This window comes from Nocardiopsis sp. LDBS0036 (assembly GCF_041228755.1).
Classification (GTDB): Bacteria; Actinomycetota; Actinomycetes; order Streptosporangiales; family Streptosporangiaceae; genus Nocardiopsis; species Nocardiopsis dassonvillei.
Genome location: NZ_CP141103.1, coordinates 4478773 through 4706212 on the forward strand (window position 1 = coordinate 4478773; position 227440 = coordinate 4706212).

Annotated in this window: 202 protein-coding genes (2 of these 202 running past the window's edge); 94 read left to right on the top strand and 108 right to left on the bottom strand. The window is 72.8% G+C overall.

Annotated features, from left to right (window positions below; genetic code table 11):
* Together UIS43_RS18980 and UIS43_RS18985 are read right to left on the bottom strand one after the other, a co-directional pair.
* Positions 1-2102: the 5' portion of a trehalase-like domain-containing protein gene (locus UIS43_RS18980; protein WP_013156360.1), read on the bottom strand. 259 nt of this gene lie to the left of the window's left edge; 2102 of the gene's 2361 nt are visible here — the first part of the coding sequence; it begins with the start codon at positions 2100-2102; its stop codon lies off the left edge, out of view.
* 488 nt (positions 2103-2590) lie between these two features.
* Entirely contained in the window at positions 2591-3247 is a 657-nt protein-coding gene (locus tag UIS43_RS18985) for a response regulator transcription factor (protein WP_013156361.1), read from the bottom strand.
* Between the two features lie 102 nt (positions 3248-3349).
* Between UIS43_RS18985 and alr the strand changes: the two genes are divergently transcribed.
* Both alr and UIS43_RS18995 read left to right on the top strand, forming a co-directional pair.
* Positions 3350-4558, top strand: coding sequence for an alanine racemase (alr, locus tag UIS43_RS18990; protein WP_198048822.1), 1209 nt, complete (start codon positions 3350-3352; stop codon positions 4556-4558).
* Positions 4551-5603: a D-alanine--D-alanine ligase family protein gene (locus UIS43_RS18995; protein ID WP_013156363.1), complete on the top strand. Its 1053-nt coding sequence runs from the start codon at positions 4551-4553 to the stop codon at positions 5601-5603. Before alr ends, UIS43_RS18995 begins: the two co-directional genes overlap by 8 nt.
* 80 nt (positions 5604-5683) lie before the next feature.
* Here UIS43_RS18995 and UIS43_RS19000 read toward each other — a convergent pair whose 3' ends face one another.
* Complete coding sequence (locus tag UIS43_RS19000) at positions 5684-6388, bottom strand: class I SAM-dependent methyltransferase (RefSeq protein WP_013156364.1); 705 nt, start codon at positions 6386-6388, stop codon at positions 5684-5686.
* A gap of 208 nt (positions 6389-6596) precedes the next feature.
* On the opposite strand from UIS43_RS19000, the gene UIS43_RS19005 reads away from it, so the two are divergent.
* The 3 genes from UIS43_RS19005 to hisG all read left to right on the top strand — a co-directional run bounded on the left by UIS43_RS19005 (position 6597) and on the right by hisG (position 8806).
* Entirely contained in the window at positions 6597-7430 is an 834-nt protein-coding gene (locus tag UIS43_RS19005) for an SDR family oxidoreductase (RefSeq protein ID WP_071621007.1), read from the top strand.
* Between the two features lie 182 nt (positions 7431-7612).
* Positions 7613-7876, top strand: coding sequence for a phosphoribosyl-ATP diphosphatase (locus UIS43_RS19010; protein WP_013156366.1), 264 nt, complete (start codon positions 7613-7615; stop codon positions 7874-7876).
* A gap of 75 nt (positions 7877-7951) precedes the next feature.
* A complete protein-coding gene (gene hisG / locus UIS43_RS19015) occupies positions 7952-8806 on the top strand; it encodes an ATP phosphoribosyltransferase (protein WP_013156367.1) in 855 nt (284 codons plus the stop codon).
* Between the two features lie 135 nt (positions 8807-8941).
* Here the strand turns inward: hisG and UIS43_RS19020 are convergent, their stop codons facing one another.
* A complete protein-coding gene (locus UIS43_RS19020) occupies positions 8942-9418 on the bottom strand; it encodes a DUF6194 family protein (protein WP_117199561.1) in 477 nt (158 codons plus the stop codon).
* Positions 9419-9480: 62 nt separating this feature from the next.
* On the opposite strand from UIS43_RS19020, the gene UIS43_RS19025 reads away from it, so the two are divergent.
* A complete protein-coding gene (locus tag UIS43_RS19025) occupies positions 9481-10386 on the top strand; it encodes a MerR family transcriptional regulator (RefSeq protein ID WP_232833180.1) in 906 nt (301 codons plus the stop codon).
* Here the strand turns inward: UIS43_RS19025 and UIS43_RS19030 are convergent.
* Together UIS43_RS19030 and UIS43_RS19035 are read right to left on the bottom strand one after the other, a co-directional pair.
* Positions 10317-11117, bottom strand: coding sequence for a MerR family transcriptional regulator (locus UIS43_RS19030; RefSeq protein ID WP_370011108.1), 801 nt, complete (start codon positions 11115-11117; stop codon positions 10317-10319). The genes UIS43_RS19025 and UIS43_RS19030 overlap by 70 nt on opposite strands.
* Before the next feature lie 83 nt (positions 11118-11200).
* On the bottom strand, positions 11201-11614 hold the full coding sequence (locus tag UIS43_RS19035; RefSeq protein ID WP_013156371.1) for a hypothetical protein: 414 nt from the start codon (positions 11612-11614) through the stop codon (positions 11201-11203).
* A 136-nt stretch (positions 11615-11750) separates the two neighbouring features.
* Between UIS43_RS19035 and UIS43_RS19040 the strand changes: the two genes are divergently transcribed.
* Positions 11751-12476: a spermidine synthase gene (locus UIS43_RS19040; protein ID WP_041553447.1), complete on the top strand. Its 726-nt coding sequence runs from the start codon at positions 11751-11753 to the stop codon at positions 12474-12476.
* Between the two features lie 55 nt (positions 12477-12531).
* Here the strand turns inward: UIS43_RS19040 and UIS43_RS19045 are convergent, their stop codons facing one another.
* From UIS43_RS19045 to trxA, 7 genes are all read right to left on the bottom strand, one after another.
* On the bottom strand, positions 12532-12750 hold the full coding sequence (locus UIS43_RS19045; protein ID WP_041553448.1) for an EF-hand domain-containing protein: 219 nt from the start codon (positions 12748-12750) through the stop codon (positions 12532-12534).
* Positions 12751-12905: 155 nt separating this feature from the next.
* Entirely contained in the window at positions 12906-13817 is a 912-nt protein-coding gene (gene pstA / locus UIS43_RS19050) for a phosphate ABC transporter permease PstA (protein ID WP_013156373.1), read from the bottom strand.
* A complete protein-coding gene (gene pstC, locus UIS43_RS19055) occupies positions 13814-14821 on the bottom strand; it encodes a phosphate ABC transporter permease subunit PstC (RefSeq protein ID WP_013156374.1) in 1008 nt (335 codons plus the stop codon). Before pstC ends, pstA begins: the two co-directional genes overlap by 4 nt.
* 118 nt (positions 14822-14939) lie before the next feature.
* Complete coding sequence (pstS, locus tag UIS43_RS19060) at positions 14940-16115, bottom strand: phosphate ABC transporter substrate-binding protein PstS (RefSeq protein WP_013156375.1); 1176 nt, start codon at positions 16113-16115, stop codon at positions 14940-14942.
* A 406-nt stretch (positions 16116-16521) separates the two neighbouring features.
* Positions 16522-17313 carry a response regulator transcription factor gene (locus tag UIS43_RS19065; RefSeq protein WP_041553451.1) on the bottom strand — a complete coding sequence of 264 codons (792 nt, stop codon included), beginning with the start codon at positions 17311-17313 and terminating at the stop codon, positions 16522-16524.
* Between the two features lie 443 nt (positions 17314-17756).
* On the bottom strand, positions 17757-18629 hold the full coding sequence (gene pstB / locus UIS43_RS19070; protein ID WP_013156377.1) for a phosphate ABC transporter ATP-binding protein PstB: 873 nt from the start codon (positions 18627-18629) through the stop codon (positions 17757-17759).
* A 504-nt stretch (positions 18630-19133) separates the two neighbouring features.
* Positions 19134-19505: a thioredoxin gene (gene trxA, locus UIS43_RS19075; RefSeq protein ID WP_013156378.1), complete on the bottom strand. Its 372-nt coding sequence runs from the start codon at positions 19503-19505 to the stop codon at positions 19134-19136.
* Between the two features lie 282 nt (positions 19506-19787).
* Here trxA and UIS43_RS19080 point away from each other — a divergent pair, with 282 nt between their 5' ends.
* Both UIS43_RS19080 and UIS43_RS19085 read left to right on the top strand, forming a co-directional pair.
* A complete protein-coding gene (locus UIS43_RS19080) occupies positions 19788-20144 on the top strand; it encodes a YidH family protein (protein WP_026338634.1) in 357 nt (118 codons plus the stop codon).
* A complete protein-coding gene (locus UIS43_RS19085; protein ID WP_013156380.1) occupies positions 20141-20512 on the top strand; it encodes a DUF202 domain-containing protein in 372 nt (123 codons plus the stop codon). The genes UIS43_RS19080 and UIS43_RS19085 overlap by 4 nt, the downstream gene beginning before the upstream one ends.
* Before the next feature lie 239 nt (positions 20513-20751).
* On the opposite strand, the gene UIS43_RS19090 is transcribed toward UIS43_RS19085, so the two are convergent.
* From UIS43_RS19090 to UIS43_RS19100, 3 genes are all read right to left on the bottom strand, one after another.
* On the bottom strand, positions 20752-21735 hold the full coding sequence (locus UIS43_RS19090; protein ID WP_071621008.1) for an NAD(P)-dependent oxidoreductase: 984 nt from the start codon (positions 21733-21735) through the stop codon (positions 20752-20754).
* Between the two features lie 125 nt (positions 21736-21860).
* Positions 21861-22574 (bottom strand): PIG-L deacetylase family protein, encoded by a 714-nt coding sequence (locus UIS43_RS19095; RefSeq protein ID WP_013156382.1) that lies wholly within the window; start codon positions 22572-22574, stop codon positions 21861-21863.
* Positions 22575-22670: 96 nt separating this feature from the next.
* Positions 22671-23402, bottom strand: a complete 732-nt coding sequence (locus tag UIS43_RS19100) for a WbqC family protein (protein ID WP_013156383.1) — start codon at positions 23400-23402, stop codon at positions 22671-22673.
* Between the two features lie 348 nt (positions 23403-23750).
* Here UIS43_RS19100 and UIS43_RS19105 point away from each other — a divergent pair, with 348 nt between their 5' ends.
* Both UIS43_RS19105 and UIS43_RS19110 read left to right on the top strand, forming a co-directional pair.
* Entirely contained in the window at positions 23751-25274 is a 1524-nt protein-coding gene (locus tag UIS43_RS19105; RefSeq protein ID WP_013156384.1) for a glycosyltransferase, read from the top strand.
* Between the two features lie 141 nt (positions 25275-25415).
* Positions 25416-25823, top strand: a complete 408-nt coding sequence (locus UIS43_RS19110) for a DUF3817 domain-containing protein (RefSeq protein WP_013156385.1) — start codon at positions 25416-25418, stop codon at positions 25821-25823.
* On the opposite strand, the gene UIS43_RS19115 is transcribed toward UIS43_RS19110, so the two are convergent.
* The 4 genes from UIS43_RS19115 to UIS43_RS19130 form a co-directional block, all read right to left on the bottom strand.
* On the bottom strand, positions 25799-26557 hold the full coding sequence (locus UIS43_RS19115; RefSeq protein ID WP_370011118.1) for an SURF1 family protein: 759 nt from the start codon (positions 26555-26557) through the stop codon (positions 25799-25801). The two genes, UIS43_RS19110 and UIS43_RS19115, sit on opposite strands and share 25 nt — an antisense overlap.
* A gap of 370 nt (positions 26558-26927) precedes the next feature.
* On the bottom strand, positions 26928-27341 hold the full coding sequence (locus UIS43_RS19120; RefSeq protein WP_071621010.1) for a PIN domain-containing protein: 414 nt from the start codon (positions 27339-27341) through the stop codon (positions 26928-26930).
* Positions 27338-27559, bottom strand: a complete 222-nt coding sequence (locus tag UIS43_RS19125) for a type II toxin-antitoxin system VapB family antitoxin (RefSeq protein WP_117198147.1) — start codon at positions 27557-27559, stop codon at positions 27338-27340. The genes UIS43_RS19120 and UIS43_RS19125 overlap by 4 nt, the downstream gene beginning before the upstream one ends.
* An 85-nt stretch (positions 27560-27644) precedes the next feature.
* Positions 27645-28178: a DinB family protein gene (locus UIS43_RS19130; protein ID WP_071623116.1), complete on the bottom strand. Its 534-nt coding sequence runs from the start codon at positions 28176-28178 to the stop codon at positions 27645-27647.
* Positions 28179-28336: 158 nt separating this feature from the next.
* Between UIS43_RS19130 and UIS43_RS19135 the strand changes: the two genes are divergently transcribed.
* Positions 28337-29104: an alpha/beta fold hydrolase gene (locus UIS43_RS19135; protein ID WP_013156388.1), complete on the top strand. Its 768-nt coding sequence runs from the start codon at positions 28337-28339 to the stop codon at positions 29102-29104.
* A 25-nt stretch (positions 29105-29129) separates the two neighbouring features.
* Here UIS43_RS19135 and UIS43_RS19140 read toward each other — a convergent pair whose 3' ends face one another.
* Both UIS43_RS19140 and UIS43_RS19145 read right to left on the bottom strand, forming a co-directional pair.
* Positions 29130-29537, bottom strand: a complete 408-nt coding sequence (locus UIS43_RS19140) for a VOC family protein (RefSeq protein ID WP_013156389.1) — start codon at positions 29535-29537, stop codon at positions 29130-29132.
* A gap of 280 nt (positions 29538-29817) precedes the next feature.
* Positions 29818-30480, bottom strand: a complete 663-nt coding sequence (locus tag UIS43_RS19145; protein WP_013156390.1) for a class II aldolase/adducin family protein — start codon at positions 30478-30480, stop codon at positions 29818-29820.
* Between the two features lie 329 nt (positions 30481-30809).
* Here UIS43_RS19145 and UIS43_RS19150 point away from each other — a divergent pair, with 329 nt between their 5' ends.
* The 4 genes from UIS43_RS19150 to UIS43_RS19165 all read left to right on the top strand — a co-directional run bounded on the left by UIS43_RS19150 (position 30810) and on the right by UIS43_RS19165 (position 36241).
* Complete coding sequence (locus UIS43_RS19150; protein WP_041553454.1) at positions 30810-32336, top strand: aldehyde dehydrogenase family protein; 1527 nt, start codon at positions 30810-30812, stop codon at positions 32334-32336.
* Positions 32337-32365: 29 nt separating this feature from the next.
* Entirely contained in the window at positions 32366-33943 is a 1578-nt protein-coding gene (locus tag UIS43_RS19155; RefSeq protein WP_013156392.1) for a GMC family oxidoreductase, read from the top strand.
* A gap of 72 nt (positions 33944-34015) precedes the next feature.
* Positions 34016-34189: a hypothetical protein gene (locus UIS43_RS19160; RefSeq protein WP_167539521.1), complete on the top strand. Its 174-nt coding sequence runs from the start codon at positions 34016-34018 to the stop codon at positions 34187-34189.
* A 147-nt stretch (positions 34190-34336) separates the two neighbouring features.
* Complete coding sequence (locus UIS43_RS19165; RefSeq protein ID WP_013156394.1) at positions 34337-36241, top strand: endonuclease/exonuclease/phosphatase family protein; 1905 nt, start codon at positions 34337-34339, stop codon at positions 36239-36241.
* 3 nt (positions 36242-36244) lie between these two features.
* On the opposite strand, the gene UIS43_RS19170 is transcribed toward UIS43_RS19165, so the two are convergent.
* The 6 genes from UIS43_RS19170 to purS all read right to left on the bottom strand — a co-directional run bounded on the left by UIS43_RS19170 (position 36245) and on the right by purS (position 41744).
* Positions 36245-36484 carry a membrane protein gene (locus tag UIS43_RS19170; protein WP_013156395.1) on the bottom strand — a complete coding sequence of 80 codons (240 nt, stop codon included), beginning with the start codon at positions 36482-36484 and terminating at the stop codon, positions 36245-36247.
* Between the two features lie 298 nt (positions 36485-36782).
* Complete coding sequence (purL, locus tag UIS43_RS19175; RefSeq protein ID WP_013156396.1) at positions 36783-39077, bottom strand: phosphoribosylformylglycinamidine synthase subunit PurL; 2295 nt, start codon at positions 39075-39077, stop codon at positions 36783-36785.
* Positions 39078-39148: 71 nt separating this feature from the next.
* Complete coding sequence (locus tag UIS43_RS19180) at positions 39149-39667, bottom strand: hypothetical protein (RefSeq protein WP_013156397.1); 519 nt, start codon at positions 39665-39667, stop codon at positions 39149-39151.
* Positions 39668-39695: 28 nt separating this feature from the next.
* Entirely contained in the window at positions 39696-40391 is a 696-nt protein-coding gene (gene purQ / locus UIS43_RS19185; RefSeq protein WP_013156398.1) for a phosphoribosylformylglycinamidine synthase subunit PurQ, read from the bottom strand.
* Positions 40392-40777: 386 nt separating this feature from the next.
* A complete protein-coding gene (locus UIS43_RS19190; protein WP_013156399.1) occupies positions 40778-41257 on the bottom strand; it encodes an ATP-binding protein in 480 nt (159 codons plus the stop codon).
* A gap of 241 nt (positions 41258-41498) precedes the next feature.
* On the bottom strand, positions 41499-41744 hold the full coding sequence (gene purS, locus UIS43_RS19195) for a phosphoribosylformylglycinamidine synthase subunit PurS (protein WP_013156400.1): 246 nt from the start codon (positions 41742-41744) through the stop codon (positions 41499-41501).
* A gap of 281 nt (positions 41745-42025) precedes the next feature.
* Between purS and UIS43_RS19200 the strand changes: the two genes are divergently transcribed.
* On the top strand, positions 42026-42661 hold the full coding sequence (locus UIS43_RS19200) for a sigma-70 family RNA polymerase sigma factor (protein WP_013156401.1): 636 nt from the start codon (positions 42026-42028) through the stop codon (positions 42659-42661).
* A 258-nt stretch (positions 42662-42919) separates the two neighbouring features.
* Here the strand turns inward: UIS43_RS19200 and UIS43_RS19205 are convergent, their stop codons facing one another.
* Positions 42920-43957, bottom strand: a complete 1038-nt coding sequence (locus tag UIS43_RS19205) for a CPBP family intramembrane glutamic endopeptidase (protein ID WP_013156402.1) — start codon at positions 43955-43957, stop codon at positions 42920-42922.
* Between the two features lie 542 nt (positions 43958-44499).
* On the opposite strand from UIS43_RS19205, the gene pdhA reads away from it, so the two are divergent.
* The 3 genes from pdhA to UIS43_RS19220 are packed head-to-tail and all read left to right on the top strand — an operon-like array spanning position 44500 to position 48033.
* Entirely contained in the window at positions 44500-45615 is a 1116-nt protein-coding gene (gene pdhA / locus UIS43_RS19210) for a pyruvate dehydrogenase (acetyl-transferring) E1 component subunit alpha (protein ID WP_013156403.1), read from the top strand.
* A gap of 3 nt (positions 45616-45618) precedes the next feature.
* Entirely contained in the window at positions 45619-46599 is a 981-nt protein-coding gene (locus tag UIS43_RS19215) for an alpha-ketoacid dehydrogenase subunit beta (RefSeq protein ID WP_013156404.1), read from the top strand.
* Positions 46600-46620: 21 nt separating this feature from the next.
* Positions 46621-48033 carry a dihydrolipoamide acetyltransferase family protein gene (locus tag UIS43_RS19220; RefSeq protein WP_117199584.1) on the top strand — a complete coding sequence of 471 codons (1413 nt, stop codon included), beginning with the start codon at positions 46621-46623 and terminating at the stop codon, positions 48031-48033.
* Between the two features lie 94 nt (positions 48034-48127).
* On the opposite strand, the gene UIS43_RS19225 is transcribed toward UIS43_RS19220, so the two are convergent.
* The 11 genes from UIS43_RS19225 to eccCa all read right to left on the bottom strand — a co-directional run bounded on the left by UIS43_RS19225 (position 48128) and on the right by eccCa (position 64517).
* A complete protein-coding gene (locus UIS43_RS19225) occupies positions 48128-48643 on the bottom strand; it encodes a hypothetical protein (RefSeq protein ID WP_117199575.1) in 516 nt (171 codons plus the stop codon).
* A 46-nt stretch (positions 48644-48689) separates the two neighbouring features.
* Complete coding sequence (locus tag UIS43_RS19230; protein ID WP_370011132.1) at positions 48690-51344, bottom strand: hypothetical protein; 2655 nt, start codon at positions 51342-51344, stop codon at positions 48690-48692.
* A gap of 51 nt (positions 51345-51395) precedes the next feature.
* Entirely contained in the window at positions 51396-51728 is a 333-nt protein-coding gene (locus UIS43_RS19235) for a hypothetical protein (RefSeq protein WP_117199452.1), read from the bottom strand.
* Positions 51729-52016: 288 nt separating this feature from the next.
* Positions 52017-53927: a serine hydrolase domain-containing protein gene (locus UIS43_RS19240; RefSeq protein WP_370011134.1), complete on the bottom strand. Its 1911-nt coding sequence runs from the start codon at positions 53925-53927 to the stop codon at positions 52017-52019.
* A gap of 234 nt (positions 53928-54161) precedes the next feature.
* Positions 54162-55091, bottom strand: a complete 930-nt coding sequence (locus UIS43_RS19245) for an AEC family transporter (protein WP_013156410.1) — start codon at positions 55089-55091, stop codon at positions 54162-54164.
* A gap of 182 nt (positions 55092-55273) precedes the next feature.
* Positions 55274-57547: a serine/threonine protein kinase gene (locus tag UIS43_RS19250; RefSeq protein ID WP_370011136.1), complete on the bottom strand. Its 2274-nt coding sequence runs from the start codon at positions 57545-57547 to the stop codon at positions 55274-55276.
* 74 nt (positions 57548-57621) lie between these two features.
* Positions 57622-57966, bottom strand: coding sequence for a hypothetical protein (locus UIS43_RS19255; protein ID WP_013156412.1), 345 nt, complete (start codon positions 57964-57966; stop codon positions 57622-57624).
* Between the two features lie 14 nt (positions 57967-57980).
* Positions 57981-58271, bottom strand: coding sequence for a WXG100 family type VII secretion target (locus UIS43_RS19260; RefSeq protein ID WP_013156413.1), 291 nt, complete (start codon positions 58269-58271; stop codon positions 57981-57983).
* A 35-nt stretch (positions 58272-58306) separates the two neighbouring features.
* Positions 58307-58642, bottom strand: a complete 336-nt coding sequence (locus UIS43_RS19265) for a hypothetical protein (RefSeq protein ID WP_013156414.1) — start codon at positions 58640-58642, stop codon at positions 58307-58309.
* Positions 58643-58906: 264 nt separating this feature from the next.
* Positions 58907-60031, bottom strand: coding sequence for a hypothetical protein (locus UIS43_RS19270; RefSeq protein WP_013156415.1), 1125 nt, complete (start codon positions 60029-60031; stop codon positions 58907-58909).
* A 520-nt stretch (positions 60032-60551) separates the two neighbouring features.
* Positions 60552-64517, bottom strand: coding sequence for a type VII secretion protein EccCa (eccCa, locus tag UIS43_RS19275; protein WP_370013265.1), 3966 nt, complete (start codon positions 64515-64517; stop codon positions 60552-60554).
* 217 nt (positions 64518-64734) lie between these two features.
* Between eccCa and eccD the strand changes: the two genes are divergently transcribed.
* Positions 64735-66069 carry a type VII secretion integral membrane protein EccD gene (eccD, locus tag UIS43_RS19280; protein WP_117198451.1) on the top strand — a complete coding sequence of 445 codons (1335 nt, stop codon included), beginning with the start codon at positions 64735-64737 and terminating at the stop codon, positions 66067-66069.
* Between the two features lie 136 nt (positions 66070-66205).
* On the opposite strand, the gene UIS43_RS19285 is transcribed toward eccD, so the two are convergent.
* Entirely contained in the window at positions 66206-66679 is a 474-nt protein-coding gene (locus tag UIS43_RS19285) for a GerW family sporulation protein (protein WP_370011140.1), read from the bottom strand.
* Positions 66680-66878: 199 nt separating this feature from the next.
* On the opposite strand from UIS43_RS19285, the gene UIS43_RS19290 reads away from it, so the two are divergent.
* Positions 66879-67508, top strand: a complete 630-nt coding sequence (locus UIS43_RS19290) for a hypothetical protein (protein WP_370011142.1) — start codon at positions 66879-66881, stop codon at positions 67506-67508.
* Between the two features lie 209 nt (positions 67509-67717).
* On the opposite strand, the gene UIS43_RS19295 is transcribed toward UIS43_RS19290, so the two are convergent.
* Together UIS43_RS19295 and UIS43_RS19300 are read right to left on the bottom strand one after the other, a co-directional pair.
* Positions 67718-68857 carry a WD40 repeat domain-containing protein gene (locus tag UIS43_RS19295; protein ID WP_013156420.1) on the bottom strand — a complete coding sequence of 380 codons (1140 nt, stop codon included), beginning with the start codon at positions 68855-68857 and terminating at the stop codon, positions 67718-67720.
* A gap of 614 nt (positions 68858-69471) precedes the next feature.
* Positions 69472-69849, bottom strand: a complete 378-nt coding sequence (locus UIS43_RS19300) for a hypothetical protein (RefSeq protein ID WP_013156421.1) — start codon at positions 69847-69849, stop codon at positions 69472-69474.
* Positions 69850-70418: 569 nt separating this feature from the next.
* Here UIS43_RS19300 and UIS43_RS19305 point away from each other — a divergent pair.
* Positions 70419-71705, top strand: a complete 1287-nt coding sequence (locus tag UIS43_RS19305) for an MFS transporter (protein ID WP_370011145.1) — start codon at positions 70419-70421, stop codon at positions 71703-71705.
* 331 nt (positions 71706-72036) lie between these two features.
* Positions 72037-72513, top strand: coding sequence for a TIGR03668 family PPOX class F420-dependent oxidoreductase (locus UIS43_RS19310; protein ID WP_370011147.1), 477 nt, complete (start codon positions 72037-72039; stop codon positions 72511-72513).
* Positions 72514-72789: 276 nt separating this feature from the next.
* On the opposite strand, the gene UIS43_RS19315 is transcribed toward UIS43_RS19310, so the two are convergent.
* On the bottom strand, positions 72790-73623 hold the full coding sequence (locus UIS43_RS19315; RefSeq protein WP_013156425.1) for an SDR family oxidoreductase: 834 nt from the start codon (positions 73621-73623) through the stop codon (positions 72790-72792).
* 275 nt (positions 73624-73898) lie between these two features.
* On the opposite strand from UIS43_RS19315, the gene UIS43_RS19320 reads away from it, so the two are divergent.
* On the top strand, positions 73899-74120 hold the full coding sequence (locus UIS43_RS19320; protein WP_094800422.1) for a ribbon-helix-helix protein, CopG family: 222 nt from the start codon (positions 73899-73901) through the stop codon (positions 74118-74120).
* A gap of 115 nt (positions 74121-74235) precedes the next feature.
* On the opposite strand, the gene UIS43_RS19325 is transcribed toward UIS43_RS19320, so the two are convergent.
* From UIS43_RS19325 to UIS43_RS19335, 3 genes are all read right to left on the bottom strand, one after another.
* Positions 74236-76053 (bottom strand): acyl-CoA dehydrogenase, encoded by a 1818-nt coding sequence (locus tag UIS43_RS19325; RefSeq protein ID WP_013156427.1) that lies wholly within the window; start codon positions 76051-76053, stop codon positions 74236-74238.
* A 236-nt stretch (positions 76054-76289) separates the two neighbouring features.
* Positions 76290-76793, bottom strand: coding sequence for an ATP-binding protein (locus UIS43_RS19330; RefSeq protein WP_370011150.1), 504 nt, complete (start codon positions 76791-76793; stop codon positions 76290-76292).
* Positions 76790-77527, bottom strand: coding sequence for a hypothetical protein (locus tag UIS43_RS19335; protein WP_370011152.1), 738 nt, complete (start codon positions 77525-77527; stop codon positions 76790-76792). The genes UIS43_RS19330 and UIS43_RS19335 overlap by 4 nt, the downstream gene beginning before the upstream one ends.
* 425 nt (positions 77528-77952) lie before the next feature.
* Here UIS43_RS19335 and UIS43_RS19340 point away from each other — a divergent pair, with 425 nt between their 5' ends.
* Entirely contained in the window at positions 77953-78855 is a 903-nt protein-coding gene (locus tag UIS43_RS19340) for a 1-aminocyclopropane-1-carboxylate deaminase/D-cysteine desulfhydrase (protein WP_370011153.1), read from the top strand.
* Between the two features lie 45 nt (positions 78856-78900).
* On the opposite strand, the gene UIS43_RS19345 is transcribed toward UIS43_RS19340, so the two are convergent.
* A complete protein-coding gene (locus UIS43_RS19345; protein ID WP_370011155.1) occupies positions 78901-79080 on the bottom strand; it encodes a DUF397 domain-containing protein in 180 nt (59 codons plus the stop codon).
* Positions 79077-79889 (bottom strand): Scr1 family TA system antitoxin-like transcriptional regulator, encoded by an 813-nt coding sequence (locus UIS43_RS19350; RefSeq protein WP_370011157.1) that lies wholly within the window; start codon positions 79887-79889, stop codon positions 79077-79079. Before UIS43_RS19350 ends, UIS43_RS19345 begins: the two co-directional genes overlap by 4 nt.
* Positions 79890-80083: 194 nt before the next feature.
* Here UIS43_RS19350 and UIS43_RS19355 point away from each other — a divergent pair, with 194 nt between their 5' ends.
* The 8 genes from UIS43_RS19355 to UIS43_RS19390 all read left to right on the top strand — a co-directional run bounded on the left by UIS43_RS19355 (position 80084) and on the right by UIS43_RS19390 (position 86306).
* The gene (locus UIS43_RS19355; protein ID WP_370011159.1) at positions 80084-80620 is read left to right on the top strand and encodes an ATP-binding protein; all 537 of its coding nucleotides are present in this window, start codon (positions 80084-80086) and stop codon (positions 80618-80620) included.
* Positions 80621-80672: 52 nt separating this feature from the next.
* Positions 80673-80888 carry a hypothetical protein gene (locus UIS43_RS19360; protein ID WP_013156434.1) on the top strand — a complete coding sequence of 72 codons (216 nt, stop codon included), beginning with the start codon at positions 80673-80675 and terminating at the stop codon, positions 80886-80888.
* A gap of 175 nt (positions 80889-81063) precedes the next feature.
* Positions 81064-81417: a putative ATP-grasp-modified RiPP gene (tgmA, locus tag UIS43_RS19365; RefSeq protein WP_013156435.1), complete on the top strand. Its 354-nt coding sequence runs from the start codon at positions 81064-81066 to the stop codon at positions 81415-81417.
* Positions 81417-82394 (top strand): ATP-grasp ribosomal peptide maturase, encoded by a 978-nt coding sequence (gene tgmB / locus UIS43_RS19370; protein WP_013156436.1) that lies wholly within the window; start codon positions 81417-81419, stop codon positions 82392-82394. Before tgmA ends, tgmB begins: the two co-directional genes overlap by 1 nt.
* Positions 82391-83569, top strand: a complete 1179-nt coding sequence (gene tgmC / locus UIS43_RS19375) for an ATP-grasp peptide maturase system methyltransferase (RefSeq protein WP_013156437.1) — start codon at positions 82391-82393, stop codon at positions 83567-83569. The genes tgmB and tgmC overlap by 4 nt, the downstream gene beginning before the upstream one ends.
* Positions 83570-83852: 283 nt before the next feature.
* Positions 83853-84032, top strand: coding sequence for a DUF397 domain-containing protein (locus UIS43_RS19380; protein WP_013156438.1), 180 nt, complete (start codon positions 83853-83855; stop codon positions 84030-84032).
* 48 nt (positions 84033-84080) lie between these two features.
* On the top strand, positions 84081-85250 hold the full coding sequence (locus UIS43_RS19385; RefSeq protein WP_370011163.1) for a methyltransferase domain-containing protein: 1170 nt from the start codon (positions 84081-84083) through the stop codon (positions 85248-85250).
* Between the two features lie 192 nt (positions 85251-85442).
* Positions 85443-86306 carry a GNAT family N-acetyltransferase gene (locus tag UIS43_RS19390; RefSeq protein ID WP_013156441.1) on the top strand — a complete coding sequence of 288 codons (864 nt, stop codon included), beginning with the start codon at positions 85443-85445 and terminating at the stop codon, positions 86304-86306.
* Between the two features lie 163 nt (positions 86307-86469).
* Here UIS43_RS19390 and UIS43_RS19395 read toward each other — a convergent pair whose 3' ends face one another.
* Complete coding sequence (locus UIS43_RS19395; protein ID WP_013156442.1) at positions 86470-86877, bottom strand: hypothetical protein; 408 nt, start codon at positions 86875-86877, stop codon at positions 86470-86472.
* A 648-nt stretch (positions 86878-87525) separates the two neighbouring features.
* Here UIS43_RS19395 and UIS43_RS19400 point away from each other — a divergent pair.
* Positions 87526-88131: a suppressor of fused domain protein gene (locus UIS43_RS19400; protein ID WP_013156443.1), complete on the top strand. Its 606-nt coding sequence runs from the start codon at positions 87526-87528 to the stop codon at positions 88129-88131.
* 86 nt (positions 88132-88217) lie between these two features.
* Positions 88218-88442, top strand: coding sequence for a type II toxin-antitoxin system Phd/YefM family antitoxin (locus UIS43_RS19405; RefSeq protein ID WP_013156444.1), 225 nt, complete (start codon positions 88218-88220; stop codon positions 88440-88442).
* 71 nt (positions 88443-88513) lie between these two features.
* On the opposite strand, the gene UIS43_RS19410 is transcribed toward UIS43_RS19405, so the two are convergent.
* The 3 genes from UIS43_RS19410 to UIS43_RS19420 all read right to left on the bottom strand — a co-directional run bounded on the left by UIS43_RS19410 (position 88514) and on the right by UIS43_RS19420 (position 96503).
* Positions 88514-93544 (bottom strand): DNA repair ATPase, encoded by a 5031-nt coding sequence (locus UIS43_RS19410; RefSeq protein ID WP_370011166.1) that lies wholly within the window; start codon positions 93542-93544, stop codon positions 88514-88516.
* Positions 93545-93554: 10 nt separating this feature from the next.
* A complete protein-coding gene (locus tag UIS43_RS19415) occupies positions 93555-95594 on the bottom strand; it encodes a flotillin family protein (protein ID WP_013156446.1) in 2040 nt (679 codons plus the stop codon).
* 267 nt (positions 95595-95861) lie between these two features.
* Positions 95862-96503 carry an OB-fold-containig protein gene (locus UIS43_RS19420; protein ID WP_013156447.1) on the bottom strand — a complete coding sequence of 214 codons (642 nt, stop codon included), beginning with the start codon at positions 96501-96503 and terminating at the stop codon, positions 95862-95864.
* 378 nt (positions 96504-96881) lie between these two features.
* Here UIS43_RS19420 and UIS43_RS19425 point away from each other — a divergent pair, with 378 nt between their 5' ends.
* The 5 genes from UIS43_RS19425 (at position 96882) to UIS43_RS19445 (ending at position 101937) form a co-directional block, all read left to right on the top strand.
* The gene (locus UIS43_RS19425; protein ID WP_013156448.1) at positions 96882-97322 is read left to right on the top strand and encodes a YciI family protein; all 441 of its coding nucleotides are present in this window, start codon (positions 96882-96884) and stop codon (positions 97320-97322) included.
* 145 nt (positions 97323-97467) lie between these two features.
* Complete coding sequence (locus UIS43_RS19430) at positions 97468-98730, top strand: RNA polymerase sigma factor (RefSeq protein WP_013156449.1); 1263 nt, start codon at positions 97468-97470, stop codon at positions 98728-98730.
* A 683-nt stretch (positions 98731-99413) separates the two neighbouring features.
* Entirely contained in the window at positions 99414-100127 is a 714-nt protein-coding gene (locus tag UIS43_RS19435; protein ID WP_041553463.1) for an ABC transporter ATP-binding protein, read from the top strand.
* Entirely contained in the window at positions 100124-100885 is a 762-nt protein-coding gene (locus UIS43_RS19440) for an ABC transporter permease subunit (protein ID WP_013156451.1), read from the top strand. Before UIS43_RS19435 ends, UIS43_RS19440 begins: the two co-directional genes overlap by 4 nt.
* Positions 100886-100950: 65 nt before the next feature.
* Entirely contained in the window at positions 100951-101937 is a 987-nt protein-coding gene (locus UIS43_RS19445; protein ID WP_370011170.1) for an NAD-dependent epimerase/dehydratase family protein, read from the top strand.
* Between the two features lie 83 nt (positions 101938-102020).
* Here the strand turns inward: UIS43_RS19445 and clpB are convergent, their stop codons facing one another.
* The 5 genes from clpB to dnaK form a co-directional block, all read right to left on the bottom strand.
* On the bottom strand, positions 102021-104636 hold the full coding sequence (clpB, locus tag UIS43_RS19450) for an ATP-dependent chaperone ClpB (RefSeq protein WP_013156453.1): 2616 nt from the start codon (positions 104634-104636) through the stop codon (positions 102021-102023).
* An 86-nt stretch (positions 104637-104722) separates the two neighbouring features.
* Positions 104723-105208, bottom strand: a complete 486-nt coding sequence (locus UIS43_RS19455) for a heat shock protein transcriptional repressor HspR (RefSeq protein ID WP_013156454.1) — start codon at positions 105206-105208, stop codon at positions 104723-104725.
* Positions 105205-106368, bottom strand: coding sequence for a molecular chaperone DnaJ (gene dnaJ / locus UIS43_RS19460; RefSeq protein ID WP_013156455.1), 1164 nt, complete (start codon positions 106366-106368; stop codon positions 105205-105207). The genes UIS43_RS19455 and dnaJ overlap by 4 nt, the downstream gene beginning before the upstream one ends.
* Before the next feature lie 139 nt (positions 106369-106507).
* Complete coding sequence (gene grpE, locus UIS43_RS19465) at positions 106508-107260, bottom strand: nucleotide exchange factor GrpE (RefSeq protein ID WP_013156456.1); 753 nt, start codon at positions 107258-107260, stop codon at positions 106508-106510.
* Positions 107261-107295: 35 nt separating this feature from the next.
* The gene (gene dnaK, locus UIS43_RS19470; RefSeq protein ID WP_013156457.1) at positions 107296-109146 is read right to left on the bottom strand and encodes a molecular chaperone DnaK; all 1851 of its coding nucleotides are present in this window, start codon (positions 109144-109146) and stop codon (positions 107296-107298) included.
* 463 nt (positions 109147-109609) lie between these two features.
* On the opposite strand from dnaK, the gene UIS43_RS19475 reads away from it, so the two are divergent.
* Entirely contained in the window at positions 109610-110653 is a 1044-nt protein-coding gene (locus tag UIS43_RS19475; protein ID WP_013156458.1) for a polysaccharide lyase, read from the top strand.
* A gap of 718 nt (positions 110654-111371) precedes the next feature.
* Entirely contained in the window at positions 111372-113585 is a 2214-nt protein-coding gene (locus tag UIS43_RS19480; protein ID WP_013156459.1) for a (Fe-S)-binding protein, read from the top strand.
* A 283-nt stretch (positions 113586-113868) separates the two neighbouring features.
* Here UIS43_RS19480 and UIS43_RS19485 read toward each other — a convergent pair whose 3' ends face one another.
* On the bottom strand, positions 113869-115158 hold the full coding sequence (locus tag UIS43_RS19485; protein ID WP_013156460.1) for an alpha/beta hydrolase: 1290 nt from the start codon (positions 115156-115158) through the stop codon (positions 113869-113871).
* Between the two features lie 74 nt (positions 115159-115232).
* Here UIS43_RS19485 and UIS43_RS19490 point away from each other — a divergent pair, with 74 nt between their 5' ends.
* The 6 genes from UIS43_RS19490 to UIS43_RS19515 all read left to right on the top strand — a co-directional run bounded on the left by UIS43_RS19490 (position 115233) and on the right by UIS43_RS19515 (position 121785).
* Positions 115233-115841 (top strand): TetR/AcrR family transcriptional regulator, encoded by a 609-nt coding sequence (locus UIS43_RS19490; protein WP_370011178.1) that lies wholly within the window; start codon positions 115233-115235, stop codon positions 115839-115841.
* Between the two features lie 363 nt (positions 115842-116204).
* Positions 116205-116969, top strand: a complete 765-nt coding sequence (locus UIS43_RS19495; protein ID WP_013156462.1) for a DUF2470 domain-containing protein — start codon at positions 116205-116207, stop codon at positions 116967-116969.
* 177 nt (positions 116970-117146) lie between these two features.
* On the top strand, positions 117147-118139 hold the full coding sequence (locus tag UIS43_RS19500) for an ABC transporter ATP-binding protein (protein WP_013156463.1): 993 nt from the start codon (positions 117147-117149) through the stop codon (positions 118137-118139).
* Positions 118140-118198: 59 nt separating this feature from the next.
* Complete coding sequence (locus UIS43_RS19505; protein ID WP_013156464.1) at positions 118199-119062, top strand: ABC transporter permease; 864 nt, start codon at positions 118199-118201, stop codon at positions 119060-119062.
* 207 nt (positions 119063-119269) lie between these two features.
* Positions 119270-120574, top strand: coding sequence for a sensor histidine kinase (locus tag UIS43_RS19510; protein WP_370011180.1), 1305 nt, complete (start codon positions 119270-119272; stop codon positions 120572-120574).
* On the top strand, positions 120571-121785 hold the full coding sequence (locus tag UIS43_RS19515; RefSeq protein WP_013156466.1) for a sensor histidine kinase: 1215 nt from the start codon (positions 120571-120573) through the stop codon (positions 121783-121785). Before UIS43_RS19510 ends, UIS43_RS19515 begins: the two co-directional genes overlap by 4 nt.
* A 9-nt stretch (positions 121786-121794) precedes the next feature.
* On the opposite strand, the gene UIS43_RS19520 is transcribed toward UIS43_RS19515, so the two are convergent.
* The 3 genes from UIS43_RS19520 to UIS43_RS19530 all read right to left on the bottom strand — a co-directional run bounded on the left by UIS43_RS19520 (position 121795) and on the right by UIS43_RS19530 (position 124119).
* Positions 121795-122541 (bottom strand): hypothetical protein, encoded by a 747-nt coding sequence (locus UIS43_RS19520; protein WP_071621043.1) that lies wholly within the window; start codon positions 122539-122541, stop codon positions 121795-121797.
* Between the two features lie 296 nt (positions 122542-122837).
* Positions 122838-123293 (bottom strand): hypothetical protein, encoded by a 456-nt coding sequence (locus UIS43_RS19525; protein WP_013156468.1) that lies wholly within the window; start codon positions 123291-123293, stop codon positions 122838-122840.
* Between the two features lie 271 nt (positions 123294-123564).
* Positions 123565-124119 carry a gamma carbonic anhydrase family protein gene (locus UIS43_RS19530; RefSeq protein WP_013156469.1) on the bottom strand — a complete coding sequence of 185 codons (555 nt, stop codon included), beginning with the start codon at positions 124117-124119 and terminating at the stop codon, positions 123565-123567.
* A 397-nt stretch (positions 124120-124516) separates the two neighbouring features.
* Here UIS43_RS19530 and UIS43_RS19535 point away from each other — a divergent pair, with 397 nt between their 5' ends.
* The gene (locus UIS43_RS19535; RefSeq protein WP_071621044.1) at positions 124517-125713 is read left to right on the top strand and encodes an ATP synthase F0 subunit B; all 1197 of its coding nucleotides are present in this window, start codon (positions 124517-124519) and stop codon (positions 125711-125713) included.
* Between the two features lie 200 nt (positions 125714-125913).
* Complete coding sequence (locus tag UIS43_RS19540) at positions 125914-126363, top strand: GNAT family N-acetyltransferase (protein WP_019609259.1); 450 nt, start codon at positions 125914-125916, stop codon at positions 126361-126363.
* A gap of 10 nt (positions 126364-126373) precedes the next feature.
* On the opposite strand, the gene UIS43_RS19545 is transcribed toward UIS43_RS19540, so the two are convergent.
* Positions 126374-128113 carry an MDR family MFS transporter gene (locus UIS43_RS19545; RefSeq protein WP_370011183.1) on the bottom strand — a complete coding sequence of 580 codons (1740 nt, stop codon included), beginning with the start codon at positions 128111-128113 and terminating at the stop codon, positions 126374-126376.
* A 206-nt stretch (positions 128114-128319) separates the two neighbouring features.
* Here UIS43_RS19545 and UIS43_RS19550 point away from each other — a divergent pair, with 206 nt between their 5' ends.
* A complete protein-coding gene (locus tag UIS43_RS19550; RefSeq protein ID WP_013156473.1) occupies positions 128320-128937 on the top strand; it encodes a TetR family transcriptional regulator in 618 nt (205 codons plus the stop codon).
* A gap of 104 nt (positions 128938-129041) precedes the next feature.
* Positions 129042-129698, top strand: coding sequence for a cyclopropane-fatty-acyl-phospholipid synthase family protein (locus UIS43_RS19555; RefSeq protein WP_013156474.1), 657 nt, complete (start codon positions 129042-129044; stop codon positions 129696-129698).
* A gap of 68 nt (positions 129699-129766) precedes the next feature.
* Here UIS43_RS19555 and UIS43_RS19560 read toward each other — a convergent pair whose 3' ends face one another.
* Positions 129767-130147 carry a RidA family protein gene (locus UIS43_RS19560; protein ID WP_013156475.1) on the bottom strand — a complete coding sequence of 127 codons (381 nt, stop codon included), beginning with the start codon at positions 130145-130147 and terminating at the stop codon, positions 129767-129769.
* Between the two features lie 183 nt (positions 130148-130330).
* On the opposite strand from UIS43_RS19560, the gene UIS43_RS19565 reads away from it, so the two are divergent.
* Entirely contained in the window at positions 130331-131929 is a 1599-nt protein-coding gene (locus UIS43_RS19565; protein WP_370011187.1) for an amidohydrolase family protein, read from the top strand.
* A complete protein-coding gene (locus UIS43_RS19570; RefSeq protein WP_013156477.1) occupies positions 131926-132888 on the top strand; it encodes a sugar kinase in 963 nt (320 codons plus the stop codon). Before UIS43_RS19565 ends, UIS43_RS19570 begins: the two co-directional genes overlap by 4 nt.
* Positions 132889-132904: 16 nt before the next feature.
* On the opposite strand, the gene UIS43_RS19575 is transcribed toward UIS43_RS19570, so the two are convergent.
* On the bottom strand, positions 132905-133222 hold the full coding sequence (locus tag UIS43_RS19575; protein WP_013156478.1) for a hypothetical protein: 318 nt from the start codon (positions 133220-133222) through the stop codon (positions 132905-132907).
* 236 nt (positions 133223-133458) lie between these two features.
* Between UIS43_RS19575 and UIS43_RS19580 the strand changes: the two genes are divergently transcribed.
* Together UIS43_RS19580 and yidC are read left to right on the top strand one after the other, a co-directional pair.
* Positions 133459-133749, top strand: a complete 291-nt coding sequence (locus UIS43_RS19580) for a DUF6412 domain-containing protein (RefSeq protein ID WP_013156479.1) — start codon at positions 133459-133461, stop codon at positions 133747-133749.
* A gap of 129 nt (positions 133750-133878) precedes the next feature.
* Positions 133879-134589 carry a membrane protein insertase YidC gene (yidC, locus tag UIS43_RS19585; protein WP_013156480.1) on the top strand — a complete coding sequence of 237 codons (711 nt, stop codon included), beginning with the start codon at positions 133879-133881 and terminating at the stop codon, positions 134587-134589.
* A gap of 43 nt (positions 134590-134632) precedes the next feature.
* Here the strand turns inward: yidC and UIS43_RS19590 are convergent, their stop codons facing one another.
* From UIS43_RS19590 to UIS43_RS19615, 6 genes are all read right to left on the bottom strand, one after another.
* Positions 134633-135250 carry a superoxide dismutase family protein gene (locus tag UIS43_RS19590; RefSeq protein WP_013156481.1) on the bottom strand — a complete coding sequence of 206 codons (618 nt, stop codon included), beginning with the start codon at positions 135248-135250 and terminating at the stop codon, positions 134633-134635.
* Positions 135251-135313: 63 nt separating this feature from the next.
* Entirely contained in the window at positions 135314-135808 is a 495-nt protein-coding gene (locus UIS43_RS19595) for a DUF3291 domain-containing protein (RefSeq protein WP_013156482.1), read from the bottom strand.
* 20 nt (positions 135809-135828) lie between these two features.
* The gene (locus UIS43_RS19600) at positions 135829-136527 is read right to left on the bottom strand and encodes a helix-turn-helix domain-containing protein (protein WP_358169419.1); all 699 of its coding nucleotides are present in this window, start codon (positions 136525-136527) and stop codon (positions 135829-135831) included.
* 169 nt (positions 136528-136696) lie between these two features.
* Positions 136697-138019, bottom strand: a complete 1323-nt coding sequence (locus tag UIS43_RS19605; protein WP_013156484.1) for a hypothetical protein — start codon at positions 138017-138019, stop codon at positions 136697-136699.
* A gap of 196 nt (positions 138020-138215) precedes the next feature.
* Positions 138216-138503 (bottom strand): hypothetical protein, encoded by a 288-nt coding sequence (locus UIS43_RS19610; protein ID WP_013156485.1) that lies wholly within the window; start codon positions 138501-138503, stop codon positions 138216-138218.
* Between the two features lie 28 nt (positions 138504-138531).
* Entirely contained in the window at positions 138532-138807 is a 276-nt protein-coding gene (locus UIS43_RS19615) for a hypothetical protein (RefSeq protein WP_013156486.1), read from the bottom strand.
* A gap of 402 nt (positions 138808-139209) precedes the next feature.
* Here UIS43_RS19615 and UIS43_RS19620 point away from each other — a divergent pair, with 402 nt between their 5' ends.
* The 9 genes from UIS43_RS19620 to UIS43_RS19660 all read left to right on the top strand — a co-directional run bounded on the left by UIS43_RS19620 (position 139210) and on the right by UIS43_RS19660 (position 147922).
* The gene (locus tag UIS43_RS19620) at positions 139210-139749 is read left to right on the top strand and encodes a hypothetical protein (RefSeq protein ID WP_117198816.1); all 540 of its coding nucleotides are present in this window, start codon (positions 139210-139212) and stop codon (positions 139747-139749) included.
* A gap of 5 nt (positions 139750-139754) precedes the next feature.
* The gene (locus UIS43_RS19625) at positions 139755-140384 is read left to right on the top strand and encodes a YigZ family protein (protein WP_013156488.1); all 630 of its coding nucleotides are present in this window, start codon (positions 139755-139757) and stop codon (positions 140382-140384) included.
* A gap of 109 nt (positions 140385-140493) precedes the next feature.
* Entirely contained in the window at positions 140494-142017 is a 1524-nt protein-coding gene (locus tag UIS43_RS19630) for a hypothetical protein (protein ID WP_013156489.1), read from the top strand.
* A 148-nt stretch (positions 142018-142165) separates the two neighbouring features.
* Positions 142166-142456, top strand: coding sequence for a hypothetical protein (locus UIS43_RS19635; RefSeq protein ID WP_126625027.1), 291 nt, complete (start codon positions 142166-142168; stop codon positions 142454-142456).
* Positions 142457-142923: 467 nt separating this feature from the next.
* Positions 142924-145059 (top strand): protein kinase, encoded by a 2136-nt coding sequence (locus UIS43_RS19640; RefSeq protein WP_370011197.1) that lies wholly within the window; start codon positions 142924-142926, stop codon positions 145057-145059.
* A gap of 327 nt (positions 145060-145386) precedes the next feature.
* Positions 145387-145890, top strand: a complete 504-nt coding sequence (locus tag UIS43_RS19645; protein ID WP_013156493.1) for a hypothetical protein — start codon at positions 145387-145389, stop codon at positions 145888-145890.
* Positions 145890-146399 (top strand): hypothetical protein, encoded by a 510-nt coding sequence (locus UIS43_RS19650; RefSeq protein WP_013156494.1) that lies wholly within the window; start codon positions 145890-145892, stop codon positions 146397-146399. The genes UIS43_RS19645 and UIS43_RS19650 overlap by 1 nt, the downstream gene beginning before the upstream one ends.
* Positions 146400-146444: 45 nt before the next feature.
* A complete protein-coding gene (locus UIS43_RS19655; RefSeq protein ID WP_358169416.1) occupies positions 146445-147362 on the top strand; it encodes a hypothetical protein in 918 nt (305 codons plus the stop codon).
* Positions 147363-147439: 77 nt separating this feature from the next.
* Positions 147440-147922 carry a hypothetical protein gene (locus tag UIS43_RS19660; protein ID WP_013156497.1) on the top strand — a complete coding sequence of 161 codons (483 nt, stop codon included), beginning with the start codon at positions 147440-147442 and terminating at the stop codon, positions 147920-147922.
* Between the two features lie 61 nt (positions 147923-147983).
* On the opposite strand, the gene UIS43_RS19665 is transcribed toward UIS43_RS19660, so the two are convergent.
* A complete protein-coding gene (locus UIS43_RS19665) occupies positions 147984-149735 on the bottom strand; it encodes an NAD+ synthase (protein ID WP_370011200.1) in 1752 nt (583 codons plus the stop codon).
* A gap of 590 nt (positions 149736-150325) precedes the next feature.
* On the opposite strand from UIS43_RS19665, the gene UIS43_RS19670 reads away from it, so the two are divergent.
* On the top strand, positions 150326-151792 hold the full coding sequence (locus UIS43_RS19670) for a sodium:alanine symporter family protein (RefSeq protein WP_117199461.1): 1467 nt from the start codon (positions 150326-150328) through the stop codon (positions 151790-151792).
* 95 nt (positions 151793-151887) lie between these two features.
* On the opposite strand, the gene UIS43_RS19675 is transcribed toward UIS43_RS19670, so the two are convergent.
* The 15 genes from UIS43_RS19675 to UIS43_RS19745 form a co-directional block, all read right to left on the bottom strand.
* Entirely contained in the window at positions 151888-152382 is a 495-nt protein-coding gene (locus UIS43_RS19675; protein ID WP_117199463.1) for a hypothetical protein, read from the bottom strand.
* Positions 152383-152403: 21 nt separating this feature from the next.
* A complete protein-coding gene (locus UIS43_RS19680; RefSeq protein WP_013156501.1) occupies positions 152404-153150 on the bottom strand; it encodes a hypothetical protein in 747 nt (248 codons plus the stop codon).
* Positions 153147-153548: a hypothetical protein gene (locus UIS43_RS19685; protein ID WP_370011203.1), complete on the bottom strand. Its 402-nt coding sequence runs from the start codon at positions 153546-153548 to the stop codon at positions 153147-153149. The genes UIS43_RS19680 and UIS43_RS19685 overlap by 4 nt, the downstream gene beginning before the upstream one ends.
* Positions 153545-154030, bottom strand: coding sequence for a hypothetical protein (locus tag UIS43_RS19690; protein ID WP_232051618.1), 486 nt, complete (start codon positions 154028-154030; stop codon positions 153545-153547). The genes UIS43_RS19685 and UIS43_RS19690 overlap by 4 nt, the downstream gene beginning before the upstream one ends.
* A 241-nt stretch (positions 154031-154271) precedes the next feature.
* Positions 154272-154766: a DUF4913 domain-containing protein gene (locus tag UIS43_RS19695; protein WP_117199186.1), complete on the bottom strand. Its 495-nt coding sequence runs from the start codon at positions 154764-154766 to the stop codon at positions 154272-154274.
* 89 nt (positions 154767-154855) lie between these two features.
* Entirely contained in the window at positions 154856-156397 is a 1542-nt protein-coding gene (locus tag UIS43_RS19700; RefSeq protein WP_071621059.1) for a hypothetical protein, read from the bottom strand.
* A 25-nt stretch (positions 156398-156422) separates the two neighbouring features.
* Positions 156423-157769: a hypothetical protein gene (locus UIS43_RS19705; RefSeq protein ID WP_370011206.1), complete on the bottom strand. Its 1347-nt coding sequence runs from the start codon at positions 157767-157769 to the stop codon at positions 156423-156425.
* Positions 157770-157822: 53 nt separating this feature from the next.
* Positions 157823-159637 (bottom strand): type IV secretory system conjugative DNA transfer family protein, encoded by a 1815-nt coding sequence (locus tag UIS43_RS19710; protein ID WP_013156507.1) that lies wholly within the window; start codon positions 159635-159637, stop codon positions 157823-157825.
* A 7-nt stretch (positions 159638-159644) separates the two neighbouring features.
* Positions 159645-161195: a hypothetical protein gene (locus tag UIS43_RS19715; RefSeq protein WP_358454925.1), complete on the bottom strand. Its 1551-nt coding sequence runs from the start codon at positions 161193-161195 to the stop codon at positions 159645-159647.
* Positions 161196-161210: 15 nt separating this feature from the next.
* Positions 161211-162680 carry an SCO6880 family protein gene (locus tag UIS43_RS19720; RefSeq protein WP_013156509.1) on the bottom strand — a complete coding sequence of 490 codons (1470 nt, stop codon included), beginning with the start codon at positions 162678-162680 and terminating at the stop codon, positions 161211-161213.
* Positions 162681-164207 carry a hypothetical protein gene (locus tag UIS43_RS19725; protein ID WP_071621063.1) on the bottom strand — a complete coding sequence of 509 codons (1527 nt, stop codon included), beginning with the start codon at positions 164205-164207 and terminating at the stop codon, positions 162681-162683.
* Between the two features lie 59 nt (positions 164208-164266).
* Positions 164267-165100: a TrbC/VirB2 family protein gene (locus UIS43_RS19730; protein ID WP_013156511.1), complete on the bottom strand. Its 834-nt coding sequence runs from the start codon at positions 165098-165100 to the stop codon at positions 164267-164269.
* Between the two features lie 28 nt (positions 165101-165128).
* A complete protein-coding gene (locus UIS43_RS19735; protein WP_013156512.1) occupies positions 165129-165473 on the bottom strand; it encodes a hypothetical protein in 345 nt (114 codons plus the stop codon).
* Positions 165470-165805 (bottom strand): hypothetical protein, encoded by a 336-nt coding sequence (locus UIS43_RS19740; RefSeq protein ID WP_013156513.1) that lies wholly within the window; start codon positions 165803-165805, stop codon positions 165470-165472. Before UIS43_RS19740 ends, UIS43_RS19735 begins: the two co-directional genes overlap by 4 nt.
* Before the next feature lie 15 nt (positions 165806-165820).
* On the bottom strand, positions 165821-166384 hold the full coding sequence (locus UIS43_RS19745) for a hypothetical protein (RefSeq protein WP_168443279.1): 564 nt from the start codon (positions 166382-166384) through the stop codon (positions 165821-165823).
* Positions 166385-166998: 614 nt separating this feature from the next.
* Here UIS43_RS19745 and UIS43_RS19750 point away from each other — a divergent pair.
* The 7 genes from UIS43_RS19750 (at position 166999) to UIS43_RS19780 (ending at position 176332) form a co-directional block, all read left to right on the top strand.
* A complete protein-coding gene (locus UIS43_RS19750) occupies positions 166999-167613 on the top strand; it encodes a hypothetical protein (protein WP_013156515.1) in 615 nt (204 codons plus the stop codon).
* Positions 167610-169079, top strand: a complete 1470-nt coding sequence (locus tag UIS43_RS19755; RefSeq protein WP_071621065.1) for an NlpC/P60 family protein — start codon at positions 167610-167612, stop codon at positions 169077-169079. Before UIS43_RS19750 ends, UIS43_RS19755 begins: the two co-directional genes overlap by 4 nt.
* 46 nt (positions 169080-169125) lie before the next feature.
* Positions 169126-169506: a hypothetical protein gene (locus UIS43_RS19760; RefSeq protein WP_071621066.1), complete on the top strand. Its 381-nt coding sequence runs from the start codon at positions 169126-169128 to the stop codon at positions 169504-169506.
* Between the two features lie 246 nt (positions 169507-169752).
* Positions 169753-170712 (top strand): AAA family ATPase, encoded by a 960-nt coding sequence (locus UIS43_RS19765; protein ID WP_370013266.1) that lies wholly within the window; start codon positions 169753-169755, stop codon positions 170710-170712.
* A complete protein-coding gene (locus tag UIS43_RS19770) occupies positions 170712-171839 on the top strand; it encodes a DUF58 domain-containing protein (protein ID WP_370011214.1) in 1128 nt (375 codons plus the stop codon). Before UIS43_RS19765 ends, UIS43_RS19770 begins: the two co-directional genes overlap by 1 nt.
* Positions 171827-174088, top strand: coding sequence for a DUF3488 and transglutaminase-like domain-containing protein (locus UIS43_RS19775; protein ID WP_370011216.1), 2262 nt, complete (start codon positions 171827-171829; stop codon positions 174086-174088). Before UIS43_RS19770 ends, UIS43_RS19775 begins: the two co-directional genes overlap by 13 nt.
* Before the next feature lie 45 nt (positions 174089-174133).
* Positions 174134-176332: a protein kinase gene (locus tag UIS43_RS19780; protein WP_370013267.1), complete on the top strand. Its 2199-nt coding sequence runs from the start codon at positions 174134-174136 to the stop codon at positions 176330-176332.
* A gap of 46 nt (positions 176333-176378) precedes the next feature.
* On the opposite strand, the gene UIS43_RS19785 is transcribed toward UIS43_RS19780, so the two are convergent.
* Both UIS43_RS19785 and UIS43_RS19790 read right to left on the bottom strand, forming a co-directional pair.
* Positions 176379-176765 carry a spore-associated protein gene (locus UIS43_RS19785; protein ID WP_232238597.1) on the bottom strand — a complete coding sequence of 129 codons (387 nt, stop codon included), beginning with the start codon at positions 176763-176765 and terminating at the stop codon, positions 176379-176381.
* A gap of 104 nt (positions 176766-176869) precedes the next feature.
* Positions 176870-179104, bottom strand: a complete 2235-nt coding sequence (locus UIS43_RS19790) for a fibronectin type III domain-containing protein (protein WP_370011220.1) — start codon at positions 179102-179104, stop codon at positions 176870-176872.
* A gap of 468 nt (positions 179105-179572) precedes the next feature.
* Between UIS43_RS19790 and UIS43_RS19795 the strand changes: the two genes are divergently transcribed.
* From UIS43_RS19795 to UIS43_RS19805, 3 genes are read left to right on the top strand one after another with little or no spacing between them, the layout of a single operon-like run.
* Positions 179573-181201, top strand: coding sequence for a serine/threonine-protein kinase (locus tag UIS43_RS19795; RefSeq protein WP_013156524.1), 1629 nt, complete (start codon positions 179573-179575; stop codon positions 181199-181201).
* Between the two features lie 29 nt (positions 181202-181230).
* A complete protein-coding gene (locus UIS43_RS19800) occupies positions 181231-181632 on the top strand; it encodes a spore-associated protein A (protein ID WP_370011222.1) in 402 nt (133 codons plus the stop codon).
* Positions 181633-181652: 20 nt separating this feature from the next.
* Entirely contained in the window at positions 181653-182891 is a 1239-nt protein-coding gene (locus UIS43_RS19805; protein WP_013156526.1) for a sulfotransferase, read from the top strand.
* Between the two features lie 157 nt (positions 182892-183048).
* Here UIS43_RS19805 and UIS43_RS19810 read toward each other — a convergent pair whose 3' ends face one another.
* Both UIS43_RS19810 and UIS43_RS19815 read right to left on the bottom strand, forming a co-directional pair.
* The gene (locus UIS43_RS19810) at positions 183049-183828 is read right to left on the bottom strand and encodes a DUF4184 family protein (RefSeq protein WP_126625030.1); all 780 of its coding nucleotides are present in this window, start codon (positions 183826-183828) and stop codon (positions 183049-183051) included.
* A 45-nt stretch (positions 183829-183873) separates the two neighbouring features.
* On the bottom strand, positions 183874-184608 hold the full coding sequence (locus UIS43_RS19815; protein WP_013156529.1) for a hypothetical protein: 735 nt from the start codon (positions 184606-184608) through the stop codon (positions 183874-183876).
* Positions 184609-185019: 411 nt separating this feature from the next.
* On the opposite strand from UIS43_RS19815, the gene UIS43_RS19820 reads away from it, so the two are divergent.
* From UIS43_RS19820 to UIS43_RS19840, 5 genes are all read left to right on the top strand, one after another.
* Positions 185020-186954, top strand: coding sequence for a methylmalonyl-CoA mutase family protein (locus UIS43_RS19820; RefSeq protein ID WP_013156530.1), 1935 nt, complete (start codon positions 185020-185022; stop codon positions 186952-186954).
* Positions 186951-189167, top strand: coding sequence for a methylmalonyl-CoA mutase (gene scpA / locus UIS43_RS19825; RefSeq protein ID WP_013156531.1), 2217 nt, complete (start codon positions 186951-186953; stop codon positions 189165-189167). Before UIS43_RS19820 ends, scpA begins: the two co-directional genes overlap by 4 nt.
* A gap of 261 nt (positions 189168-189428) precedes the next feature.
* Positions 189429-190547 carry a methylmalonyl Co-A mutase-associated GTPase MeaB gene (gene meaB / locus UIS43_RS19830; RefSeq protein WP_013156532.1) on the top strand — a complete coding sequence of 373 codons (1119 nt, stop codon included), beginning with the start codon at positions 189429-189431 and terminating at the stop codon, positions 190545-190547.
* A gap of 419 nt (positions 190548-190966) precedes the next feature.
* Complete coding sequence (locus tag UIS43_RS19835) at positions 190967-191338, top strand: STAS domain-containing protein (RefSeq protein WP_013156533.1); 372 nt, start codon at positions 190967-190969, stop codon at positions 191336-191338.
* 38 nt (positions 191339-191376) lie between these two features.
* The gene (locus UIS43_RS19840; RefSeq protein WP_013156534.1) at positions 191377-192012 is read left to right on the top strand and encodes a bifunctional 2-polyprenyl-6-hydroxyphenol methylase/3-demethylubiquinol 3-O-methyltransferase UbiG; all 636 of its coding nucleotides are present in this window, start codon (positions 191377-191379) and stop codon (positions 192010-192012) included.
* Between the two features lie 90 nt (positions 192013-192102).
* On the opposite strand, the gene UIS43_RS19845 is transcribed toward UIS43_RS19840, so the two are convergent.
* Complete coding sequence (locus UIS43_RS19845; protein ID WP_370011227.1) at positions 192103-192777, bottom strand: hypothetical protein; 675 nt, start codon at positions 192775-192777, stop codon at positions 192103-192105.
* 16 nt (positions 192778-192793) lie between these two features.
* Positions 192794-193189 (bottom strand): hypothetical protein, encoded by a 396-nt coding sequence (locus UIS43_RS19850; RefSeq protein WP_013156536.1) that lies wholly within the window; start codon positions 193187-193189, stop codon positions 192794-192796.
* Between the two features lie 268 nt (positions 193190-193457).
* Here UIS43_RS19850 and UIS43_RS19855 point away from each other — a divergent pair, with 268 nt between their 5' ends.
* The gene (locus UIS43_RS19855; protein WP_370011230.1) at positions 193458-195938 is read left to right on the top strand and encodes a PEP/pyruvate-binding domain-containing protein; all 2481 of its coding nucleotides are present in this window, start codon (positions 193458-193460) and stop codon (positions 195936-195938) included.
* Here UIS43_RS19855 and UIS43_RS19860 read toward each other — a convergent pair.
* Both UIS43_RS19860 and UIS43_RS19865 read right to left on the bottom strand, forming a co-directional pair.
* Positions 195935-196501, bottom strand: coding sequence for a hypothetical protein (locus tag UIS43_RS19860; protein ID WP_358454944.1), 567 nt, complete (start codon positions 196499-196501; stop codon positions 195935-195937). The genes UIS43_RS19855 and UIS43_RS19860 overlap by 4 nt on opposite strands.
* The gene (locus UIS43_RS19865; RefSeq protein ID WP_013156539.1) at positions 196498-196866 is read right to left on the bottom strand and encodes a hypothetical protein; all 369 of its coding nucleotides are present in this window, start codon (positions 196864-196866) and stop codon (positions 196498-196500) included. The genes UIS43_RS19860 and UIS43_RS19865 overlap by 4 nt, the downstream gene beginning before the upstream one ends.
* A gap of 108 nt (positions 196867-196974) precedes the next feature.
* Here UIS43_RS19865 and UIS43_RS19870 point away from each other — a divergent pair, with 108 nt between their 5' ends.
* From UIS43_RS19870 to UIS43_RS19885, 4 genes are all read left to right on the top strand, one after another.
* On the top strand, positions 196975-197124 hold the full coding sequence (locus UIS43_RS19870) for a hypothetical protein (protein WP_013156540.1): 150 nt from the start codon (positions 196975-196977) through the stop codon (positions 197122-197124).
* Positions 197125-197208: 84 nt separating this feature from the next.
* Positions 197209-197826 (top strand): DUF1707 domain-containing protein, encoded by a 618-nt coding sequence (locus tag UIS43_RS19875; RefSeq protein WP_013156541.1) that lies wholly within the window; start codon positions 197209-197211, stop codon positions 197824-197826.
* Between the two features lie 235 nt (positions 197827-198061).
* On the top strand, positions 198062-198733 hold the full coding sequence (locus tag UIS43_RS19880; RefSeq protein ID WP_013156542.1) for a hypothetical protein: 672 nt from the start codon (positions 198062-198064) through the stop codon (positions 198731-198733).
* 135 nt (positions 198734-198868) lie between these two features.
* Positions 198869-199852, top strand: coding sequence for a LacI family DNA-binding transcriptional regulator (locus UIS43_RS19885; protein WP_013156543.1), 984 nt, complete (start codon positions 198869-198871; stop codon positions 199850-199852).
* Between the two features lie 326 nt (positions 199853-200178).
* Here UIS43_RS19885 and UIS43_RS19890 read toward each other — a convergent pair whose 3' ends face one another.
* From UIS43_RS19890 to UIS43_RS19900, 3 genes are all read right to left on the bottom strand, one after another.
* Positions 200179-200781, bottom strand: a complete 603-nt coding sequence (locus UIS43_RS19890; RefSeq protein ID WP_232051620.1) for a hemerythrin domain-containing protein — start codon at positions 200779-200781, stop codon at positions 200179-200181.
* Between the two features lie 141 nt (positions 200782-200922).
* Entirely contained in the window at positions 200923-202080 is a 1158-nt protein-coding gene (gene xylA, locus UIS43_RS19895; RefSeq protein WP_071621080.1) for a xylose isomerase, read from the bottom strand.
* Positions 202081-202135: 55 nt separating this feature from the next.
* Complete coding sequence (locus tag UIS43_RS19900; protein WP_013156546.1) at positions 202136-204139, bottom strand: beta-galactosidase; 2004 nt, start codon at positions 204137-204139, stop codon at positions 202136-202138.
* An 85-nt stretch (positions 204140-204224) separates the two neighbouring features.
* Here UIS43_RS19900 and UIS43_RS19905 point away from each other — a divergent pair, with 85 nt between their 5' ends.
* Both UIS43_RS19905 and UIS43_RS19910 read left to right on the top strand, forming a co-directional pair.
* A complete protein-coding gene (locus UIS43_RS19905; RefSeq protein WP_071621081.1) occupies positions 204225-206498 on the top strand; it encodes a glycoside hydrolase N-terminal domain-containing protein in 2274 nt (757 codons plus the stop codon).
* Between the two features lie 93 nt (positions 206499-206591).
* Positions 206592-209312, top strand: coding sequence for a cellulose binding domain-containing protein (locus UIS43_RS19910; RefSeq protein WP_370011240.1), 2721 nt, complete (start codon positions 206592-206594; stop codon positions 209310-209312).
* Positions 209313-209489: 177 nt separating this feature from the next.
* On the opposite strand, the gene UIS43_RS19915 is transcribed toward UIS43_RS19910, so the two are convergent.
* Genes UIS43_RS19915 through UIS43_RS19925 form a run of 3 tightly spaced genes read right to left on the bottom strand, consistent with a single transcriptional unit; the run spans position 209490 to position 213092 of the window.
* Complete coding sequence (locus UIS43_RS19915) at positions 209490-210404, bottom strand: carbohydrate ABC transporter permease (RefSeq protein WP_013156549.1); 915 nt, start codon at positions 210402-210404, stop codon at positions 209490-209492.
* Positions 210401-211441, bottom strand: coding sequence for a sugar ABC transporter permease (locus UIS43_RS19920; protein WP_013156550.1), 1041 nt, complete (start codon positions 211439-211441; stop codon positions 210401-210403). The genes UIS43_RS19915 and UIS43_RS19920 overlap by 4 nt, the downstream gene beginning before the upstream one ends.
* Positions 211434-213092 (bottom strand): extracellular solute-binding protein, encoded by a 1659-nt coding sequence (locus UIS43_RS19925; RefSeq protein WP_370011244.1) that lies wholly within the window; start codon positions 213090-213092, stop codon positions 211434-211436. Before UIS43_RS19925 ends, UIS43_RS19920 begins: the two co-directional genes overlap by 8 nt.
* Positions 213093-213291: 199 nt before the next feature.
* Between UIS43_RS19925 and UIS43_RS19930 the strand changes: the two genes are divergently transcribed.
* Positions 213292-216291 carry a glycoside hydrolase family 3 C-terminal domain-containing protein gene (locus UIS43_RS19930; protein ID WP_370011246.1) on the top strand — a complete coding sequence of 1000 codons (3000 nt, stop codon included), beginning with the start codon at positions 213292-213294 and terminating at the stop codon, positions 216289-216291.
* A gap of 207 nt (positions 216292-216498) precedes the next feature.
* On the opposite strand, the gene UIS43_RS19935 is transcribed toward UIS43_RS19930, so the two are convergent.
* From UIS43_RS19935 to UIS43_RS19945, 3 genes are all read right to left on the bottom strand, one after another.
* A complete protein-coding gene (locus UIS43_RS19935; protein WP_013156553.1) occupies positions 216499-217554 on the bottom strand; it encodes a serine hydrolase in 1056 nt (351 codons plus the stop codon).
* Complete coding sequence (locus tag UIS43_RS19940; protein WP_013156554.1) at positions 217551-218081, bottom strand: PadR family transcriptional regulator; 531 nt, start codon at positions 218079-218081, stop codon at positions 217551-217553. The genes UIS43_RS19935 and UIS43_RS19940 overlap by 4 nt, the downstream gene beginning before the upstream one ends.
* Positions 218082-218367: 286 nt before the next feature.
* The gene (locus tag UIS43_RS19945) at positions 218368-219738 is read right to left on the bottom strand and encodes an ROK family protein (protein ID WP_370013268.1); all 1371 of its coding nucleotides are present in this window, start codon (positions 219736-219738) and stop codon (positions 218368-218370) included.
* A gap of 312 nt (positions 219739-220050) precedes the next feature.
* On the opposite strand from UIS43_RS19945, the gene UIS43_RS19950 reads away from it, so the two are divergent.
* Positions 220051-220638: a GNAT family N-acetyltransferase gene (locus UIS43_RS19950; RefSeq protein ID WP_041553482.1), complete on the top strand. Its 588-nt coding sequence runs from the start codon at positions 220051-220053 to the stop codon at positions 220636-220638.
* Positions 220639-220715: 77 nt separating this feature from the next.
* Positions 220716-221186 (top strand): NUDIX domain-containing protein, encoded by a 471-nt coding sequence (locus UIS43_RS19955; protein ID WP_013156557.1) that lies wholly within the window; start codon positions 220716-220718, stop codon positions 221184-221186.
* Positions 221187-221354: 168 nt separating this feature from the next.
* Here the strand turns inward: UIS43_RS19955 and UIS43_RS19960 are convergent, their stop codons facing one another.
* On the bottom strand, positions 221355-222065 hold the full coding sequence (locus UIS43_RS19960; protein WP_013155859.1) for an HAD family hydrolase: 711 nt from the start codon (positions 222063-222065) through the stop codon (positions 221355-221357).
* Positions 222066-222289: 224 nt separating this feature from the next.
* On the bottom strand, positions 222290-222847 hold the full coding sequence (gene idi, locus UIS43_RS19965) for an isopentenyl-diphosphate Delta-isomerase (protein WP_013155860.1): 558 nt from the start codon (positions 222845-222847) through the stop codon (positions 222290-222292).
* A 282-nt stretch (positions 222848-223129) separates the two neighbouring features.
* On the opposite strand from idi, the gene UIS43_RS19970 reads away from it, so the two are divergent.
* Positions 223130-224617 carry an SDR family NAD(P)-dependent oxidoreductase gene (locus UIS43_RS19970; RefSeq protein ID WP_071621090.1) on the top strand — a complete coding sequence of 496 codons (1488 nt, stop codon included), beginning with the start codon at positions 223130-223132 and terminating at the stop codon, positions 224615-224617.
* A 242-nt stretch (positions 224618-224859) separates the two neighbouring features.
* Here UIS43_RS19970 and UIS43_RS19975 read toward each other — a convergent pair whose 3' ends face one another.
* Both UIS43_RS19975 and UIS43_RS19980 read right to left on the bottom strand, forming a co-directional pair.
* Positions 224860-225558 carry a response regulator transcription factor gene (locus tag UIS43_RS19975; protein WP_013155862.1) on the bottom strand — a complete coding sequence of 233 codons (699 nt, stop codon included), beginning with the start codon at positions 225556-225558 and terminating at the stop codon, positions 224860-224862.
* Between the two features lie 5 nt (positions 225559-225563).
* Positions 225564-226820 carry a sensor histidine kinase gene (locus UIS43_RS19980; RefSeq protein WP_370011254.1) on the bottom strand — a complete coding sequence of 419 codons (1257 nt, stop codon included), beginning with the start codon at positions 226818-226820 and terminating at the stop codon, positions 225564-225566.
* Positions 226821-226971: 151 nt separating this feature from the next.
* Between UIS43_RS19980 and UIS43_RS19985 the strand changes: the two genes are divergently transcribed.
* Positions 226972-227440, top strand: partial view of a DUF418 domain-containing protein gene (locus UIS43_RS19985; protein ID WP_370011257.1) — the 5' end (the start) only. 902 nt of this gene lie beyond the right edge of the window; 469 of the gene's 1371 nt are visible here — the first part of the coding sequence; its start codon is at positions 226972-226974; its stop codon lies off the right edge, out of view.

Sequence of the window (227440 nt, forward strand, 5' to 3'; positions counted from 1 at the left end):
CGGTACACGGTCGGGCCGCTGCGCAGCTCCGCCTCCACGGCGGTCACGGTGGCCTGGAAGCGCTCGTCGGCCGGGTCGATCAGCCCGGACAGGCCGATGTGCAGGGACGCGGCGTCCAGGTCGGTGCCGTCGTAGGCGGTGGTGAAGGCCTGCGCCTCCTCGTTCCAGCCCTTGTCCAGCACCTCGGCGGCGATGCCGTCGCGCAGGTCCGGCCAGGACGGGTCCACCTCGCGGCCGTAGGCACGGGCCAGGGAGACGGCGCGGTCCAGGGTCACCCAGCACATCACCTTGGAGTAGACGCGCTGGCGGGGCTCGTCGCGCTCCTCCCAGATGCCGTGGTCGGGCTCGTGCCAGCGGCGGGCGACCGCCTCGGCCATCGACCGCACCAGGTCCCAGTCGCGGTCGGCCAGGGTGCCGCGCACCGAGGACAGCTTCTCGATCAGCTCCACGACGGGGCCGAACACGTCCAGCTGCACCTGGTGGTCGGCCAGGTTGCCGATCCGCACCGGCCGCGAGCCCGCGTACCCGGACAGCGACTCGATGACCTCCTCCGGGCCCAGGTTCGTGCCCCGCAGCGAGTACAGCGGGCGCAGCATCTCCGGGCCGGGCAGCGAGTCCACGACCCGGTGCACCCAGTCCAGGAACTCCTCGGCCTCGGCGGTCGAGCCCAGGGAGACCAGCGACTGCACGGTCAGGGCGCCGTCGCGCAGCCAGCAGTACCGGTAGTCCCAGTTGCGTACGCCGCCGATCTCCTCGGGCAGCGACGTGGTCGCGGCGGCCATCACGCCCCCGGAGGGGGTGCACAGCCCGCGCAGGGTGAGCGCGGAGCGCGCCGCCAGCTGCTGGGCGGTGTCGGGCAGGGTGAGCCCGTCGAGCCAGCGCGACCAGTGTTCGCCGGAGGTCCGCTGACGCTCGGACTCGGGCAGCGTGCCGTGCACGAGGGAGTCGGTGCCGCAGCGCAGCTCCAGCACCACGGGCTGCTCCGAGCGCGGGTGGACGACCGCGCGGGCGAGGTCGGAGACGCCGTCGTGGTCGATCTCCCACTCCACGCCGGGCGAGTACAGGGCCATCGGGAAGTCGGCGCCCTCGACCAGCAGGCCGTTCTCCTGCGGCGTGATGCGCACCGGCGCGCGGCCGAAGTCGGGACGGGGGGCGAACTCCACCGTGGCCGGGGTGACGCCGCTGATCACCCGGATCAGGTCGGTGCGCCCCTGGGGGGTGCCGTGGGCGAGGTAGTCGGTGACGTCCATGCGCGACCAGCGGGTGCGCACGGTCATGGTGCCGGGCAGGTAGCGCTGGCCCAGCGGACGGCCTCCGTGGGCGGGGGCGACGGCGAACACGCCCGCCTGGCGGCCGCCCAGGACCTCGGCGAACACGGCGTTCGAGTCGGGCTCGGGGTGGCAGAACCACAGCAGGCGCGCGTCCGGGCCGACCAGGGCCACGGAGCCCTGGTTGGAGAGCATCGACATGCGCTCGATGGGCGTGGGGCGCTCGCCGAAGACCCAGAAGCGGCGCTCGGCTGCCAGCGCGGACAGCAGGGCCGCGGCGGTCGGGGTGTCGGCCACGCGGTGGGAGGCCACGGTGGGCCCCTCGCCGACCCGCACGCCCGCGTCGGCGCCGGTCAGCCGCATGAAGACGGGCTCCTCGCCCTCGCCGCCGCCGATGTAGAGGATGGCGGTGGCCTCGACCTGGTCGCGCAGCAGCTCCAGGGCGGCCGCCTTGTCCGAGGGCGAGTCGGCGTTGCGGTGGTCGGGGTCGACGGTCACGTCGGTGTCGAACTCGGTGCCGTGGGCGCCCACGAGGCGCACCTCGGCGGGCAGGCGCGAGAGCGCGGCCAGGTCGCGCAGGGGGCGGCCGGAGATGACCGCGCACACGGTGCCCGGCAGGTCGGCCAGGTCGCGCAGCGCGCGCAGGGCCTCGGGCAGCGGACGCCGGTCGGCAGGGTCGACCGTGGAGAGGGCGCCGTCGTAGTCGCAGGCCACCAGGAGCCGTGAGGTTCTGGCGAGGGCGGAGACGCGTTGCCGGACGTCCACGGGCATGAGCGCGGGAGCGGTGTCCCCCGGCATGCCCGGAACCGCTTCGACCGCTTGGGTGACCGTCACGCTGCCTCCTCCGTTGGTCCGCGTTGACCTGGGGAATCGGATGATCTGTAGGACTCCGCGCGCATGCTGCTGGTTCACTCTGATATGGGTGTGCACAAGAGTGGGCCCAGGGCTTGTGGCGCGGGATGGGACTTCCGGGGACGTCAGAGGGATCCTCAGGAGCTCTTCACGTGTGCGTGGGCGAGAGGTGGTGCCGAACGCAAAGATCCGGTCCGCAAGAAGTCAACGCGAGACTACCTGCGTCCCACAGGTCCCTGCGACCTCAGATTCCAGTGATGCAGGTCACGAATCAGTCGCAAAACGGGGCGAAGGTCGCGGATCCCGTCCCGGGCGAGCCCGTGACCACCCACCGTTGCCGAGGATCCGGGTGGTGGAGGGGGCGGGTGCGCTCCCCCGGCGCGGGACGTGCGATGGGACACGTCGGCGCTCGGCGGCGGGCCCCGGTCACCGCCCCGGTCCGGCGGTCCCCGTTCCGCCCGGCACCCGGGTCACGGCAGCCGGTAACCCACGCGGGGCACGGTCTGGATGGGGTTCGGGGTGCCCAGCTTGCGCCGCAGGGAGCGGATGGTCACGCGCACGATCGTGGTGAACGGGTCGATGTTCTCGTCCCACACCCTCTCCAGCAGCGCCTCCGCCGACACCGGGGCGCCGTCGGCGCGCAGCAGCTCCTCCAGCACCCCGAACTGCTTGGGCGACAGGTGCAGCGGCCTGCCGTCGCGGAAGGCCTCGTAGCGGGTGGAGTTGAGCCGCAGGCCCGAGCGCTCCAGAACCGGCGGTTCGGCCAGGCCGGGCCTCCTGGCCAGGGCGCGGACCCGGGCGATCATCTCCTCGCGGTCGAGGGGCCTGATGAGGTAGTCGTCCGCGCCCAGCTCGAAACCGGCGAGCCGCTCCTTCGGGCTGGTGGGAGAACTCACCATGAGCACCCGCACCTGACCGTGCAGGGCGGTGGCCACGCGGCACACCTCGTTCCCGCTCAGCCCCGGCAGAGCCCGTTCGAGCAGCATGACCCCGTACTCGTTGACGGCGAGCTTGTACAGCGCCGTCTCCCCGTCGGGAGCGGTGTCCACGGCGAAACCGGCCTCCCGCAGCCATGAGGCGGTCGGCTGTGCGGGGTCCTCTCCGTGGTCCACGACCAAGACCCTCATACGCTCTTCCTTCTCCCTCCGCGCGCGGCGGGCGTTTCCGTAGGACGTGGCGAGGGGGGCGCTCACACTCTGTTCACAGCGCGTCGTGTCTACTTCTTGGTCATGCCGTCGACCGACCCCGGGGAGCACTCGCTCCACCTCCCCGGCCACCCGGCCTCGCCCCTGGGTGAGGCCCTCGTTGATATAAGCGCGATCGCCCACAATGTACGGTTCATGGCAAAGCGGACCAATTCCGAAATTCTTGCCGTCGTCAAGGCGAACGGCTTCGGCCACGGGGCCGTGGAGGTCGCCCGCGCCTCCCTGGAGGCCGGAGCGACCTGGCTGGGCGTGACCTCCCTGGAGGAGGCGCTCGCCCTGCGCCGCTCCGGGCTGCGCGCCCCCGTGCTGTGCTGGCTGCACCGTGCGGACCAGGACTTCGACTCCGCCGTCGCCGCCGACGTGGACCTGTCCGTCCCCTCGGTCGGCCACCTGCGCGCCGTGGCCGACGCCGCCGTGCGCACGGGCCGTGTCGCGCACGTCCACCTCAAGGCCGACACCGGGCTGAGCCGCAACGGCGCGCCGCCGGACGCCTGGCCCGGACTGGTCGGTCTGGCCCGCGTACTGGAACTGGACGGCCTGGTCCGGGTGCGCGGTGTCTGGTCACACCTGGCCTCCGCCGACCTGCCCGGCGCGGCGACCACCGCGCAGCAGGTCACCGCCTTCGAGGGGGCGCTCTCCCAGGCGCGCGCGGCCGGGCTCGACCCGTCGCTGCGGCACCTGGCCAACACGGCCGCGATCCTCAACGAGCCCGCCACGCACTTCGACCTGGTCCGGGCGGGCGTCGGCCTCTACGGAGTGGAGCCCGTCGAGGGCAGGCGCTTCGGCCTGCGCCTGGCCATGACCCTGCGCGCCCGGGTGGCCATGGTCCGCCGGGTCCCCGCGGGGACGGGCGTCAGCTACCACCACGCCTACACCACCCCACGCGAGAGCCTGCTCGCCCTCGTCCCGCTCGGCTACGCCGACGGTGTGCCCCGTGCGGCGGGGGACCGGGCCTACGTGTGGATCGCCGGACGGCGGTGCCCCGTGGCCGGACGCATCGCCATGGACCAGTTCGTGGTCGACGTCGGCGGCATGGACGTGCGCGAGGGCGACGAGGTGGTCGTGTTCGGCCCCGGCGACCGCGGCGAGCCCACCGTCGAGGAGTGGGCCGACTGGGCCGGAACCATCCCCCACGAGATTCTCACCGGCGTGGGTGCGCGCGTGCCCCGCCTCCACCAGGACCTGGCGCGGCCCGTGCCGCGCGAACCGAGCAAGGAGAGATCGAGTGCCTGAGGCAAGGACACGCGTCGCCGTCGTCTTCGGTGGACGCAACGGGGAGTACGACGTCTCGTGCGCGTCGGCGATGTCGGTCCTCACCCACCTGGACCGCGACCGGTACGAGGTCGTCCCGGTGCGGATCACGCGCGCCGGGGCGTGGGTGGTGGGCACCGACACCGACGACCCCGCCGCGCTGGACGCGGAGCGCCTGACGGCCCTGACCCCCGAGCCCGGCGGCGAGAGGGAGCGGCGCCCGGGTGACGGCCTGGGCGAGGCGATCCTCGCGTTGGGCGAGGCGGACGTGGTCTTCCCCGTCATCCACGGCCCCTACGGCGAGGACGGCACGATCCAGGGGATGCTCGAACTCCTGGGAGTGCCCTACGTGGGCAACGGCGTGCTCGCCAGCGCCACCGGTATGGACAAGGCGACCACCAAGACGCTGCTGCGCGCGGCGGGGCTGCCGGTCGCGCGGGACGTGGTGCTGCGCGGACCGGACGACGAGGTCTCGCCGCAGGAGCGCGCCGAGCTGGGGCTGCCCGTGTTCGTCAAGCCCGCGCGCAGCGGTTCCAGCCTGGGGGTGACGCGGGTCGGCGACTGGTCGGAGCTGGAGGCCGCCGTCAAGACCGCGCGCGAGTTCGACACCAAGGTCCTGGTGGAGGAGGCGGTCGTCGGACGCGAGGTCGACCTGGCCGTCCTGGAGCTGCCCGACGGCGCGCTCAAGGTCGGGCCGCCGCTGGAGATCCGGGTCGCGGACACGGAACGCTTCTTCGACTACGACACCAAGTACGGGGGCGACGCGGTCTTCGACATCCCCGCCGACCTGCCGGTCGGGATCCAGACGCAGCTGAGCGACCTCGCCCTGGGCGTGTTCGAGGCGGTCGGCTGCTCCGGCCTGCTGCGCGTGGACTTCTTCCTGCGCGGGGGCACCGAACCCGTCGTCAACGAGGTCAACACCCTGCCCGGGTTCACCGCGCACTCGCAGTACCCCCAGATCTGGCGGGCTACGGGCCTGGAGTACCCCGAGCTGCTGGACAGCCTCATCCGGACCGCGCTGGCCTGAGGGCCGCGTCCGTCCCGGGAAACGCGAGGGCCCGCCACGTGTGTGGCGGGCCCTTCCATGTGGCTGTGAGGGGAGGGGGCTCAGCCCTTCCCCGGCTTGCGCAGGTGGTGCACCCACGCGGGCGGGACGTTGGCGAACACCTTCTCGGAGCCGATGCCGTAGCGGTCGATCCACTCCTGGACGAGCCAGCTCGTGCGGGCCTGGCGCAGGTAGTCCTCGCGGCGGGCGATGACCGCCTTGACCTCCTTGGTGTACAGGTACCCGTAGAAGGACATGGTGCCGCCCGGTTCGAGCACCTCGAAGTAGTAGTCCAGGATCTCCCGGACGGCGTCGGCGGTGAAGTTCGCGAACGGCAGGCCCGACACGATCACGTCGTAGGACCGGTCGGTGCCCATGTCGTTGACGAGTTTGGCGTGCACGCGGGAGCCGTCGGCCACCCGCGACATGACCGGGTCGGTCTTGAGCAGTCCCTCCACGTGGGCGGCGAACTCGGGGTTGGCCTCCACCAGGTCCAGGGTGTCCCCCGGCTGCATCGAGGCGGCGATCCCGCGGCTGATCGCGCCGGTTCCGGCTCCGGCCTCCAGGATGCGCAGCGGGCGGTCGGGTTCTGGTCGGCGCCGGACGTACTCGGCCATCGCACGCGCCAGCGCACCGCTGCTGGGGAGGATGGAACCGGTGGCGTGGAAGGTGCGCAGCGCCTGGCTGAAGAACAGTCGGGTGTCACGCAGGCGCTCGTCCAACCTCAGGGAGGAAAGGGGTCCGGCAGGACTGTGGGTCTCGGACATACACGCACGCTAACGCCTCACCCCTCCCCGAAGGGAGTCGGCGCGGCCGCGTTCTGGGAAAACCCAGGTGAAACCGTGTGTGTCCATACCCACCGCGCAAAGGGGAACTCCGACGCCGCGCGGGCCGGGGCGCCGCCGTACGCGCACGCCGGTCCGGTGTCCGCCGAGGCCGCTGTCCCCGCGACCGGTGACGGCCTACCCTGGGGGGATGAGCGAACCGGCCAGCACCTCCGAGACCCCCGCCCACCCACGGACCGCGCTGGTCACCGGAGCCTCCACCGGGATCGGCGAGGAGTACGCCCGCAGGCTCGCCGAACGCGGCTACTCCCTCGTCCTCGTCGCCCGCCGGGGCGAGCTCCTGGAGGCCCTCGCCGAGGAGATCGGCGGACGCTACGGGGTCGGCGTCCAGCCCCTGCCCGCCGACCTGGGCACCGACGAGGGCCTCTCGCTGGTCGTCAAACGCCTGTCCGCCGACGGCAGCGGCGACGAGGCCCCCGTGGACCTGCTCGTCAACAACGCCGGGCGGGGCGACGGCGGCCCCTTCGTCAGGCAGGAGCCCTCGGAGATCGACGCCATGCTCGACCTCAACGTGCGCGCGGTCCTGCACCTGACCCGCGCCGTCCTGCCGGTGCAGATCGCCCGCCGCGGGGGCCTGCCGCGCCGGACCAGGCTCGGCGTCATCAACCTCTCCTCCGTCGCGGGCGAGATCACCGCCAACCCCGGCGGCTCGGTGTACGGGGCCGGTAAGAAGTTCGTGTCCCTGTGGAGCGAGAGCGTGGCCGCCGAGGTCGCCGAGCACGGCGTGCACGTCACCGCGGTCCTGCCGGGGTTCGTGCGCACCGACATGACCAGGGGCGTCCAGGAGAGCGGGATGCCCGCGTTCGCGTTCGTCCCCAAGGAGCAGGTCGTGCGCGAGTCCCTCACCGCCTGGGCGGCCGGGCGCTCCAGCGTCGTCGCCGGCGCCCAGTACAAGGCGGCCACGGGGCTCCTGCGCTTCATCCCCAAGCCGATCGTGCGCGCCGCCGCACGCAGGGTGTGGTGAACCGGGCGAAGGCGCTGCGGACCGGGCGCGACGGCCGCCCCGCGCGGGGACGCGACCTGCGGGGCGCGGCGCGGTGTGGCGCACGCCGCCGCCCACATGATGAGACATCCCCCCGAGGGTGCGGCATCGGGGCGCCGGACCGCCTACGCTGGTAGCGCATCTGTCGGTCGAGGAAAGACACCATGAAGACCTTCGAAGAGCTGTTCGCCGAGCTGTCCGAGAAGGCGCGTTCCCGCCCCGAGGGCTCCGGGACCGTCGCCCAGCTCGACGCCGGCGTCCATGCCATCGGCAAGAAGGTCGTCGAGGAGGCGGCGGAGGTCTGGATGGCCGCCGAGTACGAGTCGGACGACCAGGCAGCCGAAGAGATCTCGCAGCTCCTCTACCACCTCCAGGTCCTGATGCTGGCCCGTGGCCTGCGTCTGGAGGACGTCTACAAGCATCTGTAGGCCGACGCGCCGCCCGTGCGCATCCGGCCACCGACGCCACGTCCCCGTACACGCAGCCACGAGAAAGCCGTGAACATGCCCGACATGCTGAGGATCGCCGTGCCCAACAAGGGCCAGCTCTCCGAACCCGCCGTGGAGATGCTCCGCGAGGCCGGGTACCGGCAGCGCAAGAGCAGCCGCGACCTGGTCATGATCGACCCCGACAACGACACCGAGTTCTTCTTCCTGCGGCCCAAGGACATCGCCGTCTACGTCGGCGAGGGCATCCTCCAGGCCGGGATCACCGGCCGCGACATGCTGCTGGACTCCGGCGCCGCCGTGGACGAGGTCCTGCCGCTGGGCTTCGGCGGCTCCACCTTCCGCTTCGCCGCGCCCGGAGGCGCCGGCATGAAGGTGTCCGACCTCAACGGCAAGCGCATCGCCACGTCCTTCGACGGCCTCCTGCGCTCCTACCTGGACGAGCAGGGCGTCGACGCCCGCGTCATCCACCTGGACGGCGCGGTCGAGAGCTCCGTCCAGCTCGGCGTCGCCGACGCCGTCGCCGACGTGGTCTCCACCGGCACCACCCTGCGCCAGGCGGGCATGGAGACCTTCGGCGAGCCGATCCTGGTCTCCGAGGCGGTGGTCATCCGTCCGTCCGGGGCCCCCGAGAACCCCAGGTTCGACACGCTGCTGCGCCGTCTGCGCGGCGTCCTGGTCGCCCGCGACTACGTGATGATGGACTACGACGTGCACGCCGAGCGCCTGGAGGCGGCGGTCGCGCTCACCCCGGGCATGGAGGGGCCGACGGTCTCCCCGCTGCACCGGGAGGGCTGGGTCGCGGTCCGCTCGATGGTGCCGAGCAAGGACGCCCAGCGGATCATGGACGACCTGTGGCAGCTCGGCGCCCGCGCCATCCTGGTCACCGACATCTACGCCTGCCGCCTGTAGGCGGTGTCCTGAGCAACGGACCGGCGGGGACCGGCGTCATGCCGGTCCCCGCCGGTCCTCGGCGTTCCACGGGGACTTGGCGCTCCTCGGAGCCGCCCGTCGGCCCGGTGCCGCCGGTCGGCCCGGCGCCGTCCGTCAGTCCGGTGCCGCCCCGGTGCGCCGCCCACGGCGCGAACGGGCGAGGCCGTGGGCCGTGCGGAGCAGCTCCCGGGCCGCCTCCCCGGTCCGCGGCCCCGGGTTCACCACGGCGAGCCAGCCCAGGCCGCCGTAGACGGGGTGCGCCACCACCGTGTCCGCCGCGCTCGGGTCCGCGTCCGGGTCGGCCGGCTCGCGCGGCTCGCGGCCCGTCCAGCTGACGAAGGCCTCCCTTCCGGCGGCGACGTTCAGGCGGAAGACGCCGGGCCGGTCCAGGCGCGACGCCCGGTCGTCGGGGTAGTCCTTCGTCACGATGGTCGCGAAGGGCTGGGTCGCGGTGGGGACGACGCCGTCGGGCGCGTAGTAGAAGAACGTGTCGCCCCAGCTGAGTTCGGGCGAGCCGTCGCCGGGCTGCGGCCTGAGGGTCAGTACGCCCTCAAGGCCCTCCAGGAACGCGGTGATCTCTTCGATGCTCATGTGTTCCAGCGTTACATTCATGTGGTTGTGGAGACTTTCCCCGAAGAGTGCGAGGTGGGGGAGTGGGAAGTCGCAACTCGACCGCCATGCGCACGGTCGACGTGGCCCGGCGCTCCGGGTACTCCGTCCAGCAGGTGCGCAACCTCGAACGCGGCGGTGTGCTGCCCCCGGCGGCGCGCACGGCCTCGGGTTACCGCGTCTACACCGAGGCGCACGTGTGCTCGGCCCTGGCCTACCGGTCCCTGGCCGCCGGGACCGGCCCGGTCGAGGCCGGGCGGATCGTGCGCGCCGCGCACGGGTACCCGGCCTCGGACCTGCTCGCCCTCCTGGACGCCGCGCACGCCCGGCTCCACGCCGAGCGCCGGGAACTCGGGCTGGCCAGGCAGGCCGCGGAGGCGATCGCCGCGGAGCCGGTCGGGGACGTCCGCCCGGCGGACTCCATGGGCGTCTCCGAACTCGCCGCCGCGCTCGGAGTGAGGCCCTCGACGCTGCGGCACTGGGACGCGGAAGGGCTCGTCGTGCCCGGCAGGACCTCCCCCGGGGGAACGCGGAGGTACTCGCCCGCCGACGCCAGGGACGCGCGGATCGTCCACCAGCTGCGCATGGCCGGGTACCGCATCGCCCCGCTCCGTGCCCTGATGCCGCAGCTGCGCCGCGCGCACCGGTGGGACGAGGTGATGGCCGCGCTGGCCGCCCGGGACGCGAGCATCGACGCCCGGTCGGCGGCCCTGCTCGAAGGCGCCGCCGCGCTCGGCGCCCTGCTGCGGTCGGCGCGGACCCCGGGCACGGGGCCCACCGGTGCGGGACCTGCGGATACGGAGCCCGCGGTAGCGGACATCCCGGGTACGGGGGCTCGGGACCCGGGGCCCTCAGGCGCGGGACCCGAGTCCCCGGGCCCTCACTCCGGAGCCTCCGACAGGGGCCGCAGCCCGACGGCGAACTCCACGCCCCCGTCGTACTCCGACTGACGGAGGGCGCCCACGTCGGCGAACATGCCCTCGACCTCGTGCCCGAACAGGTGGGTCAGCGCCAGGGTGAGGCCGCCCAGGCTCTCCCGGCCGGGCATCAGCAGCCCGACCTCGGTGCCCTCCCCGTACTCCACCAGCTCCACGCCCTCCGGCAGCGGGGACGGGGAGGACCCGGCCTCCGCGACCGGCACGCACACCCGGTAGCCCGCGCCGTCCGACCCCGGCTCCAGGCTCTTCCACCACCGGCCGTCGGCGCGCCACCCGAGCTCCTCGACCAGCGCGCCGAGCCGCCCGGCCAGGGCGTGCACCTCGGCGCGCTCCCGGTCCAGGTCGAAGTCCCCGTCAGGGGAGAGCGCGGTCACCCCCGTCAGGGCCGTGCGCGCCCGCCGGGGCCGGACCTCCACCCTCGGCTCCCACGCCAGGACCGCGAGGGCCTCCGCCAGCGCCCGGTCCTGGGCCTCCCGCTCGCGCCGGAGGTCCTCGGCGTGCCGGCGCAGCGCGTCCGGGGCCAGGCCGGGGTCGTCCACCACGCGCCGGACGGCGTCCAGGCCCATGCCCGCACGGCGCAGGGTGACGATCCGCCCGGCGCGCTCGATCTGGTCGACGGTGTACCAGCGGAACTGCGTGTCCTCGTCCACGCGGGCCGGGACCAGCAGCCCGAGGGAGTGGTAGTGGCGCAGTGCCTTGTGCGAGAGGCCGGTGAGTTCGCTGAAGGAACCGATGGGAAGCATGGTTCCACTGTGGCTCCTCCCCCCAGGGGAGGGGCAAACGGGCGCTCCGGGCTCGCCGACGCCCCGGCGCGGGGCGCCGTCGGTCAGTCCTTCCGGTCCCCGCGGCGGGCCTGGAGGGCGGCCCAGACGAGCGGGACCTGGAGCGGTACGCGGCCCCAGGCCACGAGGCGGTTGTCGGCCGGGCCCCGGAGCCTGCCCGTACCCGAGTCGAGGGCCATCCGGACGTTGGCGGGCCACACGGCGAGCAGCAGGGCCGCGCTCGCCGGTCCGGCCCACGCCCTGCGCGTCAGCAGCCCCGCGCCGCAGACCAGTTCGGCCGCGCCGCTGCCGTGGACCCACGCGCGCGGCGCGGGCAGGGAGCGGGGCATGATCGCCTGGAAGGGTCCGGGCGCCGCGAGGTGCAGCACGCCCGAAGCCACGAACAGGACGCCGAGGGCGTGGGGAGCGGCTCCGCGCACCCGGTCGAGCAGTCCGCCGCGCCCGCGCTTCACCTGCATGGAGTCCTCCTCCGGTGGGTGGACACCGACCCTACTCTTCGGTAATCCCACGGCCCGAGACGACCCCGCGGACAGCGCCCCGTTCCTCCCCTCGGCGGGAACGCGGGCGCGCCCGCCGGGCGGCACAATGTGGGGTATGGACCAGCCGACGACGTACACCGCCCCGGTTTCCCGTGAGCCCGAGGAGGAGACAGCCACCCTGGCGAGGGTGACCGGGGAGACCGGCGGAGACCTCGTGCTGCGCCGCGTGGGCGCGCACTACGAGATCTACTCGAACGGCGTCTTCCTCATGGACACCCGCGACGGCACCTCCGAGCGGGAGATGGTGCGCGCCAGCCTCGCCGCCCTCCCGGCGGGCCGCTCGCGCTCCCGGGTGCTCATCGGCGGCCTGGGCGTGGGTTTCTCCGCCCGCGAGGCCCTGGAGCACCCCCGGGTGGCGGTGGTGGACGTGGTGGAACTCGAATCCCACGTGATCGCCTGGCACGACGGGGAACTGGGCGAGGCCGCCGAGTACGTGCACCGGGACCCGCGCTGCCGGGTGGTCAACGCCGACATCGTGGCCTGGCTGGAGGAGGCGTCCTCGGCCGCGGCCCCCGTCCGCTACGACGCGATCTGCCTGGACACCGACAACGGGCCCGACTGGACGGTGGTGGAGAACAACAACCGCCTCTACGAGGCGGCCGGGCTGGACCGGCTCACCCGCCTGCTCGCCCCCGGCGGGGTCCTGGCCTTCTGGAGCGCCAACGCGGTGCCCGCCTTCGAGGAGTCGCTGCGGGGCAGGTTCGCCTCGGTGGAGGTCATCGAGGTGCCGGTCGCCCGCGGCGTGCCCGACACCGTCTATCTGGCGCGCGAGCCGCGCTGAGGCGGGCGGCCGCGTTCGCGGCGGTGCCGCCCGGGGGGCGGCACCCGCCGGGGGCTCAGCTCCTGCTGTCGGACATGTAGGCCGTGAACTCGTCCAGGGTGATCAGCCCGTCGCCGTCCTGGTCCATGGCCCCGATCGCCCGCAGGGCCTGCTCCTCGGTGCAGCTGTCCCCGAGGCGGTGCATCAGGTCGGCGTACTCCTGTGCGGAGATGCGGCCGTCGCTGTCGGCGTCGACGAACGCGAAGGTCGTCGCGTACTCGTTGGTGTCGGGCATCTGCGTTCGTCTCCAGGGAGTCGCGGTGGCGGGTCCGGCGCAAGATTACCGGTGAGGGGGCGGTTCGGGAAGCCGGCGGGACGTCGGCGCCGACAGAGCCGAAGGGGCCGCGCACCGGAGGTCTCTCCGGCGCACGGCCCCACGGGGTCGGGCTGTCAGCGGCTGCCCACGGAGGCCCGCGAGCCGATCCACCGCGCGATCACGGTGAACAGCAGCACCAGCAGGAACAGGCACAGGGCGGCGCCCCAGGCGCGGTCGATACCGGCCTCGAAGGGCTGCATGGCGCCCCGGTACAGCTGCATCGGCACGGCGCCCTGCGGCTCGCCCTGGAAGGCGGTCACGACCAGGCCGGTGCCGAACGCGGTCAGCAGCAGCGGGGCGGTCTCGCCGATGCCGCGGGCGACGGCCAGCATCGAACCGGTGGTCAGGCCGGGGGCGGCGGCGGGCAGCACCGTGTGCACGATGGTCTGCCACTTGCGCGCGCCCAGGCCGTAGCTGGCGTTGCGCATCTCGTTGGGCACGAGCCGCAGCATCTCCTCCGCGGACCGCGTCACGATCGGCAGCATCATCATGGCGATCGCCAGAGCACCGGCGAAGGTGCCGAAGCCCATCTGGCCCCAGCCGATGACGACCAGGCCGTACACGAACAGACCGACGAAGATCGAGGGGATGCCCGTCATCACGTCGGTGAAGAAGCGGATCGCGCCGGTCAGGCGGTTGGGACCGTACTCCACGACGTAGACGGCCGTGGCGATGCCGAACGGGATCGACATCACGACCGCGAGCGCCATGATGTAGAGCGTGCCGAAGAACCCGGCCGCGTACCCGCCGCCCTCGCGCCGCGGCGGGGGCTCGGTCTCGGTGAAGAACTCCAGGTTGACGACGCCGATGCCGCGCCGGGTGACCTCGAAGATGATGAGGACCAGCGGGATCATCGCCAGGACCATCGCGGCGGTCAGTGCCACCGACGCAGAGCGGTCCTTGAACCTGCGGAAGCCGGAGCCGGGCGGGCGCTGGCTCAGGGGGGTGTGCCGGGCGTCCGGAGGAGTGGTGGTTGCTGTGCTCATACGGCGGAGTCTCCCGTGAACTGCCCCAGGCGCCAGACGATGACGCGGGCCAGGATGTTGACGATCATCGTGACCAGGAAGAGGGCGACGCCGATCGCCATCAGCGCCGTCCGGACCTCGGGCGAGGCCTCACCGAAGGACGCGGCGATGTGCGAGGCCATGCTGCTTCCGGTGCCGAACAGGCTGCCGCTCCACCCCTGGGTTCCGCCGATCAGCATCAGCACGGCGATGGTCTCGCCGAGGGCGCGGCCCAGTCCCAGCATGGCGGCGGCCACGATCCCGGAGAAGCTGGCCGGCAGGATCACCTTGGTGATGACCTCCCACCGGGTGGAGCCCAGGGCGTAGGCGGCCATCTGCTGCTCGATCGGCTGGACGACGACGACCTCGCGGATGAGCGCCGTCATGATCGGCAGGATCATGATGGCCAGCACGATGCCCGCGGGCAGGTAGCCGACGCCGCGCACCGGTCCCTCGAAGAGGAAGAACCAGCCGAAGGTGCTCTCCAGCCAGACGAAGAAGGGGCGCATCACGTTCGGCAGGAACCAGTGCAGGCCCCAGAGGCCGAAGATGACGCTGGGCACGGCGGCGAGCAGCTCGACCGTGTACGACAGCGGCTTGGCGAGGCGGCGCGGGGCCAGGTGGGTCAGGTAGACGGCGACCATGATCGCCAGCGGCAGCGCGATGGCGATCGCGATGGTCGCCGTGACCAGGGTTCCGTAGATGAAGGGCCAGGCGCCGTAGGTGCCGGTGATCTCCGTGCGGGATCCGCCGCTCTGCCAGTCCTCCCCGAGGAGGAAGCCGAAGAAGCCCTCCTTGGCGAAGACCGGCCAGGCCTCGCTGGTGGTCCGGATGACCATCAGCGCCAGGATGATCAGGACGAGGGTGCCGCAGGCCGCGACGGCCCACTTGAAGATCGGATCGCCCAGGCGCCCCTTGCCGGACTTCAGCGTCCCCCGCCGGGAGTCCTCGGGGGCCTGGGGGGCCTCACGGGCCTCGGTGGACATGTGCTTCTCCTCTGTGGCTTTCGTGGGGAGTGGAGAGCGTCCCGCCCCGGGGCGGGGGCGGGGGTTGGGAAGAAGGCGTGCGGGGCCGGGACGACTCTCCCGGCCCCGCGGGGCGTTCCTACTCGGTGGTGGCTTCGGCCTCGGGAGCGCTCTCCTCGGCGCTCTCCTCGGCTCCGGCCTCCTCCTCGGCGCCGGCGTCGGCGCCGCCGTTCTCGGCGTTGGTCTTCTCCAGCTCGGCGACGACGCGGTCGGTCAGCTCCTGGCCCAGCGGCGCGTAGCCCAGCTCACCGGCCAGCTCGCGGGCGCCCTCGTCGGTCAGGGCCCAGGTCCAGAAGTCGATGATGGCGTCGGCGCTGGCCTGCTCGTAGCCGCAGGTGTAGGTGAAGATCCAGTTGGAACCGGCGATCGGGTAACCCTCGCCGCCGATGTTGTCGATCGCGAACTGGAAGTTGTCCGGGATCTCGGCCTCCTCGGAGGCCGCGATGGTGGACTCCAGGGTCGGCTCGATCGGGTTGCCGTCCTCGTTCACGATGTGGGCGACGGACAGGCCCGCCTCCTGCGCGAAGGACTGGTTCACGTAGCCGATGCCGCCGGGGTTCTGGGTGATGCCCTGGGCGACGCCGTCGTTCTGCTGGCCGCCGACCAGGCCGTCGGCCCACTCGATCTCCTTGCCCTCGCCGTACTTCTCGGCCCAGGAGTCGACCTCGGTGCTCAGGTAGTGCGAGAACACGTAGGTGGTGCCGGAGCTGTCGGAGCGGTGGACGGGGATGATCTCGTCGCCGGGCAGCTCCATGTCCGGGTTGAGCTCGGCGATGGCCGGGTCGTCGAACGTGGTGATCTGGCCGTCGTAGATGGCCGCGATGGTCGCCGCGTCCAGGACCAGGCCGTCCAGCTCGGGGTTGTTGAAGGCGATGACGACCGCGCCGAAGACGACCGGGAACTGCACGGCCTCACAGCCGCGGGCCTCGGAGGCGGCCGCGAGGTCCTCCTCGCCCAGCGGCTCCTCGGAGGAGCCGAAGTCGACGGTCTGCTCCAGGAACTGCTCCACGCCGGCACCGGAGCCCACGCTCTGGTAGTTGACGCTGACGCCGGGCTGGACGTCGTTGGAGTAGGTGTAGATCCAGTCCTGGAACAGGGGGTCGGGGAAGCTGGCCCCGGCACCGGTCAGGGAGGCGCTGAGGTCGCCCCCGCCACCGCCGGAGCCGTCGCCGCCGGTGTCGCCTCCGCTGCTGCACGCCGCCGCGAGCAGGGGGATGGCCGCCAGGACGGCGAGCTTGGAACGCCCGTTGCGCATGTCGTAGTTCTCCTCGTTGAATCACCGCTGTCGGGGCTGACGTGAAATGACAGTAAGTGCGCAGGAAGACGCTGTGTCATCGAGATGAAGGCGGGATGGTAGAAGAAGGGTGAATGCGAAGTGAATGGCGGTAACCATCTGATAACGGGTGTGTGTTTTCGGCTCCGCGCGGATCCTGTTATGTTCCGGGGACAGGCGGTGATGACCTGCGGGTATGGTCGTGGGGGCCGGGAGCGGCGCGGTGGTTTCCCGGTGGCGAAGGTGACACGTCGGATTGTTCGATGATTCATCTTCGCGTTCGTCTCGGATCGAGGTGACGTGAAGATGAACAAGGGGTCTCGTCGGCATCACCGAAAGGACCCGGAGGAGGGGAATTCACCGATCCCGTCCCGCGCTTTTCCTCCGCTCAGGAACCGTTCGCCGTGTCCAGTCGGTAGCCGATCCCCCGGACCGTGTGGATGAACCTGGGCTGTGCCTCGGAGTCACCCAGCTTGTGCCGCAGGCGCCGGATGTGCACGGCGATGGTGTTGTTCACCGGAGGCAGCGGCTTGTGCCAGACCTCGGTCCACAGCTCCTCGCGGCTGACCACCCTGCCGCTGTGCCTCAGCAGGAAGTCCATGATCCCGAACTCCCGCAGCGCCAGGTTGACCGGGTTGCCGTCCACGAAGAGCCGGTGCCCCAGCGCGTCCAGCTCCAGGGCGCCCGAACGCAGCGCGGCCGAGGAGGCGGTGCCGTCCGGGCCGCCGCCGTCCGGTCCCGGGAGGGAGCCGCGCAGCAGCGCCGCCAGCTCCGGGATCCGGTAGGGGCGGTTGACGCACGCGGTGGCTCCGGCCGCCAGCGCGCGCATCGCCCGCTGGGAGTCGCCGGGGCCCACCCCGATGAGGATCGGGATGTCCGTCGCCCGCCGGGTCACCCGCACCAGCGTCTCCAGGTCCACCTCGGGCGGAGTGGCGCTGGTCACCAGGGTGTCCGGTCGCATCATCCCCACCCGCAGCAGCGCCTCGGCGCCGTCCACGCACACCGTGATGTCCACGTCGTGCCCGCTCAGCGACAGCACCAGCTGGTGCGACTGCTCCGACTCGGGCTCCACTAGCAGGACCCGGAGCGGTCCCTCCGACCGTTCCGAGCGCTCGACCATTTCGTCCTCGACCGGGGCACCCGGGAACGGGACGGATGCGGACGTTGTGAGCGCGGGCATGGGAGGTCCACTTCGTCGAAGGAACAGTGGGGCGGATCCCCGGGAAGGGTGCTCCGGCCTGACCGAAACGGCCCTCCGGTCGACGGTCGCGACCGGAGGGCCCGCGGCCGTGGGGGAGCCGGAGGTCAGCGGTTTGGCTGGAGCGACCCCACCGATCAGCGGTCCCGGTCTGCGGGGGAGCCGGAGGTCGGCGGTTTGGCTGGAGCGACCCCACCGATCAGCGGTCCCGGTCTGCGGGGGAGCCGGAGGTCGGCGGTTTGGCTGGAGCGACCCCACCGATCAGCGGTCCCGGTCTGCGGGAGAGCCGGAGGTCGGCGGTTTGGCTGGAGCGACCCCACCGATCAGCGGTCCCGGTCTGCGGGAGAGCCGGAGGTCGGCGGTTTGGCTGGAGCGACCCCACCGATCAGCGGTCCCGGTCTGCGGGAGAGCCGGAGGTCGGCGGTTTAGCCGAAGCGACCGCTGATATAGTCCTCGGTCCTCTGGTCGGACGGCTTGCTGAAGATCGTCGCGGTCTCGTCGAACTCCACCAGGCTGCCGTAGCGGTCGCCCGCGTCGTCCACACCGGCGGTGAAGAAGGCCGTGCGGTCGGACACGCGCGCCGCCTGCTGCATGTTGTGCGTGACGATGACGATGGTGTACTCGCTGGCCAGCTCGTACATCAGGTCCTCGATCTTGAGGGTCGCGATGGGGTCGAGCGCCGAGCAGGGCTCGTCCATCAGGATCACCTCGGGGTTGACCGCGATGGTGCGCGCGATGCACAGGCGCTGCTGCTGGCCGCCGGAGAGGGCGAAGGCGCTCTCCTTGAGCTTGTCCTTGACCTCGTCCCACAGGGCGGCCTTGGTCAGCGTCTCCTCGACCAGGTCGTCCATGTTGCCGCGGACGCCGTTGATCTTGGGGCCGTAGGCCACGTTGTCGTAGATCGACTTGGGGAACGGGTTGGGCTTCTGGAAGACCATGCCGATCCGGCGGCGCACCTCGATGGGGTCCACCTCCGAGGCGTACAGGTCCTCGCCGTGGTAGGTGACCTTGCCCTCGATGCGGGCTCCGGGGATGAGGTCGTTCATGCGGTTCAGGGTCCGCAGGACGGTGCTCTTGCCGCAGCCGGACGGCCCGATCATCGCCGTGATCTGACGGGGGCCCACCTTCAGGTCCACGTCGCGCACGGCCTTGTTGGAGCCGTAGTAGATGGAGAGCCCGGAGACGTCGAAGACGGGGTCGCCCAGGTCGGGAACCTCGCGGTTGTACCGGACGGTGTCGGGGGCGACGCCGCGACCGGTCTCGGTGCCGCGAGGGGAGGCGGTGTTGCTGACAGACATGAGGCCACTTCCGGGTCGGACTGTGCGTGCGCGGGAGGTGCGCGGCCGGAGCCGCGGAGCGCGGTCGAACCCATGCAAATATGTCCGTATGAAGCAACGGTGAACGAACCCCGTGGCGAAGGTGAACGTGGGCGGTGAACTCGGAGGCGTGGCGATCGCGAGGCGTTGTCCTCCCGTCACCGAAGGAGGTGCGGACCGCCTCTGGAGTGCGGTTCGTCCCGTCTGGGAGGATCGGGCCCCGGGTGGGCCGAAACTCGCCGGACGGGTGGACAGGTGACCGGCCGCAAACCTCTTGATGACTTTTCGGTCTTCCTGTTTCGCCCTTTTCGGTCCTATCCGCGCGAGGCCCGGTCTCCTGCCGGGGCGGGGCGGCGTCCCGTCCGGAGGCCGTCGCCGCGTCCGCCCGGCCGGGCCCCGTCCGGACGCGCGAACGCCCCGGACGCCGCCCTCCGTGGGAGGGGGCGTCCGGGGCGCGCGGAAACGGTCCGTGCCGCTCCGGGAGTGTTACTCCGGTGAGCCGCCCTGCTCGGCGATCTTCTCCCGCACCTCGTCCATGTCCAGCTCCTTGGCCTGCGTGATGAGGCTCTCCAGAGCCTCGGAGGGCAGGGCCCCGGGCTCGTTGTAGATGACGGTGCGCTCGCGCACGATCATCAGGGTCGGGATGGACTGGATCTTGAACTCGAAGGCGAGTTCGCGCTGCGCCTCGGTGTCCACCTTGGCGTGGACGATGTCGGTGTGCTTCTCCGAGGAGGTCTCGAACACCGGGGCGAACTGCCGGCAGGGACCGCACCAGTCCGCCCAGAAGTCGATGAGGACGAAGTCGTTGTCCTTCAGCGTCTCCGCGAAGTTGTCCTTGGTGAGCTCGACCGTGGGCACGTGGTCTCCTGTATCTGTTCGTTGGTTGGTGTCGACCGTCGGCCAACCGCCATCTCTCAGTGCTACAGCGGTCGTGCCCGTTCGTTTGTTCCGCATGCCTGCCGCGGCCGGTGAACCATCCCGCAGTCTGGTTGTTTTACGCCATAACACGCCTTACATACCTGTTTGGGAGGAAAGAGGCGCGACGGCTAGTGTCGTCTGGAGGGACGCGGGCCCCACGTGGCGGGCCCGGCCCGGTTCGGGGGCGAACCCGGGTCGTCCCTGTCGAAAGGGGGGAGTGGGATGGGTTCCGAAGCCTCTCCGCGGGACGCGGAGGGTCCTTCCGTGGACTACCGGTTCACCCTCGCCAACGAGCGGACCTTCCTCGCCTGGGTGCGCACCGCGCTGGCCCTGCTCGCCGGTGCCGTCGCCGTCCTGCACCTGCTCCCGCTGGGCTGGGCGGAGGGGCCGCGCACCGCGGTCGGCCTGCTGCTGGCGGTGCTGGCCGGGGTCATCACCGTCTACGCCCCGCTGCGCTGGTACCGCGTGCAACAGCTCATGAGTCGCGGCGCGGCCCTGAAACTGAGTGCGCTCCCGCTCGTCACCGCCCTGGCGGTGGGGCTGGTGTGCGCTCTGGTTCTGCTGGGCAACCTGCTGTGACCACCCCCGTCGAACGCGATCCCGGCATGCAGCCGGAGCGCACCCTGATGTCCTGGCACCGCACGATCGCCCTGCTGGTCGTGGTGGGGCTGCTGTTCCTGCGCGGCTCCCTGGCCCCCGGCGACGACGCCTTCCCGCAGGCTCCGCCCGAGGTGCGCGTGGCCACCACGGTCGGACTGCTGCTCCTGGCGGGGGTGCTGGCCGCGCACGTGTGGCTGCGGTGGCGGGCCGGCGGGCACGGCGCGCCCGTTCCGGGAACCGGGCGGCCCTCGCCGTCCGTGGCGGGCCCGTGGGCGATGGCGCTCCTGTGCGCGGGCGTGCTCGCCCTGAGCTGCGTCCTGGTGGTGACGGTGCTGCTGCCTCTCTGAGGACCCGGCCCCCTCGTCCGCGCCGCCCGGAGGCGGACGCACCCGTCCATGCCCTCGGCGGGCCCGCGGTCCACCGGCGCCGATCGCCCTCGTGCGGGCATGGGGGAGCGCCGGACCCGTCCGGGACGCGCGACCGTCCCGTCGGAGGGAAGGGCCGGAGCCGTGGTCCTTCGTCTCCTTGTCCCGTGTCGGTCGGCCGAGGCGGAGAGGGCGCCCCGGACCGGACCCTTCAGGTTCGGTTACGCCGGCTGCGGTACGGAGCCGACCGCACGGCGGTGTTCCATGATCGAACGGATGATGTCGTTGAGGTCGCGCTCGGGGCGGTACCCGATCAGCCGCGCGGCCAGCGAGGTGTCCGGGTAGCGGCGCTGCATGTCCTCGTAGCCCTCGCCGTAGGCCTCCTCGTAGTCGACGTAGGTGATCGCGCTCCTCGAACCCGCCAGCTCCACGACCCGGTCGGCCAGGCCCTTGATGGAGACCTCCTCGTGTCCGCCGAGGTTGACGGCCTGGTTGTAGGCCTCGGGGGTGTCCATCAGCCGCAGGAGCGCGGGCACCACGTCGAACACCGAGCCGAAGCAGCGGCGCTGCGTCCCCGTCCCGTACACGGTGATGGGCTCGTCCGCCAACGCCTGGTCCACGAAGCGCGGGACCACCATCCCGTACCGGCCCGTCTGGCGGGGGCCGACCACGTTGAAGAAGCGGGTGATGACGCACGGCACGCCCGACTCGACGCCGTGCACGTAGGCGACGAGCTCGTCCAGCCCCTTCGCCGCGGCGTAGGACCAGCGGCTCTTGGTCGCCGGTCCGTAGACGCGGTCGTCGCCCTCCTTGAGACCGTCGGCGTCGTTCTTGCCGTAGACCTCGCTGGTCGAGGCGACCATGTAGGGCACGCGGTGCGCCACGGCCGCCTCCACCACGTTCTCCGTCCCGTGCAGGTTGATCCGCAGGGAGCGCAGCGGGTTGTCGACGATGTTGTACACGCCCACGGCCGCCGCGAGGTGGAACACGGCGTCCGCCGGGGCGACCAGGGAGTCGACCAGTTCCCGGTCCAGGACGTCCCCCTCCACGAACCGGAACCCGGGCGAGCCCTGCGCCTGGACCAGGTTCGCCAGGGTCCCGGTCGACAGGTCGTCCAGGACGGTGACCTGGTGGCCCCGGGCGATCAGGTGGTCGCACAGGTGTGAGCCGATGAAGCCGGCTCCTCCGGTGACTACAGCCTTCATGGTTTCCCCTCCACTCGGTGTTCTCTCTCGCCGTTCCCCGACTGGGAACGGCGTGTGTGCGCGGTCGTCGCGGCCGCGCATGGTGGGGCGGCGCGCGGCGCCGCCGGCCGCGGGTCCGGGAACGCTCAGGCCAGGCAGCGCAGCACGTGGAACCCCTCCCCGAGCGCCACGCCCGCCTGCATGCCCCGCAGGACGGCGAGGCTGCGCAGGGTGGGCTCGGAGCGGGTGTGCGGGTGCTGGTGGGACTGGGATCCGTACAGCTGCATGCCGTGGAGCTTGTCCACCACCTGCACCTCGTCCAGTTCGACGATGAGGTTGGGCGGGCACAGCGGCTCCGAGCGCCAGTGGTCGGCGGCCTCCTCGTAGGCCAGCGCCAGGCTCGGGTGGTGGCGCAGCGCGGTGTTGGACGGGCGCAGGGCGGTGTGCACCGCCTCGGCCACGGCCCGGTGGTCCTGGTTGTAACTGGAGTGGTGCGGTCCGAGCACCACGGTCGGGCGGAGCCGCTCGATGGACAGCGGGCTCTCGCGCTCGATCAGCTGGGCGAGGTCCACCCGGGCGACGGAGTCGAGCCTGAGGTGGTACTGGTCGCCGGGCAGGGCCATGTGCCAGTCGTCCCAGCGGAAGTGGTCGGCGACCTTCTTGATCTCCGCGTAGCGCTCCTCCGCTGTGGAGAAGCCCTTGGGAGACATGTCGGCCGTGTCCCCGACGGTGAGGAACTGGACGAACACCTCGGCGCCGGCCGCCTTGGCCTTGCTCATGAGGCCGCCGCAGCCGAGCGTCTCGTCGTCGGGGTGGGGCGCGAACACCAGGATGCGTTCCTGGGACCAGTCCGTCGTCATACCGTTTTCCGTCCTTTGCCTAGAGAGCGATCGGGTTTTTCCCGGGGAGCGGCGCCGCGCCCGGTGGCGCGGCGCTGTGGTGGACCCGTGTTCGGGTCAGCTCTGGGTTCTCGCCTGCCTGAGCACGTTCAGTGCCTCCGGGCCGGTGTTGAGGAGAAGGTCGATCGCCGACAGACGAGGGACGAAGTCGGCTGGGGCGCGCCCGTGCTGCGGGTACACCGGGTGCCGGAAGTCCTGCCACCGGACGTCGATCCCGTAGCGGTGCAGAGTCTCGGGCTCCAGGTAGTCCCGGGCGCCGTCGCCCGAGAGCATGGTGTGCGCCCCCGTTTTGGCGCAGATCTGGGCGAGGAGCTCGCTCTTGCGGCCGGGGAAGTCCCCGATCTCACTGGCCAGCGTCAGCGGTGTGTCGATCCCGAAGCACCGCATCAGCATGCGCGTGGTCGCCACGCACAGGTCCGCGAGACCGTCCCACTCCTGTTCGTACAGGTGGGCGATTTCGTCGCGGTAATCCTTCCAGTAGGGCGCTTTGCGGTAGCAGTGTTCCGCGAGTGACTTGTAGTGTCTTGACTTCCAATTCTGACTGTTGTCAACAACTTTGTCCCGTATGCGGTCGTCCCGGCTGCCCTGGACGACCGGAACGGTCAGCAGGACGGGTTTTCCGCTGCCGCCGACGTAGTTGCGGTTCTGCCATCCGCGACGTTCGAACTGGACGTTGTCGAGGATGATGAAACGGTCGGAACGGTCAATTTTATCCAAAAGCCCCAGCCACGGAAGGTAGTGCGGCTGGTGCAGTGCCACGGTGCGTGACGCACCGTCCTGGCTGCTCATGGCGGAGCGACCCCCCGGGCTGGTGACCTGTGGGATTCGAGTGGAACCGGATGAGGATGAGGACGGAACGCCGATCACTCCGAGCATTCTCCTTCTCTCCGCTGGTCACTTTCCGCAGAATTTTCCAGAACCTGGACAATGATGGACAAACCACAGACGAGCCGTAGCTACAGCTCACAAATATCCTCTTATGGTTACCATCTTCCGCAAGCCCGTGTATACGATTTGTGTGGCCTACATAGGACGCGAACCCGGGTGAACCTCTCGGTGTCGTAGGGCGTCAAGCTAACACCGACTTTGCGGGTTGATGTCGGTCCGAAACCGAGAACTTCGGAGGGTCCTAGCGCTGTGCGTACCGCACGTTTCATAGGCGGCCTGCTGATCGGGCTCATCGCCCTCGCCCTGGCCGCGGCACTCTTTGTCTACTGGTTCGGCTACGCGACGGACGTGGCCGAGGCCTCCGGCCTCGGCGCCCTGGGTTACGTGTTCCTGTGGTTGGCCTTCGGCGCCAACCTGCTGCTGTGGACCACCGTCGGACTCGTGCGCCTGGGCGAGGACTCGGTGCGCGCCGTGCTCCGGTCACCGCGCGCCGGACACCGCGGCGCCGTCGGGGGCGGGGCCCGCGAACGCGTCCTGGTGGGCGCGGGCGGTTCCGGCGGCGCCGCACTCGCCGAGAGGGGCGGCGACGCCTCCGAGGGGGGCGCCTCGGCGGCCGTGGCGGCCCGGGCGGAGGGTTCCGGGCGGGAGGTGTCCCTGGCCGTCATCATCCCGGCGCACAACGAGGAACCCGTCATCGGCGGCGCCATCGCCTCCGCCATGGGGCTGTTCGAACGCTGGGACATCTACGTGGTCTCGGACTCGTCGAGGGACTCCACCGCCCAGATCGCGGCCAAGACCGGCGTGAACGTCCTCGAACTCCTCGCCAACCGCGGCAAGGCCGGGGCCATCGAGGCGGTCATCGAGGAGTTCTCGCTGACCGACAACTACGACGGCGTCCTCATCCTGGACGCCGACACCGAGCTCGACCCCGGATACGTGGAGGGCGCCCGGAGGCAGCTGGCCGACCCGTCGGTGGCGGCGGTCGCGGGCTTCGTCGTCTCGGAGTGGAAGCCCGGGGAGCGCGGTTTCGTCGGCCGGATGATCTCGGCCTACCGGGACCGCCTGTACTTCATGCTCCAGTACCTCATGCGCTTCGGGCAGACCTGGCGGCACGCCAACACGGCCTTCATCGTGCCCGGCTTCGCCAGCGTCTACCGCAGCGAGGCGCTCAGGGAGATCGACGTCAACCCCAAGGGGCTGGTGATCGAGGACTTCAACATGACCTTCGAGGTGCACCACAAGCGCCTCGGCAGGGTCTCGATGAACCCCGACACCAAGGCCTACAGCCAGGACCCGTTCACCTTCCGGGACTACTACAAGCAGGTCACCAGGTGGACGCTGGGCTTCTGGCAGACCATCCGGCGCCACCGGGTGTGGCCGAGCCTGTTCTGGGCCTGCCTGGCGCTGTACATCCTGGAGGTGGTCCTGGTCTCCGCCGTGCTGCTGGTCACCACCGTGGTCGGCCTGTTCGTCCTGGCGGGGACGCTGGGCGGCGAGTTCTTCCTGAGCCTGCCGTTCGTCGGGGAGGCATTCACCGCGGTGACGGCCTTCCTGCCGCTGCTGGCGATCGCCATCGGCCTGTTCATCCCGGACTACATGCTCACCTGCCTGATGGCGGCGATCCGGCGGCGGCCGTCCTACCTGGTCTACGGCCTGCTCTTCTTCCCGATCCGGCTCGTGGACGCCTACCTCGCGCTGCGGATGATCCCCAAGGCGTGGACCACCGAGTCCGACGGCCGGTGGAGCAGCCCGGACCGCGTCTCGGGCAGGTGACCCGACCTGCGGTGACGTGAGATCGTCCGGCCCCGGGTACCCCGGGCGCCCGGGGTACCGGACAGCGTTTAGGCTGATTTTCGCCCGCCCGCGGACCTGTCTCGCCGGAGCGGGGACGCAGTCGTCTGAGGGGGATCAGCCGTGGACAAGAGGCGCGTGTCGTTCGCGTTGTACCGGGTGCTCGCGTACGTGACCGGAGTCTTCCTGCTGGGCCTGACCTTCGTGGCCATGCCCGCCAAGTACCTGGTCGGGGAGACCGCCCGCTTCTCCCTGGTGGGCGCGCCGCAGGGCCTGGAGCACTGGTTCGGCCCCGAGTCGCCGCTCATGCTCTACATCGCGATGCCGCACGGCTACATCTACATGGCCTACGTCTTCGTGGTCCTGTGGGTCGCCCTGGACCGCCGCTGGAGCGCCTCCCGCACGCTGGGCGTGGCGCTCGCGGGCACCATCCCCGTGCTCGGCTTCGTGGTCGAGCACCGGATCGTGCGCTCGGAGCAGGCCAAGGACCGCGAGGCCGGACGGGCTCAGGAGCCCGCGACCGCGGGCTGATCCTCCCGGGAGCCGCCCTCGCGCAGCTCCCGGCGCATCAACAGGATCCAGAAGACCACGGCGGAGACGCCGAACATCGCCCACTGCACGGTGTAGCTGAGGCTGCGCCAGTTGACGGTGAACCCCGTGGGCGGCTCGGGCGGCGGCGCGGGGACGAGCGAGGCGGTGGCAGGGTCCGTCTCGGGCAGGGTGACGTATCCCTCGTAGAGCGGGTGGTCCCACTCGTTGACGAGCACGGACGTGGCGATGCGCTCGACCTGGCCCTCGGAGACGTCCACCGGCACGACCCCCTCCGAGCCCGCCGGAGGCAGCAGCCAGCCGGTGACCGTGACCTCGCCCCCCGGCACGGGCGGGATGTCCTGGCCCTCCTCGGCCCAGCCCCGGTTGACGGTGACGGCGGCGCCGTCGTCGGTGACCAGGGGGACGATGACGTCGTAGCCGCGCACGCCGTCCACGACGCGCGGCACCAGCAGCTGGGCGTCGGCGTCGTAGCTGCCGCTGGCCTCCACCGCGCTGTTGGCGAAGGAGCCCGGGCGCATGTACTGGCCCGGTTCGAGCAGGTCCGAGACGGGCACGGCGCCGGCCAGGTCCGCGACCGGGTTGGTGATGACCTCGCGGTCGGGTTCGAAGGCGCGGACGAACTGCCAGGCGGTACCGGCGACGCAGACGACGCCGACCAGCAGGGCGAGCAGGTGGATGCCGAGCCACCGTGGGCTGAGGAGCGGTGATCTCACCAGACCAGGCTAAGCGTGGTCCCCGAGCGCCCCGTCATGACCCCGGTTTGACGCTACGCACACGGGCTTGGCCCGCCGCCTGCCGAGGAATGACGATCACTTTAAGTAGTTCATCGTGACTCAGGGTTGTTCTTCGAGGTTGTGGTGGGTAGTGTCTCCATCAACGCGGGACGACCGGGTCGTTTCCGCGGCAGGCCTTCAAGGCCGCGACTCCAGGGGGGAGGAGTCGCCGGCCGCTTCCCAGCGCGAGGGTCGCTTCCGTACTTTGAGGGGGGATGCGGAAGCGACCCTCGCCACCTCGTAACCGGGGGCGTTCCCACAGATCAGTGGGGGCGCCCCCGTCGTTTTCCCACCGTTCCCGGAAGTTCTCTCAGGGGATGTCCTGGATCCGGCGCTCCCTCAGGTCGGTGAGGTGGCGCGCGGCCGTCGCGAAGTCGTCGTCGTCATGGAGGACGACGAGTCCGTGGTGGGCGGCCGTGGCGGCGATGAGCAGGTCCACCGACGACAGCGCGCGGTGTGCGCCCGCGCGCAGGAGTCGGTACTGGGCGGACTCCACCCACTGCCAGGCGCTCTTCGGCACGGGGACGTTCGGGTGGAGCACCTCGAACATGTCGTTGAACTGTTCGTACTCGTCGAGGTTGCGTGCGGAGCGACGGAACTCGACACGCTGTACGGTGCACGAGCCCACGGCGCCTTCCGTGATGACCTCACGCCAGGCCAGCCTGTACTTCTCGTCCCGGAGCACACGCCACAGCGCGGACGAGTCGATCAGGAACCGGATCACGTGTACGGCTCCTTCGCGGCCGCCCGCTGCTCTTTCCAGCCTTCGTAGTCCCAGTCCTTGGCCAGGTCGGCGAACTGCTCCAGGGCCGCGATGCGCCGGTGTCTGCGCGCGTACTCCCGAAGGGCCAGGTTCACCGTTTCCTTCTTGGTGCGCGTGCCGGACAGGCGCATGGCCTCTTGGAGCGCCTCGTCGTCGACGTCGATCTGGGTCAGGCTCATGTTCCACCTCGCATCATGGCGATGTACACCGGATATGGAGTCCATGTACATCGCCATGATAGTCCGCCAACGGGGGAACGCCGTGTCAGCCCATGCTCTTCTGGCCGTCCAGGGCCTCGCGCAGGATGTCGGCGTGCCCGCAGTGCTGCGCGGTCTCGCGGATGACGTGCAGCAGCGCGTCGCGGGCGGACCAGGAGGCGCCCTCGGGGAACCACGGCGCGTCCGGGAGCCGGTGGCTGACCTCCAGGTCCGGCAGGCCGTTGACGAACTCCTCGGTCTCCCGTGCGGCCAGCGCGTAGTCCGCCAGGACGCTGTCGAGGGTCTCGCCCTCCAGCAACCGGAAGCTGTCGGCCTGCTCCTCCCAGGTGGCCGGGTCCTCGTAGTCCACCTTCGGGTGGACCGCTCCCTCACGGACGAACCGGATCCAGTTGCGCTCGGCCCGGGTCACGTGCTTGACCAGCCCGCCGAGGGTCAGTTCGCTCACCGTGGTGCGCCGCGCGGCCTGTTCGTCGTCCAGGCCCCGGACCGTGAGGCGCAGGAAGTCGCGCTGGTCCTCCAGGAACCGCAGGAGGCTCGCGCGCTCCACGTCCACCGTGCTCGTCGCCGTCGTGACCACCATGACCACCGCTTTCTCGCCCTGCCCGACTCGGTACACGAGGACTCTAGGGAGAGTGGAGGTCAGTTACGGTCCTCCACCGGACGGAAAACGGGAGGAAAGGGTGCGGCCCCGAACGGGGCTCTGCCGATAGCCTGGCGTTCTGGCGACTCGGAGGTTCCATGACCTTGATTCCGCTCCAGTACCGGCTCGACGGACCCCGGCACGCGCCCGTCGTACTGCTCGTGCCGCCCTTCGGCACCACGATGTCGGTCTGGGAACCGCAGCTGCCCGAACTCACCCGCGACCACAGGGTCCTGCGGGTCAACCACCGGGGGCACGGCTCCTCTCCGGCCCCGGAGGGCCCCTACACCGTCGAGGAACTCGCCCTGGACCTGCTCGGAGTCCTGGAGGCCCAGGGCCTGACCCGGGTCCACGCGGTGGGTGCCGGGCTCGGCGGGGCGCTGCTGGTGTGGATCGCGGCCAACTCGCCGCGCACCCTGGAACGCCTCGTGCTGCTGGCCGCGGCGCCCCGCACCCCGCGGACGCACCGGTGGGACCTCCTCGCCTCCCGGGTGCGCTCGTCGGGCCTGGACTCGGTGACCGCGGACGTGGTGCGGCCCTGGTTCACCCCGGACATGGGCGAGGAGCGGCCGCGGGTCGTGGCCCGGCTGACCGAGGAGTTCGGCGGGCTCGACCCGGAGGGCTTCGCCGCGGTCTGCGACGCCGTGGCCGGGATGGACCAGCGCCACCTGGTGGCCTCCGTGCGGGTGCCGACCCTGGTGGTGTCGGCCGCCCACGACCCGATGCTGCCGCCCGGCCACGGCCGGAGGCTGGCGGACGGGATCCCCGAAGCCCGGTTCGAGGTGGTCTCCGGCGCCGCGCACCTGCTCGGGGTCGAGCGCGCGGACCGGGTGAACGAGCTGCTGTTGGAGCACCTGTCCGGCTGAGGGGAGCCCGTCCGGGGAGGCGGGATCAGACCTGCGCCAGGGGGATCAGCGGGCTGTTGATCTCCAGCAGGTAGCCGTCGGGGTCGCGGAAGTGCGCCGCGCGGATACCCCATGCGGTCCAGTCGCGCGGCTCCATCACCTGCCGGGCGCCGTCCGAGACCAGTCTGGCGGCCGTGGCGTCGACGTCGTCCACCTCGAAGATCACCGCGAACCGGTCCTGGTTGGGCAGCGCCGGGTCGGCGGTGTCGGTCTCCAGGGCCTCCGCCATCACCTCGCGCTGGTTGATCGCCAGCCGGGTCCCCGACTCGACGTCGAACTCCGCGTAGCGGCTACCCTCGTCCCCGCGCAGCACGGGGAGCTTGAGCACCTCGGAGTAGAAGCGGAAGCAGGCCTCGTAGTCGTTGACGAGGAGCCGGATGTAGCTGCAGCGCATGGGGTCTCCTGCCGTTCGGCATCGGTCTTGGCACCATTGTCCCGTTCCGGGCGTCGCGTGGGGGGTTGTCCACACCCGTTTTTCCTCTTCCCCGGCACCGGGTTCGAAACGCGTTCTCCGCGTCGCCGTCCGGGCTCCCCGACCTGGGGCCTGGGGTAGAGGTGCGCGCTCGACCTCGTCACCGCCGCCCACGCGGCGCGGACGGGGAGAACCGGCCGGGACGCCAAGGCGCGTTCCGACGGCCTTCCGAGGGCCCGGCCGCAGAGGCTCGGCCGGGGCCTCAGAGGATGTCCGGGCCCGCCCAGCCGTAGGTGTCGCGCTCGCGGACCCGGGCCAGCTCGTCCTCGGACAGCACGCGGGGCTCGCCGAGCTGGCGGGCCCTCAGGTACGCGCCGCTGAGCCAGTCGAGCAGCCGCAGGTTCTCCAGCGCGTGCCCCAGGTCGCGGCCCAGGGCGAGGCCGCCGTGGTCGGCGAGCAGCGCGGCGTCGCGGCCCTTGAGCGCCTTGACGGCGTGGTCGGCGATCTCGCCGGTGCCGTAGGTGGTGTACGGGGTGACGGCGATCGCCCCGCCCAGACCGGCGGCGCGGTGGTGGATGGCGGGCAGCTCGGCCAGGACCGAGGACACGGCGACGGTGTCGGTCGTGAACGCGTTCACCACCGCGGTGACGTCGCGGTCGTGCTCGGCGGCCAGGCGGTGCACGGCCATGTGCAGCGTGGCCTCGGCGGCGGGGTCGCGCCTTCCCTCCAGCACGCGGTCGTCGAGCGACATCACCGGGCAGTCGGCGGGCTGGATCTGGTCGAGGCGGACACCGTGGGGCGTGACGACCACCAGGTCGCCGCTGCGGACGCTGACGGTCCCCGACTCGCCGGGCGCGGTGCCCGGGTCCGCGGCCAGGGCGCGGGCGGTCAGACACACGTCACGGCGTTCCTGTTCGAGCAGCATGCCTTCCTCAAGGGGTGCGCGGTGGGCGCGGTCCGTGCCGCGGGGGCTCGGGAGTCCGGACGAACCCGCTTAGGTATGCCTCAACTAAGGGCACACCTCAATGTACGTCAAACTCTCGTCCCCGTCTTCCCCAGGCGAGGGTGTTCCGCCGCTCCCCCGATCGTGACTCCGAGTAGTTGTTGGCCCGGATGTGACGCGGGCCGGACCACGGGCGACTCCACTGGGTCGGGTTGTTCGCGCAGACCAGGCCGGTCAACAGGGCGTACATGGCGGAAGAGTCTGATGAGACGAGGCTGTTTGTGACTAACGATCCGGGGCAAACCGGACCCGTGAACGAACTCTACGTAACCCTTCCGTCCGTGCCGTACCTGGCGGAACCGGGGTCGGCGACGGCCACCAGCCTCTACATCGACGGTCGGTGGCGGGCGGCCGGCAACGGCCGGGTGCGGGAGATCCTGAACCCCGCCGACGCCTCCGTCCTGACCATCGTCAGCGAGGGCGGAAGGGCCGACTCCGAGGAGGCCATCGCCGCGGCCCGCCGCGCCTTCGACGGCGGCGAGTGGCCCCGCACCCCCGCCGGGGAGCGCGGACGCGTCCTCGACCGCATCGCCGACCTGCTCCAGCGCGACCGCGAGGAGATCGCGGTCATGGAGTCCCTCGACACCGGCAAGACCATCGAGGAGGGCGGGATCGACGTCGACGACGTCACCGGCGTCTTCCGCTACTACGCCGGTCTCGCCGACAAGGACACGGGCCGCCTGGTCTCCGCGCCCGAGGGCGTGCACAGCAAGGTGGTCTACGAGCCCGTCGGCGTCTGCGGCATGATCACGCCCTGGAACTACCCTCTGCTCCAGCTCGCCTGGAAGATGGCCCCGGCCCTGGCCGCGGGCAACACCATGGTGGTCAAGCCCAGTGAGATCACACCGGTCACCACCGCCAAGCTGGTCGAGCTCACCACCGAGGCGGGCGTCCCGGCGGGCGTGGTCAACCTGGTCACGGGCAGCGGCCCCGACGCGGGCGCCCCGCTGTCCGAGCACCCCGACGTGGACCTGATCTCCTTCACCGGCGGTCTGGCCACCGGCAGGCGGATCATGGCGGCGGCCTCCGAGACGGTCAAGAAGATCGCCCTGGAACTCGGCGGCAAGAACCCCAACATCATCTTCCCGGACGTGGACCTGGACACCGCCGTGGACTACGCGCTCAGCGCCGCGTTCTTCCACTCCGGGCAGGTCTGCTCGGCCGGGGCGCGCCTCATCGTGCACAACGACGTCCACGACGCCTTCACCACCGAACTCGCCCGCCGCGCCGAGGCCATCCGCATCGGCCGAGGCCAGGACGAGGGCGTGCGCTGCGGCCCGCTGGTGTCGGCCGAGCACCGCGCCAAGGTGGAGGCCGCGGTCGCTCGCGGCGTCGAGGAGGGCGCCCGGATCATCGCCGGGGGCAGGCGGCCCGACGACCCGGACCTCGCGCAGGGCTACTTCTACCGGCCCACCGTGTTCGTGGACTGCGACCGGGCCATGGACATCGTCCAGACCGAGGTGTTCGGCCCGGTCGTGACCGTGGAGCGGTTCGAGACCGAGCAGCAGGCCGTCGAGCTGGGCAACGACACCGACTACGGCCTCTCCGGCGGAGTGTGGACCGACGACACCGCCCGCGGGGAGCGCGTCGCGGCGGCCCTGCGCCACGGCACCGTCTGGATCAACGACTACGGCCCCTACTTCCCCGGCGCCGAGTGGGGCGGCTACGGCCGCAGCGGGATCGGCCGCGAACTCGGACTCGCGGGCCTGGACGAGTACCGCGAGGCCAAGCACGTCTACCGCAACCTGTCCCCCGAACCGCAGCGCTGGTTCGGCTGACGGGGCCGAGCGACGAGAGGACCCGGACCGTGGACCCGACCGAGAGCACCTATGACTACGTGATCGTGGGAGGCGGCACCGCGGGATCGGTGATCGCCAACCGGCTCACCGAGGACCCCGGCACCACCGTGTGCCTCATCGAGGGCGGTCCCGACGACCGGAACCTGGAGCACGTCCTGCGCCTGCGCGACTGGCTGAGCGTCCTGGACGGGGAACTCGACTACGGCTACACCACCGTCGAGCAGCCGCGCGGCAACTCCCACATCCTGCACTCCCGGGCCCGCGTGCTCGGCGGGTGCTCCTCGCACAACACGCTCATCAGCTTCCGGCCGTTCGCCGAGGACCTGGACGACTGGGTCGCGGCGGGCGCCGAGGGCTGGGACAACGCCACCGTGCAGTCCTACGCGGACCGGATCAGGTGCAACATCGTCCCGGTCGCCGAGAAGGACCGCAACGCCATGGTCAGGGACTGGGTGGCCTCGGCGGCCGAGGCGGCCGGTGTCCCGGTGGTGGAGGACTTCAACGCCCTGACCTCGCACGGAGGCGGCTTCGCGTGCGGGGCGGGCTTCCTGTCCATCGCCTACGACCCCTACACCGGCCACCGCTCCTCGGCCTCGGTGGCCTACCTCCACCCCATCATGGACGTGCGCGACAACCTCACCGTCATGCTGGAGACCTGGGCCGACCGGCTGCTGTTCGACGGCGACCGCGCCACGGGGGTCAGCGCCACGGCGAAGGACGGCACGCGCACCACCGTCAGCGCCCGCCGGGAGGTGATCCTGTGCGCGGGAGCGGTCGACTCGCCCCGGCTGCTCATGCTCTCGGGGGTCGGCAACGCCGGGGAACTGCGCGAGGCGGGCATCGAACCCCGCCACGACCTGCCCGGCGTCGGCGAGAACCTGCTCGACCACCCCGAGTCGATCATCATGTGGGAGACCAGCAGGCCGGTCCCGACGAACACGGTGATGCACTCCGACGCGGGCCTGTTCGTGCGGCGCGACGACTCCGACCCGCGCCCGGACCTGATGTTCCACATCTACCAGGTCCCCTTCGACGACAACACGAGGCGGCTGGGCTACGAGTCCCCGCCCGACGGATACGCGGTCTGCATGACGCCGAACATCCCCCGCGCGCGCTCGCGCGGCAAGCTCCGCCTCGCCAGTGGCGACCCCCGCGAGAAGCCCGAACTGGACTTCCGGTACTTCACCGACCCCGAGGGCTACGACGAGAGGACGATCGTGGACGGCCTCAGGATCGCCCGCGAGGTCGCCGCCACCGAGCCGTTCCGGTCCTGGATCACCAGGGAGGTCGCCCCCGGCCCCGGCGTCCAGAGCGACGAGGAGCTGTCCGAGTACGGCCGCCGAGCCGCCCACACCGTCTACCACCCGGCGGGCACCTGCCGGATGGGCGCCGCCGACGACGACGGCGCCGTGGTCGACCCGCGCCTGCGCGTGCGCGGGCTGCGCGGCCTGCGGGTGGCCGACGCGTCGGTGTTCCCCACGCTGCCGACGCCCAACCCCATGGTCATGGTCCTGGCCCTGGGCGAGCGCGCCGCCGACCTCATCCGCCAGGACGCGCTGGCCGGGGAGGGCACCGCGGACCGCTGAGCAGGCCGAGTGGAGCGGCCGGGTAGGGGGAGGACCCCTGCCCCGGCCGCTCCGCCGTGGTTCCACGATCCGATGGCCCGCGGGATCGGCAAGCTCCCGGGCATCTCCGGCACGAGCGACATCGTGGTCGCCATGGTGGTCCGGGTCGCCGTGGAGACGGGGGCGACGGTCCTCACCTCCGACCCGGTGGACGTCGGCATGATCGCCGAGGCCGTGAAGGCACGGATCCCCCTGGCCACCGTCTGACCGGTCGGCGAGCCGGTGCGCGCCGGGGGGAGGGGGCCGTGCCCCAGCCCCCGGCGGCGCTTCCGGGAACCGGTACCGCTTGACCCCCTTGCCACGGCGGGCGCGGAACATGAGAATTCCTCGTGTCCACCGAGGAAGCGGAGGGCCATGCGCCGGGACCTGCTCGCCGCCGCCGTCGGCACCGTGCTGCTCCTGGACGCCCTCCGGGTGTTCCTGCCGTCCCTGATCACCGTGTTCGGCCAGGCCGGGACGACCGATCCCGCGCTGATGGGCGCGTTCGCGCTCGCCTGGTTCCTGGCCCCGTTCCCCTTCGTCCCCCTCGCCCGCCGGATCCCGCCCACGGCCATGGCGGGCGCCGCCGTCGTGGTGATGGCGGCGGGGCGCCTGGCGCTCCAGGCCACCGAGGGCGGCGACCCGCAGCTGTACGTCTCCGCGGCCACGGTGGGCGCGGGGACCGTGTGGCTGGTGTGCACCGCGATGGCGTCCGCCGTCGACGGACGCCTGTGCGGACGCGAGGTGGTGACCGGGGTCGTCGCCGCGATCGCGGCCACCGCGGTCGTACGCTCCCTCTTCGGCGTGATCGACCTCGTGTGGTGGCCGACGCCCCTGGCGTGGGCGCCGGTCATCGCGGAGGTCGGGCTCCTCCTGCTCCTGCTGCTCAACGTCCGGGACACCGCCCCGGGGCCCGCCCGCCCCGTGCCGCCCCGGGCCTGGCTGGTCCTGGGCCCCCTGTTCTTCCTCAGCGGCCTGTACACCGCCAATCCGGCGGTGGGGCAGACCCTCGCGGGGTCACCTCTGGGCGCGGCGGCCGTCGCCACGGGCGCCGTGCTGTCGGTGGGCCTCGTCCGGCGTCCGCTCCTTCCGGGCCGGAGCCGGTGGGCGGCCCCCGTCGTGCTCCTGGCCGCGCTGGCGTGGCTGGCCTGGGCGTCCTCCGACGGCGTGACCCCGGAGGCGGCGGCCCTGCCGTCCGCGGCGGCGCTGGTCGCCGGTCAGCTCGCCCTGGCCGCCTGCGCGGGCCGGGCCGTGTTCGCCCGGCCCGGGCGGGCGTCGGCGGCGCGCAGCGGGCTGGCCGCCGCGTCGGGCCTGCTGGTGTTCGTGGTGCTGGTATTCGCGTTCTACTCCGCCTACGACCTGTACGTGCCCAACGCGTACGTGCCCTTCCTCGCCGCGGCCCTGCTGCTGCCCGCCGTGTCCTCCCCGGTTCTGGAGACCGGTGGGCCTCCGCGCCCTCGCGCACTCGCGCTGACCGCGGGGACGGCCGCGCTCACCCTGGCGGCCACCGCCCTCTGGCCCGTGTTCGCGGCCCGCACGTTCGCACCCGCACCCGCGAGCGGGACCGAGGGGCTGCGCGTGGCCGCCTACAACGTGCGGATGGGCTTCGGCATGGACGGCCGGTTCTCCGTCACCGAGCAGGCCGGGGCGCTGCGCCGCCTGGACGCCGACGTCGTCGTCCTCAGCGAGGTGGACCGGGGCTGGCTGCTCAACGGAGGCAACGACGTGCTGTCCCGGCTCGCGCTCGAACTCGGCATGGCCGCGCACTGGGGACCGGCCGACGGGCCGCTGTGGGGCGACGCCGTGCTCACCTCCCTGCCGGTCACCCGTGAGCGGCGGCACCCGCTCACGCCGAGCGGTCCCACCGGGGCCCAGGCGCTGGAGGTGACCGTGGACCACGGCGGCACCGGGGTCACGGTGGTCTCCACCCACGTGCAGCCCGCCGACCGCGGCTTCCGCGCGGAGTCCTCCCGGCGCCAGCTGCGCGAGATCGCGGAGATCGCCCGCCGGGCGCGGGAGCGCGGAACGCCCGTCGTGGTGGCGGGGGACCTCAACATCGAACCGGACGACCCCGCGTGGGGCCTGCTCACCGAGCACGGACTGCTCGACGCGTTCCGGAACACGCGTCCCTTCCCCACCCTGCCGGGGGAGACCGGCTCCGACCAGCAGATCGACCACGTCCTGCACACCGGGGACCTGGCGCCGAGCGATCCGGCCAACCCGGACGTGCCGCACTCCGACCACCGGCCGGTGGCCGTCACGCTGACCCCGGTCGCCTGACCGTCAGGGGGAGGGGTGTTCGTACCTGCGGCGCCTGGACACCCAGTACACGTTCACGCACGCGGCGACGAAGCCCGCGCCGAGCAGGACGACCAGCCAGAGCTGGTCGGTCCACACGTACGCGGCGATCGCGCCGAGCAGTAGTACCAGGGCGCCGAACACGGCCAGCACCGCGCGGAAACCCAGGGCGCTCGCCGGACGCTCGTGGCTGCCCAGGGGGCCCTTCAACCTGCCGCGTCGCATGACGTCCGCTCCCTTCCGTCGCCGTACGCTCCCGGTTCCCGCGTGGGACCCGGTCCACCGATTCTCCCCGGTCCCCTACCCAGCCAGCGGCAACCACGCGGAAAACCTCCTCCGGGCGCCGCACGCGAAGGCGCGGGAGCGGCCACCGGGTCCGGGAGGGGCGTCCCGGACCGCTGCGTCCGCGCGGCTGAGCGCGTCCCGGGTGACCGTCGCCGACTCGGGCGGCGATCACCCGGGGTCGGCCGAGACGACGCGGCGGGGGCGCCCCGAAGGACGCCCCCGCCGCGAACGGCCAGTGTCACACGCCGTCCATCAGGGCGGGCAGGGCCGCCTCGTAGGAGGCGCGCAGGTCGGTCAGCGCGATCTCCACGGCGCCGCCGGGGTGCGTGACCGACAGGGTCTCGCCGCCCACGACGCCGATCTGCTCCACCGGCACGCCGTGCTCGTTGGCCAGCGCCACGAACGCCTCCTCCTCGCCCGGCCGCACCGCGACGACCGCGCGGGCGCCGGACTCGCTGAACAGGGCGGTGAACACGTCCCCGTCCACGGTCACCCGCACGCCCCGGCCGCCGCGCATCGCCGACTCGGCCAGCGCGACCGCCAGGCCGCCGTCGGACAGGTCGTGCGCGGCCTCGGCCAGGCCCCGCTCGGCGGAGGCGGCCAGCACCTCGCCCAGGGCGGCCTCGGCGGCCAGGTCCACCCGCGGCGGCAGGCCGCCCAGGTGGCCGTGGACCGTGTCGGCCCACGCCGAGCCGCCGAACTCCGGCCGGGTCTCGCCCAGCAGGAACACCCGGGCGCCGTCGGTGTCGAACGACGTCCGCAGCCGCGTGCGCACGTCGTCGATCACGCCGAGCACACCGATCACCGGGGTCGGGTTGATCGCCACGTCACCGGTCTGGTTGTAGAAGCTCACGTTTCCGCCGGTCACCGGGGTGCCCAGCTGCTGGCAGGCGTCGGCCAGCCCGCGGGTGGACTCGGCGAACTGCCACATCACCCCGGGGTCCTCGGGCGAGCCGAAGTTGAGGCAGTTGGTCACCGCCAGCGGGCGCGCGCCCGTGGCGGCGACGTTGCGGTAGGCCTCGGCGTAGGCCAGCTGCGTGCCCGTGTACGGGTCCAGCCGGGTGAAGCGGCCGTTGCCGTCCGTGGACAGGGCCACGCCGCGGTGGGAGTCGTCGGAGACGCGGATCATCCCGGCGTCGTGCGGGGTGGAGACCACCGTGTCGCCGCGCACGTAGCTGTCGTACTGCTGGGTGACCCACGTCGGGTCGCCCACGCCCGGGGCGCCCAGCACGCGCAGCACCTGCTCGCGCAGCTCGGCGTCGCCGGAGGGCCGGGGCAGCTTCCCGGCGTCGTCGGCCTGGAGCGCGTCCTGCGAGGCCGGGCGCGCGTACGGGCGCTGGTAGACGGGGCCCTCGTCGGAGGCGGTCCGCGGCGGCATGTCCACCACGGTCTCGCCGTGCCAGGTCATCACCAGGCGACCGCCGCGCTCGGCCTCCTCGGGGGTCACGTCGGTGACCTCGCCGATCTCGGTGGCCAGGATCTGCCACTTGTCACAGATGGCCAGGAACTCGTCCAGCTTCGCGGGCTCGACGATCGCCATCATGCGCTCCTGCGACTCGCTCATGAGGATCTCCTCGGGAGTGAGCCGGTGGTCGCGCAGCGGGACCCGGTCCAGCTGGACGCGCATGCCGCCGGTGCCGCCCGCGGCGAGTTCGGTGGTGGCGCAGGACACGCCCGCCGCCCCCAGGTCCTGGATGCCGACGACCAGGTCCTTCTCGAACAGCTCCAGGCTGCACTCGATGAGCAGCTTCTCCATGAACGGGTCGCCGACCTGCACGCTGGGCCGCTTGGCGTGCGACTCGTCGTCGAAGGTGGCGCTGGCCAGCACCGAGGCGCCGCCGATCCCGTCGGGGCCGGTGGTGGAGCCGAACAGCACCACCTTGTTGCCCGGGCCGGGCGCCTGCGCCAGCTTGATGTCCTCGTGCCGCATCACGCCGACGCACAGCGCGTTGACCAGCGGGTTGCCGATGTACCCGGCGTCGAAGCCGATCTCGCCGCCGATGTTGGGCAGGCCCAGGCAGTTGCCGTAGAAGGAGATGCCCGACACCACGCCGGGCAGCACCCGCTTGGTGTCGTCGGCGTCGGCCGGGCCGAACCGCAGCGCGTCCATCACCGCGACGGGGCGGGCGCCCATGGTGAGGATGTCGCGCACGATGCCGCCCACGCCGGTGGCCGCGCCCTGGTGCGGCTCCACGTAGGAGGGGTGGTTGTGCGACTCGATCTTGAACGTGACCGCGCGGCCGTCGCCGACGTCCACCACGCCCGCGTTCTCACCCATGCCGACGAGCAGGGCGTCGTTCTCGGGCGCCTTCTCCCCGAACTGGCGCAGGTGCACCTTGGACGACTTGTAGGAGCAGTGCTCGCTCCACATGACCGAGTAGATGGCCAGCTCGGCGGAGGTGGGGCGGCGGCCCAGGATCTCGCGTACCCGCTCGTACTCGTCCTTGGCCATACCCAGTTCGGCGTACGGCTGCGGTGTGTCGGGGTTGTCGTGCGCCACGGCGACGGTGTCGAGACCAGGTGCTTCAGACATGCGTGGTTCCGTTCGGGGTGTTCGGGTGGAAGCCGGGCCGTGGCGTCCGACCAACGGCGCGGAAGGTCGGGTCAGGGCGTTTGGGGCCCGCTCGCGTCGCCGAGCATCAGCGTCGCCGGGGACTCGGGTTCGTCGTGGGCGGAGGTGTCGGCCAGCATGTGTTCGCCGTCGCTGAGGAAGACCTGCTCCTCGGGTGCTCCCTGGGGCTCCTGCTCCTCCCAGCCCCGGCCGAGGAGGTGGGAGACCACCGTGTCGACGGTCTCGCGCGAGTCCTCGGTCAGCTCACCGTCCTCGGTCATGACCATCACCAGCCGGACGCACTCGGTGCCCTCGCAGTAGACGTCGGCCTCCGGATCGGAGACGTAGGACAGACCGGAGGGCGCCTGGCCGAGTACGTCCACGTCCGGCGGCGGGTTCTGGGACGGAGCGCCGCCCTGGCCCCCGTCCTGCTGGCCCTGGGGAGGGGGCGAGGCGACGGGTGCCGAGCCGATGGCGTTGAACAGGCCGATGCCCGCGGACACCACCAGTCCGACCACGACCAGCCCCACGAGGACGAACATCGTCCTTCTGGAGCGCAGCAGCCCCATCATCGGCCAACCCTCCAGTTCGGGATGCGGCTCAGGCGTTCACCGGCGAACCGGCGGCCAGGTGGGCGAGGATCGAGGAGAAGAAGCCCAGGCCCTCGTCGGAGGGGCCGGTGAGTGTTTCGACGGCGTGCTCGGGGTGCGGCATGAGGCCGACGACGTTCCCGTGCTCGTTGGTGATCCCGGCGATGTCGCGGCGGGAGCCGTTGGGGTTGCCGCCGACGTAGCGGACCACGACGCGGCCGGTGGCCTCCAGCTCGTCCAGGGTGTGCTCGTCGGCGACGTAGCTGCCCTCACCGCTCTTGAGCACCACCAGGATCTCCTGGCCCTCGGTGTAGGCGCCGGTCCAGGCGGTGCCGGTGTTCTCCACGCGCAGCACCTGGTCGCGGTTGACGAACCGCAGCGAGGAGTTGCGGGTCAGGGCTCCGGGGAGCAGGTGGCTCTCGCACAGGATCTGGAAGCCGTTGCAGATGCCCAGGACCGGCAGCGCGCCCGAGCGGGCGGCCGGGACCAGCTCCGACATCAGGGGGGCGAACCGGGCGATGGCCCCGCAGCGCAGGTAGTCGCCGTAGGAGAAGCCGCCGGGCAGGACCACGGCGTCGACGCCCCTGAGGTCGGCGTCCGCGTGCCAGAGCGAGACGGGTTCGGCGCCCGCCAGCGCGACGGCGCGCGCGGCGTCCTTGTCGTCGAGGGAGCCGGGGAAGGTGACGACGCCCACACGGGCTGTCATGAGCACACTCCGAGAGATCGGGTCGAGTCCGTCCCCGCGTGAGGCGGGGAGAGTGCGGCGAGGGAGACGCCGCTGCCTGGCCCCGTCCCTGGGGACGGTGCGTCCGCACTCCGCAGCGTACCCGCTCACCTGTGGTCGGGTACGACGGCGGAGTCCCTCGGGGGCCTTTCCTTTGGAGGATGCTCCGAACTCCGGTGGTCACGCACCGCGTTCCGGTGTGGCATTCCACAGGCGGAAACGGTGGTGTCGGAAGGGCCCTGTGTGATGCGTCACGGGGATGGTCCGCGGTCGCGGCGGGGCGGTGGACGCGCGCGTGGACGGCGCGGTCCGGGCCCTGGCCGGGGGCCGCCGCGTCCCGGGGTCGGGGGACACGCGGCTCGGCCCGCTCACATCAGGGCGTAGCGCTGGGCCGGCACCTGATCGGCGGCGCTCTCCTCCGGCGGTCCGTCGCAAGCCGTGAGCCGCTTGCGCAGCAGGACCGTGGTCCTTGGTTCCCCCTCGAAGGCGACCTCGTCCATGAGGTAGCGCATCAACAGAATGCCCCTGCCCGATTCCGCTTCCAGACCGGGGAGGGGCGTGTGGTCGGTGGTGAACCGCTCCGCGAGCGCCACGGGATCGGGCGCTCTCCCGGTATGGGATATCCGCAGTTCACACCATCGCCCGCCCATCTCCGCCTCGACCCTGTAGTCACGGGCCGGCCCGCCGTGGTCGATCGCGTTGGCACAGGCCTCGGAGACGGCCAGGAGGATGTCGTCGACGCAGTCCCCGCACACTCCCGCGCGAACGAGGAGGGTGCCCAGGACATCGCGGGCGACGGCGACCGTATACGCCTGCCTTGGGAGGGAGATCGAGAAATCGGCGTCCATTCGTACACCTCTCGTGCTCCGTTGTCGTGTTCATCCCGGCATGTTAGGAACCTTCCCCGAGGGCGGACGGAGTAAAACGAACAGCCGTGTCCCCGGCGGGGACACGGCTGTTCTCTCCGGCACTTCGGGCACGTCGGACACCGTGCGGACGAATTCCCGCGGATTTCCCCGCGGGTTTTCCGCGACGGCGGAATCCGGGAGGGACGCGGCGTAGGAGTGCCTCGGGTCACACGCGCGGAGGTCAGTCCTCCACGCGCACGCTGTACTCCTCGATGACGGTGTTGGCGAGGAGGGTCTCGGCCAGGCGGCGGACGTCGGCGAGCTTGGCCTCGTCCACCGCGCCCTCCACCTCGACCTCGAAGCGCTTGCCCTGGCGGACCTGCTCGATCCCCTCGAAGCCCAGACGGGAGCAGGCCCCGGCGATGGCCTGGCCCTGGGGGTCCAGGATCTCGGGCTTGAGCATGACGTCAACAACGACGCGGGCCACAGGGTCCTCCACAAGGAAAAGGGGTGTGCCGCACGTGCCTGCGGCGGGCGGGCCGCCTCCCCGGACCGGCGGGGAGGGGGACGTCGCAAGCGTACGGCACGCGCAAACGGGTAGGCATCCTGACCAGGAGGCGCGCCGGGCCTTTACCTCACATTGGGCAGTACCGGTGACTGTTTCGGGGGTCCCGTGACTCGTATCACGCGGATTGATGTCATCATTGGAGGCCTGCGGCGGCGTCTTACACAGTGGAAGTGACCGTCCGGTCGTCCTGAGGGGGAATCTTGACGACTATCGAAATGGACCAGGCCTCCACGACCGGTGAGACCCGCGAGGGGGAGCAGACGCTGGACTTCGCCACCGCGGTGACACCGTTCGCCGACCAGCTCTACCCCACGGCCCTGCGGATGACCCGCAACCCCGCCGACGCGGAGGACCTCGTGCAGGAGACCTTCGCCAAGGCCTTCGCGAATTTCCACCAGTTCCGCGCGGGTACGAACCTGCGAGCCTGGCTTTACCGGATCCTGACCAACACCTTCATCAACAGCTACCGCAAGAAGCAGCGCGAACCGCGCCAGGAGACCACCGACGAGATCAAGGACTGGCAGCTCGCCGCCGCCGAGGCGCACACGTCCTCCGGCATGAGGTCGGCCGAGAACGAGGTCCTGGACCACCTGCCCGACTCCGACATCAAGCAGGCGCTCGCCCGCCTGCCCGAGGAGTTCCAGGAGGTCATCTACCTCGTCGACATCGAGGGCTACGCCTACAAGGAGGTGGCCGAGCGGATGGGGACGCCCCTGGGGACGGTCATGTCCCGGCTGCACCGCGCCCGCCGCCAGCTCCGCGAGATGCTCGCCGACTACGCCCGCGACCGCGGCATGAGGGTCCCCGCCTCCAGGGCGCACGCTGCCGCCGAGTAACCGGCCGCGCAGGGCCCCGCCCCCCGGGCCGGTGAGGGCCCGCGAGCACCGCCGGGCCGAACGGCCCCGCATCCCCCGCCGGTGTTCGGGGCGGCCGTGCCCCCCGCGACACGTCCCCCCGCGAACCGTGCCGGTGACGGCCCGGAGCCGACGCCGGTGTCCTCCCCGAAGCCGGCAAACGGTCGTCCCCCGGGTCCGATGCCCCCGACCGGTACCCGAACCGGGCTCACGGGCGGGGCCCGCGATCCCCCGGACCGGTCACGCGTTCCGTTCCGCCACCGGGTTCGGGGCCGGCCCCACGGGGGTCGTCTCCGGTCCCGTACGTCGGGTGCGCAGCCACACCACGGCCGTGATCGCGATGAGCAGGACGCAGGGCACGAGCATGACGGGCGACCCGGCGCCCACCGACCGGTCCATCCCCTCCATGAGGTCGGCGTGCGTGACGATGGTGATGAGGAAGGCGAGCGTGTTGTTGACCGCGTGAATGACCACGGCGATCTCCAGACCACCCGTGCGCCACGTGATGAGGGCGAGGGTGACGCCCATCGTGAAGTAGTACAGGTTGAGCCACGGGTCGAACGCCAGGTGCGCCGCCATGAACAGCAGGCTCGACACGAACACGCCGAGGACGAGGCTGGTGCGCGCGCCACGGCCCCAGCTCGCGGCGACACGGAAGGCGAGCCCGCGGAAACCGTACTCCTCACCGGCCGACTGCAACGGTGCCAGCAGCACGGTGACGGCGAACATGGCGATGAGGTCGGCGAACAGCCAGGAGGTTTCGGGATAGGGCGTGAAGACGGAGAAGACGGCCAGGTAGACCGTCCAGACGGGCAGGACCACCAGGAGGGACCGCCCGAACACGTCGGCTCGGAAGAGCGACCGGACCGAATGCAGCGAGGCGCCCCTCACGCCGTAGAGCCACCGTTGGATGAGCATGCTCCACGGCAGCAGCAGGGCGAGCCCGAGCAGGGTGGAGGCCTGGGTGACGGGCGTGAACTCGTCCCCGCCCAGCATCACGCTGGAGCGGCCGAGCGCCAGGTCGGCGAACGCGCCGAGGAACCCGGCGGCGAAGGAGAAGACCAGCATTCCGCCCATGAAGAGGACGAGAGCGGCGATGCCGCGCCAGACGCGGCGCTTCTCGTGGGCGAGGACACGGTGATAGGGCACGCCCGGCGGGACCGGACGGGGGCCGCGCCGCCGCCTGGTCTCGGCTGAGGGGTGCTCGGGGCCCGCACCCGGGGCCGGGGGAGCCGTCCGGAGCGGTTGCGCGGGGGGATGTTCGTCGTCGCGGTTCATGTTCTGAACCTAGTTTCGGCGGATGGCGCACAGTAGTACCGCTGATCATCTGGTTTTTCCGCGTTTCACACCGATCGTCGCATGACGGTTGTCATGCGGGCGTGTCCGGAGGGGCCGCGGGTCGGCGCCCCGCGCCGGTGCCGGAGGACCGGGTGCGCGGTGCCTCCGGGCCCGTGACGGAAGAAGGCGTCCCCCGCACGCCGACCGGTGCGCGCGGGCGGGCGTTCCCCGTGCCGGAGCGGTTCTCGTGTCCCCGGACCCCGCGCGGGCCGCGCGGGTAGCGGCCGCGTCCTCGAAAAGTCGTTGGAAACCCTTGTAAGTGCTAGGAAGCCCTGGTAATCGCACTGGTCGGGGATCGGGGATCATGGGGCCCGCAGCTGAAAAGGTGACGCTGAGGGCTTGCGCTCTCCATGGTGAGTTCTGTCACGATATGGAGAGGGCTGTCCAACTCCCGCCCACCACCCCGGGTGGGACGAGGACCGTGATTCGGCCGATCAGCGTTCACCCACGCGAATTCGGCCCCGAGAACCCGAGGGAGCAACGTGTCGGACACGACCGTGCACGAGGAACCGGAGCTGATCCAGCTCCTGACACCGGAAGGGGAGTTGACGGGGCACCCCGACTACCCCCTGGACATCAGCGCCGAGGAGATCCGCGCCCTGTACCGCGACCTGGTCCTGGTGCGCAGGTTCGACAGCGAGGCGGTCTCCCTCCAGCGCCAGGGCGAGCTGGGCCTGTGGGCCTCGCTGCTGGGCCAGGAGGCCGCGCAGATCGGCTCCGCACGCGCGCTGGGCGCGAAGGACATGGCCTTCCCCTCCTACCGCGAGCACGGCGTCGCGTGGTGCCGGGGCATCGAGCCCCGTGAACTGCTCGGCATGTTCCGCGGCGTCACCAACGGGGGCTGGGACCCCCACGAGCACGGCTTCCACCTGTACACGATCGTCATCGGCAGCCAGACCCTGCACGCCACCGGCTACGCCATGGGCGTCCAGCGCGACGGCGCCGTCGGCGAGGACGGCACCGCCGTCATCTCCTACTTCGGCGACGGGGCCACCAGCCAGGGCGACACCAACGAGGCGTTCAACTTCGCCTCGGTCAACAACGCCCCGGTGGTCTTCTTCTGCCAGAACAACCAGTGGGCGATCTCCGAACCGCTGGAGCGCCAGGCCCGCGTGCCCATCTACCGGCGCGCCGCCGGGTTCGGCTTCCCCGGCCTGCGCGTGGACGGCAACGACGTCCTGGCCTGCCTGGCCGTGACCCGGGTCGCGCTGTCCAACGCCCGCGAGGGCAACGGCCCCACGCTCGTGGAGGCGTTCACCTACCGGATGGGCGCCCACACCACCAACGACGACCCCACCCGCTACCGCGCGTCGGCCGAGCTCGACGAGTGGAAGGCCAAGGACCCGATCCTGCGGGTCCGCCGCTACCTGGAGCGGGGCGGCCACGCCGACGAGGAGTTCTTCGCGTCCGTGGACGCCGAGGCGGACCGGCTGGGCGAGCAGGTGCGCACCGAGTGCCGTTCCCTGCCCGACCCCGAGCCCCTCGACATCTTCCACGAGGTCTACGCCGAGCCCAACGTCCACATCGACCAGCAGCGGTCCGAGTTCGCCGACTACCTGGCCTCCTTCGAGGGCGCGGGCGCGGAAGGGGGCCGCTAGGCCATGGGAACCAACCTCACCATCGGCAAGGCCATCAACGCCGGCCTGCGCGCCGCCATGGAGCACGACCCCAAGGTCCTGGTCATGGGCGAGGACGTCGGCAGGCTCGGCGGCGTCTTCCGGGTCACCGACGGCCTGTACAAGGACTTCGGCGCCGACCGGGTCATCGACACCCCCCTCGCCGAGTCCGGCATCGTCGGCACCGCGATCGGCATGGCCATGCGCGGCTACCGCCCCGTGGTGGAGATCCAGTTCGACGGCTTCTTCTTCCCGGCCGCGAACCAGACCTTCACCCAGCTGGCCAAGATGCGGCGCCGCTCGGCGGGCACGCTCAGCATGCCCGTGGTCATGCGCATCCCCTACGGCGGCGGCATCGGCGCGGTCGAGCACCACAGCGAGTCCCCGGAGGCCTACTTCACCCACACCGCCGGGCTGCGTGTGGTGTCGGTGGCCAACCCCGAGGACGCCTACTGGATGATCCAGCAGGCCGTGCGCTCCGACGACCCGGTGATCTTCCTGGAGCCCAAGCGGCGCTACTACGAGAAGGCCGAGGTCGACACCGAGGCGTCCATCGCCGAGGCCGCCCCGATGGGCGCCGCGCGCGTGGTCCGTCCCGGCACGGACGTGACCCTCCTGGCGTACGGGCCCATGGTCAAGACGGCGCTCCAGGCCGCCGAGGCCGACACCGACCACTCCGTCGAGGTCGTCGACCTGCGTTCGCTGTCCCCCGTGGACTACCCGACCCTGTTCGCCTCGGTGAAGAGGACGGGGCGCCTGGTCGTCGCCCACGAGGCCCCCCTCTCCGGCGGCCCCGGCGCGGAGATCGCCGCCCGGGTCACCGAGGAGTGCTTCTACCACCTGGAGTCGCCGGTCATCCGCGTGGCCGCGTTCGACACCCCCTACCCGCAGTCCCGGCTGGAGGAGCACTACCTGCCGGACCTGGACCGGGTTCTGGACGGTGTCGACCGGGCGTTCGCGTACTAGGGATCGGGGAAACCGAAGGACATGGCGATTTCCAAGAACGAACCCGCCGTCGGCGGAGTGCAGTCGTTCAAGCTGCCCGACGTCGGGGAGGGCCTGGTCGAGGCCGAACTCCTCTCCTGGTACGTCAAGCCGGGTGACGAGGTCAAGGTCAACCAGATGATCTGCGAGATCGAGACCGCCAAGGCGGTCGTCGAACTCCCCAGCCCGTTCGCGGGGACGGTACGCGAGCTGCTGGCCGAGGAGGGCCAGACCGTGGAGGTCGGCGCGGTGATCATCACCGTGGACGACGGCTCCGGCGGTTCCGCCCCGGAGGCCGCCCCGTCGGCGGACTCCGAGGAGCGGGAGAAGCCGCTGGTCGGCTACGGCGAGAAGGCGGCCTCCACCCAGCGCCGCCCGCGCCGCCGCCCTGGCCCCTCGGCCCCGGTGTCGCCGCCCGTGCCGCGAGTCAGCGAGCCCGCGCCCGCCGGCACGCCCGCGGTGCGGGAGACGCGGGCGGCCCCCGCTCCCGCCCCGGTGCGGGCGCCGGGCCGCCCGCTCGCCAAGCCGCCGGTGCGCAAGCTGGCCAAGGACCTCGGCGTGGACCTGGCGTCGGTCACCCCCACGGGGGAGAACGGCGTCGTCACCCGCGAGGACGTGCGGGCCGCGGTCGGTCGGGCTCCGGGGGGTCCGGAGGCCGCGGCGGTCGCGGGGATCGCGGAGGCCGCCCCCGCGGCGGCCGTGGACCGCACCGCGCGCGAGCGGCGCGTGCCCGTCAAGGGCGTGCGCAAGCACACGGCCGCGGCGATGGTCGACAGCGCGTTCACCGCTCCGCACGTCACCGAGTTCCTCCAGGTGGACGTCACCAGGACGATGAAGGCGGTCGCGCGCCTGCGCGAGCGGCCCGACTTCGCCGACGTGCGGGTGTCCCCGCTGCTGCTGGTCGCCAAGGCCCTGCTCATGGCGGTCCGGCGGCACCCGGAGGTCAACGCCTCCTGGGACGGGGAGAACCAGGAGATCGTGGTCAAGGACTACGTGAACCTGGGGATCGCGGCGGCCACCGAGCGCGGCCTGGTGGTGCCCAACATCAAGGACGCCGACGCCATGACCCTGCCGGAGCTGGCGGCGGGGCTGAAGCGGCTGACCGAGACCGCCCGGGCGGGCAAGACCAGCCCGGCGGACATGTCCGGCGGCACCATCACCATCACCAACGTCGGCGTGTTCGGCGTGGACGCGGGCACCCCGATCCTCAACCCGGGCGAGGCGGCCATCCTCGCCTTCGGGCAGATCCGGGACATGCCCTGGGTGCACAAGGGCAAGCTCAAGGTCCGCAAGGTGACGACCCTGTCGCTGTCCTTCGACCACCGCCTGGTCGACGGGGAGCTGGGCTCCAAGGTGCTGCGCGACATCGGCACGGCGCTGGAGGACCCGGAGCTGACCGCCCTGGCCTGGGGCTAGGGGCTTTCGGAGAGCGGGCCAGGGGGCCGGTGCGCGTACGACGCACCGGCCCCCTTCCGTGAGGGGAGCCCGTCCCCGGAGGGCCCAAGGAGGGTTACGGGGTTCCGTCCCCGCAGTCGACGTAGTCGGTGACGCTGGCCGTGTACTCCTCCTGGGTGTCGAGGGTCTCCCAGTGTTCGTCCATGTAGGCGTCGACGAACTCGTCGCCGTTCACGGGCTCCCCGCACCAGGTGACCTCGTTGGCCTCCATGGCGTCGATGAGGGCGTCATCGATCCTCGCGGTGCCGTCGACCCCCTCGGCGCGCCACGCGTCCTTGTCGGGTTCGACGGCGTATCCGTCCCCGGTCTGCTGGAGGACGCCGCTTTCGAGGAGCCTGTCCCGGCTGCCGCCGATGTCCGCGACGACCTCTTCTGGGCCGTTCTCGGCGAGCATGCGGTCGAGGGTGAGCACCATGGCCTCCCGTTCTACCCAGAAGCGGGAGACGCGGTCCGCCGGAGGGCCTCCCACCGGTCCGGGCTCGGATTCGGGCGCGGAGCACGCGGCCAGGGCCAGGCACGCGGACAGGGGGACCGCCAGGAAGACGGGCGCACGGCCTTCACGGTGTGTCACAGGGCCTCCAGAACGGGTGGGGTGGTGGCGGTGGCGGTCACGCGGGTCACGAGCCTCCGGGCGGGTTCCCGAACGTCTCGAGTCCGCCTCCGAAGTAGGTCTCCGCCTCCTGGTAGCCGCCCATGTACTGGTCGGTGAACTGCTCCACTCCCTCGTGGGCGGGCGTGCTGTGATCGACCGGGTACCCGTACTCGTCCTCGTAGGTGATGTCGACGGTGGTGCTGTCCATGACGGCGCTGAGCGCGTCGTCCATCCCGGAGAGCGCGTCGTCCTCGTTGTTCCGCCACCGGTTGGGGTCCGTCTCGAAACTCATCGTGACGGAGTCGTCGATGACGAAGTCGTTGGGGAGGTCGGCCGCACTGAGCACCACGCCGTTCCGCTCGATGGTGAGCGCACCACCGTCGACCAGCGCCCTGAGGTGGCCCCGCTCCACGCCGTCGAACGCCCCGGGGGCGCTGTGGGCGAGGAAGTCGAACGTCGCCGCCTGGAAGGCGCGCGTGGTGCTCTCCTCGCCGGTGTGGACGGGGTGGCGGGGGGAGACCTCGTACTCGCCGTCCACGATCGCGTTCACGATGCTCTCCTTGGCCAGTCCCATCCCCGTCGACAGGGCCCTGCCGATGACCGGGACTTTGTCGGAGAGCTTTCCCGCCTCGCCCACCACGAACTCGGCGATCTGCGTGTTGCGTTCGATGGTCTTGTCGAGGTCGGCGCTCCGGTCCTCCGAGTCCAGGTACAGGGCGCGTTCCAACAGCCCCTGGAGCTGTCCGGCGCCGCGCGCGGCGGTCGCCTCGTTGCCGGACTCCAGGAACGCGATGGATTCCAACTGCTTGTACACGTCCACCGTGTTGACCATGCGTCCGGCGGTTTCGTCGTTGCCCACGAGGAGCTGCATGTACAGGGCGCGCTCCTCGGCGCCCAGGCGCACGGTGCCCGTCTCCGGATCGAAGTCCCCGATGCCCGTCACGGGGTTCTCGTTCAGATCCAGGATGTCGGTGTTGGCGAAGCTGTAGATGTGCGCGTCGAAGACGTCGGCGAGGCTGTCGGCCAGCTCCCCGTTGAACTGGGTGAACGAGGCGTCGGAGTACTCGTTGTCTCCCTCGGTCACGTCCACGCCGGTGTTGACGAGGGCCTCGTGCATCTCCGCTTCGGTGATGGTCTCCATGAACCCGGCGAAACCGTCCCCGGCCCGCTGGCGCACGTCGGGGTCCTCGCTGTGGATGTCCTCGGCCAGCCAGTCGGTGAGCTGGCGCGCGGTGCGGCCGTCGTCGTGCCACTCGTGGGTGAGCGTGCCCTCCAGCGCCCGTGTGCGCAGGTCCTCGTCGCCGTGGTCGACGCCCTCCTCCGTGTCGATGTGCTCGCCGGTGAGCATGTAGTAGTTGGCGTCGGTGTTGCGGCTGGCCACGTCGATGATGTGGGAGACCTGCTCGGAGTCGGGCAGCACCCCGTCGGGGTCGGGGTCGTCGCCCCAGGCGTCGAGGAACGCGCCGGTGGTCAGGTGCAGGTTGGTCGACAGCCCGTAGCCGCCCTGGAGTCCCTCGTCCGTGTGCTCCATGAAGGCGGAGAGCGCCTTCATGTCCATCCCCATGCTCACGGGCGTGCCGGGGAGCTTGTTCTCGGCGTCGGGGTTGATCCAGGAGCCCTCGACGGCGTACCGGAAGCTCTCGGGCAGGTTGTCGTACCCTCCGCCGAGCGCGGGGTCCGAGAGCGCGAGCAGCCCGTTGCCGAGGACGCCGAGGGCGTCCTCCCGCTCCTCGTCGCTCATGCCGGACTCGTTCATGAGGTCGGGGTAGACCATGATGCCCGCCCCGACCCCGTCCCTGCGGTAGGGCTCCTCCAGCTGGGCGTAGAACTCCTCCAGGAACGCGATCTCCTCGGGGCTGAGCTCCGTGCCGTCCTGCTGGTTCTGCCGGGCGCCGGTCCCCACCATCGTGAGCACGAGCATCATCTCGTGGTAGCGGTCGTCCAGCGGCTTGTCACCGGACCAGTAGGCGGCGAGCTCGTCGGCGTACTGCTCGGCGTTCTCGGGCGTGAGCTCGCTGTCGTCGATGAGCGAGGAGTAGCGGGAGGGGTCCAGGTTGAGGAACGCCCAGTTGGCGTTGCCCGTGTCCATGAGCTTGCGGACGTTCTCCGGGGTCGGACCCTGTTCGAGCATCGTCCGGACGTCCTCGGCGCCGTCCTGGAGCTTCTGCCAGTTGGTCTGCTCCTGGCTGATGAGCCCCTCCTGCACGGTGGCGAGCTCGTCGTAGAGGGCCCGGCACCGCGCCTCGTCCCCCGCGCCCCAGTCCGTCCAGAGGAAGCCGTCGGCCTGGGGGTGGGACGAGGTGATGTGGTCGTCCTTGTACTTGGCGGGGACGGCGTTCTCCTTCTCCGTCCTGCTGCTCTCCCAGGTGGTGACCTGGGAGTCGCGCTCCTCGTGGAAGGCCTTCACGATGTCCCCCCACCTCTCGGCCACCGAGGCCGCGTAGGTGATCGAGACGGCGGCGTCCCGCCAGTTCTGCAGGTCCTCCTCGGACAGGCTCCGGATGTCCCAGGCGATGACGTCGGTGAACTCGCCCGCGGCCGAGTCGAAACTCCCGCTGAGGTCGTCGGCGCGGCCGAGGAGTCGTGCGTTGAGGACCTCCAGGTCCGCCGCGCAGTCGTAGACGGGTTTGGAGTCGTAGTGGAAGTCGCGGGGGACGAAGACGAGAGAGAAGGTTGCCACGGTCTTCCTCGGAGGGGCGGGGGAGGCGGGTACGGAGTGGGGAGGGAGCCGTCAGCCCTCGAAGTTGATGTCCCGGTGGGACTCCCAGGGGTGGTCGAAGTCCTCCGAGCTGTCCAGGTCGTTCTGCGCGATCTCCGCGGCGCCCGCCTGGACGTTGTCGGCCAGGGACAGGCCGAGCGACTGGACGTCGATGAGCGCCTGCGCGGTGTTCTCCTTGAACGCGCTGAACCCGGCCCTGACGTCGTCGTGGCCCGAGACGCTCTCGGCGTCCTCCATGAGGAGGTCGAACGCGTCGGCGAGTCCGGCCATGGCGGCCGCGAGTGTTTCGGCGTACTCGCCGCCCCGCATCCCCTCGATCGGGTTGCCGCCCGCTTCGGTGGTCATGTGGGGGTCTCCTCTCTCCTCGAACGCGGGACCCGCGGGGAGGGGGGCACGGCGCCCTCCCCGCACGGAAGGCCCGTCCGCGGCCGTCGGGGCCGCCGGAACGGGTCCGGATGACGGGTGGGACGCGCGGACGGGGGCAGGAGTTCCGCCGATCCCCTGAACTGTGGGGATGCTACCTGGATAGATGCCGCATGTGTACCTTTCGCCCCGGGATGTTAGCTCCTTGTTCAGCCGACGCCGGGGTTCGGGGGGTCCGGAACCAGCACGGGGCTCCGGACCCGGGTCCGCTCAGGACACCAGCCACACGAAGCCGTACTGGGCCCCCGTCAGGATGACGGCCGTCGCGGCCAGGACGACCAGGGAGAGGTGGATCCGCCCGGCCGGGCGCAGCCACCCCCTGACCCAGGCGGTCACGGCCACGGCCGCGGTGGCCAGGGTGAGCGGGACGGCGACGGCGAGCGGCAGGGTGAGCGCGAGGGACTCGCTGAAGATCCACTGCTGGAGCGTGTGGCTGTCGAACAGTCCGTACGCGACGAGTCCGACGGCGACGAAGCAGCTCAGCGCGGTCAGCGAGGCCAGCGCCCGGGCCAGGACGGTGAACCGGTCCGGTGCGCGGCGGAACTGCACGAACGCGGTGAACAGGACGAGCAGTCCGGCGGCGGCGACCACGCCGTGCGTGATCGGGCTGGTCAGCGGGGTGGTCCGCTCGTAGACCTGGGTGGCGTTGGTGTCCGTGGCCAGGGCGACGACCTCGCCGTCCTCCTCCAGGAAGGTCAGCCGGTCCGCGCCGTTCTGCGCGGCCATCCGCCCCCCGCCGAGGGGCAGCCAGCGGTCGTCCGCGGCCATCGGGCCGCTGACGGAGAGGGTGCCGTCCCCGGCGTCGCGCACGGTCATGTTGTCGAAGAGGGAGACGATCTGGCCGGGCCCGCTGGCGGAGCGGCGGCTGCTGACGTAGGTGCCCGTGTAGGCGCCGAGGTCGGCGCCGGTGTCGGCCTCCCCGGACGGCGCGGCCTGCGGGTCGAACGTGTCCCAGAACTCCTGGGCCACCGTCATCCGCAGGTCCTCCAGGGGGTTTCCCGGAACGGAGTCGTCGCCGTTGACCGCGACGAACATCCCGGCGTCGATCCCGGGGATCAGGGTGTAGGCGGTGTGCATGCCGTCCAGGTCGCCGGCGTGGCCGATGACCGGGGAGTCCCCGCCCCGCCACTGGTAGGTGCCGTAGCCCACCGCGGGGGCCTCCGGGTGGGACTCGTGCTGGCTCGCCAGCATCTGCTCGGCCACCCCGGCGGGCAGCACGCGCTCGCCGTCGATCTCGCCGTCGCCCAGCAGGGCCAGCATGAACCGGGCCATGTCGTCGGTCGAGGCGAGGGAGGCGCCCGCGGGGGCCTGGGAGACGTGCAGGTCCCCGGCCTTGCTGCCGTCGGGCAGGTGGAACGCCGGGACCTCGTAGACCTCGCGGGCGTCGTAGATCTGGAGGAACGCGCTCCTGTCCATGCCCAGCGGCTCGAACAGGTTCCGGGCGACGTACTCCTCGAAGGGCTGGCCGCTCACCTCCTGGACGACGTACCCGGCCAGGCCGTTGCCGTGGTTGGAGTAGGCGGTGAACCGACCGGGCTCGTAGAGCTCCTCGGGCTTGAGGGTGCTGTACACCTCCTCGAGGTCCAGGTGCCGTTCGGTGTCCCCGGCCGAGGGGAAGTCCAACACCTCCGCGAACCCCGCGGTGTGGGTGAGCAGGTGGTGCATCGTGACGCCGTCCATGGGCAGCCGGGCGGCCTCGGGCAGGTAGGTGTTGACGTCCTCGTGCAGGTCGATCTCCCCCTCCTCGGCCAGGAGGAGGGCGGCGGCCGCGGTGAAGGACTTGGACACCGAGCCGGTGGGAAGCGTGTGGACCGTGTGGTCCATGGGGGTCTGGGTGGCGAGGTCGGCGTACCCGTGGGAGGCGGAGGCGACCTGCTCGCCCCCGGCCACGACGGTCACGGCGACGCCGGGCGCCCCGTGCTCCTCCAGCAGTTCGGCGACGCGGGTGTCCACGAACTCCCGCGCGGTCTCGGGGTTGAGCGGCACGGCCTCGGCCGGGGCGGTCGGCGGGGCAGTGGGGGCACCGGGCGCGGCGGCGGCCGAGGCCGCCCCGGGCGCCAGGACGGCGGCGATCATCAGGGGTGCGGCCAGCATCGGCAGGACGCGTGGAACTCGTGGCATCAGGGGCTCCCGGGGTGTTTTCGCTACCCCTCGAACCTAGGATTCGGCGCTGTTCGGAGCACTGGTGCGGACGGGCGTTCCGGTACTACAGCCAGCTGCACCACCGGACGCGCGGACGTGGCGCCTCCTCGACCGGCCTCCGGGGCGGGCCCGCTTCATGCCCGGGCACGGGGAGGTGTTCCGGACGCGCCGCTCAGCCGCTCCGGGACGGCCCGGGGCGGACTCCGCCCCGGCTCACCCCAGCAGGAAGGTGACGGTGAGCAGCGCGGGAATGGTGAGGAAGGTGGTCACGAGCACCACCTCGCGGACCATCACCTCACCGGTGCGGTACTGGGTGGCGTAGTTGAAGACGTTCTGGGCCGTGGGCAGGGCCGCCAGCACGACGACGGAGAACAGGCTGGAGGCGTCCAGGTCGAAGACCAGGGCGCCCAGGGCCCACGCCGCCAGCGGCTGGACCACGGACTTGAGCGCCACGGCGAACAGCATCGGCACCCGTTCGGGGCCCCGGCCGGGGAACGGGCTGCCGTGCAGGGAGATCCCGAAGGCCAGCAGCATGGCGGGGACGGCCATGCCGCCGATCAGGTGGAAGGGCTCCATCAGGGGTTCGGGCGGCACCCAGCCCGAGGCGGAGACGGCCACGCCCGCCAGCGACGCGATCACCACGGGGTTGCGGACCGGCGTGCCCAGCGCCCGCCGGAAGACGGGGCCCACCCCGCGCACGTCGCCGTCGGCCAGGTCCAGGAGGGTGAGGCCGACCGGGGCCAGGACCAGGAGCTGCGTGAGCAGGATGGGCGCGACCAGGGACGCGTCGCCGAGCACGTAGACGGAGATGGGGATGCCCAGGTTGCCCGCGTTGACGTACGAGGAGGCGAGCGCGCCGACCGTGGTCGGTCCGACGCCCTGGCGCCGGACGAGCCCGAACACGACGAAGGCGAACGCCACGACGGCCACGCTGATGACGCTGACCAGGACCGGACCGGACACCAGGACGGAGAGGTCGACGTCGGCCAGGATCGTGAACAGCAGCGCGGGGCTGGCCACGTAGAAGGCGAGCTTGCTGAGCACCTCCCTGGCCCCCGGGCCGAGGAGCGGGATGCGCCCGAGCATGTAGCCGATGACGACGATGCTGGTGATGACACCGAAACCGATCAAGACCCCGGACAAGAGGCGCCCCCACTGCGCACGCGCGACACAACCCGAAGACGCTATCCGAGGTCGGGTTCCGGCGATACGTCCCAGATCACACCGGTGTGTGCCTTCTTTGGTCTAAGGCGAGGTTCGCCGTGCGCGGCGGGGGTTTCGGAACGCGGCCCCTCCCGGGACGGTACGGGTTTCGGCGCGGCGCCTCACTCCGCGGGCTCCTCCGGATCGGGGGACGGTGAGGGCTCCTCCTCGGCGGCCTCCTCCTCCGCCTCCCGGGCGGCCTCCTCCTCCGCGGCCTCCTCCTCGGCCAGGCGCTCGGCCTCGGCCTCGGCGCGGTCCGCGGCGCGGGTCGTGCAGACCTCCTCGGCGGCGGACGCGGAGCCGTCCACGGCGATCACCGTGAAGCAGTACTCCATGCCGGTGTAGCCGGTGGCGACCTGCGCGGTCACCACGCCGGGGCCGGTCCGGGCCAGGGTGGCGGCCTCGTGGCCGAAGGGGCCGCCCAGCACGAAGAAGGAGGCGGTGCCGCCGCTGTTGTCGGTCCAGCTGAGTTCGACGGCGTTGAGGCTGTCCGCCAGGACGACGCCGGTCGGCGCGGAGACCTCGGGCGGCGCCGAGGGGTCGACGACCGGTTCGGCGGCCTCCTCGTCCGCCGCGGGCTCCGGTTCGGCCTCCTGCTCGGCGGCCGCGACGACCGGGGCCGGTGACTCCAGCGCGGCGAACACCCCGGAGACGCTGGTGACCACGAGGATGCCGCACACGGTCACGGCGATGTGGAGGTGGCGGCGCCACCGCGGCTGGTGCTGTTCGGTCTCGGGCACGGGACCCCAGGAGGGGGTGTCGTCCTCGGTCCGCGTGGACTCGTCCACGGGCAGGGCGGAGGATTCGGCGGTGCCCGTCCAGCCCTCCAGACGCGACCAGGCGCGCAGCGCGGAGATCTCCTCGCCGCGCAGCTTGGCCATCATGATCTCGGCGGTGCCGCCCGCGTCGACGGCCGGGAGCCTGCTCCCCTCCAGCCCGGTGGGCCGGGGCCTGAGTTCCCGTGACGGCTGCGGCCGGGGCTGTTGCGGTCCGGTCGCCGGGTGCCGGGCCGCCTCCCCGGGGAACGGCGGCGGTGCGTGCGGCGCGGCGGGCGCGTGCGAGGTCTGGGGGCCCGAGGGTCGGAACCAGGCCGTGGCGGGCGGGTTCTGCGGACCCGAGGACGGGAGGGCGGGGGAGGGCGGGGTGTCCGTGCCGGGCGGGGTCTGCGGTCCGGGAGGCGCCGGGGGAGGGGTCCGGGGGCCCGTCCAGGGGGTGTAGGCGTCCTGCTGGGGGCCAGCGGCGTACGGCGGAGGCGGGAGCTGGGGTCCGGTGTGCGGGGTCCGCGTGTCCGTGGTCGGGGGCTGGAAGTCCTCCATGGGCGTCTGGGCGCCGGACATGGGGATCTGCGGCCCCGACATGGGCGTCTGGGGTCCGCTCATCGGCGCTTGGGGGCCGGACACGGGCACCTGGGGCGGTGCCGTCGGGTGCTGGGGTCCGGTGTGCGGGGTCCGCGTGTCCGTGGTCGGGGGCTGGAAGTCCTCCATGGGCGTCTGGGCGCCGGACATGGGGACCTGCGGCCCCGACATCGGCGCCTGCGCACCGCTCAGGGGCTCCTGGCCGCCGGTCGCGCCCAGCGTCGTGGCGGGCCGGGACGTGCGCGCCTGCTCGAAGGCCGAGGCGAACGCCGCCGGGGTCGCGAAGCGCTCCTCGGGCAGCTTGGCCAGCGCGCGGGTGAGCACACCCCGCAGCTTGCGGGAGATGTCGGCGCGGGGAACCGGCTTGGGGTCCTGCGTCAGGACGCGCTCGGCGTAACCGCGGGGGTCGAACGGCGTTCCGTCCGTCGACGAGAACGGCGTGTACCCCACCAGCATCGTCCAGACGGTGGACGCCAGCTGGTAGACGTCGGAGGCGGGCGTACGCGGCTCGCCCCGCAGCGCCTCGGGCGCCGCGTGCAGGAACGACTCCGTCGCCGGGTCGGGCGGGGGCAGGGCCTCCCCGGACCGGTGGACGGAACCGAAACCGGTCAGCACCGGTGTCCGGCCCGCACGCAGGATGTTGCCGGGGCACACGTCCCCGTGCAGCAGCCCGCGCCCGTGCATCGACCCCAGCGCGGCCGCCACACTCCGAGAGACGGCCGCCGCCTCCTGGACCGGAGCGGGTCCCCTCCGGGCGAGCATGTCGCCGAAGGAGCCGTCCGCGTAGAACGGCAGCACCACGAACAGGTCGCCCTCGGCGGTGGTCCCCGCGTCCAGCAGGGGGACCACACCGGGAACCCCGCTGAGCTCGCGCAGCTGGTTCAGCTCGGCGCGCCCCAGGTGCTCGGGCAGGACCTTGAGCACGACGTCGGCACCGCTCGTGGAGCGCGTGGCCCTCACGATCCGGGCGCGGCGCCCCTGGCGGAGCAGGGCCGGGTTGCCGTAACCGGGCGCCCAGGCGGCGTGCTCGGAGCCGGACATGGGAGAGCGACCCCCTGGTGGTGTTCGTGGTGTGGAGGATCCCCGTCAGGCGGCGGGGAGGGCGGCACCGGGCGCTACGGAGACGAGGGCGCCCCGGTGGCCGGGCTCTGGAACGTCTGCTGGCGGGCGCCCCAACCGCGCTCCTCGTTGACCTCCTGCTGCCTGCCGAAGGCCCCGATGAGGGCGATGACCCCGCAGATCAGCGCGACCAGGATGAGCCCGCCGATCACCGCGGGCCACACCTGCTGCCGCCGCCGCCAGTACCGGCTCGAACCGTACATGAGGGCCGACCGCAGCTGCCGGTGCCGCAGGGCGTCCGCCTGGAGGACGTACTTCTCCTCGTTGGGCGTGTAGTGGAACGCCTCGGGGAGCTGCGGATCCGGGTCCGCCGGGGCGGACGCGGGGGATGGGGACGACATCGCCGCTCAGCCTACTAGAACAGTCCGTCGAGGTAGCGGGTCAGCCTGCCGTAGTTGTCCGCGGTGTTGCTGGTCGCCGCGATCACCTTGGCGAAGGCGGCGTTGACCTCGGAGAACTGGGTGTCGAACTCCGTGGCCTTGGCCTGGAACTGGGCGCTGCCCGAGCCCTCCCACTGGCTGACGGTGCTCTCGGACTGCTCGTTGATCTGGCTCATGATGGCGGAGAAGCGGCCGAGGTGGGCCTGCTGGTCCTCGGCCAGGCCCTGGAGGCCCGCGACGTCGCCGTACACGTCGAACTGACTCATGGGAAACCTTTCTGGGGAGAGCGTGGGGGGACGACTCAGGCGTTGACCGGGCGGGAGAGGCCGCCGAGGTCGCTTCCGGCCTGGGAGTAGTCGGAGCTGGAGTCGGAGTCGGTGATGTTGAACTGCCCCTGGCCCTCGTTCAGCTTGATGCCGTTCTGGCTGCACCAGGACATCAGCTCGTCGAAGCGCTCGGTGAGCTGCTCGCGGGCCTCGCGGAAACGGGCGAGGGCCTCGCCCTGGAGGGCGTCGGCGTCGTTGCTCATGTCCTGGATGAGCTGGTTCATCTGGGTGCGGATGCCCTCGGACTCCTGTCCGAGCTGCTCACCGCCGACCGCGAGGCTGTTGACGTTTTCAAGACCGGCGTGGGACATCTGTGCCTTTCCCGGGAGTTGGGGGCGGAAGGGGCCGCCTCTTCATTTCCGTCTCGGGCCGCGTTCGCATGGGGATTCGTGTGGCCACGGTAAAGAGGGGAGATTACGGACGATAGTAAGGATCGCACCTTTCGGTCAACGGAGGTGCGCTTCTTGTGACATCGGTCGTCGGGCGGCGAACGGCCTGATCGCAGGCAGTGCCCCACGCGCGGCGGCTGACCGCTTCCGGCCACGGTTCCGGCCCTGGCCGGAGCCGGGCCGCCCTCACCGGCCGCCGTCCGCGCCGGGGCTCGCGCCCGGGTCCGCGGCCACCGGTTCCGTCACCCAGCGCACCACCAGCGGCCAGCCGTCCATGGACGAGTCGTGGAAGCGGGGGAAGAGTTCGGCGGCCTCTCCCGCCTCGCCCTCGGCCAGGTCCACCCGGTGCCAGGACCCGCTGGTCTGGAGCAGGACCGCGTCGCGTTCGGGCGAGGGCGCGTACTGCACCACCGGCCCGTCGCCCTCCTCCAGCAGCCGTGTGGCCGTGTGGCCCTGCCCCTCCACCGCCACCAGGTAGGCGCCCGCCGGGGGCTCCCCGCCGCCGGCGGGGGCGTCCGGGCGCAGCAGCGCGGTGCCCCCGCCCCAGACCAGGGAGTTGTCGAAGGTCTGCCACTGGCCTCCGTCGACGTTGAGGGTCGCGTTGACGACGCTGTCCGCCGTCTCCCGCACCACCAGGGTGCCGCCGTCGGCGGCGTTGCTCTGCCGGGTCTGCACGCTGTTGCGGATGTGCAGCGACCCGTCCGGGGTCAGCGCCCAGTCGCTGGGCCGCTGGTTCTCGCCGATCAGGAGGCTGCCCTCCTGGTTCGGTGTGCCCGTCGGGGCCTCCAGGGGCACCGACAGCACCTGCGGGGGCACGCCGTCCTGCGGGGTGTCGGAGACGAACCACAGCCGGTCGCCGTTGATGACCGGATGGGACAGGACCTCCCCCTCCGAGGCGGGCACCGACTCGACCGGCTGGTAGGAGACCTCCTCGGCGCCGGACTCACGCGGATCGGTGAGCGTCGCCACCTGCACGGCGTTGGGCTCCTCGGTGACGTAGGCGAAGTACGTCCAGTCGGCGGAGAACTGCGCGTGCACGGGCAGGTCCCGGGCCATCGGATCGACCGCGCCGTCGGGCAGCGAGATCCGCTGGAGCGGCTGCCCGGTCGCGGGGTCGTGGAAGACCAGGACCTGGTCGGTCTCCGGGTCGCCGCCCTCGTAGCCCCGGTGCAGCAGGGCCAGGCCGGACAGCCCCTCCTCGGCCAGTTCCTCCCCGGTCCCGGATCCGCCGCCGGAGCCGCCGGACGTGTCGGTGCACGCGGTCAGGGCGAGCAGGCACACTGCCGAGGTCAGGGCGAGGGGGCGCCGCATGGAGCCGCCTTTCGGGGGACGACGGGGTCGGTCGGGAGGCCGCGGGGGCACGGGGTGGGATCACCGGGGGGACGCCGCGGTTCGGTCCGGGACGCGGTACCCATTATCCGGTTCGCGACGACACGACGCCCCGGCCGGGGGGCCGAGCCGCCGTGCCGCGCCTCGCCGGGGTCGCGGCCGGGCAGGCCCGTCACGCGGGCCCCGCCCGGGCCGGGACGGCGGCGAACGCCGTCCCGGGGCGCGTGGACCACACGGGTCCGCCTGGCCACATCCGGCCACGGCGGCGGACTCCCGCCATGTGAGGGCCCCTCGCGCCGTGCCGGGATCCGCGCCGCCCGAAAGGCCGGTGCCGCGCGGGACCCTCAGCGGGGGAAGGCCGCCACCGCGTGGAGCCGGGCACCGTCCGAAGGCCCGTGCTCGTACCGGGTGGAACCCGCACCGCGCGAAGGCCCGCACCGCGCGAAGGCCCGCACCGCGCGAAGGCCCGCACCGCGCGAAGGCGCGCGGCGCGGAACTCCCGTCACGCGGGCGGTTCGCTCCATCCCACCTGGACCAGGTCCGGACGCTGGCCGCGGCGGGCCAGCTGGGCGCGGCCGACCGGCAGCTGCTTGGACGCCGTGCCGTTGGCCAGGCGCCCCTCCATCCGGTCTCCGGAGAAGAGCACGCCCGGCGTGGCCATGTCGCTGAGCGCCTGGAGCACCGGCTCGAACATCGCCCGCGCCGAACCGCCCGTGCGGCGGGCCGCGATGATGTGCAGCCCCAGGTCGGAGCCCTGCGCGATGAAGGGCACCAGCGGCGCGAGCGGGTTCGCCCTCGCCCCCAGCATGTCCATGTCGTCCACGACGATGAACAGGTCCAGGCCCTTCCACCAGCTGCGTTCACGCAGCTGCTTGGGGGTCACGTCCGGCCCCGGCAGGCGCTGCTTCAGCGAACCCGCGAGGTTCGCGGCGACCGCCTGGGTCTGCTCCGCGCTCGTGCAGTAGGCCAGCAGGTGGTCCTCCGGGACCAGCTCCAGGTGGCTGCGGCGGAAGTCCACCATGACCACGCCGATCTCCGTGGGCGGGCGCTGCACGATCTGCTTGACCAGTCCGCGCAGGAGGGTGGTCTTGCCGGTCTGCGGGTCGCCGTACACCACCAGGTGCGGGTCCCGGGACAGGTTCGTGGTGACCGGTGCCAGCGTGCTCTCGGCCAGGCCCACCACCAGTTCGGCGGCACGGCCCTTGGGAGCCCGGCGGCCCTTGAGCAGGTCGGACAGCTCCACCTTGGAGGGCAGCGTCTTGACGCCCTGGACGGCCTTCTGCGGCCAGCGCTCCCCGATCCGCTTGACCAGGTCCCGGATCCCGTCGGTGACGTCCTCGTCGCTGGCCACCGCGTCCACCCGCGGCAGGGCCACGTGCGTGTGGTGCTCCTCCGCGGTCAGGCCGCGCCCCGGGGTGTCCTTGGGCAGCGCCTCGGCGACCTTGCGCCCGATCCCCGAGTCCATCGGGTCGCTCAGCCGCAGCTCGAACCGGCCGCCGAACAGCGCCTGCAACCGGGACCGGATCTGCGAGGAGGCGGCGCCGGTCAGGATCGTGTGCACGCCCAGGGACGGGCCCCGGGTCGCGATGTCCATCAGGACCTCGTCGGCCTCGTCGAAGGTGTCGCGCACCGAGGACCAGCCGTCGACCAGCAGGAACAGGTCGCCCACCACGTTCGCGGGCACGGTCCCGTCCGCGCGCGCCTGGCGCAGCGCGGCGGGGGAGTCGAGCCGGTACTTGCGGAACACGCGCTGGCGCCGGTCCAGCTGGGCGCGCACGTCCACCAGCACCCGCTGCACCTTCTCCGGATCGGCCCGCCCGGCCACGCCCGCCACGTGCGGCAGATCCTCCATCGCCTGGAGCGCGCCGCCGCCGAAGTCGATCGCGTACACGCCCACGCGGCCCGGCGGGTACCGCCACGCCAGGCTCGCGACCACCGTGCGCAGCAGCGTCGACTTGCCGGACTGGGGCCCGCCCAGCACGATGACGTTGCCCTCGGCGCCGGTGAAGTCCATCTCGGCCGGAACGACGCGCTGCTCGCGGGGGATGTCGGTCAGGCCGATGACGGCCCGCATGTCCGACGGGCGCGGCTCGGTTCCGGCGCCCTCCAGGTCCTCGCCCTCGCCCAGCTCCTCCAAGACCCTGTCGAGGGTGAGCAGTCGCGGCAGCGGCTCCAGCCAGATCGGCCGTACCTTCTCCGCGCCCGAGGCCACCAGCCGGTCCACCGTGACCTGGAGCGTGGTGCGCTTGTCCTCCCCGCGCCCGGACCCCTCGCCCCTGCCGCGGACCGACTCCACCAGCGACTCCACCAGCGAGCCCGCCCCGGTCACCTTGTTCAGCCCGTTGAAGGAGAGCAGGGGCAGCACCGGTTCGTGCTCCTCCTTCTCCTCCTGGACCGGCGGCTCGTAGGGCTGCGACACCATCGCCGCCTTGAACCGCTCGAAGACCGACGTGTCCACCTTCAGGTAGCCCGAGCCCGGTTCGGGCGGCAGGTGGTAGGCGTCGCCCACGCCGATGGCCTCGCGGCTCTCCGCCTCGGAGAACGTGCGCAGGCCCACCCGGTAGGACAGGTGCGACTCCAGGCCCTTGAGCTTGCCCGACTCCAGGCGCTGGGTGGCCAGCAGCAGGTGCACGCCGATCGACCGGCCGATGCGCCCGATGGCCACGAACAGCTCGGCGAAGTCGGGGTGCGCCGTGAGCAGCTCGGAGAACTCGTCGATGATGATCAGCAGGTGCGGCAGCGGTTCCAGGCCGGGGTCGTTCTCCCGGGCCGCCTCGTAGGCGTGCAGGTTGGGCAGGTTGCCCGCGTCCTTGAGGATCTGCTGGCGGCGCACCAGCTCGCCGTAGGTGGCCTCGCGGAACCGCAGGACCAGTGAGTCGTCGTCGGCCAGGTTGGTGATCAGGCCGGTGCTGTGCGGCAGGCGGTCGGTGTCGGCGAAGGTCGCGCCGCCCTTGAAGTCCACCAGCAGCAGCGCGAGCGACTCCGGCGAGTGGTTGATGACCAGCGAGGCCACCATGGTCCGCAGCATCTCCGACTTGCCCGAACCGGTCGCGCCGACCACCAGGCCGTGCGGGCCCATGCCGCCGAACGCCGACTCCTTCAGGTCCAGCAGCACCGTGTTGCCGCTCGGCCCGACGCCGATCGGCACCCGCAGGTAGTCGCCGGTGCTGCGCCTGCGCCAGGTCTGCCGGGTGTCCAGCTGGGCGACGTCGGCCACGCCCAGGATCTCCGGGAGCCCCACGGTGGCGTGCATGGCGTCGTCGCCGTCGGTGACGGCGATGCCGTACGGGGCCAGGATGCGGGCCAGGGAGGTCAGGTGCGCGACGTCGGACCGGTCCGCGCGGCCCTCCAGCGGGACGCGCGGGGCGTCCTCGGAGGTGTCGGCGTGCTCGGTGGCCTCGGTCAGCGTGCCGTCGGCGTCGATGCGCAGCCGCAGGTCCACGCCCTCCGGCTCCTCGCGCCGGTCCGCCACCAGGGCGATCACGTGGATGCCCAGGTCGGCCAGGGAGGTCACCGGCGGTTCGGCGTGCAGTCCGGACAGGGTCGACTGGTACTCGCCGTCCAGGACCACGACCAGGCGCTGGGTGCCCGGGCCGGGCGGTGCGCCGCGGCGCCGCTGGAGGTCGACGGTGCGCCGCTCGATCTCGTCGGAGAGCAGTTCGGCGATCTGCACGGTGTTGACCGCGACGAAACGGGCGGGCATCGGCCCGTCCTTGGCGTCGTCGAAGGTGTTGTGCGGCAGCCACTTCAGCCACTCCCAGTGGGACCGCAGCTTGTTGTCGCGCACCACGCCGATCCGCAGGTCGTGCGGGGAGTGGAAGGTGGCCATCTGCGCGACGAGCGAGCGGGCCAGCCCCCGCGCCGCCTCGCGGTCGCCCACGACCGACACCACGCCGTGCTCGCGCAGCGGCAGGACCAGCGGCATCTCGGGGACGTTCGCGTACAGCTCGATGAGCTGGTCGGCCGCGCCCTGGCACACGGGGTCGTAGACGATCAGCGGCGAGGAGGTGTCGACCTTGAGCCTGAGCCGCCGCGCCAGCGGGCGCGTCCCGGTGCCCGCCCGCAGGTCCAGGAAGTCCGGGTCGGCGGCCCGCCGCTCCCACCGGCGCGTCCGCGACCGCGCCGGATCGACGAGCAGCTGCGGGTCGGGGTGGCGGAACGCGCTGTCGGCGCGCTGGACGGAGGCCACGTCCCGGACGATCTCGCGGAGCTGGTCGAGGTAGTCGACGTAGCGTTCGCGCTGCTCGCGGATGCGCTTGCGCGGGCCGTTGTGCTGGGCCACGAACATGATGATGCCGACGACCACGCTGGCGATCATGATCATCACACCGGCGACGGCCATCAGGGGACGGTGGCCCATGGTGATGGACATCAGCAAGGAACCCGAACCCGTGATGATCGGCATGATGATCATCGCGCCGGAACTCGACGAGGGCGGATTCTCCGGCATCTGCGGAGGGGTCGCGATGACGAGCGGAGTGTTCCCGGGGGCGGTCGGGACGCTGCGAGCTGGGCGGGGTACGGGTCTCGTCGCCACGGGGATCTCTTTCGGTCCGCCTACGGGGGCTGGTGTCTGGGTGGCTACGCTAGGAATGATCTCGCGATCCCCGCGAATCGCCTAATTCACGTCCGTCTCCCCCCGAGGGTGACAACCGCCCACGACGAACGACAAAGGAATTCTTGGTGTGAGTGGATACTGCCGGGTCACGGTGACCGGACCGGAACGCTGGGCCGATCTGGCACTCCCCGGAACGGTTCCCGTGGCCACACTGATGCCCCGCATCCTGGAGGTCTGCGCACCCGAGGAGGAGGGCACCGAACCCGCCGCGTGGACGCTCACCACCGTGGAGGGCGAGCCCGTCCACCCCGACCAGCCGCTGGAGGACGCGGGCGTCTACGACGGCGACGTGCTGGTGCTGGACCGCCGCACCGCGCCCGGCAGGCCCGCGCACGTGGACGACGTCCGCGGAGCGGTCGAGGACCGCGTCGACGCCACCGCGCACATCTGGAACCCCACGACCACGCTGTCCTTCGGCCTCCTCGTCGCGGCCATCGGCCCCCTGCTGCTGTTGGGGCTGATGATGCGGCTGAGCCCGTCCGCCTGGCACCTGGGGATCGCCTCGGCGGGAACCCTGTTCACGGTCGCGGTGATGCTCCTCGCCGCGCGCAGGCCGCTGCCCGCCGTCGCGCACGTGCTGTTCACGACGGCCTGCGCGTGGGGCGCGGTCACCGCCGTGCTCGCCGCGAACCTGCTGACCGACGCGAACTTCCTGGTGCAGGCGGCCTTCGCACTGTCCGGCGCCCTGCTGGTGGCGGTGATCGGCTGGACGATGCACGAGACGGGGCTGGCCTACATCTGCGCGCTCGGCGTGCTCGCGGTGACGGCCGGAGTGCTCGTGGCGGTGGGCGTCTTCGTGGAGCCGGTGCAGGGGGCGCGGTCCATGGGGCTGGTCCTGGCGCTGTGCGTGGGCGCGCTGCCGCGCGTGGCGATGGTGATGGGCGGGCTGTCCGGGCTCGACTACGAGGTGGGGCGCTCGGGGCAGGTCACCACGGACCGGTTCGAGGACACCTTCGGCAACACCGACCGCATCCTGCTGGGCATCGTGCTGGGCGCGGCGGTGAGCGGCGGCGCGACGACCGTGCTGCTGGCCTACCTGGCCACGGGCCTGCCCGACCTGCTGCTGTGCGCGCTGCTCTCGCTGCTGCTGGTGCTGCGCTCGCGGCTGTTCGACCGGATCCGGCACGTGCTGCCGCTGCGCCTGGCGGGGGTGCTGGGCCTGGGCGCGGCGGGCGTCGCGACGGTCGGCGAGTACGCGTTCCTGGCGCCGTGGCTGCCGCTGGTCGCGCTCGTGGCGGGGATCGCGCTGGGCGTGCTGAGCTGGGTGCGGCTGACCGACGTGCCGCGGGCCTCGCTGCGCCGCCTCCTCAACTGGACGGAGATCCTGGTGATCATCGCGATGTGCGCGGTGTTCGCCTGGGGGATGGGCCTGTTCGCGTTCGTGGAGCGGATGACCTCGTAGCCCGCTGACGGCGGGCCCCCCCGGGAACGGGCGGGGCGTACGGAGGGTCCGCGTCCGGCGCGCCGCGGTTCCCGAGGAGAGGCTGGAACCCCGCGACGGCCCGGCGCCGTCCGGAGGCGGCTTCCGGCGCGGCGGGTCAGTCGGTGCGCCCGGTCCCGCAGGGGGTCCGCGCGGCCTCGGTGGACTCCCGCATCGCGGTCAGGGCGCGGCGGCGGCGCGCCTCGCGCAGCGAGACGCCCACGATGCGGGTGGCCGCGGCGGCCGTCACCACGGCCAGCGGGATGACGAGCAGTGAGGCGGGCTGCCGGATGGGGCGGTACCGCGCCCCCTCCCGGTCGATCAGCAGGAAGCCCGCGGGCCGCACCCGGACGAAGCCGCTGCCCCCGGCGCCGTCCCCTCCCGCGGCGAACAGGCGGCTGGAACCACCGCCCATGATGGTCAGCGCGGTCACCCGGGCCACCGGGACGACCGTGGACCCCTCCGCGACCACGGCCGCGCCGAACGCCGACGAGGACCGCGCGGAGGCGCCGGTGTTCTCGATCAGCCTGGCCAGCGCGGACAGGGCGGGACTGGTGCGGCGGGCGCGGCGGCCCAGGGCGGTGTCCGGCATGGCGGCGGGTCCCTTCGTGGCGGTTGCGTACCCGCCCCATTGTGTAACGCGGCCGAGGTGCCCGGAACGTTCCTGGCCTGTTCCGGACACCGGGTCGCGGCCTGCGGAAGGCGGCGTTGGCCGGAACGCTGTGTGACGGAATGTGAGGGGAGGGCGATATGGTGTCCGCCGTCCGCGTTCCCCAGGAAGGAAACCCCCGGTGTCCCCTGCGCCCCACACGACGAAGACCGCGACCGCGCTGGTCCTGGCCCTCCTGCTGACCGCCTGCGGCGGCGCGGAGCCGGAGCAGGCCGCGGACGCCCCCGACGCCGCCGCGGCCGACGCCCAGGACTCCCCGACCGAGGGGACCCCCGAGGAGGCGGTCGAGCTGGTGGACCCGATGGAGCTCGCCCCCGACGACCTGTGCGCCGTCCCCTCGGACGAGACGCTGGACGAACTCCTCGGCGGCGAGGACATGCGCAGCGACGCCCAGCAGACCACGGGCCGCCCCGACCCCGCCGACCTGGAGGACCTCGACCGGCTGCGCATGTCCTGCCTGCTCGTCACGGCGGGCGGGCTCACGCTCCAGTACGACATGGAGGTCCACGAGGGCCCCTACGCCGACAGCACCCTCGCCAGCGTCACCGAGGAGGAGGCCGACCCCGGGATCGACCTCGGCGACTTCGCGGTCACCGGTTCCGGCTCCGGTGACGACGGGGCGGACGTCACCGTGGTCGAGGGCCAGGTCATGGTGCACGTCAGCTACAAGCAGGTGGGGGGCGGCGCGCAGGAGGAACTGCTCGACGGCGCCCTGACGGTGGCCGAGGAACTGCTCGCCTCGGTCGGGTAGCGGCTCCCGAACCGGGACCCGGGTCCGGCCCCGGGCCCCGGTTCGGGAGCGGCGGCCGGACACGTGCCGGTAGGGGGACGGAGCCCGGGCCTCCCGCGGCGGGGCCCCGCCGGTCCGGACGCCCTCCACCTCCCCTGCGCGGTGACTCCCCCGCCCACTTCTTCCCCGGGGCCTCGGAGAGCGGGCCCGCCGCACGCCCGCGGCCCGGCTCAGGGCGTGAGCACGTTGATCAGGCTCAGTTCGGTGTCGTAGACGGCGACGTCGCCGGTCCCCGTGCGCAGGCCCGCCACCCGGGACCCGTCCTGGGACAGGGCCATGGGGAACACCCGGGGCAGGTCCGGGCCCAGCGCGACCTCGGTCGCCGAGGCGTACCGCCACGCGACCATGTCGCCGCGGCCGGTGGAGGGGTCCAGGCGGGCGGCGAACACACGGCCGCTCGCGGCGCTGTACGCGACGTCCACCAGGATGCCCTCGTCCGAGCCGGGAACGAACTCGCGGACGATCGCTCCGGTTCCGGGCACGACGAGGAACACGGAGCCGGAGCGGATGAGCAGCACGGCCGAGCCGTCCGGGACGAGGTCGAACGAGGCCGCGCCGACACCGGCGCGCTCACGGATCAGGCCCCGCAGCGAGAGGCTCCCGGTGTCCCACACGGCGATCCCGCCGCCCTCCTCGCCGCCCGCCACCACGCTGCCGTCGAGCGAGTACCTGATCGAGCCCAGTACGCCCGAGCCGGACAGCCGCGCCTCCAGCTCCCAGGTGCGGGTGTCGTGCAGGTGCAGGTGCCGTCCGTCGGGGTCGCCGCGCACGCCCAGCGCGAGTGAGGAGCCGTCGGGGCTGAAGGCGATCGACCGCACGGCCCTCTCCTCGCCGACGTCCCGCCTCCTGCCGGTCTCCAGATCGACGACGGTGGCGCCGTCGAGGGTTCCGTAGGCGAGCAGGCACCCGTCGGGGCTGAACGCCGCCGGGGTCGGCGGCACGGCGGAGGAGTCGTGGTCGATGCGGGCGATGGCGCGCGACTCCCGCCAGTCCCACAGGGTCACCGTGTCGATCTGGGAGACGGCCAGGACGGAGCCGTCGGGCGAGAAGGACAGCGCGAGCGGCACGTCCTCGGGGAAGGAGGCCATCGGGGTCCCGGTCGGCGCGAGGCTGTCGGAGACGGCCGATCCGGTCGCGGAGCAGTCGGCGGCGCCCTCGGCCGCCTGGGGGTCCCAGGAGGGGGCGGTGAAGGAGTACAGCCCCACGCTCACCAGGAGCACCACCACACCGGCCAGCGCTGCCGCGCGCAGCAGGGAGCGGCGGCGGCGTTCCCCGAGCCGTGAGGGTTCTTCGGGGTGGAGGGGGCGCATGGGTCCTCTGGGGGGTGTTACGGGGGTGAGCGAGGACGGCCCGACGGTTCCGGGCCGGTGCGTGTGTGGTTGTCAGCAGCCACCGTAACCCCAGAAGACCGCTGGTGGGGAATGGTTCTGGAGGGTTCGGACAGGTTATGTGCCTGTCTGTCAGTTTTTGGTGCCTTAGGTCCGAAGATCTCTCGGCCGGAGGAAGGCCGCAGGGACGCGCGGCGGGCGAAAGGTCCGCCGGGGCCTTTGGAAACGGGACGCGGGAACGCCCGTGTGCCAGGGGATTTCGGCTTTACGCCGAACCGGGGCGTGTCGAACCCTCCTGCGCGGGTAGGCGAAGGGGCAAGGGATCGTCCGCACGCGCGCCGGACAGGTGGCCGAGGGGCGTGTGCGGGAAGAGGGTCGTCTCCACGGGAGAACGGCGCCGCGCGGGGCGACGGGGTCCGCGCGCGGGGCATGGGGACGCCGACAGGCGTGCCGGGCGCGTTCAGCGCCCGTACGAGGCCGTGCGCCGGACAGGGGAGTGCGCGGGCGGGTACGTGTGCGGAGCGGGCTCCGCGGGCGGCAGCCGGGGCCCCAGCGGGGCTGCGCTGGCCGGGGGCCTCGGATCCGGCCGTGCGGCCTCAGGCCGCGACCGTGTGTTTGATGACGCTGCCGTGGCCGTAGACCGGCTCGGGCCCCTGCGCGAAGGGGTTGAGGAGCTCGGCGGCGCCGACGGGGTCGCTCGCGGGGTGCGAGACCGGGCCGCCGTGGAACAGGTCGTTCCAGAAGAAGCGGCCGTCGCGACACCAGACGTTGACGTCCCGCTGGACCGAGACGACGGCCAGCTCGGAGCTGCCCGACCAGTAGAACTGGCGGGGGGTCACGGAGGCGAGCTCGCCCAGGAGTGCCGTGATCGCGCGCTGGGCGCAGAAGGCGTGGCGGGGCTTGTGCTTGATTCGCCTGGCGAGGGCCGATTTCGCCCGGGAGGCCCGGGGGTTGTTCAGGCGCCAGTGACTCAAGGTCGTCTCCAGTGGTCTAGGTTGCCGCGGTGCCGTGTTCGCTTGTGCGGCCACGTCGCCGCGGATCGAGGTGCTCCGCCTCAGGTGGCCTTGGCGGGTTCCCTCCACAAAGTTGGTGAGGCGTGAACGGTGTCGTTACCTCGTAGTTATTCTTTGCGCTCCGGATGCTAGCAGCAACTGACCCCTTGTAGTCGAGGCTTCTACAAGTGACCAATATCACATTTAACGAATGTGTCTCGACTTCACCAAATCAAGAACTACCAGCTCAGGGCATGTATTCCGAACACCAGACCGTTTTTTGAGCCTCCCGAAAAGCCTGTCCGTTTGTGTGGGGGATGTCGCCAGTGTCACTCGTTGTGGCGACTCTTGGCGTGTTTGTCGTGACTCTCCGCGACTTAGTGCAGGTTACGGGCCCTTGACCCGGTCAAACCCCGGCTTTGCCGTCCACGCCTCCTCCCGACATGCCGGTGTTCCCGTCGGTTTTGCCCACGCTTTCACCCCGGTGTAAGGGCTGGTCCCGTATGTGGAGGACACTGGAACGGTCGTACGAAACGGAGAGAAGTCGCCCAGTGACACAGACCGAGACATCCGGTGACCGGACTACTGCACGGGAGGGCGTCGTGGCCTCCGAACCCGCTGGCGGCGCCAGGGCCTGGCTCGTGTGGGGCGTCGCCGTGGGCGGGTACTTCCTGGCGATGCTGCACCGCAACGGTCTGGGTGTGGCCGCCCTGGAGGCCCAGGCCCGCTTCGACGTCGGACCGGCTCTGCTGTCCCTTCTGCCGATGCTGCAACTCCTGGTGTACGTGGTCCTCCAGGTGCCCACCGGGTTGCTGGCCGACCGGCTCGGGCCCCGCTACACGCTCGTCATGGGCATGGCGGCGATGACGGTCGGCGCGTGCCTGTTCGCGCTCGCCCCCGGCATCGAGGTGGCGGTGGCCGGGCGGTTCCTCATCGGTCTCGGCGACGCCCTGGTCTTCCTCAACGTCATCCGCCTGGCGGCCCTGTGGTTCCCGCGTTCGCGCTACGCCCTCGTCAGCGGGCTCACCGGCGTGGTCGGCGGAACGGGGCAGGTGGCCAGCGCCGCGCCGATGGCCTGGGCCCTGGAGGGCTTCGGCTGGGTGGCCGCCTTCCTGGCCACCACGGTCCTGACCGCGCTGATGGCCCTGCTGATGCTGGTGGTCGTGCGCGACCGCCCGGCCGGTGCGGCGGGCCGTTCCACGGTCGCCGACCCGATCTCGGTGTGGGCCGCGCTCAAGGAGGCGCTGCGTTCGCGAGGCCCGCAGATCGGCATGGCCCACCACGCGGCCGTCATGGCCCCGTTCACGATGATGATGGTGTTGTGGGGTTACCCGTTCCTCGTGGGCGGCCTGGGGCTGTCCGAGGACACCGCCGCCCTCACCCTCACCGCCCTGGCCGCGGGCGGGCTGTGGATGGCTCCGCTCGCGGGCGTCGTGATCGGGCGCAGCCCCGGCGTGCGCCGGTGGCTGGGGCTCATCCTGAGCACGACGCTGAGCCTGGGCTGGCTGCTGATGGTGGCGTGGCCCGGGGGAGTCCCGGTGGCCCTGGGGCTGACGGTGCTCGCGGCGAGCGCGATCGGGCAGACCCTGGCGCCGACGGTCTCCTTCGACTTCGCGCGCGACGGGATCCCCGCGAGCCGGACCGGCGTCGCCTCCGGCCTGGTGAACATGAGCGGGTTCACGACCGCCGTGGTGTGCACGGTGGCGGCGGGCGCGCTGCTCCAGACGCTGCCGGAGGGCCCCGAGGCCTACCAGCTGGCGTTCGTGCCGATGGCCGTCGCCACGGTGTGCGCGACCGCGGCGCTGTACTACTTCGTCCTCCGCCGTCCCCGGGTCTAGGACTCCGCCTCGCGCGCGTGCGCGTGCGCGGGAAGGAAGAGGTGCGCCCCGGTTCCCGGGGCCACCGACGACCGCATGCGTGAAGGCCGGTCCGACGACCGGCCTTCGCCGTGCGTACGGCCCCGCGCGCGTGCGCGCGGGACAAGAAGCGTCGCCCGAGACCGGAGAGCCCGTTCGGGGCCTCGCGAGCGTGCGCGGGGGCAAGCATGTCCCACCCCCTGCGGGAGAGCCGTCCGACGCCTCGCGCGCGTGCGCACGTGAGGACAAGGGACAGAAAAAGGGGCGTGCGTGCCCCTTGTGCCGCCCCGGGCCGCGTGGGATTTTCTCTGTCATGAGGTGGAGTCCGGAACGGTCCAGGGAGATGTTCGCGCGGAGCCGCGTCGCCAGGCTGGCCACGGTGGGCGAGCACGGGCAGCCCCATCTGGTGCCCGTGGTGTTCGCGGCCTACGGCGACACGATCGCGATCCCCATTGACCACAAGCCCAAGACCACGTACCGGCTCAGGCGGATGCGCGACATCGAGGGCAACCCCCGGGTGTCGCTGCTCGCGGACGAGTACTCCGACGACTGGGACCGGCTGTGGTGGGTCCGCGCGGACGGTGAGGCGCTGGTCCTGCACGACGGCCCGGCCTGGACCGAGGCCCGCGACAGGCTGGTTGAGCGCTATCCGCAGTACCGGGGCACGCCGCCCGAGGAGGCGATCATCCTGGTGGAGGTCCGCCACTGGTCCGGGTGGTCGGTCGCGGAGGAGCCCGACGCGGAGCCCGACGCGGAGTTCGGCGCCGAGCCCGGCACATCGGAACGCTGACGGCACGCCGGAGCACTGGCGGCACGTCGCAACGCTGACGGCACGCCGGGAAACTGACGACGCGCCGAAGCAGTGACGGCGCGGGGCGCTGAGGCGCGGGGCGTGTGCGTTCGACGGTGGTCCCTCTTGCGGCATCACCGTCGGCGGCCGACGGTGACGCCGGGAGAAAGACCGCCACCTGAATGGGGGGACCGCCGCGCACGGTCCTCTGGGTGGCGCCGGGGCGGGCCGGAGCCTCCCAGCGGACCGCGGCGGCGGATCCGGGTGCGGGCGGGGTCAGCCCGCGCGCCAGGTGGCGTCCTGGAGCGCGCCACCGGCCTGCGGGCCCATCAGGGAGAGTCCGCCGTCCACGAACAGCGAGGCGCCGGTGACGTAGGACGCCTCCGGCTTGGCGAGGAAGGCCACGGCCTCCGCCACCTCGTAGGCGTGGCCCGGCCGGGGCAGCGGGTACCCGGCGCGCGAGTCCAGCGCGGGCTCCTCCTCGTGCTGCCCGGTCATGGGCGTGGCGATCTCGCCCGGCGCCACCGCGTTCACGGTGATGCCGTACAGGCCCAGTTCCAGGGCCAGGACGCGGGTGAGCAGCTTCAGGCCGCCCTTGGCGGTGCAGTAGGCGCCCGCGGTCACCCGCGGGAACTCCTCGTGCACGCTGGTGATGTTGACGATGCGGCCGCCGCGACCGGCGTCGCGCATGTGCGCGGCCGCGATCTTCGAGCACAGGAAGGGCGCGTCCAGGTCCACGGACAGGACCTCGCGCCAGCGCTCGTAGCTGGTCTCCAGCAGGTGCTCCCCGGAGCCGGTGCCCGCGTTGTTGACCAGGACGCCGATGCCGCCGAGGTCCTCGATCAGCTCGGCGACGGCCTCCGAGCCCCGCACGGGGTCGGAGAGGTCGTGCTGGCGGACGGACACCCGGCGTCCGGTCTCGCGGATCTCGGCCTCCGTGCGGTGCACGCCCTCCGCGTCGCTGTGGAAGGTGACGCCGACGTCGAAGCCCTGCTGCGCGAGGCGGATCGCCGTCGCCCGGCCGATTCCGCTGTCCGCGCCCGTCACCACCGCCACGCGGTCGTAGTCGTCGAACTCCCCTGCTCCCTCGACGCGGTCGTCGCGTGCCATGCTCTGCCCCCTTCCGTGCGCCTCCCGGCGGCGCACGCGCTCGGGTGAGCGGCTACCCAGCGCCACCCCCCGTACACGTGGGACGAGTGGCGCGGACGTGCGGCGGAGCTGCCCGAGCGGGCGTGTTCCGGGCGTGTGGGACCGGAGCCGGTGAGCCGCGACCGGCGCGTCCCGCGCACGGGACCGTGGCGCGGGGCGTCCCGCTTGTCCACCGTCACGCTCCTTCGGCGACGGAACTTCGGGATGATCCTCGGATACCGCTTGGAGGTGGTCCCATGGCCGACGTGCTGATCCGGAACGTGCCGGAAGGCGTCCTGGAAGTCATCGACGCGGACGCCAGGAGGCAGGGACTGTCGCGTAGCGAGTACCTGAGACGCCTGTTGGAGCGGACAGCGCACCCCTCCGGCGGTGCGGTGACCGTGGACGGTCTGGCGCGCTTCTCCGAAGCCTTCTCCGACCTCGCCGATCCGGCGGTCATGAAACGGGCGTGGGAATGAGTCGCGGAGATCACGGGGCAACCGGTGGAGCGGCTGAGAACGGTCTGACCTAGGCATCCGCCGGAGGGCGGGGCGGCCCGGTGGCCGCCCCGCCCTCCCGCTGGGTCCGACGTGGTTAGAAGGCGGACTCGGGGACGTCCATCAGGTCCACCGTCACGCCCTCGGCGATGCGGCGCTCGGCGGCGATGCGCGGCAGGAACTGCTCGGCGAAGAAGCGCGCGGCGGCGATCTTGCCGGTGTAGAAGTCCTTGTCCTCGTCGCTGGCGCCGTCGATGCTGTTGAGGGCCACCTCGGCCTGGCGCAGCAGCAGCCAGGACAGGACGACGTCACCGAAGGCCATGAGCAGGCGGGTGGAGTTCAGGCCCACCTTGTACAGCTCGCGCGCGTCCTCGGCGGAGCCCATCGCGTGGCCGACCATGAGCTCGACGATCTTCTCGACGTTCTCGGCCGCCTCCAGGAGCAGCGCGCGCTCCTGCTTGAGCTGGCCGTTGCCCGCGTCGCTCTGCGCGAAGGCCTTGATCTCCCCGGCCAGCTTGCCCAGGGCCTGGCCGCCGTTCTTCACGATCTTGCGGAAGAAGAAGTCCTGGGCCTGGATCGCGGTGGTGCCCTCGTAGAGGGTGTCGATCTTGGCGTCCCGGATGTACTGCTCGATCGGGTACTCCTGGAGGAACCCGGAGCCGCCCAGGGTCTGGAGGGACTCGGCGAGCAGCGCGTAGGAGCGCTCGGAGCCCACGCCCTTGACGATCGGCAGCAGGAGGTCGTTCATGGCCTCCAGCTCCGTGGCGTCCTGGCCCGTGCGGTGCGCGATCTGGATCGCGTCCTGCTGGGTGGCGGTGTAGAGCACCAGGGCGCGCATGGCCTCCACGTAGGACTTCTGCGTCATGAGGCTGCGGCGCACGTCCGGGTGGTGGGTGATGGTCACCTTGGGGGAGTCCTTGCCCGCGGCCAGGTCGTTGCCCTGCACGCGCTCCTTGGCGTACTCCAGGGCGTTGAGGTAGCCGGTGGACAGGGTGGCGATCGCCTTCGTGCCGACCATCATGCGCGCGTACTCGATGACGAGGAACATCTGGCGGATGCCGTCGTGCTTGTCGCCCACGAGGTAGCCGATGGCGGGGTGCTTGTCGCCGAAGGTCAGCTCACAGGTGGTGGAGGCCTTGAGCCCCATCTTGTGCTCGACGTTGGTGACGTAGGCGCCGTTGCGCTCGCCGGGCGAGCCGTCCTCGTTGATGAGGTACTTGGGGACCAGGAAGAGCGAGAGGCCCTTGGTGCCGGGGCCGGCACCCTCGGGACGCGCGAGCACCAGGTGGAAGATGTTCTCGGTCATGTCCTGCTCGGCCGAGGTGATGAAGCGCTTCACGCCCTCGATGTGCCAGGTGCCGTCGCCCTGGTCCACGGCCTTGGTGCGGCCCGCGCCGACGTCCGAACCGGCGTCCGGCTCGGTGAGGACCATGGTGGCGCCCCAGCCGCGCTCGATGGCCAGCTCGGCGAACCGCTTCTGCTCCTCGTTGCCCTCGGAGTGGAGGATGCTCGCGAAGCCGGGACCGGCCGAGTACATGTGCACGGCGGGGTTGGAGCCGAGGATCAGTTCGGCGGCGGACCAGACCAGGGAGCGGGGGGCGCCCAGGCCGCCCAGCTCCTGGGGGAGGTCGAGGTTGTACCAGCCGGCGTCCATGTAGGCCTTGTAGGACTTCTTCAGGCTCTCGGGGAGCGCGACGGTGTTCGTCTTCGGGTCGAAGACCGGGGGGTTGCGGTCCGCGTCCTCGAAGGACTCCGCGATGACGCCCGTGGCGAGGCGGTTGACCTCGTCCAGGATCGTGCGGGCGGTCTCCTCGTCCAGCTCCTCGAAGGGGGCCTGCCCCAGGACGTCCTGGCGCTTGAAGACCTCGAAGAGGTTGAACTCGATGTCGCGCAGGTTGCTCTTGTAATGCGTCATGGACAGCTCCGCTGTGTCCCTGGCCGCGGTGTCTGTACACGCGGATCTACCGACTAGTAACAAGTCAATGTTACTACCGAGTAGCGACCTGCGCCAGTGGGAGGGAGGGAGTTGTGTCCCAGGGGATACCAAAAGGAGGGGCGGGTTTTCGTGAGGCGCGCTGAACGGGCTGTTCGGGGGCTCGCGCGGGGCGGGGAGGCGCTGGCCGGGCCTCCCCGCCCGTTCGGAATCCGGCCTCAGTCGATGAGGACGTAGGGGCGCGTGGCGGGCGGAGCGCCGCCCGGGGGGACGGCGAAGGCGGCCCACACGTGGGTGCCCAGGTCGGCCCAGGGGGCGAGGCGGAAGTGTCCCCAGGCTGTGGACAGGTTCTGCACGAGCAGCAGCCCGCGCTGGCCCTCGGCCCAGCTCCACTCGTCCTCCGTCCGCTCCTGCGGTACGGCTGGGATTGCGCCGCCTCCGCCGCAGTCGCTCACCGAGAAGCGGAGCGTTCGCGCGTTGGGCATCGACAGCGCGCGGACGACCTCGCCGTCCCTCTCTCCCGAATCCGTGTACTTGACGGAGTTCGCGAACAGCTCGCTGGCGCACAGCCGCACGGTCTCTACGACGTCGCCGTCGAAACCGGCCAGGTCGGCCGCGAGGTCGGCGCGGACCCGCGCGAGCTGGTCCAGCGCTCCCGGGTAGACGCGGTGCTCCCAGCGGACGAGGGGGCGCGGAACCTTGGGCGTGGTCAGGAAGATCATGCCGGGACCGCCTGTCGGTGGTGCTCCGTGCGGGGCTGATGTGACTGCTGTGCTCGCTGCGTCCGCTCGGCTCGTTGCTGCTGGTCGAGCCAGACGCGGGCGAGCCGGGCGAACGCGCGCCAGTCCTCGGGGTCCTCGCACGCGGGGGACGGAGGGCGGGGGGCGGGTACCGGGGCCGGTCCGGGCTCGGAGGCCTGCGCGAGGACCGGGACGGGAGCCTTGGTCGAGGCCGCAGCGGGGACCCGGGCCGGGACCGGGCCAGAGTCGGTCGCCAGGAGGTCGCCGGAGAACGGGGTGTTCGTGCCGGGCCGCTGGTCGAGGCGGATGGTGATCTCGCGCCGGACCCGCGCGGCTCCGGGCTCGCGGGTTCCCGCGCGAGCCTCTGCGCGGGCCTGTTCTCGGGCCGCGTAGTAGGGGCGGACCAGGGCGATGTCCTCGGCGGGGAAGCGCGCGCTCGGCGGGGCCAGACGGGGCGCGGGAGCGGGGCCGGGAGCGGCGGGGCGCTTGGGGTGCTTGGGTCGCTCGGGGCGTTCGGGAGCCCAGTCGGTTCGTGCGGGAGGTGCGGTGGCCTCGACCGGAGCGCGGACCTGGGCGGGAACCGGGACGTAGCGACGGACCCGGGTGGAGCGGCGGCGTCGGCCGCCGGTGGCGGAGTGGCGTCCGCAGGGAGGCGCGAAGAGGGCCTTGACCGTGCCGAAGGCGCGGATCAGGGCCGCAGCGCTAAACTGGCGCATGCTGGCAATCCTTGCTCTAAAAGGTTCGAAGTTGCTGGCCACGGCCCCGGACGGTGACTAACCGTCGCGGGGTCATTGTGTGGATGGAGTTGTGTGTCCGGTGCCAGATTAAGGGCAGGGGCGGAGTGGAAGCGAACTTTTCTGCGAACTACTCCAGGGTAATTTCGGGTTGACGGCATCGCCGCAGTTCAGTGGGCATGATCAATGCTTTCCTGGCTGTCCTGGAGTTCTGTGAAAGTGGCCCTGAATGTCGTTATTGGTGGCATTTGTTGAGAATGCCCGCCACTGCATGGGTGTGCGGGAAAGGCGTCGTCTCGTGGGATGCCGTTTCCCGGTCGTCGTGGCTTGACGCCCAACCCAGTCGGCCTTCCGACCGCCGCATTAGCCTGACCCGTATGGGGCTCAGGGGCTGTGGTCACACGGACGTGCGGTTGCCTTCACCGTTGGAGGAGGTCAACGACGAGTTCCTGCGCGAGCACGGGGTCCGCCTGCTGCTCAAACGCGATGACCTCATCAGCGCGGAGGTGCCGGGAAACAAGTGGCGCAAGCTCCACCTCAACCTTCAGGCGGCGCACGAACAGGGCCGTTCCACGCTGCTGACCTTCGGCGGCGCCTACTCCAACCACATCCGCGCGGTGGCCGCGGCCGGAAGGGCGTGCGGGTTCTCGACCATCGGCGTCATCCGGGGAGAGGAGCACCTGCCGCTCAACTGGTCGCTCGCGTATGCCACGGGACAGGGAATGCGACTGGAGTACCTGGACCGGACCACCTATCGGGCCAAGCACATGTCGGAGGTCATCGACGGGTTGCGCGAGCGGTTCGGTGACTTCTACCTGCTGCCCGAGGGCGGGAGCAATGCCCTGGCCGTGCGCGGCTGCGCCGCGATCGCTGACGAGATCGACGCGGACTTCGACGCCGTCTGCTGCGCGTGCGGCACGGGCGGAACGCTCGCTGGCCTGGCGGCGGGGTTGCTCGCTGGGCGGGAGGCCATCGGTTTCTCGGTGCTGAAGGGCGGTGGCTTCCTCAACGAGGAGGTGCGCCGGTTCCAGGAGGACGCGGGCGTGGTGACCGGCAACTGGTCGATCGAGACCGGCTATCACTTCGGGGGGTTCGCCAAGTACCCGCCCGAGCTGGCCGCCTTCATCCAGGAGTTCCACGCGCGCCACGGGGTGCTGCTGGAACGGATCTACGTGGCCAAGATGCTCGCCGGGGTCTACGACCTGGTGGCGCGAGGAAGGTTCCGCCGGGGAGGCACCGTGGTCGCGCTCATCACCGGCCCGCCCGAGGGCGCGGATGACCAGAACGTGGGAGACGGTGCGGCGGCCTGAAAGGGCGGTACCCCTGGCGGAGTACCGCCCCGTAGCTCCCGGTGGCTAGCCGAGGGTCTTGAGCGAGTCCACGAGCGCGGTCCACTCGGTGGCCGAGAACGACAGGTGTCCCAGATCGCGGTTCTGCGTGTCCCGCATGGCTGTGGTGACGCCCTCGGCAACCTCGACGCAGGTGGTGTCGCCTCTGCTGTAGGTGGACTTGTGCCACGTTCCTTCGGTGATCACTCGACTTCTCCTTGTGCTTTCTTGATCAGCGACCGCGACTGATCGGGAGGGAGCGCGACCCCCCGCAGGTCACCCATCAAAGAGATGTGCTCATCGACCGTGCCAGAGTCAACGATCACTCCTCCACTTGATTTGGTCTCCAAGTAGAGGAACATCCCAGTGCCCGGAACCCTCAGTAGTTTGAACCCACTGTCCAACCCCGGATGGTTCCAGGTACCGGCGGGGACGATCAGGATCTCCACCCTGCTCCATGTGGAAGTCTCCAACAGGTGTCCAAGCTGTTCCTTCATGATGTCAGGGCTGCCGAGGCGCCGGTACAGCGCGGTCTCGTCCAGAACGACCGAGAAGAAGGGCGGGTCATCGCGACGCAGGATCGACTGGCGCTCGGTGCGTTCTGCCACCTTGGTCTCTACGGCCGTCTGTGAGTCTGCTCGGTTGCTTGCTCTGATCGAAGCGCCTGCGTAGCCCCGCGTTTGCAGAAGCCCAGGGACGAGAAGGGGTTGATACTCATGAACCTGGGTGGCCTGTTGCTCGACGATTGGCAGCTTCCTGTACCAGTCCGGTGGTGTGTAGGCCTCGTGCTGCTCCTCCCACACAGCGACCAGGCGTCCTTCGCTGTTAAGGGCCTGGTCAATTCGTTGTGCTGTGTCCTTTTTGGCAGGGGTCTTTCCCAGTTCGATATCACTGACCGTCGCCTGGGACGCTGGTAGCAGGCTTGCGAGCCTGCTCTGCGAAAGCCCCGCCTGCTCACGGAACCGGCGCACCTCGGCGCCGAACTTCCGAGCCTTCGGATCGACCTCGTTCGCCATGCACAGCTTCTTACCAGTCCGCTATCAGGCGCCAACAGGGTTTACCTGAGAATTTCGCATTTCCCAGCGATCGGTAGATCAGACGAGCCTTCCGATGAGACTGTGACGGCGGCCGAAGAAAAGTCCCGGCGGCTGTACTGACAACCCCGGGACCTGGCCCGGAACCCGTGCTTCTCACGACAACAGGTACGAACATGAACCAGGCTATCCCTCGTCAGTCCACCCCGGAAGGCGTTACCGGCCGCCGAACGACGACGCTCCAACCGCCCTGGCGGATGCGGTTCGAGGACTCCGACCGCTGCGGCATCGTCCTGGGCAGCGACCCCCGCCACGTCGGGATCGCCCGGAACTGGGCCTACCGCAACGCCCGCTCCCCGCGCCGTGCGGCCTTTCCGCTGGTGCTGGCCGTGAGCCTGCTGGTCACCAACGCGCAGCAGCACAGCCGGTCCGGCGACCCCGGCGGCACCGTCCGGGTCACGCTGCACCGCAAGCCCCACACCTACACCCTGACGGTCACCGATGACGGACCCCGGCCGGACCAGCCCATCCGCTTTCCGCGTCCGCGAAAGCCCACGGAACCGCTGGAGGCCACCGGCAACGGGCTGCTGATGCTGGACGAGCTGTCGGTGTCCTGGGACTGGGCCGGAAACGCGGGCGAATCCCTGACGGTGCGCGCCCTCATCGACCGCTCTGGGGAGCAGTGGGCCGGGGCTCCCAGCACCAAGGTCTGAGGAACGGCACCGCCTCGCGCCACGCCCGCCCGCCGAACACGGAAAGCGCCTCATGCCCGACTACAGCTACCTTCTCGACGGCCGCCCCGACGTCTTCACCCCCGGCGAAGTCGCCCAACTGTTCAACATCCGCCCCCGCAGCCTCCACCGAGGCGACTGGGATCGCGTCCTCCGACCCTTCCGTACTCCGGGCGGAGCACGCCGCTACCCCAAGGAACACATCGCCGCCCTCCTGAACCAGCCGGATGAATCCGCCCCTATCCCGTAGCGCCGCCACGAGCCGGTCCGCGCGTCCGCGACGGTCTGCCGCCCCGGCCGAGATCCCGGGCACGGACTCAGCGGCACGGCGAAAGCTCCCCGGTTCCGCGGGCACCGTCCGAGTGGAACTGGTGGGACCCCGCGCTGACCTGGTGCGGGGTATCCGAAGAAGGAAGGAACTCCCTATGTCCTCCGCGAACCTCTCGACACTGCTGGAGTCGCCCGACGGCGAGTCCCGCGCGCAGATCGCCCGCCTCGGTGATGCCTTCCCCCTGGACCCCTCGACGGCCGTCTTCGAAGCCAGCGACGAGCCTCCGACCGGGGTCCGGCCCTGGGGGCTACGGCGCGCGGTCACTCCGAAGCCGCGCCCTGAGGTGGCCGCAGCGGTGGACCGCTACGTCTACGACCCCGTGACCCAGCGGGGCATCGACCGCCTCACCGGAGCACCGGCCGTGGGCAAGCGCTCCAGCGGCACCAAGGAGACCACGGGCGAGCCCGACAGCGCGCGGCCGAGCACCGAGGAAACCACCACCGACTGATGGCCTCCTCCGCAGCACGGAAGGCGGTGCTCGTCCTCACCCACATCGAGGACGCCACCGCCGACCCCGTGATCCATCACCTGTCCGAACGCGGCGTGCCCGTCGTGCGCATGGACCCCGGCGACTTCCCCGCCTCCATGACGGTGGAGGCCGCCTTCGACGGGAACTGGGAAGGAGCGGTGCACGACGCCTTCCGCGGCGTGGACCTGGGATCGGTACGGGGGGTCTACTATCGGCGCCCCTCCCAGTTCACGTTGGCCGAGGGCATGTCCGGCCCCGACCAGCGCTGGGCCTACCGCGAGGCCCGCATGGGTTTCGGTGGTGTCCTCCTGGCGCTGGACTGCCTCTGGATCAACCAGCCGTCACGCATGAGCGCGGCTGAGTACAAGCCCGTCCAGCTGGCGGCGGCGGCCAGGGCCGGGCTGAAGGTACCGCGCACGATCATCACGAACGTGCCCGACCACGCCGCGGATTGGGCCGCCGGTATCCCCGGCCCCGTCGTGTACAAGCCGGTCGGCGGCGCGCTGCACGTCGAACAGGGCCGTACCCGGATCGTCTACGCCAGCGCCGTCGCCGCCGTGGAGGAACTCCGCGACCCTGCCGTGGGCCTGACCGCCCACTGCTTCCAGGAATGGGTGGACAAGGCGTTCGAGGTCCGTCTGACCGTCGTGGGCCGGACGATGTTCGCCGTGGCCATCCACGCCCGGTCCCAGGCCGCGCACATCGACTGGCGCAGTGACTACGACGCCCACCGGTACGAGGTCGTCGGCATCCCCGACGACGTCCGCTCCGGCCTGGAGCGCTACATGCGCGCCTTCGGACTCGTCTGCGGCGCCGCCGACTTCGTGGTCTCACCCGACGGCGGGTGGACCCTGCTGGAGGTCAACCCCAACGGCGAGTGGGGATGGCTCGCGGACCGCTGTGGTCTGCCCATCGGGCAGAGCATCGCCGAACTACTGGAGAAGGGACAGATGTGACCGGAGTTGTTCACGAACCCTCGTCCGCACTGGTGGCCCGCCTGGTCGAGGAGGGCGCGCTGGTGCCTGACGACCGCCTCACCGAGGCGTTCCGACGCGTGGACCGGGGCGTGTTCGTCCCGGCCTTCGCCCTGCACGAGGAAACCCCGCAGGGTGCGCGTTACAGGCTCCTGTCCGCTGAGGACCCCGACCAGCGTGAGGAATGGGCCTGCCACGTCTACGCCGACGAGACGCTGACCATCGAGATCGCCGGAGAACCGGTGACCGACGCCCTGCCCGGGGGACGCGGTACCGGCCGGTGGACCAGCTCCTCCACGATGCCCAGCCTCATGGCGCGGATGCTCCACCAACTCGACCTGGGCGGCGACCCCCGCGTTCTGGAGGTAGGAGTCGGTTCCGGGTACAACGCGGCGATCCTGTGCGAGGTGCTGGGTTCGGACCGGGTCACGAGCATCGACATCTCACCGCGCTTGGTCTCCGACGCCGCCCGACGCCTCTCCGCCCTGGGATACACACCCGTCGTGGCCGAGTACGACGGGCACAAGGGCTTCCCCGACCGCGCTCCGTACGACCGGATCGTCAGCACCACGGCCTTCACCCACGTTCCGCCGGAGTGGATCACCCAGGCGGCACCGGGCGGGAGCATCCTCGTCAACATCGCGGGAGGCACCGGAGGCGCCATGCTCGGGCTCCGGGTGCGCGACGACCACACGGCGCAGGGGCGCTTCCTTCCGCAGTGGGCCGGGTTCATGCCCGCGCGGAGCAGCGTTCCCCGCCAACGCGTCAGCGTGGATGACGCGGGGGAACGGAGCACGACCACTCTGAACCCGGCGCTCGTTCGCGGGGAACCGGCCATGGCGTTCCTCGCGCAACTGGCCACGACGGACGCCGACACCGTGGTCAGGACGGCCGATACCGGGGCGGACTTCCTCTTCATGGAGGGCGCCGACGGGGCCTGGGCCGAGATCGACATGGACGCGGACGAGGGTCGCTACCCCGTGGTCCAGGGCGGACCGCGCCGTCTGTGGACGCGGGTGGAGGAAGCGCACCGGTGGTGGGTCGCCAACGGCCAGCCGGGCTGGAGCGCCTACGGCGTCACCGTCACGCCGGGGGACCAGCACGTGTGGTTCGGTTCGGCGGAGAGCGACCAGCGCTGGCCGCTGCCGCTCCCGTAGGCAACGACCTCCCTGTTCTGGAAGGGGCCCGACTCAAGGACATCAGTGACCTCCTCCTCTCCCGAGACAACGCCTGACCTCCACCAGGCGTGGCACCACGCGGTCGCGGCCCTGGGCCTGGCCGTGTTGCCTCATGCCGCACTGCACCACGGAGTGGGTGGCCGGGACCCTCAGCGGACCGGTCGCCCACAACGGCGGAGCCCCGATACGGCTACGCTGAGTACTGGCGCGCTCGCAGCGCCCTGCCGGTCGCGCTCTCACAGGAAACACTGGAGACCCCCACATGAGCATCCCCTCCGAGTGGCACAAGTCCACTTACAGCGCCAACGGGCATAACTGCGTGGAGGCGAGGGAGCATGCCAGCGGCGCGGACGTGCGCGATTCACAGAATCCGCACCTTGGGCACCTCACGTTCTCTCCCGCTGAGTGGGCGAACCTCCTCCAGGACATCAAGGGCGGCTGAACCCTCGATCGCCCACAACGGCGGAGGAAAGCACGAGCGCGACGACAAATGACCAACCCCGAAGACCTCCGGTCCCGCCTCGTCGAGGAGATCGCCCTCTCTCCGGCCTGGCGGGACACCTTCGAGCGGGTTCCCCGCCACCGCTTCATCCCCGACCGGATCTGGATCGAGGACGGGGATGACCTGACCGTCCTCGATAGGGCCGATGACTCGGACGCGTGGTTGCGTGCCTGCTACGCCGACCGGCCCGTCATCACCCAGATCGACGACGGAGACCCGACCGGGCGCGGATACAGCTCCTCGTCGGCGTCCATGCCGAGCATCGTGGCGCTGATGCTGGGGGCCACCGACCTCGACGCCGGTCAGCGGGTGTTGGAGATCGGCACCGGAACCGGGTGGAACGCCGCGCTGCTCGCTGACAGGGTCGGCGCCGGGAACGTGACATCGGTGGAGATCGACCCGGCCGTGGCCGCGCGGGCCGAGGAGAACCTGGAGGGCCACGGTGTCCATGTGATCGTCGGGGACGGTGAGAAGGGGTATCCGCCCGACGCCCCCTACGACCGGGTGCTGGCGACCGCCGCCGTCCAGCGGGTTCCCTACCCGTGGGTGGAGCAGACGGTGCCCGGCGGGCGGATCGTGACCCCGTGGGGGACGAGCTTCCACAACGGCACGCTGCTCCGCCTCCAGGTCGGCGCGGACGGAACGGCGTCCGGGAGATTCGGCGGAAACGCGGGCTTCATGTGGGTGCGTGGCCAGCGCACACCGCACGGCACGCTCGATGAGCGCGTCCGTCCCGACCACGAGTACACCGAGACCACCACGGACCTGCACCCGTACGAGCCGGTCGGCGACTTCGACGCGAGCTTCGCGATCGGTTTGCGGGTTCCCGGCATGAAGGACCTGCTGGTCTTCGACGACGACGTGCCGGGCAACCCGGACTACACGGTGTACCTGATGGACCCGGGTTCGGGATCGTGGGCCTCGTGGCGGGTCCGGTCCGGCGCTCGTGAGTTCGGGGTCCGCCAGCACGGCCCGCGCCACCTCTTCGACGAGCTGGCCGCGGCCTACGCCTGGTGGCGGGAGGCGGGCCGCCCGGAACACTCCCGGTTCGGCGTGACCGTGACCCGCGAGGGCCAACGCGTGTGGTTGGACGACCCCGGCAACGTTCTCCCCGTGGGGCAGATCGCCGCCGGACAAGCGGAGAACGGCCAGGCATGACCCGAGCCGTTCACGGACCCTCGTTCGCACTTGTGGACCTTCTGGTCGAGGAGGGCGCGCTGGTGCCCGGCGACCGCCTCACCGAGGCGTTCCGACGCGGGTGACGACAACCCCTTCTGACCTGAGACTTCTCGGAGGCGGGCCCCGGAGGTTCGACCGCCGGAGCCCGTTGCGTGTGGGTACGATGCGCCCATGCCCGGCCCTGGTGACAACAGCTGTCTCGTGCTGCCCTTCCCGTACGTGCCCACCCTCGGCCCCGTACACCCCGATGCCCTCACCGCCCGCCTGTGGGACGAGGTCATGGAAGTCAACGGCACTGGCAGTTTCCTGGCGCACGACAAGGACGCCCGCTGGGGTGGGACCAAGAACGAAACGGTCCTTGCCGATGCCATCCGCAACGAGGGCGAGACCGTCACCGTTCCCACCCTGACCACGCGAGGTCGGGGCGTGGTGAAGGTTCACCACTACGGGCCAACGCCCGACGTGGCCCAGGCGTTGGAGGAGGCCGGGAAGCTGGCCGCCGCGTACGACGCGGGGGCGGCGCGTGTGCTGTGGTTCTCCACCGAAGCCGACACCCGCTGGCACAGCTGCCGTGTCCAACTCAAGACCTTCACCGGGAACGAGCCCTACACCCATGGCGAGGTGGAAAGTCTGCACACTGAGACTCCGGCTGTTCAGGACACCTTTGCCGTTTTCGCCCAAGCACTCAAAGGAGACGGGTTCTCCTTCCTAGCCGAACAGATGCGAACCACTGGTCTGGACGGCCCGCTCTTGGTTGCCGTGTCCGAGGGACGTGTCGTCGGTGCTATCGGACCCATGGCCATTCGCCAGGACTCCATCGGCGTCCCGCGGCTTCTGCCGCAGTACTTCGGTGTGCTGCCCGAAGTGCGCGGTCACGGTCACGGGCGTGCGCTGTGGCGGGCAGCGATGGGCTGGGGACAGGAGAACGGAGCCGTCTACCAGTTGCTCCAGACCGAAACCGGCGGCGCGTCGGACCACCTGTGCCGATCCGAGGGGCTGACCAGCCTCGGCTTCGTCTTCACCGCCAGTCTGTAGAAACTGCTGCCGCAGTGGCCCTGCTGTCCGGGGGAGAATCCCGGGGCCGCTTGGTATCCACGGCCACCATGCGAAACGGCTGTGGCAAGCCCAAGGGGCGGCACTCCCCGTAGGGAGCACCGCCCCTTTGAACCCGGTCACCCGCTGTCCTATGTCCTGAGGATCAGGCCTGGAACTCGGTGATCGTCTGGGCGATGCCGTTCTCGACATCGACCCCGGCCAGCACCACGGTCCCGTCCTTCAGCTCAGCATCGAACTCCTCCATGCTGCACTCCACGGTCCCGGTCATGTCGTCGTTGGGGACCTCGGGCGCGCAGGTGTACAGGCCGCCGAGGATCTCGGTGTCCTCGGTGACGTAGAACGCCTGGTCGCCGACGATGTACTCGTACGGAGCCAGGTACACGACCTCGCCGGAGAGGGTTCCGGTGAACCCGTCGGCACCGGCCTCCACGCCCTGGGTCTCGGCTCCTCGCTGCTCGGAGGCCGCCGCCGGGCTGAAGCCGGTCGCGCCGAGAGTGAGCAGACCGGCGGAGAGAACGGCCAGCGCGCTGGTACGGATATCGCGATTCATCGCGTTCCTTTCCTGTGGGGAGCGGTGTGTCAATGGACTCGCCAGGGATTGGGGGATGAGTGCGTTATGCGTGGTCGTGCCCCCGGGCTGGCTTCTCAAACGCGGATCGTGGATATCGGGGAAAATCCCGAGGGTGCCGGAGTCGTATCGGCCCGAGGATTAACCGTCGAATTTCAGGGATTGATCATGGCGGAGCGGTTTGTGCTGTCCGGGTGAGGGAAGGATGGCCCTTCGCCTGGTCGGCGTCGCTGTCCGTGCGGGCTGGTGCGACCCCAGGTGCTCCGTGTCCGGGGGCCCTCGCCGCCTGTGCCAATGATCAATGACGGAAGCTAAATATCCCGTTAGGCTGCGCTGGTTTCCCTGGTTTGTCTGCGGTGGGACGATCGGCTCTTATCGGCGAACGCGGAAGTGCTTGAAACCGGCCTGATTCGCCTTGGATGCGCGTTCGGGCTCCGCGGTTCTGTCGATCGGGAAAATGCGCGGATTTCCCGGAGCGGACCCCGGGAAATCCGCGCCGTCCGAACGGTCCCCGGAAGGCTCTGGACCGTCCCGCCGCCCGAACGGTTCGGGGCACCCGGCCCGTGCGCTCCCGGCGCGCTCGTATCCTCGGACCCGGACCCGTCACCCGAGGTGGAGAGCGACGACGCGATGCTGGAGATGCTGCCCGGACTCGTCCGGATCTACGAGGAGTGGGCGGAGCGGTACCCCGACGTGCAGCCGCTGACCATCCAGTTCGCGCCGGACGGCAAGTCGGACAAAGGCCTCGACGGGGTGCTCGCCTACCCCCTGGACGGCCACTGGCTGCTGGTGTCCTTCGGACTGACCGAGCTGGGGGAGAAGACCAGCGAGGAGCCCCGCGTCTCCGGGTCGGGCTTCGAGTTCACCTGCCGCGTTCCGCGCGAGGACGGCGACGAGGCCGTGCCCGCCTGGATCCTGCGCGTCATGCACGCCCTGGCCGACCGCTTCGTCGCGGGCAGCGACCTGGACGTGGGCCACTGGATCGTCACCCCGTCCCCGCTCGGCGGCGAGCCCGCCAACGGCGACATGACCTCCCTGGTCATCGTCCCCGATACCGAGATCCGCGCCATGGACACCCCGAACGGGATCGTCCTCTTCTTCCAGCTCGTCGGTCTGCTGGCCGAGGAGGGCGAGGCCATGCAGCAGGCGGGGACCGCCGCGCCGCTCGTCGCCCTCCTGCGCGACCGCGACCCGAGGATGGTCACCGACCCCTCGCGCGAACCCGTCCGCCTCTGAGTCCGTCGGAGACGACGGTCCAGCGGCCTGCGCACGGAATCCTGTACAACCGTGGAGGTGTGACGGCGGAACCAGGAGGCGCAGCGATGAAGACCATGAGCTACTCGGAGTCCCGCGAGAACTACGCGGCCACGCTCGACTCCGTCGTGAACGACCGCGAGGAGGTCGTGATCACCAGAGTGGGACACGAGTCGGTGGTCATGATGGCGTTGTCGGAGTACGAGAGTCTCAGGGAGACCGCCTACCTCCTCCGCAGCCCGGAGAACGCGCGACGCCTCGTCACCGCCATCGAGGAGTCGGAGTCCGGGTAGACGGTCTCCGGTCACCGAAACGCCGACGGGCCGCCACCCGTAGGGGGTGGCGGCCCGCACGTGTCATCCGGTCAGCTCCCGGAGCCCCGTCCCCGCCCGATCGCGGTGCCGATCTCGCCCACCCGGTCGGCCAGCAGACCCATCGCGCCGATGGCCCTGGTCATCGGGTCGTCCTCGGCGCCGCCCAGCGCGCGGCCGCGCCGGAAGGCCTCCTTGACCTCCGTCCACCGGGCCTCCTGCTCGGGGGTCATGACCCCGCGCAGCTCCGCGAGCTTGAGCAGGTTGGCCTCCGCGCCCGAGGTCAGGGTCTGCGCCTCGCCCAGGTAGTGGTCGTCGATCACGGCCTCCACCTCGGCGTCGTTCATGACCGGCACGATCCTCTCCGCCAGCCGGTTCATGTTGCGGTACGAGCCCTGGAGCCGGAACGGCGGCTCGGTGCGCGCCTCCTCCGACTGCGCCGCGGAGGCGATGTAGGCGGCGTTGTTGGCCATCACCACCTCCTGCACCCGCAGCAGCTTGCGCAGCACCGACACGATCCGGTCCACCTCGACCGCCGAGTAGGGGTGGTCGAACTGGTCCGCGCCCACCGAGTCGTCGCCCCGCGCCATCCGCACGAACCGGTACACGTCCTCCCTGCTCCGCGTGGACAGCGGGGCCAGGGTCGGGTTCGAGGTGAGCGCGTTCTCGACGTAGCTCAGCGCGAACAGCTCCTCCCTGCCCGCCAGCACGTCGCCCAGGTTGTACACGTCGGCGCGGTTGGCCAGCATGTCCGGGATCCGGAACCGCTTGCCCTGCTCCGTGTACGGGTTGCCCGCCATGCACACCGCGAAGCGCTTGCCCCGCAGGTCGTAGGTCCGGGTCCGCCCGTTCCACACCCCCTCCATGCGCCGCTGGCCGTCGCACAGCGAGATGAACTTCTGGAGCAGCTCGGGGTTGGTGTGCTGGATGTCGTCCAGGTACAGCATCGTGTTGGCGCCCATCTCCAGCGCGAAGGAGATCTTCTCGACCTCCTGGCGGGAGGTGGCGTCCGGCGCCTCGTCCGGGTCCAGCGAGGTCACCGCGTGCCCCAGCGCGGGCCCGTTGACCTTGACGAACACCAGCCCCAGACGGCTGGCCACGTACTCCATGAGCGTGGTTTTGCCGTACCCGGGCGGGGAGATGAGCAGCAGCAGGCCGCTCTGGTCGGTGCGCTTGTCGTCCCCGGCCGCGCCCAGCTGCTTGGCCAGGTTGTCGCCGATCAACGGCAGGTACGCCTCGTCCAGCAGCCTGTTGCGGACGAACCCGCTCATCACCTTGGGCCGGTACTCCTCCAGCCGCAGCCGCTCGCGCTCGGCCGCCACCAGCTCGTTGCGGCGCCGCTGGAAGTCCCGGTAGGCGGGCACCTCCTCCAGCCGGAACCGGCGGGTGCGCGGCAGGAACTCGTCCAGCCGCAGTTCCAGGGAGCGCTCGCGCACGCGCGGGTGCGACCCCAGCAGCCCGTCCACGTCCTCCGCGACGGCCGCCGAGGACTCGTACCTCTCCAGGGCACCGCCGGTCAGCTCGATCGCGGCGGCCTCGGGCAGGTCGCCCGGGTCCACCTCCTCCAGCGTGGTCGCGAACGCCTCCAGCCAGGCCGCCACCAGCTGGTGGCGCGCGTTCAGGTCTGCGTCGAGGGCGCGCAGGTCCTCCTCGAAGGCCCTGCGCGTGCTCTCCCGGGCGCTGTCCACGGCCCGGTGGAACCGGTCCAGCAGCGTACGGGCGCCCGCGCCGGTCACGAACCCCGTCTCCCCGGGCCCCTCAGCCGCGATCTCCTCGAACAGGTACTCGCCCACCAGGTCCAGGTCGGCCTCCTGGTGGAGCCCGGTGTCGGTGAGGAACCCGTCCACGGCCGCCGCCAGCTCCGCGCGCAGCGCGTCGACCGCCGCCGACCCGCGCACTCCGAACACCTCGCGGGCCCGCGCCAGCGAACCGGCCCGGGTCCGCCACGCCGTCCGCCGCTCCTCGTCGGCGCCGAAGGCCCAGAACACCTGCGCCGCCGCACGCGTCGCGCCCGGGTACCGCAGCAGCCCGGCTCCCGCGCGCAGCCGCAGCAGCACCGACAGGATCCGCGCGGCGTCGTGGTCGTGCACGCCCCGCTCGTACCCCTCGTCGTAGCGGGCCTCGGCGAAGCCGCGCACCAGGTCCGGCAGCGACGACCCGTCCTGCTCCCCCGCGTCGGCCTCGGCCAGCCGCTCCGGCGTCAGGCCCTCCGAGCCCTCCTCGGCCGCGGCCAGGACCGACGCGGCCAGGTACTCGGCCCGGTACACCTGCGGGCTCTCCGACACCAGCACCCGGTCCCACAGGTGCCGCGTCCGCCCGAACCCCTCGTCGGTGACCGGTGCGCGGAAGTCGGTGCCGGTGATCGCCACCGACATCTCCCCGCCGTGCGGGGTGAGGGTGAGGTCGATCGGCTGGGTGTTCACGGCGAAGCGGTGCCTGCCCAGCCGGATCGTCTCGCCGCCCGCGCCGCCCTCGAACAGGTCGGCGCGGTCCCGCAGGGCCCGGCCAGCCTCCTGCCGGGCGGCCAGGATCTGCCCGTCCAGCTCCTCCGCGCGCACGCTCTCGCCGAGCGCGCGCAGCTCCTCGGAGGTGCGGCGCAGCCGCGCCACCATCGCGTCCGACGCGAAGTAGGTGTTGACGTCCTCCAGTGTGTCCAGCGCCGCGACCCGCCGCTGAACGCTCTCCAGCACGCGGGCGGCCGACGACGCCAGGCGGTCGGCCCGCCGCGCCCGCTCGTCCACCAGCCCCTGCTTGCGGGTGGAGAACGCCTCGTACACGTCCTCGCGCTTGTCCGCCAGCTCCCCGAGGAAGTCGTCGAACTCGGCGAACCGCGTCTCCAGGTTCTCCAGCTGGAGCATGATCCGCCCCAGCTGCTCGTCGCACCGGTCCGGGGTGTCGGCGGCGGCCAGCGCCCCCGTGATCGCCTGCCCGAGCAGGGCGAACTCGGCGGCGAACTCCGCCCGCCCCTCCAGGGCGAGCAGTTCGCCGCGCCGCGCCTCCAGCGTGGCGCGCGCCCGGTTGATCCCGGCCATCACCTCGCTGACCCGCTCCAGGATGCGCGTGCGCACCTGGGCGTCGCCGATGTCCAGCGAGCCGACGACCTCGGTGACCACCTGGAGGCCCTCGGTCTGCTCGGCGATGCGCTCCCCGACCGCCGTCGCCGCGCTGACCGCCCCGATGCCCTCGGCGTCGGCGACCAGTCGCTCCACCTCGTCGTGGTACCCGGCGAAGGCGTCGTCGCGCTCCAGGAAGGCCACCGTGCGGCGGCCGGTGGCGTCGATCTCCCCGGCGAGCCTGCCGTCCAGCTCCTCCAGGCGGTCGGTGTCCACGTAGCGCGTCTCGCGCAGCGTGGCCGCCTGCCCCTGGGCGCGGCGCAGCCCGGTCAGCCGCGCCACCCAGCCCTCCGCCGTGCGCGGGGCCTCCCCGCGGGCGGTGCGGATGAGCGAGGCCGCCTTCTCCTCCGCCTCGGCCAGGGTCTCGGCGGCCTGCCGGGTCAGGGTCTGGACGGTCTCGAACTCCTCCAGCACCCGCGCGGCGGTGTCGCGCACCTGCGACAGGGGCGCCGCCAGGTCGCCCAGCTCCTCCTCGCCCAGCCAGTGGAACCGGTCCGTCACCCGGCGGCAGGCGGCCATGAGCGCCTCGAACACCTCGGTGGAGGGCCGCATGTCCTCGGCCATGCGCGCCACCGACAGGCACTCGGACACGCCCCGCACCAGTTCGGCGTTGCCGATCCGCTCCAGCGGGCCCGTCCCCACCGGCTGCGCCGCCGCGTACACGTCCGACGCGTACGGCGTCTGCCACACCTGCATCGGGTGCACCCGGGTCGGCTCGCCCGAGTTGTCGCGGAACACCGTCATGGTGCCGTCGTCGAACAGGGAGTACCCGTGGCAGACGATCGGGGTGGCGACCTCCTTGCGGATGGTGTTGTAGGGCAGCAGCAGACTGCGGCCGTCCGCGCGGGAGTGGAAGACGTAGAGCACGTCCTCGCCGTTGGGCGAGCGCACCACGCGCTCGAACTCCAGGTCGGTGACGTCGGTGTCGAAGGTCCGCGCCACCCCGGTGGCCAGGTAGTAGCCGCCGGGGAAGATCAGTCCCTGGTCGTCGGGCAGGCGCTGGCAGGACTGGCCGATGCCGTCGAGGCGCTCGACCTCCTTGGTGCGCGTGTTGAAGACCAGGTGGCGCCACTCGGTCTCGTTGTAGGGCAGCACGCGCAGCAGGATGAGCGGGCCCACCCGCGCGTGGTGCACCGACGCGTCGGCCAGGCTCTGCAACGGCTCGTCCACGGGCTCGCTGTAGACGCCCTCGCCGACCTCGGTGTTGTTCTCGACCTTGATGGTGAGGTCGCCGCCGACCGTCTCCACGAACAGCTCGTCGAGGATCGAGATGTGCGGGTGGCGGCCCGCCACGTGGTCCTCGCGCGTGGCCTCCACCCACGCGAAGTCGTGCGCGGGCGGAAACACGTGGTCGCGTTCGCCGCGCGCGTCGAGGTAGGCGATCTCGCCCGTCGGCGACACCGACCACCGCAGCACGCGCACGTCCTCGGTGCGCGGGCCGGTCTGGAACACGGCCAGCAGCCGCTCCTCGACCCGGCGCAGCTGGAGCAGGCGCGCGTCGCGGTAGTACCGGTAGAGCTGGCCGAAGTCCTGCTGGAACCGCTCGTCGTCGAGCAGCCCGGGGACGGCGCCCCCGTCGGCGTCGGCGAAGGCGAAGCCGTCGTCGGCGCGCTCGTAGCGGTGCAGCGAGAACACGTCGGGGACGTGGGTCTCCCGCTGCATGCCGATGAACACGTTGTAGCCGAACAGGATCACGGCGCCGTCGGCGCCGTCCGCGGCCGGGCGCCCCACGCTCACGATGTCCCGGGGCACGCAGTTGTGCTCGGTGCGCACGCGCTCGGTGCCGAGCAGGGTCAGCTCGGTGCCGCCGAACACCTCCAGCCGTCGCGCGTTGAGCCGCTCGGTCCGCCGGGCCAGCTCGCCGGTCTGCTCGCGCAGCCGGGCGCGGAGCACCTCGTAGGTGCCCGCGTCCAGCGCACGCGCGTCCCCGGCGTCCGGCCCCTCGGTCTCCTGGGGCAGGGCCTCTGTCACGAAGGTTCCCCTACTGCTTGGCGAGGGCGGAGGCGGGCAGCTGGTCCACGCCCAGCGAGCGGGCGGTGCCGAGCAGGCCGTCGAGTTTGTCGGCCTGCGGGCCGCCCGCGCCGATCAGCTTGAGCAGCAGCGCGGAGACGGTGAGGTTCTTGACGTCCTCGGTGGACACCGACTCCATCACCCTGCGCATGTCCGCGGCGAAGTCGCCCTCGCCGTTGAGCCAGTTGCCGCCCAGCGCCTGCACGGTCTTGGAGTTGCCGACGAAGCCGTCCACGGCCTTGCCCAGGCCGATGGAGCCCACCATGCGGTCGAAGAAGGCGCCGTCGCCGCCGACGATGTTGATGTCGGCGTTCTCCAGGCCGGTGGCCAGCACGGTGGCCTGGGCCTCGGCGACCTCGCGCTGCACGTTGATCCCGGCCAGGCGGATCTCCTTCTCGGCCTCCAGGCGCAGGCGGTACTCCTCGTGCTCGCGGCTGACCTGGTCCAGGGCGGCCATGGCCTCGGCCTTGTCGGTGAGACCGGCGGCCTCGGCGCGCAGCTTCTGCTCCACGGCCTCGGCCTCGACGCGGGCCTTCTCGCTGGCCACGGCGGCCTCGGCGCGGCCGACCTTCTCGATGGCCTCGGCGTCCTGCTGGCGGACCTGCACCTCGGCCAGGCCGGTGGCGGCGGCCTCGGCCTGGATCCCCTCGGCGAGGCGGATCTTGGCGCGGGTGTCCAGTTCGGCGGCCTGCTGGCGGGCCTCGGCCAGGGTGAGCTCCTCGGCGGCCCGGTGCTTGGCGGCGGCCTCCGCGGCCTCGGCGGCCTTGATGTCCTTGACCAGGTTCTCCTGGGCCTCGGCCTCGGCCTGGATGATGACGGCCTGGCGGGTGCGCTCGGCCTCCTCGACCGCGCGCAGGCGCTTGATGGCCTCCTCCTGCTCGGCCACGGTGCGGTCCACGGCGATCCGCTCGCGGACGACGTCGGCGACCTCGCGCTTCTCGGCCTCGACCTCCTTGTCCTTGGCGATGCGGCTCAGCTCGGTCTCGCGCTCGCGCCCGATGACCTCCAGGAGGCGGTCCTTCTCGATGCGCTCGCTCTCGATGGCGATGACGCGCTCGCGGTTCTTCTCGGCCACCGCGATCTCGCGCTGCTGGTTCTGGTGCTGCACGCCCAGGGCCTCGGAGGTACGGATGTTGGCCGTCTCGGCCTTGAGGCGCTCCTCGGCCTGCACGCGGGCGGTCTCGGCCTCCTCGCGGGCGCGGATGATCTCGATCTCGCGCTTGGCCTTGGCGGCGGCCTCCTCGCGGCGCTTCTCCAGCTCGGCGAGGGTCTCGGCGGTCTCGGTGTTCTGCCGGTCGAGTTCCTTGCGGCGGTCGTTCTCGAACTCGTTGGTGCGCTTGTGCTCGATCGCGGTGCGCTCGGTGATCTTGGAGATGCCCTGCGCGTCGAGGATGTTGTTGGCGTCGTGCTGGTGCAGCGGGGTCTGCTCCAGCTCGTCGATGGCCACGTCCTCCAGGCTGTAGCCGTTGAGGTCGGTGCCGATCAGGGAGATGATCGCCTGGCGGAACTGCTCGCGGTGCGTGAACAGCTCCTCGAAGTCGAACTGCTTGCCGACGGTCTTGAGGCCCTCGGAGAACTTGGAGTTGAACAGCTCCTGGAGCGTGTCCTGGTGGCTGGCGCGCTCGGTGCCGATGGACTTGGCGACCTTCTTGACGTCCTCCGCGGTCTCGTTGACCCGGACGTAGAAGTACACCTTGATGTCCGCGCGGATGTTGTCCTTGCAGGTCAGGCCCTCACGGCCGCGCCGGTCCACGGTCAGCGTCTTGAGCGAGATGTCCATGATCTCGGCCTTGTGCAGGACCGGCAGGACGATCGCGCCCGTGAAGGTGACGTGGACGTCGCGGACCTTGGAGATGATCAGCGCCTTGCCCTGCTCGACCTTGCGGAACAGGCGGGTGACCATCAGGAGCAGGGCGATGAGGACGACGACGCCGACGGCAAGGGCGACGCCGACGGTCAGGAAGGCCGCGTCCGCGGCCTCCTGGCCGTTCGCGGTGGCACTCAGCAACACGTGGGGGTCTCTTTCTGCAAGGGGATGTGCGTAAGAGGGGGGAAAGCGCGTCGGGAGCGGGGGTGAGGCAGCGGGGATCCGGCCCCCCGGTCGGGGGCGCTCGACAGATGTGACGCGGCGCGCTCGCGAACGGTTCCGCGTACCACTTTTCCTTTTGCCGGGAGAACGGGCGGATGGGCGGGTGAGGCGGAGCCCCGGGGGTGCTGTACGGGCGCTCGCGGGTTCCCGCTCCTCGGGCGCTCGCGGAGGCCCCGGGGAGGTATCGGGTCAGCCCTGGCCGGGGTCCAGAGCGGCGTCGAAGTAGGTGACCAGGAAGACGTCCCGCTCGGTGCTGTGGTCGAAGATCAGGGCGGTGCTGCCGACCGGCAGGACCTCGCCGCCGGTGGTGCGCACCGGGATGGAGATCGACGCGCCGCCGGCGGTGGTGATCTCGGCCTGGCCGAAGCCCTCGTTGGCCTCGCCGATGCGGATCACGCAGGTGCGTCCGACCAGCTCGTTCCTGGAACCGCTGCTGCGGCTGGGCAGGAAGCGCTGCACCGACATGACCAGGCCGCTGGTGACCGCCCACGCGGCCACGAGCGCGATCAGCAGGACCACCAGGCCCAGGGCGATGAGCAGGGGGGTGGAGGTGGTGTGGAGGAGGCTGGTCATGATGCTTCCCATCATGCTCACGAACCAGGCGACGCAGATCAGCGAACTGAGCGCCACGGTGACCGGGACCCTTCCCAGGCCGACCCGGCTCATCAGGGAGTTCAGGCCCGCGGCCTCGCCCGAGTCGTCCACGCTGTCGAGCGCGTCGGAGCCGGTGGCGCCGACCGAGACGAGCAGCCAGTAGACCGCGACGACGACCAGCAGCGGGGTGAACAGCACGGTCGGGAAACCGAAGGCGGTGTCCAGGAACATCCCCACCCGTCATCCTCCTCCGCGCCGCACCGTGCCGGAACTCTACCGAACCGCCCTCTTCGCGACACGGGCGGGCGTCCCCTTGGCCGTTTGCGGCCACCGGGACGCGTCGCGGACCCGGCGGGCGTCCGCCGGGCGGCTGCGGTGACGACGCGACCGACGCCGGACACGGTCGGGGAGGGAGCGGAGGCAGGCGGGTGACGCGGTTCCCCACGGTGCCCGGGGGTGTGTTCGCTGCTCAGGGGCCCGGTGCGCGGTACGGCGGGGGCGCGGAGAAAATCTTTCGGGAAAAAATCCGGGGAGGTGTCGATCCGGCCCGGTGCCGTTCGACGTGTGGATGAGAGCGGGGGAACGGACCCCCACACCGCACGAGAGGCGAACACCATGCGCTACATGATGACGATCATGTCCACGCCCGAGGCCGAGGCCGTCGACTACGAGCCCAGCCCGGAGGTCTTCGAGGCGATGGCCGCCTACAACGAGCAGATGGTCAAGGCCGGTGTCCTGCTCGCCGGGGACGGCTTGGCCCCCGCCTCCGAGGCGACCCGGGTCACCTTCAGCAACGGCGACGCGACCGTCACCGACGGGCCCTTCGCCGAGGCCAAGGAGTTCGTCGCCGGGTACTGGGTCCTCCAGGTGTCCTCGCACGAGGAGGCCGTGGAGTGGGCCAAGCGCTGCCCGCACCCGCCGGAGGGCGACGACACGGAGATGAGCCTGGTGCTGCGGCGGATCTTCGACACCGACGACTTCGGCGACGAGATGCCCGAGCACCTCAAGGAGCGCGAGCGCGAGCTGCGCGCCGAGGGGTACTCGCACGGCGGCTGACCCGCACGTGCCGGTGCGGCCCGCGGTGCTCCCGGGCACCCGCGGGCCGCAGCCCGTTCCGGGCGTCGCGTACGGCCCGCTCGGCGGTCGGCGACGCCCGCCGCGCGTGCTTGCGGTGGGCTGCCCGCGGTGCTGAGATTGCCCCGTGAGCCACACCGACGCCACGCGCGCGGTCGAGGCGGTCTGGCGTATCGAGTCGGCCCGTCTCGTCGCAGCGCTCACCCGCATGGTCGGCGACGTCGGCCTCGCCGAGGAGTTCGCCCAGGACGCGCTGGTCAGCGCACTGGAGAAGTGGCCCGGCGACGGGGTTCCCGACAACCCCGGCGCCTGGCTGACCACCGTCGCCAAGCGCCGCGTGCTCGACCGCTGGCGCCGCGACGAGCGCTTCCAGCGGCGCATGGCCGACCTCGGCCGCGAGATCGCCGAGCACGACGGGCAGGCCGAGTTCGACGCCGTCCTGGAGGAGGACTTCGGAGACGACCTCCTGCGGCTGATGTTCGTGTGCTGCCACCCGGTGCTGTCCACCGAGGCCCGCGTCGCGCTCACCCTGCGCCTGCTCGGCGGGCTCACCACCGACGAGATCGCCCGGGCCTTCCTGGTGCCCGAGTCCACCGTCGCCCAGCGCATCGTGCGCGCCAAGCGCACCCTGGCCAAGAGGAAAGTGCCCTTCGAGGTGCCCGTCGGCGAGGACCGCGACGCCCGGGTGGCCTCCGTGCTGGAGGTCGTCTACCTGGTGTTCAACGAGGGCTACACCGCCACCTCGGGTACGGAGTGGACGCGCCCCACGCTGTGCGAGGAGGCCATGCGCCTGGGCCGCGTGCTCGCCCAACTGCTGCCCGGGGAGTGCGAGGCGCACGGGCTGGTGGCGCTGATGGAGCTGCACGCCTCGCGGCTGCGCGCCCGCGTCGGGCCGGGCGGGGAACCCGTCCCCCTGGCCGAGCAGAACCGCGCGCTCTGGGACCGCCTGCTCATCACGCGCGGGATGGAGGCCCTGTTCAGGGCACTGCCGCCGGACCGGAGCCAGCCCGGCGGTCCCTACGTGCTCCAAGCGGCCATCGCGGCCGAACACGCCAGGGCGGTCACCGCCGCGGACACCGACTGGACGGTCATCGCCGGGCTGTACCTGGCCCTGGTCAGGGTCACCGGCTCGCCGGTCGTGGAGCTGAACCGGGCGGTGGCGGTGTCGATGGCCTCGGGCCCGGAGACCGCGCTGGAGATCGTGGACGCGCTGCGGGACCAGCCGGGGATGGGCGACTACCACCTGCTGCCCTCCGTGCGCGGCGACCTGCTCGTGCGGCTGGACCGCCGGGCCGAGGCCCGCGCCGAGTTCGAGCGCGCGGCCTCCCTGACCCGCAACGAGCGCGAGCGCTCGCTGCTCCTGGACCGCGCCCGCGGCTGCGAGGACTGACCGGGCCGGGGACCACGCCGTCGGGGTCTCCCGCCGACGGAAGGACACGGGGGCTCGGCGGGCGGGGACCCCTCCAGGTCACCGAACCTGCGCCGGGTGAGCTCGTCCACGGTGTCGGCTGGCTCGTCGGCGTCCGGCCGGGGCGCGCGGGGGCTCGCGGCGGCGCTGACGCCGCGGCTGGTCCCGGACACGACCCAGGCCACCACACGAGGCCACGCCCGGTCCCGGTCGCTCGGACGCTCCGCCCCGTAACCGCGCGGGTGGCCGGAAGCGGCCATTCCCGCAAAGGCCGATGCCTTTTCCGGCTGTGCGCGGAAGGCTGTGATGGCGTCTTTTCCCCCGGGGGCGCATAACGAAAGTCAGGGCGCGTACTGACGAAGGATGTGTCGGCGGTCGCGCTGTCCGTCCTTCTCTCTCGAACGCTTTCTCCGATCGGTGCGCTCTCGTGGTGGATGGCGCATATCCGATGGACTGAGCGGTGTGCAACCCACGAAAGTCATGCTCTCCGGTTTCCTGTCGGGCTCGTGATTCATCGCTCGTGGAACGAAAGGATCCTTATTAGGATTCTCGCGGAACCCCGGCGGGGAACGCGGAAAGGAGAATGGCCGTGTCTCTCGCTGAAGGTGTTTTCCATTACTCCTCCGACGAGAGCGAAGTGCATGCCAGCGATCGAGATAAGGAACGTGTCCAAGACGTTCCGCGGCCAGCGGGCCGTTGACCACGTCTCCTTCACGGTGGAGCCCCGCACGGTCACCGGCTTCCTGGGCCCCAACGGCGCGGGCAAGACCACCACCCTGCGGTGCCTGCTCGGCCTGGTCCGCCCCGACAGCGGCGAGGGGCTGGTCAACGGCCGCGCCTACACGAGCCTGCCCAACCCGCTGACCGAGGTCGGCGCGGTGCTGGAGGCCACCAACCTGCACCCGGGGCGCACCGGCCGCAACCACCTGCGCGTCATGTGCGACGCCGCGGGCCTGCCCCTCTCCCGTGCCGACGAGGTGCTGGACGAGGTCGGGATCACCGGTGCCGGGAACAAGCGGGTCGGCGGCTACTCGATGGGCATGCGCCAGCGCCTGTCACTGGCCGGGGCGCTCCTGGGCGATCCCCGGGTGCTGATCCTGGACGAGCCCGCCAACGGACTGGACCCGGAGGGCATCGAGTGGCTCCGCCGGTTCCTGCGCCGCCAGGCCCACGACAGGGGCGTCGCCGTCCTCGTGTCCAGCCACGTCCTGGCCGAGGTCGAACAGACCGTCGACAACGTCGTCATCATCGCCAGGGGCCGCCTGGTCCACCAGGGGACCCTCGGCGAACTCACCGGCAACGGGGAGAGCCTGCACGACGCCTTCCTCCGCCTCACCGCCTCGGGGACGGCCGCCCACCCGCTTGGAGACCGCCAGTGACCGCTCTCGTCAGATCCGAACTCCGCAAGGTCCTCACCACCCGGTTGTGGTGGATCCTGCTCCTCGCCGCACTGGCCTGGGTGGCCCTCTCCCTGGGCCTCGCGGTCTTCGCCTCGGGGGTGGAGGGCGGCCTCAGCCGCGACAGCACCGCGTACGCCGCTTCCGTCTGGACCATGGGCGCTTCGGGGAACCTCTTCGCCATGGTCATCGGCATCATGATGGTGACGTCGGAGTACCAGCACCGCACGATCAACGTCACCTTCCTGACCAGTCCGCGGCGTCCGCCCGTGATCCTGGCCAAGGTCGTGGCCGCGGCTCTGGTCAGCCTGCTGTTCGGCGTGGTCGTCGTCGGACTGTCCTCCCTGGCTGCCGGGGCCTCCATCCTGACCGGGGGAGGCGGGTTGGACCTGGTCGACAACCAGGTGCCGCGCATCCTCGTCGGCTCCGTGGGCGCCTACGTCGCCTACGCCATGATCGGCGTGGGCGTCGGCGCACTCATCCGCAACCAGGTCGCCGCTCTGGTGTTCGGCATCCTGTGGGTGTTCATGCTGGAACCGCTCCTGACCGTCGTCCCCCAACTTCAGGACGTCGGCAAGTGGCTGCCCGGCGGCGCGTCCACCGCGCTCTACGACACCGGGATCGTCCCCGGCTTCGCGGGACTGCTCCCCGTGTGGGGCGCGGCCCTGGTCCTGGTCGGCTACGCCGCCGTGGCGGTCGGCCTGGCCTCGGTCACCACGCTCCGCCGCGACGTGGTCTGAACCCCGGTTCTGCCCTGAGCAGGCGACCCTGGCGGGTCGGGCCGACAACCGGCAGACTCACGGCCATGAGACTTCTGGTTCTGGGCGGTACCGAGTTCGTGGGGCGGGCGGTCGTGGAGGACGCGCTCGCCAGGGACTGGGACGTCACCGTCTTCCACCGCGGCAGGCACCCCGCGCCCCCCGGTGCCACCGCCCTGCACGGGGACCGCACCGAGGCGGGCGGGCTCGGCGCTCTGGCCGGAGGACGATGGGACGCCGTCGTGGACACCTGGTCGGGCGCCCCGTCCGCGGTGGCCGCAGCCGCGAAGCTCCTCGCCGACCGGGCCGGGCACTACTCCTACGTCTCCAGCCGCTCCGTCTACGCGTCCCCCGCCCCGCCCGGGCTGGACGAGGACGGGCCGGTCGTGGACGCCTCGCCCGAGGCCCCCAGCACCGACTACGCGCGGGACAAGCGGGGCGGCGAGCTGGCGGCGGAGGCGGCCTTCGCGGAGCGGGCCCTGTCCGTGCGCGCGGGCCTGATCCTCGGTCCGTACGAGAACATCGGCCGCCTGCCCTGGTGGCTGGAGCGGATCGTCCGGGGCGGCCCGGTCCTGGCCCCCGGGCCGCGCGACCTGCCGTTGCAGTACGTGGACGCGCGCGACCTGGCCGCCTGGACCCTCGACGCAGCCGAGGCCGGGCTGGGCGGCCCCCACAACCTGGTGAGCCCGCCGGGACACACCACCACCGGCCGACTCCTGGAGGCGTGCGCGGCGGTCACGGGATCGGACGCCGAACTGCGCTGGACCGACCCCCGGATCCTCCTCGACGCGGGCGTCCAGCCGTGGACCGAGCTGCCCGTGTGGGTGCCGCCCGGCGAGCTGTACGACACCCTGCACCAGGGGGACGTGTCCAGGGCGCTCGCGACCGGGCTGCGCTGCCGTCCGGTGACCGAGACCGTCGCCGACACCTGGACCTGGCTGAGGAGTCTGGAGGGCGGCGCGCCCCAGCGCCCGGACCGCCCCCGCGTCGGCCTGGACCCGGAGGTGGAGGCCCGCCTGCTCGCCGGAGCCTGATCCGGCCGCGGACACGGCGAAGGGCCGCCTCCCCTGGAGACGGCCCTTCGCGCCGCTTGTCCGTGTACGACCCGGCGCCCGGGTCAGGCCACCGGTGCCTCCTCGGCGCCGCGCGAGGTCACCCGGAGCCTGTCCGCGCCCTCGTCCACGTCCACCACCACGGTGGCGCCCTCGGCCAGGTCGCCCGACAGCAGCTCGCGCGCCAGCGGGTCGCCGATCGAGGACTGCACCAGGCGGCGCAGCGGACGCGCGCCGTAGTTGGGGTCGTAGCCGGTCAGCGCCAGCCACTCACGGGCGCCCTCCGTCACCTCCAGCCCCAGCCGCCGGTCCGCCAGCCGCCGGGCCAGCTTGTCGATCTGCAGGTCCACGATCCGCGTCAGGTCCTCGGTGGACAGCGCGTCGAACATGATCACGTCGTCCAGCCGGTTGAGGAACTCCGGCTTGAACGTCGCGCGCACCACGTCGAGCACGCGGTCGCGGCGCACCGACTCCTCCAGCGACTGGTCCACCAGGAACTGCGACCCCAGGTTGGAGGTGAGGATGAGGATGGTGTTGCGGAAGTCCACCTGACGGCCCTGGCCGTCGGTCAGGCGGCCGTCGTCCAGCACCTGGAGCAGGGTGTCGAACACCTCCAGGTGCGCCTTCTCCACCTCGTCCAGCAGCACCACCGTGTACGGGCGGCGGCGCACGGCCTCGGTCAGCTGGCCGCCCTCCTCGTACCCCACGTAACCGGGGGGCGCGCCCACCAGCCGCGACACCGAGTGCTTCTCGGAGTACTCGCTCATGTCGATCCGCACGATCGCGCGCTCGTCGTCGAAGAGGAACTCCGCCAGCGCCTTGGCCAGCTCGGTCTTGCCCACGCCCGTGGGGCCCAGGAACAGGAACGACCCCGTCGGCCGGTCCGGGTCGGAGATGCCCGCCCGCGCACGCCGCACCGCGTCCGACACCGCGGCCACGGCGTCCTTCTGCCCGATGAGGCGCCTGCCCAGCTCGTCCTCCATGCGCAGCAGCTTGGAGGTCTCGCCCTCCATCAGACGCCCCACGGGGATGCCGGTCCACGCCGACACCACGTCGGCGACCTCGTCGGCGCCCACCTCCTCCTTGACCATGGCGGCGTCGCCCCGGCTGGCCGCCCTCTCCTCGTCCCGGCTGGCCTCCTCGACCTGCTTCTCCAGCTGCGGGATGTCCCCGTACATCAGCCGGGAGGCCTCGCCGAAGTCGCCCTCGCGCTGGGCCAGCTCGGCCCGCGTGCGCAGGTCGTCGAGCTGCCCCTTGAGCTCGCCGACCCGGTTGAGGCCGGCCTTCTCCTGCTCCCAGCGGGCCACGAGCCCGTTGAGCTGCTCCTGGCGGTCGGCCAGGTCCGCGCGCAGCCGCTCCAGCCGCTGGCGGCTGGCCGGGTCCGACTCCTTGTCGAGCGCCATCTCCTCCATCTTCAGGCGGTCCACGGTGCGCTGGAGCTCGTCGATCTCCACCGGGCTGGAGTCGATCTCCATGCGCAGCCGGGACGCCGCCTCGTCGATGAGGTCGATCGCCTTGTCCGGCAGGAACCGCGCCGTGATGTAGCGGTCGGACAGGGTCGCGGCGGCCACCAGGGCCGAGTCGGCGATCTGCACCTTGTGGTGCGCCTCGTAGCGGCCCTTGAGCCCGCGCAGGATCGCGATCGTGTCCGCGGCCGAGGGCTCGCCCACCATGACCTGCTGGAAGCGCCGCTCCAGCGCGGGGTCCTTCTCGATCTTCTCCCGGTACTCGTCCAGGGTGGTCGCGCCCACCATGCGCAGCTCACCGCGCGCCAGCATGGGCTTGAGCATGTTGCCCGCGTCCATGGCGCCCTCGGCCGCGCCGGCGCCCACCATCGTGTGCAGCTCGTCGATGAACGTGATGACCTGGCCCTCGGACTCCTTGATCTCCGAGAGCACCGCCTTGAGCCGCTCCTCGAACTCGCCCCGGTACTTGGCGCCCGCCACCATCGCGGACAGGTCCAGGCTCACCAGGCGCTTGCCCACCAGGGACTGCGGCACGTCACCGGCCACGATCCGCTGGGCCAGGCCCTCCACGACCGCGGTCTTGCCCACGCCCGGCTCACCGATGAGCACGGGGTTGTTCTTGGTGCGGCGGCTGAGCACCTGGACGACCCGCCGGATCTCGCCGTCGCGGCCGATCACCGGGTCCACCTTGCCCTCACGGGCCCGCTCGGTCAGGTCCACCCCGTACTTCTCCAGGGCCTGGTAGGTGTCCTCCGGGTTCTCCGAGGTCACCTTCCCCGAGCCGCGCACCCGCTCGAACCCCTCCAGGAGCGCGTCGGGGGTGGCACCGGCCTCGGTGAGCAGCTTCGACGCCTCGCCGCCGTCCGCGGCCAGCCCCACCAGCAGGTGCTCGGTGGAGACGTACTCGTCCTCCATCTGCTGCGCGCGCTGGGCCGCGGTGTTGATGGAGACGATCAGCTGGCGCGAGGAGCTGGGCGAGCTGACCGTGGAACCGGCCGCCTTGGGCAGCGCGCCGACGGCCGCCTCGACCTTGTCCCGGAGCGCGTCCGGGTTGGCCCCGACCTCCTTGAGCAGCGGGCGGGTGATGCCCTCCGCCTGGTCCAGCAGGGCCGCCAGCAGGTGCACGGGCTCCGTCTGCGGACTGCCGTCCGTGGTGGCCCGGCGGATCGCCACCGACAGGGCCTCCTGGCTCTTCTTAGTGAGCTTGTAGTTCATGCGCGGTGACTCCTTTCGCAAGTCGTGTCACGGGGGGTGATGTCCGACGGCCGACCGCGCCCCCGTGTCGCCGTGGCGGAGTTCCGTCAGTCCTGCTCGTCGTCGGCGCGGCCCGGGGCGCCGCGGCCCCTGCCCCGCTCCTCGTCGTCGTTCCCGGGCTCGGCGGTGTTGAAGATCGTCACGCGGGTGCGGCGCACCAGCTCACCGCGCACCCCCGTGCCGCCGTCGGCCGGGCGGCCCCGGCGGGCCACCGCACGGCGGGCCGCCTCCAGCTCGTTGGCCAGGTGGAACACCTGCTCCCGCAGCTGCTCCACCTCGTGCTCCAGTTCCAGGATCCGCTTGATCCCGGCGAGGTTGATGCCCTCCTCCTGGGACAGCCGCTGCACCTGGCGCAGCGTCTGCACGTCGCGCATGGAGTAGCGGCGCCCGCGGCCGGACGCGCGGCCCGGCGAGACGATCCCCAGTCGGTCGTACTGGCGCAGGGTCTGCGGGTGCATCCCCGCCAGCTCCGCGGCGACCGAGATCACGTAGACCGGAGCGTCAGCGCCGAAGGAGTCGTTCACGTCGTTCACGCACCCTTCGCCCGCGTTTCGAGTCCGTCGCGCGGGTCGTAGTCGGAGGTCGCCGCGCGGAACTTCTCCAGAGCCTCGCGTGCGTCTCCGTTGAGAGTCCTCGGTACCGCCACCTCGATCGTGACGAGCATGTCGCCCGTGGTGCCGTCCTTGCGGTTCGCGCCCTTGCCGCGCACCCGCAGCTTGTGCCCGTTCTGCGTGCCCGGCGGGACCTTCACGGTCACCGGGAAGCCGTTGAGGGTGGGGATGCGCACGTCCGCGCCCAGCGCCGCCTCGGGGAAGGTCACCGGGACGGTGATCGTCACGTTGTCGCCGCTCCTGCCGAACACCGGGTGCTCCTTCACGTGGACGACGACGTAGAGGTCACCCGCCGGGCCGCCGTTCTCGCCCGGCGCGCCCTTGCCCTTGATCCTGATCCGCTGCCCGTCGGACACGCCGCCGGGGATGCGGGTCTGGACGGTGCGGGTGCTCTTGCCGCGCCCGCTGCCGTTGCAGGTGAGGCAGGGGTCGTCCACGACCAGGCCGCGGCCCTTGCACTCGCTGCACGGCTCGGACAGCGAGAAGCCGCCCAGGTTGGTGTTCTCGTGCCCGGTACCGGAGCACTTGGGGCACATCCGCGGGGCGGTGCCCGACTTGGCGCCGGTGCCCTTACAGGTGGGGCAGGCCGACTCGCTGGCCAGTTGGAAGGAGCGCGTGGCCCCCTCGGCCGCCTCGCGGAAGGTCAGTGTGGTCTCGGTCTCGACGTCGGCGCCGCGTCTGCTGCGGGTGGTCCCGCCGCGCCCGCGGCCGCCGAACAGCCCGCCGAAGAGGTCGCTCAGCCGCTCGCCGCCGCCCGCGGTCCCCGTTCCGCCCGTGCCCTGGCCGAACAGGTCGCCCATGTCGAACCCGCCGGGGCCGGTGCCGCCGCCGGGGCGGTAGGAGCTGCCGAACAGCGACCGCGCGTTGTCGTACTCCTTGCGGCGCTTCTCGTCCGACAGGACGTTGTAGGCCTCGGAGATCTCCTTGAAGCGGTCGGCCGCGCCGGGGTCGTCGGCGTTCGCGTCCGGGTGGTTCTCCCTGGCCAGTTTGCGGTAGGACTGCTTGATCTCGTCCTTCGAGGCGGTCTTTGAGACTCCCAGGACCTTGTAGTAGTCCTTCTCCAGGTAGTCCTTGGTGCTCATCGACTGGTGCCTTCCCCCGCTGGTGCCGGTTGCGTCCGATGCTTCCATGTGACCCCGCACCGTGTCGGGCCGGGGTCCGCCTCCGGCCGCGGCCGCCGCTCACGCGGGGCCGCGGCCGGAGGATCAACGGGTGGACCCGTTACCTGTCGTCTTCCCCGCCGTCGGCGCCGTCCGCGGCCGGGGACTCCCCGCCGGGGGCGTCGCCCTCGGCGGCGGAACCGGCCGCGGCCTCCGCGCCGCCGTCGGCGGGATCGCCGACGACCACGCGGGCCGGACGCAGGATCCGCTCACCGATGCGGTACCCGGGCTGGAACACCTCGATCACGGTCTGGACCGAGATGCCCGGGACGGGGACCAGGGTGAGCGCCTCGTGGAGGTTGGGGTCGAACTCGTCGTCCTTCTCCGCGTACCGCTCCAGGCCCAACTTGGTGACCACGGCCTCCAGGGCCTCGCCCACCGCCTTGAACCCGCCGTTGAGCTCGTCGTGCTCACGGGCCCGGCCGACGTCGTCCAGGATCGGCAGCAGTTCGCCGAGGACCTGGGCTGTGGCGATCTCACGGACGGCCACGCGGTCGCGGTCCACGCGCTTGCGGTAGTTGGCGTACTCCGCCTGCACCCGCTTGACGTCGTTGGTGAGCTCGACGACCCGCTCGTCCGCGTTGATCGCCTCCGACACCACCGACTCGGGGGTGTCGGGGACCTCTACGTCCTCCAGGTCGGCCTCGACGACCTCCTCCTCGGCGACCTCGGGGATCTCCTCGGTCGCGTCGCCCTCGGCCTCGGGGTTGCGGACCTGCCCGGTCTCCGGGTCGATCCGGCGGTTGTCCCGGATCACCGGCCCCTGGCGCTCCTCACCGTCGCCGGTGCCGTTGGTGTTCTCCGACGGTGCCATCTGAGACACGCCTCCTTCCTCGACTCGACCCGGGTTCAGGACTGCTGGTTGCCCTGGGTGCCCTTGTTGTCCTCGTCGACGATCTCGGCGTCCACGACGTCGGCGTCGTCGGCGGAGCTCTGGGCGCCCTGGGCGTCGCCCTCGGCGCCCTGCTGGCCCTGGCTGTAGATGGCGGAGCCGATCTTCTGGCTGGCCAGCGCGACCTTCTCGCTCGCGGTGCGGATGGCCTCCACGTCGGAGCCCTCCAGCGCGGTCTTCAGCTCGGCGACGGCGGCCTCGGTCTCGGAGCGCACGTCCGCCGGGACCTTGTCCTCGTTGTCCTTGATGACCTTCTCGGTCTGGTAGACGAGGGACTCGGCGTTGTTGCGGACCTCGGCCTCCTCGCGGCGCTTGCGGTCCTCCTCCGCGTACTGCTCGGCCTCGCGGACCATCTTGTCGATGTCGTCCTTGGACATCGCGGAGCCGCCGGAGATGGTGACGGACTGCTCCTTGCCGGTGCCCAGGTCCTTCGCGGTGACGCTGACGATGCCGTTGGCGTCGATGTCGAAGGCGACCTCGATCTGCGGGACGCCGCGCGGCGCCGGGGGCAGACCGGTCAGGTCGAAGACGCCCAGCTTCTTGTTGTACTGGGCGATGTCGCGCTCACCCTGGTACACCTGGATCTGCACGGACGGCTGGTTGTCGTCGGCCGTCGTGAAGATCTCGGAGCGCTTGGTCGGGATGGTCGTGTTGCGCTCGATGAGCTTGGTGAACACGCCGCCCTTGGTCTCGATGCCCAGCGACAGCGGGGTGACGTCCAGCAGCAGGACGTCCTTGACCTCGCCCTTGAGCACACCGGCCTGGAGCGAGGCGCCGATGGCCACGACCTCGTCCGGGTTGACGCCCTTGTTGGGGTCCTTGCCGGTCATCTCCTTGACCAGGTCCACGATGGCGGGCATACGGGTGGAGCCGCCGACCATGACCACGTGGTGGATCTGGTCCAGGCTGATCCCGGCGTCCTTGAGGACCTGCTGGAACGGGGTCTTGGTCCGCTCGACCAGGTCGGCGGTCAGGCGCTGGAACTCGGCGCGGGAGAGCTTCTCGTCCAGGTGCAGCGGGCCCTCGGCCGAGGCCGTGATGTAGGGCAGGTTGATCGCCGACTCGCTGGAGCTGGACAGCTCGATCTTGGTCTTCTCCGCGGCCTCGCGCAGGCGCTGGAGGGCCATCTTGTCCTTGGACAGGTCCACGCCGTTGGAGTTCTTGAAGCGCTCGACCAGCCAGTCGACGATGGCCTGGTCCCAGTCGTCGCCGCCCAGGTGGTTGTCGCCGTTGGTCGCCTTGACCTCCACGACGCCGTCGCCGACCTCCAGGAGGGAGACGTCGAAGGTGCCGCCACCGAGGTCGTAGACCAGGATGGTGGCCTCGTCCTCCTTCTCCAGGTGGTAGGCCAGCGCGGCCGAGGTCGGCTCGTTGATGATGCGCAGGACGTTGAGGCCCGCGATGGTGCCGGCCTCCTTGGTGGCCTGGCGCTGGGAGTCGCTGAAGTAGGCCGGGACGGTGATGACCGCGTCGGTCACGTCCTCGCCCAGGTAGGCCTCGGCGTCGCGCTTGAGCTTCTGGAGCACGAAGGCGCTGATCTGCTGGGGGTTGAAGGTCTTGTCGTCGATCTTCACCGTCCAGTCGGTGCCGATGTGGCGCTTGACCGAGCGGATGGTGCGGTCGACGTTGGTGACCGCCTGGCGCTTGGCGACCTCGCCGACGAGCACCTCACCGTTCTTGGCGAAGGCGACGACGGACGGGGTGGTACGGGCGCCCTCGGCGTTGGCGATGACCGTGGGCTCGCCGCCCTCCAGGACCGCGACACACGAGTTCGTCGTACCGAGGTCGATTCCGACCGCACGTGCCATGGTTGCTTCCTCCGTCAAAGTTGAGTCGTTCGGACGTAATTTTGCTTCGTCGGTTGAGGGCTGTCAAGTCAGTTGAGTTGACCCGACTCAAGTTGGTTCCTACGTCCTGACAACGGGCGGCCGGACCGGGATGTTCCCGACCTGGGCACTCTGATCGGGGATATGGGCGAACCCCGGGACAAGTCGGGGAGAACCTTGACCCGCAAGATCAGGGAGGGTCGGGGTTCCCCTGGGGTGGCTTCGGGGACGCGGTCGCTGGCGGCTCCGGAGGCGCGGTCACCGGAGGGGCGCCTTCCGGTCAAGCGGAGGGAAACGCCCGTGTCGCGGCGCCGGGCGTCCCCGGTCGGCGGCCGACGATGGCCCTGCCGCCGACACGCCGGTGCCGAAGCGCCGGCGCCGCCGGGCGGCGACCGCCGCGGCGGCTTCCCGCCGCGTCCGCCGTACCCCTGAAACGGAGACGCCCGTGACGTCCAAGGCCCTGCTCGCCTCCGCGCTCGCCGCCGCGGTGCTGCTGCCCGCGCTGGGCGCCGCCCCCGCGTCCGCCGAGGACGAACCGCGGTTGATCGGGGACACCACCGCGCCCGTCGTGGAGACCTCGCCGCCCGCCGCGGAGGCCCCACCGTCCACCGGGGACGCCGGGGAGTCCGGGGAGGGCTCCGGGTCCGCCGGGGACGGTTCCGCGTTCGCCGGGGAGGCCGGGGACGCCTTCTCGTCCGCGTACCGGCACAACACCTTCGAGCGCCCGGCCGCGGGCACCGCCTACACCCTCGACGAATGGGAGAAGGACGGCTGGTACGCCTCCAGCGCCAGGGGACTGGAGGAGCGCGCCGTCATCGACGACTCGGTCCCCGCCCACGGGGGCGGGCAGTCGCTGCGCGTGCTCTACCCCGAGGGGAGGATCGGCGCGCAGGAGTCCGGCGGGCTGGCGCCGTTCCAGCTCTCCCCGGCGCGCGAGTACTACCTGTCCTTCTGGGCGCGCCTGGGCGAGGACTTCAGCTGGGGGACCACCTCGTTCGGCGGAAAGCTGGGCTTCGGGCTGGCCGGGGGCGCGGGCTGCTCGGGCGGGGACGTCTGCACGGGCGAGAACGGCTACAGCTCGCGCGTGGTCTGGCGCCGCGACGGCAAGGCGGAGCTGTACTACTACCACATGGACAAGGCGGGCGAGTTCGGCGACTCCGAGCCCCTCGTCGCGGACGGGTCCGTCGTCCACCTCCCCCGGGGCGAGTGGGTGCACATCGCCCAGCGGGTCCGCGTCAACACGGTCACCGACGGCCGGGCCGAGCCCGACGGGGAGATCGAGGTCTTCTACAACGGCGAGCCCGCCGCGCTGGTCACCGGCCTTCGCCTGGTCACCGACGACGACCTGGTGGACAAGGCCTACCTCTCGACCTTCTTCGGCGGCTCCACCGAGGGCTTCGCCCCGGCCCACGACAGCTACGTCTGGTACGACGACCTGAAGGTGTCCACCTCGCGCACCGACATCTGCGAGCTCGGCGGCTGCGCCTGAGCGCCGACGGCCCCGCCCGACCCGCTCCGCCGGGGCCCGTCCGGGGGAGGGCCCCGAGCGCCGCGCCGCCTGGGGTCCCCGCTCCGGGGAGCCGTCCACAGGCGGAGGGTGGGCGTTGTCGGAGGCCGGGCCCCTTCGCGAGACTGGAAGACGGGGGGTCCCACGGCGTCCCCGGCTTCGCCGTGCCCGCGCGCCGCGCACCGTTCGCGGGGACGGACCTCGCGCTCGACCCCCGGCGCGGCCCCGTGTCCGGTCCTCCTGCGCGGTCCTCGTGCCCGGTCCTCGGGTGCGCCCCGCTGGAGGCACTCCACTGGAGGCTCCCGGAGGTCGTCCACAGCCGCGGATCCGTGGTTGTTCCACTCCCGGCGATGCCGCAACCTGGTAGTAGGGGAGAGACGGTGAAGTCACCGATACCCCCGTCGAGTCGTCCCGCGTCCGCCGTCCGCTACATATAGGACGTGCGGTGTGCCCGAGTCCCGTTCGGGCGCACCCGCGCGGTCCTGTCACACCGGTACCGGCGCCAGCGCCGGACGGCACCGGCGCGGGCGTGCCGACCGGGTTCCGCGACCCGGCGGCCCGCGGCGACGGCGGCGGGGTGTCCGTTCCGCGAGCGGTCGGGCATCCGGTGGCGACCGCGGCATTACTCGCTAGTAACATATAGTTCGACCCCCGGTGTGTGGCGCACCGGACGACGAAGCAGGATGGGAGGCCACGGACGATGCTGTACCTGACACTGGGCATCATCACCTCGGTCTTCGCCGTGGTCGCGTTCACCATGTTCGCTCTGGGCATCCGCCAGATCGTGCGAACCGTGGGTGTGGGCCGCTCGGTGGAGCCGGAGCGCAAGGGGCCGTTCGGACAGCGGTTCACCATGGCGCTCATCGAGATCCTCGGGCACGGGCGGATGCTCAAGCGGCCGTGGATCGGCGTCGCCCACTGGTTCGTCATGGTCTCGTTCCCGCTGCTGGTCTTCACCGTCGTGGAGGCCCAGGGCGAGGTCTTCGACCCGCACTTCAAGCTGCCGATCATCTACGACTGGGCCCTGTACGGCCTGGCCATCGAGCTCATCGCCGCGGCCAGCCTCGTCGGCATCGTCGGCCTGACCGTCTACCGCCTGCTCAACGGGCCCAAGCGCCTGGGCCGCCAGTCCCGGTTCACCAACTCCCGGCACTGGACGGCGTACTACGTCGAGGCCTACCTGTGGGGCCTGCTGATCTCGATCTTCGTGATCCGCGGTCTCAAGTCGGCCATGGGCGACTTCCCGTTCCCGGCCTGGGCGACGCCGATCTCCACCGGCCTCGGCGCGATCCTGCCCGGCGACCCCGCGGTCGCCGAGCCCGCCATCGCGCTGGTCGCCGCGTTCAAGCTGATCATCAGCTACCTGTTCTTCGTGGTCATCGCCCGCGTGCTCACCATGGGCATCGGCTGGCACCGCTTCCTCGCGCCGGTCAACATCTACTTCAAGCGCAACGCCGACGGGTCCCCGTCCCTGGGCGCGGCCAAGCAGATGATGGACAAGTCCGGCACCAAGCCCCTCGACTTCGAGGAGGCCGACCCCGACGAGGACCCGTTCGGCGCGGGCAAGCTGGAGGACTTCACCTGGAAGGGCCTCCTGGACTTCACCACCTGCACCGAGTGCGGGCGCTGCCAGTCCCAGTGCCCCGCCTGGAACACGGGCAAGCCGCTCTCGCCCAAGAAGGTCATCCTCGACCTCCAGCAGCACACCTACGAGAAGGCCCCGTACCTGCTCCAGGGCATCACCGAGGAGACCCTCGCCGAGAAGCCCGACGAGAGCCACGCGGGCGTGGACGTCCTCGCCCTCCTCAACCGGCCGCTGGTCGGCACCGAGGAGGAGAACGGCGTCATCCACCCCGACGAGCTGTGGGCCTGCACCAACTGCGGCGCCTGCGTCGAGCAGTGCCCGGTGGACATCGAGCACATCGACCACATCCTCGACATGCGCCGCTACCAGGTGATGGTCGAGTCCAACTTCCCGTCCGAGGCCAACACGCTCCTCAAGAACCTGGAGAACAAGGCCAACCCGTGGGGCATGGCCGAGGACCGGCGCATGGACTGGATCGAGGAGCTGGCCTCCCGGGAGGAGAACCCGGTCGAGGTGCAGGTCGTCGAGGACAAGCTCCCCGAGGGCACCGAGTACCTGTTCTGGGTCGGCTGCGCCGGTGCCCTGGAGGACCGCGCCAAGAAGACCACCAAGGCCATCGCCGAGCTGCTCGACATGGCGGGCGTCGAGTTCGCCGTGCTGGGCGGCATGGAGGCCTGCACCGGTGACCCCGCGCGCCGCCTGGGCATGGAGTACGTCTTCCAGATGCTCGCCCAGCAGAACGTGGAGACGCTGAACGAGGCCGGTGTCACCAAGATCGTGGCCAGCTGCCCGCACTGCTTCAACACGCTCGCCAACGAGTACCCGCAGCTCGGCGGTACCTACGAGGTCGTGCACCACAGCCAGCTGCTGGCCAAGCTCGTGGAGGAGGGCAGGCTCACGCCGGTCAACTCCGTGGAGGAGAACATCACCTACCACGACCCCTGCTTCCTGGGCCGCCACAACAAGGTGTACACGCCGCCGCGCGACATCATGGCGCAGGTGCCGGGGGTCAAGACGCAGGAGATGCACCGCCACAAGGAGCGGGGCTTCTGCTGCGGCGCCGGCGGCGCCCGCATGTGGATGGAGGAGCGGATCGGCAAGCGCATCAACACCGAGCGGGTGGACGAGGCGCTGACCACCAACCCCGACACCGTCTCCACCGCGTGCCCGTTCTGCCAGGTCATGCTCGGCGACGCGATCAACGAGAAGAAGTCGCAGGGCGAGGCGAAGGAGACGCTGGAGGTCGTGGACGTCTCCCAGCTGCTGCTGCGCTCGGTCCGGGGCGAGGCCCCCAAGGAGGAGGCCGAGACCGCCGACGCCCAGGGCTGACGCGAGGTCCGGACCAGGGCACCGAGCCCGCGCAGGGGCCGGGGAGCCGACCGCACGGTCGGCTCCCCGGCCCCTGCGCCGTTCACCGGCGGTCCGGCGCGGCACCGTGCCCGGGACTCCGTGTCCCGACCGCGCGCTCCGGACCGTGACGGCTCGTGGGGATGGCCGGAACCGCTGACGGCGAGGAGCCGTTCAGCGACCGGGGGCAGAGCCGTTCACAGGGCCGAGGCGGCGCCGCTCATGGCCGGGGGCGGGGGCACTTCCGGACCGGGGGCGGAACCGCTCACGGCGAGGCGGCGAGGTGTTCGTCGAGGAACCCGTCCAGGCCGTGCCGGGTGACCTGGCTGGCGAACCCTCCCCAGTTGAGGTCGAACATGTGCTCCGCCCAGGGGATCTCCAGGTGCCGGTGCGGGACCCCGGCCGCGTCGAGCCGGGCGGCGAGGCGGCGGTTGTCCTCCGGGCCCACGAACAGGTCGTGGCCGGGCGTGATCAGCATCGTGGGCGGAACCTCCGGCGAGACGTACGTGATGGGCGAGCTCATCGCGTACTCCTCGGGCAGCTCCGCCACGGAGCCGCCCATCAGGCGCTCGCTCTCCTCCAGGAGGTCGCCGCCCATCGGGGAGTTGCGCTGGCGCCAGGGCAGCTCGGGCGCCTCGGCGGTACCGTCGGCCACCGCGTACCAGGCCACGACCGCGTCGACGCCGGTGTCGGGCACGTCGCAGCTCGGGGGGATCTCCTCGTCCGAGCTGTACGCGGCCAGGAGGGCGAGCAGGCCGCCCGCCGACTGGCCGGTGACGGCGATCCGGCCGGGGTCGGCCCCGTACTCCGCGGCGTGCTCGCGGGCCCAGCCGATCGCGCACTTGACGTCGGAGACCGGCACCGACCAGTCGCCGTCGGGGAAGTAGCGGTAGTCGACGTCGAACACCACGTGCCCGTTGTCGGCCAGCCACACGTCCCAGCGGGGCAGGAGGCTCTGCGGCAGGTCGTCCGCGCCTCCGTGGACGTTCACCACGATCGGTGGCGGGGCGTCCCCCCGCCGCCGCTCGGGCTCCCACACGTCCAGTTCCAGGTCCTGCGGGTCGGAGGCGTCCCCGACCGCCGACTCGCCGGTGCGCAGGTAGACGCGGGTCTCGGGTGCGCGGTCGGCGCTGGTGGCGAGTCCGGCGGCGTACTCGCCGAGGTCGAGCCGGGCTCCCTCCGCGTGTGCGGTGGACCAGATCGTCCCGGGCGGGACGAGCGCGGCGACCAGTACCGCGCCGTTGGCCGTGGCGGCCGCCGCGGCGAGGCGCCGACGCCACACCGCTCCCCTGCTTCCCGCGTCCGGACGCCGCCCGGTGCCCTCGCGGAGGCGCGGCCTCCCCGCCGCGAACAGGGCCGGGACCAGGCCGACGACGGCCAGGGCGGCGAACACCAGGCTGAACTCCAGTACCAGCAGTCCGTACTGCCACGCGTCCCAGGAGGGCGGCGGCAGCAGGACGAGCGCGGCGGCGCCCGCGCCGACAAGCGCGGTCGTGCCCGCGAGGGCGGTCGCCAGCCAGCGGGCGGCCGCGGCGGCGCGGTTCCGTCGGTCCATGGTCTCCCCTTCGAGAACTCTTTCGATACGTTCGTATCGATACGAACGTATCAGAACGGGGGGTGTGTCAGAATGTGGCCGTGCCCAGGTACGTGGACAAGGACGGACGCCGCCGACAGGTGGCCGCCGCCCTGCACCGGATCGCCGCCCGCGAGGGCCTGGAGGGCGTCAGCATCCGCACCGTGGCGGCCGAGGCCGGACTCTCCGTCGGAGCCGTCCAGCGCGACTTCGGGACCAAGGAGGCGCTTCTCCTCTTCGCCATGCACGAGGTCGTCGACGCGGTCGCCGCGCGGCTCGCCCGGGTGCGGATCGGCCCGGGGCTGCTGTCCTTCGCCGAGGGGCTGCGGCAGGTGCTCACCGACCTGCTGCCGACCGACGACGAGCGCCTGGCCGAGGCCCGCGTCTGGTCGGCGTTCTACGCCCGCGCGGCCGTGGACGCCGAGTTCGCGGAGGTCCTGGCCGGGTTCGACGTCCGGGCCCGCGCCGCTCTGCGCGCCGCCGTCGGCTGGGCGGGCGAGCAGGGGGAACTGGCCCCCGGGCAGGACCCGGACGCCCTGGTGGAACTCCTGCTGGTCCTCGTGGACGGGATCTGGCTCAGCGCCGTCCGCCAGCCCCCGGGCTCCCCGCTGGACGCCCAGCGCGCCGCGGTGGAGGCGGCGGTCGCGGCGGTCACACGCGGGTAGACGTCCCGTACGGGCAGGCGTCCCGTGCGGGGAACGTCCGCGCCGTCGGTGCGGGCGCCAGTCGGGACGGCCCGCGGGGGCGGGGGCGCCGGGAAGGTGGAGGCTCCTGCGGCCGCCTCCCGTGTGCGGTGCGGCCCCGTCGGCAGCGCCACCGCGATGGCCTCGTGGTCGCTCAGGGCCGTTTCCCTCTTCCCTTCGCGCGGCCGTACCGCCCCGGTGAGCGCGGTGCGGGGCGGCGATCGCGGCCCCGGCCACCGCCCGCACCGGTACCGCCCCCGTGGACGCGGTGCGGGGGAGGGGCTTCCAGGGAAGGGTGATTTAGGTTAGCCTTACCTGACTGTCTTCTATTCGAGGTGGTCGCCCGTGAACGCCCCCGTTCCTCCTCCCGCCGATCGCGCCCGTTCCACCCTGGCCCGCGGCGGTCCGGTGACCGTGGCGGCGGCCTCGGACCGGTTCGGCGAGGCGGGGACCGTGTACCTGGAGGAAGCCCCCTGCCACGTGCACGCCGACGGCGCCGTGAGCCTCCTGCTGCCCGACGGCCACCCGCTCACGGACCCCCGTCCCAGGGGCCCCGTGGTGATGGCGGAGTTCACCGACCTGTCACCCGTGCTGATGCGCGACAGGGTGCGGGCGGTGCTGTGGGTGAGCGGCGCCGTGGAGGCCCTGGAGCACGCCCACGCCCGCGTACGCGCGGCCCGGCTGCCCGAGGCCGCCACCGACGACCGGCTGCTGGAGATCGGGTACGGCCTGACGATGGTGGTCCTGCGCACCACCCTGGTGGTCCAGTCCGACCACGACGGGGCCCACGTGCTCGATCCAGCCGAACTGGCCGCCGCGCGCCCCGACCCGTTCTGCCTCTGGGAGGCGCCCTGGCTGCGCCACCTCGACGAGGACCACCCGGACCTGGTGGGCGACCTGCTGGCCGCCGCTTCCGGCGCCGCGCGCGGAGGCCGACCCAGGCCCCTGGGCGTGGACCGCCTCGGGCTGCGGCTGCGGGTGGAGACCGCGCGGGGCCACCACGACGTACACCTGCCCTTCACCCGCCCGGCGCGCACCCCCGACGACGTCGCCGTCCAGGTGCACCGGCTGGCCGGACACCCCGTCCCCCAGGGCTACGACCGCGGATGAGCGGCCACCGGAAGGCGGGCGCGGCCGAGGGGTCCGAGGGCGCGGCCACGACCGCCCACCAGCGGCCGCCGCACCGGCCCGATGACATTTGTCAGTGCGCGCGCCGGTAGGTTCCCCCGTGCGGCCGGTGATAACGGCGTCTGTTCCGTGTGAGCCGTTCCGCGGGAACCTGGGGACATGACGACGACAGCGAGCACCGCAGCGACCGGCCCCGGCCGACAGGACGCCACCGGCCCGGCGGTGGTCGTCCGCGACCTCCACCAGCACTACGGCGACTTCGAGGCGGTCAAGGGGGTCTCCTTCGAGATCCACCCCGGCGAGCTCTTCGCCCTCCTCGGGACCAACGGCGCGGGCAAGACCACCACCATCGAGACGATGGAGGGCTTCCGCCGCCCCAGCTCCGGCAGTGTCCGGGTCTTCGGCCTCGACCCCTACGGCCAGCCCGCCGGAGTCCGGGAGCGCACCAACGCCGTCCTCCAGGGCAGCGGCCTGCTGGAGGACCTGACCGTCGCCGAGACCCTGCACCTGGCCCGCGACCTCGCGGCCGCGCCCAGGGACACGGACGAGACGCTGGAGCTGGTCGGCCTCGCCGACAAGCGCGGGGTCGCGGTCCGCCAGCTGTCCGGAGGGCAGAAGCGCCGCCTGGACCTGGCGCTGGCCCTGCTGACCAGGCCCGAGGTCCTGTACCTGGACGAGCCCACCACCGGCATGGACGCCGAGGGCCGCATCGAGACCTGGCGCATCGTCAACGACCTCAAGCGGGAGGGGGTGGCGGTCCTGCTCACCACCCACTACCTGGAGGAGGCCGAGCGGCTCGCCGACCGGCTGGCGATCATGCACCGCGGCGAGGTCCGCGTGGAGGGGACGATCCAGGAGGTCCTCGCGGGTTGGGGCGACCGGGTGAGCTTCGTGCTGCCCCCGAACGTGCGCACCGCCGACCTGCCCCGCGTCGAGGGCGCGGACGTCTCCGTGGAGACGCGCGGCCAGGCGCTGTGGGCCACCTACACGGTCACGCGGGGGGACGTCGAGGAGCGGGCGCACCACGCGGTGGCCGCGCTCATGTCCTGGGCCGTGGAGAACGGCACCGTCCTGCGCAGCCTCCAGGTGCGCAGCGCCTCCCTGGAGGACGTGTTCCTCCGGGTCGCCGACGGCGCCGCCGACCTGGTCTGACGCGCGCCGCAGCGCTCCGTGCCCCCCTGCCCCGCACAGTCCTTCGAGGAGACACCGCGATGACCGCGAACACCGCCGCCCCCGCCACCGACGCCACCGGCGTCCGACCCGGCGTCCGACCCGGCGTCAGCTGGGCCAGGCAGGCCGTCCGCCTGGCCCGAACCGAGTTCACCCTGTTCGCCCGGTACAAGACCGCCTGGATGTACCTGGCCCTGCCGCTCTTCTTCGCCTTCATGACCACGAACCTCCCCAATGACGAGGTCGTCCCCGGCTTCGGGATGGGGCAGATGGCCATGGTCGCCACCATCGGCTCCATCGGGCTCATCCTGGGCGTCGGCCACCCCTCCAACGTGTTCACCGCGCGGAGGGAGTCCCTGGTCCTCAAGCGGCTGCGGGTCAGCGGGGTGCCCCAGTCGGCGGTCTTCGGCGGCGTCATCGGGGCCGTGGTGGTCTTCTCCCTGGCGATCACGGTGGTGGTGGCCGCCCTGGTCCTGGTCTTCTTCGGCAGCCTTCCCCGGGACCCGCTGATGCTCGCCGTCGCGGTCGTCCTCAGCTCCGTCATGTTCTCCCTGATGGGGCTGCTCATCACCCCGATCGTCCGCAACGCCGAGTCCGCCCAGATGATCTCGATGCTGCCCATGCTGGTCCTGCTGTTCGTGGGCGGCGGACTCATCCCGCTGGAGTTCCTGCCGGAGACCGCTCGCGTGATCATCGGCTTCGTTCCGTCGGTCCCCGCCGGGGAGATGGCGCAGACCGCCTACTCCGGCTACGACGCCTTCCGGGGCTTCGGGGACGGGGAGGAGAAGGGCTACCTCGCCCTGTGGGTCGCGGCCCTGCCCTCCATCGGGATCATGCTCGCCTGGATCGCGGTGCTGGCCCTGCTGGTGCGCCGCTACTTCAGGTGGGACCCCCGCCAGCCGTAGGGCGGGCGCGGGGCGCCGGGGAGGCCGGGGACGGACGGCCTGCCCCGGCCTTCTCCCGTGCGGGTCCGGAAAGGCCTGTGGACAACCGTTCGGAGGGGGTCCGCGGCTTCTACGGTGGTTGTGGTGCGGCCGACGGCGGCCGGAGAGGAGCCGGCGGCCGCAGCGGCGCGGAGGAGCCGTCGGCCACGGCGGAGGAGAGGAGGAGCGGTGGGTTCCCAGGACACGTTCACCGCCGGGCACGGGACGGCGGACTCGGCGGTCCCCTCTCCCGTTCCAGGGGCCGACGCGGGCACGAACCCCCGTTTCCTGCGCAGGCTCCGGTTCGCGCGGTGGTGCATCCTGTGGACGCTGGGCTCGCTGGCGCTGATGGTGCCTTTCGCGCCGTTCATGGAACTGCTCCTGTCCGGGGCCCGCTCCGTCGGCTCGGAGGACGGGTTCAGGACCTGGCCTCCCGCGGTGTCCACCGCGGTCGCCCTGCTGTGCGCGCTGCTGTGCCTGTGCATGATCCGGAGCCGGGTGGACGGGAGGAGGATCGCCGACCCCCGGCTCTACTGGGGCTCGCTCGCCCTGCTCCTCCTGGCGTGCCTCCTCATGCAGGTCACTCCGTACGTCTTCCTCACCTGCACGTGTTGGTGGGGGGTGGCGGCCTTCTCCGCCCCCTGGAGGCGTTCCCTCCTCGTCGGCCTCGCCCTGCTGGTGCTGCCCTGGCTGCACCCGTCCGTCACACTGGTGGACATACCCCTCTTCGTGCTGGTGTTCTCCAGCCTGTTCTCAGTGGGCTGGACCCTCGTGATCTGGTTCGTCGCCCTGACCATGTTCCGCCTGTGGGAGGCCACGAACGAGGCTCTGGAGGGGGAGCACGCCCGCACCCGGCTGGCGGTGAGCGAGGAGCGGCTCCGGTTCGCCCAGGACATGCAGGGGGTGATCGGCCAGGGCCTGACCACGCTCGCTGTCAGGGCCAGACGGGCCGAACTGCTGCTGGAGAGCGATCCGGCGGGCTCCGCGGCCGAGATCGAGGAGGTCCACGAACTGGCCCGCAGGGTGCTCCAGCAGGTGAGGTCGGCGGTCAGCGGCTACCGGGGTGTGGACCTGGCCGCGGAGGTGGAGTCGATCGGTGCGGTCCTGCGCGCCAACGGCACCGAGACCGTCGTCACCGGAACGGCGGCCCCGGAACAGTTCCCGGCCGCGGCCGGAATCGCCGCCTGGGTGGTGCGCGAGGGGGCCACCAACATCCTGCGGCACAGCGACGCCCGCCGCTGCCGGATCTCCTTCTCCGTGGACGGGGAAGCCGGGCACGGGGGGAGGGCACTGGTGGTCGAGGTGTCCAACGACCGGGCGCGCGGCGGCCCGGAGGACGGCGCGGCCTCGGCCAGCGGTCTGGCCGGGCTCTCCGAACGTGTCGTACGGGAGGGTGGCACACTGTCGGCGAACCGTACCCACGACGGCGGTTTCCTGCTCAGAGCCGTCCTCCCGCTGCCCGACGGGACCCGACACACCGAGGAGTCACGTTGAGCGATCACGGCACGCCCTCCGCCGAGTACACGGCCTCCGACCGGGAGGGCGACCGCAGGGTCCGCTTCGCCCGGCGCATCGTCATCGTCTCGGTGGGCTTCACCGCGCTGCTCGTCGTGGGGATGCCCCTGGTGGACGTCGTCACGGCCGCGGCCTCGGACTGGCCCCTGTGGCGCTCCCTGACCGGGGTGGTCGCCTCCGTGCCGATCGCCGTGCTGCTGATCGTGATGCTCCGGGCCAGGCTGGACGGTCGGCGCAAGCCGGACCCGCGCGCCTACTGGACCTCGCTCGGCCTGATCGTCGTGGTCGTCCTGTGCCTCCAGGAGCCGATCAACACCGTGTTCTTCCTGGCCGCGTGGTGGGGGACCGGGGTCTTCCTCGCCCCGCGCAGGCGCAGCGCGTACGTCACAGCCGCCCTGCTGGCGCTGCCCTGGCTCGCGGTCCCGTTCTACGGGTTCGAGACGCAGTTCCAGCCGCTCCTCTACCTGCTGGTGTGGCTGGTGATGGTCTTCAGCGGGCTGATGTTCGCCGGGGCCTCGCTCTCCATGATCTGGCTGTGGGACATCAGCCGCGAGGCCGTCGCGGGACAGCGGGCCCGCGCCCAGCTCGCGGTGAGCGAGGAGCGGCTCCGCTTCGCCCGCGACATGCACGACCTGCTCGGGCACAGCCTCTCCGCGCTCGCGGTCAAGGCCCAGCTGGCCGGACGGCTCGTGGAGCGGGACCCCGAGCGGGCGGGCGCGGAGATGGCGGAGGTGCAGGTGCTCGCCAGACAGGCGCTCCAACAGGTGAGGTCGGCGGTCAGCGGCTACCGGGAGGTCGACCTGGCGGGCGAGACGGAGGCCGTCCGCGCGGTGCTCGACGCGGGGGGAACCAGGGCGGTCGCCACCGGGCTGGAGGGGCTGGACCTGCCGCCGCGGACCGCCGCGCTCGCCGCCTGGGTGGTGCGCGAGGGCGGCACGAACGTCCTGCGGCACAGCGACGCCAACGAGTGCCAGATCAGCTTCACCCTCGCCCGCGACAGCGCCGTGGGCCCCCGGACCCTCGTGGTCGAGGTGTTCAACGACCGCGCCCGGGGCGGCGGCCAGGACGGGAGGGAGTCGGGCAACGGGCTCGCCGGTCTGTCCGAGCGGGTCGCCATGGGCGGCGGCACCCTCTCCGCGGCCCGCACTCCGGAGGGGGGCTTCCTGCTCCGCGCCGTCCTGCCGCTCTGACGTGCCGCTTCAGCGCGTGCCCACCGAGTCGAAGGCCGCGTCGATGTCCTCGCTGGCGCCCTCCCCGCCCGCGGTGTTCACCCCGAGCATGAACGCGCCCCGGCCGTCGTCCAGCTCCACGATCACGAAGCGGCCGTAGGTGTCCCCCGAGTCGCTGCCCATGGTCGCCCCGAAGGCGGGCAGCCCGTCCACGTCGGTCTGCCCGGAGGGCTCGGCCCACACGCCGCCCTCGGCGGCCAGGTCGGCGGCCAAGTCCACGGCCAGTCGCACCCCGGCCACCGCGATCGGCTCCACCGAACCGAGTTCCTCGGTGCCGGTGACGATGACCGCGTCCGGGTCCTCGGCCGGGCCGAGGACCGCGTAGGAGGTGTACTCCGAGGGGACCTCCCCGTCGCCGAGTCTGTGCCACTCCTCACCGGGGAGTTCGTAGGCCAGTCCGGCCGGGGGGTCCGCGGCGGTGTCCCCGCCGTCCGCCGGGTCCCGCGGGGTGTCCTCCGTGTCCCCTGCGCCGCCTCCGCCGTCGGCCGCGTCGCCGCCCTCCTCGGCGGACTCCGGAGCCGAACCGGACAGGGGCCCGCCGTCGGAGAGGAACCAGCCGAGTCCGGCCGCGGTGGCCAGCAGGAAGGCGAAGGTCACGACGAGGGCGATGGTGAGGGTGACCCGACGGGCGTTGTCGGGCTCGCGGCCGTCCGTGCGGGGGCGCGGACCGACGCGGTGTCGGTCGCCGCGGTCCGGCCTGTCCGGTCCTGGTGGCATCAGGGGCTCCTGTGTGCTGCTGGGGGGTTCCCGGGGGCCGGGGCCCACAGAAGCACTACCCAGACCGGGGCGCGCGGAGACGGGCCGCCGTGGCCGGATCGGGCCGCCACCGGACAGCGCGGTCGGTCAGCTCGGTTGGGCAGTGCGAATGGACAACGCGGCCGGGTGGCGCCGCCCGGCAGCGCGGATGGACGACGCGGTCGCGGGCGGCGCGGTCAGCCGGTGCGGCCGGACTCCGTCCCCCCGGGCAGGCCGGAGGGGCCTCCCGGCCGTGGGCGGGGAGGGGACGGACGGCCTCAGACGTGCCAGGGGGCGAGGGGCAGCGGGGACCACAGGACGTGGGGCTCGGGCACGTCGCGGGGCGCGGGCAGCACCGCGGGCGGCAGCCGGTACTCGGCCGGGAGCGGATCGGTGGACCACGAGCGCCGCGTGCCGGGGTCCTCGTCGCGCGGTCGGACGACGTGGCCGGGCACGGGGCCCGCCGCCCGGGGAGGCTGCTCGGGGACCGGGTCGTGGACGTTCGCCGTCCCGTCGGCGGGTCCGGACCCGCCGCGGGGAAGGGGGCCGCCGGGACGGGCCGCTTCGGCGGGGACCGCGGGCGTCCCGGACAGCCCGAGCACCCGGTCGATCTCCTCGGGGCTGAGCGGGCGGTCGGCGTCGGCCACCGCGATGAGCACCTCGGCGTACAGTTCGATCTCGTCCAGCGCGACGTGGTCGTGGAGGTGGTCGTGCAGGTCGAGGCTGTGGTTCACGTGAGCTCACCCCCTGAGACAACGGTGTCGCGGCAGGACGGGACACCCCGCGCCGGAGTGCCGTGGGTACGGGTGCGACGGATCCGGACCCACGCGGACGTGAGGAGTACCAGGCTACGCGCAGGGCGGGCCGGTGCGCATGACCCGTGAGGACCAGGCGGCGGAGTCACCCGGGTTAGCCAGGAGGGGGCCCCACCTGGGCGGGCGCGGTGCTTTCGGGCCACCGCGCCGGGTGCCCCGGGCACGACTTTCGTCCCCACCCGGCGTGGCGCTAGGCCCAGGTGACGTCCTGGTGCTGGGCGGCGAGCGCCGCGTAGTGGGCCGGAGTGTGCTGGAGCACCAGCCGGTCGTTGTCGTTGAGCTCACGCACCACCTTGCCGGGCACCCCCGCCCACAGCGTGTCCGGCGGGACGGTCTTGCCCGGCGGCACGAGGGAGCCCGCCGCGACCAGGGCGCCCCGGCCGACGCGGGCGCCGCCCAGCACGATGGCGCCGATGCCGATGAGCGCGCCCTCCTCCACGACCGCGCCGTGCACCATCGCCTTGTGGCCAAGGCTCACGTCGTCGTGCAGGATCACGGGCTCACCGGGATCGGAGTGCAGGCCGCACTGGTCCTGGATGTTGACCCGGTCACCGACGACGACGTCCTCGGTGTCGGCGCGCAGCACCGACCCGTACCACACGCTGCTCCGGGCGCCCAGGCGCACGCGGCCGACCACCACCGCGCCGGGCGCGATCCACGCGCTCGGGTGGACCTCCGGTCGTCCGAAGTCCGCTCCGCCCACGCGGGGCCCCGCGGGCCCGCCTTCCGTGCGGCCGTTGTCCATCTCGTGGCCCTCCCTGCGTCTCGTACCGCCGTGTCCGTCTCCCCCGGGAGGGGGCGGATCAGCGGGAAGTTGACCGCTCTGCCCCCGTACGGGGATGATCGCGCATACCTTAGTAAGAACGTGACCGGGGTCCGCACGGCGATGTCCGGTCGGGGATCTTGACGCGGCCGCGCCGCGCGTGTCTACCTTGGTCGCCTGGACGGTGTCCACGGCGTTACGCTCCGCTCCCGACCGGTGCCCCCAGGCGGTCGAGCCGGTATGCAGAAAAGGGCACTATCGGGCGTATGTCGCTAACGAGACCGGTCAGGTGTCGTGGTGACAATGGGTACGGGTCAACTCGCACCTTCTGCGTCGTACAGTCACAACGGTGTAAGGACATGAAGGGCACATGAGCGATATGTTGCCGGGCGGCGGACTCCAGCAGGACAGGTTTCCGACGGTGCGCAAGGGCGGCTACGACAAGGCGCACGTCGACGACTACTTCGTGCGGACGGACAACCAGGTCAAGAGTCTGCGCGAGCGCCTCCAGCGGCTGGACGACGAGCTGGAGCAGTACAAGCGCGACCTCGCCATCGCCCGCGAGAAGGCGCAGGTCAAGCCGGAGCACGAGCAGATCAGCGAGCGCATGGCCGAGATCCTGCGCATCGCCGAGGAGGAGGCCCAGGAGCGCCGCTCCAAGGTCGAGTCCGAGGTGAAGGAGGCCGAGAAGAAGGCCCAGGACGAGATCGCCAAGTACCGCAAGGACGCCGAGGAGCACGCCGAGCGGATCCTGTCCTCCGCGCGCTCGGAGGCCCACTCGATGGTCGACAGCGCCAAGAAGGAGTCCGACCAGCTCCGGGAACAGGCCAAGCAGGAGGGCGAGCGCCGCCTGAACGAGGCCGAGGCGCGCGCGAAGAAGATCCACGACACCGCGGACCGCAGGCTCGCCACCCTCACCGCCACGCACGCCGAGGCGCTGCGCCGCCTCAAGGACATGCACTCGACCCTGGCCGACCTGGTCGCGGCCGAGGACAAGGCGGGCGCGCTGGAGAGCGGGCTCTCCCGCGACGAGGTGGCCGCCGCGTCCGCCCCGGCCAAGCCGGCCCCGGCCAAGCCCGCCGCGGCGGCCAAGGCCCCCGAGCGCGCCGCGGAGCCCTCCCGGCCCCAGCCCCGCCCCGAGGCGGCCGCGCCCGCTCCGGCCAAGCCGGCCCCGGACGCGCCCGGGGACAAGGACGAGGCCACCACCAAGCTGCCTCCGCTCCAGCAGCAGCCGGACGAGGCGACCGTGCGCATCAGGCCGGTGGCCAAGCCGGAGCAGACCGGCCAGGACCCGGCGGGGAACTCCTCGCCGAAGGACCAGGCCCAGTCCGCTCCCCGCCCCCCGCAGGGCGCCCGCTTCACCGGTCCCGCCCCCGAGGGCGACCAGAAGCCGCAGCCCGGCCCGCAGCAGGGCCAGGCGGGTCCGCAGCAGCCGCAGTCCGGTCCGCAGCAGGGCCAGAAGGGCCAGGAGCAGGGCGGCGATCCGGGCATCACCGGTATCTACCGCCACCCGGAGTCCGGCCACAACCAGCCACCCAAGGGCGAGGACGGCGTCCGGGTCATCCGCAAGCCCTGACCCCGCGGTTCCGCCCGGACGGGAGCGCCCGGGGAGCCCTCCCCGGCCAGTCCTCTCCGGGCCCGCGGCGAGCCCTCGCGGCGCACCGGTCCGGAACGCGATCCGGGGGTGGGGACCACGTCCCCGCCCCCGGCGTTTTGTGGCCCGATGTAGGGTGACGTCCGCCTTGTCGCAGGCTGTCGGCTACGATGCCGACAGCCATGATTATCCGCGCGGCCATCCGGTCGGACCTCGGTGCGATTCTGCGTCTTCTCAGGGAACTCGGCGACACCACCCACGCGCAGAGCGCGCACGTTCGCATGTCCTCCGCCGCCGTACGCGCCTGGACGCGGATGGAGAACGACCCCGACCGCACGATCCTCGTCGCCGAGCAACGCGGCCAGATCATCGGCACCCTGGACCTGCTGGTCGTGGCCAACCTGACCCACGACGCCCAGCCCTGGGCCGTGGTGGACAACCTCGTGGTCGACCCCCTGGCCCGGGGCCGGGGCATCGGCCGGGCGCTCATGGAGGACGCGCTCGACCGCGCCACGCGGGCCGGGTGCTACAAGGTGGAGCTGCTGGCGCACGAGAACGGCCAGGACGTCCACCGGTTCCACACCGCGCTGGGCTTCGACAGCTCCGCCGAGGGCTTCCGCCGCTACCTGTGACCCGCGGGCGTCAGCGCTTGGCCGCCGAGCCCCCGCTCAGCGGCACACCCCGCATGAACACCACGGTGACCAGCCCGATCACGGCGATCGGGATCCCCGCCAGGAACACGCCCTGCATGGCGTGGTCGAAGGCGCCCACGACCACCTCGCGGACCGGCTCCGGCAGCGAGTGCACCAGTTCGGGGGAGCCCTGCGCGGCCTCGGCCGCCTCCGACAGCCCGACCGACAGCTCCCGCGCCCCCGAGTCGGTCCCGGCCGCGGCGTCCGCCGCCACCCGGGCCCGCGCGTCGGCCGACGCCTGGGCCAGCTCGCCGTTGAGCCGTCCCACCATCACCGCGCCGAACGCGGCCACGCCGGTGGCGCCGCCCAGGTTGCGGAAGAACACGACCGAGGCCGTGCCCGTGGCCATGTCCGCCAGGGGCAGGGCGCTCTGCGTCGCCAGCAGCAGGATCTGCATGCACAGGCCCAGCCCCAGGCCGACCATCACCTGGCCCGCGACCACCGTGGTCAGCCCGGTGTCCAGATAGGCCAGGCTGAGGGCGGCGAACCCGAACAGGCACAGGGCCATGCCCGTGACCGGGTAGGCCTTCCACCGGCCGCTGCCGCCCACCGCGTAGCCGGAGCCGATCGAGGTGAGCAGGAACGAAGCCACCAGCGGCAGCGTCATCAGGCCCGACACGGTCGGCGTCATGCCGTGCACCATCTGGAGGTACTGCGGCATGTAGATGATCAGGCCGAACATCATCATCCCGACGCAGGCCGACCCGAGCGAGGACAGTACGAACGTCCGGTCGCCGAACAGGCGTGCCGGGATGATCGGCTCCCGCGCCCGCCGCTCGACCACCACGGCCGCGGCCGTGAGCAGGAGGGCCCCGGCGCCCAGGGCGTAGGACAGCGGCGAGTTCCACGGGAACTGTGTGCCGCCCAGGCTGAGCAGCACGATCACGGTGCTCGCGGCGCTGAAGATCAGCCCGGCGCCCAGCCAGTCCACGGGCGCGTCGCGGCGGGGGACGAAGGGCATGGTGAACATGAACTGGATGACGACGAAGGCGAACAGGGCCAGCGGCACGGTGATGAGGAAGCACCACCGCCAGCCGAGCGGACTGTCCACCAGGAACCCGCCCACCAGCGGCCCCAGCACGGTGGACACCCCGAACACCATGCCGATGAGTCCGCTGTAGCGGCCGCGCTCGCGGGGCGGGACCACGTCTCCCAGGATGATGTTGGGCAGTGTGGCCAGACCGCCGACGCCCAGCCCCTGGAGGGCGCGGGCCGCGATCAGCCAGTTGATGTCCTGCGCCAGGCCCGCGGCGACCGAGGCCACGATGAAGATGCCCAGGGCCAGCTGGAAGAGGAGCTTGCGCCCCCAGACGTCGGAGAGCTTGCCCCACACGGGGGTGGAGGCCGTCATCGTGAGCAGGGCGGCCGTGGCGACCCAGGCCAGGCGGTCCTGGCCGCCCAGCTCCCCCATGATCGTCGGCAGGGCGGTGCCCACGATGGAGTTGGTGAGCATCGAGGTGAGCATGGCCAGGACCAGGCCGACCATGATGCGGCGCACCACGCGGCGCGAGGGCAGCCCGGGGGCCTCGTCGGCGGCGGAGACGGCCGGGACGTCCGCCGCGGGGGCGTCCCCGGGTGGGGAGTCCGTCAGCGGTGTTTCGGTGAGGGGATCATCGCAGGTCCGCGTCCGCGCGACCGCCCGGGGTTCGACGCCCGGGGGAGTGTCCCCGGCTCCGGCTCCTCCACGCAACGACTGTTCCACACAAGCCCCCGATCACGGACGCACAAAAGGCCCCGCGGCGTGCTGCCGGGGGCGTCGTCCTGTCCTCAGGTATATGTAAACACTGTTGACCTGTCAAATCCATATCTCTCCGCACGTTTCGGTATGCGTCGGTTCTCCGGAAGTGTCAACCTGGAGTACTGACCGCCAGACCGCAGCCGCCAAGGGGTACGCAGATGGACCGTCCGGAGGAAACCGGAGGCGGCCCCGGGCCGACGAGGGGGCGGGAGGCCACCAGAGCCCGCATTCTGGCCAGCGCCAAGGAGCTGTTCACCAACGAGGGCTACGGTTCGGTGTCGTCGAGGATGATCGCCGCGCACGCGGGGGTCAACGTCGCGCTCATCAACCGCTACTTCGGCGCCAAGAGCGGACTGCTGACCGAACTCCTGCGCGAGGACGGCGTCTTCCCGGGGCTGATCGAGGGCGAAACCGCCACCCTCACCCGGCGCCTGGCCGAGCACGCGGTGAGCCGCCTGCACGGCGAGGCCACCGCGCTCCAGCGCGCGCTGGACGACTCCGCGGGCGACCCCGACCTCCAGGCGGTCTACCAGGGGCGGATCACCAGCGCGATGATCGACCCGCTGACGGTCTACCTCGGCGGGAACGACGGCCGGGCGCACGCCTCGCTGCTCTCGGCCGTGATGCTGGGGCTGACCCGGGTGCGCGTGGTCGAGGGGGCCACGGCCCTGCGCGCGCTCGACCGCGACCGGCTCACGGACCGGATCCAGGCGCTGCTGGACCTGTGCATGGACGACTTCGCCGAGGACGACGGGGACGCGCCGGCGAGCCGGTGACCACCGGCGGTCCCGTCCGCCCGGGCGACACGTTTTGCCGGGTCGGCAAAGAACGTCGCGCCCGGCGGACCGCGCGTGGAGAGTGGGGCGCGGAGGTGGTCGACATGACCGGTGAACACGCGGCGGACTCCCTGCCCGAGGAGATGGGCGAGGACTTCTGGAACGAGCGCTACCGCTCACAGGAACGGATCTGGAGCGGCAGGCCCAACCGCCACCTGGTGGCCGAGGCGGCCGACCTCGAACCCGGACGGGCGCTGGACGTGGGCAGCGGCGAGGGCGCCGACGCGATCTGGCTGGCCGAACGCGGCTGGCGGGTGACCGCGCTCGACATCTCGACCGTGGCGCTGGACAGGGGCGCCGCCCACGCCCGAGAGCGGGGCGGGGAGGTGCCCGGGCGCATCACCTGGAAGCGGGCGGACGTGACCCGCTGGTCCCCGGACGAGGACGCGTTCGACCTGGTGACCTCGCAGTTCATGCACCTGCGCGAGCGCTGGCGCGCCCGGTTCTTCGCCGCGCTGGCCTCGGCGGTCGCGCCCGGGGGAGAACTCCTGGTCGTCGCGCACCACCCCCGGGACCTGGAGGAGGGCGTGCCCCGCCCGCCGGACCCGGACCTGTTCTACACGGGCGACGAGGTGGCGGCGGCCCTGCCCCGGGAGGAGTGGACCGTGCTCGCCGACGAGGTCCGCGCGGGGACGGCCGTCCTGGACGGGGAGACCCACACCGTCCACGACCTGGTGGTCCGCGCCCGCCGCGAGGCCTGACCGGAACCGGCCCGCGGCGTCCGGCGGTCGGCCGGGGCCCGCGCGGGCCCCGGCCGACCGGGCGGGGCTCAGTCCCGGAGCTTGGCCACCACGTCGATCTCCACGAGGATGTTCGCCAGGTCCGAACCCACGGTGGTGCGCACGGGGTAGGGGGCGCTGAAGTGCTCCTCGTACACGGCGTTGAACTCCGGGAAGTCCGCCTTGAGGTTCTCCAGGTGGACGGTCGCCTTCACGACGTCGTCCAGCGTCAGGCCGTGCTCGGCGAGCACGGCGGAGATGTTGGCCAGTACCTGGGCGGTCTGCTCGCCCACGGTCGGGGCCACGCGGCCGGTCTCGGGCTCCTGCGGGCCGAAGCCCGCGGTGTACAGGAACCCGCCCGCGACCACTCCCTGGCTGTACGCCCCGGCCGGAGCGGGGGCGTTGTCGGTGCGGACCGCCTTCTTGGACATCCGTGGACTCCTTCGCTGGTCTGCTCCGGCGGCGCGTGCGCGCACCGGTGCCCGTGCCGTTTCACGGGCGCTTTACTGGCAACAAAGTTACCAATTTTCTTCCGGGCAGCGTATCTTGGCCACACCGGACACCGGTCGGCCGCGCGCCGCGCCGGGGTGACCGGTACGTCGAACGGAGGAACAGTGCATTCCGAGACCGTACTCACCGGCGGACTGGTGGTCGACGGCACCGGCGGTCCCTCCCGCCGCGCCGACCTCGTCCTCCGCGACGGCCGCATCGCCCACATCGTCCCACCCGGCGGCGCGCGCACCACGGGCGTCGTCGTGGACGTGGAGGGACTCGCGGTCACCCCGGGGTTCGTCGACATGCACTCCCACTCGGACCTGGCCGTCCTCGCCGACCCCGCGCACGAGGCCAAGACCCTCCAGGGCGTCACCCTGGAGGTCCTGGGCCAGGACGGGCTCGGCTACGCCCCCGTCACCGACGACACCGCCGGGGAGCTGCGCGCCCAGCTCGCCGCGTGGAACGGCCGACCCGACCTCGACCACTCCTGGCGCACCGTCGGCGAGTACCTCGACCGGATCGACGCGGGCGCCCCCGTCAACGCCGCCGTCCTCGTCCCCCAGGGCAACGTGCGCATGGCCGTCCTGGGCGGCGAGGACCGCCCGCCCACCGACGACGAACTCGACCGCATGCGCCGGATCGTCGCCCGGGGCATGGCCGAAGGCGCGCACGGACTGTCCACCGGCCTGACCTACACCCCCGGCATGTACGCCACCGACGACGAGATCGTCGCCCTCCTCGAACCCGTCCGCGCCGCGGGCGGCTACTACTGCCCCCACCACCGCAACTACGGCTCCCGGGTCGTGGAGTCCTACCGCGAGTGCCTGGAGACCGCGCGTCGCGCCCAGGTCGCCCTGCACCTGGCGCACTGCCACGTCAACTTCCCGCAGAACCGGGGCCGCGCCCCCGAGGTCCTGGACGCCATCGACGAGGCCACCGTCCACTACGGCCTCGACGTCACCCTCGACAGCTACCCCTACCGGGCCAGCGCCACCCACCTGGGCGCCCCGCTGCCCAGCTGGGTGCAGGTCGGCGGAACCGCCGCCACCCTGGAGCGCCTGCGCGACGCCCCCACCCGCGCGCGCGTCCTGCGCGAGATCGAGGAGGAGGGCACCGACGGCAACCACGGCGTCCCCATGGACTGGTCCGCCATCGTCGTCACCGGCGTCGCCGACCCCGGGCTGTCCTGGGCCGTCGGATCCTCCGTCGCCGACCTCGCGCGCACGCGCGGCCGACTCCCCGGCGACCTCTACATGGACCTGCTCGTGGCCGACGAGCTGCGCAGCGGCTGCCTGCTCCAGGTGGGCAACGAGGAGAACATCCGCACCATCATGCGACACAGCTCCCACACGGCCGGGAGCGACGGCATCCTCGTCGGCGCCAGGCCGCACCCGCGCGGCTGGGGCACCTTCCCCCGCTACCTGGGCCACTACGTGCGCGAACTCGGCGTGCTCACGCTGGAGGAGTGCGTCCGCCACCTCACCTCCCGGCCCGCGCGTAGACTCGGCCTCACCGACCGCGGCGTCATCCAGGCCGGCGCCGTCGCCGACCTGGTGGTCCTGGACCCCGCCACCGTGGACGCCCTCGCCACCTACGAGGAACCGCGCCTGGCCCCCCGGGGCATCCACCACGTCCTCGTGTCGGGTGACTTCACCGTCCGGGACGGCCGCCGCACCGACCGCCTGCCCGGCCGATCCGTCCGGAGGAACCGCCGATGAGCGAGCACCCGACCCCCGCGGGGAGCGGGCCGACCAGCAGCGCCGACGCCGTCTGCGTCGGCGAGACCATGGCGGTGCTCGCCTCGGCCGAGGCGCTCGCGGCCGGAACGAAGCTGATCGTGGGCACCGGCGGCGCGGAGTCCAACGTGGCGGTCGCCCTGACGGCCCTGGGGCACACCGCCGCCTGGGTCAGCCGCGTCGGCGACGACCCCTTCGGCCGCATCGTCACCGGTGCCGTCGCCGGGTGCGGCGCGGACGTGACCGGCGTGGAGGTGGACCCCGAGCGCCCCACCGGCCTGTACGTCAAGGACACCGGCCCCGGCGGCGCGGGCGTGCTGTACTACCGCGCCGGCTCGGCCGCCTCCGCGCTGTCGGCCGCCGACGCCGAGCGGGTGTGGGCGCGCGACCCCCGGGTGATCCACCTGTCCGGCATCACCCCGGCCCTGTCCGCGCGCGCCGCGGCGCTCGTGGAGCACCTGCTGGACCGGCGGACCGGGAACGGCGCGCTGCGCTCCTTCGACGTCAACCACCGGCCCGCGCTGTGGGGGGCCAGGACCGCCGCGCCGGTGCTGCTCGACCTGGCCCGCCGCGCCGACGTGGTCTTCGTGGGCCGGGACGAGGCCGAGCGGCTGTGGGGCACCCCGGCGGCCGAGGACGTGCGGGCGGTGCTGCCCGAGGTGCCGGTCCTGGTGGTCAAGGACGCCGAACACGGCGCGACCTGCTTCGACTCCGAGGGGGCGGTGTTCGTGCCGTCCCCGCCGGTGGACGTGGTCGAGGCGGTGGGCGCGGGCGACGCGTTCGCCGCCGGTTTCCTGTCCGGCCTGCTGGACGGACTGTCCGTGGAACAGCGGCTGGGCCTGGGCCACGCGGTCGCGGGCGCGGTGCTGCGCTCTCCCGGGGACGTCCTGGAGGCCCTGCCCGCGGACGTCGCCCGGATCCGCGGCTCCGCGGGGGCCTGAGCGCCCGCCCCGGCCCTCAGCCGATGACGATGGCGCCCGCCAGGACCGGGTCGCCGAAGCTCACCGAGCCGTGTCCGGAGGCCAGCGCGCGGCTGCCCTGGCAGCTCGTGCCCGCGAAGAGCGCGAACTTGACCCTGCTCTCCGTGGAGATCCCGGTGACGCCCCCCTGCCCCGTCTTGAGGGTGCGGCAGCCCCCGTTCTCCACGGTCTGCTGGTAGCCGGACTCGAAGGTGACCCGGACCGGGGGAGCCTGGTCCTGTCTGCTCGACAGCCCGGCGATCGCTCCGGCGATGGTGGCGGACATGGTGGCGAGGTTCGCAGGGCGGATCGGCACGGTAACTCTCCTTCTCTGCCGGCCCGCACGGGGCGCCCGGCGAGCACGGAGTTGGTTACTCTGTGTCATTTAGCTACAGCTTCACGAGAACCGAGAGGAGCCCCGGCGGAGTGTCGGCGGATTTCTGCGCCCGTCGGCCGCCGCTGCCGCACGCCCCGGGGCGCGGCCGGGCGTTGTGGGGGCGCCGCCGCCGCGCGTAGAATGCGGTTCGACCGGAACGGGGAGGTGAGGGCGCCGTGAGCCTCCTTCTCGCGTTCTTCGAGTTCCTGATGCTGGGCGTGGTCCCCGCCGAACTCCTGCCGGTCCCCGGCTCCCTGGCGCTGCTGGTCGCCGCCGTCGGCGCGGCCGTCGCCTGGTACGTCCTGCGCGGCACCTGGGCCTGCCCGGCGCGCGACGCCGCCGCGGGCGCGGTGCGCGCGATGCGCCGCAGGTCCGCGCGCCTGCCCGTACTCACCCTGTGTGACCCCGACGCGGCGGGACGGCCCCGTCCCAGAGCCCCCGGCGCGGCCCTTCCGGCCGCTCGCTGACCCCTTCTCCGACATGCTCGCGCGTGCGCGCACGCGCCGCGCCCCGGATGTGTGCTCCGCCCCGTGCGGGCGCGGTCACGAGCGGCCCGACGTCTGTTCCCCTCCCACCGGACGAAGGGCCTTCCCGCCTTGTACAGCCTCGGGCCGATCGCGGCCGCCATGACCCTGCTCTCGACCGTCCTGTCCGCCCTCACCTCACTGCTCACCCCCCTCACCGGAAGCCTGGCCGCCGGGCTGGCCGTCGTCGCCCTGACCGTGGTCGTGCGCCTCCTGCTCGTCCCCCTCGGGGTGGTGCAGGTCCGCGCCGAGAAGGCCCGCGCGCGCCTGGCCCCGCAGCTGGCGAAGATCACCGCCCGGCACCGCGGGAACCCCGAACGGCTCGTCGCCGAACAGCGCCGGGTCTACGCCGAGGCGGGCACCTCCCCGCTGGCGGGCTGCCTGCCCTCCCTCGCCCAGGTCCCCGTCATGATCGCCCTCTACGGCGTGTTCATCGGAGCGGGGAGCGGTGAGGAGGAGATGCTCGCGCACACCTTCGGCGGCGTCGAACTGGGCGCGACCCTGACGGGCGGCGCGGGCGGGGCGGCCGTGTTCGCCGCGCTCCTGGCCCTGATCGCCCTCGTGGCCTGGGCCAACCGCCGCTACCTCATGCTGCCCGCGATGCGGGCGGGCGCCGAGGCCGACCCGGGCCGGCCCCAGCTCCCCGGCCTCCTGACCTACATGCAGTTCACGACCGTGGCGGTCGCCGCGTTCGTGCCGCTGGCGGCGGGGCTGTACCTGCTGACCTCCAGTGCGTGGGCGCTGGGGGAGCGGCTCCTGCTGCGCCGGGTCGTCCCGGACTGAGCCGTGGCGCGGTCCCCGGACCGGACCGGGGACCGCCGGTCCGTCAGAAGTCCACGCTGACGCAGGCCAGGCGGTCGCCCGCGGTGCCCGCCTCGCCCTCGCCGGTGTGGGTGTGGTGCTCGTGCAGCACCAGCGACTGGGCCTCGCCCTCGCGGAACTCCCAGTCCACCGTGCTGGTCGCGCGGGCGTTGCCGTCGTCGTCGGTGGTGAAGTCCAGCCAGACCTCGTTCTCGGGGTTGGCGTAGGCGGGGTCGCTGGAGGGCTCGTCCTCGGTGGCGGCCGGGTCGAGCTCGTTCTGGTAGTGGGGGCCCGCGTCGGCCGGGTCGTCGCCGCAGGGCCGGGTGTGCACGTGGGCGCCGAAGTCGCGGCCCCCCTCCAGGCTGGTGCCGGTGAACTGCACGTGGGTCTGCCCGTCCTGGGCGCGCACCTGCACGTCGGAAGTGGCGCCCTCGGGCACGGCGGTCTCGTCGTAGGTGATGGCGCCCGCGCCCTCGCCGGGCGGCAGGAAGATCGAAGCGGTCACGCTGGGGGAGGCGCTGGGCGTGGTCTGCGGGGACTCCTGGGAGGCCGAGCCGCCGTCCTCGGCGGTATCGGGCTGCGCGCATCCGGCGGCGAGGGTCGCGGTCAGGGCCAGGCCGACGGCGAACGGTGTGATGCGCATGACGGAACTCCCGGTTGCTCTCAACGGACGCCCGCAAGACTACCCAAGGTACCCGAGGGATGACTAGGCGTGCGGAACGCGATCTGTCGGGGGCGGGAAGGGTGACCTGAGCGTGAAGGCCTCGGGGGTGGGGCCTTCGGCGCGCAACAGGTCCAGGCGCCTTCCGGCCTCCTCGACAGTGGGGATCGTACCGCTGGGAATCCACCACAGGACCAGATACGCCTCCCGCAGGTGCTCGAACCACTCCCGGCGTCCGCGCAGCAGCTCCAGGTGCTCACTGCGGTAGGTGAAGTTCCACAGCGACTCCACGTCCCGCCAGACGGAGTAGTTGATCAGGAGGGCGCCGCCGAAGGGCCGCAGGCCGGTGGCGTCCTCCTTGCCCTCCTCCACCAGCCGCCACACGAACCCCGGGGCGCTGTCGGCCAGCGCGTTGATCGGGTCGATGCGGGCGGTGAAACCCGCCATGGAGGGGTCGTCGAGGGGGGCCTTGAGGATGCCGACGTTGATCTGGGCCAGGTGGTACCCGGAGGGGGAGGTCTCGTTCACGGGACACAGCACACCACGGCCGGTCTTCTATGTCAATGTCCGTTGTTTTTGGAAATCACCACGCAGCACCGGCCCGGACGGGCGTCCATCCGGGCCCCCGCACCGTCCTCGCCGCGCCCCTCCAACAGGCCGCGCAGCAGTTCCAGGTTGAGTCCGCAGGCGAGCGGGGGGAAGGCGCGCGCCAGGGTGTGGAAGGGGCAGTTGAGCAGCCGCACGCCGCCGTCCTCCCCCGGGGCCTTGTCCGGCCCGGAGCCGCCCCCCGGAGCGCGGGCCGCCCCCTCCTCGGGCTCGTAGCCCCGGGCGCGCAGCAGGTCCACCAAGGGCTCCTCCCGGTGTTCCGCGCCGATGCGGCGGCCCTCCTCGCGGGCGGCGGCGTGCAGGGCCTCCTCGGCCCCGTGCCGCTCCACCGCCTCCGCGAGCACGTGCGCGGCCAGCTCGTAGTCCCTCGGCGGCAGGTGCAGCGACAGCTCCCGGTCCGCGCGCCGGTACAGCTTGGCCGGACGGCCCGACCCCGGCCCCTCGCGGCCGCTCACCTTGCGGCGGGCCACCTCCAGCAGTCCCGCGTCCGCCAGCCGGTCCAGGTGGTGCGCGGCCAGGGTGCGCTGGATGCCGAGGGCGTCCGCGGCCTGGCCGCGGCTGACCTCTCCGTGCGCCGCCGCCACGTACTCGTACAGCCTGCGGCGCACGGGGTCGGCGAGGGCCTGCGCGGCGTCGATCGAGGAGTCGTCCATGCCCCCATTGTCCGCGCGGCCCGACACCGCCCTCCCCCCGGCGGGGTCCGGCGGGACGGGCACCGTCGCGGACAGCGGGCCGCCGCCCGCGGCCCTCCCCGGTGGAGAAGCCGGGAGGGCGGCGCCGCGCCGCTACCCCCGGCCCCTCCAGCGCGACCGGAGCCGCGGTTCACCTGCGGGCACGGCGGGCCCCCGGCCCGGGGAGCGTCATGCGGGGTCGGGGCGCTTCCCCTCGTGCTCCGCCTCCCCTGGCGGGTCCGCCGAAGGCGTCCCGCAGCCGGTGCCCGGTGTTCGTGTAGAGCCGGGGAGGTCCCTGGACCCGCTCCGAGGTCCGCCGGTCCTCCATGCCCGCCTCGGCCAGGTCGGCGCGAGCACCGGCGAGCTGGGCGCTCAGCTCCAGCGGCCGCACCGCCGCGCGGAACAGCTCCCCGCTCACGGAGGGCGCGGCCCCGCGGCCGGGCCTCAGCGAACGGAGCACCTCGCGGACGCGCCCGGCGTAGGCCTTCCGCAGCGCGTGCCGGGCGACGCGGAAGGCCGTCGCGTACGCCTCCGTCGACTTGAGGTTGTCGACGTAGCGCAGGGCCGCCTCCAGAGTTCGCGGGTCGCTGTGCCCGTACAGCCGGACGGAGGAGAGGTAGACGCCCTCCCGCAGCCCCTCGGCCGCGTGCGGAGCGGTCCGTGCCTCCAGCAGCTCGGCGAGCGTCGTCTGGTTGAGGAGGGAGAGGAAGCCGGGCTCCTGGTGGGACATGCGGTCGGCTATCTCCCAGGAGACGACCTCCGCCTTCGCGTGGTCCTCGTCCCCGAGGTGCCGCCGGAGCAGCTCGAAGAGCCGGTCGGTGCTCTGGAACTCCGGCCGGTGGACGCCGTTCGTGGACCGGCCGTCCCGGTGGAACCCGGCCAGCTCCCGGGCGCGCCGGGCCCGCTCGGCGGCCACGGCGTTCGCGGCGTGCACGGACCTGCGTTCCCGCGCGACCCGGCTCGCCTCCGCGTGGACGTCCTCCGCCCCCTCGATGCGCAGGGCCGCCTCCTGGCACGCCCGGGCCGCCTCCGCGCGGCCCGGGTCCGCGGCGAACCCCTCGACCGCGGACACGTACGCCCGGAGCGCGTCATGGGGGCGGCCCGCCTGCTCCAACAGGCCCGCCACCACGTACTCGGTCTCCGCGCGCCTCGTGCGGGTCTCGCGGCTCAGGGGGTCCTCCAGCCGTGCCCGCTCGGCGTGGACGGCCGCCGCGGCCAGCGGGTCGCCCACGCTCAGCAGGGCGTCGGCCAGCGCCCGCAGATCGTCCGGCCTGCGGAGGTCGTAGCGGAAGACCCCTCTGCGTGCGTGCTCCGGCGTCTGCGCCGCGTCCGGGTGCGTGCCGCGCCAGGCGTCGAACGCGCTCTGGAGAACGTCCCGGGAGATCCCGGAGAAGGGGGTGTGCCGGTCGAGCCGTTCGGCGTACGCCGCCGCGAGCGCGGTGAGCGCGTCGGTCGGCGGATGAGTCTCCTGCACGGGGGGTCCAATCCGTCCGGTGGGGTCCGGGCAGGGGCAGCCCCGGCACGTGATGAGGGGATGATAGCCACGGGGGCGCCCGCGCGCCCCGGAGGCCCGGGTCCGCGGCACCGGCTGCAACAGGCGGTCCGCCGGGCGGGGCGGAACACCCGACGCCTCCGCGCCGGGGCGCACGCGCGCACCGGTCCGGAGTCCGTCAGCGCGATCGGCGGCTCGGACCGTCCTTGGGCGGCGTGGTGCCGTGGATGCGGCGGGAGACCTCGGTCCTCGTGGTGCGGGCCGCCTTCCTGATCCCGCGCCGGAGAAGGGAGACCTTCGGCCTGGCCTGTTCGGGAGCGGCGGCACCGGGCGGGGGCAGCGGGACGTGTCCGGCGTTCTTGGCCCGGTGCAGTTCGAGGCGTACCGCCTGCTCGGCGGTGGCCGCGAAGCCGACGGTGGCGTTGCCGCTCTCCGGCGGGGCCTCCTGCCGGTTGCTCCGGTCCACCAGCGGCGAGGCCCCCGGCGAGGCGTCGTCACCGGTCTCGTGCGTGGCCCGGTCCGGGATCTCCGAGAGCGCCGCGAGCCGCGCGCCGCCGCTGGGGGACGAGGCTGCGGAGCCGCTCGATGAGCACCATGCGGATGTCGCCGACGGACAGCCGGTCGGAGAGGTGGATGACGTGGTTCTCGGAAATCGTGTTGACGAAGGCGCGGCCCGCCCGGTGCGCGGGGAGTCGCCCGGCCCCGCTCCGCACCGAATCGGGTGCGGTACCCGCTGTTTCTCCGGCTGCGGCGCCCTTGCCGTCATCCACCTGTCGTTCCTCCCCTCGGTCCCGTGCGCACCGAAAAGGTGCAGGGCCGCTTCGCCGCCTGGCATGTGCGCCATTCGGCCGTGGCAGAACGAACCGATGGCAATCCTTCGTCGGGAGGGAAGGGGATTCGGGATCTGCCCGAATGGGCGGTGACGCAGACATTTCCGGGGCTCGACGCCGACTTTGTGACGCGAACGCTGGTGGAGGGGTTCGGAATGGGGTGGGTGATCCGCGTCGCCCATGCTCTCCCCGGGGTGTGTCCGCGGGTTCCCGCGTCCCGGACCGGGGAGGGGAGCGTTCCCGGGGACGGGGCGCCGCCCCCGGCGGGGTTCGGCGGTCGGGCCTCCAGTTCCGCGGACGGGCTCGGGGGGTCGGGGAGTACGGTCGTATACACTCGTTTCCATGCTGTTGGCGCGGTCCGTCGAAGAGGCCCTTCTCTATCTGGACATAAACTTCTGTTCCTGCGATCGCCCCCGTCTCGAACTGGACGGCGGAATGGACAAGCGAGAAGACGTTTTCCTCGTTGTCCACGAAGGCCGGTGTGATCGGTGCGGTGCGACGGGGCGTTTCGAGTTCGCGCTCGACACCTCGGAAGAGGTCCCTTACCCAGCCATCGGCGGAAGAACTCCCTCCCGTATCATCGCGCCGGAGGAATTTCTCCGGGTCAGCGACGACGCGGCCTCCCGTGTTCCGGTTGACGTGTCAGGGCTGTCTTCCGACGAGATCGCCGCGGCCCGTCTCCTCATGGAGAACGCGGTCACGGCTCTGGAGGAGCCGCGCGAGTTCGTTCCCGACGGTCACGTCGAGGTCCCCCGGCGGGAATCCGCCTCCGGGGCGGAGAGCGCTGCTCGGTCCGGAGCGCCCGAGCGGTTCCGGTCGGAGGAGATCGACGAACGCCTGAGGTCCTATCGCCAGGCACTCTCCCAGCTGGCGGACGCCTGATCCGGGTGGGCGGCACGCGAACGATCAGACGAGGCGGCGAGCACGAGCTGGAGATCCGCAGGTCCCGCTTCGTCTGCGCCCTGGCCAGGGTGGACACCGAGGACGCCGCTCGCGCCTTCATCGCCGAGCGCCGCAAGGAGCACTGGGGCGCCAACCACAACTGCACCGCCTACGTGCTCGGCGACCAGGGCGAGATCCAGCGCTCCAGCGACGACGGCGAGCCCTCCGGGACCGCGGGACTGCCCATGCTGGAGGTGCTGCGGCGCCGGGAGATCACCGACACCGTCGCCGTGGTCACCCGCTACTTCGGCGGGGTCAAGCTCGGCGCGGGAGGGCTGATCCGCGCCTACGGCAACGCGGTGTCCGCCGCCGTGGACGCCCTCGGGGTCCTGGAGCGCCGCGAACTCCTCGTCGTGGACGTGTTCGCCGACTACGTGCTCGGCGGGCGTCTGGAGAGCGACCTGCGCGACTCCTCCCTGACCGTGCGCGACGTCGCCTACGCCGACAGGGTCCGGATCGAGGTGGCGCTGCCCGAGGCCGACCTGCCCGGGTTCGGGGTCCGCCTGGCCGAGCTGACCGGGGGGAAGGCGGAGTTCGAGGTGCGGGGGACCACGGTCGTGGAGGTGGAGCCCTGAGCCCGCGCCACGTCCCATGGCTGTAACGACTCGCTCTCCCTGTGTCCGCCCGCCGCGGCGCGGCTTAGGATTTGCCGTAAACGTCATCGTTCGTGGGGAGAAACCGTCCATGCGCCGCTCACGGGTGCCCAGGGCCCTCACCTGTGGACTCGCGGTGCTGCTGGCCACCGCGTGCACCGGTGATCCGGAACCCTCCGCGCCCCCTCAAGGCGAGGAACCCGCCCCCGTCCCCACCGCGTTCGAGGGGCAGGCGCCGCCCGGTGTCGAGGGCGAGGTGCTGCGCTACCTGCACGGCGGTTCCGCCGACGTCCACGAGATCTTCGCCGACCCCCTCGGCGTGCGCATCAGCCCGGTCGGCGACGCCTTCCTGGTCAGCTCCGGCAGCGAGGACCGCCACCTGCTGCACGACGCCGCCACCGGCGAGACCCTGTGGGAGGGCGCGGCGCGCTTCGACGGCTTCGGCACCGACCGCGACGGCGAGCGGGTGCTGCTCATGGCGGACGCCGACGGTCTGCCGTTCGTCCTCGACGCCCGCGGGGAGCGGCTGTGGGAACCGGCGCGGGAGGGCGACGCCTACCTCGACGGCCTCGCCGTACGCCGTCCCGAGGGGTGGACTGCGGAGGAGCCCCACGGATCGTTCTCGCTGCTCGACGGCGGGGGCGGCGAGCTGTGGGACTACGAGTTCGAGGCTCCGGCCGAGCCGGAGGAGGCCGCCGAGGGCGACGGCGGGCCCGGGGAGACCGGGGCCGACGAGGAGGCGCGGGAGTCCGGGGAGCCGGCCCTGGGCGTGCCCGTGGCCGCGCGCGAGGATCTGGTCCTGCTCGCCACCGGAGGCCCCGTCCTGCACGCCCGCTCCGTCGGCGCCGACACCGCGGGCGAGGAGCTGTGGACGGTGGACGGTGAGGACGAGGAACTGGGCCTGCCCACCTCCTCCCCGGTTCCCGCGCCGCAGGTGATCGGCTTCTACACGCTTCCCGAACCGGACCCCGCCACCGAGTCCGCGAGCGAGTCGGAGTCCGCGAGCGAGTCCGCGTCCGAGGGCGCCGGGGACGGAGAGGACGGGGAGGACCCGGGGGAGGACGAGCCCGGGGGAGAGGGCGTCCTGCTGCTGCGCTGGGCCCGGTCCGAGGCGCCCTCGACCCTCTCCGCGCACGACCCCGACAGCGGCGACCTGCTGTGGACCCTGGAGGAGCCGGGCACGAACCCGGTCGCCGGGGCCTTCGACCCCGACGGCGTCGCGGGCAGCCTCTACGACGGGGCCACCGGAACCCTCCTGCTGCCCCAGGCCAGCGGTGCGGCGCCGGTGGTCGCGGTCGACCTGACCGGGGGAGAGGTCCTGTGGGGCCTGGAGGAGGAGGCGGGGTCGATCTCCCCGGCCTTCGCCTTCGACGGCCTCGTCTACGGGGACTCCCGCGCCAGCGGCGGACAGGACCGGCAGCTGGTGCTCGACGCCGTCACGATGGACGTGGTCGAGGACGAGCTCCCGGCGTATGTGGAGGCGGTCACCGAGAGCGGGCACGCCATCCTCGTGCACGACCGGCAGCGCTTCGTCTACGGTCCGCCCACGGACGAGGCGGAGGGGACCGGGGAGGCGGAGGAGTCGGTGGAGCCCTCGGACGCCCCCTCGGAGTGAGCCGGGGGCCCGGAGCGCGCTCCGGGCCCGGCGGTGTCCGCTCCTCGCGGGGAACCCGGCGACGTGCCTTCCCGGGGGCGACTCCGTTCGTTACACTCCGCCGCAGACGGCCCTGCCCCCGCCGCACCGCGAGAGAGGGAGCAGGTACGTGAAGAACCCCTTCGAGCCCAAGCCCATGCCCCGGAACCCGACGCCCGGCAGCGAGGGGTCCCGCACGAGCGGTTCGGGCGGCTCCGCCACGCGTGACGCGAACCAGGTGGGAGGAAGGAAGAACTTCCTCCAACGGGCGATCGAGAGGAACATGGAGCGCAACAGGGCCGAGGCGGATCGGCCCTCGAAAGCCGAGAGACCGGTGACCGGTCGCAGGACGGGGGAGAACAGCAGGGACTGGCGGCGCCGCCAGAACACGGGTATCGACAGGGACGGAAGGTCCACGTGACCGGTGGGGGTCGCGTGCGCCCGGACGCCCGGGACCGCGTACCGCCGGTGAGCACGGCGGCGAGCGCCTGACCCCGCCGCGGAGCGGTCACCACGAACACCGCCGGGCCCCGGTCCCCGGCCCCTTCCGGGCGTCACGCCCATGCGCTACCCTCCCAGAGCGGTGCGGGGGTCGGCGCCGTGCCCCCGGCCGACACGGCCGCACCCGTCCCCGACGACCGCCTGCCGCCGCGCACCGCGGTGGCGGCACGGTGCCGGGGACCGGTCCACCGGCGTCCGCGTGCTCCCGCCGGCCGCACCCCCGAACCGGGGCCGTACCCGGTCGGCGGCCGGGCACCAGCCGAGGACGACCGGCCCTGTCGTGGGACGATCCGGTCGCGGGTTACCGAGGCCGCCCCGCCGTAGCGGGCGGAGGCCCCTCGGCCGCCCGGAAGGACGTTCTCGGCACCCAAGGCCAGGAGGCACGGAATGAGGAGAAGCCGACCCGCTCCGGAGCCGTCGCCCGTACCGGACGTGCACTCCCTGACGACGCTGTACCGCGGCGCGGACGCGGTCCTGTACCGCGCCCGACGCGCGCCCGACGACGCCCCCGTGGTGGTCAAGTTCCCCGGACGGCGCCCGCGGGCCGGACGGCCGGGCGAGGCCGAGCTGTGGAACGAGTTCTCGTCCGATCCGGGCGTCCAACCCCTGCTCCAGTCCGGCACCACCGAGTCGGGCCGACCGTACGTGGTGACGGAGGACTGCCCGGACGGCAGCTACGCCGAGATCCTGGGGCGGGGCGGTCCGCTCACGGTGGACGAGGTCCTCACGGTGGGGAAGGCCGTCGCCCAGGCGCTGCGGGCCGTGCACGCGTTCGACCTGCTGCACCACGCGGTGACCCCCGCCAACGTCCTGCGCTCGGACGACGGACCGGTCCTGATCGACTTCGGTTCGGCGCTGCCCCGGGACCACCCCTTCCCACCCGTGTACTACGCGAGGGCGGCCCTGGAGCACGCCCCGCCCGAGGAGCTGCGCGGAGGCGCCCCCGGCCCCTGGTCGGACGTCTACCGGCTCGCCTCCACCCTGTGGGCCCTGCTGGCCGGGTACGCGCCGTTCGACGACGGAGCGGAAGCGCTCGTCACGCTGGAGGAGTACCGGTCCCGTCTGCTCACGGCTCCGGCGCCCGTGCTGCCCCGGGACGACGTGCCCGGGTGGCTGCTCTCCGTCCTGCGCCGCGCGATGGCCAAGGACCCGGAGCGGCGGACGCGGAGCGTGGAGGAGTTCGCCGAGGCGCTGCTGCTGGAGCAGGCCCCTTCCGAGTCCGAACCCGAGCCCGGGCTCGAAGCTGAGCCCAGTCCCGCCGAGTCCGGTCCGGAACCCGGGCCCGAGGCCGCCGTCACCGTCGCGCCGCGGCCGGAAACCGCGGAGGCGGGGCGGGCCGACACGGTCCGGACCGACCAGGCGGCGGAGGACGAGGGCGACGAGGCTCCCCGGTGGGAGGTTGACGACGAGCCCGAGCCCGAGCCCGGGGTCCCGGGTGAACCGGCCGCGGCCGACGCGGCCGGGGCCGACACCGCAGCTCCCGGTGCGGACGGGACGCCCCCGGGCGCGTCGGGACCGGGGGTCGCCGAGAGTCCGGCGGCGATGGAGGACGGCGAGGAGGACGACGGGGATCCCTGGTGGGACTCCCCGGTCCCGGCCGAGCCCGACGTCGTGCGCCCGGTGGACCCCGAACCCGAGGGCTCGACCGGCTCCCCCTCCAGCGGCCCCGCCTCCACCGGCTTCCCCCCCGCTGGACACCGCACCGCGTCCCCGGAGCCCGTGGAGGGCGACGGGGAGGTCCCGGGCGGCCGTACCGGCGCCGCTTCGGCACCCGCCGCGGCGCGGGCCGCGGGCGCGCTGTCCCCGGCGGGCTCCGCGCCGCCCGTGGCGGACCCCGCCGCGGCCCCTCACGGGTTCCCCCGCTCCGGGCACCACGCCCGGTCCACCGGGACGGCGCCGCACCGGACCGCCGGGCCTCCACCGGCGCCGTCCCGGAGCGCTCCGCGTCCACCGACTTCGGCTCCGACGCCGCGTCCGCCGTCCCCGGTGCCCGGGAACGCCCCCGGGACGTGGACGCACGAGGATCCCACCCGTGCCCTCCCGGGGTCCGGTTCCCGGGAGGGACGGGGGCCGTTGCGCGTCCTGGCCCTGGTCGGGGCCGCCCTGGTGGTGCTCACGGTGCTGGGGGCCGGGATCCTCGTGCTCGTGGACGGGTTCCGGTCGGCGGAGGAGGAACCCCCCGGCCCGCCGCCCGCCCAGGGCGCGGCCGGGGAGGACACGCCCGCCCCGGTCGCGGACATCGCCCCGACCGGGGTGGAGTTGACCGACGACACCTACAGCGTCTCCCTGTCCTGGACCGACAACACCGGCGGCGCCACCCCGCACTTCGTGGTCGGCGGCCCGACGGGTGCCGGGTCCACCACCATGGCCGACGTCGACGCGGGGGTCGCCGAGGTGGAGGTCAGCGGGTTGAACCCCGAGGTCGAGTACTGCTTCAGGGTGGTCGCGGTCCAGTCCACCGACGAGGTCGCCCCCTCCGAGCAGGTCTGCACCGACCGCGGAGCGGCGGACGAGGGCGCCTAGCGGAACCACCCGCCGATTCCGCCGAAAAGCGTGTGACCAGGGGAGATCCGCGTCCCCGGCGCGTCATCGCCATCGTGCGGCTCCGGACACGGGAAGTCATCAGCCCCACAACAGGACAAACGTTCCTATGGGGTCTATGATGTACGCCACCCCGGCCTTCGCCTCCTGTTCGGCCGGGGTTTCCGCTGGGGACACCATCCCCGTGGTCAACAGGGATCACCTGCTCCCGGATCCCGTCCACCGTGCCGGACCGCTCCGCCCCCGCGAGCCGAAGGCCGGTCTGTCGCGTGCCCGCGTACCGATTCGGACGGAAGGGTTTCCCGGCTCATGGGAGAGCTCCTGAGCACCATCCTGGCCATGGCCACGTCCACGCCGATCTACATGAACATCGTGGGCGGTGCGCTGGTCGGGGTGTTCTGGCAGTCCTACCTCGACACCAGAATCGCCAAGAACGACTACGAGGCCCACCTCAGGGAGGCCCTGGCGAACGAGGCCTCCAGGGTCGCCAGACATGAGAGGTCCAGGAACCTTCCGGCGTTTCTCCGGGTCGCCGACCTCGACAACATCTATCTCCAGAACGTCAACAGGGTCGCCACCACGATCCGGACCGTGGTGGAGAACAACGGTCAGCACCTGGCCAACCTGTGGTCCATTCCCTTTCACCGGGATGCGGTCAAGGAATTCCTCGGAAGGAAGCAGGGGAAATCGAGGGTGGACGCCTTCATGGACGGATACACGCAATCGGCCCGTATGAACGGGATCAACGTGAACGGCAGGCCGCTCACCACAGCCTCGGGCGGCGCCGAGAACAAGAGGACGAGGCTGTCGTGATGCTCCCCGCCGTGTGCGCGGCCGTCGTGGCCCTCTACGTCCTGAGGTTCCTGGTCACGGAGTCCACGGCGAGGTCGGGAGCACATCCCAGGACGCTGTCCGACTTCCGGGAAGCCCTGGACGACGCGCGTCGCGCCGAGATCCGTGAGAACGCCATCAGCTTCGGAAGGGCCGCGGTGCACGAGAAGACCCTGGTCCTGGACAACATGCTGGCGACCGTGAACTTCCGCGGACACGCCGGGGGCGGAGAGGCCTCCGCGGGGCTCGCCGACGACGCCGAGAGGCGGTTCGCGGAGTACTCGGACATGGTCGCCCGGTTGGACGGCGAGGTCGAGGAGGCGGTGTCCCGGGAGCGGGAGTCCTCCGCGGCGGGCCCCGTCGCCGGGTACGGCCCCGGAGCGGGTTCCGCGGGTCCCGGCGGGCGGGGGGCGCGGCTGGCCCGCACCGCCCATGTCGTCTGCATGGTGGCGCTGGCGTCGCTGGTCATCGCGGTCCTCCTCGCCGGATAGCGGTCGGCTCCGGCAGTACACACCGTCACATCCGGGAGAGGGAAGTTGTTCGAGTTCCTGTTCGGTCCAGGAGGGATGCTGGCCGGCGGCCAGGGCGCCGTGACGGCGGCTCTGGCCAACCTGGCCTTCGTGGCCGTCGCCGCGTACATCGCGAAGACGACCAAGAAGTACCTGAAACCCAAGGCGCGGAAGTCGGACCACTCCCTGCACGAGCTGTCCAGGGACGAGATGGCACGGGTCGAGGAGATCGCCCGCCAGATCAACACGGAGGTCTGGAACAGGCAGGAGTACCCCCTCACCGAGGGGAACGCGATGCGCGAGGGCGAGGCCGTGACCCTGGAGGCGGGCACCAACCTGCTCATCGTCGAGCGTCAGATGCAGGTCGCCAAGGCGGTCGTCGACAACCTCCGCGGCAGGGGCGCGACGACCCAGACCTTCGACGACATGATGCGGCCCGGCGGCACCGTGCTGATCGGCCCCGTGTCACGGGGAAGGCCGAAGCTCTCCCCGCAGGAGGCCGCCGCCACCGTGCGGGCCGTCACCGCGATCCGTGACAACGTCGCGTTGATGGACGCGCACATGAGGGAGTCCTACGGCATCCTCGGCCTGGAGGTGAACGTCGGTGCCTGGGAGGCCATGGGGAAGGGCGGCCTCCCCGGTTTCCGGGAGTGGGTCGACGCCATCCTGGCCGACTACCCGCGAACCATCGCCGACATCGTCAGGAACAACGGTCTGGAAGCCGCGCAGGCGACCCTGAACATCCTCAAGGACACGGGTCACCTGTCCCTGCGCGGGGCGGCCCAGCGGGACGCGTACACGACCGTCAGCGAGGCGGCGCGCAGGGACGACAAGGCCCGGGAGGGCCGCGACCTCCCCGTCGCGGAGGCGGATCCGCGCAAGCTCGTGGACTCCCCCCGCAGGAACAACCCCGTCACCCGTGCCGTCAACCGGGTGCGCCGCTGACATGGGGACGACTCCCGCACCGGCTTCCGGAGCCGCCGCCGCGCCGATCCCACAGACCCGTCCGGAGGAGCATCGGGATGGACGTTGACCAGTTTGCCTTCTACGTGTTCTTCCTGGTGGCCGCGACCGTCTTCGGCAACACGGTCCTGAGGCTCCGCCAACGCCGCCTGTACGACCCCGGGCTGCGGATCCGGAACGCGAGGGCCCGGCGCAGGCAGGGCGTCTCCTCCGCGGCGCTCCTCGCGGAGAGGGAGCTGGCCGACCGCAGGCAGCGGGTCGTCGGGGCCCTGGCGAGGGACGCGTCGGCGCTCTCCGGCCCCGCCGAGGCCGCGGAGGAGGACCGCCTGCGCCGTGAGCTGGAGTCGCTGCGCGAGGCCTTCGAGGCCCAGCGGGAGAGCGTCGCCAGGGAGCACGAGCGCATCGACCGGGAGGCCGACGAGGAGCTCGCCCGGTACCGTCGGCGCCGCCGCACGGCTCTGGCCTGCGAGGTGGCCCTCCTGGCGCTGTCCCTGGCCGCGCTGGTCGCGCTCGTCGCCGCCGCCGCGCCGTACTTCCGCTGAGGCGCGGCGCGGCCGTCCGGGCGGCGGTCCGCCGCCCGGTCAGCCGTCGGCCGTCACCGGGTCAGGCCAGCCACCGGCTGGTGATCGGCAGGCGCCGGTCCCGGCCCAGGTTGCGCTTGGTGATCTTGGGGCCCGGCGGGTACTGGCGGCGCTTGTGCTCGGCACGGTCGACCAGGCGCACGACGTGGCGCACCAGGTCCGGGTCGAAGCCCGCGGCCGTCATCGCCGCGATCCCCTGGTCCGTGCCGATGTAGGCGTCCAGCAGTCCGTCGAGCACCCCGTACTCCGGCTGCGCGGGGACGGAACCGGGGGCGCCCCACCCGCTGACCGGGTTCCGGCCCAGGGAGCGCTCCGGGATGGGCGGTGTACGCCCCGCGCGCGCGTCCTCGGTGTTGCGCCAGCGGGCCAGCTCCCACACCAGGGTCTTCCAGCAGTCCTTGAGCGGGGCGTAGGCCCCCACGGCGTCGCCGTGGTGGGTGCACAGCCCCGTCGCCAGCTCGCTCTTGTCGCCCGTCGCCAGGACCAGGTGCCCCTCCTCGCGGGACAGGGCCATGAGGAGCGCTCCCCGCGCCTGTGCCAGCAGGTTCCGCGTGCCGCCCTCGTCGGCGGCGGCGATCGTGGACTCCAGCGCGTCGAGCAGGTGGTTCACGGGGTAGACGCGGTTGGTGAGGCCCTGCCGCTTGATCAGCGCATCGGCGTCCTCCAGCGCCGCGGCGGTGGAGTCGCGCGCGGGCATGACCAGGGCGTGCACGTTCTCCGCCCCCACGGCGTCGGCCGCGATCGTGGCGGTCAGCGCGGAGTCGGCGCCTCCGGAGACGCTCACCAGGACCGACGTGAAGCCGTTCTTGCGCACGTGGTCGCGGACCCCCGTGACGAGGGCGGTGTAGACCTCGCCGAGGTCGCTCATGGGGTCTCGGCGGGGGGTCAGCACCGGCGAGCGCGTCCCGGGGGGAGGGGAGGGCCGGTCCGTGACCGCGTACCGGACGACCCGGAAGCCGTCCGCCCGCGCCGGCTCCTCCGGGGACTCCGCCGGGGGCAGGGACAGGTCGGTGACCAGCAGCGCCTCCTCGAACTGCGGGGCGCGGGAGACGAGGTCGCCGTCGGCGTCGACGACGAGGGAGTCGCCCTCGAAGACCAGGTCGTCCTGGCCGCCGGTCATGTTGACGTAGCCGATGGCGGCCCCGATCTCGCGTGCGCGCCGCTGGCACAGCGCGAGCCGAACGTCGTCCTTGTGCCGCTCGTAGGGGGAGCCGTTCAGGGTGACGAGCATCCCCACGCCGGCGTCGGCGGCGGCGGTGACGGGACCCCCGTCCTGCCAGAGGTCCTCGCAGATGGCGAAGGCGACGTCGACTCCGTGCAGCCGCAGCACCGGCAGCGTGTCACCGGGGACGAAGTACCGGAACTCGTCGAAGACCCCGTAGTTGGGCAGGTGGTGCTTGGCCGAGACGAGGCGGATCCGGCCCCGGTACAGCACGGCGAGCGAGTTCTGGGGGGCTCCCGAGGGCTGGCCGAACCGGGGGCCCGGGCCCTCGCGCCGGTTGAGGAAGCCGACGACCACCGGCAGGTGCCCGAGCCCTTCCGCGGCGAGGCGGTCGGCGAGATTGTGGGTGGCTTTTGTGGACGCGGAAACGAAACCGTCCCGCAGGGCGAGATCCTCGACCGAGTATCCCGTGACGACCATCTCGGGAAACACGACGAGATGGGCTCCAGCGTCGCTCGCCTGACGAGCGTAAGCGACGACGCTGTCGCAATTACCTTCCAGATCACCCACAGTCGGGTTGGTCTGGGCCAGAGCTATACGAAGTTTTACCACGCCGGGAGCGTAGCGAACTAGTTAACATGGACGCAATATGTCACGTTTTTATAACATAGCAAATTCAGAACGTGTTCAGATGATTGCCTAAAGCTGCGAGGGAACAAACTGGAGCGCGTTTTTCCCGGTGATCTGGGTCACAGGGAATTGCGGTGGCGGAGAGTCGGGGGGAGCACCGCCGCCGTCGGCCGGGACTGCTCCGCGGGCGCCGCCCGGGGGGCGAAGCCGCAGTTCACCGCCTGCCCGACGCGCTTTCGGCGGCGGTCGCGCCCCGTGTGTCGGCGTGGAGCGCGGCCCGGCGCGCCCGGCCGTGACCGGGCGGGGCGCCGCGAGGCGCGGATCATGCTCCGGGCTAAACGATCTTGCGGTTCGGGCCGTATTCCCGTTACCTAGTCGACGGCCCGCGTACACCCCGGGGCCCGGGTGATCCCGACCGGCGACGACCTCGGCGGAAGCGTCACCCTGTGTACCCGAGCCGTACGAGAAACGGCACACCCCACCATCATTCCCGCCCTGACCACAGCGGGCAACCTACCGGTCGCGGAGCGAGACAACGCCGTCTCCGCCACGACGAAGGGAAGAGTCCCGCTGTGGACGCCATCCAAGCCGGGATCGTCGCCCTCAACGACATGTTCTGGGCCTACCTGCTGATCCCCCTCCTCCTCATCCTGAGCCTGTACTTCACCGTGCGCTCCGGCGCCGTGCAGTTCCGCCTGATCCCCGACATGTTCCGCTCCATGCGGGGCGAACCCGGGCTGGCTCCCGACGGCAAGAAACCGATCTCCGGCCTCCAGGCGTTCGCCGTCTCCGCCGCCGCGCGCATCGGTACCGGCAACATCGCCGGTGTGGCCACCGCGATCGCCCTCGGCGGTCCCGGCGCGGTCTTCTGGATGTGGGCCATGGCGCTGCTCGTCGGCGCCGCCAGCTTCGTGGAGTCGACGCTGGCCCAGCTCTACAAGATCCGTGACAAGGCCGGCTACCGGGGCGGACCCGCCTACTACATGCAGTACGGGCTCAAGTCCCGTTGGATGGGCGTGCTCTTCGCCGTCGTCATCACCTTCACGTTCGGCTTCGTGTTCACGAGCGTGCAGAGCAACACGATCTCCGCCGCGATCGCCAACTCGGTCTCCACCGCCTCGGGCACCGGGACCGCGCCGGGCTGGCTCGCCTACGCCGTGGGCGCGGTGCTGGCCGTGTGCACCGCCGTGCTCATCTTCGGCGGCGCCCGGCGCATCGCCCAGGCCGCCACGGCGCTGGTCCCCGTCATGGCGGGCGTCTACATCCTCATGGGCCTGGTCGTCATCGTGATGAACATCGGCCAGATCCCCGCGATGGTCGTCGACATCGTCACGCACGCCTTCGGTCTGCGCGAGATCGCCGCGGGCGGCATCGGCACCGCGATCGTGCAGGGGATGCGGCGCGGGATGTTCTCCAACGAGGCCGGTCTGGGCTCGGCGCCCAACGCCGCCGCCAGCGCCGCGGTGAGCCACCCCGTCAAGCAGGGCCTCGTGCAGACCCTGGGCGTGTACTTCGACACCCTCGTCGTCTGCTCGACCACGGCGTTCGTCATCCTGCTGTCCAACCCCAGCTACACCGCCGAGGCCGGTCCGACGCTGACCCAGAACGCCCTGGAAACCAACCTCGGCCCCTGGGCGCTGCACCTGCTCACGCTGATCATCCTGCTGGTGGCCTTCACCTCGGTGCTCGGCAACACCTTCTACGGCGAGGCCAACATCGGCTACCTGACCAAGAGCCCCCAGGCCACGACCGCCTTCCGGGTGCTGGTCATCGTGGTGACCTTCCTCGGAGCCATCGGCTCCGGCGGCCTGGTCTGGAGCCTGGCCGACGTCACGATGGGCGTCATGGCCGTGGTCAACCTCGCCGCGCTCGCCCTCCTCGCGCCGACCGCCTGCCGACTGCTGCGCGACTTCGTCGGCCAGCGCAAGCAGGGCAGGGACCCGCTGTTCACCAAGGACCTCATGCCCGACCTCACGGGCGTGGAGTGCTGGGAGCAGGAGGACATGGACCGCCTCAGGGGGAACCCCGCCGGGGTCTGACCGTCCCGGACCCCGGTCCCCCTTCCCGGGGGTGTGGTGCCGACCCGGCACCGCACCCCCTCCCCGGGTGGAAGGTGGGCAGGAACCCGGTCCGCTCAGAGCACCGCCGCGACCGCCGTGCCCACCGCCGCGCCCGCGAGGAGCACGGCGGCCCCGGCGCACACGAGGTCCAGCAGCCGCGCGGTGGACCGCGCCCGGCCCGCACGCTCCCGGCGCTCTGCGAGGGCCGCGCGCGACCGCTCGACCGCCCGTCCCTCCTCGGCGTCCAGCCGGGCGAGGTCCCGGTCGAGGTCGTCGACCACCCGCACCGGATCGGGGAGGCCGTCGCCCGCCGCCCCGGGCGCTCCCGGGCGGACGCTCCCGCGCACCCGTGCTCCGGCCGTCTCCACCAGCGCGTACCGGCGCTCCAGGAAACCGCGCCGCAGCGCGTGCTCCTCCTCCTGCCCCTCCATGTCGAGCAGCGCCGACGGGTGGTCGAACCGGTGGCCCCGAACCCGCCGGACCGACTCCGCGCCGACCCGGACACAGACGGCCACGGCCACGACGGCGGCCAGCAGCGTGACCACGTCACCGGTGTCCAGAGCACCCATGACCGCTCCCTCCTCCACGTCTCACAGCTTCCGGCCCGGGGCCCGTCCGCCCGTCCGGCGGACCCTCGCGGCGTCGATGCGCTGCGACAGCCCCTTGCGCTCCCGCACCGCCTCGGCCAGGTTTCCCGGGGCCTGAGCGAGCAGGTCGTGTCCGGACGCCGCCTTCCGGGTGAGCTCGCGGATCCGCTCCTCGTCGACGCGGCCCGCCCGGTCCAGGCGCCCCCCGAGGGACGCGGCCTGCTCCTCGGTGAACGCCGGGGTGTTCAGCGGACCGCTGATCCCGTCCTTCTGGCCGTTGACCCGGTACCACTCCAGTTCCTGGAGGTGGCGCCCCAGCGAGGCGCCCGTCTCCCGCGCCGCGGGGCGCAGGCGTCCCGTGTCGATCGTCGGCCCCTCGCCGGTGTCGCGGAGCAGCCCGGCCTCCCCGAGGGAGCGGAGCAGCTCCCGGTGCCGGTCGAGGGCGGTGTTGAAGGACTGCGCCGCCCGCCGGGCCGTCTCGTTCGCCGCCGACTGCCGTGTCAGCAGGTCCTCGGCGTCGCGGTGCAGGGTCCCGGCCCTCCTCGCGCCCTCGGCCTCCACCCGCAGCCGCGGCAGCGCCGTCTCGGCCTCGCGCAGGCGCTGGTTGGCCGCGGTGCGGATCCGCTCCGCCTCCGCCCTGACGTGCTCCACGTGGGCCCGACCGCCCCGGCGCGCCTTCGCCAGGCTCCTGCGGAACATGAGGGAGGCGGTCACGAGCAGGGAGCCCAGCACCGCCCCGGCCGCGATCATCCACTCCACGGGCTCCTCCCCCCGGAGTCCGTTCCGGACGGGGCCGGACCCTCGGCACGGGGCGGGTCGAGGTCGGCCAGAGCCGCCCGGATCCGCCCCTCAGCCGCGTCGAGGTCGCGCCGGAGCCCGTCGAGGCGCTCCGGCGCCCCGTCCTCCACGGTCGCCTCCGACATCCGCGCGGCGGTGTCGGACAGCAGGTCGCGCCACGCCCACAGGTGCCCCGTGGACGCGCCGAGGTCCCTCGCACGCTCCAGCGCCCGGTCGGCGTCCGCCAGCAGGGCGTCCTCTGTCAGGCCGTCGGGCGGGTACACCCCCTGGGCCGTGTGGCGGCGGTTCAACCCCCAGCGCGCGGCGGCGAGCAGGACCGCGGCCAGCGCGATCACCACGGCGGCGGTCACGTGCGCGCCCCCCTGCCCGTCTCCCTCTTCGGGCCGGGCGCGGGCGAGCTCCGGAACGGCCTCGCGGCGCCGCGGCGCGCGCCGCGCAGGGCCGCGCGCACGCCCCCGGGCCGGTTGAGCCGCAGCAGCCGGTCCACGGCCCGCTCCGTGTCACCCAGCTTCTCGAAGTGGGCCTGGACCCGCTTCTCGCGGGCGACGGCCTCCTTCTCGGACCGCCTGACCGTCTGCTCGGCCCCCTCCAGCTCCTTGCGCACGGCGCTGTCCGCGGAACGGTAGGCGTCCAGGGTCGCCCGCAGCGCCGCGGCCTCGACCACGCGCGGGTCCCGCGACACCGCCAGGTCGTAGCGCTTGGCCTCCGCGAGCTCGCGGTCAGCCTCGCCGCGCCCCTCCCAGCGGGCGCCGAGCGCGACCGAGGCGACGAGGAGGCTGCTCGCGCCGATGAGGGCGCCGCCGATCGTCAACGCCACTTGCAGGGGGTCCAACCGCGCGCCTTTCAGGTCCGCCTCGCCGCGCCGCCCGGCGGGCAGGACCTGTCTACCGGGGCGGGGGTACGGACCCCGCGCCCGCCGGGAGCCGTGCGGTGACGCCCGGGTGAACACTGGTCGACCACGGCGGAGGGGCCCGCGGGACACCCCGGCGAACACCGGCCGATCACGGCGGAGGGGGTCCGCGGGACACCCCGGCGAACCCCCTCCGCATTCGGTCACGGACCCCCGGGCGGGGTCACCACTCGTCCTCGAACCACCCGTCCGGGGCGGGGTCGGCGGGCAGCGGGCGCGGGTCCTGGTGGCGCCGCGAGGTGCACTCGCGGAACGGGCCGTTGTCGCCGAGCAGGATGCCCATCTGGAAGTCGAGGTGGTCGCGGTACCAGACGGCCATCCCGGTGCCCGCCTCCCAGCGCAGCACCTCCCAGGCGTGCCACAGCGCCTGGAAGCGCGAGACCGCCTCGGCGTGGCGCCACCACTCCTTGCACCAGCGGAACTGGCCGCCCTCGGGGCGGATGTAGACCGGGAGGAAGCGCAGGCGCACGAACTCCTCGACGTTCTTGAACACCGGCTCCGGGGCCGGTTCGTCCGCCCCCTCCGGGTCGCCGCCGTCCACTCCGGCGACGGCCGCGTTGACGTCGGGCGCCTCGGTGGCGAGGGCCGCGCGCACTGCGGGGTCCCCCCACTCCTCCTCCGGGGAGTCCACGTCCTGCCTGTCGTGTTGGGTGCTCATGGTCGGCGTCGTCCCTCTTCGCGTTCGTGGTCGTCGTGGGGCCCCCGGGGCCGTCGCGGGCGTGCGGGGAGCGCGTGGCCCCGGGTCGGTCACGCGCCGCGGCCGGTCCGGGTGCGCGTGGTGTTGATCGAACTGCGCTCCTGGCGGCGCAGGGCCGTCCGCGCCGTCAGCCGCCTCACCGCGGCCTGCTGCTCCCCGCGCTGTCGCGGCAGCCGCCGGGCGGGGTCGTTGACGGCGGCGTGCGCCCTCCGGTCCGCCCAGTCCTGCCTGGTCCGGCGGGTCCGGTCGTTGCCCGCACGGGTCCCCTGCCGCTCGTGCCGCCCCAGCTCCTGGGGACGCACGACCGCCCGGCCGTTCGCGGTCAGGGCCGAGTCCAGCTGCCCCCTGTCCCCGGGGAGCCGGGAGTCGCCCAGGACCAGGCGCGGGTCCGCGGCCCTCGTGGCGTCGTGCGCGCGCAGCTCCGCCTTGGCCGTGTTGCCCGCGGCGACCGCCCCGGCCCGGTCGCGCGGCCCCTCGTTCAGCGGTGCGCCGCGCGCCTTGTCGAGCGCGTGGAGGAAGGCCTCCCCCTGGACGAACACCTCGGCCCCGCCCCTGTCGGCGCGCGTACCCGCCAGCTCCCTGCCCTCGCGGTAGTCCCGCGCGAACCCGGGCAGGGCCCTGTTCCCACTCGCGTTGCGGACCAGCTCGTTCCCGACGGCGGCGGGGACCCTGCCGTCCAGGGACGCGGTGAACACCGACTCGGCGGTGTCCCGGAGTCTGTTCAGGTCGGCCCGGTCGTCCTTGAACCAGGGCACGGCCTTGGCCCAGTACTCCTCCATCGTCTCCATGGGGCGGCCGTCGGCCTGCCAGGAGGCGCCCGCCATGACCGAGTTGGCGTCGATCCGCGCGGAGTCGGTCCGGCCGGTGAAGCCGGGATCCCGCACCATGCCCCGCTCGATGGACTCCGCGAGCTGCGGGTGCTTCTGGGCCAGCTCGCCGAAGAACCTCTTCTGCGCCTCCCGCGCGCCCGGCTCGTTGGAGTTGGCCGCGCTCAGCCAGTTCAGCGCCAGTTCACGGGCGTTCATCCGGCTGACGTCGAGGTTCTCGTCGAGCCCCCGGCGCCAGCGGTGCTCGGGGGGCGTGTCCGGGACCGGGTCCAGGAGCTGCATGCTGGTGCGCGCCGCCCGCTCGATCCGCCCGGTGTGGTAGTCGGCGCGCAGGACCCGGTCCACGTCCTGGACGCGCAGGTCGCGCTGGTGGTCGTGGACCCGCTGGACGTCGACTCCCAGGACCTGGGAGACCACGCGCGGGTCGGCCTGGCGCGCCAGGCCCAGGCCCGCCACGGCGATGTTGGGCGAGTACCCGACGTGCTCCTCGGCGAAGAACCCCTCCGCCCTGCTCTGGCCGCTCCTCCTGCGCAGGGCGTGGTGGAGGGCGGCCCTGGAGAGGTCCCCCGAGTTGCTGAGGCCGCCGCGCCCGAAGGGCGTGTGCATCGCGGCCAGGAGCAGGGCCTCGGTGATGTCCCTCTCCCCGCCGCCACCGCCGGACTCCGCGCCCGAGGCCCGCACGAGGTCGGCGAGGCGTTGGCGGTTGCGGCTGCGCTCGTCGGCCTTCTGGCCGGTGAGTCCGCCCTTCACCCGCTTGGAGCTCATAGGTTCCTCCAGGTGTTCTGTGCGCTCACGTGGCGGCCCTGCCCTTGGGGGTGCTCCGGCCGCCCCGCCGAAGGTGGGACGGGGCGGGGCCGGTGGCGGCGCCCCGGCGCCGCGAGTTCCAGGCGCTCCTCCAGCCCCGCGGTCCGCGCAGGGCGGGGGGTCCGGTCCGCGGTGCGGTCGGCGGCGCGGCGGAGGGGGAGACGGGGCCCGCGGCCGTCCCCGGTGCGCCGCCCGCCCGGGCGCCCACCGCAGCCGGGTTCACGAGGCCGTCGGCGGCGGCCATCCTCTCGTTGAACCGCCGCCGCTGGACGGTCCCCTTGGCCGCGTTCCACCTCAGGAGCTGACGGGCGTCCTTCCTCGGCACGTCCCTACTGGTGAGTCCCCTCAGGTCCTCCACCCGCCGGTCCACCTGGTCCACGTAGGTGTCGTGCGCCGACTCGGCCGCCCGGACGGCGCGGTCCGCACGGTCCCCGGCAGCCCGCACCAGGAGGTCGCCCTGCCGTGCCACGGCGGTGATCCGTGCCGCGCCCGCCAGGGCCGTCGCCCGCACGTCCGCGTCGCCCGCACGCACCGCGTCGGCGACGTGCTGGTCGGTCCGGGTCCTGGCCCTGCTCACGCGTCGGGTGCGGGCGTCCTCCGCCCGCCGGACCAGGGCGTCCCCCTGGTTCCTCGCGTCCCTCTCCGCGACGGATCCCCTCCCGGCCGCGTCCCTGACCAGCCTCTCCCGCTGCCACTTCGCCCGCCGGACACCGGCGTCCCCTGTCCGCCTCGCCTGGGCCACCACGCGGTCGGCGCGTTCCCGGGCCAGGGCGACGCGCGTGCCGCGCCTGGCCTGGGCCGCAGCCACGTCCGCCCCGGCCCTTACCGCCGCCTGGTGGGTCATGAGCGCGCTCATCCGCTCCGCCGAGCGCACCATGGCGGCGGCGCGGCCGCGGACGGTCCTCAGCGCCAGGCCCGCCTTCGCCTTGGTGAGTGCGGCCCTCGCCCGCCGTGCCCTGACCCTGGTCCGGATCCGGACGCGGCCCCGCCTGAGGCGCCCGCGCAGGGAACGGCCCGCGGCCCGCCGGAGCGGACGCAGCACCCACCGGTTGAGCAGCGCCGCCGCGAAGTCGAGGAGGCCGAGGGCCATGCGCGCCAGGAGGCCCTGGATCCGCCCCGCGGTCCTGGCCAGCCAGACGAGCCCGCCCACCGTCTCCGAGACGACGTCGCCCTGCCCGCTCGGCGCCCCGGGCACGCCGGGACCGCCCGGGGACAGGAAGCGCCGGGAGTGGGCGTCGGGGACGGCGCGCGCGGCGGGTTCCGCGGGCACGTTCCCCACCTGCGGCGGGGGCGGAGCCGGGGGCGCCGCGGCGGTGGCCGGGGGGCTGGCCATGGTCGTCCTCCTTGCGGGTCGGGTCGTACGGGGAGAGGGTCCGCGGTGGTGGTTCACCTTCCGCGGGGCGCGTCGTAGCGCACGCGGGCCCTGGTGGTGATCCGCTCCTCGGCCTCCTTGATCGCGGCGGAGACGATCCTGGCCCTGTCGGTCCTGTACCAGGGGCGCATCCGCAGGATCGTGGGCTGGGCGGCCGTGGCGAAGAGCAGGCACTCGCCCTTGTCGATCCTGCGGATGTCGGAGCCCTGCATGATCTCCTGGCGCCGGAGCTGGACGGAGTGGTTGCCCTTGCCCTCGCCGTAGCTGAACGACGTGGTGGAGATGTCGTGCTGGCCGATCAGCTTGGACAGCGCGTCCACGATCTTGTGGTCGTCGAGCCCGGCGCCGAACACCTTCACCGTGGCGGCGGACCACATGGCCTCCATGCCGTTCTCGGTCCAGACCCGCACCCCCTGCCGGTAGCTCTGGAGGATGGTGACCGGGACGATGCCGCGCGATCCCAGGTGGGAGTACATGTCGGGCAGGTCCGCGATCTTGCAGATGTTGGCGGCCTCGTCCAGCACGGCCACCAGCGGCGGGTCGAGCCTGCCGCCCTGCCCCTCCGACGCCTCCTCTCCCGCGATGAAGACCGCGTCGGTGAGGGCGGCGATGAGCGGGGCCGCGGCGGCGCGGGACTTGCTGAGCAGATGGAGCGTCTGTTTGGTGGTGACGAAGGAGCGCGGGTCGAACTCGTGGTAAGCCGAGCCGTCCGGCGGGGTCACCCACGCCATGATCTCGGGGTCGTCCAGACAGCGGGCGGCGGTGCGTGCGGTCGTGTAGATGCCGTCACGCGTCTCGGCGACGATGTTCTGCGTCTCGCGCAGTGCCTCGGCGTAGGCCGTGAACCCGTGCTCGAAGAGGATGTCCACCGGCTGGGGCAGCTTGGTGTCGTGCAGCCACTCCCCGACCCTGGCCAGGGACTCGCCCCCGAGCGCCGCGGCGAGCATGAGCTGGGAGAGCAGAGCCCGGGCCGCCGGACCCCACATGTCCTTCTTGGAGTCGTCGTCGATGGTGAGGACGAAGTGCCCGGCGAGCCGGTAGGCGTCCTCGACGCTGCGCACACCGGCCAGCGGGTTCCACCAGAAGTCCTGCTCCTGGTGGGTGATGTGCTGGGGGTCGAACAGCCAGACCCGGTCGCCGGTGGCCTGCTCCCGGATCTTCGCCGTGGCCGACCAGACGTCGGCCTTGTTGCTGGTGGCCAGCGCAGGACCGGGCGCGTCCAGGACGTAGGGGATGGCCATCGCCGTGGTCTTGCCCGCGCGGGGCGCCATGTAGGCGAGGACGGTGTCCTCCCACGACGCGAACAGCCGGGGCCCGTCGCGTCTGCCCGACCCCCGCACGTCGCCGATGACCAGGCCGACGTCGGCGTCGGCGAGCGTCCCGCTCCTGATGCCGCGCAGCGAACGTCCGCGCAGCCGGACCGCCTTCTGCGCGGCCTCGGGGCGGGCCAGCTCGGCGATCGTCTCGTTGTTCCTGTTCAGGGCGGCGACCGCGTCGGGCTGTCCGTACAGCGCGTTCCTGACCCGGACCAGGATCCACCAGAGGGCGCTGACCGCAGCCGCGGCCAGGACGGAGAACACCACGGCGACCGGGGCGCTCGGCGTGCCCGGCCAGGTCGCCCCGGTGTCCCAGACCAGCAGCGAGTACGCCCACATCGGGCCGAACTCGCCGACCGCGCCCCCGGTTACGGCGGCCACTAGCCGCGCCGACAGCCAGAAGAGGAAGAACAGGGCCACCAGGCCCCACAGGGCGAGCAGCACGAGCAGCGGCGGGGCTCCGGCCGCCGCCGCTCCGCCGCGCACCTGGTACGTGGGTCTGCGCCGTGCCATGGCCGCCTCACTCCCCCCGGATCGCCTGGTCGGTGTCGTACAGGACGAGTTCGTCGCGGGTGAGCGTCATCTGCACCGGGATCCCCAGGCGCTCCGCGCCCGTCTTGATCAGGTACTTCCCGCGCCCGGGGTGGCGAGCTCCGGGCTGCCAGGAGTCCGGGGACGACCACGACGCCACCAGCCCCTGCTCGGGGGCGGTCATCGGGGTGATCCGGTTGACCGAGGCGAGTTCGCGCGGCGGCAGCCCGGCCAGGACGGTGATGGCGGAGCGGTCCACGAAGCCCCGCGCCTTGGCCCGGTCCTCCTCGGTGGCCAGGGCCTCCAGGTCGTTGAGGGAGTGGGTCACCATGACCGAGGACATGCCCTTGGACCTGTTGAGCCGGGTGAGGGAGTCGGCGAACTCCACCAGGCCCGGGGCGCCGCGCAGGGCGCGCCACAGCTCGTCCATCACCCCGATGTAGGAGCGGCGCCGGATGAGGCCGAGGTCGGAGAGCACGGCCGCCGCGTCCACCATGCCGAACCCGTAGCTCCACGTGCACAGCATCGCCGCGGTCAGCAGCTTGTCCCCGGCGGCTCCCACCCGGGAGATGTCGACGCTGATCCCCGGCGCCTCCATGTCGAGGGGCCTGGTGGTCTCGGCGTCGAAGACCCCAGCCAGGGAGCCGGTGCACAGCAGGCGGAGCGTGAAGACCAGGTCGTCCACGCGCTTGTCGTACGAGTCCCTGCTGTCGGCGCGGGCGAACGAGCGCAGCGAGTCCGGTCCCTCCTCCACCACGTTGAGCACGTCCACGACCGTGGGCTGGCGACCGGCGAGCCGCTCGTCGAGCAGGTCCACCGCCGCGCCGAGGACGACCTCCTCGGAGTTGCCGATCCTTCCCTCGCGGACCAGGGTGCACAGGGCCATCAGCAGCGAGATGCGCCGGGAGCGCACCTCCCAGCGCAGCTTCTCCCGCTCCACCTGCGACAGCCGGTCCATGACCGCCCCCAGCGGGCCGGCGTCGAGCGGGTTGATCCGGTCCAGGCCGCGCCCGATGCGGATGACCTGCCCGCCCAGGTGCTGGATCAGTTCGGTGTAGTCGGGTTTGGTGTCTCCCAGGATGATGGCCTGGGAGCCGAAGGCCACCGCCCCGGTGACCAGCCGCTTGACGAACGTGGACTTGCCGGTGCCCGGCTGCCCCAGCACGAAGCAGCCGGGGTTGGTGATCAGCCCGGCCCTCAGCCACGCCATCGGGTCGAGGCAGACCGCCTCCCCGGAGAGGAGGTCGCGGCCGATCGGGGTGCCGACCGACGGCGGCTTGCTGCTGGTGACGAACGGGAACAGCCCGCACGCCTGGGCGGTGGTCGCCTGGTACTCGACCGCGTTGGGGATGTTCGGCGAGGCACCGCCTCCCCGGTGCCGCCAGCCGAGCAGGGGGGCGACGACCTCCCGGTCCCTCTCCCGGGAGCGGTCCGGCCGCCTCGCCTGCTCCTGGCTCTCCCGCTTCTGCTTGAGGCGTCGGCGCTCCGCCCGCTGCTGGCGGCGCTCCTCACGGCGGCTCTGCCGGTCGATGATCGCCATCGGTGCTCCCTCTCCCTAACCCATGCCGCGCTGAATGAGGAACGGCGGACACACCCCGAGGGGCAGGGTCGTGGCGAACGCGACGTCCTGACTGCCCCAGGCCCGGCGCAGCCGGATCCGCGAGGTCTCGGCGGCCGACTCGGTGTGCGCGACCGCCTGCTTCAGCCGCTCCTCGTCGTCGACGGTCGCCGTCGTGTACAGGCTCACCTGCACCAGCCCCGCGCCGCGCGTCTCCTCCTGGGCGGCCTGCTGGGCGTAGGCCACGTCCTGGCGGTCGCGCGCGCTCACCCTGTGGCGCACGCGGGCGGACAGCTCGCTCTTGTACTGGGCGGCGGCGTTCTGCTGCTCCAGGGCGCGCGCGGCCGCCGCGGCGGGCCAGGGCCGGAACAGCAGCGTGGTCCTCTTGACCCACCGGGTGGGCGAGAGCAGTTCGGCGAGCACCGTGCTGGTGACGTGGGTGCGCGGCGCCTCCTGCCAGATCCACGAGACGCTCGTGCCGCTGTCGTGGGTGTAGCGGTCGTGGTGCACCTCGGCCTCGACAGGCGTGGCGTCCGTCCAGTCGACGGTTCCGATGTCCTGGGGCTTGTCGTTCAGCACGGAACTGAGGTCGCTGACCACGGTCGGGTCGTAGGCGGTGCGCACCATGGCGACGAGCTGTTCCGGGGTGGCCCGGCCCAGGACCGACACGCCCGTGCTGGCGAGGCTGGTCTCGATCTGGTTGAGGTAGCCGCTGATCTCGACCGCCGCCTGCATGCGGTCCTTGGGCGCCACAGGGAACTTGCGCGGATCGTAGGTGAGGCTGATCCGGGTCTCGACCTGGGCGCTGACCGAGGGGGCGTTCAGCACGAGGTCGCGCATGATCCTCCGGGCGGCCGGGGGGGACTGCGGGTCGATGTCGGCCTCGACGCTGCCGCGCAGCGCGCTTCCGGGGGCGGGCCGTGACTCGACGGTCACGGTGACCCACTGGATCCACGGCATGTAACCGAGCGAGGCCAGCCACTGGTGCCAGTTGGCCACCCACGTGTCGACGTCGGAGGGCTCCGCCAGCCACACGGAGTTGGACGAGACCAGGACGGTCGCGGTCATGTGCCCGAGCCGCCGGTTCCAGGCCAGGCCGAACCGGCCGCCCCTGCCGTCCTCGCAGGAGAGCAGGGTGACGGGCGCCAGGACCCCCGGCAGCTGGAAGGCCCGCGGGTGCTCGACCATCACACCGGCCCGGTAGCGGGTGTGCCCGAGGACCTTGGCCCACCACCACCGCAGACGCGTCAGCAGGAAGCTGAGCACTGACTCGCCCTGGACCGGCACGGCGGCGAGCAGGAAGGCCACCGTCATGACGGGCAGGATGTAGAGGGCCAACCGGGGCGCGAACATGCCGGACAGCATCAGCACGACGAGGCCGCCCAGCAGGACGAGGGTGGCGTTGAGCCCCAGCCCGAACAGCCCGATGCTGCGTCGGCGGCGCCATCCTCCGTACGTGCGAACCACCTAGACCATCCTTCCGTCTGCTCCGTCGGCGAACTGTGCTCCGGACGCCCCCTCCGGGGCGGGCGCCGACCCGCCCCCGAAGGCGGCCGGGCCGCCTCCGTCCGGGGCCGTGGCCGCGCCGCCCGGCGCGTCGGCGCCTCCGGCGTCGGCTCCGGAGGCCGAACCGCCCACGGAGACCTCGTCCGCTCCGGACGCGGTCGTGTGGCTGTAGGACTGTTCCGAGCCGCTGACCGTCGAACTCACGGACTCCGTCGCCCCGGAGGCCGCCGCGTCCGTGCCGCCGTCGGCGCCGCCGACCGCGCCCCCGGCGGAGTCCGCGGCCCCGTCGGTGCCTCCGGCTCCGGTTCCGCCCAGGCCGGAGAGCTGCCCGGTCTGCGTTCCCAGGGCCGACGTGGCCGCGGCCCCCGACCCGGTGCCGGCCGCGCTCACCGCCGCCACCGGGACCGCGTCGCCGCCCGGGAGCGGCCCGCCCTCGTCGAGGTTGCGCGCCAGGCCCGCGGCGCGCTCGTTGGCCCCGGCCGCCGCCTGCTGGGCGGTGGCGGTACCGCTGTCGGCGGAGCCCGCGCTGCTCTGGAAGCCGGCGGTGTTCCCGCCACCGTTGTTCCCGCCGCCGCCGCCACCGCCGCCGCCACCGCCGGTGACGGAGTTGAGGCCGCCCGCGGCCAGCGCCATCATCCACACGCTCCCCGAGCTCATGAGCTTCATGAGGACGGGGAGCGCGCCGGTGGCCAGGAGCATGACCGCCGCTCCGGTGAGGTACCTGAGCAGGTCGTCCCCGCCGGGGCCCGCGCTCGCGAGGACGACGAGACCGACCAGGTAGATCATCAGGAGGAGGGGCTTGTACAGGAAGCAGGCGAACAGCCAGCCGATGACCTTCGGGAAGATCTTCAGGTTCGGGATCATGCTGCTGGCCGCGGCCAGGGGCAGCAGACAGGCGATGAGGTAGGTGACCGCCTCCAGGAGGGCGAGGACGATCATCTGCGCGATCAGCCCGAGGATCACCGCGAGTCCGACCAGCGAGGTCACGGCCCCGCGGGCGACCTCGTTGTCCGCGAACCCCAGGTCGGCGCCGTCGACGCCCACGCGCATGATGCTCGGGTAGACGCTCTGCGCGGACTCCAGGAAGCTGCTCTGGTCCCCGTAGGTCCCGGTGGTGAGCACCATGTTGGTGAGCCCGAAACTGAACTGCCGCAGGATGTAGATGAGGAAGAGCCCGCCGAAGGTGACGACGATGACCGTCAGCAGACCGCGGATCAGGTCCAGCATCGGGTCGAGGCGCCGGGTCCACAGCAGGCGGATGGCCGCCAGCAGGATGCCCAGCGTGGCCAGGAACAGGACCAGCGGGTTGAAGACGTCCTGGAGCTGCAGGACTCCCTGGTCCATCTGGAGGTTGAGGCGTCCCTCTCCTCGGCGGTCCGCGTTGTAGACGGGGCTCGACGCGCCGCTGTAGATGAGGAGATCGAACATGCGCTCGATGATCCCCTGGAGGCTCTCCGTCACCCAGCCGTCGACTTTTTCGCCGTTCATTCCTTCCACCTCCTCCGGTTCTGGAACCGACTCCGGTCACTCGTGTCGATGACGCCCGCTCACCGTCTCGGGCAGAAGTTCTCGCCGACCTTTTCCTCCCGCTGGTTCCCGCGCACCCAGCCGGGGTATTCGGTGCAGGCGTAGTACCTCTGCATCTTGGCCTCAGGCAGATCCGCCGGGTAGTGGTCGGGAACGCCTCCCGCGTTCTCCACCGGATTGTCCTCGCAGGCTTCGCTTCTGTCCCACCACGAAGCGGGGAGGTTGGGGCAGTGGTAGCGGGCGAAACTCCAGTCGGCGGACTCCATGAGATCGAAATGATCGTTATCCGGCGTGCAGGGGGACGCGCGGAAAGCGTTGGCGAACTCCCCGAAGCTCGGATCGAAGCAGTATTCGTAGCAGTCCTCCGCTCCGTCCCGTGTGCACCGGGGATCGGTGTCGGACCCGATCGGGACGGTGTGGGCGAGCTCCTCCCACCCGTCGTCGTCGGGGCAGAGGTAGGAGCCGTTCCCGGACTGGAGGGCGCCCGCGCAGTCGGCGGCCTCGCGCTCGTTGGCGGCCTGCTCCTCCACCAGCGCCCGGATGCTGGTGGAGACGTCCTCCTCGGGATGGTGCAGGGAGCCCTCGAAGAGCATCGCGGTCAGGCTTCCGGACCCGGCGATCAGCACGACGGCCAGGACGACGTACGGGAGTTCGGCCATACCGCGCGCGGCGATCCAGGGATCGCCGGTGAAGTTGGCGTGGATCATGCGTCCGCCGATGATGATCAGCGCGAGGACGCCCAGGATGACGCCCAGACCGGCGACGTAGCCGAGGAGGTTGTTCCCGCTGGTCTCGAAGCTCTGCAGGGCCAGCGGGGCCTGCGCGGCCCCGCCCGCCCGTTCCCACGGCACCATGTCCCCCTGCCCACCTCTTCCGGTTCGTTCAGACCCCCGCCAGCGTGGTGACGACGGAAATGGCGACCAGCATGAGGGAGACCCCCATGATGGTCCACACGACGCCGCCGACCCCGTCCGCGGCGATCTCGGACCGCCCCAGCTTCCCGACCGCCATCTTCGCGGCGGAGTAGAGGATGCCGATGACCCCGAGGACGACGATCACCCCCTGCGCCAGCCCGAGGAACCGTTCGATCGGGTCCGCGTCGGACTGGCCGCTCCACCGGCCCCACTCGGGCAGCTGCGGGACGGGGTCCCACCGCACCTCGGCCGGGAGCAGCGCGCCCAGCTGGACGGCGTCCGCCGCCCAGGGCAGGAGCGCGGCGAGCGTCATCCGCCCGCCACGTCGGCGACCGTCCGGATGACCGGGATGGCGACGAGCATCAGGGAGATGCCCATGATCGTCCAGACCAGTCCGCCGACGCCGTCGGCGGCGAGGTCGGACCGGCCGAACTTGCCGATCGCCATCTTGCCCGCGGCGAAGAGGATGCCGATGATGCCGATCACGACGATGATGCCCTGACCCCAGTTGATGATCTGCTGGATGGGGTTGGCGCTGCCGTTGAAGCCCGGAAGCTCCGGGTTGTTCGACCAGTCGAAGCTGTTCATGGGGAGGACGGCCATGTGGCCGACCAGGTCGCTCGCGGCGTACAGAAATCCGTCCATGCGTATCAGTTCTCCTCACCCTGAGGCCTGGCGCGCCAGGGTCTCGCTCGCCGCGCTGTGGCACGCGTTCCTGATCTCGTCCAGAGTCCGTTGCGCCCTCTTGGGCAGTCTCACCCGGCCCGCGTCCACGGCGTCCACGTAGCGCAGACCCGGGACGAAGGGGAACCGGACCAGTCGTCCGACCCGGTCCCGCACCAGGCGCAGCCGCGCCGAGGACTCGGGGGGTTCGGGTCCGGCGCCGTCCGCCACCGCCACCAGGGCCGCCGCGCGCAGGCCGTTGTGCTCCAGGACGTCGATGACCTCCGCGGCCCGTGCCGTCGAGGCGACGCTGTTGCCGCAGACGAGGACCAGGGGGCGGCCGAAGGCACCGATCGCGCCCCTGTCGGACGAGTAGGCGCCCAGGTCCCAGGGCGTGTCCAGCAGCACCCGGAGCGTGGTGGTGCCCGCGCCTCCGTGGCAGCCGAGCACGACCATCTCCCTGGCCCAGTCCGGTAGCGCCCCGTCCGGCGGCGCCCCGTCCGGCGGCGCCCCGGCCGACGGGCCGTGCCCGCCGTCCGTGTCGGTCCGTCGCCTCCTCATCGCTTCCCCTCGTCCGCGTCGTGAGAGCGCCGGTTCCCTCCGGGGAACCGCGCGGTTCCTGGTCCCCCACCGCTTCCGGGGTCGGGCGTCGCGCACGGCCGGGCCCCCGGAGCCGGCTCCCGTGCTCCCCGCCCGCCGGGCGCCCGGGGCCTTTCCGCGCGCCGTGGGGAAGCCGCGAACACGCGGGGGGAACGGTGGCGCTGCCTGGCCGGGGCGGGGGTCGAACAGCAGGCTATATATACCGTGCCGCGCCGAATCCGACCAGGTGACCGCCCCCATGTTGACTACTTTGAGTCATCTTGTGGCCCGAGGGGAATCTGAAAAGCGAATAAACCCTTGATGTTCTCGCTGACCCAGAAGAACCGTTCGGCTCTTCTGAGTCATAACTCGTGCTCAATGGCTGTTCGGTGCTCCGGTCTCCATTCGGGACCTTCGGCTTTTGTGGGCCCGGCCTCCGCGGATGGTTCTCCGAAACGTTATCAATTGTTACTCTTCGTGGTTTTCATGTTTTTCCCGCCCCTATTGCGCCGCCGATATTCCTGCGGGTATGGATGGGTGATTCCTGTCCACGTTCCCTGCTAGTGGGTGCCCATGATCAGAACAGCGGGTCCTTCATGAGCGACTTCGCCGGCGGTTCGCGGGAGAAGACGATCGTGTTCGTGATCGTGGGAGGCCTGGTCGTCGCCCTCCTGTTCCTCGGGTTCCAACTCCTCCCGGGGTCGGGCGGCGGGGAGGCCCCTCCACCCTCCTCACCGGACGGGAACGGGGAGCCGTCCGCGGCCGGTGCCGGAGGCGTAGGCGACGTCATGTCCCTGATGCCGTACTCGGAGGGGCAGTTGCGGAGCGGCGCCGAGACCGCGCGGGACTTCGTCGCGGCCTACAGCGAGGTAGTCCCCGACGAGAGCGGGGACGAGCGCCTCGACCGCCTCTCCCCGATGATCTCGGAGGAGTTCTTCGGCACCGTGGAGGACCTCGTCCTGGGCGCCCCGAACAGCGCGTACGCGCGCAACCCCCAGCCGACCAGCGCGTCGGCGACGGTCACGGGGATACGCAACGTCGGCACCGGGTCGGTCATCTACGAGGTGGAGGCGCGCTTCCTGACCGACACCGGGGACGACGGGGGGAACGAGCCCGTGGCGTACGCCGTCACCGTGGTGCCCGAGGGCGGGGGCTGGGCCGTCTACGCCTTCCAGGGCGCGGCCCTCGGAAACGTCGGGGAGGGCGGATGAGCCGCGTCCCCTCCGTCCGCGACGCCGCGGCGCGCCTGCGGGCGCGGGTACGCGGCCTCCTCCTGCCCCGGCGCGGGCGCGACGGCGACCGGGGAGCCGCGAGCGGGACCGCGCGCGTGGGCGGGGGCGTCACGGCGCTCGCGGTCATGGGCGGCATCGCCTACGCCTCCACCATGTGCGGCCCGGTCGGCGGCGCCACGGCGAGCGGCTTCGGCGGACCGGAATCGTCGGCGGGTGTGATCCAGGCGTCCGCGTCGTCGTCGCGCGAGACGATCACCATCAGCTCCCACGGCGAACAGGGCTCCTCCACCAAGACCGTCCGGGTGGACGTACCCGAGAACGTCCTGCGGGCGCACCGCACCGCAGCCGAGGCCTACGGCCTGCCCTGGGAGCTCCTCGCCGCGGTCGGCGCGATCGAGACCCAGAACGGCGCCTACGTCTCCACGGACCCGAACTGGCACTCCGGCCTGAACGAGGGCGAGCGCAACCCCTACGGCGCGGCCGGGATCGTCCAGTTCGGTGTGCAGGACCCGCGGACGGGGCAGGTCGGCGGCCGGCTCGGCAGTGCGGGCAACGCGTGGGGAGGCAAGCCGAAGGAACCGGTCGCGGACCGCCGCTGGCACTACGACGTCGGCGAGATGCCCGCCAACCCGCGTTACTTCGGCATCGACGGCAACGGCGACGGGATGGTCAACGTCTGGGACCCGTGGGACAACATCACCTCGGGTGCCTTCCGGCTCGCCTACTACGCCCAGCAGGCCCGGGAGAACGGGGTCGCCTCCGTCTGCGGGAGCGGACGGGGGGACCTGGACCCCATCGAGTGCACGGTCTACAGGCACAACCCCGCCAGGTGGTACGTCGCGCAGGTCCTGGAGGTGGCCGAGTACTACCGGGGTTCCGGCATCGCCCCGACCTCGCCCTCCCTCAACATCCAGACCGCGTCCTTCGGCGGCGGCCGGGACTGCGAGGAGCAGGGGGGCGGCGCCTCCCGGGCCGCGTTCCTGGGCGACGTCAGCGACAGGCACCGGAGCGCGGTGCAGTTCGCCAGGGACCAGATAGGCAAACCCTACGTGTGGGCCGCCACGGGTCCCGACGCCTATGACTGCTCGGGCCTGGTCATGGCAGCCTGGAACTCCGCGGGCGTCGCGATCCCCCGGACCACCTTCGCCCAGTGGCAGGACGGAGAGCCCGCCGCCACCTGGGACGGCGCGCAGGTCGGAGTGGTGGCCGACGGCGTCCTCGACGTCGGCGAGCTGCAGGCGGGCGATCTGCTCTACTTCCACTACTCCGGGCAGTCCCCGTCCCACATGGGGATGTACACCGGCGGCGGCATGATGATCCACGCACCGGCGCCGGGCAAGACCATCACCGAGGTGTCGATCGAGACCGAGCACTACCGGACGGTCTTCGTGGGGGCCATCCGGATCTCGCCCGGGTCGTCCGACGGCGGCAGCATGATGGCGTGACCGCCCGCCCCCGTACACCGCACACGAACCGAAAGGATGGCCCATCATGGCCGCTCCACTCCTCGCCGTCTTCGGAGGTGCCGCCCTCCGCACAGCCGGGCGCAGAGCCCTGACCTTCATCGGCCAACGCGGGGGCGCCTGGCTCGCGTCGAAGGGCGGCTGGAAGGGCCTGGGCAAGGGGATGCTCCTGGGCGGCCTCAAGCTCGGCGCCAGGGCCGGTCTCAAGGGACTCTCGGGCATCGGGAACACGGTCCTCGGCGCGGCCGGGGCGATCGCCGCGGCGGCACCGGCGGCGTTCGGCGGCAACCTCAGCCTGGTCGCGGGGCTGGCGGCGTCCGTGGCGGGCGGCGGTGCCGCGCAGTCCACGGGCTCCAGCGGCCTCATCGCGAGGATGGAGCAGAGACAGATGGCCGCCGGGACCGCCTGAGGCCCGAGCCTCGCGCCGCTTCCCCGGGAGCGGCCCGTCCCGTCGGTGCCCGCGCGCGGCCCCGCCGCGGCCACGGTATCTTCGCACCGGTGAGCGCCTGCCCCGCGCGCTCCCGCCGATCCCCCTTCCCGCCCGTCGGCGACGACGGCGCAGCTCCACCCCCACCACCCCACGCGGAAAGACGCCCTCTCTGTGAACACCCATGCCCTTTCCGGTCCGCCCGCACCGGTGACGGCGGACGAAGCGGTGGTCCTCGCGGACGAGTTCGACGGGATCGCGGCCTCCGTCGGGTCGGCCGTCCTCGGCAAGGCCGAGGTCGTACGCCTGGCCCTGGTCGCCATGCTCGCCCGGGGCCACATCCTGCTGGAGGACGTCCCCGGCACCGGCAAGACCACGCTCGCCCGCGCCATGGCCGCCAGCCTGGACGGCGACTGGCGGCGGATCCAGTTCACCCCCGACCTGCTGCCCTCCGACGTCACCGGCGTCACGGTCTTCAACCAGGCCACGCGGGAGTTCGAGTTCCACCCGGGCCCGGTCTTCGCCAACGTCGTCATCGCCGACGAGATCAACCGGGCCTCGCCCAAGACCCAGGCGGCCCTGCTGGAGGTCATGGAGGAGCGCACGGTCACCGTGGACGGCGCGGGCCACCAGGTGCCCTCGCCGTTCCTGGTCGTGGCGACCCAGAACCCGGTGGAGATGTCGGGCACCTACCGGCTGCCCGAGGCGCAGATGGACCGGTTCCTGATGCGGCTCTCCCTGGGCTACGCCGACCCCGCCAGCGAACTCGCCATCATCCGCGGCGACCGGCTCGTCTCGCCCGAGGACCTGCGGCCCAGCACCGGCGCCGAGCAGATGGACCGGATGCGGCGGGCCGCCGAGCGGGTGCACGTCCAGGACTCGGTCTACGAGTACGTCCTGCGCATCGCCCACGCCACCCGCGACCACCCGGCGCTGGGCGTGGGCCTGTCCACCCGCTCGACGGTGGCCATGGTGCGGGCGATGAGGATGCTCGCGCTCACCTCGGGCCGCCCCTTCGTCGAGCCCGAGGACGTCAAACTCCTGGCCCGGCCGGTGTGGGCGCACCGCCTGGTGCTGTCCCCGGAGGCCTCGGTCGGCGGGCGCGGCGGAGCCGACGTGCTGGAGGAGATCCTGAAGGAGACCCCGGCGCCGCCGCCGCGCCACCCGGGAGCCCCGGCGAGCCGCTGATGCCAACGACACGGGGATGGCTGGTCGCCGGCTCGGGCGTGCTCCTGCTCGCGGTCGGCGTCCTGTCCCAGTACCAGGAGATCGCGCTGCTCGGCGGTGTCGCCGTGACCGTGGTCGCCGTGGCGGTGCTGCTGGTGGGGCGCCCCGCCGGGGTGCGCGTCCAGCGCTCGGCCTCCACCACCCGGACCTCCCCCGGCGCCACCGTGCGCGTGCGGGTCGAGGCGAGCAACACCGGACGGCGCTCCGTGCAGGTCAGTGAGCGCGTCCTCGGCTCCGACGGCGAGCGCGCGGTGCCGCTGCGCCCCCTGGCCGCACGCGCCACCGGCGGCTCCGGCTACCGGATCGGGGCCCTGCGCCGCGGGGTGGTCGAGCTGGGTCCCCTGCGGGCCGGGCGCTCCGACCCGCTGGGACTGGCCTCGCTGCACCGCGACCACGGCGGTACCGAACGGGTCTGGGTGCACCCCCGCTGGGAGCACCTGCGCGCCGTACCGATCGGCCGGGTGGCCGACCCCGACGGCGCGGCGGACGGCGCGCCCGCGGGCACCCTGACCTTCCACACCCTGCGCGACTACGTGCCCGGCGACGACCTGCGCCACGTCCACTGGCGCAGCTCCGCGCGGCTGGACAGGCTCGTCGTGCGCGAGTACATCGACACCTCCCAGACCCGGATCTGCGTCATCGTCGACGACCGCCCCACACCCGGCGGCGAGGCCCGCCTGGACGAGGTGGCCGGCGCGGCGGCCTCCATCGCGGCCACCGCCGTCCGCTCGTCCCTGCACTGCGAACTGCGCCTGGCCAGCGGCAGGGGCAGGGAGAGCACGGGCGGCCTGCCCCCGCTGCTCGACCTGCTCTCCGAGGCCCGGAGCACTCCGGGGGCAGACCTGCACCGCGCCCTGCTCCTGGCCCGCACCCGTCCCGCTGGTGACACCGCGGTCCTGGTCAGCGGCGCGCTCACCGCCGAGGACCTGCGGTCGTTCGGGCGGCTCGGCGACCGCTACGCGGGCCTGATCGCCGTCGTCGTCGGATCGGAGGAGCACCCGACCGCGCCCCCGGACGTCACCCTGCTCACCGCCGGTGACGCCGCCGGGTTCGCCGACCGATGGAACGAGGCGCCGTGGTCACGCTGACACCGCCACCCCGCGCCGAGGAGGCTCCGGTCGCTCCCGCGCCGCCGGACCCGCCCCCGGAGGGCATCCCCGTTGCCGCGGGGCTGGTCATGGCCGCCGCCGCGGGCGGTGTCGCCGTCGCCCCCGGATACGCCGACCCCGCCCCGGTCCACGTCCTGCTGCCCGCCTGCGCCCTGCTCAGCGTCGTGGTGACCCTGCTGCTGCGGCGCCGGACGAGCGCGCTCCGCACCGTCCTGGCCGGGCTGCCGCTCCCGCTGGCTGTGGTGGCGGCGTGCTCGGTGTGGGTGCCCGGCGAGGGGACCGGGGTGCTCGGTTCCACCGTGGAGGCGGTCCTGCACTCGGGGGCGCGGATCCTCACCAGCACCGCGCCGACCCCGCTGAACGCGGACACCCTCGCCCTGCCGGTACTGGCCACCTGGCTGACCGGCGCCGCCTCCGCGCTGGCCTGGCGCGGACGCCGCCGGGCGCTCGCCCTGCTGCCGGGGCTGCTGCTGCTCGTCGGCGCTGTCGTGCTCAACGGCCCCGTCGCCCCGCCCGGCTTCCCCGCCATCGGACTGCTCACGGTGTCCGCGGTCATCCTCATGTCCGCGTCCCGGGAGGAGGCGGACCGCGGCGCCCCGGCGGACCGGACGGCGCTGAGCGTCGAGGTCGAAAGCTCCGGCGGCACCCCGCCGGGAAGACCGCGCCGGGCACTGGTGACCGGGGTCATCGCCGTGCTGACCGCCACGGCCACCGTGTACGGCGGGCCCGTCCTGCTCGCCGGATGGGACGCGGAGCCGGGCGACCCGCGCACGGCCGTGAGCCCGCCCATGGACCCCCAGGCGGCGCTCAACCCGCTCGTCCACCTGTCCGGCTGGGCCGCCGACCCCGACGAGCCGCTGCTCACCGTCGCCGCCGACGAACCCGTCAGCCTGCGCTGGGTCACCCTCTCCGACTTCACCGGCACCACCTGGCTGCCCGAGGGCGGCTACCGGGCGGCGGGGCAGGAGCTTCCCGAGCCCGTGCCGCCCCTGCCCCACGCCACCGGGGTCAGCGCCGAGATCACCGTCGGGGAGGACCTTCCGGGCAGCTGGGCCCCGGTCGTCGGCGCCCCCCGGCGGATCGGCCTGCCCTCCCCGGGCTACAGCGCGTTCTCGGGAACCGTGGTGAGCATGGACGGCGCCGTCGCGGGCACCCGGTACCAGGTCACCGGCGACGTCGCCGACTGGCGGCCGGACGAGCTGGCCGGGGCCTCCACGCCCGCGGACGAGATCTTCGACCGCTACCGCGAACTGCCCGCCGGGGCGCCGTCCGTGCTCAACGACGTCGTCGCCGCGGTCGCCAGCGAGGGCTCCCCGTACCAGCGCGCCCGCGCCCTGGCGGAGTACCTGAGGCGGTCGCACCGGTTCGACCCCGAGACCCCCGGCGGCCACGGCTACGCCAACGTCGCCGCGGTCCTCGCCCCGCCCGGGGAGGAGGGGGGCGGAGGCACCTCCGAGCAGTTCGCGAGCGCCTTCGCCATGCTGGCCCGCGCGGCCGGACTGCCCAGCCGCGTCGCCGTCGGCTTCGGGGCGGGCACGGAGGAGGCCGGCGGTACCCGCACCGTCCACACGGGCGACGCCGTGGCCTGGGGAGAGGTGTACTTCGACGGCGTCGGATGGGTGCCGTTCGCCGTCACCCCCGGCGAGGAGGGCGGGGACGACGCGAGCGAGGCGGCGCGGAGCGAGCGGACCCCGGAGGGAGCCGAGTCCGCGCAGGACCAGGTCCTGCCCGAGGACGACGCCCACGACGTCGCCGCGCCCCGGCGCGAGCCGGAGCGGTTTCCGGTGTGGGGGGTGCCCGCTATCGCGGGCGGTCTGCTCGCCGCCGTGCTCGCCGTCCCCGCGCTGCGCCTGGCCCGCAGCGGGCGGCGGCTGCGCGCGGGCACGCCCGAGCGCCGCGTCCTGGGCGCGTGGCACGAGCTGCGCGACGGCCTGCGCCTGTGCGCGTCGGAGCCGCCGCCGGGGCACACGGTCAGCGACACCGTCGCGCTCGCCCGGAGCCTGCTGCCCGAGACCGCCCAGGCCTGGGCCCACGTGGACCTGGGCAGGCTGGGCCGCACGGTCAACGGGATCGGGTTCGCCGCGGGGCCGGGCGTCACCGGGGAGCAGGCGGCCTCCATCGCCGAGGGCGTGCGCCGCCAGCTGCGCGCGCTGCGTCTCAGCAGGTCCCGTACCAGGAGGCTCACCTGGTGGTTCGACCCCCGTCCGCTGCTGTGGCGGGAGCGGTGATCCGCCGGGGCGCGGCAGTGAGAGGAGAGGACACCGGTGAGTGAGATGGGAAACGGCAGCCTGGTCGCGGGCTTCCACTCCCTGGAGGTTCTGCACCGCGGGGCGGACTCGACCGTCTACCGGGCGCTGCGGGACGCGGACGGCGGTCCCGCCGTGGTGAAGGTGATGCGCGGCGCGGACGGTGGGGCCGAGGTCGAACGGCTGTGTGAGATCGCCGGGTTCCCGGGCGTGGTGCCGGTGCTCGGCCACGGGCGCACCTCCTCGGGGCGGCCCTTCGTCGCCATGGACCACTGTGCCGGCGGGGACTACGCGGCCCGCCTGCGCCTGCACCGTCCGCTGCCGGTGGAGGAGGTGGTGGGGGCGGGCCTGGCCGTGGCCGGGGCGCTGGAGGCGGTCCACGGCCGGGGCCTGCTGCACCACGGGGTGGAACCGGCGAACCTGCTGCTGTCGGGGGAGGAGGTCGTGCTCGCCGACGCGGGCGCGGTCCTGCCCACGGGTGCCGTCCCGCCTGCTGTCGGGCTGGACCCGGGTGCCCTGGCGTACGCACCCCCGGAGGCGCTGCGGGGCGAGCGGCCCTCGGAGGCCTCCGACGTCTACCGGCTGGCCGCGACGCTGTGGACGCTGCTGTCCGGACACCCGCCGTTCAGCGACGGGCAGCGGGGGATCGCCGATCCCTTCGACCACCGGGAGCGAGTGCTCGGTGCTCGGCCTCCGGGGTCGCCGCGCGCCGACCTGCCCGCGGCGCTGCGGGCCGCCCTCGACCGGGCGCTGGCCAAGGACCCGTCCGAGCGCTTCCCGAGCGCGGCCGAGTTCGCCGAGGCGCTGGCCGCTCCGGCGGCGGGCGTCCCCGGCGCGGCGGAGGAGGACGTCCGCACGGAGTCCGGGGCGCTTCCCCCGGAGGAGGGGGCCGCACCGCTGCCCGGACACGCGGCGGCCGGTGGGGAGGCCGGTGAGGAGGCCTCCGAGCACGCGGACCCGTGGTGGGGGAGTGGTCCGGGGACGGGGGAGACCCCGGCGGATGACGGTACCTCGGACGAGTGGTGGGGGCAGGCCCCGACGTGGGGAGAGGACTCGGCGGACGACGGCTCCTCGGACGCGTGGTGGGGGCAGGCCCCGGAGCCGGGGGAGCCCCCGGTGGGCCAAGGCGTCGTTGATGGGTGGTCGGAGCGGTACCCGGCGTCGGATGAGGACCGGGCGGACGGCGCCGCTGACACGTGGCGGCGACAGGACCCGGAGCCGCTGGATGACGACACCGCGGACGCGTGGTGGGAGGAGGACCCGGCTGGCCGGGGTGCCGAGCCCGAGGCTGACAGGGCGACACCCGTGCGCTGGGACGCCGGGGAACCGGAGCGCCCGGAGGAGGCGCCGGCGGCCGCACCGCTGGCGGACGGCCCGCGCGAACCGGGGCTCGCACAGTGGATCCAGGCGGCGGGCGACGAACCGGAATCCCCCGGGGGCGAGCGGCCCGGAACCTCGGACCCGCACGCCGGAACGTCCGACGGCCCGCCCGTGGCGGAACGGCCCGAGGACCCCTGGGCCGGGCTGGACGCCTGGTCCGGTCCTCCACCGCGCCAGGTGGCCGCCCCCGCGGCTCCCCCCGTTCCCGCCGCCGAGCCCCCCGCCTTCGGCGTGCCTTCCGCCCCCACCGAACCCCCCGCATCCGCGCCCCGTCCCCCGGCGGCCGACCCCTATGCCCTCCCGACTCCACAGCGGTCCGCGGCGCCCGGACAGACCTGGGCGCAGCCCGCGCGGCCCGGCCGGAGGAGACCGCTCGTCATCGCCGCCGTGGCGGCCTCGGCCCTGGTCGTCGCCGCAGTACTGGTCGGCGCGGCGGTCGTCCTGCTTCCGCCGGGGGGCGGAGGCCGGGAACAGGCCGGTTACGCGGGCGCGGAGGAGTCCCAGGCCGGTCCGGAGTCGGCCCGGGGACAGGAGGACGAACCGCCCGCGCCGCCCGCCGCCGTCAACGAGGAGGCCGCGCCCACCGACGTCCGACTGGAGGACTCCGGCGACACGGTGCTGCTGACCTGGACGGACAACAGCGGCGGCGCGGTCGCCCACCACGTCGTCGGCGGCCCCGTCGGTACCGTCTACGCCCCCCTCGCCGACGTGGGGCCCGGCGGGACCCGGGCCGAGGTGAGCGGGCTCGACGCCGACGAGGAGTACTGCTTCACCGTCATCGCGGTGGTCACCGTGGACGAGGTCGCCTACTCCGAGGAGGCGTGCACAGACCGAAGCGGCGGGTGAACCGCTCCGGGGGCGCGGCGGCGGACAGCCGACACGTTCCGGTGGTTCAGGAACCGCAGTTGGTGCCGGTCAGGGTGGCCGACTGGTCGCCCACGGCCCCCGTGGTGTCCACGCAGATCCCCGGCGCGTGGACGTAGACGGGACCGGCGTACTGGTCGAAGGTTCCCGAGTCCCAGGTCCCCCCGCCGCTGCCGGACTGCCGGAGGCCGACGTCCATGTACATGGTCCCGGCCGTGCCGACGGTCACGGCGCAGTTGTACCCGGTGGTGCCCTCGTAGTACAGGTAGACGGTTCCCATACCGTTCGGGATCGCCGCCTGGTTGACGGGTTCGCTGTAGACCCCGTTGCCCTCGGGATGGCTGGCGTTGCACACCTGGGCGGGGTCCGCCCCCTGCGCGGTGGTGGCCGAGGACAGGACGAGGATCGACGCCACCGTGGCCAGTGCCGCCGCCGCTGTCCCGCACCTGCGCTTCCAGCTCTTCCTCGGCACGGGCTCCTCCTCCGTGTGCTCTCCGGTTCCCGGCCTGGACGTCGGCGTCATCTGAACTCCCGTGAGCAGCTGGCGGTACTGGTCGTGCCGCTGTCGGCGGTGGCGCTCTCGGACGCCGCCAGCACGGTGAAGGAGTAGCAGCGCCCCGAGCCGCGCGGCTGGTAGGTGTAGGAGAGCTGTCCGCCCCCGGCCGCGGTGCCGGGCGTGCTCACCTCGCTCAGCGACCTGGAGCCGTCGCCGTGCGGCGTGACGGTGTACTGGGTCGCCCCCTCCACCTGCGACCAGGTGACCGTCACCGTGTCCCCGGAAGCGCTGAAGGAGACGCTGGCGGGCGCTCCGATCTCCTGGGTGGGCATGGTGAACGGGGCGCTCGTGGCGGACTCGCCGCTGACGCCCCCCGTGCCGCGCGCCGTCACGGTGAAGGTGTAGGTGCCGCCCGGCGCCAGCCCGGCGACCTCCACCGACGTGCCCGTGGACGTGCGGTCGCTCACCGGACCGGAGTCGGAGGAGGCGGAGACGAGGTAGTCCGCGGCCCCCTGGGCGGCCTCCCAGGACACGGTCACGCTGTCGCTTCCCGCCGCGGCGACGGTGACGCCGCTCGGCGCGCCGGGAGCCCGGGGGCTGGGAGTGACCTCCTCGGTCTGCGCGGCGGGACCGGTGCCGAAGGCGTTGGAGGCCCGCACCCGGAAGCGGTAGGAGGTGCCGTTCTCCAGTCCGGTGATCGTGGCCTCCAGCTCCGAGCCGTCGACGGTCGTGCTGCCGCCCTGCCACGTGATGTCGTAGGTCTCCACGGGGGAGTCCGGGGAGTAGGCCTCCGGCCAGGACAGCGTGACGGAGCCGTCCCCGGCGGTGAAGGAGACGGGTGTCGGCGCGCCCGGCGCCGTGCCCTCGTCCTCTTCCTCCTCGCCGTCCCGGGGGTTCTCCACGACCGGGGTCTCGGGGGCGGTGCCGCCGTCGGTGCCGCCGGGCTCCGGGGCGGTGGTGTCACCGGGCTCGGGGCCACCCGCGTCGGGCACGGGAACGTCGCCGGGTTCGGGCGCGGTGGTGTCGCCCGCGTCCGGTTCCCCGGGAGCGGGATCGTCCTCGTCGGTCTCGCCGGGGCCGGGCGGCGGGGCGGTCTTGTCGATGACGGTGGCCTGGCCCCCGGGGTCGACGACCGCCGCCACCCCGGTATCGGGCGAGTTGATGTACAGGTTGCCCTCGCGCGTCTCCAGTTCCAGCGGTCCCTCGGCGCCGGGCAGGGTGATGGGGTTGAGCTCGTCCCCGGCGGGGTCGAAGACGCGCACCGTGCCGTCCTCGGGGAAGGGCACGTAGAAGCGGCCCTCGTAGGGGACGGCGGTGCCGCCGCCCTCACGGCCGGTGGAGAAGCGGTCCACGCCCGCCGAACCGGTGGGGTCGGACACGGTGACGACCTCGCCGGACCCGGGCAGCGTCACGGCGGCCAGGTCGCCCCGGGTGCGCGGCGGTACCTCGGCGCCCTCCAGCGGGACGGGGGAGGTGATGGTCCGGGACTCGCCGCCGTTGCGGACGGCGACCATGCGGTCGCCGCTCCGGTCGACCGCGAGCACGCCGTCGTCGAGGACCGTGACGGCGATGTCGGCGCCGGGGTCGGCCACCGACGCGGTCTGCGTGATGACGGCCTCCTCGCCCTCGACCCGGACACCGACGACCGTGCCCTGGGTGGGCACCCCCAGCCAGAGGGTGTCGGAGTCGTCGAAGGCCCCGCCGACCAGCGGGGCCGGGATCCTCAGGGAGGGCCCGGTGGGCTGGAGGGTCGCGGGGTCCACCGCCTTGACCTCACCGCTGGCGCGGTCGATGACCACCGCGGTCTCCTCGCCCAGCGCGAGGCCGAAGTCGCCGCCGGTGCCGAGGTCGAGCACACCGGAGAACCCCATCTCCCGCAGGTCCACCGAGGTCACCCGGCCGGTCTCGGGGTCGTGGAGCAGGAGGTAGTCGTCGTTCTGGGTGACCTGGACGGGGCTTCCGGCGGAGCCGGGCAGCGCGGCGACGAGGTCGATCCGCGCGTTGTCGCCGTTGACGCGGAAGCTCTCGCCCGCGGGGCTGTCCCAGAGCCACACGGCGCCGTCGGACATCTCGTCCGCACGGCCCATGGCCCCGGCGCCGAGCGCGGTGCTGAGCAGGCCCGCGGCCAGGAGCGAGATCATCAGGCCCGGGGCGCTGGAGCGGGTGCGGCGCCAGAGCGCCGAGGCCGCGCGCCGCACGGGGGAGGGGCGGGGCTTCGGCGCGGGATCCGTCGGGGGTGCGGTGGGCTGGTCCACCATGCAGGGCTCCCTTGTGCGTGTGGCTCGTGATCCCGTCCACAGGGAGGCGCCCACCGCGACGGGGTTCGGGTCTGGCGGTGAAATCGGCGGCCGGAGGGAGGGCAGGGGCACCAGAGGTGTACCAGGGTCACGACGATTCCGTCAATGTCCTTACGTGCCGCCCGAAGACACCCCAAAAGGTACGGAGACGGGTCTCCGCGGCCCGACGTGTCCGATCGGCGGCACCACGCCGCTCCCGCGGCGGCCCGGGCCCGCGCGTCGCCCGAGGTGGTGGAGTCCTCCGCCTCTGACCAGGGCGGTCGCCGCCTTCGGTCGGCCGACCCGGGAAGGCGTCACCGGGACCGGCTAGGATTCACCCCACATCCCCCCGTCACGCCCACAGCGCACCTTTTCCCCTGCCCTGGAGAAGGGCGCGGGCTCACCGCGCACCTCATCCCCACTCCAGACGAGGCCTGTGAGACGACAGCCGTGAGTACGCACCCCTCAGCCGTCACGCTCCCCGCGACCGCGACCGCCCTGACCTCCACCGACCCCGCGCGGATCGGTCCCTACCGGACCCTCGGGCGCCTGGGCTCCGGCGGTATGGGTGTCGTGTACGCGGCCCTCGACCGGAACGGCGCGCTCGTCGCGGTCAAGCTCATCCACCCCGAGTACTCCGCCGACGACGAGTTCCGGGCGCGGTTCGCGCGCGAGGTGCGGCTGCTGGGCCGGGTGGGCGGAGCCTGCGCGGTGCCGCTGCTGGCCGCCGACACCGAGGCCGAGCGCCCCTGGCTGGCCACCCCGTTGGTGCGCGGGATGACGCTCAGCGCCTACACGCGCGCGCACGGGCCCCTGGGCGGATGGCTGCTGATCGGACTGGCCGCCGGAGTGGCCGAGGCGCTCGCCCAGATCCACGAGATCGGCATCGCCCACCGCGACCTCAAGCCCGCCAACGTCATCCTGTCGCCCGAGGGACCCCGTGTCCTGGACTTCGGCGTGGCCCGCGCGATCGACCAGACCGCGCTGACCCGCACCGGGTCCGTGCTGGGCTCGCCCGGCTGGATCAGCCCCGCCCACTACCGCGGCGAACCCCCCAGCACCGCCGACGACGTCTTCGCCTGGGGTGCGCTGGTCTCCTACGCGGCGACCGGGCGCCCGCCGTTCGGCACCGGCGACCCGGCGGCCGTCGCGCACCGGGTGATCAGCGGCGAACCCGACACCGCGGGTTTCACCGGCCCCCTCGCGGACCTGGCCGCACGCGCGCTCAGCAAGGAGGCGTCCGAGCGGCCGACCGCGCTGGAGCTGGTCGGCGGCGTGATCGCGGCGGGCGACCCGAGGCGCTCCCACACCCCGCCGGACTCCGCCGCGGAGGCGGGCGGCGTCATGGCCACCGTCGTCGACCACCAGTGGCAGGGCGTGCGGACCGCACCCGAGCGCGAGTTCCCGGTGGCCCCCGAGAGGCGGGGCGGAGCCGGGAGGACGCTGACCGTCGTCGGCGCCGCCCTGGGCGCCCTCGTCCTGCTCGCGGGACTGGGCTTCGGCGGCGTCGCCCTGGCCGCCAACTGGGACTCCCTGCCCGTCGCCGCCTGGTTCGGGGACGAGCCGACCGGGACGGCCGAGGCGCGGCAGGCCGCCGGGGAGCAGCAGAACCCGGAACGCGGACACCAGGAGCGGCCGGACGGCGCCTCCTCCGAGGAGCCCTCCGCGAGCCCCTCCGACGAGGCGTCCCAGAGCGCTGAGGACGAGGGGGATTCCGGCGGCGGGTCCACCACCACGACGGCCACGGTGGGCGCCGGGGTGGGCGCGAGCGGAACGCGCCCACCGGGCGAGCACGTCGTGGCCTTCCAGACCCCCGGCGGTTCGGGGCAGTACGCCGTGCTCGACGGCGCCACGGTGGTGTGCGCGTGGAGCTTCTGCCAGAGCCAGGGCGGATCGGTCGGCGACGGCGGCGCCGGTTCGGTCGCCTCCACCCCCTCGGCCCTGACCGGCTACGTCAACCAGGGCAGCCGCGTCATCACCGCCGAGGTCACCTACACCACCGGCGCCGACGGCACCGTCACCATCACCCGCCTGGTGGAGCGGCACAGCACCAGCGGCACGGGCACCCCGCCGTGGTAGGGGCCGGAACCCGAAACGACGGGAGAGACATGCCGAAGACCCTCGTACGCGGGACCGCCGCCGTGGCGGGCCTGGCCCTGACCATGGCGGTGGGCACCCCCATGCCCGCCACCGCCGCCTCCTACGGGGGCCAGTGCGGGAGCGGATACGGGGTGGTCAACGAGGCCTCCGTCAACGGGGGCACCGTCTTCCTCACCTACAACAACTCCAACGGCCGCAACTGCGTCGTCGTGGTGCGGACCGACCCGGGCAGCGCCGTCAACATGGACGCGGCCCTCAAACGCAGCGACTCCACCTCCTGGGACACCGACCCGGGCGACTGGACGGAGTACGCGGGCCCGGTCTACGCCGACGCCGCCGGCCACTGCGTGGACTGGGGCGGCGTGGTCGGCGACGAATGGGTCCTGCGCAACGGCACCAACTGCGGCTGACACAACAGGAGAGGGCGCTTGTGAACGTGCACCACCCGTGGTGGATGAACCCGGTCAACACCCTGCTCAGACCCTTCGACAACAGCCTGGGGGCGGCCGAGGGCGCCTTCGACGCCATGCTGGCGGAGGCCTCCGCCAGCAGCGGGCTCCCCTGGCCCTCCGACGAACCCTTCCTCTCGGACACGCGCGTGCTCCACGACGCCTGGCAGGCGGTGCCCGGCGTCACCCCGATCGGCCGGATCGGCCTGCGGGGAGAGGTCCGGCGGCGGCTGGAGACGCGCCTGCGCATGCTCCACCTGCTCGACGCCAACCCGGAGGTCGCGGCCCAGCCCGTCGAGCGGCCGGTGTTCATCACCGGACTGCCCAGGACGGGCACGACGTTCGGCCACGGCCTCCTGGCCCAGCACGTCCGGGCCCGCGCCCCGCGGCTGTGGGAGATGCTGAGCCCGGTCCCCGACACGGGCAGGCCCGGGGAGCGCACCGTGGGCAGGCGCGAGCGCCTCGCGCTGGCGCGGAGGCTGGTCCGGGGCATGGACGCCATGGGACCCGGGTTCCAGACCATCCACCCCATGCACCCGCTCGAACCCGAGGAGTGCGTCTTCCTCCTGCCGCAGGGGATGTTCTTCCACGTCCGCGCCGCCTCCCCGGACTACCGCGCCTGGGTCGAGGGGCGCGACGCCACCCCCGACTACGCCTACCTCAAACAGCAGCTCCAGGCGTTGCAGTGGAAGCGGCCCGCGCGCCGCTGGGTGCTCAAGTCGCCCCTGCACCTGCTCAGCCTGGACGCCCTGCTCAACGTCTTCCCCGACGCGGTGGTCGTCATGACCGACCGCGACCCGGCGCGGGCCATGGCGTCGTGGGCCAGCCTGACCGAGACCTCGATGCGCATCCACAACAGCGACGTGGACCCGCACTGGATCGGCCGGGAGTGGCTGGGGATCTGGGCGGCGGGAGCCGAACGGGCCCGCCGCGTGCGCCGCGAGCACGGTCCGGAACGCTTCCTGGACCTGCCCTACGGCGAGCTGACCTCCGACCCGCTCGGGGCGGCCGAACGCGTCTGGAGCGGCCTCGGCGAGGACTTCGACCCCGACACCCGGGCCCGCACGCTCGCCTACACGCGCGCGGACCGGCGCAGGAACCCGGGCGGCCACCGGTACGACCTGGAGTACTACGGCCTCACCGCCGAGGAGGTGCACGCGGCGTTCGGCCCGGACCCGACCGGCGCCGAGGCGGCCCGCGCGGGAGGGGGCGGGACCTGAGGGGACGCGGTGCGCGCCCGGCCGGGCCCGGCCCACGCCGTGGTGTGCGTCCGGCCCGGACCGGGGACGCGTCCGTGCCACCCGGCCCGGGCCGGGCTCGCGTCCGCGCCGTCGCGGACGCGGCGACCTTCCGGACGGCCGCCGCGACCGCGTGGCGTCAGCGCGCCGTGCGGTGCAGCGGCCGCCACGACCACCAGGCGGCCGTCCACGCGGCCAGGCCCAGCCCGGTGCCGGTGACGGCCCCGACGAGCAGGCACCGCACGAGGTCGTAGCCGCTCACCTGCGCGCGGTCGGGCAGACCGCCCGCCACGGCGCCCGCCACCGCGCACACGGCGAGGGCGGACAGGGCCAGGACGCGCACGCGGTCGCCGGGGACGGACCCGGGGCGCCCATCCGCCTCACGGCCGGCGCGCCCGGCGTCCGCGCGGCGGGCGCGCTCGCGGTGGACCCACCAGGCCAGGACGGCCAGGCCGCCCGCCGAACTCGCGTACATCAGCACGTTGTAGAGCAGGTGCGGGCCCGCCACCGGAGCGCTCAGCGGCGGCCAGGCCCGCACCAGGGCCCCGCCCGTCTGGGTGAAGGAGTCCCAGGCCATGTGCGTGACCGAGCCCGCCGCCAGCGCCGCGGCGGTCAGCGCGGCCGCCCGCGCCGCCTCCCGCGCCGACCGGGGAGCCCGGACGCGCGGGAACCGCGTACGTGCTCCGGCCAGCGCGTGCAGCGGTGGACGGAGCACGTACGCGTACACCACCAGCACGGCGCCGCCGAGCAGCACGTCCAGCCACAGCCCCGCGGGGCCGTGCGTGGTCGCCGCGGCCACGGGCAGCGGCAGGTAGTACGGCAGGTCCGGCGCCACCGACCCGACGACCAGGGCCGCCGGCGGCAGCCCGGTACGCGCCAGGGGAAGGACCGCCGCGACATGGCTGGGGGTGAAGGGCACGTCGTCCTTCCTCGGCCGGGGACCGCGCGGCCCCGGCGGGCCTCGCTACTGCGCGTCCAGGTACTGGTAGGTGGCCAGGGTCCCCCCGATGAGCACGTAGACCTCGTAGGGGGAGACCGTGTCCTCCGGGGAGTCCGACCCCGCGAGCCCTCCGTCCCGGGCGTAGCAGAGGTAGGGGGCCCGTTCCGCGCCCGGCTCGACGGCCACGACGTCGTCCATGTCGCAGTACACCGCCTCGACGCCGTGGTCGAAGCGGATGGTGTCCTCGACGACCTCGCGCACGGTGGGCAGCTCCGGGTACTCGAACCGGAAGGCGGCGCCGCCGTCCCCGGCCAGGACCGGGAACTGCATGTCCAGGCCGCCGTAGGTGAGGGTGCAGCTCAGACCCGGTTCGACGGGTTCGGTCATCTGCTCGGGACACGCGGCGGCGGCGCTCGGATCGACGAGGGAGGCCTTGCGGGTCACCTCCGTCAGCAGGGCCCAGGCCGCCCGCTCGGACACCGACGCGGAGTCCTCGGGCTCGGGGGGCAGGGCGGACTCGTCCACCTGGGGTCTGGAGACGGGAACGGGTGCTTCGACGAGGAGCCCGGCGAGCTCCTCCTGGGACAGCGCCTCCGGCGGAGTGCCCTCCGCGGCGGTCGTCTCCTCGGCGGCCTCTTCCGAGGGCGCCGAGGCCTCCGCGGGGTCCTCCCCGCCGCCACAGGCGGACAGGGCGAACACGAGCGAGAGGGAGACCGCCGGGGTAAGGGCGAAGCGGCCGTGAGGGGGGAAGAAGGGCATCTCTGTCCTTTTCGTCCTTGGTGGGGGTGGGGGGAGGGGGATGCCAGTGGACCGTGAAACGCATGGGGTGGCCCGCCATTCCGACTCCCGTCACCCTCCGTCGGTTCACCGAATACCAGGAGTGTGTTCCACTTCACTGAAAGAACGCGTGCGGTGACACTTCGGTGAAACGCGGGACCCGAGAGGAGCCGAAGACCCCCTGAGGAGTCCGCCCCCGCCGTGAGCAGGCGCGGAAGCGCGCGTACCCCCTCGCGGCCGTGCGCGTGCGCCGCACTCCCCGGGGGCGGAGGCGTGGCGGCGCGGGAGGAGGGATCCGGCGCTTCCTCCGGCGGGCCGGGTCCGGCGCCGGGGTGTGCCGCGCCCCACACCCCGGGGCGGCGCGACCGAACGAGATTCTCTACCATCCACTATATGGACGTCCCTGAGAGCGGGGCCGCCGGATCCGGCGCCCCCAACCCGGCCGACGGGTTCCCCGCCGCCACACACGAGCGGTGGCGCGAACTCGTGGCGGGGGTACTGCGCAAGAGCGGTGTCCCCGAGGACCGGCTCGCCGACACACCCGAGTCGGCACTGGCCACGCACACCTACGACGGGTTCGACATCGAACCCCTCTACACCGGCGACCCCCCGGCCGCCGACCCCGGCTTCCCGGGGCTGCCCCCCTTCACCCGGGGCCACCGGCCCGGCGGGTCGGTCCCCGAGGGCTGGGACATCCGCGCCCGCCACACCGACGCCGACCCGGACGTCCTGCGGCGGCGCCTGCACGCCGACCTCATGAACGGCGTCAGCTCGCTGTGGATCGCCGTCGGCGGCACCGGCCTGCCCGTCTCCGCGCTCGGCCGGGCCCTCGGCGACGTCCACCTCGACCTCGCGCCCGTGGTCCTGGACGCCGGGGCCGACCACGCCGACGCCGCCACCGCGCTGCTCGACGCCCACGCCGACGCGGGCGTCCCCGACGGCCGGATCATCTCCCACCTGGGCATCGACCCCCTCGGCACCGCGGCCCTGGCCGGCGAGCGCCCCGACGTCATGGACCCCGCCCGCCTGGCCGCGGAGCTGGCCCGCGGGCGCCCCGGCCTGGGGCTGTTCGTGGCCGACGGCCGCCTCGTGCACAACGCGGGCGGCTCCGACGCCCAGGAACTCGGCTTCGCCGTCGCCGCGGGGACCGCCTACCTGCGCGCCCTGCACGCCGCCGGGATGGACCTGCCCGACGCCGCGCGGCGCATCGAGTTCCGCCTGGCCGCGAACGCCGACCAGTTCGGCGTCATCGCCAAGCTGCGCGCCGTCCGCGCCATGTGGGACCAGGTCCTCGACGCCAGCGGGGTGCCCGCCGACCAGCGCGCCATGCGCCTGCACGCCGCCACCTCCGAGGCGATGATGACCCGGCGCGACCCCCACGTGAACATGCTGCGCACGACCGTGGCCTGCTTCGCCGCCGGGGTCGGGGGAGCCGACGCGGTCACCGTCGCCCCCTTCGACTCCGCCGTGGGCCTGCCCGACGACTTCGCCCGCCGCATCGCCCGCAACACCCAGTCCCTGCTCATCGAGGAGTCCCACCTGGCGCGGGTCGTCGACCCCGCCGGAGGCTCCTTCTACGTCGAGGCGCTCACCCGCGACCTGTACCGGGCGGGCTGGGCGTTCTTCCGGGAACTGGAGGCCGAGGGCGGGGCCGCCGAGGCCGTCGAGCACGGCCTGCTGCGCGAGCGCGTGGACGCGGTGTGGACGCGCCGCCGCCTCGACCTCGCTCACCGGCGCTCCCCGCTCACCGGCGTCAGCGAGTTCCCCAACGCGGACGAGGTCCCGCTGGTGCGGCCCGCCGACCCCTCGCGGCCGCCGGCCCCGGTCCCCGGCGGCTTCCCGGTGCGCCGCTACGCCGACGACTACGAGGCGCTGCGCGACCGCAGCGACGCCCGCGCGGGCGACACCGGCCGAAGGCCCACCGCCTTCCTGGCCACGCTGGGCCCGGTCGCCGCGCACACGGCCCGCGCGTCCTTCGCGGCCAACCTGCTCGCCGCGGGCGGCGTCGCCTCCCACGAACCCGGCCCGCTCGACGGCGCCGCCGCCGTCGCGGAGGCGTTCGCCGCCTCGGGCAGCCGCGTCGCCGTGCTCTGCTCCTCCGACGCGGTCTACGCCGAGCAGGCCGAGGACGCCGCGCGGGCGCTCAGGCGCGCGGGGGCCCTGCGGATCCTGCTCGCGGGCGCGCCCGACGACTCCTACCGCGAAGCCGGGGTCGACGCCTTCGCCCACCGGGGGTGCGACGCCGTCGCCCTCCTCACCGACCTGGTCGACGTCCTGCTCACCGATCCGCCGGCACCGTCCGCCACTGCCGAGGGGGCGCACGCATGATCCCCGACTTCTCCGACGTCCCGCCGCGGCTCCCCGCCTTCTCGGGTGACACCGCCTCCGGACACGCCGCCTGGCAGAGAGCGCTGGAGGCCGGCACCGGCAAGGCCGCCGACGCCCTGGAGTGGGAGACCCCCGAGGGCATCGGCGTCAAGCCGCTGTACACCCCCGCCGACCGCGCGGGCCTGGACTTCGTGGACGGGCTGCCCGGCATCCCGCCCTACCTGCGCGGGCCCTACCCGACCATGTACGTCAACCAGCCGTGGACCATCCGCCAGTACGCCGGGTTCTCCACCGCCGAGGAGTCCAACGCCTTCTACCGGCGCAACCTGGCCGCCGGGCAGAAGGGCCTGTCGGTCGCCTTCGACCTGGCGACCCACCGCGGCTACGACTCCGACCACCCCCGGGTGGCGGGCGACGTCGGCATGGCGGGCGTGGCGATCGACTCCATCTACGACATGCGCCAGCTGTTCGACGGGATCCCGCTGGACAGGATGAGCGTGTCCATGACCATGAACGGCGCGGTGCTGCCGGTCCTGGCGCTCTACATCGTGGCCGCCGAGGAGCAGGGCGTCCCGCCGGAGAAGCTGTCGGGGACCATCCAGAACGACATCCTCAAGGAGTTCATGGTCCGCAACACCTACATCTACCCGCCGCGGCCGTCGATGCGGATCATCTCCGACATCTTCGCCTACACCTCGCAGCGGATGCCGCGCTTCAACTCCATCTCCATCTCCGGCTACCACATGCAGGAGGCCGGGGCCACGGCCGACCTGGAGCTGGCCTACACCCTGGCCGACGGCGTGGAGTACATCCGCGCCGGTCAGCGCTCCGGGCTGGACGTGGACGCGTTCGCGCCGCGCCTGTCGTTCTTCTGGGCGATCGGCATGAACTTCTTCATGGAGGTCGCCAAGCTCCGCGCCGCCCGCCTGCTCTGGGCGCGCCTGGTCAGGGACCTGGGCGCGACCAGGGACAAGTCGCTGAGCCTGCGCACCCACTCCCAGACCTCGGGGTGGTCGCTCACCGCCCAGGACGTGTTCAACAACGTGGCCCGCACGTGCGTGGAGGCGATGGCCGCCACTCAGGGGCACACCCAATCGCTGCACACCAACGCCCTGGACGAGGCGCTGGCCCTGCCCACCGACTTCTCCGCGCGCATCGCCCGCAACACCCAGCTGCTGCTCCAGCAGGAGTCGGGCACCACCCGCGTCGTGGACCCCTGGGGCGGCAGCTACTACGTGGAGCGCCTCACCCAGGAGCTGGCGGCCAAGGCCTGGGAGCACATCCGGGAGGTGGAGAAGGCGGGCGGCATGGCCGCCGCGATCGACGCCGGGCTGCCCAAGATGCGCATCGAGGAGGCCGCCGCCCGCACCCAGGCGCGCATCGACTCGGGCCGCCAGCCGGTGATCGGCGTCAACAAGTACCGCCCCGACACCGCGGACGAGATCGAGGTCCTCAAGGTCGACAACTCCCGGGTGCGCGCCCAGCAGCTGGAGAAGCTGCGCCGCCTGCGCGAGGAGCGCGACGAGGGCCGGGTGCGCGCCGCGCTCGACGCGCTCACCGCGGCCGCCGGGGGCGGGTCCCGGGCGGACGAGGCCCTGACCGGCAACCTCCTGGCGGCGGCGGTCGACGCGGCCCGCGCCAAGGCCACCGTGGGCGAGATCTCCGACGCCATGGAGAGGGTCTTCGGCCGCCACTCCGGGCAGATCCGTACGATTCAGGGTGTGTACAGGGACGAGGCGGCGGGCAGCGCCGACGCGGCCGACCTCATGGAGCGCGTGACCCGCCGGGTGGAGGAGTTCACCGAGGACGAGGGCCGCCGACCCCGCATCCTGGTGGCCAAGATGGGCCAGGACGGCCACGACCGGGGCCAGAAGGTGATCGCGACCGCCTTCGCCGACCTGGGCTTCGACGTGGACGTCGGCCCGCTGTTCCAGACCCCGGCCGAGGTCGCCGCGCAGGCCGTGGAGGCCGACGTGCACGTGGTCGGGGTGTCCTCCCTGGCCGCGGGGCACCTGACCCTGGTGCCCGCGCTGCGCGAGGAGCTGGCCCGGCTGGACCGCGGGGACATCATGATCGTGGTGGGCGGGGTCATCCCCCCGGCGGACTTCGCGCCGCTGCGGGAGGCGGGCGCGTCGGCGATCTTCCCGCCGGGGACGGTCATCGCCGAGGCCGCCGTCGACCTGCTCGACCAGCTGGAGGAACGGCTGGGGTAGGGGAGGCGCGAGGGGTGCCCGCGGGGTCGGCCGCCCCGGCGGCGCGGGCACGCGGCGGACGGGGCGGACGAGTGCGCGGCGGACCGGGGCGCGGCGTGTGTGGACGCGGTAGCGGAGGGCGCGTCGGCGGAGGAGCGCTGCGGACCGCGACGCGGCGGAGGGAAACCGCGTCCGCGGAGGACGCGGCGGGCGAGGGCCCGGCGGGGGCAGGACCAGCCGGGCCGGGACGCGGCCCCCGGGGCCGGGAAGAGGGAGGCAGGCGTGGCGGAGCAGGGTTCCGTGCCGGGCGCGCGGCGTTCGGGGCGGCGCCGCCCGGTGGACGTGGACGCCCTCGCCGAGGGGGTCCTGGCCGGGCACCGGCCCACCCTCGCGCGGGCGATCACCCTCGTGGAGTCCCGCCGCCCGGACCACGCGCGCGCCGCGCAGGAACTGCTGGTGCGGCTGCTGCCGCACACCGGCGGGGCCCGCCGGGTGGGGATCACCGGGGTCCCCGGCGTCGGCAAGTCCACGTTCGTCGACGCGCTGGGCACCCGGCTGACCAAGGCCGGGCACCGGGTGGCGGTGCTGGCCGTGGACCCCTCCTCCACGCGCACCGGAGGCAGCATCCTGGGTGACAAGACCCGGATGGAGCGCCTGGCGGTGGACCCCGACGCGTTCATCCGGCCCTCGCCCACGGCGGGGACCCTGGGCGGCGTCGCCCGGGCCACGCGGGAGACCATGCTGCTCATGGAGGCGGCCGGGTTCGACGTGGTCCTGGTGGAGACGGTGGGCGTCGGCCAGTCCGAGGTCGCGGTCGCCGCCATGGTGGACTGCTTCTGCTTCCTCACGCTGGCCCGCACGGGCGACCAGCTCCAGGGCATCAAGAAGGGCGTGCTGGAGCTGGTGGACGTGGTCGCCGTCAACAAGGCCGACGGACCGCACGCCGACGACGCGCGCAAGGCGGCCCGCGAGCTGTCGCGGGCGCTGCGGCTGCTCCAGCCGGTGCACCCGGACTGGCGTCCGCCGGTACTCACGTGCAGCGGTCTGACCGGCGACGGGCTCGACGAGGTGTGGGACGCCGTGACCCGGCACCGCGCGGTGCTGGAGAGCGACGGCGCGCTGGCCGAGCGCCGCAGCCGCCAGGGGGTCAGCTGGATGTGGGACCAGGTCCGCGACCAGCTCATGGACGCGTTCCTGCGCGATCCCCGGGTGGCCTCGCTCCTGCCCGGGACGGAGGAGCGGGTGCGGTCGGGGGAGACCACGGCGACCCTCGCCGCGCGCACGCTGCTGGACTCCTTCACCCGGGGCCGCGGGGTCCGTCCGACGGGTGAACCCGGAGGCGGCGCGGGGCCGGAGCGCGGCACGGAGCCCTCCCGGGAGCCGGGTTCGTCCGACGGGTGAACGCCGGGGAGGCGCGGTGCCGGGGCGCCGTCCGCCTCCCCCGGCCGGGACGCGGGTTTCGTCCATCGGGTGAACGTCCCGTGACGGCGGCGCCGCCGTGCAGTGTTGCCCGGGTGTCCATGGCACATCCCATGTCATGAAATGTCCCGGGGACAACGGTAGATAACGGGCGCTCACCGCCGAGTTCGTGCCCAGGAGGCGAAAATTTCTTCCGGTATGCCATTCCCGAACGGGCGGTTCGCTTATACCGTGTGTGTCCAACGACTTACCAGGCTCGCGGACGTACCATACGCTCCCCCCTGACGTCGGACCGGCTCTGTGGGAGTGGCGCCGGTCCGGGTGGGCGTGGTCCGCCGGTCTGCGTATGGTTAAGCGAAGGGACCCCTCACCATCTCAACGTGGGGCCGGGAGGAGTGAACGTGCACAGGCTTGGGCTGAGCACGCGGGTGGAGAGCCGCAGTGTCATCGTCGCGATCGAGGGAGAACTCGACATCGCGACCGCCGCCGACCTCCAGGAACACATCCAGTCCGCCGTCGAGGACCACGGTCCTTGGCTGATCCTGGACCTGTCCGCTCTGGACTTCATGGACTCCAGCGGTCTGAACGTCATCATCAACGCCTACAGAACCGTCCGTGAACTGGGCGGATCACTGGCGCTGGCCGCTCTGAACGAACGCGTCACCAAGGTCGTCCGCCTGGTCGGCCTGCACCGCCAGGTCCCGGTCCACCAGACCGTGGCCACCGCCGTCGCCGCCATGGAGGCACTGGAGGCCAAGCGCCAGGCCGGATAGCCTCCGGGCGTATGGGTCCAGTCCTTCCCCCGAGTCCCGTGGACATCTCCTGGGACCACAACAGCCACTACCACGAACACCTCCTCCGCCACGTGCCCCCGCACTGCACCCGAGCGCTCGACGTCGGGTGCGGCGGCGGTAGGTTCGCCAGGGTCCTGGCCTCCCGCGGGATCGCCGTCGACGCGATCGACCCCGAACCGCGGATGGTCTCCATGGCCCGCGAACGCACGCCCGCCCGGTTGCCGGTCCACTACCGCGTGGCCGCGCTGGAGGAGACGGAGCCGCCTCCCGGGGGGTACGGGTTCGTCAGCTCGATCGCCAGCGTCCACCACATGCCGTTCGGGCCCTCGCTCGAACGGATGGCCGCCGCCCTCGCCCCCGGCGGCACGCTGGCCGTCCTCGGCCTGTACGCCGAGAGGGGCGCCGCCGACGTCGCGACCGGCCTGGCCGCACTGGGCCCGCAGTGGGTGGTCGGCGCCGGTCTGCGGCTGGGCCGCGCGCTCACCGGCACGCCGAACCCGCACGAGGTGGGACCCACCGCCGAGATGCCGGTGCGCGACCCGGAGATGGGTCTGCGCGAGATCGCGGAGGAGGCCGGTGAGGTGCTGCCCGGCGCACGTCTGCGGCGGCTGCTGTTCTGGCGCTACTCCCTGGTCTACACGCGACCGGCCTGACCCCTTTCGAGGTCAGGCCGGTCGCTTCGTGTCGTACCGGTCGTGCCGGCAGTGTCGGTCGTGCCGCTGCGCGGTCCGGTGCGCCGGAGATCAGTCTCCGCCACCGCCGCCGCCGTCACCGGAGGAGGAGCCTCCCCCGCCGTCGGAGGAGGGACCCGCGCCGCCGCCGAAACCCCCGCTGTTGCCCGGACTCCAGCCGGTGCCGCCCCCGGGTTCACCGGACGGGGGCTGGTGGACCTCCGGTCCGGGGTGACCGGCGGGCCCCGGGTGACCTACGGGCCCGCCGCCGGGGTGACCGTACCCGTGCCCGGGACGGTCGTGCTCGGGCGGCGCCGGGTGGGCCTGCCCGAACCCGTACGGCTGGCCGGGTGCGGGCGGTGCGAACGCCTGCCCGGCCGTGGGACCCGCGGCCGCCGGATCGGCGGCGCGGGCGGCGGCGGACTTGGAGCGGACCAGGGCCACGGCGAGCGTGACCAGCGCTCCGGTGACCAGGAGCCCGTACAGGAGCTCCACGATGACGCTCGTCAGCCCGGTGACCGTCATGACCGCTTCGAAGGACAGGTCCACGACCCCGAGGGCGAAGGAGACCACCGAGCTCGCGACCTGGACGAGCGCGGCGGCGGTGAGCAGCGCCCCCACGGTCCGGACGGCGCCGGGGAAGGGCGATCCCTTCGCGCGGACGAAGGCGGTGATCCCCACCGCGAGGAGGAGGAGCGTGCCGAGGCCGTAGAGGAGCGGACCCAGGGTCGGGGGAAGGGAGGACATCGGAGGACTCCTCGTGTCAGCGGGTCGGGAAGGGCCGCGGACCGGGGTGGTGGCCGGGCGGCGGTGGCGGAGCGGTCGTCCGGGCCGTGAGGCGCTTCGCCGCGGCCAGCACCAGGGCGAGCAGGCCGCCGACGAAGAGCAGCGTGAACATCAGGTACAGGGCCGGGAGCACCGTGGTGTGCACCGCGATGTCCATGCCCGCGTACATGGGGGTGAAGGACCAGATCTGGACCGCCAGGTCGCCGAGGGCGCTGAGGACGATCAGGGCGCCGCCCGTCGCCACGAGCCCCCTGCGGCCGGAGGCCGCCACGCCGCTGAGGGCCAGCACGATGACGCCGAAGAGCAGGTAGAGGACCTCGAACAGCAGGGAGATGACGGAGGAGGCGGTGTAGAGGGGAGAGATCAGGTGCATCCGGGGCCTTTCCTGGGGGCACAGGCGGATCCAGACTCTCACGCCGGGCTGTTCGCCTGTTCAGCGCCGGTGCGAGGGGCCGTCGTCGCCCGCGTGGGACGGGGCGGCGGGACCGTCCGCGGCGGCGGCCGGGCGCCGCGGTCCGCGTATGTGTGATGAGACGACCGACCCGCCGCGGGAGTTTTCCACAGATCCCTTTCGGCTCTGGCGGCCCCCGCCTCCGGCGAGGAGCATGGGAAGCGGTGGCACAGCAGCCGGAGGTGACGTCGTGCTCGTGGTGGAACTGGATCGGATCGACGGGGTGGGGGCCGACCTGGTCGGCGGCAAGGCCGCCGGGCTGGCCGGGGCGATCTCGGCCGGAGAACGCGTGCCCCCGGGTTTCTGCGTCACCACCGAGGCCCACCGCTCCGGGAGGCTGCCGGAGGAGGAGGTGACCGCCGCCTACGAGGCCCTCGGCGGCGGCCGGGTGGCCGTACGGTCCAGCGCGACCGCGGAGGACCTGCCGGACGCCTCCTTCGCCGGACAGCAGGACACCTACCTCGACGTCGAGGGCGCCGACGACCTCCTCACGGCCGTCCGCCGGTGCTGGGACTCCCTGTGGACCGACCGCGCCGTCGCCTACCGGCGCGACCGGGGAATCGACGACGACGGGGTGCACATGGCCGTCGTCGTGCAGCGCATGGTCGATCCCCGGGCCGCGGGGGTGCTGTTCACCGCCAACCCGGTCACCGGCACACGGGGCGAGACCGTCCTGGACGCCGTCCCCGGCCTCGGGACCGCGGTGGTCGACGGCACGGTCCGGCCCGACCACTACGTCGTGGCCGCGGACGGCGGGACCGAGGGACCGGACTACGGGTGCCTGTCGCCGGAGGAGGTGACGGCGCTGCACGCCGCCGGGCAGCGGCTCCAGCGCCACTTCGGCTCACCGCAGGACGTCGAATGGGCCCTGGACCGCGATGGGACCCCCTGGATCCTCCAGTCCCGCCCGGTCACCACCCTCTTCCCGCTGCCCGGCCACCACGACGACGGGCCCCGCGCCTACTTCGAGGTCGGCAACATGCAGGGCATGCTCCGCCCGTTCACCCCGATGGGCCTGTCCGTGCTGGGAATCGTCGCCTCCGCGTGGCTCGGCTCCCGGGGCACCGGCCCCGACGGCGGGGACGCGGTGGTGGCCGACGTGGCGGGCAGGTTCTACCTGGACCTCACCCCCTACCTGCGCAACCGCTGGATCCGCGGGTTGTTGCCGGACAGCATGGCCGTCTACGGCCCCCGGGCCGCGGCGGCCATCCGCTCCCTCCTGGACGACCCGCGGTTCGCCGCGCGCCCCGGCGGACGGATCGACCCGGTCAGGGTGGTCGGGGCCGTCGCGCGGGCGCTGCCGCTCACCGGCAGGGTCCTCGGGGACGCCGTGGCCGCGCTCGTCGACCCCGACGACGCCAGGAGGCGCTTCCTGCGGGCCGGCGCGGTGCTCCGGGCGCGTGCCACCCGCCCCCCGGAGCACGCGCTCACCTCCGCGCGACGTCTGCGGCACGCGACGCGGCTCCAGAACGAGGCGCTGACGGAGGGGATGGCCCCGATGATGGGGCCCCTGTGCGTCGCGATCCTCTCCGCCAAGGCGCCCGAACTGCTGCTCAGGGGGATCGCCGAACCGGGCGAGGTGGCCGCCGTCCTCGGCGGGATGCCGCACAACGTCACCACGGAGATGGACCTGGCGCTGTGGCGACTGGCGGTCGGGGCGCGCGGGCACGGCGAGCTGTTCAGGGACACCCCGCCTGACGAACTGGCGTCCGGGTACCGGGCGGGAACGCTCCCCGACATCGGTCTCGACGTCTTCCTGGAGCGGTACGGGCACCGCGGAGCCGCCGAGGTCGACGTGGGCGTGCCCCGGTGGTCGGAGGACCCCGCGCCCCTGTTCGCGGCGATCGCCAACTACCTGCGGGTGAGCGACCCGGAACAGGAACCCGACCGGAGGTTCGCCCGGGCCGCCGCCGAGGCCGAACGCACACGGGACGCGCTGGTCCGCAGGGCGCTCGCCTCCAGGCCCGTCCGCGCGCGTCTGGCGTCGTTCTCCTTCGGCCGTGCGCGCGCCCTGGCCGGGATGCGGGAGTACCCCAAGTTCTCCTGGTTGTTCGCCATCGCCGAGACGCGTCGGCAGCTCCTCCTCGTCGGCGCCGAGATGGCCGGGGCGGGACGGCTGGACGCGCCCGACGACATCATGTTCCTCCGCATGCCGGAGGCACGCGCCCTGGTGGAGGGCGCGGACCAGCGCGCGCTCGTCGCCGAGCGCCGCGCCGGGTACCTGCGTGAGCGCGGACGCCGCCGGGTTCCCCCGGTCCTGCTGTCCGACGGCACCGACGTGGAGGCGGCGCTGCCCGCCCCGACCTCCGGGCGGGACGGGGAACTCCTCGGCGTGCCCGCCTCCTCGGGAACCGCGACCGGGGTGGCGAGGGTGGTCCACGATCCGGCGGGGGCCACGCTGGAACCGGGGGAGATCCTGGTGGCCCAGAGCACGGATCCCGGATGGACACCGCTGTTCATGACCGCCGGAGGGCTGGTGGTGGAGACGGGGTCCACCATCGCGCACGGGCCGACGGTCGCCAGGGAGTACGGCATCCCCGCCGTGATCTGCGTTCCCCGGGCGACCGAGGTGATCCGGGACGGGCAGCGGATCACCGTCGACGGTGCCGCGGGCACGGTCCGCGTCGAGGGCGGGGAGAGACCGGAGGAGCCCAGACCGGTGGAGGGCTAGAAGCCGCCTCCGCCGCCGCCTCCGTCGGCCCCGCCGCCGTCATGGTGGCCGCCCCCGCCGTCGAAAGCGTCGCCGCGATGGCCGGGATCGCCCGTTGCCGTGTGGGCGTTCGAAGCGTGCGCGGAGGAGCGGCCACCGCCGTACGGGGCGCCGCCCGGTCGTCCGCCCCGTGGTTCCGGCCGCTGCTCCGGTCGTCGCGGCACGGTTCCCCGGGGTGCGTGCCGCCGTCCCCGGGAGCTGATCACCGCGCACAGCAGCAGGACGAGCGCCACCGCGAGCAGCACGTGGACCCCGATGTCGAGGGCGAACAGCACCGGGAACGGGACCGGCACCTCACCGTTCTCCACCAAGGACGGGAGGAAGAGGAACCGGAACCAGAGTTCCCGGGCACCCTGGACGACGCTGAGGAGCGCGAGCAGGCCGCCTCCGGTGCGTACGAAGCCGCGCCCGCCGGGAGCCCTTTGGGCGAGGACCAGCGCCAGGACCCCCGCCAGCAGCGGGGGGAGCACGACGGTCAGCAGGGACAGGAGGAAACGCACCAGGTCGGGGCCCTGCTCGGTCATCGCCAGGCCTCCTCGTGCGGTCCGTCGAAGGGGGAGGATGACGGAGGGGGCGGTTCGGCCCGCGACGTCCTCCGGGTGGCGGCCAGGACCAGCAGGAGCATGCCCGCGCCGAGGAGGGCCGCGGACAGGTAGTACGACACGCTCGTGATCAGCGCGGTGGTCTCGGAGTCCGCCGCCTGTTCGCGCACCCAGGGGGAGAAGAGCTGGTCGAGCAGGGACAGGACGGAGGAGGCCAGCAGCGCCGCCGCGCCCAGTCCGGTGAGCGCGCGGCGCTCCGGCGCGGCGGCGAAGCAGCAGACCAGTGCGAAGAGGCCCACCAGCAGAAGGAGGAGAGGTCCGATCAGGTAGGGCAGGTGGAGGTTCACTGCGGTCCTCTTCGGTGGGGGAGTCGACGGGGCCGTGGCGCGGTGCTCGTGCGTGCCGCGAGGAGAACGTACCCGCCAGGGAGGCGTCCGAGGCGGCCACGGCCGCTTGTGGCCAGACAGGCCCGGGGGACCCGAACCCGACCCGCCCCGGCCGCGTCCCGGAGCACACACGCCAACCTCGTGCTGCGGGACGTGTTCGACCTGGACGTGCGGGTCGAGGAGGTCGCGGGCTCCCGGATCGGGGTGTACTACCGCTAGCCACGGGGACACCGGCACCCGCGGTCCCGACAGGTTCGGCCTCCGAGACGTACAGTCCGGTTCGTCCGCTCTTATCCTTGGGTCATGAACGCCCAGCCTCCGAAGCCCCCCGCGCGCACCGCTCCCCCCGGAGACCTCCGCGCCTCCCACGCCGACCGGGACGCGGTGGTGGAGCAACTGCGCGACGCGGCGGCCGAGGGGCGCATCGACCTCGATGAGCTGGATACGCGCCTGGAGCAGGCGCTGAATTCCAAGACGCACGCCGAGCTGGCCGTCCTGACCGCCGACCTGCCTCAGCCGCAGCTCCCCGAAAGCCGACCGCCGCTGGTGGTCAAGGGCGGTATGCACGGCGCGTCCCTCGGCCCCGGGCGCTGGGAGGTGCCCGGGCACGTGATCGCCCACGGGGGCATAGCCGGGGTGAAGATCGACTTCAGCCGGGTCGAGTGCCGCCTCACGGAGGTCGTGGTGGAGGCCTACGGAGAGGCGGCCGGTGTCACGATCGTCATCCCCGACGGCTGGGCGGCGGACACCAGCGGCGTGGACCCCGGCATGGGCGGCCTCAAGGACAAGACGACCCCCGACCGGCTCGCGGGAACCCCGCTGATCCGGCTCAATGGGTCCGGCGGCATGGCGGGGGTCGTCATCCGCCACCCCAACCGCTGGGAACGGCGCAAGCTGAACAGCAACCCGAAGCAGGACTAGCCGCCCCGCCCGAGGTCGTCCGCACCCTGTCCTCCTCGAACGTGGACAACCCTGATCCGTCGCGGCCTCCTGAAGGGGTTCGGATGCGGGCCGCCCTCCGCCGAGGCAGGACCGCGGCCGGGTGGTGGGCCAGGCCCCCGGCGCTTGCTGTCGGCTCCGGGACGCCCCGGCCCGCCGTGCGCCCTTCGGGTCGTTGGTCCCATGTGCGCGGCGCGCCCCGGGGTAGTTCGCCGGTATGAACAGGAACCGCGACATCCCCCGTGCCCCCGGGCGGTTCGGCACCCTCATGGGCCGATTCAACATCTACGCCCAGAACAACCCGCGTCAGTTCGGCCTCCGCACAGCCCTGGGCGTCGGCGCCTTCAGCGTCTTCTCCGCCTCCCTGCTGTTCGGCCCCCTGTTGGTGGCCGAGGGCTTCGGTGGGCCGCTCCCCGTCATCGCGGGAGGCACCCTGGCCGGGGCGCTGGTCCTCACAGCGCTCGGCGGCTTCTTCTGCACGTGGATGACGCGCCGCATGGTCAAGGGCAGGCCGCTACCTGTGGACGCCGACCCGGCCAAGGCCTGGGCCGCGCACTGGCAGATCATGCGGGGCACCCTCCACCCGGACCCCGAGACCAACCGGCTCGGGCGCATCCTCGCCGACCAGAGCGACACCTCCAGGTCGCCGAAGTTCATGCTCGTCTTCGGCTGCTTCGTCGCCGTGCCCAACGTCGCCAATGCCCTGCTCATCTACGACAGCGAATCTCTGGTCGCCCTGATCAACCTGTTCATGGCAGGAACGCTGGTGGCCATGATCGCTGCCTTCGTCCCCCTGATGATGCGCCGCCAGCGCAGGGTCCGCCAGTTCCGTGAGACCTACGACCTCGCCGCCGCGGGCTCCTCCGGTACGCTCGGACGCGAGGACTGACCACGGCGCCCCTTTTCCCCTCACCCCCACGCTCCGTGACCGCTCCTCGCCCGGCGGCGCCCATCGGCTCCGCGCCGGGACAACACGGTGCGCAACAGCGCATCGAATCGGTTCGATAACGGACGGGACGGCACGGTGCGGATCTCCGATGTGGCCCGGCACGCTGGCGTGTCGCCGAGCACGGTCTCCTACGTCCTCAGCGGCAAGCGGTCGATCTCCGAGACCACCCGGCGGCGCGTGAGGGAGAGCATCGACGCCCTCGGCTACCAGCCGCACGCGGGCGCCCGCTCCCTGGCCAGCCGCCGCAGCAACGTGATCGCCCTGGTCATCCCGCTCCGCGGCGACGTCCACGTCCCCGTCGCGATGCGCTTCGCCGTCTCCGTGGTCACCGCCGCCCGCGCGCACGACCACGACGTCCTCCTGCTCACCCAGGGCGAGGGCCCCGACGGCCTGCGCCGGGTCTCGGGCAGCGCCATGGTGGACGGGGTCATCGTCATGGACGTGGAGGCCGACGACGCCCGCGTCCCCGTCCTGCGCGAACTGGGCCTGCCCTCGGTCCTCATCGGCGTCCCCGAGGACACCGAGGGCCTGACCTGCGTGGACCTCGACTTCGCCGCCGCCGGTGCTGCCTGCGTGCACCACCTCGCCGACCTCGGCCACACCGACCTCGCCTTCGTCGGACAGCCCCCCTCGGTGTACGAACGGCGCACCGGGTTCGCCGAGCGCACCACCACCGGCTTCGAACGCGCCGCCGCCGAGCGCGGCGTCCGCGCCACCCTGCACCCGTGCTCCCCCGACACCGCGCACGGCCTCGCGGAGGACCTGCTCCGCGAGCGGCCCGGCCTCACCGGCCTCATCGTGCACAACGAGCCCTCCGTCGGTCCGCTGCTCGAATCCTTCGCCGAGCACGGCCGCACCCCGCCCGAGCTGTCCGTGGTCGCCATCGGCCCGGTCCCGCCCGGCGCCCCGCCGCTGACCTCGGTGGACCTGCCCGCCGAGGAGGTCGGGGCCCGCGCGGTCGGTCTGCTCATGGACAAGATCGACGGCCCCGGGAACCCCGGGGTGACCCTGCTCGAACCCCGGCTCACCTCCCGGGAGAGCACCGCCCCGCGCGCCTGACCGCGCGCCACGCCCGACCGCGCTCCGCCCACGGCCGCGCTCCGCGCCCGAACGGGGAATGTGGCGGGGGACACCGGAAAAAGTGTCCCCGGGTCGTGGAATACCCACCCCCACCCTCCCGTTGTACGGGGTGCCGGAAGGTGCGGTAGAAAGTGTCCCCCGGGCTCCACTCAAAGCCTTCACGGAATACCGCGCCCGCAAGGGCGGCAGGAGCCGTGTTGTGCACCGCGCCGTGAGGCGACCGCCGCACCGTTCCGGTGTACGTGACGGCCCCGCAGGGCAACTGCCCTGCGGGGCCGTTTCACGTCCCGCGCCCCAAGGGGAACTCAGCCGCGCCGGGCCCTCTGGACGGCCTCGGCCAGCTCCTCCTTGTTCATCTTGGAGCGGTTCTCGATGTCCAGCTCCTTGGCCTCCTCGTAGAGGTCGCGCTGCCTGGGAACCCTGCCCTTGACGTCGAAGCGCTCCAGCTCCCGGGCGCGCCGCTCCCAGAACGCCCTGCCCAGCTCCTGGGCCCGCTTCTGGCTCACGGCCTCCCTGAGGCCGGGCAGGACGTCGCTCTCCTCCTCCTCGACGTGGTGCTTGACCGCGTCGACGAACTCCTTGCAGCGCTTGTCGAACTCCTTGCTCTTCGGGTCGCACTCCTTCAGCTTCCGGAGCAGCTCCTCGGCCTCCTGGTGCTCCTCCGTGCCGTGGCGGACCTCCGGTCCCTCGCCAGCGGCCTTGGCGGCGGCCGGGTACACCTCGTCCTCCTCGGCGCGGCTGTGCGCGGTGAGGATCGCCTCGATCTCCTCCAGCAGGCGCGGCCGCTGGTCGGGCTCGGACTGGAGCCGGTCGAACAGCTCCTCCATCGTCCGGTGGTCCTTCAGGATCAGGGTGACGGCGTCCTCGGCCATGTTCTCCTCCGCTTCGGTGGTGGTGCTTCCGACCACCGCCACTACCCACGGGCCCGCTGTCCAGACACGGCGCCGACCGGTCACCGCCCCGGCCGCCGCCCCGCCCCGACCCGGGAAACAGCAGGGGCCGCGCCCCGCGCCCCGCGCGGAACACGGCCCGGATCCGGGAACGGAAGGTCAGCGCAGGCCGAACAGGTGCTCCATGGCGAGCTGGTCCAGGCGCTCGAAGTGGTAGCCCCGCTCACCGACCTCGGCCAGGTCGATCTCCTCGGCCAGCAGGTCGGACAGGGACTCGCCCTCGCCCAGCGTGGACTGGGACAGCTCGGGCACGCGCGAGGCCGCGAGCGCCTCCACCACCTCGGGGTCGGCGCGGAACGCCCTGGCCTTCTCCTTGAGGATGAGGTAGTTGCGCATGCAGGCCGCGGCCGACTCCCACACGCCGCTCATGTCCTCGGTGCGCGGCGTCTTGAAGTCGAAGTGCAGCGGGCCGTCGTAGCCCGCGCTCTCCAGCAGGTCCACCAGGAAGAACGCCTCCTTGACGTCGCCCGAGCCGAAGCGCAGGTCCTGGTCGTACTTGATCCCGCGCTGGCCGTTGAGGTCGATGTGGAAGAGCTTGCCCGCCCACAGGGCCTGCGCGACGCCGTGCGCGAAGTTCAGCCCGGCCATCTGCTCGTGGCCGACCTCCGGGTTGACCCCCACCATCTCGGGGTGCTCCAGCTCGTTGATGAAGGCCAGGGCGTGCCCCACCGTGGGCAGCAGGATGTCGCCGCGCGGCTCGTTGGGCTTGGGCTCCAGGGCGAAGCGCAGGTCGTGGCCCTGCTCGCGCACGTAGCCGCACAGGATGTCGAAGGCCTCGCGCAGCCGGTCCAGGGCGGCGTGGTCGTTCTTGCCCGCCTCGGTCTCGGCGCCGTCCATGCCTCCCCAGCACACGTAGGTCTCGGCGCCCAGCGACACGGCCAGCTCGATGTTGCGGATGACCTTGCGGATGGCGTACCGGCGCACGTCGCGGCTGTTGGAGGTGAACCCGCCGTCGCGGAACACCGGGTCCGAGAACAGGTTGGTGGTCGCCATCGGCACCTTGAGCCCGGTCTCGTCCAGGGCCGCGCGGAACCGCTTGAGGATGTCCTCGCGCTCGGTGTCGGAGCTGCCGGGCGGGATGAGGTCGTCGTCGTGGAAGGTGATCCCGTGCGCGCCGAGGTCGGCGAGGCGGCGGACGGCGTCCACCGGGTCGAGCGCCGGGCGGACGGGGTCGCCGAAGGTGTTCACCCCGCGCCACCCCACGGTCCACAGACCGAAGGTGAACCTGTCCGCGGGCACGGGCTGGTAGCTGCTCATGTCGTGTCTCCTGAGGTAGGCGCAGGACTCCGGAATAGTTTGTCTAGAGTCACAACTAATTGTCAACGGGGTGGCCGCGCAACACCGCCACCCCGCCGCCCGGCAGGGTCATCCCCTGCGCCGAAACGCCCGACACCAGGTCGCGGGCGCCCGCGTCCAGCCCGAACCGGGCCGGGTCGATCCACCGCGGCCGGTTGTCGTGGTTGGTGACGAACACCCACGCGCCGTCCCGGTCCACCCGGCGCACCACCTCCAGCCCCGGCTCCGGGAACGGCCCCGTCCCCGCCGCCTCGGCCAGCAGCCGCGCCAGGCCCCGGTCCGACAGCCGGGCCGACAGGTACCAGGCCTCGCCCGCGCCGTGGCGCCGCCGCGTCACCGCGGGCAGCCCGTCCAACGGGCCGCCCGCGTAGTGGGCCACCGCCTCGGCCCCCGCCAGGTGGACGTGCTCGCTCCACAGGGTGACCTCCTCGCGCACCGAACCCAGGTCCACGCCCACCGCGTCCCCGGGCAGCAGCGGGTGCACCTCCTCCACCCGCACCCCCAGCAGGTCCCGCAGCGCGCCCGGGTACCCGCCGGTGCGCACGGTCCCGTCCGGGTCGGCGGCCCCGCTCAGGAAGGTCACCACCAGCGTTCCGCCGTCCTCGGTGTAGCGGGCCAACCGCTCGGCCGCCTCGTCCGAGAGCAGGTACAGGGCGGGCACCACCAGCAGCGGCACCCGCGGCAGGTCGCGGTCGGGGCGCACCATGTCCACCGTGCGCCCCGACCGCCACAGCACCCGGTGCACCTGACGCGCCGCCTCCAGGTAGTCCACGCCCCGCGCCGGCAGCGACGGGCTGCCCAGCGCCCACCAGCACTCGGGGTCCCAGGTGAGCGCCGCGTCGGCGACCACGTCGGCGTCGCGCGCCTCCGCCACGCGGGGCAGCACGCTCCCCAGTTCGCACACCTCGCGGAAGATCCGCGAATCCGGCCCGGCGTGCGGCACCATCCCCGAGTGCCACTGCTCGGCGCCGCCCCGGGACGCCCGCCACTGGAAGAACATCGCGCCCCGCGACCCGCGCGCCACGTGCGCCAGGCTGTGCCGCGCCGTCTCCCCGGGGGCCTTCGGCCGGGTGACCTCGCCCGTGTAGGTCACACCCGCCGCCTGTTCCATCAACAGCCACGGCCGACCCGGGCCGGGCACGCGCTCCGCCCACGAGCGGGCCAGATCGGCGGCGAAGGCGGTCTGCTCCGCCCCGCCCTGCCCCGTCCGGTCCGGGTAGTCGTCCACGGCCACCAGGTCCAGGTGCTCGGCCCACCGCCACGGGTCCACCGGCACCCAGTCGCCGAAGGCCAGGTTGGTCGTGACCGGCACGTCCGGCCGGACGGCGCGCAGCACGTCGCGCTGGGACAGGAAGTGGTCGAGCATCGCGTCCGACAGGAACCGCCGGAAGTCCAGCACGTGCGCCGGGTTGGGCAGGTACTGGGTCGCCCGCGGCGGCTGGATCTGCTCCCACTCCGAGTAGTGCTGGCTCCAGAACGCCGTGGTCCACGCCGCGTTGAGCCGGTCCAGGTCCACGTGGCGACCCCGCAGCCAGTCGCGGAAGGCCCCGGCGGTGTGCTCGGAGTGCGACCACGTCCCGTACTCGTTGTGCACGTGCCACAGGCGCAGCGCCGGGTGCCCGGAGTAGCGCTCCGCCAGCGCGCGGGCGATGCGCACCGAGGCCTCCCGGTAGGCGGGGGAGCACACGTCGTAGGTGTCGCGGCTGCCGTGGGTGAGCCGGGTCCCGTCCGCGGTCACCGGCATCGCGTCGGGGTGGGCGAGCCCGAACCACGGCGGGGGAGAGGCGGTCGGGGTGGCCAGCGCGACCCCGATCCCGGCGTCGGCGAGCCGGTCCAGCACCCGGTCCAGCCACTCGAACCGGTACTCGCCCTCCTTCGGCTCCAGGAGCGCCCAGGAGAAGACGCCGACCGTCACGAGGTTGACCCCGGCGCGGCGCATCAGCTCCACGTCCTCCGCCTGGACCTCCTCCGGCCACTGCTCGGGGTTGTAGTCGCCGCCGAACCACAGCGGAGAGGACATGGGGAACTCCTTCTGGTTTGGTGTGTGCGCCAACAAAGTAGGGCGAAAACCCTTCCGGGCGACACCCCCCACACGAGGAGAGCGCATGTCCGCAGCACGACGGGTCCGCACCCGCCATCCGGTCGGGAACTGGGAGGACGCGCTGGTCACCGGCAACGGGCGCCAGGGGGCGCTCGTGCACTCGACGGCGGAGCGCGTCCGCCTCACGCTGGGCCACGAGCGGCTGTTCCTGCCGGTCACGGAGCCCCTGCCCGCTCCCGCGACCGCCTCCCTGCTGCCCGAACTGAGGGAGCTGCTGCGCCGGGGCCGCTCCCGCGAGGCCGCCGGGCGGATCACGGAGTTCGCGGCGCGGGAGCACCCGGGCTACGCCGACACCCGGTGGATCGACCCGCTGGTGGGGGCCGCCGTGCTCTCGTTCGCCCCGCGCGGACCCCGGCCGGGGCCGGTCACGCGCACGTGCGACCTGGACTCGGGCCTGGTCACGGAGGGGCTGCCGGACGGGACCGTGCACCGGGCCTTCGCCTCCCGGCCCGACGACGCCGTGGTCGTCGAGCTCGCCTCACCCGGTGGCCTGGACGGAACGCTGCGGCTCACCGCCTTGGAGGAGACGCCGCCGGTCCCGATGGCGGTGGCCCCTGAGGCGGCCCCCGGCCTGTTGACCCTGCGGGCGGACTTCCCCGAGCGCCCGCCCGGCGGCCTGTCCGGGTACACGGTGACCTGCGCCGTCAGCGCCGAGGGCGGTCGGGTCGGCGTCGGTGGTGAGGGGTTGGACCTGCGGGGTGTCCGGCGGCTCCGGCTGGTGGCACGCGTGCGGGTGGACGGTTTCGCCGCGTCCGCCGGGATCCCGGAGGACTTCGCCGGGGCGCTCGAACGCCACCGGGCGGTGCACGGCGACCTCATGTCCCGCTTCCGGCTGGAGCTGGAGGGCGGTCCGGCCCACCCCGACGCGCTCGGCGAGGACCTCCTGGCGGCGGGGGCCGCCCCCGACCTGATCGCACGCCTGGTCGACGCCGGGCGGTACGCGATCATCTCCAGCTGCGGCGACCTGCCGCCCACCCTCCAGGGGGTGTGGAGCGGCACCTACGACCCACCGTGGCGGTCGGGGTACACCTTCGACGGCAACCTGCCCTCCGCCCTCGCGGCCCTGCACACCACGGGCACGCCCGAGCTGATGACCGGCCTGTTCGACCTCCTCGACGGCATGGCCGACGACCTGGCGGAGAACGCGCGGCGGCTCTACGGCTGCCGGGGGATCCTGCTGCCCGCGCACGCCTCCACCTCCGGCAGGCACAACCACTTCGGCCCCGAGTGGTGCCTGACCTGCTGGACCGCGGGAGCGGCGTGGACGTCCCGCCTGTACTGGGACCACTACTCCCACACCCGCGACCGCGCGTTCCTGCGCGAGCGCGCCCTGCCCTTCCTCACCGCCGCCGCGGAGTTCCACGAGGACTTCCTCACCGACGAGGGCTTCTCCCCCTCCTACTCGCCGGAGAACACCCCCGGGGACGGCGGCGGCCAGGCCGCCGTCAACGCCACCATGGACGTCGCGGCCGTGCGCGACCTGGTGCGCAACCTGCTGCGGGCGCACCGCGTGCTGGGCGTTCCCGGCTCCCGCCGCTGGGCACGGCTGGGGGCGCGGCTGCCCGGATACCGGGTCGCCCCGGGCGGCGAACTCGCCGAGTGGGCGGGCCCGGCCGGGCCGGTCGGACAGACCGAGCGGCACGCGCACCGGCACGCCTCCCACCTGTACCCGCTCTGGTACGAGACCGACCCCGCCCTGGCCTCGCCCCGGCTGCGCGCGGCGGCGGTCGCCGCCGTGCGCGCCCGCCTGGAGTGGTGGCGCGGGCAGGAGTCCGACGAGATGGCCTTCGGCCTGGTCCAGCTGGGGCTGGCCGCGGCCAACCTGGGCCTGGCCGCCGAGGCGCACGAGACCCTGTCCCTGCTGGCCACCCGCTACTGGCGCCCCACCCTGGTGCCCACGCACAACCGGGGCAGCCTGTTCAACGTGGACATCGGCGGCGGGTTCCCGGCCGTGGCGGCGGCGATGCTGGCCCGGTCCGCCGAGGGGCGCCTGGACCTGTTGCCCGCCCTGCCCCGGGAGTGGGCCTCGGGCCGGGTGGAGGGGCTGCGGGCCCGGGGCGGGGTCGTCGTGGAACTCCTGGAGTGGTCCGGCGATCGGGCCCGCGCGCGGCTGCGGGCCGTCGAGCCCCGCGAGACGGTGGTGGCGCTTCCCGGAGGGGAGCGGCGCAAGGTGGACCTGGTACCGGACCGGACGGTGTCCCTGCAATTCCCGATGGTCGCCGGGGAAGAGTCGAATCGCTTCGAAATTTCCTCCACAACACCCCTTGCCGGGGGTTAGTCGGCTATCCAGACTAATGGGGAATTCGCGTCCGCCCGGGGCCGGATTTCCCGGGACGGGCGTACCCCCCAGATTCCCCCAAGGAGCCCGCACATGTCTCCCGAACAGCACCGGCCCCCCAGACGCGGGCGGGGCTTACCGGCGCTCGCCGTCGCGGCGGCCACCGCACTGGCCGCCTCCACCGTCGTCGCCACCACCGCGGCCGGGGCCGCTCCCGCCGAGCCGACCGCGGCACAGGCCGCCTACGAGTGGGACAACGTCGAGATCGTCGGGGGCGGCTTCGTCCCCGGCATCGTCTTCAGCGAGACCGAACCGGGCCTGGCCTACGCCCGCACCGACATCGGCGGCGCCTACCGCTGGAACCCCGACACCGAACGCTGGATCCCCCTGCTCGACTGGGTCGGCTGGGACGAGTGGGGCTACACGGGCGTCGTCAGCATCGCCACCGACCCCGTGGACCCCGATCGCGTGTACGCGGCCGTGGGCACCTACACCAACGGCTGGGACCCCAACAACGGGGCCATCCTCAGCTCCGACGACCGCGGCCAGACCTGGGACGTCGCCGAGCTGCCCTTCAAGCTCGGCGGCAACATGCCCGGCCGCGGCCTCGGCGAGCGCCTGGCCGTGGACCCCAACGACAACAGCGTCGTCTACTTCGGCGCGAGCGGCGGCAACGGCCTGTGGCGCAGCACCGACCACGGCGCCACCTGGGCCGAGGTCGAGGCCTTCCCCAACCCCGGCGACTACGTCCAGGACCCGGGCGACGAGACCGGCATGATGTCCGACATCACCGGCGTGACCTGGGTGGACTTCGACCCCAGGACCGGGTCCGAGGGCTCGGTCACCCAGGACGTCTACGTCGGCGTCGCCGACCTGGACGACCCGGTCTACCGCAGTCAGGACGGCGGACAGACCTGGGAGCCCGTCCCCGGCGCGCCCACGGGGCACCTGCCCGCGCACTCGGTCGTGGACCACGAGGGCGGCCAGCTCTACATGGCCACCACCAGCACCCCCGGCCCCTACGACGGCGACTCCGGCGACGTGTGGCGCATGGACCTGGCGACGGGGGAGTGGACCGACATCAGCCCCGTCCCCTCCGGCTCCGAGGACAACTACTTCGGCTACGGCGGCCTGACCATCGACCGGCAGGACCCGGACACGCTGATGGTCGCCACCCAGATCTCCTGGTGGCCCGACATCCAGATCTACCGCAGCACCGACCGCGGCCAGACCTGGACCCAGGCGTGGGACTGGGGCGCCTACCCCGAGCGCACCACGCGCTACGAGATGGACATCTCCGGAGCGCCCTGGCTGGACTTCGGCGGTACCGGGACGCCCCCGGAGACCCAGCCCAAACTCGGCTGGATGACGCAGGCGATGGCGATCGACCCGTTCGACTCCGACCGTTTCATGTACGGCACGGGCGCCACGGTCTACGGCAGCGACAACCTCACCGACTGGGACGCGGGCACCACCTTCGACATCGGGGTCAGGGCGCACGGCATCGAGGAGACGGCCGTGAACGACCTGATCAGCCCGCCCGAGGGCGCGCCGCTGCACTCGGCCCTGCTCGACATCGGCGGCTTCACCCACCAGGACCTGGAGACCGTCCCCGACCAGATGTACCAGCAGCCCTACTGGGGCCACGGGACCAGCCTGGACTTCGCCGAACTCCAGCCCGCGACCATCGCGCGGGTCGGCGGCAGCGACGCCGAGGCCGCCATCGGCCTGTCCACCGACGGCGGCGAGAGCTGGTGGGCCGGGCAGGAGCCCGGCGGCGTGACCGGCGGCGGCACGGTCGCGGTGAACGCGGACGGCTCGTCCGTCGTGTGGAGCCCCGACGGCACAGGCGTCCACGTCTCCACCACCCTGGGCTCGTCGTGGACCGCCTCCACCGGCGTTCCGGCGGGCGCGAGGGTGGAGGCCGACCGGGTGGACCCGGACGTGTTCTACGCCGTCTCCGGCGGCACCTTCTACACCAGCACCGACGGCGGGGCCACCTTCACGGCGGGCTTCGACGGGCTCCCGGCCGAGGGCAACATCCGCTTCGGCGCGGTGCCCGGCCACACCGGTGACGTGTGGGTCGCCGGAGGCACCGGTGACCACTACGGCATGTGGCGGAGCACGGACGCCGGGGCCTCCTTCGAGCAGGTCGAGGCCGTGGACGAGGGCGACGCGGTCGGCTTCGGCGCGCCCGCGCCGGGCTCGGACTACCCGGCGGTGTACACCAGCTCCAGGATCGACGGCGTGCGCGGGATCTTCCGCTCCGACGACGCGGGCGAGAGCTGGGTGCGGATCAACGACGACCAGCACCAGTGGGCCTGGACGGGGGCGACCATCACCGGCGACCCCAACGTCTACGGCCGGGTCTACGTCGGCACCAACGGCCGGGGGATCGTCTACGGCGACCTGGCGGGCGGGGGCGGCGACCCCGAGCCCACGCCGGAGCCCACGCCGGACCCCGAACCCACCCCGGAGCCGTCCCCGGACCCCGAGCCCGGGGACTGCGCGGTCGAGTACACCGTCACCAACACCTGGAGCGGCGGGTTCCAGGCCGGGGTGACGGTCACCAACGACGGCGACGAGGCACTGGAGGGCTGGGAGGTCGGCTGGGAGTTCACGGCCGGTGAGGAGGTCACGAGCCTCTGGAACGGCGCGTACACCCAGGACGGCGCGTCCGTGCGGGTCACCGACGCCGGGTGGAACGCCCGGATCGCCCCGGGGAGCTCGGTGACGGTCGGCTTCAACGGGACCGTGGACGGCGAGCCCGCGCAGCCGACCGGGCTCACCCTCGACGGGGAGGCCTGCGGCTGACGCCCTGACACGGCGGGGCCGGGAGCCGCGGGGGCGGTTCCCGGCCCTTCGCCGTGCCCGGACGGGGACCGGCGAACGGGCCGCCGCCGGAGCCGTCACGGAACCCCGGGCACACCCGCGCCCCCGGGGTTCCAGGAGGAGGGGAACCCCGGGGGCGCGGGCGGTCCTGAGGCGGCGCTACCCCTTCACGGCGCCGATGATGACGCCCTTGGTGAAGTGCTTCTGGACCAGCGGGTAGACGAACGTGACCGGCACCAGGGCCACCACCACGATGGCCATCTGGATGGCCAGGTTGGGCGCCGAGGCGGTGCCGCCCTGCATCGCGTCGCCGATCACCGAACTCGAACTGAGCTGCTGGCCCTGCTGCACGTACTGGCGCAGCACCAGCTGGAGCGGCCACTTGGCGTTGTCGTTGATGTAGAGGATGGCGTTGAAGAAGGCGTTCCAGTAGCCCACCGCGTAGAACAGGCCGACGACCGCGGTGACCCCCTTGGACATGGGCAGGACCAGCCGGGTCATGATGGTCCACTCGCTCGCCCCGTCCACCCGGGCGCTGTCGCCGATCTCCTGGGGCAGGTTCATGAAGAACGCCCGCATCACCACCAGGTTGAACGCGTTCACCGCCGTCGGCAGGATCAGCGACCAGTAGCTGTCGATCAGGCCGACGTTGCTCACCAGCAGGTACAGCGGGATCATCCCGGGCGCGAACAGGAAGGTCAGCAGCACCGCGAACAGCAGCGGCCGGTGCCACAGCGATCCGGGCTGGGACAGCCCGTAGGCGGCCAGGACGGTCGCCACCAGGCTGACCAGCGTCCCCACGGCGGTGACGCCCAGGCTGACCAGCACGGCCCGGGTCACCACGCCGCCGCTGAACAGGTCGGCGTAGGCCTGGAAGGAGATCCCCTGCGGGACCAGCACCAGGCCGCCCGCGCTGTTCACCGCAGAGGCGGGGGACAGGCTGGTCAGGATCACGACGTAGAGCGGGAAGAGGATGACGACCGCGATCACGGCCAGGGTGGTGTTCTTCGCGGCGCGCGCGGGAAGACCGGGGCGCTCCGCCCACACGGGGCGGTCCTTGAACAGTGTGCTCATGCTCGTCGGTAGATTCCGTTCTCACCCATCTTGTGGGCCAGCTTGTTGGCCAGAACGATGAGGACCAGTCCGACCACGCCCTTGACCAGGCCCGCGACCGCTCCCGCGCTGAAGTTCCCCGTCACCAGGGTCTGGTGGTAGATGAAGGTGTCCAGCACCTCCGACACGCCCGATCCGAACGCGTCGCGCTGGAGGTAGAACTGCTCGAAGCCGACGTTGAGGATGTCGCCGATCTTGAGGATGAGCAGCAGGACGATCACCGGGCGCAGGCCCGGCAGGGTGATGTGCCACATCCGCCGCCATCGCCCGGCGCCGTCCACGGCCGCGGACTCGTAGAGGTTCTGGTTCACGGCCGCCAGCGCCGCCAGGAAGATGATCGTGCCCCACCCGGCGTCCTTCCAGACCATCTGGGAGGTGACCACGAACAGGAACGCGTCGGGATCGGACATGACCTCCAGCGGCGCGTACCCGTTCTGCCGCAGGATCTGCGAGAACAGTCCGGCGCCGCCCAGGATCTGCTGGAACAGGGTGACGACCAGGACCCACGAGAAGAAGTGCGGCATGTACACGATGCTCTGGAGCACCATCCGCAGCCTGGGGCTGAGGACGCTGTCCAGCAGGATGGCCAGCGCGATCGGGATGGGGAAGAAGAACACCAATTGGACGGCGGCGATGACCAGCGTGTTGCCCGCCGCGGACCAGAAGCGGGGGTCGGTGAACAGACGCTCGAAGTGCGCCAGCCCCACCCACGGGCTGCCCCACACCCCGTCCCAGGGGTTGTAGTCCTGGAAGGCGATGATGTTGCCGAGGGTCGGCGTGTAGTGGAACACCGCCAGCAGGCCGATCGCCGGGACCGTCATCAGCAGCAGCTGCCAGTCGCGGCGCAGCCTCGCACCGAACGGGACCCGCCTGCGGCTCGGGGACGCGGACCCGCCCCGGCGGTCCGGGACGGCCGGGGACCGCCCCCGGCCCCCGCGCCCGCGGGACGCGTCGGCCGGGGAGGGCGGTTCGCCCTTGGTCATGGTCCGCTCAGTCACGGCCGTGCTCCTGGAGGACCCGCATGTAGAACTCGCGGCCCTCGTCGCCGCCGTCGCGGCGCCAGTCCGCGACGGCCTGGTCCAGGGCGCTGAGGTCCTCGCGGCCCCGGATGATGTCGTTGACCCTGTCGGTCATCGGGGTCTCGGCCCCGGAGAAGCGCTCGGGGCGCTGGATGCGGATGCCCGCGAACGGGTCGTCCTCGGTGAACTGGGCGGCGTGGTTGTACCAGTCGCACTTCCACGGCACGAAGTCCGGGTACTGGCTCTCGGTGATCGCCTGGGGGCGTCCGCTGATGAAGTAGTAGCCGTCGTTGACCTCGCCGTTGCCGGTGTCGGTGAGCTGCGGGGCGCCGTCGTCGTTGAGCTCGTGGTGCGCGCCCGCCTCGCCGTAGCGGTAGTCCATGTACTCCCGCGTGCCGAACGGAGCGGCGCAGTAGTTGATGATGCCGAGGATCTCCTCGACCTGCTCCGGCTCCATGCCCTTGCGTACGAACACGGACTGGGCGGAGGGGTCGCTGCGGTGCATCACCGGGTCGGCGCCGCCGTTGCCGAAGGCCGGCATCAGGTCCAGGCGGAAGTCGGGGTTGTCGCCGAGCATCTGCATGTAGGCCTCGTGCCAGGCGCCGATGCCGTCCTGGTTGAAGAGGATCTGCCCGGAGTTGAGCAGCTCCTTGGAGTTGTCCCCCAGGGCGACGATGTCGGGGTGGACGAGCCCCGCGTCGAACACCCTGCGCATGTACTCGATGCTGGCCCTCCACTCCTCGGTCTCGAACATGTGGATGAGCTCGCCGCCCGCGTAACGCCACTGCTTGGGCGCGCCGAAGACCTGGCGCATGGTGAGGTTGAAGTCGCCGAAGGCCCAGCGGTTGTTGTCCGGGTCGTTGACCTCCTCGCCGATCGCGAACAGGTCGTCGGGGCTGGTCGGGGCCTCCAGGCCGTACTCCTCCAGGAGGTCGCGCCGGTACAGGACCCAGTTGCCGAAGGGCTCGGCGGGCCAGGGCACCCCGTGCAGCTGCTGGTTGAAGACGTTCCAGCGCCAGGCGTCGCTGTCCAGGTTGGCCAGCAGGGGGTAGGCCTGCGCCGCGTCGCCGGCCAGGTGCGGCGTCAGGTCCTCGAACAGCTCGCCGACGGCCCGGTTGAACTGCGGGATCAGGTTGATGACCCAGTCGGGGATCATCGTGATGTCGGCGACGTCGCGCCCGGCGATCACCGCGTTCATCTTGTCGATGACCGAGTTGCCGTCCTGGAAGTTGAACTCCACCGTGGCGCCCAGACGCCCGTTGACGTACTCGAAGAAGGAGTTGTCGCCCAGGCCGGGCGGGATCGGCCCCCACAGCGGGGTCATCGCGGTGTAGCTCCCGCCCCTGCCGGGGGTCTCGGACACGGCCCGGACGAACTCCTGCGGGTAGGCGGTGAACCCGTCCGGGGCGCCGTGCTGTCCCGGGATGTCGGGGGTGACCCCCTGGAACGGGATGTGCGTGGGGATCAGGTCGTCCAGCGAGCTGGCGGAGGAGGCGGACCCTCCGCCGCTGGACGACTCCGAGCCGCAGCCGGTGAGCGTTCCGGCGGTGAGCGCCGCGGCGGTGGAGGCGCCCACCAGGCCGAGGAAGCGGCGTCGGCTGGGGGGCTGGCGCAGGGGGGTGGTGCGCATAGCGTCGTTCCTTCGGTTGAGCAGGCCGGGGAGCCCAGGGGGGTAGGAAACGAAGGGCCATTTTGCTATGAATTAGTTGGCCGTTTAGACAAACAAATTACTCCACTGTGATGTGGCACACAAGGTCTTCAGGTATCGAAGTCGAAGCGGTTCGATTTCGAAGGACAATACCCTCGCGCACGAGAGGCGAACACCCCCCATGACCCTCCAGCCGCACCTGCCGCCGTACCGGGACCCCGCCCTGCCGCCCGAACGGCGCGTGGACGACCTGCTCGCCCGCCTCACCCCGGAGGAGCGGATCGGCCTGCTCCACCAGCACCAGGCGCCCGTCGAGCGCCTGGGCGTCGGCCCCTTCCGGACCGGGACCGAGGCGCTGCACGGACTGGCCTGGCTCGGACCGGCCACCGTGTACCCGCAGGCCGTCGGCCTGGCCAGCACCTGGGACCCCGGCCTGCTCCGCCTCGTCGGCCGGGCCGTCGGCGACGAGGTGCTCGCCCGCAGGGGCGCGGGCGCGTCGCCCAACGTCTGGGCGCCCGTGGTCAACCCGCTGCGCGACCCCCGTTGGGGCCGCAACGAGGAGGGCTACTCCGAGGACGCGTGGCTGACCGGGCTCCTGGCCGCCGCCTACGCCCGGGGGCTGGCCGGTGACGGCGACACGCTGCGCCTCGCGCCCACCCTCAAGCACTTCCTCGCCTACAACAACGAGGAGGGCCGCTGCGATACCTCCAGCGACCTGCCGCCGAGGGTCCTGCGCGAGTACGAGCTCCAGGCCTTCCTGCCCGCCCTGGCCGAGGGGGCGGCCGTGGCCGTCATGCCCTCCTACAACCTGGTCAACGGGCGGCCCGCGCACCTGAGCCCGCTGATCGGCGACGTGCTGCGCCCGGCCGCGCCCGACCGCCTGCTGGTGGTCAGCGACGCCTACGCGCCCGCCAACCTCGTGGAGGCGCAGCACTTCCACCCCGACCTGCCCACGGCCTACGCGCACGCGATCCGGGCCGGGCTCGACAGCTTCACCCAGGACGACGACCGCACCGAGCCCACCCTCGGGCACGTGCGCGAGGCGCTGCGCCGGGGGCTGCTCACCGCGGCCGACATCGACCGCGCCGCGCGCAACGTGCTCTCGGTCCGGATCCGCCTGGGCGAGTTCGACCCCGTGATGGGCGGGGTCGACGGGATCGCCGGGGTGGGCGGAGACCTGCTGGCCGGGGACGGCCCGAACGGTGAGGTGTGGGGCGGGGGCGCGGGGGACACCGGGGGCGGCGGCGCGGCGGGGGAGGCCGGGCACGGGACCGCCGGGGACGCCGGGGCCTTCGACACCCCCGAGCACCGGGCGCTCGCCCGGGAGGCGGCCACCCGCTCGATCGTGCTGCTCCGCAACGAGGGCGCGCTCCCGCTGCGCGACGTGCGCCGGGTCGCCGTCGTCGGCCAGCTCGGCGACACCGTGCTGGAGGACTGGTACAGCGGGACGCTGCCCTACGCCGTCACCGCGCGCGCCGGGATCGCCGAGCGGGTGGAGACGGTGTTCTGCGAGGGCGTGGACCGCATCCGGCTGAGCACGTTCGGGCACGGACTCGTGGTGGACCCCGGCGACGGGGGCCCCGCCCGGTTGGAGGCCCACGGCGTCTGCGGCGGGCACCGCGGCGCGGACGGGCACGCGCCGACCGTGGAGGAGGAGGTCGAGGGCGCGGACTTCGACCTGCTGGACTGGGGCGGCGGCGCCTGCGCCCTGCGCTCGACGCGGACGGGGAGGTACCTCGACGTGGGACCCGGAGACGTCCTGGCCTTCACCGCGCCGGGGCCCGGCACCTGGGAGGTCACCCAGACCTTCCGCCTGGAGGAGCGCAAGGGCCTGCACACCCTCGTCCACGTGCGCAGCGGCCGCGGTGTCACCTCGGATCCGCGCGACGGGAACCTGCGCCTGGCCGGAGCAGGGGAGGGGGAGGGCCTGTTCATCGTGGACGGGCTCGGCACGGGAGCCGAGGAGGCCGCGCGGGTGGCCTCCGCCGCCGACGTCGCGGTCGTCGTCCTGGGCGACCACCCCATGGTCAACGGGCGCGAGACCGAGGACCGGACCGACCTGGACCTGCCCGCCGCCCAGGAGCGGGTGCTGCGCGCCGTGCGCGCGGCCAACCCCGCCACGGTCCTGGTGCTCAGCAGCGGCTGCCCGTTCGGGATCACCTGGGCCGACGAGCACGTCCCGGCCGTCCTGTGGTCGGCGCACGGCGGCCAGGAGTACGGCCACGCGCTCGCGGACGTGCTCTTCGGCGACGCCGAGCCCTCCGGACGGCTTCCGCAGACCTGGTACCGCTCCGCCGACGACCTGCCCGGGATGCTCGACTACGACATCGTCGGCGCGCGCGGCACCTACCTGTACTTCGAGGGCGAGCCGCTCTACCCCTTCGGGCACGGCCTCGGCTACACGTCGGTGGAGTACGCGGCCCCGGTGGTCCGCGTGGACGGCGGCCGGGTCACCGTCGCCGTCATGGTCGCCAACACGGGCGCGCGGCCCGCCGACGAGGTGGTGCAGGTCTACACCCGCCAGCTGGCCTCGCGTGTGCGGACCCCGCTGCGCGCGCTGCGCGGGTTCGCCCGGGTGCGCGTGGAGCCGGGCCGCAGCGCGCTCGCCACGGTCTCCTTCGACGTGGACCGGCTCGCGCTGTGGGACACCACCCGCGACCGCTTCGTGGTGGAGGACGCGCCGCGCCAGGTGCTGGTCGGGCGTTCGGCGACCGACATCCGCGCCACCGCGGCCCTGGACGTGCCGGGGGAGGCCATCCCGCCCCGCGACGCGCGCACGCCGTGGTCGGCCGCGGGCTACGACGACGCCCGGGGCACGTCCCTGTGCCCGCTCACCCCCGAGCGGGGCGACGCGGTGCGTTCCCGGGAGGGCGGCGCGTGGGCCGCCTTCCGCGACGTGGACCTCGGCGACGGGGTCACCGGGTGCCGCCTCACGGTGAACGCCGAACACGCCAGCACGGTCCGCGTCCGCCTGGACGACCCCGAGGACGGACCGACCGCCGCGGTGGCCGACGTCCCGGCGGGCAAGGACGGTTACGACTTCACCGAGGTCGGCGCGGCCTTCGAGGACGCGGGGGGAGCCGGGGGGATCCGTGACCTGTACCTGGTCTTCGACCGGCCGGGTACGGCTGTGGCCGACCTGGTCCTGACCGGCGCTGCTCCGGCACCGGAGGCGGACTGAGCGGTGGCGGGCCGGACACGGTCCGGCCGGCACCGAGCCGCAGCCGCCCCGGGGGAGGTCCGGCGCGGTGCGGCCGACAGTGAGCCGGGGGCGGCCCGCCCGGATTCCGGACGGGCCGTCCCCGGCCGCCCGGGTTCCGGCGGCGGTCGCGTCACCCCGGTCCGGGGGCCGTCGTGCGGCTCCCGGGTCAGCGGGGTCCGGAGGGGCTCACCGGAACTGGGCCACCAGCTGGGCCAGGATGTTGTGCGGCAGGCTGCGGGGGAGCATCTGGTTGACGGTGCCGGAGACGTGGAGGTCGCGTTCCGGAACGTGGTAGAGCACGTTCCCGAAGGCCCCGGAGTGGCCGATCATCTCCGGGCACGGGGTGAACGGAGTCATCCAGCGCGGGAGCCTGAACCGCATGACCCCGATCCCGTAGTCGATGGGGACCAGACGTGAGAACACCGGGTTCCAGCGCGCGGTCATCTCCGCCAGGTACCGCGCGGGGAACAGTTCGCCCCCCACGAAGGCGCGCAGGAGCCGCAGCTGGTCGGCCGAGGTCGAGACCACCGCTCCGTCGGGCGGGAACGAGGCGATCGTCCTCGGCACGCGCAGCCGGGTGCGGCCGTGCAGGAGCGTGGCGACCTCGTCGTAGCGGTCCAGCGTGTGCGGGGTGAACAGCCAGGTGTCGTGCAGCCCGAGCGGTTCGAGGACCCGGGCCCGCAGGGCCCGGTCGTAGCCGCCGGACGTGGCCACCTCGATGACGCGTCCGAGCAGCTGGTAGTTGGTGTCGCAGTAGTGCGCCCTGCCCGGGGTCGACGGGGCGAACCGGCTCGGCATGGCCCTGGCCATGCCGAGGAAGTCCTCGAAGGTCCAGGCGGCGTCCTCGCGGAGCATGTCGCCCAGGAACGTGGTGCCGTCGGGGCGCTTCTGCTCGAAGTAGTCGGGGATCCCGGAGGTCTGCGTCAGCAGTTCGCGCACCGTGATCGCCGGGCCGTGGTCGCGGCCCCCGTACGTGTTGAGCCCGCGCATCGTGTCCGCGCCGAGCAGGTCCGCGACGGGTGTGTCGAGGGTCAGGGTCCCCTCGTCGCGCAGCTGCATGACCATCGCGACGGTGTACAGCTTGGTGATGCTGGCGACGAAGTACGGCCGCCCCGTGTCGCCGTGGCTCCAGGAGAACCCGGTGGACGGCTGCTCCACGGCGAGGCTCATCAGCGACACCCCCGGCTTGGCGGCGTAGCGCGCCGCGATCCCGTCGAGCCGGGCCGAGATCCGCTCACTCACGGGGTGTCCTCCTCCAGCAGCCGTTCGGTGGCGTCGAGCCAGTCCAGCTCCGCCCTGGCCAGGGTGATGCCGTAGGAGAGCGTGGCCAGGCGGAGCGCCTGCCCGAGCCCGGCGGCCTCCGCCGGGACGGCGATCGCCTCCAGCGCGGCCAGCTCCCCGCCCACCTCCCGCCTGCGGGTGTCCAGCAGTTCCCGGATGTCCTCCGTGCGCATCCTGTCCGCGAAGAACAGCCGTGCCAGGAAGGGGTCCCGGGTCGGCGGGGTGCGCGGGGGAGAGGTGAGCCAGCGGTCCAGTTCGGCCAGCCCGGGGGCGGTCACGCTGTGCAGGTGCAGGTTGGGGCGCTCCTCCTGCACCACGGTGCGGCGGGAGGCCAGGCCCTCCTCCACCAGGCCGGTGAGCGTCCGGTAGATCTGCGACTGGTCCGCCGTCCAGAAGTGCCCGACGCTCTCGTCGATCACCTTCTTCAGGTCGTAGCCGCTCATCGGCTTGATGGACAGGAGCCCGAGGATGGCGTGTCGTAGGGACATGGGTAGAGGATAGCGCCAATATATGTGTTGTCCACTATGGGAGAGCGCATGTAGTCCGGGGGTCGGTGTGGACTCCGGAGCCGGAACGCCGGAACGACGGTGGATTCCCTGTTCAGGGCGGAGTGCACGCCGCCCTGTACGGCCTCCTGGTAGCTGTCCGGAAAGGTCACCGGTGTGACGCGAGGGGTTCCGGCCTGACTCTGGGCGAGGTCGGGCGGGCGAGACGCGCTAGGAGTACAGGCCCCCGGCGGAGGGGCGGGTCCGGCGGCCCCTCACGGTCACGGCACTAGGCGGTGTCCGCGGTGTCCCCGTCCGGCCGTGCCGCGTCCGCCGCCGGGCGTTCGGCGGGCTCCACAGCGGGCTCCGCGGCGGACTCCGCGGCGGACTCCTCGCTGGACGCGGGATCAGGGGCCCGGGTCACGGGCTCGGGCAGGGGCAGCAGTCCCGCGTCGAGCGAGTGGATCATCGCGGTGGCCCCGCCCCGGGCCGCCGCGCTCAGCCCCAGCGACGACAGCTCCACCCGGCAGCCGCCCGCCTCCGGTGCGAACGCGCTCGCGGCCGCCTCCGCCCGGCAGTTCGGCAGCAGCCACGGGCCCAGGGGCACGAAGTAGCCGCCCAGCACCACCAGACTCGGGTTGGTGACGTTGATCAGCACGGCCAGGCCCCGGCCCAGCCACGTGCCCGCCCGCTCCAGCGCGCCGACGGCGGTGTCCTCGCCCGCCTCGGCGCGTTCCACGGCCGTCCCCACCAGCCCGGCGACGTCGCTGCCCGACAGCGGGTGGTCCGGGAACCGGTCGGGGACGGCCCCGCGCAGGATGGCCCCGATCCCCGCCAGCGCCTCCAGGCAGCCGCGGCGCCCGCACGCGCACTCCGGGCCGTCCGGGGACAGCGACAGGTGGCCCACCTCGCCCGCGAACCCGCTGGCGCCGCGCAGCAGTCCGCCCCCGGTCAGGATGCCCGCGCCGATCCCGACCTCACCGGTCAGGTACGCGAGGTCGGCCGTCCCCGCGAACGACCCCACCCGGTACTCGGCCACCGCGCCCAGGTTCGCGTCGTTGTCCACCCGCACCGGGACGCCCTCCACCCCGGCCTCGCGCAGCAGCTCCGACAGCCGGTCCCGCAGCGGCACGTCGCGCCAGCCCAGGTTGGGCGCGTGCGTGACCGTCCCCGAGGGCGCGTCGATCAGCGCCGGGACCGCCACGCTCACCCCCACCACGGTGCGCCCGCGCAGCGCGGGGTCGGCCACCGTCGCGCCCAGGGTGCGCGCGATGTGCCGCGCGCACGCCTCCGCCCCGGCCGACCGGGCGTCGAAGGGGACGTGGCGGCTGACCAGTTCGCGCTGGAGCAGGTCCACGGCGACCACCGACAGGTAGTCCACGTTGACCTCCAGGCCGATCGCCGCGATCGAGGAGTCGTCCAGGTCCAGCAGCACCCCCGGGCGCCCCACCCGCTGCCGGGAGGAGCGCCCGGTCTCGCGGACCAGCCTGCGCGCCATGAGGTCGGCGACCAGGCTGGACACCGTGGTCTTGTTCAGCCCGGTGGCCGCGGCCACCGCCGCGCGCGAGCAGGGGGCCAGCTCGCGGACCGTGCGCAGCACGACGCCCAGGTTGGTCTCCCGGACCGTCTGGAAGCTCACCGTTCCCGAACCGACCGACACCTGGTCCCCCTCGTCCCGTCCGACACGGCACACCGTGCCCGGATCGTACAGGCAGCCGGTGGCGTGAGCGGGGGCGCTGCCCCGGCAGGGCGTGGCTGCGGAGGCGAACGCGGCGGAGGGGACGGTTGTGGCCGGGGAGGTGGTCGTGGAATCGGGGAACTACGCCGGGGAGGGAATCCGGATCTGGATCCGGGACCGGAAGGCAGGACCGCAACCGTGGAACCGGGGGTGGAGGGCGGAGCCGGGGGCGCGGCCGGGGACCGGCCGGAAAAGCCGTTGCGCCCGGCCGACCCCTCTGGTGGGATCCCGGTCATGGTGCCTCCCGACGTCTTCCGCGACCAGCCCGTCCTCACCGGGGAGAGGGTCCGCCTCGAACCGCTCGACGCCGGGACCGGTGAGCACTTCATCGAACCGGTACTGCGCATGGACCCCGAGGTGCGCCGCCTCACCGGCACCCACCGGGAGTTCACCAGGGAGGAGCTGGTGCGCTGGGCCGCGACGCGGCCCGACCACCACGACCGGGCCGACTGGGTCGTCTTCGAGAGGGAGGGCGGCGCGGCCGTGGGCGAGTGCGCGCTGATCGACCTCGACCCGGACAACGCCAGCGCCGGCTACCGGATCGCGCTCAACGGCATGTCCGTCACCGGGAGGGGCTACGGCACCGAGGCCACGGACCTCGTGCTGGAGTACGCCTTCACCGTGGCCGGGCTGCACCGGGTCGCCCTGGAGGTGTTCGCGTTCAACACCCGCGCGCAGAGGTCCTACGCCCGGTCGGGGTTCGTCCGGGAGGGCGTCTGGCGCGAGTCCCTGCGCTGGGACGGCGAGTGGCACGACGCCGTGCTGATGTCGGTCCTGGCCGAGGAGTACGCCGAGCTCCGCGCCGCCCGGAAGAAGGGCTGAGGCGGGTTCCGTGGGCGCCGCCCGTCGCGCAGCGGGGTGCGTACCCGCGGAACGCCTCCCGGGGCTACCCTCGGGCCATGCCCGTTCCTGACTTCCTCCTCGCCCTCCGCAGCCACGTCGGCCACGGCCTCCTGCCCCTCGTCGGGGTGACGGCGGTGGTGGTCAACGAGGAGGGCGAGGTCCTCCTGCACCGGCGCGCGGACGACGGCCGCTGGGCCACGCCCGGCGGCATCCTGGAACCGGAGGAGGAGCCCGCCCGGGCCGTGGTCCGCGAGGTGCGCGAGGAGACCGGGGTGGAGGTCGAGGTGGAGCGGCTCACCAGCGTGCTCGCCCAGGAGCCCTTCACCTACCCCAACGGCGACCGCGTGCAGATCCTCGACCTGGCCTTCCGCTGCCGCCCCGTGGGCGGGGCGCCCGACGCCAGCGGCGACGAGAGCCTGGACGTGCGCTGGTTCCCGCCCGGGGCCCTGCCGGACATGCCCCAGCGCATCCTGGACCGGATCGGCCACGCCCACGAGGACCGCCCGGGACCGTTCTACGTCACCTGAGCCCCGCTTCCCCGGATCCCGGCCTGTACGGGCGTCCCGGCCCCGGACCGAGCCGGGTGCCGCCACCGAGCTGGCCGTCAGCGGTCCGGCGGGCGCGGGAGCGCCCCGGGAGCCTCCGGCGACCGCCCCCGCGCGGTTCGGGGCCGCCCCGCCTCGCGGTGCCGCCGGTCAGGGGCGCTCGGCGGGCAGGGAGAGCAGTCCCTCCACCGTCCGGGCCAGGTCGCGGTCCGAGACGTCCGGCGGGGCGAAGACCGACGGGAAGCGCCCCTCCAGGTGGGAGGACCAGCCGGTCACCAGCCCCGCGTGCCGCGCCCCGGCGACGTCCCATCCGTGCGCGGTGACCAGGGCCAGCCGCTCCGGGGCGACTCCCAGGGACCGCGCGGCGGCCCGGTAGGCGCCCGGCGCGGGCCGCCACTCCCCGGCGGGGCGGGCGGCCAGCACGTCCTCCACCAGGTCGGGCAGACCGGCGCGCTCCAGCAGTCTCCGGGCCAGCGCGTCGTCGTGGTCGCCCAGGACCGCGACGGGCACTCCGGCCCCGCGCGCGGCGCGCAGCGCGGCGTCCGCCTCGGGCCGGGGGTCGAGTTCGGCCAGCCCCCCGATGATGGCGTCCTCGGCGGAAGGGGCGATCTGGTGGCCGGTGATGTCGCGCAGCGCTCCCCGGACCACGTCCTCGAAGGAGCGGTCGGCGCCGTCGCCCCCCACCAGGGCCAGGGCGAACGAGTCGCGCAGCAGGTGGTCCGACCAGCGGGTCATGAGCACCCGGGGGATTCCGGCCTCCCGGAACCGCCACTCCAGGGGCGCGAGGGGGAAGAGGGTGTCGAGGACGTCGAGGACGAGGGCGGCCGGGCGGAGCGGTCGCCCGGCGGGGCGTTCGGACATGGGAGCGGCTCCAGGGAGGGGGTCGGGAACGGCCACCCCGTTCCTACCCGGGCGCGGGGTCCTTCGCGCCTCCCGGACACCCGATCGCCGCCCCCGTGCCTCCGGGACACCCGGTCGCAGCCCTCACGCCCACCGTCCCCGCGACCGGTACCCGGCGCGCGCCTCCTCCCGCCTCCGCCGCACGGCGCCCCGGATCCGCTCCCGTTCCCGGGCCGCCGCTCGGCTCAGAGCGCGTCCAGGCGGGGGATCTGCTCCACCGCCCACGGGCTCAGCAGCCACGGTGTCCGCTCGGCCACCGCCACCAGGTCCGCCCACTCCGTCCACGCGTACTCGGCCACCTCCGACGGGTCGGGGTCCGGGCCCTCCTCCGCGCGCGCCCAGAAGACCGGGCAGAACTCGTTCTCCACGATCCCCTCGGCCGACACCGCCCGGTACCGGAAGTCGGGCAGCGCGGGCCGCACCCCGCTGACGCGCATCCCCAGCTCCTGGCCGACCCGGCGGCGCACCGCCGCGTCGAGGTCCTCGTCCGGGCCGGGGTGGCCGCAGCAGCTGTTCGTCCACACCCCCGGCCAGGTGGTCTTGCCCAGGGCCCGGCGGGTGATCAGCACCCGCCCGTCCGCGTCCAGGACGTAGCAGGAGAACGCCAGGTGCAGCGGTGTCTCCCGGGTGTGCACGGTGGCCTTGTCGGCGACGCCCACGCGCTGGTGCTCCTCGTCGAGCAGAACCACGAGTTCGCGCTCTGCGCCGCCCTCCGCGCCCGCGGCGGCCCTGTGCTGGGTCACGGCTCCTACCCCCCGCTTCCGGGACCGCCGCGCTCCGCCCGGTCGGCCCTCGTTCCTGCGTCACACGCGTACGGTCCGTACTCCCCACGCGGTGACGTTCTCCCCTCCCATACTCACCCGTCACTCCCACCCGATGCGCACCGGCTCCACCGGACCGCGCTCCGCGCGGTCCCGGGGTGCGCATACAGTTCCTGATGGCCCCGAGTCGGGAGCCACCGGACACAGGGAACGGAAGGCCGGCCGCGACGACCGCGGCGCGGCGGTGGAGCGGTGACAGAGACGATGACGGACACGGGTACCCGGACGCTGCCGGAGGAGTCGGAGCACCCGGCGGAGCGGATCGACCCCGACCGGTTGGCCGCGTGCCTGGACGTGATCGCCCGCGCCGGTGAGCTGCCCAGCGATCACCCGGACTCGGTCGCCCTCCAGCGCGCGACCGCCCGCCTGTTCAAGAACGTCAAGGAGCGGCGCCGCAAGGAGCGCCAGGCCGCCCGCCAGGCCCACGACAGGGCCGTGTTCGCGGCCACCGCCACCGCGGCGCCGGACCGGATCGACGACGAGACCAACGGCCGCGCCCTCACCAGCGGCAGCGGCGGCGCCCTCGCGGGCGTGCTGAGCAGGCCCCGGCCCTGCTACATCTGCAAGGAGAGGTACCGGGAGGTCGACTCCTTCTACCACCAGCTGTGCCCCGCGTGCGCCGCGTTCAACAGGGAGCGCCGCAACGCCCGCACCGATCTGACCGGGCGCCGGGCCCTGCTCACCGGCGGCCGGGCCAAGATCGGCATGTACATCGCACTCCGGCTGCTCAGGGACGGCGCGCACACGACCGTCACCACACGTTTTCCCAACGACGCGGTGCGCCGGTTCGCCGCGATGCCCGACAGCGGCGAGTGGCTGCACCGGCTGCGGGTGGTGGGCGTCGACCTGCGCGACCCCGCCCAGGTGCTGCGGCTGGCCGACGCGGTGGCCGAACAGGGGCCGCTGGACATCCTCATCAACAACGCGGCCCAGACGGTGCGCCGTTCGCCCGGCTCCTACGGGCCGCTGGTCGAGGCCGAGGCCGAACCGCTCACGGGCGAGGGCCTCCCCGAGCCGCTGGTGCTGGGCGGCGTGCGCCCGCGCGCCCTGGAGGACCGCGCCGACCCTGGGCGGGACGCCCCGGCGACCCACGCGCTCACTCCGGCCATGCTCACCTCCCTGGCGCTGACCACGGGCTCCGCGTCGATGGAGAGGGTGCGCACCGGGACGGCGATCGACGCCGGAGGGCTGGTGCCCGACCTGGCCCCGGTGAACAGCTGGACGCGGCGGATCGGCGAGGTCGACCCCGTCGAGATGCTGGAGGTGCAGCTGTGCAACGTGAGCGCGCCGTTCCTGCTGGTGGACCGGTTGCGCCCGGCCCTGGCCGCGTCCCCGGCGCGCCGCACCTACATCGTCAACGTGTCGGCGATGGAGGGGGTGTTCGGCCGCGGCTACAAGGGGCCGGGGCACCCCCACACCAACATGGCCAAGGCCGCGCTCAACATGCTCACCCGCACCAGCGCCCAGGAGATGCTGGAGTCCGACGGAATCCTGATGACCAGCGTGGACACCGGGTGGATCACGGACGAGCGCCCGCACCCGGAGAAGGAGCGGCTGGCCGAGGCCGGGTTCCACGCGCCCCTGGACCTGGAGGACGGGGCCGCGCGCGTGTACGACCCCATCGTGCGGGGCGAGCTGGGAGAGGACCTGCACGGGTGCTTCCTGAAGGACTACGCCCCCGCCAACTGGTAGAGGGCAACCGGAAGCCGGATCCCCTCGGGGACCCCCCGTATCCCAGGAAACCGCATCGGGCCCGGCGGCGGTAGAGGCGGCGGGAGGCTGTGGACAACCGCCGCCCGCGAGCGGCTGGAGGGCGTGCCGCTCCTGTCGGGAGCGGCACGGCGGCCGGGGGACGCGTTCCGCCGCCGGACGGTTCCCGGTCCCGCCCGCGCGCCACCGCGCGGCGCACCGGCGCCGCCCCGGGGAGGCTCCGCCTACTCCGCGTGCCCGTTGCGGTAGGCCCAGGCCGCCACCTCCACGCGGTTGCGCGCCCCCAGCTTGGCCTGCACGCTCGCCAGGTGCGTCTTGACCGTGCTCACGGTGACGAACAGCTCCCCGGCCACCTCGGTGTTGGTCAGCCCCCGCGCCACCGCGCGCACGATGTCCAGCTCCCGCACGGTCAGCCCGCCGTCCCCCGGCGCGGACCGGGGCGCCGCCGCGAAGTGCCGCAGCAGCCGCACGGTGACCCTCGGGGATACCAGGGCGTCGCCCCTGGCGGCGGCCCGCACCGCCTCCACCAGCAGGGCCGGTCCGGCGTCCTTGAGCAGGAATCCGACCGCCCCTCCGGTGATCGCCGCGTGCACGTACTCGTCCAGGTCGAACGTGGTCACCACGACCACCCGGAGCGGGTCGGCCACCCCCGGACCTGCCAGCCGCCGGGTGGCCTCCAGGCCGTCCACCCCCGGCATCCGGATGTCCATGAGCACCACGTCCGGGCGCAGCTCCCGCGCCAGCCGGACCGCCTCCAGACCGTCACCGGCCTCGCCCACCACCTCGACGCCGTCCTCGGCCGCCAGCATGTACCGGAACCCGGTCCGCACCATGGCCTGGTCGTCCGCCAGCAGCACCCGGATCGGCGCCTCGCCGCCGCCGGGCACCGCCCGCTCCCCTCCGGCCTCCTGGGACCCCCGCATCACCCTCACCCCTGCTCCCCGACAGTCGAACGTCGCTCCGGGCCCTCGCCCGCCCGGTCCAGCGGCAGCCGCGCCGCCACCTCCCAGCCCCGGCCCCGGTCACGCGGGCCCGCGGAGAACACGCCGCCGAGCAGGCGCACCCGTTCCGCCATGCCGACCAGGCCGAACCCGCCCCCGGCCGGTCCCGAGCCCCCCTGGCCGTCGTCACTCACCCGCACCGCGACCTCCTCCGCTCCGGCCTCCACCGACACCTCCACCCGGGCGGCGCCCCGGGCGTGCCGCAGCGCGTTGGTGACCGACTCCTGGGCGATCCGCAGCACCGCCGTCCCGGCGGTCGGCGGCAGGGCCTCCACGGGACCCCGGCACCGTACCGCCACCTCCGGTCGGCCCCCGGCCGCCGGTGTCACCAGCCGGGCCAGCCCCGCGGCGGTGTCCGGGGCCAGCGGCACGTCGCCCGGCTCCCGCAGCCGCGAGACCATCCCGCGCATGGACTCCAGTGCGCGCGCCCCCGCCGCCTCGATCTCGGGCAGCGCGTTCCGCACCGCGCCGGGGTCGCGGTCGGCGATGTGGCGCAGCGCCTGCGCCTGGACGACGATGCCGGTCACCTCGTGCGCCACGACGTCGTGCAGGTCGCGGGCGATCGCCAGCCGCTCCTGGGACCGGGCGTGCTCCACGTGGGAGCGCCGCTGGGCCTCCCGCCACCGCAGGTACAGCCCCGGGGCCAGTCCCACGGCCACGAACGTCAGCGACGTGTTGGCCAGGCTCGCGTAGTAGGGGACGGGCTCTCGCAGGTAGTCCGAGAGGGTGGCCGCGAAGGCGCACAGGGACACCGCGCCGATCTGCCAGGGGCCGCACCGCAGCCCGGCCAGCGCGAGCAGCACCAGCAGCCCGCTGACCTCCGAGCCCGCCAGGGCGTATCCGAACGCCTCCCCCATGGGCAGCGGCCACAGCATCGCGGAGGCCGCCAGCACCGAGGCCGCGGCCGCCGCACCGGACACCGCGGTCGCCACCGGTCCCGAGGACGGGCGCAGGGTGAGCAGCGCGAGCACGCAGACCACCCCGCCGGAGACCACCGGCACGTAGTCCATGGCCGAGTGCGGGGGCCCCATCCAGTCCGGGCGGGAGAAGTCGCCGTGAACGCGCAGCAGGTCCAGCGCCCACAGCACCGCGAGCACGCACGCCACGGCCCACGGCGCGATCCGGGACAGCGCACCGCTGGTCCGGCCGCCGCCGCGCGTCGCGAACACCCTGTTCATGGCCATGGCGACCAGCGTAGGCCGCGCGGACGCGGCGGGCCTCGGCCGAAGGTACGAGGCGGGCGGGTCCGGGCGTCGGCCGTTCGGTCGATGCGCGCGCACGGGCCCGGAGGCGAGGCTGGGAGCCGTTCGACGTCGGAAGGGGAGAGGGCGCCGCATGAGCGAGGCGGGGTACGACACGACAGGGGCACAACGGCACGGGGACGGGACGCACCACCCGGTCGGTGCCGGGGGGCGGTACACGGCCGGGGCACGGCACGAGGGCGGGGCGCTCCACACGGCCGGGTGCGGGGAACCGCGCACGGCGGGGACCGAGGCGCGGCACACGGCCGGGGCACGGCGCGCAGCCGCGTCCGACGGTGCCGGTCCCGGCCTGCCGTCCCCCGCGCGGCGCGTGGTGTTCCTGGACGTCGCCCGGGCGCTCGCGATGATCGGCGTGGTCATGATGAACGCGTCCTCGGTGGTCTATCCCGTCGAGATGTCGGGCGACCGCGTCCCGGGCGTGCTGAGCGAACTCGTGGACGGCGGGCTCACCCTGCTCATGTCGGGCAGGGCCAGGACCATGCTCATGGTGCTGCTGGGCGCGGGCGTGGTCCTGGCGTGGCGGGCCGCCGCCCGGCGCGGCG

What these genes read in the sequence shown, in the direction of transcription:
- UIS43_RS18985 (WP_013156361.1), bottom strand. Translation starts at nt 3,247, where the DNA reads ATGAGGGTCTTGGTCGTGGACCACGGAGAGGACCCCGCACAGCCGACC.
- alr (WP_198048822.1), top strand. Translation starts at nt 3,350, where the DNA reads ATGCCGTCGACCGACCCCGGGGAGCACTCGCTCCACCTCCCCGGCCAC.
- UIS43_RS19000 (WP_013156364.1), bottom strand. Translation starts at nt 6,388, where the DNA reads ATGTCCGAGACCCACAGTCCTGCCGGACCCCTTTCCTCCCTGAGGTTG.
- UIS43_RS19005 (WP_071621007.1), top strand. Translation starts at nt 6,597, where the DNA reads ATGAGCGAACCGGCCAGCACCTCCGAGACCCCCGCCCACCCACGGACC.
- UIS43_RS19010 (WP_013156366.1), top strand. Translation starts at nt 7,613, where the DNA reads ATGAAGACCTTCGAAGAGCTGTTCGCCGAGCTGTCCGAGAAGGCGCGT.
- hisG (WP_013156367.1), top strand. Translation starts at nt 7,952, where the DNA reads ATGCCCGACATGCTGAGGATCGCCGTGCCCAACAAGGGCCAGCTCTCC.
- UIS43_RS19020 (WP_117199561.1), bottom strand. Translation starts at nt 9,418, where the DNA reads ATGAGCATCGAAGAGATCACCGCGTTCCTGGAGGGCCTTGAGGGCGTA.
- UIS43_RS19030 (WP_370011108.1), bottom strand. Translation starts at nt 11,117, where the DNA reads ATGCTTCCCATCGGTTCCTTCAGCGAACTCACCGGCCTCTCGCACAAG.
- UIS43_RS19035 (WP_013156371.1), bottom strand. Translation starts at nt 11,614, where the DNA reads ATGCAGGTGAAGCGCGGGCGCGGCGGACTGCTCGACCGGGTGCGCGGA.
- UIS43_RS19040 (WP_041553447.1), top strand. Translation starts at nt 11,751, where the DNA reads ATGGACCAGCCGACGACGTACACCGCCCCGGTTTCCCGTGAGCCCGAG.
- UIS43_RS19045 (WP_041553448.1), bottom strand. Translation starts at nt 12,750, where the DNA reads ATGCCCGACACCAACGAGTACGCGACGACCTTCGCGTTCGTCGACGCC.
- pstA (WP_013156373.1), bottom strand. Translation starts at nt 13,817, where the DNA reads ATGAGCACAGCAACCACCACTCCTCCGGACGCCCGGCACACCCCCCTG.
- pstC (WP_013156374.1), bottom strand. Translation starts at nt 14,821, where the DNA reads ATGTCCACCGAGGCCCGTGAGGCCCCCCAGGCCCCCGAGGACTCCCGG.
- pstS (WP_013156375.1), bottom strand. Translation starts at nt 16,115, where the DNA reads ATGCGCAACGGGCGTTCCAAGCTCGCCGTCCTGGCGGCCATCCCCCTG.
- UIS43_RS19065 (WP_041553451.1), bottom strand. Translation starts at nt 17,313, where the DNA reads ATGCCCGCGCTCACAACGTCCGCATCCGTCCCGTTCCCGGGTGCCCCG.
- pstB (WP_013156377.1), bottom strand. Translation starts at nt 18,629, where the DNA reads ATGTCTGTCAGCAACACCGCCTCCCCTCGCGGCACCGAGACCGGTCGC.
- UIS43_RS19080 (WP_026338634.1), top strand. Translation starts at nt 19,788, where the DNA reads ATGGGTTCCGAAGCCTCTCCGCGGGACGCGGAGGGTCCTTCCGTGGAC.
- UIS43_RS19090 (WP_071621008.1), bottom strand. Translation starts at nt 21,735, where the DNA reads ATGAAGGCTGTAGTCACCGGAGGAGCCGGCTTCATCGGCTCACACCTG.
- UIS43_RS19095 (WP_013156382.1), bottom strand. Translation starts at nt 22,574, where the DNA reads ATGACGACGGACTGGTCCCAGGAACGCATCCTGGTGTTCGCGCCCCAC.
- UIS43_RS19100 (WP_013156383.1), bottom strand. Translation starts at nt 23,402, where the DNA reads ATGAGCAGCCAGGACGGTGCGTCACGCACCGTGGCACTGCACCAGCCG.
- UIS43_RS19125 (WP_117198147.1), bottom strand. Translation starts at nt 27,559, where the DNA reads ATGAGCCTGACCCAGATCGACGTCGACGACGAGGCGCTCCAAGAGGCC.
- UIS43_RS19130 (WP_071623116.1), bottom strand. Translation starts at nt 28,178, where the DNA reads ATGGTGGTCACGACGGCGACGAGCACGGTGGACGTGGAGCGCGCGAGC.
- UIS43_RS19135 (WP_013156388.1), top strand. Translation starts at nt 28,337, where the DNA reads ATGACCTTGATTCCGCTCCAGTACCGGCTCGACGGACCCCGGCACGCG.
- UIS43_RS19140 (WP_013156389.1), bottom strand. Translation starts at nt 29,537, where the DNA reads ATGCGCTGCAGCTACATCCGGCTCCTCGTCAACGACTACGAGGCCTGC.
- UIS43_RS19145 (WP_013156390.1), bottom strand. Translation starts at nt 30,480, where the DNA reads ATGCTGCTCGAACAGGAACGCCGTGACGTGTGTCTGACCGCCCGCGCC.
- UIS43_RS19160 (WP_167539521.1), top strand. Translation starts at nt 34,016, where the DNA reads ATGGCCCGCGGGATCGGCAAGCTCCCGGGCATCTCCGGCACGAGCGAC.
- UIS43_RS19165 (WP_013156394.1), top strand. Translation starts at nt 34,337, where the DNA reads ATGCGCCGGGACCTGCTCGCCGCCGCCGTCGGCACCGTGCTGCTCCTG.
- UIS43_RS19170 (WP_013156395.1), bottom strand. Translation starts at nt 36,484, where the DNA reads ATGCGACGCGGCAGGTTGAAGGGCCCCCTGGGCAGCCACGAGCGTCCG.
- purL (WP_013156396.1), bottom strand. Translation starts at nt 39,077, where the DNA reads ATGTCTGAAGCACCTGGTCTCGACACCGTCGCCGTGGCGCACGACAAC.
- UIS43_RS19180 (WP_013156397.1), bottom strand. Translation starts at nt 39,667, where the DNA reads ATGATGGGGCTGCTGCGCTCCAGAAGGACGATGTTCGTCCTCGTGGGG.
- purQ (WP_013156398.1), bottom strand. Translation starts at nt 40,391, where the DNA reads ATGACAGCCCGTGTGGGCGTCGTCACCTTCCCCGGCTCCCTCGACGAC.
- UIS43_RS19190 (WP_013156399.1), bottom strand. Translation starts at nt 41,257, where the DNA reads ATGGACGCCGATTTCTCGATCTCCCTCCCAAGGCAGGCGTATACGGTC.
- UIS43_RS19205 (WP_013156402.1), bottom strand. Translation starts at nt 43,957, where the DNA reads ATGAACCGCGACGACGAACATCCCCCCGCGCAACCGCTCCGGACGGCT.
- UIS43_RS19215 (WP_013156404.1), top strand. Translation starts at nt 45,619, where the DNA reads ATGGGAACCAACCTCACCATCGGCAAGGCCATCAACGCCGGCCTGCGC.
- UIS43_RS19220 (WP_117199584.1), top strand. Translation starts at nt 46,621, where the DNA reads ATGGCGATTTCCAAGAACGAACCCGCCGTCGGCGGAGTGCAGTCGTTC.
- UIS43_RS19235 (WP_117199452.1), bottom strand. Translation starts at nt 51,728, where the DNA reads ATGACCACCGAAGCGGGCGGCAACCCGATCGAGGGGATGCGGGGCGGC.
- UIS43_RS19240 (WP_370011134.1), bottom strand. Translation starts at nt 53,927, where the DNA reads ATGCCACGAGTTCCACGCGTCCTGCCGATGCTGGCCGCACCCCTGATG.
- UIS43_RS19250 (WP_370011136.1), bottom strand. Translation starts at nt 57,547, where the DNA reads ATGTCCGGCTCCGAGCACGCCGCCTGGGCGCCCGGTTACGGCAACCCG.
- UIS43_RS19255 (WP_013156412.1), bottom strand. Translation starts at nt 57,966, where the DNA reads ATGTCGTCCCCATCCCCCGCGTCCGCCCCGGCGGACCCGGATCCGCAG.
- UIS43_RS19260 (WP_013156413.1), bottom strand. Translation starts at nt 58,271, where the DNA reads ATGAGTCAGTTCGACGTGTACGGCGACGTCGCGGGCCTCCAGGGCCTG.
- UIS43_RS19265 (WP_013156414.1), bottom strand. Translation starts at nt 58,642, where the DNA reads ATGTCCCACGCCGGTCTTGAAAACGTCAACAGCCTCGCGGTCGGCGGT.
- UIS43_RS19270 (WP_013156415.1), bottom strand. Translation starts at nt 60,031, where the DNA reads ATGCGGCGCCCCCTCGCCCTGACCTCGGCAGTGTGCCTGCTCGCCCTG.
- UIS43_RS19285 (WP_370011140.1), bottom strand. Translation starts at nt 66,679, where the DNA reads ATGCCGGACACCGCCCTGGGCCGCCGCGCCCGCCGCACCAGTCCCGCC.
- UIS43_RS19295 (WP_013156420.1), bottom strand. Translation starts at nt 68,857, where the DNA reads ATGCGCCCCCTCCACCCCGAAGAACCCTCACGGCTCGGGGAACGCCGC.
- UIS43_RS19310 (WP_370011147.1), top strand. Translation starts at nt 72,037, where the DNA reads ATGAGGTGGAGTCCGGAACGGTCCAGGGAGATGTTCGCGCGGAGCCGC.
- UIS43_RS19315 (WP_013156425.1), bottom strand. Translation starts at nt 73,623, where the DNA reads ATGGCACGCGACGACCGCGTCGAGGGAGCAGGGGAGTTCGACGACTAC.
- UIS43_RS19320 (WP_094800422.1), top strand. Translation starts at nt 73,899, where the DNA reads ATGGCCGACGTGCTGATCCGGAACGTGCCGGAAGGCGTCCTGGAAGTC.
- UIS43_RS19325 (WP_013156427.1), bottom strand. Translation starts at nt 76,053, where the DNA reads ATGACGCATTACAAGAGCAACCTGCGCGACATCGAGTTCAACCTCTTC.
- UIS43_RS19330 (WP_370011150.1), bottom strand. Translation starts at nt 76,793, where the DNA reads ATGATCTTCCTGACCACGCCCAAGGTTCCGCGCCCCCTCGTCCGCTGG.
- UIS43_RS19335 (WP_370011152.1), bottom strand. Translation starts at nt 77,527, where the DNA reads ATGCGCCAGTTTAGCGCTGCGGCCCTGATCCGCGCCTTCGGCACGGTC.
- UIS43_RS19350 (WP_370011157.1), bottom strand. Translation starts at nt 79,889, where the DNA reads ATGGCGAACGAGGTCGATCCGAAGGCTCGGAAGTTCGGCGCCGAGGTG.
- UIS43_RS19355 (WP_370011159.1), top strand. Translation starts at nt 80,084, where the DNA reads ATGAACCAGGCTATCCCTCGTCAGTCCACCCCGGAAGGCGTTACCGGC.
- UIS43_RS19360 (WP_013156434.1), top strand. Translation starts at nt 80,673, where the DNA reads ATGCCCGACTACAGCTACCTTCTCGACGGCCGCCCCGACGTCTTCACC.
- tgmA (WP_013156435.1), top strand. Translation starts at nt 81,064, where the DNA reads ATGTCCTCCGCGAACCTCTCGACACTGCTGGAGTCGCCCGACGGCGAG.
- tgmB (WP_013156436.1), top strand. Translation starts at nt 81,417, where the DNA reads ATGGCCTCCTCCGCAGCACGGAAGGCGGTGCTCGTCCTCACCCACATC.
- UIS43_RS19380 (WP_013156438.1), top strand. Translation starts at nt 83,853, where the DNA reads ATGAGCATCCCCTCCGAGTGGCACAAGTCCACTTACAGCGCCAACGGG.
- UIS43_RS19385 (WP_370011163.1), top strand. Translation starts at nt 84,081, where the DNA reads ATGACCAACCCCGAAGACCTCCGGTCCCGCCTCGTCGAGGAGATCGCC.
- UIS43_RS19390 (WP_013156441.1), top strand. Translation starts at nt 85,443, where the DNA reads ATGCCCGGCCCTGGTGACAACAGCTGTCTCGTGCTGCCCTTCCCGTAC.
- UIS43_RS19395 (WP_013156442.1), bottom strand. Translation starts at nt 86,877, where the DNA reads ATGAATCGCGATATCCGTACCAGCGCGCTGGCCGTTCTCTCCGCCGGT.
- UIS43_RS19400 (WP_013156443.1), top strand. Translation starts at nt 87,526, where the DNA reads ATGCTGGAGATGCTGCCCGGACTCGTCCGGATCTACGAGGAGTGGGCG.
- UIS43_RS19405 (WP_013156444.1), top strand. Translation starts at nt 88,218, where the DNA reads ATGAAGACCATGAGCTACTCGGAGTCCCGCGAGAACTACGCGGCCACG.
- UIS43_RS19425 (WP_013156448.1), top strand. Translation starts at nt 96,882, where the DNA reads ATGCGCTACATGATGACGATCATGTCCACGCCCGAGGCCGAGGCCGTC.
- UIS43_RS19445 (WP_370011170.1), top strand. Translation starts at nt 100,951, where the DNA reads ATGAGACTTCTGGTTCTGGGCGGTACCGAGTTCGTGGGGCGGGCGGTC.
- clpB (WP_013156453.1), bottom strand. Translation starts at nt 104,636, where the DNA reads ATGAACTACAAGCTCACTAAGAAGAGCCAGGAGGCCCTGTCGGTGGCG.
- dnaJ (WP_013156455.1), bottom strand. Translation starts at nt 106,368, where the DNA reads ATGAGCACCAAGGACTACCTGGAGAAGGACTACTACAAGGTCCTGGGA.
- grpE (WP_013156456.1), bottom strand. Translation starts at nt 107,260, where the DNA reads ATGGCACCGTCGGAGAACACCAACGGCACCGGCGACGGTGAGGAGCGC.
- dnaK (WP_013156457.1), bottom strand. Translation starts at nt 109,146, where the DNA reads ATGGCACGTGCGGTCGGAATCGACCTCGGTACGACGAACTCGTGTGTC.
- UIS43_RS19480 (WP_013156459.1), top strand. Translation starts at nt 111,372, where the DNA reads ATGCTGTACCTGACACTGGGCATCATCACCTCGGTCTTCGCCGTGGTC.
- UIS43_RS19485 (WP_013156460.1), bottom strand. Translation starts at nt 115,158, where the DNA reads ATGGACCGACGGAACCGCGCCGCCGCGGCCGCCCGCTGGCTGGCGACC.
- UIS43_RS19500 (WP_013156463.1), top strand. Translation starts at nt 117,147, where the DNA reads ATGACGACGACAGCGAGCACCGCAGCGACCGGCCCCGGCCGACAGGAC.
- UIS43_RS19505 (WP_013156464.1), top strand. Translation starts at nt 118,199, where the DNA reads ATGACCGCGAACACCGCCGCCCCCGCCACCGACGCCACCGGCGTCCGA.
- UIS43_RS19520 (WP_071621043.1), bottom strand. Translation starts at nt 122,541, where the DNA reads ATGCCACCAGGACCGGACAGGCCGGACCGCGGCGACCGACACCGCGTC.
- UIS43_RS19530 (WP_013156469.1), bottom strand. Translation starts at nt 124,119, where the DNA reads ATGGACAACGGCCGCACGGAAGGCGGGCCCGCGGGGCCCCGCGTGGGC.
- UIS43_RS19535 (WP_071621044.1), top strand. Translation starts at nt 124,517, where the DNA reads ATGTTGCCGGGCGGCGGACTCCAGCAGGACAGGTTTCCGACGGTGCGC.
- UIS43_RS19540 (WP_019609259.1), top strand. Translation starts at nt 125,914, where the DNA reads ATGATTATCCGCGCGGCCATCCGGTCGGACCTCGGTGCGATTCTGCGT.
- UIS43_RS19550 (WP_013156473.1), top strand. Translation starts at nt 128,320, where the DNA reads ATGGACCGTCCGGAGGAAACCGGAGGCGGCCCCGGGCCGACGAGGGGG.
- UIS43_RS19555 (WP_013156474.1), top strand. Translation starts at nt 129,042, where the DNA reads ATGACCGGTGAACACGCGGCGGACTCCCTGCCCGAGGAGATGGGCGAG.
- UIS43_RS19560 (WP_013156475.1), bottom strand. Translation starts at nt 130,147, where the DNA reads ATGTCCAAGAAGGCGGTCCGCACCGACAACGCCCCCGCTCCGGCCGGG.
- UIS43_RS19570 (WP_013156477.1), top strand. Translation starts at nt 131,926, where the DNA reads ATGAGCGAGCACCCGACCCCCGCGGGGAGCGGGCCGACCAGCAGCGCC.
- UIS43_RS19590 (WP_013156481.1), bottom strand. Translation starts at nt 135,250, where the DNA reads ATGCGCATCACACCGTTCGCCGTCGGCCTGGCCCTGACCGCGACCCTC.
- UIS43_RS19600 (WP_358169419.1), bottom strand. Translation starts at nt 136,527, where the DNA reads ATGGACGACTCCTCGATCGACGCCGCGCAGGCCCTCGCCGACCCCGTG.
- UIS43_RS19620 (WP_117198816.1), top strand. Translation starts at nt 139,210, where the DNA reads ATGCTGTTGGCGCGGTCCGTCGAAGAGGCCCTTCTCTATCTGGACATA.
- UIS43_RS19630 (WP_013156489.1), top strand. Translation starts at nt 140,494, where the DNA reads ATGCGCCGCTCACGGGTGCCCAGGGCCCTCACCTGTGGACTCGCGGTG.
- UIS43_RS19640 (WP_370011197.1), top strand. Translation starts at nt 142,924, where the DNA reads ATGAGGAGAAGCCGACCCGCTCCGGAGCCGTCGCCCGTACCGGACGTG.
- UIS43_RS19645 (WP_013156493.1), top strand. Translation starts at nt 145,387, where the DNA reads ATGGGAGAGCTCCTGAGCACCATCCTGGCCATGGCCACGTCCACGCCG.
- UIS43_RS19650 (WP_013156494.1), top strand. Translation starts at nt 145,890, where the DNA reads ATGCTCCCCGCCGTGTGCGCGGCCGTCGTGGCCCTCTACGTCCTGAGG.
- UIS43_RS19660 (WP_013156497.1), top strand. Translation starts at nt 147,440, where the DNA reads ATGGACGTTGACCAGTTTGCCTTCTACGTGTTCTTCCTGGTGGCCGCG.
- UIS43_RS19675 (WP_117199463.1), bottom strand. Translation starts at nt 152,382, where the DNA reads ATGGGTGCTCTGGACACCGGTGACGTGGTCACGCTGCTGGCCGCCGTC.
- UIS43_RS19680 (WP_013156501.1), bottom strand. Translation starts at nt 153,150, where the DNA reads ATGATCGCGGCCGGGGCGGTGCTGGGCTCCCTGCTCGTGACCGCCTCC.
- UIS43_RS19695 (WP_117199186.1), bottom strand. Translation starts at nt 154,766, where the DNA reads ATGAGCACCCAACACGACAGGCAGGACGTGGACTCCCCGGAGGAGGAG.
- UIS43_RS19700 (WP_071621059.1), bottom strand. Translation starts at nt 156,397, where the DNA reads ATGAGCTCCAAGCGGGTGAAGGGCGGACTCACCGGCCAGAAGGCCGAC.
- UIS43_RS19705 (WP_370011206.1), bottom strand. Translation starts at nt 157,769, where the DNA reads ATGGCCAGCCCCCCGGCCACCGCCGCGGCGCCCCCGGCTCCGCCCCCG.
- UIS43_RS19710 (WP_013156507.1), bottom strand. Translation starts at nt 159,637, where the DNA reads ATGGCACGGCGCAGACCCACGTACCAGGTGCGCGGCGGAGCGGCGGCG.
- UIS43_RS19715 (WP_358454925.1), bottom strand. Translation starts at nt 161,195, where the DNA reads ATGGCGATCATCGACCGGCAGAGCCGCCGTGAGGAGCGCCGCCAGCAG.
- UIS43_RS19725 (WP_071621063.1), bottom strand. Translation starts at nt 164,207, where the DNA reads ATGAACGGCGAAAAAGTCGACGGCTGGGTGACGGAGAGCCTCCAGGGG.
- UIS43_RS19730 (WP_013156511.1), bottom strand. Translation starts at nt 165,100, where the DNA reads ATGGTGCCGTGGGAACGGGCGGGCGGGGCCGCGCAGGCCCCGCTGGCC.
- UIS43_RS19735 (WP_013156512.1), bottom strand. Translation starts at nt 165,473, where the DNA reads ATGACGCTCGCCGCGCTCCTGCCCTGGGCGGCGGACGCCGTCCAGCTG.
- UIS43_RS19740 (WP_013156513.1), bottom strand. Translation starts at nt 165,805, where the DNA reads ATGGACGGATTTCTGTACGCCGCGAGCGACCTGGTCGGCCACATGGCC.
- UIS43_RS19745 (WP_168443279.1), bottom strand. Translation starts at nt 166,384, where the DNA reads ATGAGGAGGCGACGGACCGACACGGACGGCGGGCACGGCCCGTCGGCC.
- UIS43_RS19750 (WP_013156515.1), top strand. Translation starts at nt 166,999, where the DNA reads ATGAGCGACTTCGCCGGCGGTTCGCGGGAGAAGACGATCGTGTTCGTG.
- UIS43_RS19755 (WP_071621065.1), top strand. Translation starts at nt 167,610, where the DNA reads ATGAGCCGCGTCCCCTCCGTCCGCGACGCCGCGGCGCGCCTGCGGGCG.
- UIS43_RS19760 (WP_071621066.1), top strand. Translation starts at nt 169,126, where the DNA reads ATGGCCGCTCCACTCCTCGCCGTCTTCGGAGGTGCCGCCCTCCGCACA.
- UIS43_RS19770 (WP_370011214.1), top strand. Translation starts at nt 170,712, where the DNA reads ATGCCAACGACACGGGGATGGCTGGTCGCCGGCTCGGGCGTGCTCCTG.
- UIS43_RS19780 (WP_370013267.1), top strand. Translation starts at nt 174,134, where the DNA reads ATGGGAAACGGCAGCCTGGTCGCGGGCTTCCACTCCCTGGAGGTTCTG.
- UIS43_RS19790 (WP_370011220.1), bottom strand. Translation starts at nt 179,104, where the DNA reads ATGGTGGACCAGCCCACCGCACCCCCGACGGATCCCGCGCCGAAGCCC.
- UIS43_RS19800 (WP_370011222.1), top strand. Translation starts at nt 181,231, where the DNA reads ATGCCGAAGACCCTCGTACGCGGGACCGCCGCCGTGGCGGGCCTGGCC.
- UIS43_RS19815 (WP_013156529.1), bottom strand. Translation starts at nt 184,608, where the DNA reads ATGCCCTTCTTCCCCCCTCACGGCCGCTTCGCCCTTACCCCGGCGGTC.
- UIS43_RS19820 (WP_013156530.1), top strand. Translation starts at nt 185,020, where the DNA reads ATGGACGTCCCTGAGAGCGGGGCCGCCGGATCCGGCGCCCCCAACCCG.
- scpA (WP_013156531.1), top strand. Translation starts at nt 186,951, where the DNA reads ATGATCCCCGACTTCTCCGACGTCCCGCCGCGGCTCCCCGCCTTCTCG.
- UIS43_RS19845 (WP_370011227.1), bottom strand. Translation starts at nt 192,777, where the DNA reads ATGTCCTCCCTTCCCCCGACCCTGGGTCCGCTCCTCTACGGCCTCGGC.
- UIS43_RS19850 (WP_013156536.1), bottom strand. Translation starts at nt 193,189, where the DNA reads ATGCACCTGATCTCTCCCCTCTACACCGCCTCCTCCGTCATCTCCCTG.
- UIS43_RS19860 (WP_358454944.1), bottom strand. Translation starts at nt 196,501, where the DNA reads ATGACCGAGCAGGGCCCCGACCTGGTGCGTTTCCTCCTGTCCCTGCTG.
- UIS43_RS19875 (WP_013156541.1), top strand. Translation starts at nt 197,209, where the DNA reads ATGAACGCCCAGCCTCCGAAGCCCCCCGCGCGCACCGCTCCCCCCGGA.
- UIS43_RS19880 (WP_013156542.1), top strand. Translation starts at nt 198,062, where the DNA reads ATGAACAGGAACCGCGACATCCCCCGTGCCCCCGGGCGGTTCGGCACC.
- xylA (WP_071621080.1), bottom strand. Translation starts at nt 202,080, where the DNA reads ATGAGCAGCTACCAGCCCGTGCCCGCGGACAGGTTCACCTTCGGTCTG.
- UIS43_RS19900 (WP_013156546.1), bottom strand. Translation starts at nt 204,139, where the DNA reads ATGTCCTCTCCGCTGTGGTTCGGCGGCGACTACAACCCCGAGCAGTGG.
- UIS43_RS19905 (WP_071621081.1), top strand. Translation starts at nt 204,225, where the DNA reads ATGTCCGCAGCACGACGGGTCCGCACCCGCCATCCGGTCGGGAACTGG.
- UIS43_RS19910 (WP_370011240.1), top strand. Translation starts at nt 206,592, where the DNA reads ATGTCTCCCGAACAGCACCGGCCCCCCAGACGCGGGCGGGGCTTACCG.
- UIS43_RS19915 (WP_013156549.1), bottom strand. Translation starts at nt 210,404, where the DNA reads ATGAGCACACTGTTCAAGGACCGCCCCGTGTGGGCGGAGCGCCCCGGT.
- UIS43_RS19925 (WP_370011244.1), bottom strand. Translation starts at nt 213,092, where the DNA reads ATGCGCACCACCCCCCTGCGCCAGCCCCCCAGCCGACGCCGCTTCCTC.
- UIS43_RS19930 (WP_370011246.1), top strand. Translation starts at nt 213,292, where the DNA reads ATGACCCTCCAGCCGCACCTGCCGCCGTACCGGGACCCCGCCCTGCCG.
- UIS43_RS19940 (WP_013156554.1), bottom strand. Translation starts at nt 218,081, where the DNA reads ATGTCCCTACGACACGCCATCCTCGGGCTCCTGTCCATCAAGCCGATG.
- UIS43_RS19950 (WP_041553482.1), top strand. Translation starts at nt 220,051, where the DNA reads ATGGTGCCTCCCGACGTCTTCCGCGACCAGCCCGTCCTCACCGGGGAG.
- UIS43_RS19955 (WP_013156557.1), top strand. Translation starts at nt 220,716, where the DNA reads ATGCCCGTTCCTGACTTCCTCCTCGCCCTCCGCAGCCACGTCGGCCAC.
- UIS43_RS19960 (WP_013155859.1), bottom strand. Translation starts at nt 222,065, where the DNA reads ATGTCCGAACGCCCCGCCGGGCGACCGCTCCGCCCGGCCGCCCTCGTC.
- UIS43_RS19970 (WP_071621090.1), top strand. Translation starts at nt 223,130, where the DNA reads ATGACGGACACGGGTACCCGGACGCTGCCGGAGGAGTCGGAGCACCCG.
- UIS43_RS19975 (WP_013155862.1), bottom strand. Translation starts at nt 225,558, where the DNA reads ATGCGGGGGTCCCAGGAGGCCGGAGGGGAGCGGGCGGTGCCCGGCGGC.
- UIS43_RS19980 (WP_370011254.1), bottom strand. Translation starts at nt 226,820, where the DNA reads ATGGCCATGAACAGGGTGTTCGCGACGCGCGGCGGCGGCCGGACCAGC.